Raw genomic sequence first — 187,500 nt, 5'->3', positions numbered from 1 at the left:
CGGTATTCATCAATCGGTGTACGCTTTCCGTAACCATTTTTCGTTACAATTAGAACATTTACATCCTCTTCGACAATTTCCATACCTACAACTTGGTCTTCATCGCCCAACGTAATAGCTTTAACACCTGCAGCATTACGTCCCATAGAACGAACATCTTGTTCATTGAAACGAATTAGCATACCGTTACTTGTCCCGACAATAATATCCTTATCACCCGATGTTAAACGTACAGATATTACCTCATCCTCTTCACGAAGAGAAATTGCAATTAAACCATTTGTACGTATATTTGCAAATGATGAAAGTGGCGTTCTCTTAGAAACCCCTTGTTTTGTCGTAAAGAATAAGAACTGATCGTCACCAAATTCACGAATCGGAATAATAGCGTTAATCCACTCACCCTTATCTACCCCTAATAGGTTAATAATTGGTAGTCCTTTTGCAGTACGACTATACTCTGGAATTTCATATCCTTTCGTACGGTATACTTTACCCTTGTTTGTAAAGAATAAAATATGATCATGAGTAGACGTTGTTAATAAATGTTCAACAAAGTCATCATCATTCGTACCCATCCCTTGCACACCACGTCCCCCACGGTTCTGTGTTTTGTACGTAGAAGCTGGTAACCTCTTAATATAACCGTTATGAGTTAACGTAATCGCAATGTTTTGTTCAGGAATTAAATCTTCATCTTCAATAAATTCCATACCGCCAATTGTAATTTCTGTTCGTCTCTTATCATTGAAACGTTCTTTTACTTCTGTTAATTCTTCACGAATAATCTCAAGAACTTTCTCTTCATCTGCTAAAATCGCTTTTAATTCAGCAATTAACTTCATTAAGTCTTGATATTCTTGCTCAATTTTTTCACGTTCTAATCCAGTTAAGCGTTGCAGACGCATATCTAAAATCGCTTGCGCTTGTTTTTCACTTAAACCGAAACGTTCCATTAAGCCTTGCTTTGCAATATCTGCCGTTTTTGAACTACGAATTAACGTAATTACTTCATCAAGATGATCTAAAGCAATTCGTAATCCTTCTAAAATATGAGCACGTGCTTCTGCTTTTTCTAATTCATAAGCAGTACGTCTACGAATTACTACCTTCTGATGCTCTAAATAATGATATAGATTTTGTTTTAAATTTAGTACTTGTGGCTCTCCATTTACAAGAGACAACATATTAATACCGAAACTCGTTTGAAGCGCTGTATGTTTGTATAGATTGTTTAATAGTACGTTTGCATTAGCATCACGACGTACTTCCATGACAATACGCATACCATTACGATCTGATTCATCACGTAAATCTGTAATACCTTCAATTTTCTTATCGCGAACTAATTCTGCGATTTTTTCAATTAATCGTGCCTTATTAACTTGATAAGGTAGTTCAGTTACGATAATAGATTGTTTACCGTTTGACTTCTCTTCAATTTCAACCTTAGCACGAAGCATAATGGAACCGCGACCTGTTTCATAAGCTCTTCGAATTCCACTTCTTCCTAAAATTAAACCTGCCGTCGGAAAGTCTGGACCGGGAATATATTCCATCAATTCCGCGATAGTAATATCAGGATTATGACTTAATGCCAGCACACCATCAATTACTTCGCCAAGCTGATGCGGCGGTATATTTGTTGCCATACCAACAGCAATACCTGTTGTACCGTTTACTAATAAATTAGGGAAACGCGCTGGTAATACTATCGGTTCTCTTTCGGAACCATCATAGTTATCTTGATAATCAATTGTATTTTTTGAAATATCACGTATTAATTCCATAGAAATCTTAGACATTCTTGCCTCTGTATAACGCATTGCCGCTGCTGAATCTCCATCTACAGAACCGAAGTTACCATGCCCATCTACAAGCATATAACGTTGACTAAAATCTTGCGCCATACGTACCATTGTTTCATAAACGGCTGAATCACCATGAGGGTGATACTTACCGATTACTTCACCGACAATACGTGCTGATTTCTTATACGCTTTATCAGCTGTAATTCCTAAATCATTCATCGCATATAAAACCCTGCGATGTACAGGTTTTAACCCATCACGAACATCTGGTAATGCACGAGATACGATAACACTCATTGCGTAATCTAAAAATGAGGTACGCATTTCATGACTAATATTAATTTCTCGAATTCGTGCTTGTTGTTGATTGTCTGACATCAACGAGCACCTCCTCTTACATTTCCGTTACACATACATTGATTTATATGTAGAAGACAGGAATACTTAGATTCCTGTCATTACTCATTTAAATATCAAGGTTCTTCACGTATTTTGCATTCTCTTGAATAAAGTTACGACGTGGTTCCACTTTATCACCCATTAAAATTTCAAACGTTTCGTCTGCTTCTATTGCATCTTGAAGAGAAACTTGAAGTAACGAACGTACTTCTGGATCCATTGTCGTCTCCCATAGCTGAGTTGGATTCATCTCTCCAAGACCTTTATAACGTTGAATTCCTGGTTTTGGCTGGGCCGGTAGCTCAGCTAATATTTTTTCAAGTTCGTTATCATTATAAGCATATTGAATTTTTTTACCTTGTTGTATTTTAAACAAAGGTGGTTGTGCGATATATATATATCCACACTCAATTATTTGACGCATATAACGATAGAAGAACGTTAATAATAGGGTACGAATATGCGCACCATCAACATCGGCATCGGTCATAATAATAACTTTATGATAGCGTGCTTTTTCAATATCGAAGTCTCCACCAATATTTGTACCAATCGCCGTAATAATTGTACGAACTTCATCATTTGATAAAATCTTATCTAAGCGTGCCTTTTCAACATTAATAATTTTACCCTTCAACGGTAAAATTGCTTGGAAATGACGATCGCGTCCTTGTTTTGCAGATCCACCGGCAGAGTCACCCTCTACGATGTAAATTTCACTAATTGCTGGATCTTTCGAAGAGCAATCAGCTAATTTACCAGGTAAACTTGAAACTTCTAACGCACTCTTTCGACGTGTCAATTCACGCGCTTTTTTCGCAGCTACACGTGCACGTGCAGCCATCGTACCTTTTTCTACAATTTTTCGCGCTACATTAGGATTCTCTAGTAAGAACTTTTCAAATGCCTCTGAGAATACAGACTCTGTAATCGTTCTTGCTTCACTATTCCCAAGTTTTGTCTTCGTTTGTCCTTCAAATTGTGGATTTGGATGCTTAATTGATACAATTGCTGTTAAACCTTCACGAACATCCTCACCAGTTAAATTACTGTCCGCATCTTTTAAAATGCTGTTTTTACGACCATAGTCGTTGATTACACGAGTTAAAGCTGTCTTAAAACCTACCTCATGTGTACCACCTTCATACGTATGGATGTTATTCGTAAATGAGTAAATATTATTTGTGTATCCCTCGTTATATTGAAGAGAAACCTCAACCTGAATACCATCTTTTGAACCCTCTACGTACACAGGCTCTTCATGAATTGGTTGTTTTGAGCGATTTAAATGCTCAACGTATGATTTAATTCCACCTTCGTAATGGAATTCTTTCTTTTGCTTATGTTCACGTTTATCTTCAATTGTTAATTTAATATTACGATTTAAAAACGCTAATTCACGCATACGAGTTGCTAGCGTATCAAAATCGTATACTGTTGTTTCTTGGAAAATTTCCGGATCTGGTTTAAACCGAGTTATTGTTCCTGTTTGATCTGTGTCACCAATGACTTTTAAATCCGCAACCGGAATACCTCTTTCGTATTTTTGGTAATGAATTTTACCTTCACGATGTACAAATACTTCTAGTTCTGTTGATAGAGCATTTACAACCGATGCCCCAACACCATGTAAACCACCGGAAACTTTATAACCGCCACCGCCAAATTTACCACCGGCGTGGAGAACAGTCATAATAACTTCTACAGCTGGACGTCCCATTTTTTCTTGTATACCAACTGGAATACCACGCCCATTATCCGTTACACGAATACTATTATCTTCTTCGATACTAACAGTAATTTCATCACAATAACCTGCAAGTGCTTCATCAATACTATTATCTACGATTTCCCACACAAGATGGTGAAGCCCTTTTCCACTTGTAGATCCAATATACATACCAGGGCGTTTCCGAACTGCCTCTAGTCCTTCAAGCACCTGTATCTGACTTTCATCATATGCATTTTCTTGCATTTGCTTTTGTTCCATTGACACAAAGATCACCTACTTTTCCATTTAAACAGGGGTTATTCCCTATCTATTTCACAATCTACAGTGCCGTTCGTTACATGAATTGTTTTCGCTTCTTTTAATGTTTCGTGTTCAATTCCGTCGACACTCGTCGTTGTAACAAATGTTTGCACTTTTCCTTGAATTGTATTTAAAAGATGTGATTGACGATAATCATCTAATTCTGATAAAACATCATCCAACAAAAGGATTGGATATTCTTTAACCTCTGAATAAATCAATTCAATTTCAGCTAATTTTAGGGATAGTGCGGTCGTTCGTTGTTGTCCTTGCGAACCAAAGACTTGAACATTTTTACTATTAACGAAGAATTGTAAATCGTCACGATGAGGACCAATTAAAGTCGTACCACGGAAAATTTCACGTTGTTTCACAGATTGAAAACTTTCATAGTATACTTCTTTTATTTTCGACAAATCCATTGATTCTGATACATCTACACTTGGTTTATAGACAATTTCTAACTCTTCTAATCCACGGCTTATACCTCGATGAATTGGAGCTGCCCATTCCTGTAGCAAATGCAAAAATTCAAAACGTTTTTGCAGTATCTTCGCACCATGCTCAATTAGTTGAAGTGTAAATACATCCAACATCGTTTCCTCATTCTTACTATTCCCTTGCATTTTTTTCAACAAGTGATTTCGTTGCGTGAGCACCTTTTGATATTGACTTAATTCATACAAATATACAGGAGCTATTTGTCCTAATTCCATATCTAAAAAGCGTCTTCTTACTTGAGGGCTTCCTTTTACAAGATTTAAATCTTCTGGGGCAAACATGACAACGTTCATCACGCCAATATATTGACTTAACTTTTGTTGTTCAAGTTGATTTAATTTTGCCTTTTTACCTTTTTTCGAAATATTTAATTCCAAAGACAAAGAACTGTTTCTTTTTTGTAATTTCCCTTTTATTTGACCAAAATCTTCATCCCAGCGGATAAGTTCGCGATCATTAGAGGTTCTATGAGATTTCGCCATCGCTAAAACATAAATAGCTTCCATCAAATTTGTTTTCCCTTGTGCATTTTCGCCGATAATTACATTTACCTTATCTTCAAAGGAAAGCTCTAATTTTTCATAATTGCGATAGTTTTTTAATTGTATTTCTGAAATAAACAAAGGGCTCCCCCTTTATGCCTGAACTTGGAAAGTTCCGCTTCCTGGAATTTCAATAACATCATTCGCATATAGTTTGCGACCTCTTCTATTTTCAAGTTCGTTGTTCACGTACACTTCATATTCTTGTAAAAACCATTTTACAGCGCCACCTGTATCAATTACATCAGCTAACTTTAAAAATTGTCCTAGTGTAATATACTCTGTTGAAATTTTAATACGTTTCATAAAATCGCTCACTTTCTGAAAGTGTTCATTCTTTCATTGTACTAAATAAACTAGCATTAGGAAAGTAATACCCAAAAATCAAATAAGGGCCACTAGCATCTTTAAACTAGCAACCCTTATTCCTTACCTAGTAAGTACGAACCGGTAAAATTAATTGAATAATTGAATCATCATTTACTGTACGAATTAAGAACGGTCTCATCGCCCCAGTAAAGCTAACTTTAATCTCTGTACTATCCAAAGCTTTCAATGCATCCATCATATATTTTGCACTAAAAGATATTTTTAACTCTTCTCCATCTACTTTTTCACATTGTACTTCTTCGACAACTTTTCCGATTTCTGGTGAATTCGAAGAAATCTCTAGCATTTCTTGCTCTAAAGTTGATAATTTAACAACGTTATTGCGGCCATCTCTTGCTAATAGTGAAGCACGATCAATTGCTTGTAGGAATTCTTTTGTATTCACAAAAATATCCGTTTTACTCTCTGCCGGAATTAAACGTGTCGTATCAGGATAATTTCCTTCTAACAATCTTGAGAAGAATAATAAATGTTTTGTACGGAATAATACTTGATACTCCGTAATAACGATATCTACCATTTCTTCAGACTCATCTAAAATTTTACTTAATTCATTTAAGCTCTTACCTGGAATAACAACATTAGCTTGGAACTCATCTGCAATATTATGTCCTTCAATTTTTGCTTTTCGAAGTGCCAGTCTATGACTATCTGTTGCAATACAAGTTAACTCGCTGTTATATACCTTCCAGTTTACACCTGTCAAGATTGGTCTTGTTTCAGAAGTAGAAACTGCAAATACAGTTTGTCTGATCATATGCTTAAGTAAATCTGTTGGTATCTTAAATACATGATGTTCTTCAATCTGTGGCAATAACGGATATTCTGCAGAATCTAAACCATTTAAGTTAAACTCTGATTTTCCAGATTTTATTTTTGTCATAAAATGATTTTCCACAGAAATTTCGACAGTGTCTTTAGGTAGTTTTTTTACAATCTCACTAAAATATTTTGCTTGTAAAACAATGCTTCCTGATTGAGCTATTTCTACGATTTCTTTTCCATCTTCTTCGACTGGAATAAACGATTCAATAGAAATATCAGCATCGCTTCCTGTTAATGTAACCCCTTCTTCAGTAGCTACAACTTTAATTCCCGTAAGGATTGGGATTGTTGTACGAGAAGAAACTGCCTTCATTACATCTTGTACACCTCTTACAAGATAGTCTTTTTGTATTGTAAAACGCATAAAGAAAAACCTCCGGTAAGTATAAGATTTTATTTAATTAATAAAGATAAAAAATAGTAGTAATAGTAATAGGACTTGTGGATATGTGGATAACCCCTCTAAAGGATGTAAAAACAGTCTATCTACATGTGGATAGACTGTGCGTAAAACAAGGTAAGTTATTCACACTATTCAGCTACTACTTTAAAATACCATTAATTTCTTCAACTTGCTTTTGTAATTGCGTATCGGTTTTTAGTAGTTTAGAGATTTTTTCATGGGCATGGATAACTGTTGTATGATCACGTCCACCAAATTCTTCACCTATTTTTGGTAAAGAGGAATCTGTAAGCTCGCGTGATAAATACATTGCAATTTGGCGAGGAAACGCAACTGATTTTGTACGTTTTTTCGCTTTAAAATCTTCTAATTTCACTTGATAAACGTCCCCGACAGCTTTTTGAATATCATAAATAGAGATAATTTTCGGCTTAGAATTTGGAATAATATCTTTAAGTGCTTCAGCTGCTAAATCAGCATTAATATCTTTATTAATTAAAGATGAATAAGCTACAACTCGGATAAGTGCACCTTCTAATTCACGAATATTTGAATCAATTTGATTTGCGATATAAAGCATAACTTCATTTGGTATATCAAGCCCTTCAGCTTTTGCTTTTTTGCGTAAAATCGCAATTCGTGTTTCTAAATCTGGCGGCGTAATATCTGTAATGAGTCCCCATTCAAAGCGGGAACGAAGACGATCTTCTAAAGTCGGGATTTCTTTTGGTGGTCGATCACTAGAAATTACAATTTGTTTACTTTCTTCGTGTAATGCATTAAATGTATGGAAAAACTCTTCTTGAGTTTGTTCTTTTCCAGCAAGAAATTGAATATCATCTATCAATAAAACATCTACGTTGCGATATTTATTACGAAAATCAACAGCTTTATTATCACGAATAGAGTTAATAAATTCATTTGTAAATTTTTCTGATGATAAATATACAACTTTTGCATTTGGATTATGTTCAATTACATAATGACCAATCGCGTGCATTAAATGCGTCTTTCCAAGTCCAACGCCCCCGTAAATAAAGAGTGGATTATACGCTTTAGCTGGCGCCTCAGCTACAGCTAATGAAGCTGCATGGGCAAAACGGTTACCAGAGCCAATAACAAATGTATCAAATGTATATTTTGGATTTAACATGCTCTGTGGTAAATGAGCTGAATCATCTTGTGCTGGATTCGGCTTAACTGGAGGAAGATCAATGTCCTCTTCAGCTTGACTTTGGGGAATAATAAAGCGAATTGCTAATTTTGCCCCTGTTAAATCGTATAGTGTTTCTGAAATTAGTTCAGAGTAATGAGATTCTAGCCAGTCACGAGCAAATTCATTTGGAGCTGTAATCGTTAATACGTCTTTCTTCAAGTTATGAGCTGTTGTGGATTTTAACCATGTCTCATAACTAGGCTTGCTTACCTTTTTTTCTAATTCTTTTAAGGCACTATTCCATAAATCAGAGATATTTTCCAAAGGTGTCCCTCCTTTACTAAGTTGGTAAAAGAATAAGGTTGCGCAACAAATGTACAACCCAATAAATATAAAATGTATATTTATACGAAACGTATTTTAAAACCTAAAAACGTCGTTTGTATATGAAATAGGGTTTTCGACAAAAAAAGCAAATGTGGACAACTATTTACCCACATGTGATTAAAACTGTCCACATGTTATACACAAATTGTGGATAAAATAAAGATGTGGAAAACTTATTCAAAGTGAAAACACAACTATAATATCAAAAAAAAGTGGCTATAGCAATGAATTTAAGAAAGTTATCCACAAAATCAATACCTTGTGGAATAAACTTGTCCACAACACGATATACTGTGTAAAAGTGTGAAAAAAGTTTGTGGATATAAAAAACATTTATCCACAAGGAAATATAGGTGCTGTGAAAAAGTATGTGAATAGGTTCAAAATGAATATTTGATGAAAATTTCTAGAACCATTGACATTTTCCTAGTTGATTAACTATAATTTATAGGACTGTCTTTAACAGATATTCCTCAGGGAGGTGTCATATAATGAAAAGAACTTACCAACCAAATAAACGTAAGCGCAGCAAAGTACATGGTTTCCGCAGCCGTATGAGCACAGCGAACGGACGTAAAGTGCTAGCAGCTCGTCGTCGTAAAGGAAGAAAAGTATTATCTGCGTAGACCACTGATCGTTCAGTGGTCTTTTTTTCTAATAATAGTGAATTTCCGCTGATGAAATACAGGAGTGTCAATTGATATGAAGAAAAAACATCGTATAAAGAAGAATGATGAATTCCAGGCGGTTTTTCAAAAAGGAAAATCAAATGCGAATCGTCAGTTTGTTGTATACCAATTAGGTAAAGAAGAACAGCCAAACTTTCGCATCGGCCTTTCTGTTAGCAAGAAAATAGGAAATGCAGTAGTTCGTAATCGAATTAAGCGCATGATTCGTCAGGCTATTACAGAGTTAAAAGATGAGATAGATTCTGGAAAAGATTTTGTTATAATAGCAAGGAAGCCTTGTGCAGAGATGACATATGAAGAAGTAAAGAAAAGCTTAATTCATGTCTTTAAACGCTCTGGTATGAAAAGAATAAAAAAGTAGCGTAAGGAAATGAATTACACTATATACATACCGATACAAGGAGGAGTAGGCTTTGAAAAAGAAATTAGGTTTACTAGCCATGCTTATTGCATTAATGGCGATTACTGCTGGCTGTAGTGAAGTAAATCAGCCAATTACACCAAAAAGCACTGGAATTTGGAATGAATACTTCGTATACCCGCTTTCTCAGTTAATCACGTATTTTGCAAACTTATTTAACAGTAATTATGGTTTAGCAATTGTTGTTACGACTCTTATCATTCGTTTTGCGTTATTACCATTAATGATTAAACAAACGAAGAGTACGAAAGCGATGCAAGCGTTACAACCGGAAATGGTGAAGTTAAAAGAGAAATATAGCTCTAAAGATCAAGCGACACAGCAAAAACTGCAGCAAGAAATGATGCAGTTATACCAAAAAAATGGTGTAAATCCATTAGCTGGTTGTTTACCAATCTTTATTCAAATGCCAATTCTGTTCGCTTTTTATCATGCAATTATGAGAACAGCTGAAATTAAACAACATAGTTTCTTATGGTTCGATTTAGGACATGCAGACCCGTTTTATATCTTACCGGTCGTTGCAGCAATTACGACATTTATTCAGCAAAAGCTTGCAATGGCAGGAACAGCTGGTCAAAATCCACAAATGGCAATGATGCTTTGGCTTATGCCGATTATGATTTTAATCTTTGCAATTAACTTCCCAGCTGCATTATCACTTTACTGGGTTGTTGGTAATATCTTTGGTATTGCTCAAATGTACTTTATTAAAGGGCCAGAGATTAAGGCTAGTAAGGCTGGTAAAGCTGGAGGCTCAAGCAAGTGAGTGTAATTACTGCTAAAGGACAAACAGTCGAGCTGGCAGTAGAGGATGCTTTAAGGCAATTAAATACATCAAAAGATCGAGTAGATATAAATATTGTCGATGAGGGTAAAAGGGGATTCTTAGGTTTATTTGGGAATCGCCCTGCAGTAGTAGAAGTTGTATTGAAGAAAGATCCAATTCAAGAATGTGAAGAATATTTAAGAAATGTTATTCACGATATGGGTGTGGAAGTTGAGATTAGTAAAATTGTAAAAGGACGCGAAATCGAATTTACAATTTCTGGTGATGATGTAGGTGTTTTAATAGGGAAAAGAGGTAATACATTGAACTCTTTACAGTATTTAACAAAACTTGTCGCGAATCGTAACACGAAGCAGTATATCGGTATTACACTAGATGCTGAAAATTATCGTAGTAAAAGAAAAAGTACGTTAGAATCACTTTCTTATCGATTAGCCAAACAAGTATTTAATACGAAAAAAAGAGTTATTTTAGAACCGATGCCATCTTTTGAACGAAAAATTATTCATCAGGCATTATCAAATCATCAAGGTATCAATACAACTTCTGAAGGAAATGAACCACATCGGCATGTTGTAATATCTCCTAAATGACCGGTTGCTCAAATGAGTGCCGGTTTTTTTGAGCGAAAAATAGATGTGGATAACTAAAAAAACACTAAACTTATCCACTGTGAATAAGTTTAGTGTTTTTTACATGGGGATATAATAAAATGAGTTATTCTTCTTTTGTAGATAGGTTCGTTATGGTATCCTAATAATTTAGTGAAAGAAATAATCATGTTGAAATAGAGATAAATAAGCAAGTGAGGTGAAAGGACATGGAATTTGATACAATTGCTGCGATTTCCACAGCGCTTGGAGAGGGTGCAATTGCCATTGTTCGAGTAAGTGGGGATGATGCGGTTGAGAAAGTTGACCGTATTTTTAAGGGGAAGGATTTAACAGAGGTTCCTTCTCACACTATTCATTATGGTCATATTGTTGATTTAGATACAAATCAAGTTATTGAAGAAGTTATGGTGTCTATTATGCGCGCACCAAGGACTTTTACACGTGAAAATATAGTGGAAATTAACTGTCACGGTGGACTTGTTTCAGTAAATAAAGTATTGCAACTTATTCTAGCACAAGGAGTACGATTGGCAGAACCGGGCGAATTTACAAAACGTGCTTTTTTAAATGGACGTATCGATTTATCACAAGCAGAAGCGGTTATGGATTTGATTCGAGCAAAAACAGATCGTGCAATGAGTGTAGCAATTAATCAAATGGAAGGGCGATTATCTAAATTAATTGGTCTTTTGCGTCAAGAAATATTAGAAACATTAGCTCATGTTGAGGTAAATATAGATTATCCAGAATACGATGATGTAGAAGAGATGACACATAATATTTTAATTGAGAAAGCGACGCATGTTCGTTCGGAAATCGAAAAAATATTAGAAACATCAAAACAAGGGAAAATTTTACGTGAAGGTATTGCTACAGCAATTATCGGTAGACCTAACGTTGGGAAATCATCGTTATTAAATAGTCTTGTTCAGGAGAAAAAGGCAATTGTAACTGATATTGCAGGAACAACTCGTGATGTTATTGAAGAGTACGTTAACGTGCGTGGTGTACCTCTTAAACTTATAGATACAGCCGGTATTCGGGAGACAGAAGATGTTGTTGAACGAATTGGTGTGGAACGTTCAAAAGAAATGATGAGCCAAGCGGATTTAGTATTAGTTGTTGTCAACTATAGCGAGGCTTTAACAAATGAGGATGAAGATCTATTCCGTGCGGTACAAGGAAAAGACTTTATTGTTATTGTGAATAAGACTGATTTACCGCAAGTGATTGATATGGAACGTGTTACAGAGTTAGCCGCGGGAAATCGTGTTATTACAACATCCTTAATTGAGGAACAAGGAATAGATGAACTCGAAAAGGCAATAGCTGATTTATTCTTTGAAGGAACAATCGATTCTGCAGATATGACATATGTTTCTAATGCGAGACATATTGGATTATTAACACAAGCAGGAAAAACAATCGATGATGCAGTTGAGGCGATTGAAAATGGTGTACCAATTGATATGGTACAAATTGATTTAACAAGAACGTGGGAAATACTTGGTGAAATTACTGGGGACACAGTGCATGAAAGCTTAATTGACCAGTTGTTCTCTCAATTTTGTTTAGGAAAATAATATAGTGAAGTTGTAGAAAGATAGAGATTATTAGGAGGAATAAACAATGGGATACAATGCCGGTTCATACGATGTCATAGTAATCGGTGCAGGTCATGCAGGATGTGAAGCTGGTCTTGCGGCAGCACGAATGGGCTCAAAAACATTAATGTTAACAATTAACTTGGATATGGTAGCATTCATGCCATGTAACCCTTCTGTTGGTGGACCAGCAAAAGGGATTGTTGTTCGTGAAATTGATGCATTAGGCGGAGAAATGGGACGTAATATTGATAAAACTCATATTCAAATGCGTATGCTAAATACAGGTAAGGGGCCAGCCGTACGTGCACTTCGAGCGCAAGCTGATAAATTCGCTTACCAACATGAATTAAAGAAAACAATTGAAGAAACACCAAACTTAACGTTGTTCCAAGGAATGGTAGAGCGTTTAATCGTTGAAGAAGGTGTATGTAAAGGGGTAGTTACACAAGCTGGTGCAGAATATACAGCAAAAACAGTTGTAATTACAACTGGAACATTTTTACGCGGCGAGATTATCATGGGCGACTTAAAATATTCAAGTGGTCCAAATAACCAGCAACCGTCTATTACATTATCTGAGCATTTAGAGGAGCTTGGATTTGATCTTGTGAGATTTAAAACAGGGACACCTCCTCGTGTAAACAGTAATACAATTGACTACAGTAAAACAGAAATTCAACCAGGTGATGATAAGCCACGTGCGTTCTCTTTTGAAACAACGAAATTTATTATGGATCAAATTCCATGTTGGTTGACATATACAAGTACAGAAACACACCGTTTAATAGATGAAAATTTACATCGTTCAGCTATGTATTCTGGTATGATTAAAGGAACAGGTCCTAGATACTGTCCTTCTATTGAAGACAAAGTAGTAAGATTTAATGATAAACCACGTCATCAAATTTTCTTAGAGCCAGAAGGGCGTAATACACAAGAAGTATATGTACAAGGTTTATCCACAAGCTTACCAGAAGATGTACAACGTGACATGCTTAGAACAATTCCAGGCCTAGAAAATGTTGAAATGATGCGTACAGGTTATGCAATTGAATATGATGCAATTGTGCCAACACAACTATGGCCAACACTTGAAACGAAAAAGATTAAAAATTTATATACAGCAGGACAAATTAATGGAACTTCTGGTTACGAAGAGGCGGCCGGACAAGGGCTTATGGCTGGAATTAATGCAGCATGCCGTTCTTTAGGTAAAGAAGAAGTTGTTTTAGGTCGCGAGGATGCTTATATTGGCGTCTTAATTGATGATCTTGTAACGAAAGGTACAAATGAACCATATCGTTTATTAACGTCTCGTGCAGAATACCGTCTATTATTACGCCACGATAATGCTGATCTTCGTTTAACTGAAGTTGGTCGTAAAATTGGATTAATTAAAGAAGAGCGCTATGAGCGATTTACAAATAAAAAATTACAAATTGAACAGGAAAAGGAACGTTTAAGCAGCATTATTATTAAACCACGTCCTGAAGTTCAAGAATTAATTCGCAATATTGGCGGAAGTGAATTGAAAGATGGAATACGTGCAAGTGACTTATTACGTCGTCCAGAGATGACATATGAGCATATTCATCTTTTAGTACCAAGTGAAGTAGAATTAAGTGATGAAGTTAAAGAACAAGTTGAAATTCAGATTAAGTATGAAGGATATATTGAAAAATCTTTACAGCAAGTAGAGCGTATGAAGAAAATGGAGAATAAAAAAATCCCTGTAGATATTGATTATGATGCGATTTCTAGCATTGCTTCAGAAGCTAGACAGAAATTAAAAGATGTTCGTCCACTTTCAATGGGGCAGGCTTCACGTATTTCTGGCGTAAATCCAGCGGATATTTCCATTTTACTTGTGTATATAGAACAAGGAAAAATTGCACGCGTATCGAACCAATAAATAGTAAGGAGATATTGCTAGATGAACATAGAACAATTTCAATCTATGCTAGAAGAGAAGGGAATCACCCTCTCTTCTAGACAGTTAGAGCAGTTCAAAATCTACTTTGAAACATTAGTAGAGTGGAATGAAAAAATGAACTTAACGGCTATTACAGAAAAAGAAGAAGTATATTTAAAACACTTTTTTGATTCCATTACAGCTGCTTTTTATTATGATTTTTCAAAACCATTCTCAATTTGCGATGTTGGTGCAGGGGCTGGATTCCCAAGTATTCCTTTAAAAATTTGTTTCCCGCATTTAAAAGTAACAATTGTAGATTCGTTGCAAAAACGTATTAATTTCTTAAATCACTTAGCACAAAAGTTAGAATTAAGTGATGTTGCATTTTGTCACGATCGTGCTGAAACGTTTGGGAAAAAAGAAGGTGTACGTGAATCATACGATATTGTAATGGCACGTGCAGTTGCGCGTCTTTCTGTATTAAGTGAGCTATGTTTACCGCTTGTAAAAGTTGGAGGAACATTCATTGCAATGAAAGGTGCAGCAGCAAACGAAGAAATTGAAAATGGCAAGTATGCTTTAGAGGTGCTAGGCGGAGAGTTAAAAGAGATGTCTACGTTCCAATTACCGTTTGAAGAGAGTGAACGTAATATTTTATTAATCGAGAAAAAGCGCAAGACACCAAAGAAATATCCACGCAAACCGGGAACACCCAATAAATTACCTATTGAAAAATAAATCTTATTAGACGTAAGATTAAATTATATAAATGAAAACGTAAATGTTTCATAGGAAACATTTTATGGAGAATAGTCAATAGGCCTAAAAGGTGGTGGAATATGTATGAAAAATACGTTTTCTCGTTTATTTGGCTTTGGAGATAAAGAGAGCGAATTCGAATTACAAGACGAAAGCCATGAAGAGATAGATAAAAAGGTATATGAAGAAATACAAGAAATTCCGATAGTAAATATTACCCCTAACCGTTATCAACCAAGAACAGTTTTTGATGATGCGCGTATTGATGAGCTAGCATTAACAATTCGTACACATGGACTTATTCAGCCGATTGTTGTAAGGCAATATGAGGATGATAAGTACGAGATTATTGCTGGAGAAAGACGTTTTCGCGCGGCAACAAAGTTAGGGTGGGAAAAGGTTCCTGCAATTATAAAGAACTTAAATGATACAGAGACAGCTTCTGTAGCTTTAATTGAAAACTTGCAACGTGAGGAACTAACGGCAATCGAGGAAGCTGTGGCATATCAAAAGCTGATTGAGTTACATAATTTAACACAAGAAGCATTGGCACAACGACTTGGAAAAGGACAATCTACAATCGCAAATAAGTTGCGATTGTTAAAGTTGCCTGAAGAAATAAAAAGTGCATTATTAGAAAAAAGCATTACAGAACGTCATGCCCGCGCTCTCATTCCTTTAAAAAATGAGGAATTACAACTGAAGGTTTTACAGGAAATTGTGGAGAAACAACTAAATGTAAAGCAAACAGAAGAACGAATTGCGAAGTTACTAGAGGAAGCGAAACCGAAGCGTAAGGCAAAGCAAAAAGCAGTAAGTCGAGATACGAGGATTGCTATGAATACAATTAGACAATCTTTACAAATGGTTACTGAAAGTGGTTTGAATGTTAATTCTGAGGAAGAAGAATTTGATGAGTACTATCAAATTACAATTAAAATTCCAAAGAAAAAATAATAATGACGTGCTAGAGACCTTATCCTATTGGAGAGGTCTCTTTTACTATATTTTCTTGTTAAATGAAGAAGGAGTTTAGAAATAAATTTTGAAGTTTAATAAAGGACGTAAAAGAAAAAGTTTTATTTCATGTTACAATAAACGTAATTGTTACTAGAATAAGATAGAAAGGTTGAAAGTAGGTGACATCATGGGAAAAATCATTGCTATTGCTAATCAAAAAGGCGGTGTTGGAAAAACAACAACATCTGTTAATTTAGGGGCTGGATTGGCGCAAGTAGGTAAAAAAGTCCTTCTTGTAGATATTGATGCTCAAGGAAATGCAACGACTGGTGTGGGAATTGAAAAATCTGAATTAGATCAATGTATTTACAACGTTCTTGTGGAAGATGCAGATGTTCAAGGGGTTATACAGAAAACCGCAACTGAAAACTTAGATGTTCTACCCGCTACAATTCAATTAGCTGGTGCTGAAATTGAATTGGTACCGACTATTTCCCGGGAAGTACGTTTGCAAAGAGCATTACAGCCAGTTCGTGATGAATATGACTATATTATTATCGACTGTCCCCCATCTTTAGGGTTATTAACGATTAATGCATTAACAGCAGCAGATTCTGTTATTATTCCTGTACAGTGTGAATATTACGCACTAGAAGGGTTAAGTCAGCTATTAAATACAGTTCGACTTGTACAAAAACATTTAAATAAAAATTTAGCAATTCAAGGTGTATTGTTAACAATGTTGGATGCCCGTACAAATTTAGGGATCCAAGTTATAGATGAAGTGAAAAAGTATTTTAGGGATAAAGTATATCGCTCGATTATTCCGCGTAATGTACGCTTGAGCGAGGCTCCAAGTCATGGGAAACCTATTATGCAGTATGACGCTAAATCAAGAGGAGCAGAAGTATATATAGATTTAGCAGAGGAAGTGATTGCAGGTGGCTAAAGGATTAGGAAGAGGAATTAATGTGTTTTTTCCTGATTTAGATGTGAAAGAAGAGGAAACAATTCAGGAGATTCTTGTAACTGAATTAAGGCCGAATCCATATCAACCGCGTAAACACTTTAATAAAGAGGCGATTCAGGAATTAGCAATTTCGATTAAGGAACACGGTATCCTACAACCATTAATTGCTAGGAAGAGTATTAAAGGATATGAAATTGTTGCAGGTGAAAGACGATTTCGTGCTGCAAAAGAGGCTGGTTTAGAAAAAGTACCTGCGGTTGTAAGACAATTAACTGAACAGCAAATGATGGAATTTGCTTTGTTAGAAAACTTACAACGAGAAGATTTAAATCCTATGGAAGAGGCAATGGCATACCAGATGTTAATGAATGAGCTAAATGTAACGCAAGAACAATTAGCGAAACGTCTTGGTAAAAGCAGACCTTACATTGCAAATTATACTCGGTTATTAAGCCTACCTTCTTTCGTACAAGATATGATTGCAAATGGTCAACTTTCAATGGCTCATGGGAGAACTTTACTTACGATAAAAGATGAAGAACAATTGAAGTCCTTATTGAAACGCATTGAAAAAGAAGGATTAAATGTTCGTCAATTAGAGAAAATCGTCCAAGAGATTAATCAACACGTTTCACGTGAAACAAAAAAAGTGAAAAAAGAGCGGAATATATTTTTCGTAGAACGTGAAACGTTCTTAAGAGAAAAGTTTGGCACAGATGTGAAAATTAAAGAAACGAAAAAAGAAAAAGGTAAAATCGAAATTGAATTTTTCAATAAAGAGGATTTAAATCGTATTTTAGAATTATTAGCGCAGAAAAACTAAAAAGCAAACCATCTTATTATTTATAGATGGTTTGCCTTTTTTAATACAGATAATTTTTGATCTGTTTCTTTTATACTTTGTGCAATTACATCAGCCATTTTCATGACTAAACTTAATCTTGTATTTTGCAGGACGAAAAACTCCATAAAACCGTTTAGATTTACGATGCCATGAATATGTAAATCACCAACTGCAGGTAATTTCTTGTTCATTGCAGCTCCAGGTTTACTAGGCCCCATTCCGGTAGTGATAGAACCGATACTTTGAGATTTTCCTAAACAGGCATCAACCGCAATTATAAACGAGGTAGGATTATCTTTCTGTATATTCTGAATCCTCTCTTCTAAATTTAGTGCATGGACTGGCTCATCTAGTGTGCCGAACACTTGGAAGTTTGTAATTCCTACTTGTTCTAGTTTTGTACCGACTAACGGACCGAGTGCATCACCTGTAGAACGATCTGTTCCGATACAAACGAGAATAATTGGTATATGGGTTTTAATAGGAATGTGGGAAAGTAAGAAGTTACTAATTGTCTCGGAGGCTTTTAAATCTTGGTGCATAACATTTTGAGTTTCTTTTTCGAAAAAAGGTAAGCGAAAACTTCCAATATTCATGAAGCACCCATCCTTTTAATAAATTTTCAAAATATGTTATATGGTGAGTAAAATGGAAAACTATAAGTGCGTACTTACTGTAAAACTTAAGCGAAAACGGAAATAATAGTACTAGTATATATATATTCGCTCCATTTTATACCTGTAGAGAAGTTAACAAATACAATTAAAGTCATAAAAATTTTTCAGCAATTAGAAGACTTCTGATACAATAGGAAGGATAACTAAAAAGAAATTTTGGCTGGAGAGGTAGAGGTACATGGATTTATTAACGAAGTGGTTTAATTCTACGAAACAGTATTTATTAGATGCTGATCGTTGGGCAGATATTGGAATTGCGGCATTAAAAATATGTATCATTTTAACAATTGGTGCAATTGTAGTGAGAATTGCAAGAGCGGTTGTACGAAATGCGTTTCGTATGGGAAGTCGTTCTCCAATTCAAATTTCAGAACGTCGTACAGTTACAGTAGCAAAGTTACTTGAAAATATCGTGGCATACGTTGTTATGTTCATTATGTTAATTGCGATTTTAGGTGTGTTTAATATTAATGCATCAGGTTTATTAGCCGGTGCTGGGGTAATTGGTTTAGCTGTCGGATTTGGCGCTCAAAGTTTAGTGAAAGACGTTATTACAGGTTTATTTATTTTGTTAGAAGATCAGTTTTCAGTTGGCGATTATGTTAAAATCGGTCAATTTGAAGGAGTCGTTTTAGAAATTGGACTTCGTACAACGAAAGTAAAGAGTTGGACAGGTGAAATTCATACCTTACCAAACGGAAGTATTATTCAAGTTACTAACTACTCAGTTAGTAATAGTGTAGCGTTTGTTGATATATCTATTTCATATGAGGCTGATATTGCGAAAGCAGAGCAAGTTATTGAAGATTTATTAGTAGAATTACCTTCAAAGTACGAGAAAATGGTAACAACACCTCAATTATTAGGTGTGCAAACATTAGCTGCCTCAGAAGTTATATTACGTGTTATTGCTGAAGTAGAACCGATGCAACATGCAGTTATTGCAAGGGCACTTCGTAAAGAGATTAAAAATCGTCTTGATTTACATGGAATTGAAATTCCATATCCACGTATGGTTTTATATAATCGTGAAGAATTAGTTAGTGGAAAAGCAATTTAGTATGGAGAGGAGTTTGGAGAGTGGAGCAAAAGGAATATAACTTGTATGATGTTGTGGAAATGAAGAAAGCCCATCCATGTGGCGAGAATCGTTGGAAAATTATTCGTATGGGAATGGATATCCGCATTAAGTGCGAGGGGTGTGACCATTCAGTAATGATTCCTCGAAGAGAGTTTGATCGTAAGGTGAAAAAAATACTTGTGAAGCACGAAGAATAGAGCGAGAGTAACAGTTACAGTAGGTAACTGTTACTTTTTTTCGTTTAGCGGAAACTTGTCATTTTTTTCGTTACTATCTATAATGATGAAAGATTGAGACATAGGAGTGAAAAATATGGGATTAACGGCTGGGATTGTTGGATTACCTAACGTAGGGAAGTCAACTTTATTTAATGCAATTACACAAGCAGGAGCAGAATCTGCAAACTATCCATTCTGTACAATTGATCCAAACGTAGGGATTGTAGAAGTACCAGATGAGCGTTTAAATAAATTAACGGAATTAGTAGAACCGAAAAAAACTGTTCCGACTGTATTTGAATTTACTGATATTGCGGGTATCGTAAAAGGTGCTAGTAAAGGTGAAGGATTAGGAAATAAATTCTTATCGCACATTCGCCAAGTAGATGCAATTTGCCAAGTTGTTCGTTGTTTTGAAGACGAAAATATTACGCACGTTTCAGGGAAAGTAGATCCGATTGATGATATTGAAACAATCAACTTAGAGCTAATTTTAGCGGATCTAGAATCTGTTGATAAACGTATCGAGCGTGTTGCAAAATTAGCAAGACAAAAAGATAAAGAAGCAGTATACGAGCATGAAATTTTAGTTCGCTTAAAAGAAGCTTTTGAAGAGGGCAAACCGGCTCGTACTGTTGAATTTACAGAAGAGCAAATGAAAATCGTTAAAGGCCTTCATTTACTTACAACGAAAGAAATGCTATACGTAGCAAACGTAAGTGAAGATGATGTTATGGATCCTTCTGAAAACAAATACGTAAAAATGGTAAAAGAATTTGCTGCAAATGAAAATTCTCAAGTAATCGTTGTATGTGCAAAAATCGAAGAAGAAATCGCTGAACTAGACGAGGAAGAGAAAAAAGTATTCCTTGAAGAACTAGGCATTGAAGAATCTGGTTTAGATCAATTAATTCGTGCTGCATACAATTTATTAGGACTTGCTACTTACTTCACGGCTGGCGTTCAAGAAGTACGTGCTTGGACATTTAAACAAGGAATGAAGGCACCACAATGTGCTGGTGTTATTCATACAGACTTTGAACGTGGATTTATTCGTGCAGAAACAGTTTCTTACGATGACTTAATGACAAACGGTTCTATGACAGCTGCAAAAGAGGCTGGAAAAGTACGTTTAGAAGGAAAAGAATATATCGTAAAAGACGGAGATGTTATGCACTTCCGTTTTAACGTTTAATTTAATATTTCCTAGGAAAAATAAAGATATGAGCTTGGCAAATATATTATATGTTTGCCAAGTTTTTTATGTATTGGTGAGTTGATTCATATAACTTACTATGATATAATCTAAACTCGTGAGTAATTACTATAAATTAATTGCTCCTTGCCCATTACGGGCCGTTTAGACCAAAAGGAGGTGAAAGTGTAATGAGAAAGTACGAAATTATGTACATCATTCGTCCTGGCGTTGAAGAAGAAGCTCAAAAAGCTTTAGTTGAACGTTTTGCAGGTGTTTTAACAAACAATGGTGCAGAAATCATTAACACGAAAGAGTGGGGTAAGCGTCGTTTAGCTTACGAAATCAACGACTTACGTGAAGGTTTCTACATGATCTTAAACGTGAAATCTAACGCAGAAGCGATTAACGAATTCGACCGTTTAGCTAAGATCAACGAAGATATCCTTCGTCATATCGTTGTTAAAGAAGAAGAAAAATAATTGATATATAAGGGAGAGTGGTTCGATTGATGAATCGTGTTATCCTCGTTGGTCGTTTAACTAAGGACCCTGACTTACGTTACACGCCCAATGGTGTTGCAGTAGCTACTTTTACGTTAGCTGTGAATCGCGCATTTGCCAATCAACAAGGTGAGCGTGAAGCTGACTTTATTAATTGTGTAATATGGCGTAAACAAGCAGAAAACGTAGCAAATTATTTGAAAAAAGGTAGCTTAGCAGGCGTAGATGGACGTCTTCAAACTCGTAATTACGAGGGACAAGATGGTAAACGTGTATACGTAACAGAAGTTCTTGCGGAAAGCGTGCAATTTTTAGAGCCGCGTAATGGCGGTGGGGAGCAACGTGGTTCATTTAATCAGCAACCATCAGGAGCTGGTTTCGGTAACCAAGGCTCTAACCCATTTGGTCAATCTAGTAATTCAGGTAACCAAGGTAACTCTGGATTTACGAAGAATGACGATCCATTTTCAAATGTAGGTCAACCGATCGACATTTCCGACGACGATTTACCGTTCTAATACAGTAAATTTGTTAGTTTTAACAAAGAATGGAGGGAAATAGACATGGCAGGACGCAAAGGTGGACGTGCGAAACGTCGTAAGGTGTGTTTCTTCACAGCTAACGGCATCACTCGCATTGACTATAAAGATGTTGATTTATTAAAACGTTTCGTTTCTGAGCGTGGTAAAATTTTACCTCGTCGTGTAACAGGAACAAGCGCAAAATACCAACGCAAACTTACAGTTGCAATTAAACGTGCTCGTCAAATGGCACTTTTACCATATGTTGGTGAATAATAGCGTATGAAATGCACAGTAGAGTCGGACTCTACTGTGCATTTTGCTATGCTTTTCTTTTTTGAAAGAGAGGTTAAAATGTGAAACAAGCAAGATTTATTACTGAAGGTGCCGCTTTGTTGGCTATATATGCAATGTTATTGCTTATATCTATGTATGTTCCGATTTTGGGTACAGTTGTAACTTTTGCGTTGCCGTTACCATTTATACTATTAATGATAAGACATAAACTATCTAATGTGCTCGTGGTTTTTGTAGCGGCACTTTTTGTTACTGTTATTGTGAGTCAACCGATGAATTTAGTGAAGACAATTATGTTTGGATTGATAGGGATTGTTTTAGGATATATGTATAAAACAAGAAAAAAGCCAGTGGAAATCTTAATAGCTGGGACGCTTGCATACTTAATTGGTTTTGTACTTATTTATGTTGCGAGTATAAAGTTTTTCAACATAGATATAATGAAGCAAATGCAAAGTATATTTAGTGAAAGTATGGCGAAAAGCGAAAAGATAGTAAGTGCTACAGGTATGCCGATTAGTAAGGAACAAAAAGAGTTACTTGCACAAATGAATGATATATTACAATCGTTACTTCCGAGTATACTTGTGCTAGTTTCAGTATGTTTTTCTTGGATTACAGTGATAATATCAGGTAGTGTTTTGAAAAAGTTAAAACATGACGTTATATCTTGGCCTAAATTTAAAGATATACAATTACCAAAGAGTATCATTTGGTATTACGTTATATTTATTTTGTTAGCAACTTTTATAAAAGTAGAACCAACATCATATTTACATATGGTATTTTCTAATCTAAATGTCATATTTGCACTATTGCTTGTACTGCAAGGTCTGACATTTATCGCCTTTTTAGCGTATAGAAAAGGTTTTACTAAAGGGGTTCCTATTATTAGTTTTATTGCATGCATGTTTATTCCGATGCTGTTTCCTCTTGTGACAATCTTAGGTATAATTGACTTAGGGATTTCATTGCGTTCTAAAATAGGGGGATAAAATAATATTCCTTATACTATTTTAATCTGTTTAACTAACTGGAAGGTGAGTTAGTTTTACTTTATAGGAGTTGTATACATGCCTGAATTTGATAAGAAACAGTGGTTTTTATATCCTGTTTATGTATTGGCATTTTTTGTGTTTGTGCTCATTTCAATTCTCTGTTATTTTCATTTAATTATGGGGATAGCTGCTTTTGTCATTTTTTGTATCGTATTCTTTATCGTTATACGATTTGAACTTAATTTTCAAAGGAATTTCGAAAAGCATACGACAGATATGATTACAAGAGTAAAGAAAGTAAGTAATGAAGCATTTAACCAAATGCCGATTGGTATTTTGTTATACAATAAGGATTATGGGATTGATTGGGCAAATCCTTATTTATCTTCATGTCTGGGACAGCATGCATTAGCTGGATGGCACCTTTACGATGTATCAGAAACATTACTTCTTTTCATTAAAGGAGAAACTTCTGATGATATAGTCTCTTTAAATAATCGAAAGTTTCGCGTTTTTGTAAGGAAAGAAGAAAAGTTAATTTATTTCTTTGATGTAACGGAACAAACAGAAATCGAAAAGATGTACGAGGATCAAAGGACTGTTTTAGCTGTCATCTATTTGGATAATTATGATGAAGTTACACAAGGATTAGATGATCAATTACGTACGAATATAACAAGTCTTGTGACATCGCGACTAAATGAATGGGCACTTAAGTATGGGGCGTATTTAAAACGTGCATCTTCAGAAAGATTCTTCGTTGTGCTAAATGAAAGTATTTTGACGCAGATGGAAAAAGGGAAATTTAGCATTTTAGATCAGGTACGTGAAGAAACATCTAAAAGGAATATACCACTTACATTAAGTGTGGGTGTCGGATCAGGTGATTTACCTTTATCAGAGCTTGGAGCAATGGCTCAATCTGGTTTAGATCTTGCGCTTGGGCGTGGGGGAGACCAAGTAGCTATTAAACAAGCGACAGGTAAAGTTAAGTTCTATGGAGGTAAGACAAATCCGGTTGAAAAACGTACCCGTGTACGCGCTAGGGTCATTTCGCATGCGTTAAAGGATTTAGTATTAGAAAGTAGTAATGTCATTATTATGGGGCATAGGGCTCCCGATATGGACGCAATTGGTGCTGCGATTGGTATTTTAAAAGTTGCTCAATTAAATGAGCGTAAAGGATATATTGTGTTAGATGAAAATGATTCCGATAAAGGAATTAAGCGCTTGATGGACAAAGTGAAACAAAATGAGGAGTTATGGTCTCATTTTATTACTCCAGAGCAAGCGATGGAATTTGCAAATGATGAGTCGTTACTTGTTGTTGTCGATACGCATAAACCTTCTATGGTGATGGAGCAAAAACTGTTACATAAAATTGAAAATGTAGTAGTTATTGATCATCATCGCCGTGGAGAAGATTTTATTGAAGACCCATTGCTAGTTTATATGGAACCATATGCTTCTTCAACGGCAGAATTGGTTACAGAATTACTTGAGTATCAACCTAAAAATTTAAAGATGACAATGTTAGAAGCGACGGCATTGTTAGCGGGTATTATTGTCGACACGAAAAGTTTCACGTTCCGGACAGGGGCTCGTACATTTGATGCTGCTTCTTATCTGCGCTCACATGGTGCAGATACTGTACTTGTACAAGAACTTTTAAAGGAAGATATGGATCAGTATTTACGGGTTGCAAAAGCTATAAAAAATGCGTACATTTATAAAAATGGAATTGCGATTGCTAAAGTTGATAGTGATGATTACTACGATCAAGTGCTTATTGCGCAATCAGCAGACACGTTATTAACGATGACAGGGATTATTGCATCATTTGTTGTTGCAAAACGTGGCGAAAATCTCATTGGAATTAGCAGCAGATCTTTAGGTGAAGTGAATGTGCAGCTAATTATGGAAAACTTAGGCGGTGGCGGGCATTTGACGAATGCAGCCACACAAATGAAAAATGTTACAGTAGATGAAGCTGAGGAGAAGCTTCGATTTGTTATTGATGACTATTTACAGGGAGGCACACAATCATGAAAGTAATTTTTCTAAAAGACGTAAAAGGTAAAGGTAAAAAAGGAGAAGTAAAAAACGTACCGGATGGCTATGCAAATAACTTCTTACTAAAACAAGGATTAGCTGCTGAAGCAACAAATAGCAGTATGAAAACTTTAGAAGCTCAAAAGCGTAAAGAAGAAAAAGATGCAGCAGCAGAGCTTGAAAATGCAAAAGAGTTAAAAGAGACTTTAGAGAAATTAACTGTAGAATTAAAGGCGAAATCTGGAGAAGGTGGCCGTTTATTTGGTTCTATCACAAGTAAACAAATCGTGGATGCAATGCAAAAATCACACAAAATTAAGCTTGATAAACGTAAATTTGAAATGGACGATGCAATCCGCGCGTTAGGTTATACAAACGTTACTGTGAAATTGCATCCACAAGTAACAGCAACAGTAAAAGTTCATGTTAGTGAACAATAAAAATAAATTAAGCAAGGAGGATTGCGTATGAGTGATGTACTTGCTGATCGTACCCCTCCGCATAATATAGAGGCTGAGCAGGCGGTTTTAGGGGCCATATTGATTGATCAAGATGCGTTAACTTCAGCATCAGAGTTATTGGTACCTGATTCGTTCTATCGAACGAAACATCAAAAGATTTTTGAAGTCATGCTTGGGCTATCTGATAAGGGAGAGCCGATCGACTTAGTAATGATGACATCAGCAATGGCTGATCAAGGATTACTAGAAGAGGTTGGTGGGGTTTCTTACTTAGCAGAGTTAGCAGAAGTTGTGCCAACTGCAGCTAACGTAGAATATTACGCACGCATCATCGCTGAAAAGGCGCTTTTACGTCGTTTAATTCGCACGGCGACTCATATTGTATCGGATGGATACGAGAGAGAAGATGATGTGGATGGTCTTTTAAACGAGGCTGAGAAAAAAATATTAGAAGTATCCCATCAAACGAATGCAAAAGCATTCCAAAACATTAAAGATGTTCTTGTAGATGCTTATGACAAAATTGAACTTTTGCATAATCAAAAGGGTGAAGTTACTGGGATACCAACTGGGTTTACTGAATTAGATAAGATGACAGCAGGTTTCCAACGAAATGATTTAATTATCGTGGCAGCACGTCCATCAGTAGGGAAAACGGCATTTTCATTAAATATTGCACAAAACGTAGCGACGAAAACGGATGAAAATGTAGCGATTTTTAGTTTGGAGATGGGTGCTGATCAGCTTGTTATGCGTATGCTTTGTGCAGAAGGGAATATTGATGCACAAAGACTTCGTACTGGTTCATTAACTTCCGATGATTGGGCAAAATTAACAATGGCAATGGGGAGTCTCTCAAATGCTGGTATATATATTGATGATACACCAGGTATTAAAGTAAATGAGATTCGAGCAAAATGTCGTAGATTAAAGCAAGAACAAGGTCTTGGTATGATTTTGATTGACTATTTGCAGCTTATTCAAGGAAGTGGGAAATCAGGAGAAAACCGTCAGCAGGAAGTATCTGAGATTTCTCGTACCTTAAAAGGGATTGCACGTGAATTGCAAGTGCCTGTTATTGCTTTATCACAGTTATCTCGTGGTGTAGAATCTCGTCAAGATAAACGCCCGATGATGTCTGATATTCGTGAATCTGGAAGTATTGAGCAGGATGCCGATATTGTAGCTTTCCTATATCGTGAAGACTACTATGATCGAGAAACGGAAAACAAAAATACAATTGAAATTATTATTGCAAAACAGCGTAACGGTCCAGTAGGTTCAGTGGAACTTGCATTCGTCAAAGAGTTCAATAAGTTCGTTAACTTAGAACGTCGTTTTGAGGATGGACATGCTCCACCGGCATAAAGGCAGTATAAAAAAGAAACACATTTCTTATAATAAGATGTGTTTCTTTTTTTTTATAAGAAAGATAAGGCTTTCATAAGTTAAATATATAATTCTTACGAACGAAAAAGTTTTTTTGTGAAAAAATGTTCGCTTTTCGGTTGACTTCTTTTTCGGTTTTGGTACAATTATATTGTTTGAATAGATCGTTTGAAAATTGCGGAGGTGCTTTAATAATGTCTTCAGTAGTAGTTGTAGGAACACAATGGGGCGACGAAGGAAAAGGTAAAATCACTGATTTTCTTTCTGAGCATGCGGAAGTAGTTGCAAGATATCAAGGTGGAAATAACGCGGGACATACAATTGTTTTCGGCGGAGTTAAATATAAATTACACTTAATTCCATCTGGTATTTTCTATAAAGAGAAAATTTGTGTAATCGGAAACGGATTAGTAGTAGATCCAAAAGCATTACTTGAAGAGTTAAAATACTTACACGATCGTGGTGTAAGTACTGATAATTTACGTGTAAGTAACCGTGCACACGTTATTTTACCTTACCACTTAAAACAAGATGAGTTAGAAGAAGCAAGTAAAGGTGATAACAAAATCGGTACAACGAAAAAAGGTATCGGTCCTGCATATATGGATAAAGCTGCTCGCATTGGTATTCGTATGGCTGATCTTTTAGACCGTGAAGCATTTAAAGAGAAGCTTGAGCGCAATTTAGTAGAAAAAAATCGTTTATTTGAAAAAATGTATGATACAGAAGGTTTCACTGTAGAAGAAATTTTCGAAGAGTACTTCGAGTACGGGCAACAAATCGCGCAATATGTATGTGATACGTCTGTTGTATTAAATGATGCATTAGATAATAATCACCGTGTATTATTTGAAGGTGCACAAGGTGTTATGCTTGATATTGACCATGGTACGTACCCATTCGTTACATCTTCTAACCCAATTGCTGGTGGTGTAACAGTTGGAACTGGAGTTGGTCCTGCGAAAGTTACTCGCGTTGTAGGTGTATGTAAAGCATATACAAGCCGCGTTGGTGATGGTCCATTCCCTACTGAGCTTCATGATGAAATTGGTCATCAAATTCGTGAAGTTGGTCGCGAGTATGGAACGACAACTGGTCGTCCACGCCGCGTAGGTTGGTTCGATAGCGTTGTTGTAAGACATGCACGTCGTGTTAGTGGTTTAACGGATCTATCATTAAATTCTATCGACGTTTTAACAGGTATTCCAACTCTTAAAATTTGTGTTGCTTACAAATACAATGGCGAAGTTATTGATGAAGTTCCAGCTAACTTAAACATTTTAGCAAAATGTGAGCCTGTATATGAAGAGCTTCCAGGTTGGGAAGAAGATATTACTGGTGTAAAATCATTAGATGAACTTCCTGAAAATGCACGAAAATACGTAGAACGTGTTTCTGAGTTAACAGGAATTCAAATATCTATGTTCTCAGTTGGACCAGATCGTAACCAAACAAATATTGTTCGTAACGTATACGAAGCTTAATTAATATTTTTTAGAAAAAACTCATGTCCGCATGAGTTTTTTCTTATTATTTTATAAAAAACGAAAAAAAGTATTGCAATAAATACAGAATACATGTTATGATACATCTTGTCGTCACGAAAATATGACGTTGGTGAGTATGAGCCATTAGCTCAGTTGGTAGAGCATCTGACTTTTAATCAGAGGGTCGAAGGTTCGAGTCCTTCATGGCTCACCATTTTATTTTTCGTGGCCCGTTGGTCAAGTGGTTAAGACACCGCCCTTTCACGGCGGTAACACGGGTTCGAATCCCGTACGGGTCATGTTTTTTTTTGCTTATTTTTGGTCCCGTGGTGTAGTGGTTAACATGCCTGCCTGTCACGCAGGAGATCGCCGGTTCGACCCCGGTCGGGACCGCCACTTTTGTTTATACCACCATTAGTGGTTTTATATATAGTTTTGGCTCGGTAGCTCAGTCGGTAGAGCAGAGGACTGAAAATCCTCGTGTCGGCGGTTCGATTCCGTCCCGAGCCACTCTCAGGATATTAAGTGGGCCCACTTAATATCCTTTTTATTTATGTAATTTTACAAAACTGAGTAGTTATTTTAAAATAGAACGAGGAGCCTCTAGCAGTTGAAGCTAGAGGTTTTTCTATAGATCGTATAGGATGCCGTGTAAAAGTGGATCATACATGAGTCTATGAGAATAGAGGAGAAAATACTTAAACAAAGGATGCGGTCATATAGGACATACTATGTAAACATCAATATGTTTAGGGATTATTGACCATATTTTTATAAGGAGGAAATAGACGATGATGGGAAAGAAAATTTTAGTAGTTGATGATGAAAAGCCGATTGCAGATATTTTGAAGTTTAACCTAGAAAAAGAAGGTTTTGAAATAGTAATGGCGCATGATGGTGATGAAGCAATTGAAAAGGCTAATGAAGAACAACCAGATATGGTTTTATTAGATATTATGCTACCAGGTAAAGATGGCTTAGAGGTTTGCCGTGAAATACGTAAAAGTTCAGAAATGCCGATTATTATGCTTACAGCAAAGGACTCTGAGATTGATAAAGTATTAGGGCTTGAGCTTGGGGCAGATGATTATGTAACGAAGCCATTTAGTACGAGGGAATTACTTGCTCGTGTGAAGGCGAATTTACGCCGTCATCAACAAGGTGGTGCTGCAGAAAAAGAGGAAAATACAGAAATGGTTATTGGACCAATTGTAATTAATCCAAATGCATATAGTGTAACGAAGCGAGAGGAAAACATCGAGCTTACGCACCGTGAATTTGAGTTGCTACATTATTTAGCGAAACATTTGGGACAAGTTATGACACGCGAACATTTATTACAAACAGTTTGGGGTTATGACTATTTTGGAGATGTGCGCACAGTAGACGTAACAGTACGTCGTTTGCGTGAAAAAATTGAAGATAATCCAAGCCATCCTACTTTAATTGTAACTAGACGTGGAGTAGGGTATTACTTGCGTGACCCAGAGCAGGAATAGTATATGAAGAAAGTTGGTTTTTTTCAATCTATTCATTTAAAATTTGTGCTTATATATATGCTATTAATATTAATAGCGATGCAAGTTATTGGAGTGTATTTCGTAAGGGAATTAGAGAAGAGCCTAGTACAAGGTTTTAGGGATTCTTTAACGCAGCAAACAAACTTATTATCATATAATTTGAAGCAAGAGTTTAAAAAAAGTTATACAAAAGCAGAAACAGAGTCAACAGATGAAACGATTAAAACTTCAATTCGAAAATTTGCCTCTGATCAGAAGAAAGTTATACAAGAGGTAAGCGTATTTGATTCGCATAGAAAGTTACTGGCTATTTCAGATGAATCAAAGCAGAATAAGGTGAATCGAACATCAACTGATATAGCTGTTCAGCGAGTGTTAGTACAAAAAAAGCCGGAAGTGAAAATTGAGAAGGATGGTAGTACAGGTCATCGTGTTCAAGTTATGCTTACTCCGATTCTAGATGATAACGGTAAGGATGCGCTTGGTGTTATTTACATTGTGGCATCTATGGAAGATGTATATAAACAAATGAAGGATATAAACCAAATTTTTGCTACTGGAACAGTAATTGCTTTATTAGTAACGGCCGTACTTGGAATTTTATTGGCTCAAACAATTACAAGACCAATTTCAGATATGCGGAGACAAGCAATCGAAATGGCAAAAGGAAATTATTCGAGAAAAGTAAAAGTGCATAGCCATGATGAAATTGGACAACTGGCATTATCCTTCAATAATTTATCAAAAAAATTACAACAAGCTCGTTCTTCTACGGAAAGTGAAAGGCGTAAATTATCATCTGTTTTATCACATATGACAGATGGAGTAATTGCTACTGACCGAAAAGGGGATATTATTTTACTAAATGACCCTGCGGAAAAGATGTTAAATGTTTCTCGTGAAACAGCGCTCGATCAATCTGTTTTAGAGGTATTAGGGATACAGGAAGAATTTACGCTCGATCATTTATATGAAGAGCCAGATTCTGTTTTATTAGATTTTAGTACGAGAAACGAACCATATATTTTACGTGCTAGCTTCTCTGTTATTCAAAAAGAAACAGGGAAGGCAAATGGCTTAATTGCTGTACTATATGATGTAACAGAGCAGGAGCGTATAGAACGGGAACGCCGTGAGTTTGTGGCGAATGTCTCTCATGAATTAAGGACGCCATTAACGACGATGCGCAGTTATTTAGAGGCACTTACAGATGGAGCGTGGCAGGATCCGAATATTGCACCACAATTTTTAACGGTTACACAAGAAGAAACAGAAAGAATGATTAGACTTGTAAATGCGTTGTTACAGCTATCTAAACTTGATAGTACAGAGCACCGTTTAATGAAAGAATGGGTCGACTTTACTGATTTCTTTAATAATGTTATTGATCGCTTTGAAATGTCTAAAGAGCAAAATGTAAGTTTCAAACGATCTTTCTCTAAAAAATCTAGGTTTATTGATATGGATACTGACAAAATTACTCAAGTGCTGTATAACATTATTTCTAACGCATTAAAGTATTCACCAGAAGGTGGAACAGTAACATATCGTTTACGTGATCGCGGTGATTTATTAGAAATTAGCGTAAGTGACCAAGGAATGGGTATTCCAAAAGAAAACGTTGATAAAATCTTTGAACGTTTTTATCGCGTAGATAAAGCTCGTTCAAGACAAATGGGTGGTACGGGACTTGGATTAGCAATTGCAAAAGAAATGATTGAGGCACATGGTGGCTCTATTTGGGCGAAGAGTGAAGAAGGAAAAGGGACAACTATTTATTTCACGTTACCAATGGCAGCAGATGAAGAGGACGATTGGGAATGAGTATGGAAAACTTTAAAACAATAGTTTTAATTAACCTAGTTGTAATTAGCCTATTTCTTACTTTTAACCTATGGACGTATGTGCCAGATTCTACATCCATGCAAAACGCGAAATTTGTACAGGGGAATGAAGGAATGAACCAAACTAAAATTTCCGATGTTGTCCGTCCTACTTCTATCATCGTGCATAAAGATAAAAATCATTATGGGAGCAGAAGAGAGGCAGATATAGAATCAATCTATAAGCCTCTGGAAGTAGGGGAACTACATGGTTTTAGAGAGATATCAATCACTAAGGGTGATTTCCTTTCATATGTGCATGGTGAAGGGAAAGTTGAACTGGTTTTCCCTACCGACATCCCATTTGATGCAGTTAAATCCATGTTTAACATGAAAGAGAAGAGTACAGATAAGCCTAAACACTTTAATCGTATTCTCCTCGATCCTTCTCGAAGTAAGGATCAAGAAATTAAAATTAACTTTGTTTCTGATGGTGATAACTTTAAAATATATGAGGCAAAACTAAGTGGTGTGTATTTAAAAGATATTGTAAATGCCCAAAATCAATTTATAGTATCAGCAAAGCCTTATTTTGATTATCAACTCAATGATATGAAAAAGTTATTTTTACCAGATGGAACGACAGAGTTAAACAATATAACATATATTTCATCTAATTTAGCAGTTGATACGTTTAAGAATGCTCTGTTTAGTGATCCTCGTTATTTAAGTCCGATTACCGAGATGTCGAAAGAAACATTTACAGATGGTATTAGATCCATGGAAATTGAAAACGATCGTCACATGCTAAAGTATAAAAACTCTTCTGTCTTAACTGAGAAAACGATAGATAATTTAATGCTTTTACAAAAAAGCTTTGAATTCGTAAGTGGTCACAGTGGGAGTTTGGATTCATATCGTTTGGACTATATGAATAAAGGAGAGACAGTATTTCGTTTAAATGAAGATGGATATTCAGTATTCAATGAAGATGGATTAGCTGAATTGAGACAAATATGGGGATCAGAAGAAGTAATGGAATATGAAAGACCGCTGCTGTCTTTAAATACTAAAGGTATAGAACAGAAGGTTACTCTTCCGTCAGGGCATGTTGTAATAGCATCCCTAGAAAATAATCCAGAGATAAAGAAACAAGTAATTAAGGATATTGGCATTGGATACAAGTTATCACTAGATGGGCAAGTAGTTCGACTACAACCAATTTGGTATGTAAAACTTGTTGAAGGTGAAACAGGTAAACAGAAAATCTATGAGTGGAGTGAGGGAGGACTAAATGGATTGGGATCGGATTAAAACCATATTTATTGTGACCTTTTTTGTTTTGGACCTCTTTCTCATTTTTCAATTCATTCAAAAGCAAGATAGTAATCAATTGGAGCTTATTGCAGAAACAAAGATAGATCAAGAATTAAAAGCAAACAAAATTACTATGGGGAATATCCCTAAAGAACCGAAAAAAGAGTCGTTTATTAGAGCGGAAAATAAAGCCTTTAAAGAAGAAGATATACAGTCTTTGAAAAATCAAACGGTGCATATACAAAATATGTATAAGATAGAAAGTAAGCTAAAAGAGCCTTTTTTAAATACGAAATCATTATCAAAAGATAAGTATAATGAATTTTTGAAGAACTATGTATTAGATGGACAAAAGTATGAATTTGGAGCGGTGAAAGACTCTAAAATTTATTTCTTTCAAAAATATAAAGATAAGCCTATTTTCTATAATAATCAGGCGATGATTGTTGTGGAATTAAATGAAAAAAATGAACTTGTTTCATATACGCAGACAATGCTAACTGATTTAAAAGAAATGGGCGAAGGTGAAAAAACGAAAGACCAAGAAATTATTACGGCTCAAACAGCTTTAGAAAATTTGTATTTAAAAAATAAAATTCATGGAAATACGCATGTTAAAGAAGCACAAATTGGTTATGCCACTCTTACCGCATCTACTTCTAATAACCAAGTACTTGCTCCAACGTGGAATTTAAAAACGGAGCAGAAGCAGGACTTCTTTGTGAATGCAATTGAAGGACAAGTTATGGAATTAGGGGAAAAGGAAAATCAAGTGGTGGATGAACATACTGGAGTGAGAAAGAATGGGGTTGCATTTTAGCGTACTTGCAAGTGGAAGTACAGGAAATATGCTATACGTAGGAACCGATGAAAAAAAATTACTAGTCGACGCAGGTTTAAGTGGTAAGGCAACAGAGGCTTTATTTAAACAGGCAGAACTGAATATAAATGATGTATCAGGTATTCTTGTAACGCATGAGCATAGTGATCATATTAAAGGATTAGGTGTATTGGCACGTAAATATGATCTACCTGTTTATGCGAATGAGAAAACATGGAATGCAATGGAACATTTAATAGGAAATATCCCAACTGAGCAAAAGTTCATTTTCTCAGTTGGGGATGTGAAAACATTTGGTGATATTGAAGTCGAGTCATTTGGAGTTTCTCATGATGCAGCAGAACCGATGTTTTATGCTTTCCATAACAATAATAGAAAATTAGCACTTATTACAGATACGGGATACGTAAGCGACCGTATGAAGGGCGTTATTAAGGGAGCTAATGCTTTCGTATTTGAAAGTAATCATGACGTAGAAATGCTTCGTATGGGACGTTATCCATGGAGCATTAAACGACGTATTTTAAGTGACGTTGGGCATGTTTGTAATGAGGATGCTGCATTAGCGATGGCAGATGTAATTACAGATGAGACAAAGCATATTTATTTAGCCCATTTAAGCTTAGATAATAACATGAAAGAACTAGCGCGTATGTCAGTATCACAAGTATTAGAGGAAAAAGGATTTGGAGTGGGTGAATCCTTTGAAATTCACGATACAGATCCAAAAATGCCTACAAAAATTCAATACGTATAATTCTTCATTTTAGTAAACAATAAAGGTGAATATAGTTGTTTTCAGGAAGATAGGTGAACAAATATGTCCTTTATTGATGAAGAAAATTATCGTATGAAACGTGCAGGAAAAAAGAAGCACAAAGGTATAGTTCTTTCTAGTATAGCGGGAACAATTGTAGGAGCTTCTTTATTTGCGTTTGGAGCGCCTTTATTTTCAAATTCTGCTGATACGCTTCCGCAAGCTGAAGCAAGCGGAAGTAATATGGCGGAAGCTCAAGGGATTAAACAGATTAGCTTTGTAGATGCTGTTGATCGTGCATCTGAAGCTGTTGTGGGTGTTATTAACATTCAACGAGATAACTTTTCAGAGGCAGATTCAGAGGCCGGTACAGGATCAGGAGTAATTTATAAAAAGACAGATGGTCAAGCTTATATTGTAACGAATAATCATGTTGTAGCTGGAGCGAATCGTATTGAAGTAAGTCTAAGTGACGGTAAGAAGGTTCCTGGAAAAGTATTAGGAACCGATGTAGTCACAGACTTAGCAGTATTAGAAATAGATGCAAAGCATGTGAAAAAAATAATTGAAATTGGCGATTCTAATACTGTTCGTAGAGGAGAGCCAGTCATTGCGATTGGAAACCCACTTGGGCTGCAATTTTCTGGAACAGTTACACAAGGTATTATTTCAGCTAATGAACGTATTGTCCCTGTAGATTTAGATCAAGATGGACATTATGATTGGCAAGTAGAAGTGTTACAAACAGACGCAGCGATTAATCCGGGTAATAGTGGCGGTGCACTTGTAAATGCAGCAGGACAATTAATTGGTATTAATTCAATGAAAATTGCTGCAAAAGAAGTAGAAGGAATTGGCCTTGCTATTCCGGTGAATAGAGCTGTTCCGATTATGAATGAACTTGAGAAGTATGGAAAAGTAAGAAGACCGTATGTTGGGATTGAACTTAGGTCATTAAATGAAATTCCAAACTATTATTGGTCAAAAACATTACATTTACCAGGTACTGTAACAGAGGGAGTTTGTATTTTGGATGTGAAAAGTCCTTCGCCAGGTGCGGATGCTGGTTTAAGAGAACATGATGTTATTGTGGCGGTAGATGGAAAACCGATTCGCGATATTATTGGATTCCGTACGGCCTTATATGATAAGGAAATTAATGATAAAATGACTCTTACGTTTTATCGTGGTACAAAAAGAGTAACAACAACAGTAAAATTAGGCATTCAAAAGTATTAAAAACAGGAGGGCCTACCTCCTGTTTTCTATTGTAGAAAAGTGAGGCGAAGAAAATGAATTTACCTTGTTGTTTAGAACATGTTGAATTAGCGTTAGATATTATTGTGGATGAGTGTGAAGTTGCGCCAGTTATCAACAATGTGGATAACTCGGAAAAAGAGAAAAAAACATGTGAATTTTGTCAAAATGAGGCGACATATGTTGTATCGAACACAGATTCTCACACAATATGTGGGTAGTATTTGTGGATATGTGGATAAGTTTTGTGGATAACATGTTTGTAAGGTGGAGGATGCGTGTGAATATCTCGATTATTTCAATTGGGAAATTAAAAGAAAAATATTTAAAACAAGGTATAGCAGAATACTTAAAACGATTATCTGCATACGCAAAAGTAGAAGTAATTGAATTGCCTGATGAAAAGGCGCCAGAAAATTTAAGTGAAGCAGAAATGTTAATTGTAAAAGAAAAAGAAGGTATACGTATACTGGATAAAATTTCTGATGACACGCATGTGATTGCATTAGCTATAGAAGGAAAGCAAAAGTCATCAGAAGAATTTGCGGTAAGTCTAGATCGCCTTGCTACATACGGAAAGAGTAAAGTCGCATTTGTAATTGGTGGCTCACTTGGACTAAGCTCAGAAGTGATGAAGCGTTCAAATGAATCACTTTCTTTTTCAAAGATGACATTACCACACCAATTAATGCGATTAGTGTTGCTTGAGCAAGTGTATAGAGCGTTTCGGATTAATCGTGGGGAACCGTATCATAAGTAATGTATTTATGTAAAACACTGATATTATCATATTTATTTTATTATGCCTATAACTGGAGGCTATGTGAATGGTAAGTGATCAGACGAGATATTCTAGGCTCGCAAATATAACAAAAATAATAAATACAAAATTAGAACTACGTGAAGTATTGCAGCGTGTGACAATGGCAATATCAGAGGAAATTGTTAGGTGCGATGCTGTTGGAATTTATTTACCCCAGGAAGATGGAACATTTAGAGGGTTTGCAGGAAAACCAGAGACTATAAACGGCGTAACGCTTGATACTCAAGTAATTGATCCTGAAATAGACTTACTGGCAAAAGAAGTTATTAAAACGAAAAAAACCATCTATATTCCTGATACCTCAAAGGATCATCGACCGGATCCGAGACCGGTTGATGCATTCAAAATTAAGTCCTTATTAGCTCTGCCTATCTCATTTGGGCAAGAGTTATTTGGTCTGGTTTTTTTATTTGATTATGGAATTCCGATGAACTTAACAGATTCAGAAATTCAAAGTGTTGAAGCTTATGTAAATATGGCTGCGGTTGCAATTCAAAACGCAAATAATTTAAAACAAAAGGAAAGCCTTATTGCTGAGAAGCAGCTATTATTAAATGTTACACGTGATTTATCAATGTGTTCCTCGATACAGGAGAGTTTTGATAAATGCTTTTTTTACTTAGAACAGATTTTAGAAAGTAAAAATATGACTGCCCATCTTCTAGATCCGCTAGACAAAACAACAATCAAAACAACGAAATTAAGTAAGGGCTGTGATTGGACAGAAGCGGATTGGACAGAGAAAAGCTATGAAGCCAAGATCCAAGAGGTTATTCAAACAAAAAATATAGATAGTAAGGGTCTATTGATGATTCCATTGGTTTCAATGGGAGAAGTATTAGGGGTAATCGTCGTTGGCAAAGAAGGAAAAGTTCACAATTATGATCATTCTCAACTTCAACTAGCAAAATCTATCGTTGATGCCACAGCCCCTACGTTTTCGAATTTGTTATATATGGATCAACTAGAAAGCATAGTGGAAGAGCGAACGAGAGAGTTAGCTGCTGCTAATGAAAAAGTTACAAGTGTGATTGAATGCATTACGGATGGATTTTTTATTTTAAATAATAAATGGGAATTTACGTACGTAAATAAGCACCAATATTTTCCGCAAAGAAAAACAGCAAAAGATGTATTAGGAAAGAATATATGGGATGTTTTCCCGAGTGAAATCGACACAATTATGTATGAGGAATTTCATCGTGCGATGTCAGAGCGAACTACAGTTCATTTCGAATTTCTTTCTACTGCAGATGAATATTGGCACGAAGTTATTGCATACCCATATGATGATGGTATTTGTTGTATTTTTAAAAACATAACGGAAAAAAAGAAATATGAACAGGAATTGAAAAGATTATCCAACATAGATTTAATAGGGCAAATGGCAGCAGGTATCAGCCATGAAATTAGAAATCCAATGACAACAGTACTAGGATTTTTACAGTTATTAAAAGAAGAGAATATCTATGAGAAACATAATAAGTACTTTCATTTAATGATTGAAGAACTTAACCGTGCCAATTCTATTATTACTGAATTTCTCTCAATGGGTAATACAAGGAAATTAGATTTGCAGATGTTAGATTTAAATTCAATTATCCGCGATATTATTCCTTTAATAAAGGTTGATACGCATAATCAAAATAAATATATTCAAGTCGATACAAATGACATTCCGGAATTACTTTTAAATCGTAATGAGATAAGGCAATTATTAATGAATCTATATCGTAATGGTTTAGAAGCGATGAGTACAGGGAAAGTTCTAACCATTAGCACTTACAAAGAAGGTCAAAATTGTGTGGTGCTTGCAGTGCGGGATCAAGGAAAAGGTATCAGGCCTGAAGTATTAGAGAAATTGGGTACGCCATTTTACACGACCAAAGAGAATGGAACTGGATTGGGGTTAGGTATATGTTATGCCATTGCTGCTCGCCATAATGCAAAAGTAGAAATTCAAACAGGATCGGAAGGCACTACTTTTTTTGTTAAATTTGATTATAAAAATAATAAAAAATAAGCTTATTTAGAATAGTTATGATGAACCGTATCATAAATAAATTTATTCTTTGCATATAAAAGGATAAAAAGACCATTGGACAAAAATTACCGATGGTCTTTTAAATATTATTAGATGGTATGTAGATTTCCTAAAATAAGTATGTTTCTATTTCCATAAAAATATGCTGTAATATGAAGAGGAAAAAGTATAAGTAGTTAGAGAAGTGAGGAATTAAAGGTGAAGAAGTTTAAGAAGTTTTACTTGGAGATTACGAGTGTATGTAATCTTGCGTGTAGCTTTTGTCCGCCGACGGAAAGGCAGAAGCAATTCATTTCTGTGGAGGATTTTGCTAAAAGATTAGACCAAATTAAACCTCACACAGACTACATTTATTTGCACGTGAAGGGTGAGCCGTTGCTCCACCCGAAAATAGATCAACTATTAGACTTAAGTCATGAAAAAGGGTTTAAAGTTAATATTACAACGAACGGAACGTTAATTAATAAGAGAAGACATAGGCTGTTAAATAAACCTGCGTTAAGACAAATGAATTTTTCACTGCATAGTTTTGATGGACATCCAGGTTCGCAAGATAAAGAGGGCTATGTAAGGAGTATACTTTCCTTCATTAGGGAAGCGACAAGTCAATCAGATTTAATTGTATCGTTAAGGTTATGGAATTTAACTCAGGATAATAAAACAAATGCTGAAATCCAGAAAAATAGAGAGTTATTATCTATAATTGAAAATGAATTTGATCTATCTTATCAAATTGAAGAGAAGCTTACACCAGGAAAAGGTATAAAAATTGCAGAACGTGTCTTTATTAATCAAGACTATGAATTCCAGTGGCCAGCATTACATGAAGAAGAGGATGATGGGAAAGGATTCTGTCATGGACTTCGTAATCAAGCGGGTATTTTAGCGAATGGAACAGTTATTCCTTGTTGTTTAGATGGTGAAGGGATTATTAACCTTGGGAATATTAATAATGATTCATTTTCTAACATTATCGAAGGTGAAAGAGCAACAAACATTGTCGATGGATTTTCGAAAAGAGTTGCGGTTGAAGAACTTTGCAGGAAATGTGGATATCGCAAACGGTTTGGGAAGTAAATATGAAATAAGCCCTCATAAAGCGAGGGCTTATTTTTTATACTTGATAAGAATGCTCTAATTTATCAAGTAATGAACCAACGTAAGAAACAGCTTTACGGATTGCATCTGGTTTTGACATATCTACTCCGGCATGTTTCATTGTACCACCAGCGATCAATAGCAGGTTGTCCTTCCTCTTTAATCATTTGAGCTACTGCAGTAGATGCAGTGTGTGCTGTCTTTTTTTGAGTATTTCTAGTAACGACTTACGGAAAGGTTCAAGTTTTGTTTCTTCAGTTAAATATTTTTCAATTGTTCCTTCGCCGAATATGAGGATTTCATTATGAATAAAGGATAGTGCAGTATGTACTTTCGTCCATAAAGCAGAAATTTTGGAAGAGTTCGCTTGAATACTTGGATTTGTACGATCAGTAGATTCTTTTAAATTTGCATATGAGTACAGTTTTGTTAACGTCATTAAAAGCTCTTCTTCTAAAAGTAGGCAATTTAATAAAGTGTGGGAGCTAGTATGTAAATGCCCTTTAAATGAATCAAGTTTCTGTATATCATTTTCCAATGCGTTTAATGTAGTATGCCATTCGGCATCAGAATTATACAAATCGGATAAATTCCATGTTAGTTCAGCAGGTACCTCTGCGCGATTAAGACGATTTTCTATTACATTTTTCAAGTCGTATATCCTCCTTATTAAGACTATCTAAAAATATAATGATAGAAAATTCGGTTAAATTAAAATATTTTTCATTTTTATATACAAAAAAGAAGGACAAGCATGAAAATGCTTGTCCTTCGAGTTAATTTAAGAATTAATATACTTTGTCACCATTGAAAATCGAGTTTTTCACGACAACATAATCTACAGTACGAATAGCATCTAATTTTGTTCCACCAGCGTAAGAGATAGAAGATTGAAGATCTTGTTCCATTTCGATTAACGTATCTTCTAAAGAACCTTTATGCTCAACGAACATTTTCTTACCTTCAACGTTTTTCTTCTCACCCTTTTGGAATTCAGAAGCAGAACCGAAGTATTCTTTATAAAGTTTTCCATCTCTTTCAATTGTTTCTCCCGGAGACTCTTCGTGACCAGCGAATAGAGAACCGATCATGACCATAGTTGCCCCAAAGCGAATAGATTTAGCTACGTCGCCGTGTGTACGAATACCACCATCAGCAATAATTGGCTTACTTGCAGCTTTTGCACACCAGCGAAGTGCAGCTAGCTGCCAACCACCAGTTCCGAAGCCTGTTTTAATTTTAGTAATACAAACTTTACCAGGTCCAATACCAACTTTTGTTGCATCGGCACCAGCATTTTCTAATTCTCTTACCGCTTCTGGAGTTCCAACGTTTCCAGCGATAACGAAGCTCTCTGGTAAATGTTTTTTAATATGTTGAATCATGTTGATCACAGCATTAGAATGACCGTGTGCGATATCAATCGTGATATATTCAGGTGTAAGTTGCTCAGCAGCTAATTGTTGTACGAATTCATATTCGTCCTCTTTTACACCAACGCTGATAGAAGCGATTAACCCACGTGATTGCATATCTCTAATGAATGAGATTCGTTTCTCTGGTTGGAAACGATGCATGATATAAAAGTAGTTGTTCTCAGCTAAATAAGTTGCAATTCTTTCATCAATAATCGTTTGCATATTTGCAGGCACGACAGGTAATTTAAATTTATGTTTTCCTAAAGTGACAGTTGTATCACATTCAGAGCGGCTATTTACAATACATTTTGCAGGAATTAATTGAATATCTTCATAGTCGAATACGTTTTCCATCATTTACACCCCTAAAATACGAATATTTTATTTTTATTAATTAAAAATGTTCGTCCATAGGATAATTTACATTATTTTTATTAAGAAGTCAAAGGATTTCTTAACATTTTTTGAAAAAGTAGATTTTATATCTGGAAAACAACGTTAAAAACGAATTTAAAACGTTTTTTATTTTGTATTGTTCGTTTATGAAAAAAAGTTGAAAAATTAAGATAATTACACAAGGTTGTATGTATTCTTTTTATTTTTTTGAGTGGATATAGGATACTATGAAAAGGTTAATGCTAACAATACGAGCAAAAGATGTTATCAAGTAGTTGAACAATATATGAAATGAAAAGGTTTATTTCTATATAAAAAGATGAATCTGGCATGATTCACCTTTTATGTGAGGTTTCAAGTATAATAAGTAGGGTGATAGTAACGTATACAAAAGATAAAAAAGAAAATAATACAGAATAAAATGAGGTTAATATATGAGTAAAAAAAGTTTTTCTAATTATAAATTAAGTAAGGAAATTGTAAGGGCACTTACTGGGTTAGGATATGATCATCCAACAGAAGTACAAGGTGAGGTTATTCCAGTTGCATTACAAAAGAAGGATCTTGTTGTGAAGTCCCAGACTGGAAGTGGAAAAACCGCTTCATTTGGTATTCCACTTTGTGAAATGGTGGAGTGGGAAGAGAATAAACCACAAGCATTAGTTTTAGCACCAACGAGAGAGCTTGCAGTACAGGTAAAAGAAGATATTACAAATATAGGTCGATTCAAAAGGATTAAGGCTGCGGCAGTTTATGGGAAATCTCCATTTGCACGTCAAAAATTAGAATTAAAGCAAAAGACACATATTGTAGTTGGGACTCCTGGTCGTGTGTTGGATCATATTGAGAAGGGTACCCTTTCTTTAGAGTGCTTGAAGTATTTAGTTATTGATGAAGCAGATGAGATGCTAAATATGGGCTTTATCGATCAAGTAGAGGCAATTATTGATGAATTACCTACAAAAAGAATGACAATGTTATTTTCAGCAACACTTCCAGAAGATGTTGAGAAATTGTCTCGTACATATATGAATTCACCAACTCATATTGAAATTAAAGCAGCTGGGATTACGACGGATAAAATTGAACATACTCTTTTTGAGGTGATAGAAGATGAGAAGCTTTCACTACTTAAAGATGTAACAACGATTGAGAATCCTGATAGCTGTATTATTTTCTGTCGTACACAAGAAAATGTAGATCATGTATATAGACAATTAAAACGAGCTAACTATCCTTGTGACAAAATACATGGTGGTATGGTACAAGAAGATCGTTTTGAAGTCATGGATGATTTTAGAAAAGGAAAATTCCGTTATTTAGTAGCAACAGATGTAGCTGCGAGAGGAATAGATATTGATAATATTACACATGTTATTAATTATGATATTCCACTTGAAAAAGAAAGCTATGTACATCGTACCGGAAGAACGGGACGAGCTGGAAATAGTGGAAAAGCTATTACATTTATAACACCATATGAAAATAGATTTTTAGAAGAGATTGAGGAGTATATTGGATTTGAAATTCCAAAGGCGATTGGACCCTCAAAAGAAGAAGTTATGAAAGAGAAAGCTGCATTTGAAGAAAAGATACATGCTAAACCAATTATAAAGAAAGATAAAAATGCAGACATCAACAAAGGCATTATGAAGCTGTACTTTAATGGCGGGAAGAAAAAGAAAATTAGGGCGATAGATTTCGTCGGTACAATTGCTAAAATTAAAGGTGTTACAGCAGAAGATATAGGTATTATTACGATACAAGATAACGTTTCTTACGTTGAAATATTAAATGGAAAAGGACCACTTGTCTTGAAAGTCATGAAGACTACAACGATTAAAGGGAAACAACTAAAAGTTCATGAAGCAATTAAGTAAATAAAAAACTATCCACTTTGAAGTGAACCCGAATAGTGGTACATGAAAAAAACACCTCCTGAATTCGCATACTAAGTATGCAAATTCATTGGAGGTGTTTTTCGTTTGAAGACAAGAGTTCATTACCCAGAAGAAACAAAGTGGAAAGTGATTGAAATGAAGAAAGACGGCTACTCAAATCGTACAATTATGGAGAAACTCGGAATTAAAAATGTTTCCCAAATTAAGACATGGATGAAATGGTATCGTACAGATCAAACGTATCGTTTTCAACAACCTGTAGGAAAACAATATTCTTATGGAAAAGGACCAAAAGAGCTCAGTGAATTAGAACAGATACGTTTAGAAAATAAACATCTAAAAACAAAATTACTTGTATGGGGAAAGTATCTGGAAATCGAAAGGGGCTGAAACCAGAAACTGTAGTTGCTTTATGGGAAAATGTAAAAACAAAAATAACGGTAAAAGAATTGTGTAACGTATTAGAATTACCCCGTTCCACATTTTATCGTTGGTTACAACGAACGGAAGATTTGAAAGATGGTATAGAAGAGAAAGTAAAGGACGTTTGTCTTAGGCATAAATTCCGGTATGGATATCGAAGAGTGACCGCTACTCTTCGAAAAATGGGACTGTGTGTCAATCATAAAAAAGTATTACGAATCATGAGACAAAATCACATTCTTTCAAAAGTACGTCGAAAGAAAAAGAAATATATCAATGGTACGGAGCCAATGGTATCCCCTCATCGATTGGAGCGCCAATTCGATGCATCCAGACCAAATGAAAAGTGGTTTACGGATGTGACGTATCTCTTATTTGGAGAGCGTACCTTGTATTTATCAACGATTATGGATGCCTTTAATCGTGAAATTATTAGTTGTGTCATCAGCGAATCACAAACACTGACATTAGCGATGAAGACATTAAAACAAGCAATGAGAGGGCGAAAAGTAAAAGATGTCCTTCTTCACTCAGATCAAGGAAGTATTTATACAGCAAAAGAATTTCAAGCGTATGCCAAAGAAAACGGCATGATCACCAGCATGTCCCGGAGAGGAAATTGCCATGATAATGCCGTCATGGAAAGCTTCTTTGGTCATTTAAAAAGTGAAGCCTTCTATTCACAAGAGATAACAAAAGTATCCAACACAACTGTGCAAAAGATTGTGCTAGAATACATTCATTACTACAATTGTGTGCGAATTCAAGAAAAATTAAACCACCTATCCCCTAAAGAATTTAGGGAACAAGTGGTTTAGGTGTTTTGATTGGTGTCCCCTTTTCGGGGGTCACTTCACTCATAGAGGACCCGTTTTTTTTAATGGTAGCTATTATGTCCGTTCGCACTACTACTCGTTTTATGCTTAGGATGCGAACTGCTCTTTTGTTTATTGTTATTTTTATTGTTGTGATTCTTTTTATTATTACTCATGAAATATCCCCCCTATTCCCTATTATTATGGAACAAGAGGTCATTTTTCATTACGGGAATTATTGTCACCCGTTCTATAATGGTGGAGTAAACCATTAATTTCACCGCCAAGTAAAATTACCCATCCAGTTAAGTAAAACCATAACATTAAAATAATAATACCACCGAGACCACCATATGTATTGGCGTAATTCGCAAACTTATCTACATAATAAGCAAATGAGTACGATACCACAATCCATCCTACAGTAGCAAATAACGCCCCTGAAATAACTTCTCTTCTTTTTAACTTTCGATCTGGGGCAAATGTATATAAGAAACTAAACAAAGCAAATAGCACGAAGAAACTCGCTACTAATCGTGTAATGCTCCATACGAAAGAAAAACTATCTGATAAACCGAGTGCTTTAAACACTGCTGCTCCAATAACTTGTCCGAATACCGGAACAATTAACGCAAAGACAATCATAAAAATAATAGCTAATGTAAACACAATTGATAACGCTCTTGTTGTAATAAAAGAACGTGTTTCTTTCACGTCATAAGCGCGGTTAAAAGCATTCATAACCGCATTAACACCATTTGAGGCAAACCATAACATGGATAATAAACCAAATGATAATAAACCACCATTTTGCTGGTTTACAACTTTATCTACATTTACCTCAATTAAGTTCATTGCATCATCTGGTACATAAACCTCTAATAAACTAAGCACATCCTCTGTTTGAATGGGAATAAATCCAAGAAGCGTAATTAAGAAAACGAGCCCAGGAAAAATCGCAAGCAAGAAGAAATAAGCGAGCTGTGCTGCCAAGCCCGCTACATCATCGCGCATCGTCCGGTCATATAAATCTTTACCAAACGAATAAGTACGATTTCTTCTCACCTTTTCTAAAATTTTTCTCATATATGTTTAAACGCTTTTCTTCTCTTCTTTATCTTGCTTTAACTCAATGTACGCTTCAGTTTTTTTTTCCACTGCATTTGAGTCTTTCATAAATAATTCACGCGCTTCTTTCATACCACCATCTTCAGCAACTACTGGCTCTTCTTCTGCTTTTAGCTCATCTACCTTTGGAGATACAGCTTGAATTTCAATCGTTTCTGGCTTTTCTTCTGGCTCAACTTTTTTCTTACTAAAAATTTCTTTCGTTTCTTTTAACGTCTCTACAACAGATGGCGTTAATTTTTTAATTTCTGCTACTTTCGCTTTTACCACATTGAAATCAGCAAGTTCGCGTCCTTTATCTGTAACAGTTTGCACTTTTTCTTTGATCTTTGCATTTTCACCAATTTCAATCATCTTTGTTTTTGCTTTTTCTGCTGTATTTTTTACTTTTTCACGGTTTTCTTTCTTTAACATGGATACAGCTACACCTGCCGCTACACCAATCGCAATGTTTCGAGCAATATTATTTTTCTTTGCCATATTCCTTCACCCTTTCATTTCTTATGTTAGAAAGTATTTCTTTCTAAGCTTCCTCATATTCCTTGTTCATTTCGAATGAAAGCTAATAGCTTTGCACACCCTTCTGTTACAAGGTCATATACTTCTTGGAAATTCCCTGTATAGTAAGGGTCAGGAACGTCTGTCCAGCCACCGTCTGGAACAAAGTCGGACAGCCTACCAATATAGCCTCCAGTTTTACCTAAACTTTTTAAATCTGCTATATTCTTGTTGTCCATGGCAATAATATAATCAAACTTTGTTAAGTCTTCTTTTTCTACTTGCCTTGCTTTAATTCCTTCAAAAGTGACTGCATTTTCTTTTAAAATTTTTTGTGTTCCTTTATGTGGCGGATGGCCAACATGCCAATCTCCAGTTCCTGCAGAATCAATGACAATTTTCTCTTTAAGCCCCTCTTTTACGACAAGATCTCGAAAAATCGCTTCTGCCATCGGAGAACGGCAAATGTTCCCAAGACAAACAAACAATACTTGAACCATATTTTTGTTTCTTCCTTTCTTGGTGCATTTGTTTATATATACTTATAGTATAAACAACCAATTAGTGAATATAAAGGAAATCCCTACTAATTTAATGGGATTGAAAAGATTCATTAACGAAAATGATAAAAAATGTTAAGATAGCCTTATGTTATTTTAAAGGGGGACACTTCGGTGGATTTATCCGTAAAGTCAGAAGAAAACGTTGAATATATGGTCGAAGCTATTAAAGAAAAATTACGTATGGTTAATGCTGGAGCGATGAGAGCTGCTAGTTTTAACGAAGAAATGTACGAAGATTTACGTGACATTTATGATCATGTTATGAAACGTGAAACATTCAGCATTAGTGAAATGCAAGCTATTACAGAAGAATTAGGTACATTAATTAAAAAGTAAAAAAGCCTCTCTTATATGAGGCTCTTTTTTATTTCCAACAAATTCATGACAACTCATCTCTTTCCCTCAACCAACTGTAAAATATTGTACAATAGAAGTAGAACCTCATCTTAGATTTTTTCTCCATACATACTACTCACAAATAATAGCAACACTACCATTGCTAACTGTTTTTACTGGAGGTGCTTACTTATGAGCAATTGGTACAGTAAGACGAAAAATCAAACATTAATTGACCTAGAAACAAACGAACAACACGGTTTAACAGATGAGATTGTAAGTGAACGTTTAAAGCAATACGGTTCTAATGAATTAGCTACAAAACAAAAACGCACTTTATGGCAGCGTATTTTCGCCCAAATTAATGACGTCCTCGTATATGTCCTTATTATTGCTGCCCTTATTTCTGCCTTTGTAGGTGAATGGGCGGATGCCAGTATTATCGCGCTCGTTGTAGTTTTAAATGCTGTTATCGGTGTTGTCCAAGAATCGAAAGCAGAACAAGCTTTAGAGGCATTGAAAAAGATGGCAACACCTAAAGCTATCGTCAAGAGAAATGGTGAACTAAAAGAAATTCCATCTGAGCACGTCGTTCCAGGGGATATCGTTATGCTCGACGCCGGACGATATATCCCATGCGATTTACGCCTTATCGAAACCGCAAATTTAAAAGTTGAAGAATCTGCTCTAACTGGTGAATCTGTCCCTGTTGATAAAGATGCAATCTACCACCCTTCCATGCAAAGTGATGAGCAAGTACCACTCGGCGACCAAAAAAACATGGCATTTATGTCTACTCTTGTAACATACGGAAGAGGCGTCGGTGTTGCTGTTGAAACTGGGATGAACTCACAAATTGGTAAGATTGCTACCCTTTTACATGAAGCAGACGATGATATGACACCACTTCAAAAAAGCTTAGCACAAGTTGGAAAATATTTAGGCTTTGTCGCTGTAGCTATTTGTATCGTTATGTTTCTCATCGGTTTTTTACAAGGCCGGGATACATTAGAAATGTTTATGACTGCTATTAGTTTAGCTGTTGCAGCTATTCCAGAAGGCTTGCCAGCTATCGTTTCCATCGTTCTTGCAATTGGTGTGCAACGTATGATTAAACAAAACGTTATCATTCGGAAACTACCAGCTGTTGAAGCCCTCGGTTCTGTCACAATTATTTGTTCAGATAAAACAGGTACGTTAACGCAAAATAAAATGACCGTTACTCACTTTTATAGTGATAACACATACGATCGCTTAGAAAGTTTAAATGTAAATAATGATGCGCAACGTCTATTGTTAGAAAATATGGTGCTATGTAATGATGCGTCTTACAATAACGAATCACAAACGGGAGACCCGACTGAAATTGCACTTCTCGTTGCTGGAACCACTTTTAACATGCAAAAAGATCATTTAGAAAAAATACATGAACGTGTTAACGAAGTACCTTTTGATTCAGATCGTAAAATGATGTCAACCGTACATATGTACAATGAAAGTTACTATAGCATGACGAAAGGCGCTATTGATAAACTCTTACCTCGATGTACCCATATTTTTAAAAACGGCAAAATCGAGATTTTAACTGATTCTGATAAAAATCAAATATTAGAAGCTGCCGGATCAATGTCTCAAGAAGCTTTAAGAGTACTTTCATTCGCATTTAAACAATACGATTCAAACGATGTGGATATAAATCATCTTGAAGAAAATCTTATCTTTATTGGTCTTGTCGGTATGATTGATCCACCACGAACTGAAGTGAAAGATTCAATTAAAGAATGTAAAAAAGCCGGTATTCGCACAGTTATGATTACTGGTGACCATAAAGATACCGCCTTTGCAATTGCCAAAGAACTTGGCATTGCTGAAGAAATATCGGAAATTATGATTGGAACTGAATTAGATAACATTTCTGATACAGAACTAGCTAACAAAATTAATCATTTAAATGTATTCGCTAGAGTCTCTCCAGAGCATAAAGTGAAAATTGTAAAGGCATTACGCGCAAAAGGAAATATCGTTTCTATGACTGGTGATGGTGTCAATGATGCACCATCTTTAAAGCAAGCTGATGTTGGCGTAGCGATGGGCATTACAGGAACAGACGTTGCAAAAGGGGCAGCAGATGTCGTGTTAACAGATGATAATTTCTCATCTATCGTGAAAGCCGTTGAAGAAGGTAGAAATATTTATCGCAACATAAAAAAATCAATTCTCTTCCTACTCTCTTGTAACTTCGGAGAAATTATCGCTTTATTTTTAGCCATTTTACTCGGCTGGGCGACACCACTACGACCTATTCACATTTTGTGGGTGAATTTAATTACAGATACACTGCCTGCATTATCACTTGGGGTTGATCCTGAAGACCCAGATGTGATGAAGGAAAAACCACGACATGCGAAAGAAAGCTTATTTAGCGGCAGCGTTCCTTTCCTAATTTTCAATGGAGTTGTCATTGGACTTTTAACGCTAATAGCTTTTATCGCCGGAGCAAAATTCTATACTGGAGATACAAATTTATTCCCTCTTTTCCCAGAGCAAATTGATGACGATGCTCTATTACATGCTCAAACGATGGCATTTGTCGTTCTTAGTTTTTCTCAGCTCGTTCATTCATTTAACTTGCGTTCAAGAACAAAATCGATTTTTTCAATTGGGATCTTTACAAATAAATATTTAGTCTTCTCCCTCCTTATCGGTGTTCTTATGCAAGTTTGTATCATCTCCATCCCGCCCCTTGCAAATATATTCGGTGTACATGCATTAACGATGCGAGATTGGGGATTTGTTCTCTTATTAAGTATCATTCCGCTTGTTGTGAATGAAATCATTAAATTAGTGAAGAAAAACTAAAAGGCAATGAGGACTATTCCTCATTGCCTTTTCATTTACCCTTGTAATTCTTTTTTGATATTCTCTGTTAATGTAGCCATACGCTTACGGCTTTCTTCACGCTCACGTTTGTTTTGCTCTTCAATTTGTTGTGTTTCTTGCATACCTCTTGAAATAATGTTCCAAGTTTCCTCAAGTGTTTCCATCTTAATACTAGAAGAACCCGATAATCTCGCTACTTCTACACTTTGCGTTGCGATATTTTGTGCATTTTTCTTAAGTAATTCATTTGTACGGCGATCAAGTTCAGCCATAGAATCTGCAACAAGCTTTTGACGTTTGGCATTTACCGCTTGAATGATACCATTTTTAAAGATAGGAATCGTCGTAATAAATGCTGTATTGATTTTACCAATTAATTTATTATTACCACGTTGAATCATACGAATTTGTGGTGCTGTAAGTAACGCAACCATACGAGCTTTTTCTAAATCATCAATACGTTGCTCTAAAATTTCAACCGAGTTTTTAAGCGACTCTAATTCAATACCTGCTAATTGATCATTATTACGCACGCGCTCTTCATACATCGGAACTAACTCTGTATTTAAACGCTCTAACAACATTTCTCCTGCTACTACGTATTTTTCTAAGTCTAAATAATATTTTAAGTTTTGCTCATATAAACCATCTAACGTACCAATTGATTTTTTCATTTCATCTTGATACTTCGTAATTTCGACATACACTTTATCAATTTCACGGCCCATCGTTTGATACTTGCTAAAGATTTGTTCAATCATTTTATCCGCTTTTTTGAACATACGTGAGAAGAAACCACTTTTCTCTTCCGCAAAGTCTTTACTATCAAATCTGTCCATAATTTTACCAAGTTGCTTTAACAATTCACCAGAATCTTCTATTTTTGATAATGACATTGTATGTAAAATTTGATCAGCAAAACGTGAAATTTCCATAGAAGGTTCTTTTCCAAGTTCAATTAATTCCAGTTGGTCTTTAATATCTACTGCATTATAAATACGTTGCACATCTGCATCTTGTCTAAGTTGCAAGCGAACATCTTGTGCGGTTTGCTCATTCAATTCAGTTTTCGAATCTAGTACGACTGGGTTATTCATATGGTATTCTCCCTTTCCTTATAAAAATGGACGAAATAGTCCTTTTATTGTTTGTGATAAATTTTTATAGGCTGATGAACCATGAAACTCAAGATCGAAATTAACTTCTTCAAGCCAATGAGAATCAAATGCTCCCGCTTCAACATACGGTTCAATATCGTTTCTTCCTGTTGGATTGAAGTGGAATACATCTACTCCTATTTGATTTAAAAATAGTAATAAAACAGCGTCAGAACGAGTTAATTCTCCACTCTTCTCATTATTAAATATAACAATTTTTGGTACATCTTGTGAATAATCAAATTTCTCAAGCTGTTCTAAAATATTCGGTGGTATTTGAGAAAGTTGTGCGAAAACATATAGCGCTACATCTTGTTTCGTCTCTTTTGCAATTGGTTTACACATTTCACTTTCGCACGTATGGATAATCGCCTCTGCAATCCCATGTTGTAAACCTTCCGGTAAACGCTTATGCGGCCACCAATGGCTATTCATAATTAAATCAGGATGTAATTTCCCAGCTCGGTCCAATGCATCTCGATAATGATATTGGAAGTTTGCTTTTTGCTCTTTCGTAAATGGGAATGTATTAATTAGTAAACTATTATCAAATGATGTAACAGCCTTTAATCGTTGAAAATATTCTTTATCATTTTTTGAAACACCTGATATTTTCGCAAATAAAGAAGGGATATAAATATGTTTATTTTCAACAAAGAATGTTGGACGTACAAATGCCTTTTCTTTCGTAATTAAAAAGAGTTCATCATATGTCGTTTTTAACGTACGTGCTACAGGTGTATACGAACGGAATTGCCACGGTTTATATAATAGTGAATTATCGTGGTGAAGTACTTGTTCAATTTCTTTCGAAGCTTGATATGCTACTGTTGCAACACGCTCACGTCGACGATCAGGGAACGGTTCAAGCGAAATGCGACTTGAATGAGATACAACAAAAGTTCTTCCCTCTTCATCAATATTTTCAAATCCATCTTTTCCTTCGGGGTGATAATAAAGCACATCACAACCGAGCATAATAAGAAAATATAAGAAATATATACGGCTTTCCTGTGCATCACCATACCAAACGATACGCGGCATTTGTTTCTTATAATTAATCGTAGAAAACCACTTCGCTACGTAATTTTCACTTAGTTTAATTATGTCGATTAAGAAACGACGGAAGCCTTCTGTCTTTAACGACTGATTATGTTGCTTCTCATATAATTTCAATAGTGAAATAAACGTCGTATGTATGTAATGCTGTAAATCAGGATTGTCTACTTTCGGTAAAAGTTGTTTCCCAGATAAGTGTGCAACTAACCTATTTACTGTCAGACCATTGGGTGCTTCTTGATGTAATCCGAACACTTCTTGAATATGACGAAGCTTTTCTGAATCAATCACTTTGTTTAAATTTTGTTCGTGTAAAACTTCGATTCCTTTCGCTTCACTATAATCAAACAATTCATTAAAATATTCATCTACATCATTAGGAACGCCAAGGATTCGACATGCTATATAACTAAATTTCATCTCATTCTCTGTCAGCTCATATTGTGGACGTTTTTCTAAAAGCATTTCAAATTGCTTTAAATCTGATTCATCTTTTAATGCATATGGTTGAAGTGTAAAACGTGAAAACACAACAGTTCACCTCCAAAAACATTTACGTTTTTTCTAAGTCCTTCTTATATTATAAACTATTTTTGGTTATAAAAAATGGGCGCTCGCAAAACGAGCAAACCCATTTCAATTATTTATTGTCTTCTTTAGTAGCTGCAACTTCTTCTTTAGCTTGTCCAGAATTCTTCATATAGTGAATTATAAATGTTGCTCCAAATGCTACAACTAAAATAATGAAGAACAGTGTATGACTAATATGAATATCAATTAGAGACAATAGCATTTTCGATGCGATAATTAAGATTAAAATATATGCTGTTGTTTCAAGCTCTGGAATACGCTCTAACAATTTTAAGAATACACCAGCGATACCACGCATCATTAAAATACCGAGCATTCCGCCTAATAATAGAATCCAAACTTCATTAGATACACCAAATGCAGCAAGTACGCTATCTACAGAGAACGCGATATCCATTAATTCAACCATCGCAACTGTTCCCCAGAAGACACCGAACATTCTAAAGAGAATACTATTTTGATTCATACCGTGAGCTTCGTCTTCTTCACTTGCACCTTTACGCTTATCAATAAAGTATTTTACTGATAACCAAGCAAGGTAAAGTGCACCAAGAAGTTTTACCCACCATAATTTAATTAAGAACATTCCGATTCCAATCGCAATAAAGCGGAATACATAAGCTCCAATAAGTCCATAGAATAATGCTTTTTTACGTTTCTCTTCCGGAAGGTGTTTTACCATTACTGCTAATACAAGTGCGTTATCAGCAGATAACAACCCTTCAAGTACAACAAGTGTACCAATTAATCCCCAAGATACTGGATCCTGCAACACTTTAATCCACATGTCCAAGTCAAAAAACTGAGCATACGTATCAAGGATTCCTTGCAAAATACTCATCTTACCTATATCCCCTATTCTTTGCTAGATTTATAGAAAGGTCAAAAAAAGGAAACGAATGTCGTTTCCTTTCTATGCATCCAAGCCATACGCTCTTACAAGCGCACCTAAACCACCTTGGAATCCACTTCCTACTGCATTAAACTTCCACTGTCCATTATGACGGTATAATTCACAAAAGACAACTGCTGTTTCGATGGAGAAATCTTCCCCTAAATCAAAACGAAGAACTTCTTCATTCGTTTCTTCATTCGCTAAACGAACGAACGCATTTCCTACTTGTCCAAAGTTTTGACTACGGCCTTCTGCATCATAAATCGTAACTGTAATAGCAATTTTGTGCACATCTGCTGGAACTTTCTTCAAATCTACAACAAGTTGCTCATCGTCACCTTCACCTTCACCTGTGCGGTTATCTCCTGTATGTAGAACAGATCCACAAGGAGACTGTAAATTATTATAGAAGATAAAATCAGTTTCCTTCGTACATTTTCCGTTCGCATCTAATAGGAATGCTGATGCATCTAAATCGAAATCTGATCCACCGTCGTAAGATTTAATATCCCACCCAAGACCAATTACTGCTTTTGTTAAACCAGGGCTTGTCTTACCTAAATCAATCTTCTGTCCTTTTTGCAATTGAATAACCATTTATATTCACCTCTATATTTTAATCTTAAAAAATATATCCATCAGTAAACATCTGTTTTATCGATGGATATATCAATCTATTACTCTACATCTAAACCGAAATTATTACATAGAGACGCTAATCCACCTTGGAATCCACTTCCGATTGCATTGAACTTCCATTCACCTGCATGACGGTATAGTTCACCTACTACTACCGCTGTTTCAATAGAGAAATCTTCTCCTAAATCGTAACGAATTAATTCTGCATTCTTTTCTTCATCTAAAATACGTACGAAAGAGTTAGAAACTTGTCCGAAGTTTTGGCTGCGTCCTTCTCCATCGTAAATTGTGATTGTGAAGCAAATACGTTCGATATGTGCAGGTACATTTTTTAAATCTACTTTAATCGATTCGTCATCGCCTTCACCTTCGCCAGTTCGGTTATCTCCTAAATGCTCGACAGCACCATTTGCACCTTTTGGGTTATTATAGAAGACGAAATCCTCTGCACCTGAAACTTTACCGTTAGCACCTACTAAGAAAATACTAACATCTAAATCGAAATCATTTTGTCCATCATAACGATTCGTATCCCAACCAAGTCCTACAAGAACTTTTGAAAGACCTGGATTCGTTTTTGTTAAGTCTACCTTTTGTCCTTTTTTCAATGAAATTGATGCCATATACAATTCCTCCTCGGTTTATTTTATTGATAACGTGATACAATCTCACTTAAGTTTTTATCTTGTGTTCCTTCTCCAACTGCTGAGAATTTCCATTCACTTCCGTGACGATACATTTCACCTGCAATTAGAGTCGTTTTGCCAGCATAATTATCCGATAAATTATAGCGCGCTAATTCTTCACCAGTTTGCGGATTTTGAATACGAATATATGCATTACGAATCATCCCGAAATCTTGACGACGATTTACACAGTCATAAATATTTACAACGAATACTAAACGATTAATACGGCTCGGAACTTTATGTAATTCTACGAAAATTGTTTCGTCATCACCAGCGCCTTCGCCTGTTAAATTATCTCCTGAATGAATAATACTACCACAAGTAGAAAGTTTATTTCCGAAGTAAACTAAATCATTTTTGTTTAAAAAACGATCTCCTTCTAACATAACAACAGATGCATCACAATCTACATTTGGTTTACTTCCAAATAATGAAGACAGAAATCCACCTGATTGCCCAATTGGATCCCAGCCTAAGCCAACCTGTAGTTTTGCTACTTTTGGTTGTCCTTTCGTTAAATCGATCTTTTGACCTTTTTCTAAAATAATAGGCATGAAGTTTCTCCCTCTCTACAAAGCATTTTCCAAATCGGAAAATATTGTATTCTTCTCTTATATTGTAGCATTATTTACCTAGCGATAAAAAGGATAAATTCTCAGTTATATGAAAACATTCATATAATTTACTTATGATGATGTAAGAAGTGGTAAATAGCACCAATCATTCCTGCACAATTACCGTTTTGTGCAAGTTCAATCTCACAATTATTATAAATCTCTTGATTTAAGTATTTACTGACCTCTTCTTTTACTTCTTTTAAAAACTTATTTCCTCTATCGGTAATTCCTCCACCAATAATAATCGTTTCTGGATTGAAAATATAAGCAAGATTACTAATTCCGATTGCCAAATGTCTAAAGAAAATCCCAACTGCTTGAGCAACTTCTCTATCTCCTTTATCATACAACTCAAAAATTGTTCTCCCATTCCACTCACCTTTGCCTTTATACTTTCTGACAAGACGAATTAATCCTGAAATCGAGGCAACCTCTTCAAACGTTTTTCCTTCTATTAACATATTCCCCCATTCACCAGCACTAAATGAATTTCCTCGGTACAATTCTCCATCTATAAAAATCGCTCCCCCAATCCCTGTTCCGAGGGTGAGCATAATAAAATTCTCTTTCTCTCTTCCACTACCATTCCATTTTTCTCCAAACGCTGCACAATTCACATCATTGTCAATCGATACTGAAACTTTTAATATCTCTTGCAATCTATCAATAATAGGAATAGTACTATATCCCGGAATATGATCCGCACCTCCCGTCACAATTCCTTTGTTAATATCAACAATTCCCGCAGTGCTAATACCAATTCCTACAATAGTATGTTCATTCATTATTTTTTTGGATACATATATAAGTTTTTGAATAATTTGTTCTCCACCTAAATGAATTTCTGTTGGAACTGTTTGATGCTTTCGTACTGTTCCTGTTTCTGAAACAATCCCATATTTAATTTGTGTACCACCAACATCAAATGCAATATATTCTTTCATCTGCTGTCACTTCCTCTATTGTAATGAGTCTGAAACTCCCCACGCTCTACTTATTATAAAAAATTTACACTAACTCTTTTCTCTCTTTAGAAATACTCCACCTTTTTCTATATATAGTTTTTTTTGTATAAAACTCTTTTTCCTAAGAAATATTACAAAGGGATGTATTTTAGATGGAATATTAATTTCTTAGGAGGAAAACCATGACGAAAATCTTCATTTTAGCCTCAACACTCTCTTTATCTTTTTTTAGCGGTTTAAATATCGGTAATGCAGCAACAGAAAACTTCTCTCCAGCAACAAACGCAATTGTACAAAATAACGATCATTTAGTAGAAGGTAACTCGAAAGATAATAATAAACCACCAGGAAACGGTGGTTCTCAGGACGATAGTGGCTCTGGCGGCAATGGTTCTGGTGACAACAGCTCTAGCGACAATGGTTCCGGCGGTAACGGCTCTGGTGGCAGTGGTTCTGGTGGTAACAGTTCTGGTGGCAGTGGTTCTGGCGGCAATGACTCTGGTGACAACGGTTCTGGCGGCAGTGGCTCTGGCGGCAATGGTTCTGATAGCAGCGGCTCTGGTGGTAACGGCTCTGGTGGCAGTGGTTCTGGTGGCAGTGGCTCTGGTAGCAATGGTTCTGGTGGTAACGGTTCTGGTGGCAGTGGCTCTGGTGACAACGGTTCTGGTGGCAATAGCTCTGGTGGCAACGGTTCTGGTGGCAATAGCTCTGGTGGCAACGGTTCTGGTAGCAATAGCTCTGGTGGCAATGGCTCTGGTGACAATGGTTCTGGTGGCAATGGCTCTGGTGACAATGGTTCTGGTGGCAATGGCTCTGGTGACAATGGTTCTAGTGGTAGCGGTTCTGATGGCAGTGGCTCTCAAGGTGGCAACCGTGTTAAAGGCGATAGTAATTCTCAGGGTGGCAACGGTTCTCAAGGTGGTAATGTAAAAGATAATACGAAAAAACAAGGTGATAAATTACCGAATACAGCAACACATTATCCTACATCTATTTTAATGGGACTTTCAACATTCCTAATCGGTATGTTACTATTTATTCGCCGTAAAAACGTAAAATAAGAACAACATCCTTCCATCTAAATAACACATGAAATAATGTATAAAACTAAAAAGGACTTTGGATTGCATTTTATTCTGCAGTCCAAAGTCCATTTTATCACCTATCAGAAAAAGTATTAATACGCTTTTCCCCAATACACCATTTGTTTAGCGTCTTTACCACAACAAATACATTCTTCAGCTAAATGCTCTTGCTCAAAAGGCATACAACGTGAAGATACTCCAACTTCTTCTTTTAGTTTCTCTTCACAAGTTAATTCTCCGCACCACATTGCCTTAATAAATCCTTGTTTTTCGTCAGCTATTTTTTTCATCTCTTCGAAATTTGTCGCAACATACGTATTTTCATCACGAAATACTTTTGCTTTATTAAATAAAGAAATATGAATTTCTTCAAGTAATGCTGGAATACGTTCTTCTAATTGATCCATTGGTACAAACTCTTTTTCCTTCGTATCTCTTCTTACAAGTACAACTTGTTTCTTTTCAATATCTTTAGGGCCAACTTCTAATCGAATTGGAATCCCCTTCATTTCATACTCATTAAATTTCCAGCCTGGTGTTTTATTACTAGCATCTATTTTTACTCGTGCAACCTTTTGAATATGTGCTTGTAACTCTGTTGCTTTTGCTAAAACTCCTTCTTTATGCTGAGCAATTGGTACAATAACAACTTGCACTGGAGCGACTTTTGGTGGCATTACAAGTCCATTATTATCACTATGAACCATTATTAGCCCGCCTATCATTCTTGTTGATACACCCCAAGATGTTTGGTGCACATATTGCCACTTACCGTTACGATCTAAAAACTTAATATCAAATGCTTCTGAGAAATTCGTCCCAAAGTTATGAGAGGTTCCTGTTTGAAGTGCTTTTCCATCATGCATTAAACTTTCAATTGTATAAGTTGCCTTTGCTCCAGCAAACTTCTCTTTTTCTGTTTTTTGTCCTTTAATAACTGGTATTGCTAAATAATCCTCACAGAAAGAAGCATATAAGTTTAAAATATTTAATGTTTCAGCCTGCGATTCTTCTGCCGTTTCATGGATTGTATGACCCTCTTGCCATAAAAATTCAGTCGTACGAAGGAACGGCCTAGTTGTCTTCTCCCAACGAACTACTGAACACCACTGATTATATAACTTTGGCAAATCATTATAGGATTGCACAATTTTTGAAAAGTGCTCACAGAATAAAGTTTCAGATGTAGGACGTACACAAAGTCTTTCCGCTAACTTTTCATCTCCACCATGCGTAACCCATGCTACTTCAGGAGCAAATCCTTCAACATGATCCTTCTCTTTTTGCAATAAACTCTCTGGGATAAACATTGGCATATATACATTTTCATGGCCAGTTCCTTTTAACTTCTCATCCATCACCTTCTGCATATTCTCCCATAAGGCATAACCATACGGACGTAAAATCATGCACCCTTTTACACTTGAATAATCAACAAGTTCGGCTTTTTTTACAATATCGGTATACCACTGCGCAAAGTCCTCTTCCATCTTCGTAATGGCTTGCACTTGTTCTTTTGCCATAGTCAGTCTTCCTCCTTCTAGAAAATACAAAAAAGCCCGCATCCCTAAATAGGGACCGAGCTTTGCCGGCGTTACCACCCTGATTCATGCACAAAAATTGCGCATGCTCTCTTTTTGATAACGGGAAATTCCCGCTGCATATGCAGAACTCAAAGGCAGGTTCCATATTACCTTTTTAAGAATCTTTCAGCCTGACGGATTCTCTCTCTGCTAAAAAGGTTGAACATGTACTAATCCTTTTTCATCGTTATAACGAAATAAATTTGTTGATTATCATAATACAAATTCTTTTTTTAAACAATAGCTAATTTTCTTATTTTTATATATTCTTTTCATTTTTTGCAGTTTTATACGTAGCTTTTCCGCGTAATTTTCACAAGTTGATGTGCAATCATACCGATAAGTGTACCAAGTAGGACGAAGAAACCAATAAATCCATATCCCATTCCTTCCCACCCACCAATGACCATCATTGTAACAGGAAAGGACGCTAAACAAAGAAGTATTAAACTAAGTGCAAATATAATATCAAACTGTTTGTCTGGAAACCGTTTCTTTAGTAAATATGAAATAGCAAATACAAGGATAATTGTGATTCCGCCAATGATGTAAAAGATACCAAATCCATCTAACCAATCCATAGTGTTTCCTCCTTCCATAGATTCCCTTATACTTAATTATATGTTTGATTTTTCTGAAAATAAATAATAAATTTTCACCTAAAAACATATTTTTATTACTAGGTATTAATAGTAATATATAATAATAGGTTTTATATAATCAGGAGGGAACTTTATGGATAAAGCATTAACAAACCACGTCATTATTTTATCATTCGACTGTTTATCAGCTTTAGATTTTCCTATACTACAAAAACTACCTCATTTCCAATCTCTAATAAAAAAGGGCACGATTGTCGAAAAAGTAGAACCAATTTATCCTTCTGTAACATATCCAAGCCACTCAACAATCGTAACTGGTAATTACCCTAACAAGCACGGTGTTGTTAGCAATACGTTACTTCAACCAGGGCGTGAATCACCTGATTGGCATTGGTATCGAAAATCAATAAAAGGAACAACATTGTATGATGAAGCGCGCAAAGCAAATTTAACGACAGCTGCCCTTCTATGGCCTGTTACTGGAAGAGCGAACATCGATTACAATTTACCAGAAATTTTTCCAAATAGACCTTGGCAAAATCAAGTGTTAGTTTCCTTATTTAGCGGTAGCCCACTATATCAATTAGATTTAAATCGTCGTTTCGGCCATATAAGAAATGGTTTATCACAACCAGAGCTGGATGATTTCGTCCTCGCCTCTGCTGTGCATACAATCCAGACGAAAAAGCCTAATGTCATGTTCGTACATTTCACCGATCTAGACACACAAAGACACTATCACGGCTTTGAATCTAACGAAACAATAGCTGCTATCCAGAGGCACGACGGACGTCTAGGGAAAATTATTCAAGCACTAAAAGAAAGTGACCTATACGAAGAAAGTACAATTATTGCCCTTGGTGATCATAGCGCTTTAAGTGAAAACAAATCCATCCAATTAAATGTGCTATTCCATCAAAGAGGACTTATATCTCTTAATAAAAAAGGAAAATTAGTAGACTGGAAAGCCTATTGCCAAAGTTGCGACGGCTCTGCCTATGTATATGTAAAGGACAAAAATGATACGGATACAATTCGGGAGGTACAACTACTCCTTGAAGAACTACTTCAAAATAAACAAAACGGAATTGAATTTATACTTCATGATGAAGCTGCCAAAGACTGCGGTGCAGACGGTAATTGTTTATTCATGTTAGAAGCACGAGAAGGGTATTATTTCACTGAAAACTATACAGGAGATTTTATAAAAGAAATTACTGAAAAAGATGTTACGCCTAGTAAAAAATATACATTTGGTACGCATGGATACTCTCCAACAAAACCTAACTATGAAACAATTTTTATCGCTGCTGGGAAAGGAATAAAAAGTGGCGTTACCGTCCCGTATATGAGACTTATTGATGAAGGTCCAACTATCGCTAGACTACTCGGTTTACACTTAGGTGAAACAGACGGAGCAATTGTAGAGGATTTACTCCAATTGTAAAGAACTGTGTATATATGTAAAAGTTATGTAAAATTCATCACTGCTTCTCTTTTTATAATTTTTATTTTTGTACACTGTTAGTAACACAAATTTAAGGGGGAACATTATATGAAAAAAATGTCCAGACAAGAAAAAAGCTGGATATTATACGATTGGGCGAACTCGGTATATTCGCTCGTCATTACAACTGCATTATTTCCAATTTACTTTAAAGCAGCTGCAAAAGAAGCTGGACTATCCGGGGCAACTTCAACAGCATATTGGGGATATGCAAACTCGTTCGCAACACTTTTAATTTCTATACTTGCTCCTATTCTCGGCACAGTTGCTGATTATAAAGGATTTAAAAAACGATTTTTCACATTCTTCTTTGGACTCGGTATCGTATTTACAAGTATGTTAGCAGTCGTTCCAACATCTCAATGGTACTTATTATTAGGATGCTATATGCTCGCCTTAGTCGGTTTTGCTGGAGCAAACATTTTTTATGATGCATTTTTAGTAGATGTCACTTCTGAAGATAGAATGGACCGAATTTCTACAAGAGGATTTGCATTAGGTTATATCGGGAGTACAATTCCTTTTATCGGTTGTATCGCTCTTATTATTCTTTCTCAAAAAGGAACTATCCCTTTATCTGTTGGTATTGCTAGTCAAATTTCATTTGCGATAACAGCTCTTTGGTGGGGGTTATTTACAATTCCAATGCTAAAAAACGTAGAGCAAATGCACTATATTGAACGTCACCCTAGACCAATTACAATGAGCTTCAAACGCCTTGCTGCTACTTTTAAAAATATTAAAGAATATAAAACTGTATTTATGTTTCTAATCGCTTACTTTTTCTATATTGACGGAGTCGATACAATTATTACTATGTCTACCGCTTACGGAACCGATCTCGGTATTAGTGCAACTAATCTATTAATCATATTATTTGTAACACAAATTGTCGCTTGTCCATTTGCTTTATTATACGGAAAATTATCAGCAACATTCACAGGTAAAAAAATGCTATATGTCGGTATCATTATTTATATCATCATTTGCATATATGCTTATTTCTTAAAAACGACACTTGATTTCTGGATTTTAGCAATGTTAGTTGCTACATCTCAAGGTGGTATTCAAGCACTAAGTCGTTCATACTTTGCAAAACTAGTACCAAAAGAATCTGCTAATGAATTCTTCGGATTTTATAATATATTTGGGAAGTTTGCCGCAATTATGGGTCCGGTATTAGTCGGTGTTACAACGCAATTAACAGGAAAAACAAACGCTGGTGTTCTTAGTATTATTGTTCTGTTTATTATAGGAGGATTCTTACTAACTAGAGTTCCAGAAAATAACACATCCGTTACACCACCTAGTCAAAAGACTAAAACGCTATAAGAAAAGATCCTCTTCTCATAAGAAGAGAATCTTTTTTATTTTTAAAGGTGCGCCTTATAATGAACGACTCTACTGCTTGTACAAAAATAATTTATCAACAGTTGTTCCTAATACTTCAGCTAAACGGAATGCTAACGCTAAACTTGGATCATATTTATTATTCTCAATTGCATTTATCGTTTGTCTAGAAACCTTACATTTATCAGCTAATGCGCCTTGTGAAATATTATTTTCAGTGCGTAATTCATAGATTTGATTTTTCACACCATTGCTCCTAACCTGTAAAATCGTTTTTACAACATCAGTATATAATTGGCTCATATAGTTGTCAAAAGTTCCTCAAAGAAAAAGGGAGCAATATTGCTCCCTTACAATAGTTATTTCGAAGCTAACGAATTTGTTAGTGCCTCTTTATTAGCAACATCTTCTTTTTTTATTTGCATACGTAGAACTGGCCCTATTGCTAATAAAATAAGTGCCATTGCTATACAAAACACAGTAACTAATGAAGTTAGTTCCTTTAATCCTCCAGCTAGTGAAGTTCCAATTAGCATTGCCCCCATAAACAGTGGTAAAATCGTCCCATTTACTCTTCCAACCATATTTTCTGGTACAAGTTGAATCATAAGCGTACCGACAACAATATTAACACAAGCTAAACAAATACCTGTTCCAAACCTCATGAAACTAGTAATCCAAAATGATGTAGATAGCCCTTCTACTAAAAATGACATTGCTAATATGCCCATACCGAATACAAACATCTTTTTCGGATTCACTTTTGAAGCAAAAATTGCAGCAACAATACCACCAATTAACATACCTATTCCATCAGCTGCAGCTAAATATTGAACTGCTTCCTTTTCCATTCCAAGGCGCTCTATTACAAGAAATACCTCTAATGGAGTTGTTAATCCAACAGCTAAGCCTATAATGGTGAAAGTGATCGTAATCATACGTAAATTTTTCGTATGAAGAACATACTTCCAACCTTCTTTTATATCATTTTTTAATGAATCTCTCGCCACTTGCTCTTTTTCAACCCATTTTGGTAAGAATGAAAGGGCGATAGCAGATAACAAAAATAAAATGATTAAGCTATATAGTGACGTAAATAAACCAAGTTGTGTATACACAAGCGATCCTACCACTGGTCCAAAAATCAGAAATAATGACTGTAATGTTTGGTTAAATGCAATCGCATTTGCTACCTCTTCTTCTTTTACATAGCGCTTAAATATACGCGAAGATGAGGGCTGAGAAAACTGACCTACAATCGCGGAAATGAGTGTTGCAAAAAATATAGCCTGCCAATAATCCATTTTTAACAACAAGACAATTCCTATAATAGACAGTACACTTAATACATCTCCAGCGACCATTGTTCTTTTCGGATTCCAGCGATCAGCTAGCGCACCACCGATAAACGAGAAAATAAAAATAGGTGCATATTCCATAACTGATAACAACGAAACAGAAACTGGATCATTATTCGTTCGCTCCATTATAAAATACAAAAGAGCCATATTTCTGATCCAAATTGCAAATTGTTGTAAAATATCAGACGCCATAACGAGCATAAATGCTCGGTTTTTAAATAAAGCGTTCATTTTCATTCCCCTTTCACAAACCGACCGTTCGGTCTAATTTATTTTGTAAGAAAAGCAACTGACCTATTATTCAGCTGCCATTCCTTTTAACAATACATCTATTGCCTTTTTATAAATACGTTTCAGCTCTTTATAATCTAATTCGTAGTAAAGCACTCCAAGTCCTGATAATAATCCGTTCACAATATACATAAGATCACGAGTATTATCTTCACGGAACTCTCCAGACTGTATACCTACTTCAATTAATTTCTCAAACATAACATATGATTCTCTAGTTAAAGCTAACAGTTCATCCAGAATCTCTTTACTTACAACTTGGCTCATAGAGAATTCCTCTATTGCATTTGAAATTGGTTGCTGTATGTCCTCTACATGATATTCCGCGAGACCATATAGTTTTTCAGTACTAGTGCTATACAACTTCTCTTTTTCATTCCATTTTTCAATCCAATCATACGTATGCTGTTTCACTACAAATAAAAATAATTCTTCTTTACTTTTAAAGTGATAATAAATACTTCCTTTACTTCGCTCTGTAATTTCACAAATCTCTTCCATAGATGTAGCTGCGTAGCCCTTCTGTGAAAATAGACTTTCTGCTTTATATGCAATTTCTTTCTTTATCTCTTCTGCGCTTCTTCTCATATTCACACCTCTTTAAACCGACCGTTCAGTCTAATAATAACAAATCAAAAACCTCTATCGCAAGAGGCTATATTCCTTATTTAAGAAAACGTACTTTCAAACCAAGTTCGAATCATATGTATGGTTCCAAATTTAAATGCTAATTTAACAAGAAATACGCCTCCCGCAGCTAATAAAAATAACACTACTTTCCCCTTATTTTTCACTTTCGGTTCCCTTTTCATTTCCATTCCCCTTAGTATGTTAAAAATATTAATCAAACGTTTGTTTAACTGTGTTTATGCATATGTAAGCCGACTAATCAAACGTTTGTTTAAAAAGAAATACGCCTATATAAGGCGCATTTTCATCAATCACCACCGCCACCGCAGCTTCCTCCGCTATCTCCCCCAAAAGACCCTCCACAATCATGTGAGCCGCCATCATGCGAGCTATCATTATCAGATCCAGCAAAGAAAAATAATGGTGATGAGCTGTTAGATGAATTATGAATGTTATTTTGTTTTGTAAGATTTACCTTCTTTTTGTTCGATCGAACTGCTGTTACGATTATTCCAACTACAACAAATAATAGTATGACAATAATAAATTCCATATAAAAGCCTCCCTTATTCCTCGAATAATTGAATGGTTCTTTCTAGATTTTCAAGTGAAATGAAGCGTGATTCACGAAGAATTTCTTTTCCATTATGAAATAATAAAATTGTTGGCCCTGTAAATACTCCATATCGCCCCGCAATCTCTTGCATATCTTGTAGTAATATCTCTATTTTCTCTACGTAATCATAATTCTCTAATACGCAATTTACTTTTCTTAGCATAACATCACAAACACCACAATTTTCCGTTTTAATAAACAGAAGTACCAATTGTTGTTCTTTGATATAGGTCGCTAATTCTTCTATCGTTTTAAATGTATTCATCTTATCCCTCTCAGCGTAATTTACGAAATACTTTGTCTTAATACATACGAAAAGCTGAACTATCTTTAATCTTTCTCTTTTCCATTGCCTGCTGAAAACGCAGAGTTTTTGCTGTTAACTCTTCTCGTAATTTCTTTCTCTCTTCTTCATCATAACAGCAAGCAATTAGATCCTCTATTTTTAATATATCTTTTTGTAGTTCCATTTCTGGTGGAATCATTCCCGCATTTTTTAAAATTTTATAACTCATTCTAAGTTCTGGAGGTACCATTGAAAGATCTTCTAATTGTAGTGGTTTTCCTTTTCCCGGAAGATAATCAAGATCACCATTCCGTATTGCTTGTCGAATTTTTTCTTCAGCAATGTTCAAAAACACATCCACACTATTCCCTCCTTTACATATTTTTACTATTATTTTACATGATATTTCCTTATCTTTCTACGTCTTTAATAATTGGCTCTATACAATTTTTTCTCAAATTTATTTATAATGAGCTTTTTCCTCCCATACCGATTTTTCGTTTTCATATATAGTTTGTATTCAAGCCTTTTTGTATTGAGAAAGTCTTTTTCAACTTAATAAAGCGTTTACACTAAATCTTACATTTGTTACGATTTAATCACCCCCAGCTCCCTTGTATAGACTTCGTGATGTCTGATCATTTTATCTAGACGTTTCACACGTCTAGATTCATTTTGATTTATTGGCGTATGCCTTTAAATATATCTTTTATTTTGAAAGGAGAAATGGCTATGAGGTCTCAAAAATTCACACTGCTATTACTATCCATACTACTTTTCTTACCTCTTTTTCTCACAAATTTTATTACTCCAAATCTCGCATTAGCAGATTCACCAAAGCAAAGTCAAAAAATTGTTGGGTACTTTCCTTCGTGGGGGGGTTACGGACGTAATTATCAAGTTGCTGACATTGATGCATCAAAACTTACTCACCTTAACTATGCTTTCGCGGATATTTGTTGGAATGGAAAACATGGAAACCCTTCTACTCATCCTGATAATCCAAATAAACAAACGTGGAACTGTAAAGAATCTGGTGTACCATTGCAAAATAAAGAGGTTCCTAATGGTACTCTCGTACTCGGGGAACCATGGGCTGATGTTACCAAATCGTATCCTGGCTCAGGGACAACTTGGGAAGATTGCGATAAATATGCCCGTTGCGGAAATTTCGGTGAACTAAAACGATTAAAAGCTAAATATCCTCACTTAAAAACAATTATTTCCGTTGGTGGCTGGACTTGGTCTAACCGCTTTTCTGATATGGCCGCTGATGAAAAAACAAGAAAAGTATTTGCTGACTCTACAGTAGCTTTTCTTCGCGCATATGGGTTTGATGGCGTAGATTTAGACTGGGAATATCCGGGCGTTGAAACGATTCCTGGTGGTAGTTATCGTCCTGCAGATAAACAAAATTTCACTCTCCTTCTTCAAGACGTCCGAAATGCTTTGAATAAAGCAGGTGCTGAAGATGGCAAACAATATTTACTAACAATCGCTTCAGGCGCAAGCCAACGCTACGCTGATCATACAGAGCTAAAGAAAATTTCTCAAATACTCGATTGGATTAATATTATGACATATGATTTCCACGGCGGATGGGAAGCTACTTCTAATCATAATGCAGCTCTATATAAGGATCCAAATGACCCAGCAGCAAATACGAATTTTTACGTAGATGGTGCTATAAATGTTTATACAAATGAAGGTGTTCCAGTCGATAAACTAGTATTAGGCGTACCCTTTTACGGACGTGGCTGGAAAAGTTGTGGCAAGGAAAATAACGGACAATATCAACCTTGCAAACCAGGTAGTGATGGGAAACTTGCTTCTAAAGGTACTTGGGATGATTATTCTACCGGTGACACGGGTGTGTATGATTACGGTGATTTAGCAGCCAATTACGTTAATAAAAATGGTTTTGTACGCTACTGGAATGACACAGCTAAAGTACCTTATTTATATAATGCAACTACAGGCACATTTATTAGCTACGATGACAATGAATCTATGAAATACAAAACAGACTATATAAAGACGAAAGGTTTAAGTGGAGCAATGTTTTGGGAACTAAGCGGAGATTGCCGTACAAGTCCAAAATATAGTTGCAGTGGTCCAAAATTACTTGATACGCTAGTAAAAGAATTACTTGGTGGACCTATTAGTCAAAAAGATACTGAGCCACCAACGAATGTTAAAAACATTGTAGTTACGAATAAAAATTCAAATTCAGTTCAATTAAACTGGACTGCATCTACTGATAACGTAGGAGTTACGGAATATGAAATTACTGCTGGAGAAGAGAAATGGAGTACAACAACAAATAGCATTACAATTAAAAACTTAAAACCTAATACAGAATACACATTTTCAGTAATTGCCAAAGATGCTGCTGGAAATAAATCACAACCTACCGCTCTTACTGTCAAAACGGATGAAGCTAATACGACACCTCCTGATGGAAATGGCACTGCTACATTTTCAGTCACTTCGAATTGGGGCAGCGGTTATAACTTCTCGATTATAATCAAAAATAATGGAACGACCCCTATTAAAAATTGGAAATTAGAATTTGATTATAGCGGCAATTTAACACAAGTTTGGGATTCTAAAATTAGTAGTAAAACAAATAACCATTATGTAATTACGAACGCAGGATGGAATGGCGAAATTCCTCCTAGTGGATCTATTACAATTGGCGGTGCAGGAACGGGTAATCCTGCCGAACTTTTAAATGCCGTAATTAGCGAAAACTAGACGTAATATCCATTAATTCTTTCACTAAAGTTTGAATTTAGGTTTGAGCAATACCTCCTAAATTCAAACTTTTAATTTTATGAAAAATCAAAAAATAAAATAAACTATTATAATTATATTTAGTTTCTATATGAAGTTTATATGAAGTTCATTTGAATTTTAAATGAATTCCCTTTAATTTCTATTGTCTTCCTATAATATCCATATTATCCTTTACATATAGGAATTATTTTTATTCCATTTTGAACTATCTATATATATAAAGAAAGATAGTCACCTGTTAGGGAAAGGCTTTCGTATTATTATAAATATAACAAAAGAAAAAGCACGCTTATAAGCGCACCATAAGAGTGCTTCTTCATACAATTCTCATGTAAGAGTTCTCGAAAATCATGTTAATCACAAAGAAAAGGCATTAGCCCATAAAAGCTAATGCCTTTTCTTTATTCATATTGTTCAGCATTCCAATCTTCTATATTCCATACTTTTGTTATCCACGATTCATAGAAAGAAGGTTCATGTGAGACAATTAAAACCGTTCCTTTGTATTGTTGTAACGCTTCCTGTAAAGCCATCTTAGTTTCTACATCCAAATGATTAGTCGGTTCGTCTAAAATTAAAACATCAGCTTTTTCTATTTTTTCATATAAGGAGCTAACACACTTAAAATCTCTTCTTTATCCTTTTTTAATTCGAGTGATGTTAACATATCCATCGTTCTCGGCCTAGGTAATTTCACTTGTACCTCGCCAACTATTGACGCTGGTCTTTGAGATAAAATAAATACACGGTCAGACAGCAAGATTGCTTCATCTAAGTCATGTGTCACCATAACGATTGTTTGCTTCTCTTGATGCCAAGAGTTTAAAAGCCAGCTATGTACTTCCATTTTTGTAAATGCATCTAACTTTCCAAAAGGCTCATCAAGCAGCATAATTGGCTTTTCACATAAATAGGTGCGCAGAAAACTAATTCTTTGACGCATACCACCAGACAATTCATCTGGATAATGGTCTGCATATTCATCTAGTTCGAACTGCTTTAATGCTTCCATTCCTTCTGTCAGTCTTTGTTTTTTCGGCTTTCCTTCAATTTCTAACGGAAGAACGATATTTTGCAAAGCTGATCGCCACGGTAGTAATAAATCTTGTTGTGGCATATAACTAACAACATCTTGCTCTTGTACTTGCTTATCGTTATACGTTACGTTCCCGCTTGTTGGTTTTTCAACATTTGCAATCATGTTTAATAATGTGCTTTTCCCGCAACCACTCGGGCCTACAAAGGAGACAAACTCTCCCTCTTGTATAGAGGCACTAATCTTCTCTAGTACATTCTTTCCATCGAAAGATTTCACTATATTTTTTATTTGTAATCCGCTCATTTTTCACTTGGAAGGAATTCATTTGTAAAAGCATCTTTTACATCGATTTTCTTTTTAATAACTTTGTTGTCATATAAGAAATTCATGTAATTCGTCCAAATTTCTTCCTTCTGTACTCCCCATGCTTTAGCATCATCTTGATACTTCGTACTTAACCATTTTTGGCTTTCTTGAACTAAATCTTTATTTACATCTGGAACAGCTTTAATTAAAATATCAGCAGCTTCTTTCGGTTCCTTAATTGCAAAATTATAACCTTCTGTTGTTGCACTCATAAACTTTTTCACAAAGTCTTTATCTTGCTTCGTATGTTTTTCACTCGTAATAATAACAGGACTATAGAAATCAAGCGCTGGGTCTAAGTCTTTTACCATAATCGTATTTAACTCTTTTCCTTGGCGCTTCGCTTCAATTCCATCCCATCCGTAATAAATCCATTCAAAGTCTGCATCACGGCCGATTGATTTAAAGAAATCGGTTTGTCCTAAGATGATTTTTTCAACTTTATTAAAATCAGCTTGATGCTTATCCATAATCGTCTTTAATGTCGCTTCTTCTGCTGGTCCTCCCCAGCCGCCGTAACGTTTACCTTCAAAATCTTTCGGTGACGTCATATTATCTTTCTTAAGTGATGCAAATGCTGAAGTGTTATGCTGAATAATCGCTCCGACAGATACAACAGGAATCCCTTCCACACGAGCCAACGTTACATTTTCTTGTGCGCTTATTGCGAAGTCAGCTTTTCCTGATGCTATCATTTGCTCTGCTGTTACATTGTCACCCGGTTGAATAATTTCTACATCTAATCCTTGCTTTTTGTAATAATCTTTCGTTTGTGCTACATATAAGCCAGTATGATTCGTATTTGGAAACCAATCTAATACTACTTTTACTTTTTGATCTTTACTTTTACTTTCTTCTTTCTTCGCCGGATTACATCCAGCCACGCCTACCGCTACTAAGGCAGCTAACATAACTTTCAAACCTTTTTTCATTTTCTGCCGTCCTTTCTATATATCCATGGTGCTGTTATTCTTGCCATAAACTCTACGATAAAATACAGACACAATGTCACCATAACGATGATTGCTGCAACACCAAATACTCGGGCAGTCAAAAAAGATTTTGTAGCCCTCGTAAGCATAACGCCTAATCCTTCACTTGCACCGAGCCATTCTCCGATAATTGCCCCCATTACGCTATATGTAACTGCAATTTTTAAGCCTGAGAAAAAGTATGGAAGCACTGCTGGAAATTTTACTTTCTGGTAAACTTGCCATTTCGTCGCCTTCATTGTTTGTAACAGTTTCAGCATATTTTTATCTACTGTTTGAAAACCTTCTAAAATACTAAGCGCAATTGGGAAGAAACAAACGAGTATTACGACCATTACTTTCGGCAACATCCCATATCCAAACCAAATAATAAATAGTGGTGCAAGTACAACAATTGGAATTGTTTGCGAAATAACGAGCAATGGATTTATTAAAATACGAAATAACGGTATAACGTCCATAATAATTGCGATGCTCGTCCCCAATAAAATTGCAAAGAATAGTCCAATTATAACTTCCTGCAGTGTTTGCATCGTATTTGGTAATAGTAAATCTTTCATCCCAATTAATTCTTGAACAATGGCAGAAGGCTTTGGTAAAATCCACGGTTCGATTTTAAATAATGAAACAGATCCTTCCCATATCGCAATGAGAAGGATAAGCCAAATAGTTGTAATAAGTTTAGATTGCTTCTGGTTTTGCATATTCATCACGGTACTTCCAAACCTTTTCATCTATCGTTACACCAGTGCTTGGACGATAATGGATTTTAATAGAAGTAATCACTTCTTCTGCTCCAGCATCGACGCAAGCTTGTTGTGCACGTTTAACGACATCAAGAAGTACATCTAATTCTCCTTCCAAAGTTGTTTCCATTGCCCCTACTTCATAACGAACTCCCGATTGTTGCACAACTTCAATTGCTTTATCGACAACAGAATATACATCTTTCGTTTTCGCTTGTGGTACTACTGAAAATGACATTGTAACTTGTTGTGACATAATAAAATCCCCCTTATAAAATTAAATTTCAAAAATAAGAAAAGGCTTTCCTACTGCGTAGGAAAGCCTTTTATGCAAGTTATTATAGAATAACATATGCTACATCACTTTAAGTAACTCCCTACGCTGGCATTATCCAGATCAGGTTGAGGGTCGATGTTTACTTACATCCTCTCAGCCAATTGGCTCCCCGGTCCTTAATTCGTTTTCATTGTAGCATGATTTATTTTATTGAACAAACAAAAGCATGCATAATCATTTCATTATTTTTGGAAAATATCCAACTTTTTCACCATAAGCTAATAACTGCTGTATAAATTCTTTATTAATTGCTGGTACTTTCAATTCTTTTTTCTTAATCCATTCATTCGTTCTACGTGTACCCATTACAATTTCAGATTGCTGTGCTCCATCTCCTGCAACTTGAGAAGCAATTAACTCTGCTATTACTTCATTTCCCTTTGCTAATTCCAGTCCGGCATTTTCATATTCTGAAAGTGGAACCATTTCAAGATTGTATCCACACTCTCCAATTAGCTGTATAAATTGTTCAAACTCAATTTGATGTGGATGACAAATATGTAACGTCTCTCCTACAATTTGCGCATCTTGTAAATACGATACAATTGATTTACTAGCAAAATCAATTGGTGTGAAATCAACTTTCCACTTCACATTTGGTGCTTTCCCAATTAATAGCATTGTTTTAATAAGACGATAAAATGCGTTTCCTTCAATATTTTGTTGGAACGAACCTGTTTCTGAATGACATGCTAAATTACCTGCACGATAAATATTTCCACGCAAACCATTTTTCATTGCTTCACGAACAATGTTTTCCGCTTGTAGTTTACTATTTGAATATACATTCTCTAAGTCTACACTGTAATTAAAATCACCAGTTTTCATGTATGTATCCCATTGATCTACCGCTAATTCTAACGGGATACCAATTGTAGAAATAAAATGAAATGTAGCGCCTTTTTCCGCTAATGCTAGCATACGGCTAGTCCCTTGTACATTTATATTTTCAAATTGTTTTACATCTCCAAAATGTCTTACATCTGCACCGCAATGAATTATCGTATCCATCTTAGAACTGATGAACATAAATTCTTCTTCGCTCATCCCAAGATACTCTTCTCCTAGATCGCCAGCTACGGCCTGTATACGCTGTAACCATTCTTCACATATATCATTAAAATAGCCTGTTAATGTATCTATAATTCTTTGCTGCACATCTTTGGTTGGTCTTACTAAACAATAAATAGTAGCAGATGTATCTCTTAGCAATTCATATAATATGTGTGATCCTAAATAACCAGTAGCTCCTGTTAAAAAGACATTTGAAATCTGTTTTTCTTCAAAAACGTTTGCATACGTAATAGTATCTGGTTCGTGAATTACTTTATATTCCCGAAATACTTCTTCTTTCTCTACTTTTACTTCTCGCTCAATTCGAGCTAATCCATATATCGTTCTTTCTTTAAAGAAATCTTGAATTGTTAAATGCGAGAAGTCTTCTTTTAACAATGTTAATACTCGTAATACTTTCAATGAGTGTCCACCAATTGTAAAGAAATCATCATGCACTCCAATTTTTGAAATTCCTAATACTTCCGCCCAAGCATTCGCTATTTGCTTCTCTGCTTTATTAGAAGGTGCAACATATTCTTGTAGACGAAGCGGTTCATACTTTTCTTCTAACTGGGCTAACTTTTTAACATCAATCTTTTTATTAGGTGTAAGTGGTAATTCATTAATATAAATTAGTTTAGATGGCACCATATAATCTGGTAACTGCTCTTGTAACTGATAAACTAATTCTGGTATTTCTTTTTTATTTAAAGTTGTATAGAACGCGATTAAATATTGGCTACCTTCCTTACTCTTCTTAGCAAAAACAGCATTTTCTTTTATATTATGATTTTGAGAAATTTTACTTTGGATTTCTCCTAGTTCAATACGATGTCCTCTAATTTTTACTTGATCATCTTTCCGATGTAAAAACTCTATATTTCCATCCTCTAGCAACTTAACGATATCACCTGTTTTATATATATTAACTATAGGATTAAAAGGGTTCGGAATAAAAGCTTCAATTGTTTTATTAGGTTTATTAAAATACCCTTTTGCTAATCCTACTGAATCTATATATAATTCACCAGGTACACCAATTGGACAAAGATTCATATTCTCATCCAAAATCATAACTTGATAATTAGCACATGGTTTACCAATGGGAATACTCGCAACATCCTCATTTAACTGACTAGGTATTTTATAGGTTGTCGTCACTACAGTACATTCTGTCGGTCCGTATACATTATGAATTTCAACATTTGTACCTATTCTTTCTCTCCACAATTTAATAACCTCTACAGGCAACATTTCACCGCCAATCGCAATTCTTTTTAGGGAAGCTAGCTTATATATATCTTCTTCTGCTAAATACGTTGCTACTTGTCGAACAAAAATTGTTGCTAATGCCAAGATCGAAGTTGCTTTCACTTTATAGATTGCATGTGCAAATGCTTCTACAGACAATCGCTCTTCCTCTAATAATACATACAAGTTTCCTCCACAGAATAAAGAAGCAAATGACTCCCATACAGAGGCATCGAAACTAAAGGAAGGAAATTGGGCAAATACATCCTCTTCTGTCAATTCATATTGCTTTTTCATCCAAGTATACAGATTAACAACGCCTCTATGTGCTAACATCGTTCCCTTTGGATTCCCTGTTGAACCAGATGTATAAATCATATAAGCTACATCATCACAATGAATAGACAACTTTACATCTATATCTTCACAAGTTTCACTATCATAAATTGAAACAGTTTGAACTCCATCACATGTTATAGGCGTCTCTTTCATCAATATAACTTTCGCTTGGCTATCTTGAATAATGTACTGTATTCTACTTTCGGGATAATCTGGATCAATTGGAACATACGCTGCACCAGCTTTTAATATAGCTACCATACTTACTACTGTGTCTATGCTACGTTTCATAAATATTCCAACATAGTCTCCTAATCGCACGCCGTTTTTAATTAACATATGAGCTATTTGATTACTTTTTTTATTTAACTCCTCATAAGTTAAAGTACCTTCCCTTGAAGATAAAGCTATACGATTTGGAAATTGAGTAACAGTATTATAGAACATATCGACGATACTTTTCTCAGGATATACCGCTGTCGTATCATTCACTTGACTATAAAGTGCCATCTCGGCCTCTGTAATAATATTAAAATGTTTTATGCGTTTATTATTATTTTGTGATTTATCAATTAAAACACCTTGTATTTGTTGTGCATAACGAGTAATCGTTGTCTCTTTCCAATTAACACTATTAAATATTATTTCTACACTTTGCATATTTTTACTAAATACAAATTGTAATGTATTCGCATCTTGTAGCTCATAATATGTTTCACCAATAATAATAGGTGACATTTCATATAATTTCTTACCATTTTGAAACTCTTCTATTTCTTCCGCATTTATTTCTTTAATTTGTTCCAGTTGCTCTTCAATCTGTAGATTCAAACTTTCATAGGAAAGAAAATTAGAAACTTCAATAGTAATCGGAAATAAACTTCCTCTTATATGATAAAACACGACAATATGTTTTTCTTTAGAAATATGATATAACCACGTTGCAGTCGCTCCTATTAAATCTACAATATGAGTCAAATTTAGAAACAGTTCCGTTTTTCTTTTCATTCTAATTTCTTTTCCTTGCACATCTTTAGGTATTGTAATATTTCCTTCTACTTTTCCTAAAAATTCTTTTACCATCTCATTATAAGAAATCGCTAATTTCATATTTATGTAAATTCCTCTCTCAAATATAATAAAGGTGTGAAAATTCACACCTTTTTCATCCCTTATTAACGGGCAGATTCGTTCAATTCATAATCAAAGGGGGATCCCCCTTTGATTAGAATTGATCTTTCTTCTTATTCACTTTTAAACTCACCAATTAGCTCTTGTAATTCCTGAGAAAGCCAACTTAAAGAAGTCGCTAATTCTGCAATATCTTGTACTGATATTTCTTGCTCTTTCATGCTTTCTTCAACATTACTACTGCTGTTGGCATAAGTATTTGCAATATGCGATAATTCATTTACAACTTGAACAATATTTTGGCTATTTTGTAAAATGTCACTCGAATTACCAGAAACAGCTTTTACTTGATCTGTAACAGATTGCGCTGATTTTGAAATTTTTTCAAAGAAATCTCCACTACTTTGAACAAGTGAAATTCCAGTTTCTACTTCTTTTGAACCTTTTTGCATGGAAACTACAGCATCTTCTGTCTCAGCTTGTGTTTCACCAATTAATTTCGCTATATCTTTTGCAGACGCTTCAGTTTGTTCTGCTAATTTTCGTACTTCATCAGCAACAACCGCAAACCCTCTTCCAGCTGCTCCAGCACGTGAAGCCTCAATAGAAGCATTTAAAGCTAATAGATTTGTTTGATTTGAAATACCTGTAATTACAGTTACGATATCACTAATTTCTTTTGACCTTGTTTCTAACGAATAAATGATGGAAGATAAATCTTGTACTGCATTTTGGATTAAACTCATTTGATTAATAATTTGTCCAATCACTTCATTACCTTCAATTGAATGTTGCTCCATACCTTCAGAAGCAACTGCAACTTGTTTTGCAGCCCCAGTTATCTCTTCTACCTTATCTTCCATTCCATGTACAATTCCTAAACATTGTTGTACTGACGTTTTTTGAGACTGTGCCCCTACTCTTAAACCTTCAATAGAACTTGCAATCTCTTGAACTGCCATGCTATTTTCCTCTGTACTCGCTGACAACTCTTGCGAAGAAGAAGAAACTTGCTCAGCAGTTTGCCTTACTTTATCTATAATCCCTTTAAATTTTTCAATCGTGTTATTGAAATAAACATTAATAATTCCAATATCATCTGGTCTTTCTTTTAATTTAATACTTAAGTCTCCTTCACCAATTTTACGTAACCCTTCTCGTAAATCTTTTAATGGAGCTAGCGAGTGACGCACGATAAAGAATTGAGTAATAGTCGCAATTGCTAATGAAATAATGATAAAGAGTAAGCCCTGTATCATAAACTTCTCTTTTGTAATAGGAACAATGGAAGCATCTAGGTCAGCCGCAATAATTGCAACAATATTGTTTTCTCCATCCGTAATTGGTTCTAATATTGTCACCCACGAACCTATTTCATCTTCATATACTTCTGTCATTTGTGCCTTTTTCGTATCAATCACTTTATCGTATGCCTTCATCCAATGAGCGGGTTGTTCATAATAATCTCCCGTCTTTATAGGGAATGCATTTGTTAACTCTGTAGTCAAACCAACGAGTTTTAATTCTCGCTTTTCATTCGGCTTTGCTCCTGTAACATACGTTTGTCCAACACTTTTCAATTCTTTTGAAACTTCATCTAATTTCTCTGTTAACTTTTCTTTTTTCACTTTTTCGGCTGTAGGATCTTTCGCCATGTCTCTAACTAACTCTAAATCCAATTTTTTTAATACTATTTCTCCTGTTTCAATAGACTGCCTTTCAAATAAAGACATCATACTATTTTGAAACATGTTGAAACTTAACGCACCCATACTTCCAACAAGCGTCAAAATAACTAGTACGGTTAATAAGACGTTCTTTTGAAGGAACGATAACTTATGCCAATATTTTTTCATTAATATCCACCTTCCTTAACTAACATAAACAAAAAAAACAAAATATATGAATATTTTGTTTAAAAATGTTTCTCAATATGTTCGAGAATAAAAAAAAGCCAATGTAAAAGCATTGGCAAAGACCAACCCTATCCGTCCGGTAACTGGCTAGCATAGCCTTTCGACCTTAGCTCCTGTAGTTTTGCGTCCTCATGTTTCCATCAGTTTGCCTTTCTCGCTGAACGAGTTGAACGATATGGGAGTTCTATGAGAATTAATTTATTCTCTTTCAAAGATTACAACATATAAATCAAAATGTCTACTTATTTAGAGATATAAATACAAATTTTTAACGCATTGTTTTTTCAAAATAATTTCAAAAAGTACGTGAATGTTACTTTTTTTGTGTTATATAATAAAAAATGTATTAATAACAAGGATTTCTTCGGGTATTTATTTAATTTTCATTCAAATTAAACTATTCGAATATATCTTAACTAATGAATTTCGGAGGTAGTTTATCATGTTTTGGCTACAATTTCTTACCTTGTTACTCTGTATTTTTATTGGTGCACGCCTAGGCGGAGTTGGTTTAGGAGTAATGGGTGGAGTTGGTATGGCAATACTCGTTTTTGTCTTCCACTTACAACCTACCGCGCCTCCTATCGATGTAATGCTTATGATTTTGGCAGTAATTACAGCTGCTGGTGCTTTGCAAGCTGCTGGAGGAATGGACTATCTTGTTCATCTAGCTGAAAAAGCATTACGAAAAAATCCAAAGCGTATTACTTTTTTTGCTCCAATTGTTACTTATTTATTCACACTATGTGCAGGTACTGGTCACGTTGCCTATTCTGTACTTCCTGTTATTGCAGAAGTCTCTCGTGAATCAGGGATTAGACCGGAACGCCCAATGTCGATTGCCGTAATCGCTTCTCAACAAGCAATTACAGCTAGTCCAATTTCAGCTGCCACAGTTGCTCTTTTAGCAATGTTAGCTGACTATAAAATCACTTTATTAGATATTTTAAAAGTGAGTATTCCTTCTACTTTCATTGCTTGTATGTTAGCAGCATTTGTTGCTAGTAAGATGGGAAAAGAATTAAATGAAGACCCTGAATACTTAAAACGATTAAACGAAGGAATGATTCCTAAACTTGAAGAGAAAAAAGAATTTGTAGGTGTAAAGGGCGCCAAATTATCAGTTATCCTTTTCCTTGTAGGAACCTTCCTTGTTGTACTTCTTGGTTCATTTGAAGCACTTCGTCCAGGATGGATAGTTGATGGGAAGTTAGCTCGTCTTTCCATGCCGAACACAATTGAGATGGTTATGTTAACTATCGCGGCCCTTATTATTATTTTCTGTAAACCAAATGTAGAAAGCATTGTATCTGGTAACGTCTTTAAAGCAGGAGCAACAGCAGTTGTTGCTATTTTCGGTATCGCTTGGATGGGAGATACTTTCTTTAACGGAAACTTAAATATGATTCAAGGATCCATTCAGCATTTAGTAACAAGTGCACCATGGCTATTTGCTATCGCATTATTCATTCTATCTATTTTACTGTACAGCCAAGCAGCAACAGTTCGTGCCTTAATGCCACTTGGACTATCTCTTGGTATTCCGCCAGCATTACTGATTGCTATGTTCCCTGCAGTGAACGGATACTTCTTCATTCCAAACTATGGAACAATCGTTGCTGCCATTAACTTCGACCGCACTGGTACAACAGGTATCGGTAAATACGTATTAAATCATAGTTTTATGATTCCGGGCCTAATTGCAACATTTACTTCTATCGGAATTGGAATGCTCTTAATTTCAATTATGTTTTAAAGAAAAAGCACAAACCTTTATTTAAAAAGGTTTGTGCTTTTTTAATCAAATATTTGTTTAAATTTTGGGGCAGTCTATTTCTCCATGTAGCACTTAAAATACTACACGTCCTTCCCTACAAACTTCTCTTTACTTCTTCAGCTAATTTTCTCGTACTTTCATACGCAGATTCAGCTAAGCTAATTGCTGAAATAACTGAAACACCGTCCGCACCCGCTTCTATAACTGCCACTGTATTTTCAATTGTAATCCCACCAATACCAACGATTGGCACTGTAATTCCTTGTTCTCTAAAATAAGCTAATCCTTTCGTTCCTTGAACCGCTTTCGTATCTTTTTTCGTACTCGTTGGGAAAATAGGTCCAACACCTAAATAATCTGCTCCGTTTTCGATTGCAAAGCGTGCTTCTTCAATTGTATGAGCAGATACGCCGATAATTTTATCTCCCATTTTTTCACGAACAGATGTAATTCCTTCATCATCTTGTCCTACATGAACACCATCTGCATCTAATTCAATGGCTAATTCTACATCATCATTTACAATGAAAGGAACACTATATTCCTTACAAAGCGCCTGCAATTCTTTTGCAAAACGCACTCTTTCTTCTCCAATTAAAGCCCCTTCTCCCTTTTCACGAAATTGAAAAAGTGTCACTCCACCATCTAATGCTTCTTTCAATACAGATAAAGGATCCTTCGCGCAATTATTACTTCCCATAATAAAATACACCTGTAATAACTTAGACATTTTCTTTGTTTCAATGCGCATCGTGTGTTTCCTCCCCCTTACTTTAACTCCTCAATCTTCCCATACTTCTCAATATCATCAGAAGTAGTATTCGCTAACTGATTTAAAAATTCAATTTGGAAACTACCAGGTCCTTTTTCTACCGTTTTAGCCGCTGCTAGTTCCGCTGCTACTCCATAAAATGTTAATGCAGCTACTGCTGCTTTTACATAATCTTTTTCTACTGCTACAAATGCTCCTATTACCGAAGTTAGTAAACAACCTGTTCCCGTAACTTTCGTTAAAATAGGGTGACCGTTTCGAATAACAATAGTTCTCTCTCCATCTGTAACAACATCTTCTTTTCCAGTAATAACCGCAACTGTATTTAATTCGTCTGCTGCCTGCCTTGCAATACTTACAACATTGCCATGTCCAGTACCAGCGTCTACCCCTTTAATTTCCCATTTCTCATTAATAACATTTGCTATTTCAGCTGCATTTCCGCGGATAATTGCTAAATCGATTTCAGCCGGAATATGTCTCGCAACTTCTGTTCGATACGAAGTTGCTCCTGCACCAACTGGATCAAATAGTACTGGCACATTGTTCGCATTTGCTGATTTACCTGCGAGTAACATCGCTTCTACTTCTTCAGGACGAAGTGTCCCCATATTTAATACTAACGCTCCAGCAATGCTAGCCATTTCTGCTACTTCTTCTTTTGCATACGCCATTACAGGCGATGCCCCAAGTGCCAACAAACCGTTAGCAGTAAAATTTGTTACAACAACATTTGTAATATTATGAACAAGCGGATTAGATTCTCTCACCAAATCCACTACTTTACTAATTTCTTTCATATTCATCCTTTTCATCTCCTAACTATAATGATGGGAGATACACAAAAAGACACTTCGCGCGTACGCAAAGTGCCTGAACATGTGCTTTTACACTCTCCCTACGCTGGCATTATCCAACAGGTTCAAATGGTCAATGACGGACTAGTCATACTCTCAGTTTGTATCCACAAACTCCCATGTGTTTCTTATTCATCTACTTCAAAGTCTACTCTTATTCTAGTAAAATAACAAGTTCTTTACTTTTCTATTTAATATAGAAGCAACTGATAAAGTGAAACTTTAATCAGTTGGGATTTTGTTCACTCCATTAAAAACAGCTCAAATATGGAGCGAAACTGAATCTCAAGAAGATGTATGCTATATTTAACTTATGGAAATTTGAAAGGATGTTTTTAATATGTCAAAAAGCGTTGTAATCGCTGAAAAACCTTCCGTTGCACGAGATATTGCTCGTGTACTGAAGTGTGATAAAAAAGGAAACGGCTATCTTGAGGGTAGTAAATATATTGTAACTTGGGCTTTAGGCCATCTTGTTACATTAGCTGATCCAGAAAGCTATGATGTGAAATATAAAAAGTGGAATTTAGAAGATTTACCGATGCTACCTGAGCGTTTGAAATTAACGGTTATTAAACAAACTGGTAAACAATTTAATGCTGTAAAAAGTCAGCTACTTAGAAAAGATGTAAATGAAATTATTGTAGCAACAGACGCTGGACGTGAAGGGGAATTAGTCGCACGCTGGATTATCGATAAAGTTAAGATAAATAAACCAATCAAACGTTTATGGATTTCTTCTGTAACCGATAAAGCAATTAAAGATGGTTTTGCAAATTTAAAACCAGGTAAAGCCTATGACAATTTATACGCTTCAGCAGTTGCGCGTTCTGAAGCTGACTGGTATATCGGTCTTAATGCAACTCGTGCTTTAACGACTCGCTTTAATGCCCAGTTAAATTGTGGCCGTGTGCAAACCCCTACTGTTGCTATGATTGCTAGTCGCGAGGATGAAATAAAGAACTTCAAAGCACAAACTTACTACGGCATCGAAGCTCAAACAATGGAGAAGCTCAAACTTACTTGGCAAGATGCAAATGGCAATAGCCGTAGTTTTAATAAAGAAAAAATCGATGGTATTGTAAAAAGTTTAGATAAACAAAATGCTACTGTTGTGGAAATTGATAAGAAACAGAAGAAGTCATTCTCTCCTGGTCTTTACGATTTAACTGAATTGCAACGTGATGCAAATAAAAAGTTCGGTTACTCTGCTAAAGAAACATTAAATATTATGCAAAAATTGTATGAACAGCATAAAGTGCTAACGTACCCTCGTACAGATTCACGCTACATTTCATCTGATATCGTTGGAACACTTCCAGAACGTCTAAAAGCATGTGGTGTTGGAGAATACCGTCCCTTCGCACATAAAGTATTACAAAAGCCTATCAAACCTAACAAATCATTTGTTGATGATAGTAAAGTAAGCGATCATCATGCGATTATTCCAACAGAAGGATACGTTAACTTCTCAGCATTCACAGATAAAGAACGCAAAATTTATGATTTAGTTGTAAAACGTTTCTTAGCTGTTTTATTCCCAGCATTCGAATATGAGCAACTAACATTACGTACCAAAGTTGGTAGTGAAACGTTCATTGCACGCGGAAAAACGATTTTACATGCTGGTTGGAAGGAAGTATACGAAAATCGATTTGAAGACGATGATGTAACTGATGACGTAAAAGAGCAGATTCTACCTCACATTGAAAAGGGCGATACATTAACTGTAAAGTTACTTATGCAAACATCAGGCCAAACGAAAGCACCTGCACGCTTTAATGAAGCAACTTTACTTTCAGCAATGGAGAATCCTACAAAATATATGGATACGCAAAATAAACAACTTGCTGATACGTTAAAATCAACTGGTGGATTAGGTACTGTAGCGACACGTGCAGATATTATCGACAAACTTTTCAATTCTTTCTTAATTGAAAAACGTGGTAAAGATATTCACATTACATCAAAAGGTCGTCAATTACTTGATTTAGTACCAGAAGAATTAAAATCACCTACACTAACTGGTGAATGGGAACAAAAACTTGAGGCAATTGCAAAAGGAAAATTAAAGAAAGAAGTATTCATTTCGGAAATGAAGAACTATACGAAAGAAATTGTTTCTGAAATTAAATCGAGTGATAAAAAATATAAACATGACAATATTTCAACGAAGTCTTGTCCAGATTGCGGTAAACCAATGCTAGAAGTAAACGGCAAAAAGGGAAAAATGCTCGTATGCCAAGATCGTGAATGTGGTCATCGTAAAAATGTATCTCGTACAACAAACGCTCGCTGTCCGCAATGTAAAAAGAAACTAGAATTACGTGGTGAGGGTGCAGGCCAAATTTTCGCATGTAAATGTGGCTATCGCGAGAAATTATCAACATTCCAAGAGCGACGTAAAAAAGAATCTGGAAACAAAGCCGATAAACGCGACGTTCAAAAATATATGAAACAACAGAAAAAAGAAGAAGAACCATTAAATAACCCATTCGCAGAAGCATTAAAAAAATTAAAATTTGATTAAACAAAAAGGTTCCTACCTCTATCGGTAGGAACCTTTTATTTTAGTGAATGATTTTACTTCCTTTTGCATTCTCAACAAATTTTTCACTTGATTTGTTAATTGGTGTTTTCAGTAATAACGCAGCAACGATCATAACTACTACGAAAGCACTTAACACAAGTAAATCTCGCGTTACGATATCCCAAAGCATTCCGCCAACTGTTTCACGAATTGCGCTAATTGCGTATGTGAATGGTAAGAACGGATAAATCGCTTGGAAGAACGCTGGTGTCATTTGGATTGGGAATGTTCCGCCCGATCCTGCTACTTGCAGTACAAGTAAAATGATTGCCATCGATTTCCCAACGTTTCCGAAAATAGAAACGAGTGAGTATACGATACAAACGAAGACTCCACCAATAAATAAACTAAATAACACAAACCAGAACTTATCGACTACGTACGTACCGAGTAAGAATATATCTCCCATCGATACGATAAACGCTTGTGAAAGACCTATCGTTAAGAATGTTAATAAACGTCCGAAGTAAATTTCATGGCTCTTATAATTCGCGCCCTCTTCGTGTACTTCTACCGTTAATAATGAAACCATTAATAATGCGCCTACCCATAATGCAAGCACTGTATAGAATGGTGACATCGCTGAACCGTAGTTCGGCATCGCAAATAATTTATTCTCTTTTAAATTTACTGGATTCGCAAAGTAATCACTTTGCTTTTCAACATCGTTTTTCAATAAGCGTATGATGTCTTTTAAATCCTCTTCAGATTCAAAATCACGAATTTTATCTGCTAATTCTTTAATCTTTTTCTCAGTAGCTGGCATTTCAGCTTTAATATCTGCTAATTTCTTTTTCCCGTCTACTAAGCCTTTTGATGAATCTTCTAGTAATTTTTTAACATCTGGAAGCTTTTTGTCTGCCTCTTTTAAAATTTGAGATGTGTTTTTAGACATCTCTTTTGTGCGAGCAATTGCTGCATTGAAATTTGGAGTGATTTCTGAGTCATATTTAGCTAAAATGTCACCAATTTGGCCCGAAACACTTTTAGACACTTGATTAATACTTTCAATAACATCAGCTGCTGGTTTTTGACCTTTATTAATAGCGTCAATTCCTTTATCAGTTAACTCCATTCCTTTTTGCAAACCATCTTTTGCTTTATTTAACTTAGAAATTGTACCATTAAGGTTTTTATCACTATTCACATCAGCTAACACTTTATTTGTACTTTCCAGAACTGGAATCATGTCATTAACTAAATTCCAACTTGCTTTGAACTGCCCATTCAAATCATTTAAGGCTACTTTTGTAGAATCTAATCCATTAACACCTTTGTTACTTAAGTCTTCTCTTGCTTTTTCAAGCTCTATTTTTAATCTGCTGTAATCATTTACAGCTTTATCATATTTTTCTCTACCGTTGTTTAATATCTCATTAGCTTTATTTATATCTTGATTTAAATTGCCTCTAAGCTGCTGTGCATTTTCTTGCGCATTTTCAGCCTTACTTTTCAGTTGCTCAGCTGTACTTACTGCTTTTTCAAAATCAGCTACAAACGTTGCATTATAATCCTTTTCAGCTTGATTTACTAAATTATTTACTGCATCTAATTTTTGATTTACAGCATCTCGTACATCTTGTTTAACTTCTTGTCCGGAACTAATTAAATCTCCTACATGCTTAACTCTATTGTTAGCATCCACCATAGAATTTTTAAGCACTGTTAAACTTTCCACTCTGTTTCCAAAGAACTGTTTACCGAATTCCGTGGAAGCTGATTCCTTAAAAGCTGTAAAGAAATCAATCAAATATGAAACACTATCGATACGCTCTTGGAGGAGCTTTGAAGCATCCTGCACATTTTTCTGTGCTACAGCTGGATCCACACCTTTATTTTGAAGGCCATCCATAACACTCTTTACATATGCCGTTCCAACACGAGTAGAATTGAAAACAGTGTTTACAGTTTGATCAATATTTTTAGCAATATTTTTATACCCTTCACCATTCACTTGTGGTAATGCTGGAATCTCTGGTATTTGTGGAATAGTTATATTAGGTAAGACCGGTAATTTAGCTGGATCTGGCAATGTCAGACTAAAGTCAAATGCCGGATTTTTTAAGTAATCCGTAATTTTCGCTGCAGCATCCAATCCCTGCTGCATTACGGTTAAATTATTTTTAATAGTTCCCGGAGCACGTTGCAATGTTTCATCATTTCTAGCAAAGAATTTATCTAAATTCCCTAACGCTTCTTGCCCATCATTTATAACACTCTCTACAATCGGCAACTCTTTCTGCGCTACTTTCACAACATCTTCTGCTCGAGTTGCATCATCTAACGCCTTATCCATGAGTGTATTCATTTCTGGGAACTGCGCTTCTAACTTAAATACAAGATCTTTTACTTTTTCGATACTTGGTAAATTTGTTTCTAAATCGATTCCAAGATCATTGAAAACTTTAAAAATCTCACCGTTTGCTGTTTTTACAAAGTTTTTACTAATTTCTTCTGTAATACCTGATGCACCTTTTGCTGTAATCTTCGGTGCAATCGCGTTTACTTTTTCATTCACATAGTAATCCAGTTCTGGTTTTTTAGGATTTTCATCCAGAACAGTTGCAATTTTTTCAGAGAAGTCTTTTGGAATCGTAATACTTGCATAATAATCCCCACGCTCAACTCCGTAAATTGCTTGTTTTTCATCCACAAATTTCCAGCCAAGATTTTTGTTTTTCTTAAGGGAGTCTACAATCTCTTTCCCGATATTAATGTCTTTCCCTCTTAAATTAGAACCTGCATCTTGGTTAGAAACTGCAATGGGAACCTCTTTTGTATTTCCATACGGATCCCAAGAAGCTTTAATGTTAAACCATGCATATAACGATGGTAAAATCATTAATCCTAAAACAATAACAATTGCAGCCCAATGTTTGGCTACATTCCGTAAATCTGTCTTATAAATACGCCAAATCTGTTTCATAGAAGTTATCACCTAATTATATATTTTTCCTTCTTTAGAAAATGATACATACATTTTGCAATTATATCACTTTCTACATCGTGTATTAACCAAAAACGTACTATTTTTTCCCATTAACTTTCACTTACTTCATTATATAACGAAGTGAGTGAAAGTATGAATACAAAATGACCAAATCGGTTTTACATTCAATAATAACAAATATATATGAAATGTCATAAAAAATACAAGTATTTTCTCTTGGAAATACTTGTATTCCAAAAAAAAATCCTCACAGCTTTTATTCTCTGTGAGGATTTCTTCTATTATATATCCAATTGAACCTCTACACCGAAATGATCTGAAATTACATTTCTGTTTGTACCATTAAAAATAACTTTTGAAGAATGAACCTTTTTACTTTGGTTACACAATATTAGATCGATTCGCAAATTATGTTTATTTTCATCCCAACCAGCAATCTCACCTTGGACAGTCGTTCCTTCATCCTTCTCTACTGCTAATTCATATGTGTCATACAAACCTTTTTGCATCATATACTCATAACCTTCGCCTTCCAACCGAGCATTGTTATTAAAGTCCCCCATTAAGAAGGTGAGCTTATTGCTATCTACACGCTCCATCAAACGATCGACTTGACCTTTGAATGACTCTTCTTCATCATTCCACCAACCGAGATGGCAAGAGTAAAACGTTATATTCTTACCATTATAAGCAATTGTTGTACTTACAATTTTACGCGTTTTCCAATACGTTGTATCCTCGTTTTCTGAAATAAAGAACGTATCTTCTTTTATAATATTATGCTTCGTTATAATCGCTAATCCTTCTTCGTACAAGTCATAACCAATATGAGAGAAATCCCAAGTAATATTGTAATCTTTTACATGTAGCGCTTTTAACTCTTCTAATAGTAAAAGTCCAAAATTATCTTTTTTCTTGTTACCGCATACATTTTCAGCTTGTATGGACTGACTTACTTCTTGCAATGCGATGACATCGTACTCTTCTTCTTGAATTACTTTAGCAAGGTATTGTATCTTTTCTATTTGATTCTCTTCTTGCCAAGAATGACAGTTTAAAGTTAGCAATTTCATATTATTACGCACCTAACATATCTTGAATGTCTGACTTTAATACGTCAGCTTTCGGACCATATACCGCTTGTACACCTTTATCTTTTACAATAAGCCCTAAAGCACCATTTTGTTTCCACTGTGCTTCTGGTGCAACAACATCTAAATCTTTTACTGTTACACGTAAGCGTGTCATACAAGCATCTACGTCAGCAATATTTTCTTTTCCACCTAATAAATCGATAACTTTTGTTGCTAATGAACCGTCTTGTACATTTCCTGTTCCTTCTGATGCCTCATCTTCATTATCAATATAGTTACCTGCACGCCCTGGTGTTGGTAAATTGAATTTTTTAATTAAGAAATTAAATAGTGTAAAGTTAAGACCGAAGAACACTAATGAAACAATAACAAAGTTGATTAAGTCTCTTGTTAAACCTGCGTTAACCATCATTGGTGTACGAGTAATTAACTCAATAAATCCAAATGCATGAACACGTAAGTTAATTAAATCAGCTAGCGCGAATGCAAGTCCTGTTGTAATAGCATATACAACATATAATACTGGAGCAATAAACATGAACATGAATTCAATTGGTTCTGTTACACCTGTTAAGAATACTGCTAATGCTGCTGATAAAAACATTGGTTTATATTTTGCACGCTTTTCTTTATCCACGTTACGGAACATCGCAAATGCAATCCCCATTAACGCTGCTGTTGAGCCGATAACTTGTCCAGCTTTGAAACGAGCTGGTACAACGTTATTTAATAAATCGTTATATGCCTTCGTATCTCCATTTGCTAGTAAATTATTTAAATCTGTAATCCATGCAAGCCATAATGGATCTTGTCCTGCTACAACTTGTCCAACTTTTGAACCAGTTAACATCGTATATGTTCCGCCTAGCTCTGTATAGTTCATCGGAATCGTTAACATATGGTGTAAACCAAATGGTAATAATAAACGCTCTAACGTTCCATATACAAACGGTGCAACAACTGGTGCGCTATCTTTTGAAGCTGCAATCCAGCGACCAAATTCATTTAACCCACTTTGGATGAATGGCCATAGAAGTGATAATACAATCGCAGTAACTGTAGACCAAAGAATTACAACGAATGGTACAAATCGTTTTCCATTAAAGAATGCTAATGCCTGTGGCAGTTTATTATAGTTATAATATTTGTTATATAAAGTAGCTCCTAAGAAACCTGTGATGATCCCTACGAACACTCCCATGTTTAATGCAGGTGCACCAAGTACAGAAGTAAAGTAATCTTTTACAATTAAATCTCCCGCTATTACTGAAGAAACTTTCGCTTTTGAATCCGCTAACATTTCAGCGTTTACGCCAAATATAGCTCCTGTAATTCGGTTTGTTAAGACGAATGCTAATAGCGCTGCAAATGCACCACCCGCGCGATCTTTCGCCCAAGATCCCCCAATTGCTACTGCGAATAAGATGTGTAGATTTGTAATGATTGCCCAACCGATGTCTTCCATTACGCGAGCGATTGTATGAACTGCGTTAACATCCCCAGCAGACATACCAATTAACTTACCGATGGAAATCATTAAACCAGCTGCTGGCATTACGGCTACAACAACTAATAAAGCTTTCCCGAACTTTTGCCAAAAATCAAAAGACGTAATTTTCATCTGTTCTTCCTCCCCTTTATTTATAACAACATAATGATTTAAATTATAATTTCTGTCCCTTTTATGAAAACGATTCCTCATATCATTTTTCTTTTTACGCAACCGTTTTCATAAATCTATTTTAATAAAAGCGTTTTCACTTTGCAATAGAAATTTATTTTTTTTCATAAAAAAAGATGCTCTTTGAGCATCCTTTTTTATTATGAAATGCGATAAACCCTTGTTTCATAAGGTTTTAAAGCAATTGTTGTTACTTCTTCATGTTCCGCAACTTCATAGTTATTTAAAAGCAAACGTTTGCGTTCTAGTGCAAATGAACCCTCATTATACACAGCTTCCTCTTTTGAGATATTACTAATTACAATGACTTTTTCATCCTGTAACGTACGTGTATATGCATAAATTTGTGGATCGTCTTCTAAAAGTAAATCGTACGTACCATAGTTCAGTACATCGTGCTCTTTTTTCAGGGCAATCATTTTCTTATAGAAATTGAAAATAGACTTTTCTTCATTTTTTTGCTTCTCAACATTAATTTCTTTGTAATTTGGATTCATGCTAAACCAAGGTGTACTTGTTGTGAAACCAGCATTCATCTCATCATTCCACTGCATAGGTGTACGTGAATTATCGCGGCAAGAAGCCCATATAATCTCCATCATATCTTGATGTGGTACGCCCTCTGCAATTTTCTCGCGATATAAATTTTTAATTGCTACATCATCGTAATCTTCAATATTTGGTAACTGAACATTTGTCATACCAATTTCTTGTCCTTGATAAATAAACGGTGTACCGTGCATAAAGAAATACATCGCTCCTAGAGCTGTTGCACTTTCACGCCAATATTGTTTATCATCTCCCCATGTTGAAACGATACGTGGTTTATCGTGATTCTCAATATATAAAGCGTTCCATCCTTTATTTTCTAATCCTTTTTGCCATTTCGTTAATACTTTTTTCAATCCTACAACATCAAGGTCTTTCTTCTTCTCTGCATCCCATAAACTTAAATGTTCAAACTGGAATACCATATTGAACTTACCTTGCTCTTCTCCAACCCAAAGCTCAGCATCTTCAATCTTAACGCCATTTGCTTCACCAACAGTCATAATATCGTACTTAGAGAATGTATTTTCTTTTAGCTCTTCTAATAAAGGTTGAATACCTTTTACATTCATATGTTTATCAAAAGATGGCACATATTTTAACTCTTTTGGATTTGGCATATCCTTGAGACCTTCTTCTTTTTTAATATGACTAATCGCATCAACGCGGAAACCATCAATACCTTTATCAAGCCACCAATTAACTGTATCGTATAATACTTCGCGAACTTCTTTATTCTCCCAGTTTAAATCTGGTTGTTTACGCGAGAATAAGTGTAAATAATATTGTCCTGTTACTTCATCATATTCCCATGCCGAACCATTAAAAATACTTTCCCAGTTGTTTGGTTCCGCACCATCTTTACCATCATGCCAAATATACCAATCACGCTTCGGATTGTCTTTAGATGAACGAGACTCAATAAACCATGGATGTTCATCACTTGTATGATTAATAACTAAATCAATAATAAGCTTCATATCACGCTTATGAACTTCATCTAGTAAAGCATCAAAGTCTTCCATCGTACCAAACTCATCCATGATATCTTGATAATCACTAATGTCATAACCATTATCATCATTAGGTGACTTATACATTGGGCAAATCCAAATTACATCTATACCTAAATCTTTTAAATAATCCAGTTTCGCAATAATACCTTGTAAATCTCCAATACCATCTCCATTTGAATCCATAAAGCTACGTGGATAAATTTGATAAGCAACTGCTTCTTTCCACCATGTCTTATTCATAGTCCTTCTCTCCTTTTGCATCCCATCGGAATTTTATGCAAACGTTTTCGTAACACTATCATAACAAAATATGAACAGTTTGCAACTGTTTTCATTGAACTCTATGTAGATTCTTTATTCTTATGCTTTATTTATTTCTCACAAGAGCAAATCTCATTCCTCATCAGCTCTTGTCCACGCACGCGAACGTCGTATACCATTTCGATTAAGAAGCGGACATCATAGTTACGATAATTTTTCTCTTTTGTATCCCTCCTTTTCATATGTAAAAAGGTATACAATAAAAAATCATCCAATATGCCGTTACCTCGCAGCATGTTGGATGATTCAAATTGATTTTCTATATCGTTTCAAATTCTTGCTCCTACTCATAAACTTTTACTTATAGATTAATTGTATTTCGTATCATTTTCATGCAATGAATGTAATTTAATATTTGGAAATTTATCTTTTTCAATACCGCTATTATAAGAAACAGGAACTTGAAATTCGAATTGCTTTGTCTCGTGTTTTTGCAAATAGACTGGTTTCGGTACCGGATAACTTTTTGAATTTTCGTTTGCATTATCATATAAAACAACTTTTAATGCTTGTGAATGACTACGATAATTTTTTAAAGTAACGATGCACTTTCGTTCGATATCCTCTCCATTTTTCTCCACTCTACACTGGCTATCATCTTTTTTATATTCTATGGCTTCTACACCTGTTTTTCCTGCGTAGTACCATGTTTTATTCAATGTCTGGAGGATGTTATTTAAAATAAACGGCATCATTAAAATCAAAATACTAGTACCTACTACTTTTATCTTATTCATTTTTCTAAATGTACTAGACTCCTTTTTTCCTAGCCATTTTAAAAATAATATAAATGCAATTACATGTAGTATGAAAGAAACAATCAATATATTTGAGACTTTATAATCCATATAAACATACGTATGTATCGGAACCCTATAGACGTTGAATAGTTTTTCCCCAATTAATTCATTATCATTTGGAATTTTTAATAATAATAAAACCCCTATACTGTAACAAATAGCTACTAATCGATCATACTCAATGCGAATCATTCCTTCTCCCCTTTACTTTGTTTTTTATTATCGATTTTAGCTATTATTACCATACTATACAATCTTTTTATAGCGGATAACGTAAAAAAGTCCCTTATAAATATATAAAGAACCTTATTAATATACCGTATGAATTAAAAATCAATATACAATTTTCACATAGAGATTTCTTCAAAATATGTTGGATCATGTATTGTAATTTTTTTATCTAAAATTGTAACAATGCTATCATTTTTTAATTGTTTTAATACACCGCTAACTGTCTCTCGAGATGTTCCAGATATTTTGGATATTTCAATTGTTGTAAGTGGACATGAAATTACAATCTTTTCCCCACTCTGTTCTCCTAAATCCTGCATTAAATAATTTAACGTTTGGATAACACGATCTTGTGCATTAGGAATTGTAATATTTTGCACTCGATTTTCGTTCAATTTTAATATAGATGATAATTGCTGAACAACGTACATCAATTGCGTTCTGCTGGATTTTACCATATCTTCAAAGATTACCGTTGGAATATAATATACCTCCACATCCGTCATTGCTTCTGCTGTATAGTTATATCCTCTGTCTGTAAACATACCACCATAAGGAAAAATAGAATACCGCTTTACATAGTCATCGTATAATAAGTTCCCATTTTGATTAACCCGCTCTAACTTTACAAAACCATCTAACATGAAGTAAATTCTTTCCCTTGAATCCCCTTCTAAAAATAAAAATTGACCTTTTTTATAAGTTCGCCAATAAACAAACTCTGTTAACCCTTTCAATTTTTTTTCTGTTAAATGAGCAAATAATTCGAACTGCTTTAAGTCTTTCACTACGTTCCGTCTATTCATAAAATTCCCTCTCTCTTGCTGTATGTTGGAGCGAAAAATCAAGAAAGCGTATTCAATTTGAATTTTATCATAATTAACTTATATATTCAGATTTCATCATGAAAACTTTATGAACAATGAGCACAAAAAATATTAATAAATAAAAAGAATGAAGTTACTAACTCCATTCTTTTTTACTACTAAGTAGCGTACATAATAATTTAAACATACATGCATACATTCTGTTTTGAAATAATAGTACCAGCTTTTTCTTCTAGTGCTTCATATACTTTTTCTAAAGACGTAATAATCGTTTTTCTTTTTGGATTTGTATTAACAAAATTAATAGCAGCTTCAATTTTTGGAAGCATGCTTCCCGCAGCAAATTGTTGTTCTTCAATATATTCTTCTAATTGATTCACTGTGACATGCTCTAATTTTTTTTGATTAGGTTGATTATAATTTACATATACATGATCAACTGCAGTTAAAATAACGAGCGTATCAGCATCTACTAATTCTGCTAATTTCTGCGCAGCGAAATCTTTATCGATAACCGCTTCAGTTCCTTCTAACCCTTCTTCGGAATCAATTACTGGAATTCCACCTCCGCCAACAGCTATCACTATGTTTCCATCTTCGACCAAAGAATTAATAACTTTATGTTCATGAATACTTACAGGCTTCGGTGATGGAACAACACGTCTCCATCCTCTACCAGCATCTTCTTTAAACACTGCTTTTGTTTCATCCATTAATCTTCTGGCCTCTTCTTCTGTATAAAAAGGACCAATTGGTTTAGTTGGATTTTTAAATGCCTCATCTTTTTTATCCACAACAACGCGTGTTATAACCGTTGCTACGTCTTTATTTATATTCCGCTTTTTCAATGCCTTTTCAATCGCATTTTCCATCCAATATCCAATCATCCCTTGGCTCATTGCCCCACAAGTATCTAATGGCATTGCAGGTGTCTTTTCCGTTTCTGCAGCTTTTTGCTGTAATAAAATATTTCCCACTTGTGGGCCATTTCCATGCGCAATTACTATATCCACATCATTTTCCATTATTTTCACAAGTTGTTCCGCCGTTTTTTCCAACGCTTCTTGCTGCGCTCCCGCAGTAGCTTCTCCAGACTGTATCGCATTTCCCCCTAGTGCAACTACAATTTTTCTTCGTACCATATTCCAGCCCTCCAGTTGATTTCGCTTTCACAGCGCTTTATAAAGTAATACTGCCTGTAATTAATCCATAAATCGCAAAGAATGCTAAGGCACCAATTGCTACGGATGATGCTAATTCCACTCGAGTAAATATTTGCTTCGAACTCTTTTGCTTTTGAACATTGTAAAAAATAAAAATACCTGGCGCATATAAAGTCATTGTTAATAATAAATACTCTAAACCAGCTGCATAAACTAACCACACGCCATAAATACTTGCTATCAAGCCAATTATTATATTTTTATTTCGATCTGCTTCTTCAGACTTTAAGCTATGCTTCAGTTGATAAAATGCTGAAAAAGCATATGGGATTAAAATAGCTGAAGATGCTAAAGAGAATGCAAAGTTATACGCCTGATCAGAAACGACGAATGTTAACAAGAATATTTGTATTAAACCATTTGTTATCCATAATGAATTTACTGGAGCCTTATTTTTATTTTCTTTTGCGAACCATTTTGGAAATACTCCATCTTTAGCCGCTAAATATGGAATTTCAGAAGCGAGCAAAGTCCAACCTAACCAAGCACCTAATACAGAGATGACCAAACCTAAATTAATAAAGATAGCACCCCATTTTCCAACAACACTTTCAAATAAATAAGCCATAGCCGGATTTTTCAAACCTGCAATATCTGCTTGCTGCATAAGTCCAAGAGACAATAATGTGATTAAAATGTAAATGATGAGTGTACCAATTAAGCCAATAACGGTTGCTTTCCCTACATCACTTCTATTTTTTGCTCGACTGGATAAAACAACAGCCCCTTCTACCCCAATAAATACCCATAAAGTTACAAGCATTGTACTTTTAACTTGGCTGCCAACTGCTCCCCATGAAAAAGAACCAGTTTGCCCCCAAAATCCATCTAAGAACGTATCAATATGAAACGCGAAGATTCCTATGACAATAAATACAAATACAGGTACTAATTTTGCGATTGTAGTTACTAAATTCACAAGGGCTGCTGATTGAACTCCACGTAAAATTAACATGTGAACACACCATAATAATACGCTTGCACCAATAATAGACGCTACATTTTGCCCGCCTTCAAAGATCGGGAAGAAATATCCTAATGAAGAGAACAATAATGTACCGTAAGCTACATTCCCAAGCCAAGCAGATAGCCAGTATCCCCACGCACTATTAAATCCCATAAAATTACCAAACCCTGCTTTTGCATAGCTAAAAATACCACCATCTAAATCTGGTCGTTTTACAGTGAGATTTTGAAAAGATAATCCGAGTGCAATCATTCCAATTCCTGTTATAACCCAACCAATAATAATGGGTCCCGCACCAGCACCTTTTGCCATATCACTTGCTAAATTAAATGCTCCACCACCAATCATAGACCCAACTACAAGAGCCGTTAGTGTAAACAACCCTAATTTCTTATCTTCACCCATTCCACTCACCTCTCTTTAATTGCAATAACAATACAAAAGCAATAGTGAATGATAGTGTCTAAAGGAGGAGAAAGAAGAAAGGAAAACTCCCTTTCTTCTTTACTCCATGTCTCCTAAAGTAGCTGCCATAACCGCTTTAATTGTATGCATTCTATTTTCAGCTTGATCAAATACTTTTGAATGTTTACTGCGGAATACTTCGTCAGTTACCTCCATTTCTTTCAACCCATATTTCTCATAAACTTCTTCGCCATACATCGTTTCAACATCATGAAATGCAGGTAAACAATGTAAGAAAATCACGTTTTCATTCCCTGTTTCTTTAATCATTTTCATATTTACTTGATAAGGTTTCAATAACTCCACACGTTCAGCAAATTTTTCTTCTTCCCCCATAGACACCCATACATCTGTATAAATTACATCTGCATTCGCAACAGCTTCTTCCACATTACTTGTTATCATTACCTGTTCGTTATATTTTTTTGCTAAATCAATTACTTCTTGTGCAGGCCATAAAGATTCCGGTGTACAAATACGTACATCCATTCCAATGATTGCTCCACCAACTAGTAAACTATTAGCAACATTATTTCGTCCATCTCCAACATAAACGAGCTTCACATTTTTTAATTTTCCTATATGTTCTCTAATTGTTAATAAATCTGCTAGTGTTTGTGTTGGATGCCACATGTCTGTTAATCCATTCCAAACCGGCACACCAGAATTTTGTGCTAAAGATTCTACAGTTTCATGACTAAATCCACGAAACTCAATTCCGTCAAACATACGCCCTAACACTTTTGCTGTATCCTCTACAGATTCTTTTTTCCCAAGTTGAATATCACCTTTCCCTAAATATTCAGGATTTGCCCCTAAATCTGTACATGCTACTGTAAATGCACAACGCGTACGAGTAGAAGTTTTTTCAAATAAGAGCGCTACATTTTTACCTTCTAAATAATGATGCGGGATACCATTTTTCTTTTTCTCTTTTAATTCTGCTGCCAAATCTAGAAAATATAACAATTCTTCTTGTGTAAAATCCTTTTCTGCTAGAAAGCTTCTTCCTTTTAAATTTGGTCTAGTCATTAACATACTTCATCCCTACTTTCTCCGTTATTTATACTAAATATCTTTACGAACAATTGGCATACTCATGCAACGTGGACCCCCACGACCACGAGATAATTCCGAACTTAGCACCTCAATCACTTCTATACCATGTTCCCGTAATAACGTATTGGATACATAGTTGCGATCATATGTAACAACTACACCTGGCGCGATTGCTAATGTGTTCGAGCCATCATTCCATTGTTCACGAGCAGAAGCAATTACATCCCCTCCTCCACATGGAATAAGAACTAATTCACTTAAGCCTAATACCTCTTTTAATGCTTCCATTAAAGAAGTACGATGTGTAATTTTAAGAGTTTCCTCATCTGATCCTTTTTCTAAAATATAAATATTCATATTCCCTTTTGGCCCTTGAATGGCTGGGTGAATTGTAAACTTGTCATAATCAACCATTGTAAATACTGTATCTAGATGCATAAATGCTCGGCATTTTGGAATTTCTATTGCTAACACTTTCTTAATTTTATTTTGTCGGCTAAAGAGATTTTTAGCTAAACGTTCAATTGCTTTAGCTGAAGTACGAGCAGATACTCCAATCGCAATTGTTTCTTCATTTAAAATTAGCTCGTCGCCACCTTCAATTGGAAATTTATAATCACGATCTAACCAGATTGGTACATTATGTTTTGCGAATCTTGGATGATATTTAATGATGTACTCCATGAACAATGATTCACGTCTACGCGCTGGTTCTCTCATCTTATTTATCGTTAAGCCATCGCCCACGCTAGCTGCTGGATCACGAGTAAAATATAAATTAGGCATTGGATCTAAGTAAAACGGATAGTGATCTTCCATTAATTCATATAAATGTGTCTTCTTACTTGTTTCAATTTCGTTTTTCCGTACACCGCCCATAATTTTTTGAATTAATTCTTCATTTGAAAAGGAAAGTAAATATTCTTTTAAAGTTTGATGTGCAACATTTACGTCGGCCTGTCCTTCTTTTAAAATACGATCAACAAATTCTTCTCGAAGTTTTTTATCTACTAACGCCTCAGCGGCTAGTTTTTCTAAATAAAGAACTTCAACACCCCGATTGCGTAACGTTTGTGCAAAATAATCATGCTCTTTTTGAATAATTGGTAAGTATGGAATATCGTCAAATAATAATTGCTGCAAATAATCTGGCGTCAAGTTTTCCACTTCTTTACCCGGTCGTTTTAATAAAACCGTTTGTAATTCCCCAATTTCTGAAGTAACATGTATCGGATGTTTCATTTGTTGTACCTCCTTTTAAATATGTTTGATGTCTTACAAGTACATAATAAATGCTCTGCACTTTCATCTTTGTGAAAGCATCCACATTATCATTGTGAAATATTAAACAAGTTATTTTTTTAAAATCATACGAATATGTATTTTTATAACAAACTATCTCGCTTTCTCAATAAAAAATACATATATTACGCATATATGTTGAATATTTAACTTCCTTATTTAAACAAAAATCCTGTTTTAATTTTATTAAAAACAGGATTTTTGTATCTAAATAATTAAATTTAATCTTTCTTCTATAATCTCCCTATCTGATTTCGACTGTGAAATTATAAGGCATGTATCATTTCCACATATACATCCTATTTTTTCTTTCCAATCTAACTCATCAAATAAAACACCAATAACATGTGCATTACCAGGTAATGTTTTAATAACCATTAATTGATCTACACAATCAATTTTTACAACAACTTCTCGTAATTTTTTCTTTAACTTTATATCAGTTTGTAAATGCTCTTCTGAGAAAACTTTATATATCATTAATCCTTCTTGAGAAGGTACCTTCGTTAAGTTTAACTCACGAATATCGCGAGAAACCGTAGCTTGTGTTACTAATACACCTTTTTTTGCTAACAATTCTACTAATCTTTCTTGCTTATCTATTTCATACTCCTTTACAAATTGTTTAATTAACCGTTGTCTTTTTTCTTTTTTCATAAAAGACACCCCTTTTAATATTATAGCTCGCTATAATTTTCATCCGAAAGGGACAGAAAAGAATGTTGCGGAAACGTTCATAGTTTAACTGTAAATATTAAATCAAGCTAAATAAAAAAGAGAAGAACAGCATTCTGTTCTTCCTTTTACATTGAAAATCGTTCAATTGTTTGTTTCAAATCAGTTGCTTGCTTCTCTAAATCCTTTAATAATTGATCGATTACTATCATATTTTTAGACTGTTGTAGCGTCACACGCGCCACTTCTTGCGAACCAGCTGACGTTTCTTCAGCAATTGCTGCTACAGCTTTTGTTTGTGCTCCTGTTTGATGAATGTGGCTCACTTGTTCATTCATATAACTACTAATTTGCTGAGTTGCATCGGCTACTTCCATAACACTTGATGACATTTCTTTTAAAATTAATTCCGTAGCTTCCCCACGTTTCGCCTCTTCTTTAGCTATTTTCACTTGTTCTGTCATTTTCATTGCAACTTGTTGTACTTCATCTTGCATATTCCGTAATAACTGCGATATGTTTCTTGCAGAATGATCACTTTCATCAGCAAGTTTACGTACTTCTTCCGCAACAACCGCAAAACCTCTTCCATGCTCTCCTGCGCGAGCTGCCTCAATAGAAGCATTTAGTGCTAATAAATTCGTTTGGCTAGCAATCGCACTCACAACAGACACAATATGTTCTACTTGTTTCATTCGTTCTTCTAACTTCTGTACATTTTGCATTGAATCTTCATTTTCTTTTGCCAATGTTTGAATACCTTGAATTAAAGACGTAAAAACACGAGTACTATGCCCTAAAGCTTCAACCATTTCTGAAGACAATGTATCAGACTGCTTCGCTTTTTCTTCTACTTCACTTGCAATAGACGTCGTTGTATCAACAGCAGAAACAATTGCTTGAATTGATGCCGCTGATTGCTCAGCGCCTGAAGAAATCTCTGCAAGTGTCTCAGATACACCTTGCGCTTGTCTCGTTGCTTCGCCTGTTTGTTTTCTAATCTGCTGTACTTGATTATTTGTATACGAAAATGTTGTATCAATATTTTTTACCATGCCCCTTAAGTTTCCTAACATCATATTAAATGCAACACTTAAAGATTTAATTTCATCATCTGTCTTCGGTAATGGAACATCTTCACGAATATCACCCTCAGCTGCTTTTCTTGCCGCTTCCTCTAACTTGCGAAGTGGTTTAATTAAAAATACGGCTGCTCCATATGCTAAAATTCCAGACCATACTACCCCTAATAACATAACGATAATATTATATACAGTTTGACTTACATAACTTTGAAAATAATCGTATATCACGTAAATAAAAAATATACTTGTTGAATATGTAATAAAAGCTAAAACTGTAGTGAATAGCATAAGTTGTGTACGTAATCCAAAAGAAAATGTTTTCCTTTCTTTTTCCATCTTCCCTTTCCCCCTTTTTATAAGCAATATAAATACTACCTATATATTATTATCCATATTTTCATTATAGAAGGATATAGAGATTTTAAAAATATTATTTCTTTGAATATCAAATTGCACGAAAAAAATAAAGGATTCTGACAATTTATGACTAATAACAGAAATAAGGGGCAACATTTGTAAAATATATTTTTAACTGGGGGTTTTGTATGATTCAAGTTCGAAATCTAGTAAAATCATTCGGTTCACTTGATGTGTTAAAAGGAATTGATTTAGAAGTAAAAGAAAAAGAAGTTGTTGTTTTAATTGGTGCCAGTGGTTCTGGTAAAAGTACATTACTTCGCTGTCTTAACTTTTTAGAAATGTACGATGAAGGCGAAATTCACTTACAAGGTGAGCGAATTGATCCAAAACATTCAAATTTAAATAAAGTCCGTGAAAATGTCGGTATGGTTTTTCAGCACTTTAACCTCTTTCCTCATATGACCTCACTAGAAAACATCATAGAAGCACCTATTCACGTAAAAAAATTAGAGAAAGCAAATGCAAAGGATATTGGAACTCAATTTCTCCAAAAAGTCGGCCTTCAGGATAAAGCGGATGTAACTCCTCATCTTCTTTCAGGTGGCCAAAAACAGCGCGTTGCCATTGCACGAGCTCTTGCAATGAACCCTAAGATTATGCTATTTGATGAGCCTACCTCAGCTTTAGACCCTGAACTTGTTGGAGAAGTATTGCAAGTTATGAAAGAACTTGCTGAAGAAGGGATGACAATGGTTATTGTTACTCATGAAATGAATTTCGCAAGAGATGTAGCTGATCGCGTTATCTTTATGGATGATGGAAAGATTGTAGAAGATGCTCCGCCAGCACAATTCTTTTCAGCTCCATCACATGAACGGGCAAAACAATTTTTACGCAACGTTTTATAATGTAACTTCTGTTTCAAACGAAAAGGAATACATTCATACGGTGCACAACTAATCATCCAAATAAAATATTTCAATAACATACTTAAAATCATCCGTATGATCAATATATAGGAGGGGTTTTATGAAAAGAAAACTATTAACCATTGTTGCGAGCATTACACTATGTACATCCTTCATACTAGGAGCTTGTAGCAAAGAAAGCTCTACTACTTCATCAAATGGTGAAAAAGAATTTCGCTATGCAATGAGTGGATTATACAAACCTTTTAATTATAAAGAAAACGACGGCAAACTTGTCGGCTTTGATATAGAAATCGGTGAAGCTCTTGCTAAAAAGATGAACATGAAGGCTACGCCAGTTACAAACCCATGGGAAACGCTAATTCAAGGTCTTCAAGCGAAGAAATATGATGTAATACTGGGTAGTATGGCAATTACAGAGGAGCGCTTAAAAGCTGTTAGTTTCTCAAATCCGTACTATCGCTCTGGCGCTCAAATTTTTGTGACTAAAAAGAATACTGCTATCTCTTCTCCAGAAGATTTAAAAGGTAAGAAAATTGGTGTTGTAAAAGCTAGTACCTTTAAAAATCTTGTTGCAAAATATACAAATCAAATTACAGAATATGACAGCGACATTACTGCTCTTATGGATTTAGAGCCTGGGCGTGTTGACGCAGTAATTACGGATCAAATGGTTGGTCTACGTATGATAAAAGAGGGAAAATCGAATATAAAAGAAGCGGGAAAACCATTAAATCTTGATGAAATGGGAATTGCTATTCGCAAAGATGATAAAGAAATGGTTGAGAAAGTAAATAAAGCGTTAGATGAAATCATTAAAGATGGTACGTATGAAAAGATCAGTAAAAAATGGTTCGGGCGTAATATTCTTGGTGAAGAGGAAAAAACGAAGTAAGTTAGCCATTCAAAAGATTCATAAACAGTGCCCCACTCATTAAATGTTCATTTTATGTGGGGCATTTCATTCTCTACTAAAATCTATACAATATGAGGTGAAACGCATGTTTGAAATTTTTATCTCTACCTATCCCACACTCTTAAAGGCTACCATTGTCACATTACAATTAACATTAACCTCCCTAGTACTCGGTTCATTAATTGGATTATTATTCGCTTTCTTTCGAATCTCGAATAACAAAGTTTTAAATAGCATTGCTCATATCTATATTGCTATTATTCGTGGTACACCTTTAATCGTTCAAATCGCAATTCTCTATTTTGGCATTACATCTGTCATTGTTTTCTCCCCTTTTTGGGCAGGAGCAATCGCTTTAGCAATTCATAACGGTGCATATATTACGGAAATCTTCCGAGGATCCATTCAATCCGTCGACCGAGGACAATTGGAAGCCGCTCGCTCCTTAGGTATGCCTTATCCTTTAGCTATGCGCCGGATTATATTACCACAAGCATTTCGTCTGTCTCTTCCTCCTCTAGGAAACCAGTTTATTATTGGATTAAAAGACTCTTCACTTGTCGCTTACGTAGGACTGTCCGAATTATGGGGATCAGGTTTATCAATTGCAGCAGGTAACTTCCAACAATTAGATACTTACATAATCGTTGGTGTATACTATCTCGTACTTGTTCTTCTATTTACTTACTTTGTTAATCTTTTAGAAAAACGACTACAACGAAAAGAAACTAACTCCGTCCAAGTCCATAAAAAGAACAAAACGGAAGTTTCTTTATAAGAAAAAGCAAGCCTGAGATGGCTTGCTTTTTCATTGTAAAAATATATTAATTTTTACTGATTTACTTTTTTAATACTTTCGTCTTCCTCTATATGTTCCTCACGATATGAAATATTATGAGGATCTAGTCCATTTCCTAAAGAACCATAGAAATGCTCTCTATGCGGATCCACTAATTCACTTCCTTGATAATACACACGTGGTGTATTCCATAGCGCTGCCAAAGCTTTTGTCATCGGCATCTCATGATAGCGTTCCGGCCACATTTCTTTAATCTTCTCTTTTACTAACGGATAGTATTTAGAACTCATAGCAGGAAACAGATGGTGTTCTGTATGATATGAGAAATTGAAATGTAAAACGTCTACCCAGCGCGGCACTGTTACTGACAAACAGTTTGCTAACGGATCATTTACTGGAACAATTGGATTTAAGCGGTGATTTGTTGCGATATATGCCATTACAATAAAGTTAGCAATTAACAACGGAATGACATATGCAAATAACCATTTTCCAGGTCCCATAATAAACAATAAACTAATCCAAACTGTCCAAGGCAAAAGAAGTTGAAGCCATACAGATTTTTGATTGGATGACTTGAACTCTTTTATAAAATGAAAGAACATTCGAGTCGAATGCAATGTAAATTGAATTGTTAGTGACAGAAAACTAAAGAATGAACGTACATGTAAAGGCATACGATATACCCAACTCAAAAACTTACTCTTCTTAAGTTTCTCAAGTGTCGGCCATGCATCCGGATCATTCTCTTCATGCTGTGTATGAACATGATGCGTTGCATTATGCCACTTTCTCCAAAGCTTTGGCCCTGTTGATAATGGCATAAATGCAATCGCGCCTAAGAAGTCACGAAGCCATGCCTTTCTTACAACAGTTCCATGTAAAATTTCATGCCCTAAAAATCCAAGTGAAGCAAAACATAATCCAAGAACAATCGCAATTCCTAGATTCGCCCACACATTCAATTCAAATACACCAATCGATATTAACCCCGCCAATGCCACAAGCAAATAAGCCAGTCCACCAAATAAACGAGTAGGCACTGGTTTAAATGCTTTTTTCGGCAAATGTGGTGATACACGTGCTGCATACCACCCAAACGTATGAAGCTCCTTCATCCTTTTGCCCCTTTCTTATGCCGCGCCTTGCGCAACTTACATATATCAATTCTTGTTTCCAGATTGATTTTACTAGATGATCCAAAAAGCATCTATTATAAGGAAAATATACTCACTCTATCGTCACTTATTTTTCGCTTTTATTATCAATGAAAAACATTTCTCTTTTTACTCTCTATCAACCTTTCCACATGATGAATCATAACAATAGAATTTCTATATTGTCAACACCTTTTATGACCTAGTAATAAAAGGTGGTTATATTTTTATAATCATACTTTATTTCACTAAAGAAAATGTATAGATTCCATAAGGTTTTATCCACTATATATAGACATTTTCTTAAACGCCATAGACTCTATCTCATTCAATAACTCTCTATGTAATCAACAAATAGAATCACTTGAATTTAGTTTTATATAAATCCTACTTCTTCATAATGCCCTACCTAATTAATTATATTAAAATAATTTATATCCTCTTTTAATAAAAATAGACTTCTTCTAAAACAACACACATGATTTTCATATAATATGGAAATATTAAAAGGAAAATTGTTCTAAAATCAGGAGGTTTCCGCAATGACAAATGATACATTTCCACAACTGCCGCTATCTTATTGGATTGAATCTACCGAGTTTCCTACTTTTCCTCGTTTATCCGAAAATATAAAAACGAAAGTTGCTATTATCGGTGCTGGTATTACAGGTATTACCACTGCCTATTTACTTGCAAAAGAAGGCATCGATGTGGTTTTAATTGATTCTGGTCGTATTTTAAACGGGACGACTGGGCATACAACAGCGAAAGTAACAGCACAACATGATCTTATTTATGATGAATTAATAAATCATTTCGGTGTAGAAAAGGCCCGGCTTTACTATGAATCAAATAATCAGGCTCTACAATTCATAAACGAAACTGTTCAAACATATAAAATCGACTGTAATTTCTCAAATGAAGATTCATATTTATATACAACTACCGATAACGGATTAAGAAATTTATCAAAAGAATATGAAGCTTATCAAAAATTAAATATACCTTGTGATTATGTTCAATCTCTATCGATTCCTATTCCAGTACAATCTGCGCTTGTAATGAAAAATCAAGCACAATTCCATCCCCTTCTTTATTTAAAAACACTTTTAGAAAAGTTTGTGGAGATGGGCGGAAAGCTCTACGAACAAACAACAGCTATGAATGTGGAAAAGGGAGATTATCCACAAATAATTACAAAAGAGGGCCATCATATCACTTGTGAATATGTCGTCTCTTGTTCACATTTTCCTTTTTATGATGCAAATAGCTTTTTCTTTACGCGAATGTACGCAGAACGCTCCTATGCTCTTGCAATAAAAGCAAAAATGGATTATCCAGGTGGCATGTATTTAAGTATTGATGATCCAAAGCGCTCCTTACGCTATATAACAAACAATGGAGAAAAATTAATTTTGATTGGCGGAGAGAGTCATAAAACAGGGCAAGGAATAAATACGATGCTTCATTATGAAGCACTCTATTCTTTTGCTGAAGCAACTTTTGGAATAGACGAAGTTCCTTATAGATGGTCAGCACAAGATTTAATCACTCTAGATAAGCTTCCTTATATCGGACATATTAACGAAAGAAATCCAAATATATTTGTTGCAACTGGATATCGCAAATGGGGAATGACAACTGGAACTGCTGCCGCTCACCTACTGAAGGACTCCATCCTAAAAGTCCACAGTCCCTATAAAGAACTGTATGCACCATCACGCTTCCATGCAAATCCAGATATAAAAACGTTCCTCTCCCAGAACATTGATGTTGCGAAACATTTAATTGAAGGAAAGATTGAAAATGCATTACGTAAACCAGAAGATCTCGAAGTTGGTGAAGGATCTGTCGTACATGTTAACGGTAAACGGGCAGGTGCTTATAAGGACAAAGAAGGAAAATTACATATCGTCGATACAACTTGTACACATCTCGGCTGCGAAGTTGAATGGAATAATGGTGATTGTACTTGGGATTGTCCTTGTCACGGTTCCCGCTTTTCAATTGAGGGAGACGTTATTGAAGGTCCAGCAGATCAACCGTTAAAACGAGTTGATAATGAGTAAACCAATAAAGAAGTTCAACAGGTTTCCTGTTGAACTTCTTTATTGATTATAAAACCTTTTCAGATAAATTTCGACACAGGGAGGAAAATATTAACATAAAATAAAATAATATATTCATCTACAAATAAAAGGGGGGGAATACTATGCAACCTTCAGCTCCACCTCATCTAGAATCTACAGAAACTATCTTTTCAAGCTCTATTACAAAACTTGTTGTTTTTATTTGTTGGCTAGCCATTCTAGCTGATGGATATGATTTAGGTATTTACGGTGCCGTTCTTCCAAAGCTCCTAGAAGACAAAAGCTGGGCACTTTCACCAGCTTACGCTGGCACAATTGCAAGCTATGCTTTATTTGGGATGTTTATTGGTGCTATTCTAGTTGGAACTATTACAGATCTAATTGGACGAAAATGGATGCTTATATGCTGTTTAGCGCTTTTTTCTATCACAATGGGACTAGCTGCACTTGCTCCTTCTCACGAATTATTTGGTTTATCTCGATTTATTGGAGGAATCGGATTAGGCGGTGTTATTCCAACAGCTTCAGCACTTACTGTTGAATATTCACCAAAAAAACGACAATCTTTTATTTATGCTCTTATGTTTACTGGCTATCCTTTAGGTATCGTGTTAGGCGCTATTTTGTCTATGTTTATGTTAGAAAGTTTCGGATGGAGAACTATGTTTGGCATCGGAATGATTCCACTACTCCTCATTCCTTTCATTATTCGTTATTTACCTGAATCCATTCAATTTTTATTATCACGTAATCGCCAAAAAGAAGTGGACCAAATCCTTAATCGTTTTCAAATTGTATTCTATGCGAAAAATGAAACTTATCAAACTCCGTCTAATATACGAAAGAAAAATGGATTTCTTACTTTATTCTCAAAAGAATACATAAAAGCAACGCTACTTTTTTGGATCACTTATATAATGGGAATGTTTTTAATATACGGTTTAAATACTTGGTTACCTCAGATGATGCGACAGGCAGGATACCCTCTTGGATCTAGTTTATCATTTCTACTTATGCTAAATATTACTGCCGCTATCGGTGCATTATTTGCTGGAGCAATCGCGGATCGTATAGGAGCTAAAATCGTTATTAGCATCTCCTATCTTATGGCAGCTATATGTATTGGACTATTAACAATTAAACCATCTGTTACAATCATTTATCTTTTAATTGGTCTTGCTGGAATTGGATCAGTCGGTATTACTCAAATATTAAATGCATATGTAACCCAATACTTCCCATCACATATCCGAGCTACTTCCTTAGGCTGGGGACTTGGACTTGGCCGAGTTGGTGCAATTGCTGGCCCTATTCTCGTCGGTATTATTATGACAATGCAATATGACTTATCATGGAATTTTTACTTATTCTCCTTTGCAGGTCTTATCGCAGCTATATCTGTTTTCTTTATTCCTACAAAATAAAAAGAGCACAAACTTACTTGTGCTCTTTTTCATATGCTTCAAACAGCATGTCTCGAAATAGTTTATTTAAAATCTCAATATCGATCCCTAACCCCTTTTCAACACCTTTCACGTATTGCCCATAGTAATGAATTTGTTCTTCTAAAAATTGATTCAACACCTTAATTTTCAATCCAACATCTAATTCAGTACCTGCTTTTTTCTTTATTAACAACTTTTCAATTTCATCTAATACGCTACGTTCTAATGATAATTCTGTAATCAATCGGTCAAATTCTACAGGTGGTAAAGTTGCTTTCTCTTCTAGCCACTTACAAGCTAAAATAGGACGTAATACATAAAAGTACTTTTTCAGCTTTACATTCTCACCTTGCAAAAATTCACGATAATTTTTCGAAGCCATATGTAAATAATGATATATCGTTGCTTTTGGATCAAAATTCTTCTCACTCATCTGTTGAAGTAGTTCTGGAAAATTAGAGTTTTTCGAATAAAAAATTGGTGATCGAATCCACTCAAGTAAAGCTGGGTTCGACTTCGCGAATAGTTGCAACGCCTTTCTAATATCCCAACCACTTATATCTAAATCATCACTAATTGGATATTCAATTACATCTCGTTTGTCATGAATTGATAAATACCATTCTACCGGATGTATATAAACAAACCTAACATCATAATCGCTATCTTTCGATGGAAACCCCCAAGCACGACTCCCTGATTCCACCGCAAATAAAATTTTCACATCATTCTCTTTTTCAATTCTTTCTAACTCCAACTCGATTTTCTCTCTCATTTCATAACATCTCCATTTTTTGATTATTTCCTTGGAAATTCGACAATACACTATCAATTTTACTACATACTAAAAAAACTGTCAGAAATTACTGACAGCCCAATGAAACTTCTATTATTGCTTTTCGATTACAGTAGCAGCAATTCGTTCAAACTCTTTTTGAATCTCCTCTTTATATGCATCTACTACTGAAAAATCCATAGCAGCAATATAAATTCGTTCTAATTTATCACGAACCGATTTTGCTTTTGCTAAGAAAGACATCGCCTCATTCATTTTTGCTTTATATTGAATGGAAACATCACGAATTTCCTTCGCATATTTCTCATCCGTCCCTGGGGTAACAATAAGGGCATACATATCAATAATTTCATCACCCTCGCGACTTGGAAAATATTCATGTGGTGCAGTGCTATCAAAAATTGCAAAGCCTAATTCTCTTACGATAACCATATCAAGACTATTCGGATCAAATCCGCAATGATATACTTCAACTTCAAACCCTTTTTCTTCAGCTGCCCTAGCTAACTTTTTGAGCATCGTTGATTTTCCAGAGCCTGGGCGCCCTTTTATAAAATAACGATATGGTAACCCTTCTGTTAAATTAGGAACAAAATCAACTGCTCCTTTCGGTGTAGCAGCTCCTAAAAAACGATGTTTTACAAGCGATTGTCTCCCGCTTTTATCTGCAAATAATTTCTGGATTAGCTGATCGGTTAATTCATTTGCTTTATTAAAATCTATATTATCAATATATATCTTCTCCCACTCATCATGTATAAGCAATGCCTCTTTAAAACATGCGTAAGCAGACTGAAAAGCTTTGCTTGCTTCTGAAACAAATCTTTCAATTTCTAACTTCTGCTTCCTTAGTTTATCTGAATCCCAAGCAATTCCTAAATTTATATACTCTTCAACAACTCCTGGCATTTTGGGCTCAATTACATGTGGTGATGTCCCATCAACAATTCCTACTTTTAATTTTGGGATAATTACACCATCAACCGATTTATTGTCAGAAGAACAATGTAAAAATTCAATATCATATCCTTTTTCAACCCATTCACGACCGATTGCCTTTATTAAAGAAGATTTCCCCGTTCCTGGACCACCCTTTAAGATAAATAATCTGTCTAACCCTTTTAAATTCTCTTCATATAAATTATGAAATCCCCTAGCTGTATTACCACCAGCATAATAATTCAATACATTTCCTGTCACTGCACTCACTCCTTCGCAGCATTCTATTTACATAAGCTACAATATGCGCGTAGCTTTATTTGGGTGAATACCTATTTTGTATTGCACGCAAAAAGGAAATGAATTACAATTTAACTATCGGAAAATTCCGGTTTTAAAATTAAATACTTCTTTATCAAGAGAGGCAGAGGGACCGGCCCTTTGAAGCCCAGCAACCTCAGTTTATACAAACTGAATAGGTGCTAATTCCTGCAAAATGCATTGCATTTTGGAAGATAAAATTCAACTAGCATGTAAAGCTCACCTTTCTTGATATTGAAGGGTGAGCTTTTTATTATTTGAAAAACATATATTGGAGGTATGTAAAATGAAAGTAATTGATTTATCGCAAACATTTGAAAATAATATGTCTCAATTTCCTGGAACACCTAAAATACAACTAGAAGCTGTTACAAGTGTTGAAGAATCAGGCTATCAAGTTACAGATTTTCATTCTGTCGTTCATGTTGGCACGCATTGTGATGCTCCTGCGCATTTTATTTCAGGCGCAACGACTATCGATCAATTACCCCTAAATCAATTTGTAGGCGAAGCGATTCTTATTGATGTAACTCATGTACAAGAACGAAAACTACCTAAAGAAGTACTGCACGATGCTGATATAAGAGAAGGAGATATTGTTATTTTCCATTCCAATCTATCTACTAAATGGAATACAGAGGCGTATGAGAAAGAAGCTTTTTATCTTTCTGAAGAATTAGCCGAGGAACTAGTACAATTAAAAGTAAAATCTGTCGGTTTAGATTTTATTTCTCCTGATGAGGTAACGACAGAAACATCACCAATTCATCACATACTACTTGGGAATAATATTTATTTAATCGAAAACTTAACAAACTTAGATGCCATTCACACGAAACGTTTCTTCTTCTCAGCAGCACCTTTAAAAATTAAAGATAGCGACGGTGCTTTCGCAAGAGCATTCGCTGTAATTTTTTAAACAAACTATACAAAAAAGCAAAGATCATCATTGACCTTTGCTTCTATTTTTTTTATTTAAATTAAGAAAGAATTGCTCAACATGGGGACGTAACCAAGCTAAATAATCCTTCTCTTTCTTCTTTGTACAAGCTATTTCTTCCCCATCTACCATTTCAACAAGTTCTAGTTCTAACAGTTGCTTCGTGAATGCTAACATATTCACTTCTTCGGATGGATACTCTTCTTTTAATTTCTCCTCAATTTCCCTCAATAAAAAACCGTCACGCATCATTGCCAATGCATCAATCCAAAGTGGCGGCATTTCATATTTTTCTCCTGTAATTGTATCTTTTACAATATAATTCTTTTGCTCTTTTCGAAATTGAATCGTGTGTAAACATACAGTCGAATTTAATGTTAATTCCATCATACCACCTCTTTCATAATATCTGCATAGAAAAAAGGATGCGCGTGCACCCCTTCTTATCTTTTCATAACACTACTGAACCGCTACATGAGCAATCAATCTCATGTCGATATTTTCCTCCATTATAAACGAAGTATTTTATAAAAAAAACCCTTCTTGAAACATTTTATAAAATGTTTATATTTACACAACAAGAACACTTTTCTGAAAAATCTTTTCTCCCAATACATTAAACGGTCGGCAGAAAAATTTCTACTTTTGTTCCTACTCCTATACTACTTTGGATTGTGATACTCCCTTGATGTTCCTTAATAATTTTATATGTAATCATTAATCCAAGTCCTGTACCAGTTTCCTTTGTTGTGTAAAACGCCTTGCCGATTTTTTCTAACTTCTCATTCTCTATACCAAATCCTTGGTCTTCAACAGAAATACACAAATATCCTTGCATTTTTTGATATGCACGGATATGGATTTCTCCACCCTCTGGCATTGATTCTATTCCATTTTTAATGATATTTAATAATACTTGTTTTAATTGCTTATCATTACCGTTTATAGTTGGTAAATTCCCATCTACTTGTAAATAACATTTAACTCTATATTGCATTGCATAACTTTCCATTAGATGCACAACATATAGAAGGATGTCTCGTATATTACACCTTTCATAATTTGTTGGCTTTGGTTTTCCTAACAACATTAATTCACTAACAAATCCATTGACTCTTTCAATTTCTTGTAGCATAATGTCGTAGCTCATCGTATCAGTTGGATTTCTTTCTTTTTGCATTTGCGTAAATCCTTTTAACGCTGTTAACGGATTTCGAATTTCATGGGCAATTGTTGTAGACATAGTCCCAATCACAGCTAAATTTTCCGTCTCTTTCATATTGTTCATCATTTCAACCACTGTTCTTACATAAGATTGAAATCGTTTTAATAAAGAATGTGAAATAATGAAATAAAATACACATAAAACAAGTGGAATTATCACTTTTAAATCTTGTAATAGCAATGTGAAAAATACGTACTTTCCAATTACACTAAAGGACACTAAATAAAAGTATTTTTTATTCACGAAAACTGGGGCAAATAAAATTAATAACATTTCTACCATACTGCCATGTTCAAAAGGTCTATCCGTTCGCAAATAAATCATTAAATTATTAACAAGATTGATAAACATGTACCCAAATAAAAATAAATATTTTACAGAATATACATATCCTCTTTTTTGAAGATATATAGAAATAGGTAATAATGCCATTACAAATATAGGCACACCTATCCCAAGACTACCTTCTGGCCAACCTACCGCTGTTCCACTAATATTCATAGCAGGATATACAAAATAATATATAGCGTCATATAAAAAGAATATAATATAGAATAATAATATAAATACCTTTAAGGCTCTTCTTTCTTCATAAATCAAGCTCTTGTATTTATTCATATAAAAACTCCCCTTGATCGATACAAAAAACTTTCATTGTTATTCTCCTTAAAGTATAAGTATGAAATTGCTTTCAGGGCAATATTTAACCTTATAATACTAAAAGGAAGGAGATCTCTCCTTCCTTTTAGTAACAACTTACATCCATCTTACCCTGTCATGTAACAATCCATCCGTAAAATTATTATGCCCCATTACAAAATCCTTCATATATAAATTTAAATACTCACCGTACTTACTTTCTGTATTTAATAACAACTCCTCGACGTAATAAGCACCTTGTTCAAATTGATCTAAAAGTAAACTGGACAGGCCCGCATAAATCCCGCACCCTACCTGAAAATACGTTGCATTCGTTTTATATTTACGAAAAACTTTGCTACTATTCATCACATTATACATATATGTCTCACTATTTTCATAAACGAGTAACACACCCACCAAGTCCTCTCCAGCAACCTCTTCTTCCGCTGGATTAAACACTTTACGATTCCAGTTCCATAAATCTTCTACTTGATCTAAGTTCTGTCTAATTATATTTGTTGTATACTCATTAATTCGGTAAAGAAAACCAACTTCCATATTAAAGTTTTTCCCTAAAATTAATACTTCCTCATGTGGCATTAAACAACCATAGAATTCTTTTTCTCCTAACTTCACTTTATACTCTGAAGAATATACATCTTCATAAAAGTAAAGAGGACGATGATGACTCATATACATCGGATAACTCCAGATCGCTTCATCTAAAAATCGCTCTACTGCCCATGAAGCATAAAGTGTATGTGGCTTTATAAGTGCTGTATCATTCAAAAATGATGTGTCATGTTCTACAATATAACATGCTCTTGGCCTTTCATTTGGTCGTTCCTTCATAAGCTCAACAACCATCCATTGAACAACACCTGGATTCATACCTGAACCTATAATCGCTTTTGTATTTGTAAATTTCTCTTTCTCCTTCTCAAACCTTGTATATCTTTCCGTAAGCTGAAAGCCGATTAAGCTGTCGTCCTGATCTACTGCTTCATTTTCCAAGGCTGAATTAATATAGCAAATTCCTAATTCATTACAGCAGCTTAATACTCTAATTGTATCTGCCCCTGAAACATCAATCACAACACTCGTACTTTTTTCTTTTAAATGTTCTTTAAATTCCACTACATTTTGAAGGTTTATCTCATATAAATATAATTGACCTTTCAAATTCGAAAACAACTCATCATAATAAGTCCTATCTTTTTGTTTTATATCCACCAAATGAAATTTGGCATTCTTTAATACTTCATAAATTGGATCTTTTTCATTTGCTATCGCTTGATTTAAAATTGCTAAAACTGCTTTTGCTGCTCCACCAGCACTACCAAGTAATGTAATCGATAACGGATTTAGAAACTGCTCCACCAACAAAACTCCTTTAATAAATTAGTTGAGCAGCTCCTTCTCAAAAAATAAATTGAATACATAAAAAGATAGCTCGTACACATTTCTTTATAAATTAGTACAAAATTTTTTTAAAAAATCACACCATAATATATTTATATTCAATTCATTTTTCCCCTCATATTCAAATCGAGCTAAACAAATAGGCTCGACCTTTTCTTCTGCATATAAAAGAAAAAGCCAGCCCTTTCAACTAGCTTACGGACAATGGACAGATTTTACATGTTGAATATTTACATACATTTTCGCATCACGTGCTTTTAATATTTCAATATGCCCTTCATCAATCTTCGCCATCTTTCCGATCTTATTAGATTCCTCACCTAAATCGAACACCATGATTTTGCCAGACATTTTAATAAGTTGTTCTTCAAACGTTCGAGCTAACGTAATATTTAACGGATTTACGGGGAGTTCATTTTTATTGAGGTCATACGGCACTTGGTTTTCTTTATACGGAATTAACCATTTTAAATGTTTTAAAGATATATATACCGTTTTATAAACCGGACTATAAAAAACAATATAATCATTCATCACACTTGTAACATAACCATGTATTGGAGCACTTCCTGCTACATAAACTTCTGTAAAAATTCCTTTAGAAGTACTTAATACTTTTCTCAAAGAAATGGAAGGGGATTCTCTCTTAATTACAGAATCAACATCTGGTTTTAATATTTCTTCGTCATATGGTCTTAAAAATTTATAGTATTGTACATGATATAAAGATATATATACATAGTCTTGTCCATTGTAAAGAACAATGATATCATTTCCTACATCTATTAATACACCTTTAAACCTTTTTTCACCGATTAATTTAACATATATATTTTCTCCAATACTTTTGTTTAACTCATTCATCTATATCCTCCTTCCTATGAATTTCTTCTTACCTGTCTTCCATTTCTAAAAAAATAATCAGGGCAAAGTTCTGTTTTAATAGTAAGTAATTCCTTTTCATACTATCGAAATAAGAAATTGTTCTTCTCTTTCCCTCATAATGCCCCTCTTATTTATTAAACATTATTCATCTTCATTCTTTTTACATTTAACTACTTGGCTCACACTCTTAATATGAGACTTAATTACATAAATAACTTCATCACAGTTTACTAGTGTAATACAGTCATGGTGTACCTCACTTAATAAACCTTCCACACACTCTGGACCGCCACGATTAATTTTTACCCACTTATACTTCAAGTCTTTTAATATATCTAAAAAAGTATCCTCATCAGAGCAGAAACATGAACTATAGCAATCGCCACATTTACTTTCTTTCACTTTCTTAACTAGACTCTTCACATGTTTTAACTGGTAATACACTAATTCACCATGAGGTAATTGTAACGTTAGATAATCTTTGCCTAACGATACGAGCTCACCTACTCGACTTTCTGGTCCACGAAGGTTTACTTTTACAGTCTCACCAACTAAACATTTAATTTGGTCACAGCATAATACGTTCTCCAATTTTGTATCCCCCTTTCTTATTATCTTCCTCTACTTGATTGTCTTTGGGCACGAGCGCGACCTGAATTATTGCTACTACTTTCTTTACTGCTACTATCGTCGCTCTCATCGCTCTCTCCGCATGCTAATGCATTATAGTTAACGCTTTTAATATGCTTTATTGCAATTAATATAACTTCTTCTTTTGCAATTACTGTCACAAAGTCACAAGAAACATCTTGTAAAATGCCTTCCACTTTCTCTGGACCACCGCGATTAATTTTCACCCAGCAATATTTGAAAGTTTGCAGTAGTGCTTCAAAGTCTTCTGCACATTCGCAATCTTCCCATTCGCAATCACTTGATCCACAGTCTTTCGCATTTTTTGTAATACTTTTTAGATGACTAAGTTGATAGTAATACAGTTCACCTTTTTCATTCTGCAATACGAAGTAGTCCGGACATACTGATATTATTGTTCCTTTTTGAGATTCTGGACCACCCCTGTTTACTCTCACAAAAGATCCAATTAAGTCTTTCAAAAAATCACAATGAAATATACTCACGAGAAAACCCCTTCCATTAATTTATAAGCTTTTGCACTGATAGTATATGTATCTGTACAGGTTACGTTCTCTATGTTTGTCCTAGCTAGAAAAAAATATGCTTTTAACATGGTAGACTACTACCTATCAAAATTTGAAGAAAGGCTAAGAACTCCTTATATTTTTGATATCTTCAAACAAAAAATCCCTTATGAAGATACATTTCTGCATATCTTCATAAGGGATTTCCCATAGTTTAATCTTCGTCTTTAACATCCATATCTTCTGGAATTGGTTCGTTCAATATTTCTTCCACTAATTGCTTATATTTCTCCATTTGTTCTAAATGTGTATTAAATTGTTCTTTATTTACTAAATATTGCTCTCCATCGAATAGCGCACGAATTTTCTTTTGCTGAATTAACTCTTCAATATACGATTTTGGTAAATTCAAATACTCCGCAGTCTCTTCTACTGTTATATACAATGCGTTCATTCCTTTATTATTTTTTCATCTATACTGTATCTTACTTTATTTTTGTAAACAAATAAAAAAGATTTTGTAAATGCAGTTCAAAAAGCAGGTAGATGCATTCCATATATTGTATAGTATTATATAGTAAGAATTTTTTAAATATAGAATGGTATTACCCATTTACACAAAGGAGAGTTAACATATGGCTACTCGTCACATCATTACAATGTTAGAAAAAACACTACAAGTTGAAACAGAAAACACAATTTCTCATTTGAATGTATCTTTATCTGATCGTTTTCTTTCTCAAAGCACAGCAATACATGAAAACAATTGTTATCATACAATTGGTGAATGGTACAAAAATCATTTCTTATTCCAACAAGATGATTTCCTTTGGGCTAAATATGCTTTCTATGACGCATATTGTGAAGCCATCAAAAAACAAGGTCATCTTACAAAACGTGTTCGCCAAATATTAGAATCATTAGCTCGAATGCATGGAAAACAGTATATTGCTTCTATACTAAATATGCCATTCCCTAATGAACGCGCTAAAGGGACAGCGTAATTTAGCCATGTTCTGCGTAAGCAAAACATAGCTAAATTGTTTTCTAGGATGCTTTACCAATAAAATGTTCATATGATATGAACTGATGAAACCGGTGTCATTATAATGATTGAAAATATAGTAAACAGGAAATCCCCCACGTACATCTCTCATCCATTTGAATAGAGAAGTATGTGGGGGTATACTTGTTCCTTATTATTTCATCATCTGCTTAATCAGTTCGCGATTTCTCTTCTTAAATACTTCATTATGAGAAGAAACCATTCCGTACTCACTTGCATCTGGTTGGATAAATTGCTTTGCTTTATTCACAGCATTTCCAGCATCTTGGAATGCACCTGCAATTAAGTGTAGTTTCCCTTCGTGCTTTAAAATATCTCCAGCAGCATATAATCCATCTACTGAAGACTCACTATTTGCATTACCTGCAATATAATAATTATCTATAATTGCAACGTCTAACTCACTATTTTCCAATAATGTAATGTCGCGTTCATATCCATGATTAATAATAACTTCATCAATAGGTAAATGAGAAATCTCACCTGTTTCATGATTTGTTAATTCTACATATTCGATCGCTTCATGATTATCACCAGCAATTAATTTTGTAATCGATGTATTAAAGAAACACTCCGCTGAGCTATTCATAAGTTGTTTTACTTGTGCTTCATGACCAGATAATTCTTCTTTTCTATACGTTACATACACTTTTTTCGCAATTGGTTCCAATTCATTTGCCCAATCAACAGCAGAATTGCCTCCACCGGAAATAATAACTGTTTTACCTTTGAAACGCTTTAAAGATTTAACTGTATAATTTAAATTCGATACTTCAAATCGCTCAGCACCTTCAATAGATAACTTTTGCGGTTTCAATATACCACTTCCTGTTGCGACGATAACTGTTTTTGAAAAGTGTTCTTCCCCAGTACTTGTTTTTAATGTAAAAGTACCATCTTGATTACGAATAATTGATTCCACTTTTGTATCTAATACAACTTCTGGCTTAAATGTTAACCCTTGCTTTACAAGTTGTTCAATTAACTTATCACCTGTAACTGGCAATAGTCCTCCTACATCCCAAATCATTTTTTCCGGATACACATGTATTTTTCCACCTAAATGTGGTTGAAATTCTATTATTTTCGTTCTCATTTCTCTGAGTCCACTATAAAAAGCTGAATAAAGCCCTGCAGGTCCTCCACCTATCACGGTTACATCAAACAATTCTTCTCGATTCATTCGTGCTCACTCCTCAGCTACTAATCATTGATTATCATTCTCAATAAAATATAACCTGTTTCCGCAAAATTTACAATCAAAATTACTATTGACAATACACCTATATAAAATTATATTATTTAAAGAATCAATAGTGATAATCATTATCATTTTGTTAATAATTAGCAAATTTGAGATTACATCTTCTTTCATTAATATGGTTAATACTATATTATAAAATCTCATATTCAAGATTTTTAATAAATTATTTTGCTTTACCACTACTCTTTCAAAAAGATTACAGTTAAACAAATTATTGTATACACATACCATCTATGTTAAAGGAGAAAGACGATGAAAAAGTTATTTATTTCACTAACAGTTCTTTTCGTTCTTGTTATGAGCGCTTGTAGCAATAGCTCTACAGACAAAAAGAACGATGCAAAAGGTAGTAAATCAGAAAAAATTACATACCAATCTGAAAATGGTAAAGTAGAAGTTCCTGCAAATCCAAAACGCGTTGTTGTATTATCATCATTCGCTGGTAACGTAATGTCATTAGGTGTAAATCTTGTTGGGGTAGATTCATGGTCTAAACAAAACCCACGTTTTGAAAGCAAACTTAAAGATGTTGCTGAAGTATCAGATGAAAATGTTGAAAAAATCGCTGAACTAAATCCAGATTTAATCATCGGTTTATCAAATATTAAAAATGTCGATAAGTTAAAGAAAATCGCTCCTACTGTAACATACACTTACGGAAAAGTTGATTACTTAACACAGCATTTAGAAATCGGTAAGTTATTAAACAAAGAAAAAGAAGCAAAAACTTGGGTTGATGACTTCAAGAAACGTGCACAAGAAGCTGGTAAAGAAATTAAAGCAAAAATCGGTGAAGATGCTACAGTTTCTGTTGTAGAAAACTTCAACAAACAGCTTTATGTATACGGCGAGAACTGGGGCCGCGGAACAGAAATTCTGTACCAAGAAATGAAATTAAAAATGCCTGAAAAAGTAAAAGAAAAAGCATTAAAAGAAGGTTATTACGCATTATCTACTGAGGTATTACCTGAATTTGCTGGTGATTACTTAATCGTAAGTAAAAATAAAGATACTGATAACTCATTCCAAGAGACAGAATCATATAAAAACATCCCAGCAGTAAAAAATAATCGCGTATATGAAGCAAACATGATGGAATTCTATTTCAATGATCCACTTACATTAGATTTCCAACTAGACTTCTTCAAGAAGAACTTTCTTGGTAAATAATACAAACATGAGGAATTCTTAATTTAAGAATTCCTCTTCCTTTATTCTATGAACAGAAAAGATGTGAAACGAATGACAAAAGATCATGAAAATCCACGTTCTATAGCTTTTACATACAAACTAATTTTAAGCTTAATTGCATTCTTTCTTATTTTTATCGTTGCAATGGTATTAGGTGCTGCAGATACTTCGATAAAAGATGTATGGTTAGCACTCACTTCCTCGGCTAAAGGAGACAAAATATCTATTATTCGAGAAATACGTTTACCACGTGAAGTTGCTGCTATTTTTGTAGGAGCTGGATTAGCCGTTTCTGGAGCAATTATGCAAGGATTAACACGAAATCCACTTGCAGATCCTGGATTATTAGGGCTATCTGGTGGAGCGAATGCTGCGCTTGCACTGACACTTGCTTTCAACCCTTCCATCAGCTATCTTTACTTAACATTAGCTTGCTTTATCGGTGCTGCAATTGGCGCAATTATGGTATTTGGAATTGGTATGGTAAAAAAAGGCGGCCTTTCTCCTCTTCGAATTGTATTAGCGGGCGCTGCAGTTTCCGCATTTCTACTTGCAATTTCAGAAGGAATCGGCATTTACTTTAAAATTTCACAAGATGTATCACTTTGGACTGCTGGGGGCGTAATTGGAACAACTTGGAGCCAATTAAAAATTATTATTCCAGTCATTTCAATTAGTATCTTTATCGCTATCTTACTAGCAAAAAAATTGACAGTTCTTAGTTTCAGTGAGGAAGTGGCTATTGGACTAGGTCAAAAAATTATTGTTATTAAAACTATTTTATTTATCATTATTATCTTACTTGCAGGTGCATCTGTAGCACTTGTTGGAAATATGGCATTTATCGGCTTAATGGTACCTCATATGGTACGCCCAATTGTCGGTCCAGATTACCGATTTGTTATACCAATGTCAGCAATTGCTGGAGCTTCCTTTATGCTACTTGCAGATACAATCGGACGTACTATTAACGCTCCATACGAAACACCAGTTGCGGCAATTGTCGCGATTGTAGGGTTACCATTCTTCCTATTCATTGTACGTAAAGGGGGAAAAACATTCTCATGATGCAATCTATTTTAAGAAAACAGCGTCTTATTATACTCGCTTTACTTATAATAATCATCACAACCATTGTAGTTGGAATGGGGCTTGGTTCAGCATCTTTATCTTATGATCGACTACTCCCAACCTTAATGGGGAAAGGGACTTTTAAAGAGGAGTTCGTTTTATACTCTTTAAGACTACCTAGAATCGTCATTACATTATTAGCTGGTATGGCTCTCGCTTTATCAGGGGCTATATTCCAAGGAATTACTCGAAATGATTTAGCTGAACCTGGTATTCTCGGAATCAACTCTGGGGCCGGTGTTGCTGTTGCTATTTTCTTTTTATACTTTCCAATAGATGTAGGTTCATTTCTTTACTTACTACCTGTAGTTGGATTTATCGGAGCATTTCTGACAGCTGTTCTAATTTACGTATTTTCATATAGTAAGTCAACTGGACTTCAGCCAATCCGATTAACATTAACCGGTATCGGTTTTGCATTTGCACTATCTGGAACGATGATTGTCCTTATCTCATCCGCAGATCGTATGAAAGTAGACTTTATTTCAAAATGGATTGCCGGAAATATTTGGGGAGATGACTGGATCTTTGTTTTAGCAATGCTCCCATGGTTAATCGTATTCATTCCATTTATTTTCTATAAAGCAAATCGATTAAACATTTTAGCATTAAACGAACCAGTCGCAATAGGCGTTGGAATTGAAATTGAAAAAGAACGCAGGTACTTATTAGTTGCAGCCGTTGCACTTGCAGCTGCAGCTGTTTCCGTAACAGGAGGAATTAGCTTTATCGGATTAATGGCTCCTCATATCGCGAAATCTTTAGTAGGTCCAAGACATCAAATCTTCATGCCTATCGCCCTTTTAATCGGCGGATGGCTATTATTATTAGCAGATACAATTGGACGAAATATCGTTGATCCTAATGGCATTCCAGCAGGTATTGTCGTTGCTTTAATTGGGGCTCCTTACTTTATGTATTTGTTGCTTAAGAAGGCGTAAAAAACACCCTCAAGATCTTTTCTTGAGGGTGTTTTCGTTTCATTCTACTGCTGCCCATACCCTTCAAACTTCTTCGCCAAATTCTCCATCTCATCTTCTGGCAATAGCTTCGGTTCTCCAACGCTTTTGGTTTGATAATAAATTTGAGCACAAAACTCAATCTCTTCTGCAACAGTAAACGCCATTTTTATATTATTTGCACCAGCAATTAAACCGTGATTTGCAAGTAGCACAGCACGACGATCAATCATGCCTTCAAAAGCAGCATCCGCTAATTGCTTCGTACCAAATGTTTCATACGGCGCACAGCGGACATTCGGACCTGCAAAAGCAATTAAATATGACACAGCAGGAAGCTCCCATCCTAATGACGCAATCGTCTTTGCGTAAGGAGAATGTGTATGCACAAGTGCATTTATATCTTCACGCTTCCTATAGTAAATAAGGTGCATATCTAATTCACTTGATGGTTTTCTCTCTCCTTCTACTACTTCACCATCTAGGTTTAATATAACTACATCTTCAGGCTTTGTTTCATAATACTCTAAACCACTTGGGCTAATCGCAACAAGACCTTGTTCACGATTGAAAATACTAATATTACCGCCTGTCCCCTTTGTTAAACCGCTAGAAATCATTTTCTTTCCGTATGCTACAATTTCTTCTCTTTCTTTTTGTAATAACATATACATCCCCCTAAGTATGAAGCTTATGATGACTGACTTTGTATCTATCTACTTACTAAAATAGCTTTTTTAAGTTTTCCGTAAATGGTGCCTTGACAATTCCTTTTTCTGTAATAATCGCTGTTACATTTTCATGTGGCGTAACATCAAATGCTGGATTATATACTTTACTTTCTTTCGGAGCAGAATATTGTCCGAAGCGATTAATCACTTCAGAACCATCTCTTTCCTCGATTGGGATTTCTTTTCCTGTCGGTGTTTTTAAATCAATTGTTGGTGTTGGTGCTGCTACATAAAACGGAATGTTGTAGTATTTCGCTAAAATAGATACGCCTAATGTGCCAATTTTATTTGCTACATCACCATTTGCTGCCACACGGTCGCATCCAACAATTACCGCATCAATCTTCCCTTGTGACATGACCATAGCTGCCATATTGTCCGTAATAACAGTAACATCAATGCCCGCTCGCTGCAGTTCTAATGCTGTTAACGTTGAACCTTGTAACCTAGGACGAGTTTCATCTGAATAGATTTTTAAGTCCCATCCTTTTTCTTTCGCTAAGTACATTGGAGCTGTCGCAGTACCATACTTAGTCGTCGCTAACGCACCAGCATTACAATGTGTTAATACTCCCATTCCATCATGGAATAACGTTAATGCATGTTCCCCGATTTGACGGTTAATTTCCTCATCTTCTCTATGAATTTCTTTTGCCTCTTCTAGTAATCTATCTTTCAACTGAGCAATTGATAAATGTAAGTTCTCCGCCGCGATTGCCTCCATTCTTTCAAGTGCCCAAAATAGATTTACTGCTGTCGGCCTTGATGTTGCCAAATATGCACACACCTTTTTGACTTCTGCTATAAAGTCTTCTATCGTACTTTGAGTAACTTCCTTAGCACCTAAATACACACCATACGCTGCCGAAACACCAATCGCTGGCGCTCCTCTTACTTTCATTACTTGAATGGCATCCCACACGCTTTCAGCTGTCTTGAAAGATTCATAGACAACCTCATTCGGTAATAATGTTTGATCTAACAAAACTAAAGAATCATCTTTCCACTGAATGGGTATTAATTGCTCTTCCATCATCTTCTCCCCTTACTTCGCGTAGTGCATTGACTGTTCTTTTAATGTTTCTACAAAACTTGTGCCCGTTCTATATTGATTCGCTCGTAAAATAAAACTCTTTGCTACTTGAAGACAAATTCGCTCCGCTCTAGCACGTGCTTCCTCATTCTCAATACAAGTAATATCTTTTACTTTCGCTAATCCAACAATACGGCGGATTAATTCCAGACCTGTCACTGCAGCTGTATCTTCTAATACAGATTGTAAATAGACTTCGTTAAAGCCTTCTTCTTTCGCCATAATCTCGGTCACATGAATATCCCAAGCATCTAAAAACTTCTTCTTAAATAAATCAATTACCTCTACCATCGTAGTTTGTAACCAATCCATATACGTATCTTTCTCAGCTCCAGATGGCATCGTTGCATCTGCATTCACCCAAGCAAACATTAAATTCGCCATTACATTCCCAACGTCATATCCCATAGGTCCATAAAAAGCAAACTCAGGATCAATAACCTTTGTAGAATCCTCTCTTACAAAAACAGAACCAGTATGTAAATCACCATGAATAAGCGCCTGTGCATTTGTCATAAAAGAAAATTTACGTTTCGCTACTTCCATACGAAGCTCTTTATCACTATAAATATGCTCCCTAATCCATCCTTCATTTAACGGAAACAGCTCATTACGCTTATTATGATTTGTAAATGGCTCAGCGTATACGAGGTCTTCTGTAATCTCACATAATTCAGGATTTATATAATTCTTCACAAGTTCCTTCTTCTCTTTATGATTCATTACAACATCCGATGTTAATAAAAGTGTATTTACCATAAAAGTAGTTAAGTCGTCAGCAAGCCGCGGAAATATTTGATGATTTATAAGTGCTGTACGTAATATTGTATAATCCGATAAATCTTCCATTACGCAACAATTCATCACACTATCAAATAAATACACCTTAGGAACAAGTCCAGGTGCTAACTCATCCTCTAACTGCAAAACATCTGATTCTATACGAATACGATTTGTCGACAACTTAAACTCATCTGAAATGCGCGCTGTATCCCCAGCTTGCTTTACGATGACAGACATGTTCTCTTTTTCATCCCAAACGCGGAACACATAATTTAAATTGCCATCACCTATTTCTTTACACTGTAACCCCTTTACATGTTCAAACTTAGATAATTTCTCTTTCACATATGCAATCACATCGTTAGCTTCCATTAAAAAATACTTCGTGAACTTAGACATGGTTTCCCCTCCACACTAACTGTAAGCGTTTTCTAAAAGCTATAAAAAATAATAGGTTGAATTTTTTCATCCTATAAATATGTATTCTTCTTTTTGAAAGTTATATCTAGATTTTATTATATCTTGTTAGCACTTTGAGTCAATGTTTCTAACTATCATCGTAATATACTTCCTAATTATATATTTGAGATGACAAAAATTGTTCAAAAAATTTCCGATTCATTTTATTTTATTTATCACAAAATTCTTTGTAAAATAGAAGTAAGCAGTTCCTTTTCAAAACCACAACCTCTAAGAAATATTTCCTTCCTAAGAAATTAAACTTACACACTACTCTTTCAAACAATCATTGAAAATTTATAAACTTAAAGTTACCTTTCCACTCCCTGTTAGTCTTAATTGAGAATAAATATTAATTAAATTGGTATAAAGTTGGTTTATTCTCTTGACAAAATAACCACTTCTATATGATAATTAATATTGAATTAGAATTATTATAGTTAATTAAAAAATATATTTTATGAGCACACTATTTTTTGATGCTCAAAACCAACATTTAGGAGGAATTTTAACATGTTATTAATCGGCACAGAAGTAAAACCGTTTAAAGCTAATGCTTACCATAATGGAGAATTTATCCAAGTTACTGACGAAAGTTTAAAAGGAAAATGGAGTGTAGTTTGTTTCTACCCAGCTGACTTCACATTCGTTTGCCCAACTGAACTTGAAGACTTACAAAACCAATACGCAACTCTAAAAGACTTAGGCGTTGAAGTATACTCTGTATCTACAGACACTCACTTCACTCACAAAGCATGGCATGATAGCTCAGAAACTATCGGCAAAATCGAGTACATCATGATTGGTGACCCAACTCGCACAATCACTACAAACTTCAACGTTTTAATGGAAGAAGAAGGTCTTGCTGCTCGTGGTACATTCATCATCGATCCAGACGGCGTTATCCAATCTATGGAAATCAATGCTGACGGTATCGGCCGTGACGCAAGCATTCTTGTTAACAAAATTAAAGCTGCTCAATACGTACGTAACAACCCAGGTGAAGTTTGCCCAGCTAAATGGCAAGAGGGTTCTGCAACACTTAAACCAAGCCTTGACCTTGTAGGCAAAATCTAAGGAGTTCGATCAAAATGATACTAGATGCAGATATAAAAACACAACTATCCCAATACCTTCAGTTAATGGAGAACGATATTTTACTTAAAGTAAGCGCAGGAGATGATAACGTATCTAAAGATATGTTAGCTCTAGTAGACGAATTAGCTACTATGTCATCTAAGATTACAGTAGAAAAAGTTGAATTAGAGAGAACACCAAGCTTTAGCGTAAACCGCCCTGATGAAGACACTGGTGTCGTATTCGCTGGTATTCCATTAGGACACGAATTTACATCACTAGTGTTAGCTTTACTACAAGTAAGTGGACGCGCTCCAAAGATTGAACAAAAATTAATCGATCAAATTAAAAACATTCAAGGCGAATATCATTTTGAATCTTATATCAGCCTAAGTTGTCATAACTGTCCTGATGTTGTACAAGCTCTTAACGTAATGAGCGTTCTTAACTCTAGTATTACACATACTATGATTGATGGCGCTGCATTCAAAGAGGAAGTAGAAAGTAAAGACATTATGGCAGTACCAACTGTTTACCTAAACGGCGAATCTTTCGGAAGCGGTCGTATGACACTTGAAGAAATTTTAGCGAAAATGGGTAACGGTCCAGATGCATCAGAGCTTTCTGATAAAGATCCATACGATGTTCTTGTTGTTGGTGGCGGCCCTGCTGGTGCAAGTGCAGCAATTTACGCAGCACGTAAAGGCATCCGCACTGGTATCGTTGCTGAGCGCTTCGGTGGTCAAGTAATGGATACTATGGGCATTGAGAACTTCATCAGCGTAAAAAAGACTGAAGGTCCTAAGCTAGTAGCAAGCCTTGAAGAGCACGTAAAAGAATACGACATCGATGTAATGAATCTACAACGTGCGAAACGTTTAGAGAAAAAAGAACTTATTGAAGTGGAACTTGAAAACGGTGCTATTCTGAAAAGTAAGAGCGTAATCGTTTCTACAGGTGCTCGCTGGCGTAATGTTGGCGTACCAGGTGAAGCTGAGTTCAAAAATAAAGGTGTAGCATACTGCCCACACTGTGACGGTCCATTATTCACTGGCAAAGACGTAGCAGTTATCGGCGGTGGTAACTCTGGTATTGAAGCAGCTATCGACTTAGCAGGTATCGTTAAGCACGTAACTGTTCTTGAATTCATGCCAGAATTAAAAGCTGATGCTGTATTACAAGAGCGTCTTAACAGCTTATCAAACGTAACTGTTCTGAAAAACGTTCAAACGAAAGAAATCACTGGTACTGATAAAGTAAACGGTATTTCTTACATCGATCGTGAAACTGAAGAAGTTCATCACGTTGAATTACAAGGTGTATTCGTACAAATCGGTCTTGTGCCAAACACAGACTGGTTAGGCGAAACAGTTGAACGCGTTCGCGGTGAAATCGTAACAGACAAGCACGGTGCTACAAACGTACCAGGAGTGTTTGCTGCAGGTGACTGTACAAATAATCCGTACAAACAAATTATCATCTCTATGGGTTCAGGTGCAAACGCAGCTTTAGGTGCATTTGATTACTTAATCCGTAACTAATAAAAAACAGGTGCCTTGGCACCTGTTTTTTATTACCCTAATGTATAAACTAAAAACCTCTCATTCCCATTCTTCTCATAAGCACCTGGCAATCTAACTTCTTTCTTCAGCACAAACGCAGTCTGATTTTCTAAGAAGAAAATATAGTCCTCAGAAGGATAATATAAAATAATATCCACTTCTCTCCCCGTGTTTTCTACTGAAAGCAAAATGTTATTTACTACATTCATAAACACTTGCACAGAAAACGGATTAAAGAAATAAAACCTATTATCATGTGGATCAATCTCATATTCCTGCGCTAAACAACATTGGAATTGAATTTTCCCCTTACTGTTTCGTGCCTTTCGTGCATAACGATCTCGATTATCCATCGCTTCTTTATAAAACTCTTCATTCATTTCAATTCCAACTGCTGAAGCACCACATTTATGATGCATATAAAAGTTTAATCGCCCTTTTCCGCACCCAAAGTCTACAATTCGGTCGCTACTTCGTATTTCATATTGATTCAATAACTCATCTAACCCGCTATACGGTGTCGGTTCATAGCGATGATAATGCATAGACTTGTTAAACCCTTTTTGCTCACCGACTGTTTTTATATGTAAAACTGCATCGTAATATTGTTCGTTCATTCGTCTTCTCCTATTAGAAAATGGTACTTATTATTATACACCATGTACTGGAGGCTCATTTTTCATCAAATTAATAGGTACGTGAAATTATATTAACGATTTTCTTAATATATCTATCGTAACTTCAAATATATCAACGATTTTCTCAATATATCTATCATAACTCAAAATATATCAACGGTTTTTCAAATATATCGATTTGCCGACAATTCACGACAAAAAACAGGAGCTCTTTAGCCCCTGTCTTCTAACACTTTCAATACAGTTTGTTTCAATATTTCTACCCCATCCATAATACAACTATGATCAAACCTCATATACGGATGGTGTAATCCAGGTTGTAGGTCTGCTCCTAGTCCAAGCATGACAGCTTTTAAATGTGGTCTTTTCACTGTATAGTAATGGAAATCATCGCTTCCTGTCGTATAGAGAGGCCCTGTGCATCTCTCTTCCCCATACACTTCGAGAATACCTTTACGCATAAAGCGCTCTGCTTCTTCGGAAACCTCTGCTCCTGGTGCAAGATCCATCCATTCGTATGAAGTTTTTGATCCCATCGATGCAGCTGATTCTATTACATGCTCAATCTTTTTCTTTAATTCTTCTAATAGTATATTACTCTCTGCTCTTACATCTAAACTGAAATGACCATTTCCCGGAATAATATTTAAATTATCACCACCAGCTTGGCATCTCGTCATTTTTACTGAATAAGAACTTTGCGGTGGCAGCCAAATATTTTTCAAACCGATATTAATCATGGAAATGACATCAATTGCATTCACACCTTGATGTGGTCTTGCCCCGTGTGCATCCTCCCCATGAATCATACCCTCTAAAAATCCTGCTGCTCCATGGCGAATAGATGAGGCTGCTTGTTTCAAAGATAGTTCTTCAATTGGTCTTAGATGGACGCCAAATAAGAAATCAGCATCATCTACAGCACCTTTCTCCACCATCTTTAAAGCACCATTCCCCTTCTCTTCTGCCGGCTGAAAAATAAATCTAACCGTACCACTTTTCCATCTCATATTTTTCAATTGTAAAATAAGTCCCATTACAATGGTCATATGAGCATCATGGCCACATGAATGGTTCGCTTTAAATTCTCCATTTACTTCTTGCCAAAGTGCATCCATATCAGCACGAATCGCAATAACTGGATTCCCGCCTCCAATCTCAGCAATTACACCTGGACAATCATCAAATGTTCTATATGAAATTCCTTCTTCTTTTAAAAAGTCAGTAATATACGCTGTCGTTTCATATTCTTTCCAACTTACTTCAGGGTTTTCGTGTAAATGCTGAAAAATCTCCGTTAAGCGCTCTTGTAGCTCTAATGTTTTCAACGTTCCAGTCTCCTTCCCACATTACAAACGATTCGGGTTAATTATACTTATGAAAAACAGATGTTTTTATGAACATATTGAATTTTAAGAAAAAAGTCAATTATTTATTTTTAAACACTTAAAAATCTTACTCTGCACTTATATTACAAACTAAACAAACAACTAGAACATTCCTTATTTTCTGTTTTTTATGTTGACGCTTACATAAACTTTTAGTTATCATAACCTAATAAACGTCTATTTTACGACAATTCTAAAAATACAAACAAACATACGTAACAAGGAGGAACTTTATGAAAAAAGAAATACCTTTTGGAATAGCGATTATCCCTATTATCATTACCGTTGCAGTTATGATGGTTACAATTGTTGTATTAAAACAAAGCCCTCACGTTCCACTTATTATCGGTACAACCGTTGCCTCTATTGTCGCTTGGCGTTACGGTTACAAATGGAATGATCTTGAAGAAGCAATGTATAAAGGGATTCGTCTTGCATTACCCGCTATCGTCATTATTATTCTTGTCGGCTTAACAATTGGTGCTTGGATTGGCGGTGGAATCGTCGCAACGATGATTTATTACGGTTTAAAACTTTTAACTCCATCACTATTTTTAGTTTCCATTACCGTCATTTGTTCTATCGTTGCATTAGCAATTGGTAGCTCTTGGTCTACAATGGGGACAATTGGTGTTGCTGGAATGGGAATTGGCCTAAGTATGGGAATCCCAGCTCCAATGGTTGCTGGTGCCATTATTTCAGGCTCTTATTTTGGCGATAAAATGTCACCGCTTTCAGACACAACTAACTTAGCCGCAGGATTAACAAATACAGATTTATTCGCACACATTCGTCACATGTTATTTACTACAGTTCCAGGTTTAATTATTACTCTTATCGTCTATGCTCTCTTAGGAAGAAGCTTCGGCGCTAACAATATTGATGCGAAGAGCATCGATCAAACGTTACAAGTATTGCAACAAAACTTTGTTATCTCACCTTTCCTACTCATTATACCCGTAGTCGTTATGGTATTGGTCGCTAAAAAGGTCCCTGCTATACCAGCGATTCTCGTCGGTATTATTTTAGGATTTTTATCACAAGTCTTTATTCAAGGTGGTTCTGTCTCAGCATCTGTCGGTGCACTCCAAGCTGGATTTGTTATAGACACTGGAAACAAACTAGTAGACGAACTATTTAACCGCGGTGGCTTAGATTCGATGATGAATACAGTCTCTATGACAATTGTCGCTATGACTTTCGGAGGAGTATTAGAACATACAGGTATTCTTCGCTCAATTGTAAATCAAATTTTAAAGTTAGCGAAATCAGCAAAAGGGCTTATCGCTTCTACTATCGCATCTTGTTTTGCAACAAACCTTACTTGCTCTGAACAATATATTTCAATTGTTGTCCCTTCAAGAATGTACGCAAATGCATACACGGAAAAAGGACTACATTCAAAAAACTTATCCAGAGCATTAGAAGATGGTGGAACATTAACTTCTGTCTTCGTTCCTTGGAATACGTGCGGTGTATTTATTCTCGCAACACTTGGCGTAGGTGCATTTGAATATGCTCCTTATGCTATTTTGAATTTCATCGTACCTATTATCTCAATCATTTATGGTATAACAGGCTTCACAATTGTAAAACTATCAGACATTGAAAAAGCAGAACTACTAAAGAAACAAAAAGCTCAACTAGAAGCTTAAAAATAGCGGTAAATTCAGTTCATATAGTGCGCGAGGTCGCCCTTGTTGATAGGGCATTTCCTCGCCGCAAATATGAGCATACCCGTAATCAACTAATTTCTTTAACAACCTTTCTGTCGATCTTCGAGTCACTTGTAAATACTCAGAAAGGTCAGCTGCTGTAAACTTCAATGACGGGTGCGATTGACTAAATTGAATGATCTTTGACAAGTTGGCCGGACTAAGCTTTGTTTCCTTCGCTATTTTCATTAGTTCCGGATTATCATTTTTCAAACTTTGTACTCTCTGTTCTTTCGGGAACGGACCAAATAAATCTTTATCACTTGTTAGTATATAAAAACAACGATCTATTGGATTGTTCTTTGCAAAACTTTGAGCAATTTTTGCATTTTGCTCCGCTTCTTTCACGGTTTTCCCATAACCAAATCCAATAGCTATCGTTCCTTCTACGCTCGCAAACAAGTTATCTATTGCATTTGTTTTAATAATTGATTCGATATCACCACGAGTTGTATACAAAATGCATGTCATTTCATCCACTTGTTTAAATGAACCACGTAGTTCTTTTGAAATGACATCTAGTTTTTCAAGCAAACTCGCTCGTAATTCTAAGGAAGAAATAATACAAGCACCAACAGTAGCTGAATAGCTTTTTGCTAACTCAGCTTTTATTTTTGCATCTTTTAGCCCATGTATAATGGATTGTGTTGGATCAATCATGCGCTCTGAAGGAACACCTATTTTTTGAAGCTCGTCGTAAACAGCGTGAATACTAGTTAAAGCTAAATGAGCTTCTCCAGATTGATATTTAGCTACATGAAAATCGATAACTCTATTTATCTCATCTTTACTCCACAGCATATTTTCATAATCCAACACTTGCGGACTTTCTTTTATACCGATATCATGGAACACATTTGTAATAAACGAGCGGTCTACTAAATCGATGGAAATGTTATGTAGTTGAATACTTTGATGATACATGATAGAAAGAATTGAAGATGCGACAGTTGTCTCGTCTTGCTGTAAGTATGTACTTGGAATTCGTAATTGTTCTCTTATTTCTTTTGCCATATAATAAGGTAAAGCACCTGAGAAAAAGATGACATCACAAGGCTTTAGACACTTTAATAGTTCAGAAGATTCCGCCGGATGAAGGTAAATATATGGATCAATTTCTATTCCCTCTAATTTTTGAGCAATAGGAAAAAGGTTCTCCATAAACTCCTTTGAACCGACAACTGCAATTTTTATCATCATTTTCTCTAACTCCTTATCATTAATTAACGACTATTTAACGTCAACTATATCAAATGTATAAAACTATTGTAAACAGGAAGGGGTTTCTATTCAATGAAAATTACAGCTATTCATCTTTACGCAATTCGTTTACCGCTTCGCAATCCGTTTGTTATTAGTTATGGCTCTTATTCTGATATGCCCTCTATTATCGTCAAAATGGAAACAGATGAAGGTATTATCGGTTACGGTGAAGGCGTTGCTGATGATCACGTCACAGGTGAATCATGGGAAAGTACTTTCCATACTTTAAAACATACGCTAACCCTGGACCTAATCGGACAAAATCCAATGAATATCGAAAAAATACACGACATGATGGACAATACAATTTACGGTGTTCCAACAGCGAAGGCCGCAATTGATATTGCTTGTTTTGATATAATGGGCAAAAAACTAAATCAACCTGTATATCAATTAATTGGCGGGCGCTATCATGAAGAATTCCCTGTCACTCACGTTTTAAGTATTGCCGATCCTGAAGATATGGCTGAAGAAGCTGCTTCTATGATTCAAAAAGGTTACCAATCTTTCAAAATGAAAGTTGGTACGAATGTAAAAGAAGATGTGAAACGTATTGAAGCTGTACGAGAACGTGTAGGAAATGACATTGCTATTCGCGTTGATGTAAACCAAGGCTGGAAAAATAGCGCAAACACATTAACAGCACTGCGTTCATTAGGACATTTAAACATTGACTGGATTGAACAACCTGTTATCGCGGACGATATTGATGCCATGGCTCATATTCGTTCTAAAACAGACCTCCCGCTTATGATTGATGAAGGATTAAAAAGTTCTCGTGAAATGCGCCAAATTATTAAATTAGAAGCTGCTGATAAAGTAAATATAAAACTAATGAAATGCGGCGGCATATATCCAGCTGTAAAGCTCGCTCATCAAGCAGAAATGGCAGGCATTGAATGCCAAGTGGGATCAATGGTCGAATCATCTGTTGCCTCTTCCGCAGGATTCCATGTCGCTTTCTCAAAGAAAATCATTACGAACGTAGAGCTAACAGGGCCATTAAAATTCACAAAAGACATTGGAAACTTACATTACGACGTACCATTCATTCGCTTAAACGAAAAGCCTGGACTCGGCATTGAAATAAACGAAGATACATTACAAGAACTCACCGTCTTTCAGGACATTGTACGCTAAAGGAGGACTAACGCATGACAGTTCTATACAAAGGAACATTAAAACAAAATAACAATCCATTTCACGTTACATTACTATCACTAGAGCACATCGAACAAATCTTATCACTACAAAACATTGTAGTTGAAGCACTAGAAGATAAAAGTCGTTTACAACCACTCTCACAAGAAGAATTTCAATACATTCTAGAAGGAAATGGCATGATAATCGGTGCTTTTATCGAAAACGAACTCATCGCATTTCGCGCTCTACTCGTCCCTCCTATCGATGATGAACATTTAGGGCTCGATATTGGTTTGCCAGAAAGTGAACTACACCGCGTCATCTATCAAGAAATCTCAAACGTTCACCCGAACTGTCGAGGAAATGGTATGCAAAAAATATTAGCAAACGTCATCATGGACGAATTACAAAAAGAAGATAGCAAATATGATTATGTATGCTGCACCGTTGCTCCTTTTAACATTCCGAGCTTGAAGGATAAGTTTGCGCAAGGGATGGAGATTGCTGCGCTGAAGGAGAAGTATGGTGGTAGTCTGCGGTATGTTTTTGTGAAGGAATTGCGCAGAGATAAGGAAAACGATTGGACAGATGTTCAAAGTATTCTAATGAGTGATGCTAGTGGACAGCAGGCTTTGCTTTTGGAGGGGTATCGTGGGTATGAGATGGCGAAAGTGGATGGGGATTTTGTTGTGATGTTTGGACGCTAATCTATATACTCGAAAAGAGGAGATGTCTGCTGTGACCTCTTCTCTTTTCGATTTGTTGAACAATCCTGTAGTAAATGAAATTATATCAACGATCTTTCGAATATATCTATCATAACTTACAATATATCAACGATTTTTAAAATATATCTATCAAAACTCACAATATATCAACGATTCGACAAGAAATATCGATTTACAGACAAAAATCGATATCCCTTCCTAAACCGTCATCTTCCAACTAGATAACGCTAACCAATTCTCCATTTCCTTATAATCAGGCATTATCTTCCCGACAAGACGCCAAAAAGAGCGATCATGATTTAAATGAACCATATGACACATTTCATGAACGACTACATAGTCAATTACTCGCTGTGGTGCCATTGCTAGCTTCCAATTGAATGTTAGTTGTAAATTCGAATCGCAAGTACCCCAAGTACGACTACTATCTGTAATACGAATAGAACGTGGTTTTGTCTTAAAGTTACTTTGATGCGCTTTAATACTCTTCTCTACTAAAGTTTTACACTGCTTATAATAAAATCGTTTTAAAGCTTGCTGTATTTTCTCATCCTTTAGCTCTTTTACATAAATATGTAACTTATCCCCTTCAAAAATCGCATTGTCTTGCTCAATGCTTATATCTTGGGAAATCTGTATCGGATACGTATTCCCTAAATACAAAAAGCCCTCTCCTTGATCGTAATCCTTTTCCTGTGGTCCATGCGCTCGCTCCTGCATTTCCTTACGTGTTGTCTGAATCCAATCCCACTTCTCCTCTAGCAACTGGACTAAGTATTCAACAGGTGTTCCTTTCGGAGCTTGCACTTCCACATTTCCGTATGAATCTACAAAAAGACGCACGGACTTTTTCTTCTTATAAGTTATATGAAAATTAATTGTCTCACCTAAATATGTATGTACCATTTCATCACCTAGCATAGTATTTTTACAAATAAAAAAGAGTAGGATACAAACGTCCTACTCTACCTATTATATCATTTACTGCTTTAACGAACTCATTATCCTCTATACTTTACAGCTAATCCTTTAATGAAATTCCTTGCGTATTTATCGCCGCACTCTTTGTAATTTTTATGGCCTTTTTTTCTTAACAGAGCGCCTAACTCTCCTTTTGTTACCGTAACGCCTACGCTATCTAATATATCAAGTACATCCTCACTCGTTAAAGATAGTGCGATTTTCATTTTCTTTAGAAGAAGGTTATTGGCACTCTCCTTGCTCTGTACAGGTGCTGGTTGTCCTGGTTTCGGATCTTGCTTTCCTCTTTTTAAAGTAATAAATCCATTTAAAAATGCCTCTAACATCATCATATCGCATGTTTTTACGTACTCATCTTCAGCTACCTCATCATTTTCAGCTTCATGTTGCGGAGTTTTCTTTATTTTTGTAAGCATATCAACTACGTCTTCTTTCGTTACTTCCATCCCGCCAAGTTTAAAGATTTCTACCATATCTATATCTCTTATGTCTAAAGCGTATCGTACTCTTTTTAATATATCGTTGTTGCTCATTGCCATTGGGTTTCCTCCTGAAATGTTGATTATTTATTCAGCGGTTAAAGTTTATGCTATAACCTGCTTTAAATTATCATGTTTAATCTAACCTTTTAGTTATTGTCCGCTAAATTAATACTTTAACATTTTAAAGATATGTTTTATAGTCTTACCCGAACTTTTCTCTATCATTGTATCTACAGAGCTCTTACATGTTTTTTATATGCCTATAAAAAGATTTCTCTCTTAACATTAACTAAAAGAAAAGAACAGTGCTTTGATTTCTCAAATACACTGTTCTTTTCCAGCTCTGCACTTATTTTCAACTCACTCATGTCATGCACTACATATGAAATGATTTAACTGCTTAAAAGTTAAACCGTCTCACTATCCTGAGCCACACCAACACTATCCTCAAACTTATCCAACAAAGCACGCACCTCATCCGTCGACTTCGTGCTCATCAATTGATTTCTCAATTCCGCAGCTCCTGGGAAGCCCTTCACATAAATTTTGAAGAAGCGGTGAAGCCCTGTGATTGAGCGTGGCAGTACTTCTGCATATTGATCTTGTAAATCAAGTTGTAGTCTTAAAAGATCTAGATGTTCTTTGCTGCTATGCTCTCTTGGCTCTTTTTCAAAAGCAAATGGATTTTTGAAGATGCCTCGTCCGATCATTACGCCATCAATGCCGTATTTTTCAGCAAGTTCCAGTCCCATTTTACGATCAAGGATGTCTCCATTGATTGTTATTAACGTATTTGGTGCAATGCGGTCACGTAATTTTTTAATTTCCGGAATTAGTTCCCAGTGCGCATCTACTTGGCTCATTTCTTCTCTTGTGCGTAAATGAATAGAAAGGTTTGCAATATCTTGTTTAAAAATGTGCGTTAACCAATCTTCCCACTCGCTTAACTCTTTAAAGCCAAGTCTTGTTTTTACACTGACAGGTAGTCCGCCCGCTTTTGCTGCTTGAATAAGTTCTGCCGCAACGTCTGGACGTAGAATAAGACCACTACCTTTTCCTCTTGATGCTACGTTCGGTACAGGGCAACCCATGTTAATATCGATGCCTTTAAATCCTAGCTCTGCCATACCGATACTCATTTGACGGAAGTATTCGGGATTGTCTCCCCAAATATGTGCCACCATCGGTTGTTCATCTTCTGTAAAAATTAAACGGCCACGTACACTTTTCATACCTTCTGGATGACAATAGCTATCCGAGTTTGTAAACTCTGTGAAGAATACGTCCGGACGACCAGCTTCACTTACTACGTGACGGAAAACAACGTCTGTCACATCTTCCATTGGTGCAAGTACGAAAAATGGTCGTGGTAATTCACGCCAAAAATTATCTATCATTTCAAATTCAAATCCTCTCACTATGAATACAATTTCAAAATCTCAATTTATAATTTGTGAAAATCAGCAATATTTATTTTAACTAAAATCGCTTATGAATGGTATTTTTGTAAACCAAAAAGCAGGTGGTATAGATTTTTTCTATATCAACTGCTTTCCTATTATACTAACTTAAGCCAAGCCACACACTCCACATGCGTCGTATGCGGGAACATATCAACAGGTTGTACTTCCTGTGTTTTATATCCGCCTTCTTCTAGTACTTTTAAATCACGAGCTAATGTTGCTGGGTTACATGATACGTATACGACGCGGTTTGGCTTCATGTCGATGATTGTGTTTAGTAATGCTTCGTCACAGCCTTTACGTGGTGGGTCTACGACCATTGTGTCAGCAATTACGCCTTCTTTGTACCATTTTGGAATGACTACTTCTGCTTCTCCTACACCAAATTCAGCGTTTGTCATGTTGTTTAGTGCTGCGTTTCGGTTTGCGTCTTCGATTGCTTCTGGGACGATTTCAACGCCGTACACTTTTTTCGCTTTTTGCGCTAGGAATAAAGAGATTGATCCGATTCCGCAATAGGCATCAATTACTGTTTCGTTACCGTTTAATTTTGCGAATTCTAACGTTTTATCGTATAGCACTTTCGTTTGTTCTGGGTTTACTTGATAGAATGAACGTGCTGAAATCGCAAATTTAATGTCACCGATAAAGTCATAAATATATTCTGATCCGTACAGTACTGTCGTTTTATCTCCGAAAATTACATTCGTACGCTTCGTATTTACGTTTTGAACAATCGATTTTACTTCTGGAAATTTCGCTGCAATTTCTTCAATAATTGCTTTTTTGTTTGGTAGTTCTGCTGTACGTGTAATGAAGACAAGCATAATTTCCCCTGTTACTTGTCCATAACGAGCCATTACGTGACGAAGTGTTCCTTTGTTACGTTCTTCGTTGTACGCAGTGATACCGTGCTTTTCACAAATACGTTTTACTTCTTGAATTAATGTATCATTTTCTTCTGCCTGAATTAAGCATGATTCCATATTAATGATGTCATGCGTTCCTTGGCGATAGAAACCAGCTACAAGCCCACCTTCACGTTCTCCGATTGGTACTTGTGCTTTATTGCGGTATACCCACGGATTCTTCATACCAAGTACAGGATGAACAGGAACATCGCCTAGTCCTCCGATGCGCTGCATAACGTCACGTACTTGTTTTTCTTTCGCTTGCAATTGTCCTTCATAAGTTAAGTGCTGAAGCTGACAACCGCCGCACTGATTATATACTGGGCATTCAGCATCTTTACGATATGGACTTTCTGTATGAAGCTTCATTAAACGACCAAATGCGAAGTTTTTCTTCACTTTAATAATTTTAATTTGCGCTTCTTCACCTGGTAATCCGTTTTTAACGAAAATAGGATAGCCCTTTACTTTCGCAACACCGGCACCATCATGTGTTAAATCTTCAAATACTACATCTATAAACTCGTTTTTCTCAACTGGTGGCGTCATTTTAGTACTCATTTTCCGACCTCTCTTTTTCATAACACTGCGTTACATTTTATCATACTTATATGGTCTTTTTCTATTGGAAGAAAAAAAGCTATTGACGATACTTCTCTGTTAATGTTACGCTACTACTAATTTAATACGGACGATGTTACCTCATATATACTTGATAATATGGATCGAGAGTTTCTACCCGGCAACCTTAAATTGCTGGACTATGGGGAAAACTAATGAATATTAGCCTATGCGCAAAAAAAGGACTCATATTGATTAGCTTTCTCTCATAGATGAAAGTGAATCCATATGGGTCTTTTTTTATTTTTATTTTTCTAAAAGGTCAGACATCTTACGTATGACATAAAACCTCATTCCTTTATTTTTAGTAATATAACGAGCGTTTTATGTACAAACTTTATACGAACTTCTGAAAGGGGCAACTACATGCAATATGTAATGAGCATTATCGGTATTATTGCCGTGTTAGGTTTATGTTTTGCTTTGTCAAACAACAAAAGTAAAATCAACTTCCGTGCAATTGCAATTATGATTGGTTTCCAAATTTTAATCGGTTGGTTTATGTTTGCTACAAAGATTGGTCAACAAATCATTATTTTCATTAGTAAAGTTTTCAACAAACTAATTAAACTTGGTACGACAGGTGTCGATTTTCTCTTTAATGGAATTCAAAGAGATTTTGTCTTTTTCTTAAACGTATTATTAATTATCGTATTTTTCTCAGCACTACTTTCAATCTTTAGTTATTTAGGTGTTTTACCATTCATCGTTCGCGTTGTCGGCGGTGCAATTTCAAAAATTACTGGTTTACCACGCGTTGAGTCATTCCACGCAGTAAACTCTGTATTCTTCGGTTCAAGTGAAGCATTAATCGTTATTAAAAACGATTTACAGCATTTCAATAAAAACCGTATGTTTATTATTTGTTGTTCTGCGATGAGCTCCGTTTCTGCTTCTGTTACAGCATCATACGTAATGATGTTAGATGCAAAATACGTACTAGCAGCTCTTCCGCTAAACTTATTCTCAAGCTTAATCGTTTGTTCGTTATTAACACCAGTTGATACGAAGAAAGAAGATGAAGTGATTCAGAAATTTGATAGAACTCTATTCGGAGACAGCTTTATCGGCGCAATGATTAACGGTGCGCTTGATGGTTTAAAAGTAGCTGGTATCGTTGCCGCATTAATGATCGCCTTTATCGGTGTGATGGAAGTTGTAAACTACGTAATTAGTGCAGCTTCAGGCGCAATGGGACATGCTGTTACTTTACAACAAATCTTCGGTTACGTACTTTCTCCATTCGCATTCTTAATGGGTATTCCAACTCAAGATATTATCCCAGCTGGTGGTATTATGGGTACGAAGATTGTTTTAAACGAGTTTGTAGCAATCCTTGATTTAAAAGACACAGCTACAACATTAGCTCCACGTACAGTTGGAATCGTTACAGTATTCTTAATTAGCTTCGCAAGTATTAGCCAAATTGGTGCAATCGTTGGTACAATCCGTGCCCTTTCTGAAAAACAAGGAAGCGTTGTTTCTAAATTTGGTTGGAAAATGCTATTTGCATCAACACTTGCTTCTATTTTATCTGCGACAATCGCTGGATTGTTTATTTAATAAAAAATCACCTTACTTTAACGAGTAAGGTGATTTTTTTGATTCTTTATGAAATCGAGTGAAATTCAACTGCTTCTTCTGTATTGATAATCCTATCTTTATATATACCTTTTATTGAAATGTAAATGATAGATTTGTTTATGTTTTTTAACTTTCCTAATGAAAAATGATAAAGTAATCCATCGCTTTTTAAAGTCCACATCTTCCCACTCCATGGACCAGTAGCTTTTTGTTCATCCGACGCCTTTATTTCACCTTCATATTCGCATTCTCCTAAAGGAGTTTTAATTATATTCTTCTCTGTATCAATTCGAATATTTTTAATTAGATTCAAATTTTCATCAGAGAGAATTTGAATTTCATGATCTTTCTGTTTAAAAAAGAGTTTTCCGTCTTTGGTATTTACATATTCTGCATTATTCATTTTATCTATCATAAAATCATATTCTTCTTTTGTAATACCTAAGTTTTGATGATAAGGAAACGTTTTTTTCGGTATAATTTCTTCTTCGGCATACTTCAAATACCAATCTAAATTATTTGTAATACTATCGCTCATTTTATTTCCTATTTTCTCTAATTTCTCTTTTATCTCATAAGGAAATTCTAGTGTCATAATATCCGCCGTCACTTCCGCATTCATAAGATGCGATGGAATATACTCTTCCACACTATTCGCTTTACTCACTTCACTTTGGCAACCAACTATAAATAGTGATATGAAAAAGATATATATTATTTTTTTATATTTCATTTCTATTCTCCACTCCATACATTGTTCTTACTTAGTTTTATAGCGGTTTTTATTATAGTATAAAATCTTTATATTTTAATAAAATCCATATCTGTATGCAAAATTGCATATTAATAAGTCTTCTTCTTACTTTAAAATTAGCTTAAATCACTTTCCAAATTATACAAATAACAAGTATTAAATGTTATAATTTGTAAAAAAACATTGGAGGACCTTATGAAAATTCACGCCCTTTTCGATTTCTTACATTTACTAGTCTTAACGCTGAAAAGCTATTATGTATGGGGAATGCCTATCTATGTCTTCATTATTCCTCTTATCTTTGTAGTCGGTTATATTATTATTAATTCTAATAAGAAACAAAAAAATACATCTATTCAAAGTCACTAATCTATTACCTTAATAGCCTCCTAAAAATCACATTCCCCTCATTTTCTTCAAATGATATGATGAACAAGGGTATATCCCCACCACTCTTATAGCGGTGGGGATTTTAATGTCAATATGCAACATACTACACAATAGAAGGTGATTTTTATGAGAAAATACGCAGCAATTGCTTTATGTACGTCTGCCATTCTAGTAGGCTGCAATACTAGCAATGTAAGCCAAGAACCTAAAAAAGAGAAAAAGGTTCAAGAAGTAGCTATACAAAAAGAGACTCTACACGAACAAGGTAAAATTTCTTATACTCCCATCACACACGAATCTACAAACACAAGTATTCATATTACAGACTTAAAAGATTCTTTAAATGAAGTACAATATAAAATTTGGCGCACAGCTAATGGAAAGGAACGTGCTAAATCTTTTTCTTCTAAAGAAAAGGAGAAACAATTTACAATTCCTTTTGACATAAAAGAATTTGAAGGAAAACGCGGTGAGTTCCAAATTGAAGCAACAGGAATGAAAGAAGATGGGAAAACAATCCCGCTTACGAAATCTACTATTACTTTCGAACAAAAGGTTCCTGTTCTTATGTATCACGCAATCGATGATTATCATGGTCAAGGTATTAAAGACTTATTCGTATCACCAGCTAACTTTGAAGCACAAATAAAATATTTAAAGGATAATGGTTATACGCTTTTAACGTTTGAACGCTGGGGCGATATAAATAAAGTAAATAAGCCGATTTTTGTTACATTTGATGACGGTATGAAAAATAATATGAATGCATTTCGCATTTTACAAAAGCTAAAAGATGATACTTTTAAACCGGCAGCAACAGAATATATGATTGTTGATAACGTTGATGTAGAAGGAGCATTGTCTACTTCTGAAATAAAAGAAATGGTTGATTCCGGCATTTTCTCGGTGCAATCTCATACTGCAACACATGCAGACTTACCGAAAATTACAAACTATGAGGAAGAGTTAAAAGGTTCAAAAGAAAAGCTAGAAAAAATAACAGGTAAGCCTGTTATCGCGATTGCTTATCCATTCGGTCATGTAGATGATAAGGTTGTTACAGAAACGAAGAAGTATTATCAATTTGCGACGACGACAAAGCCTGGCCAATTCATTACGAAGGGTGAACCTGATGAATTGTTAAAGATGAAGCGCGTTCGTATACACCATACAACGACTGTAGAGCAGTTTGCTTCTTCAATTAAGTAAATATAAGGGCTCAACACATTTTGAGCTCTCTTTTTACTTTATATTTATATATATTTTTAGAATTTTCTTGTATTATATATAGTAAGAAATCTTTCAAATTAAAGGAGATTATACATATGTCATTTGAACAAACGTTAGAGAAATATGCTGCTCTTGCAGTTAATGTTGGTGTTAATATTCAACCTGGACAAACTTTATCAATTAGTGCACCTCTTGAAGCTGTACAATTTGTACGCCTCGTTACAGAAAAAGCATATAAATCTGGTGCAAAACACGTATATGTAGATTGGAATGATGAGACGTTAACACGCTTAAAATTCGATCTAGCTCCTGAAGAAGCTTTCGCTGAATTTCCATCTTGGAAAGCACATGCTCGTGAAGAATTAGCAAAAGAAGGCGCTGCATTTATGTCTATCTATGCAGAAAACCCTGATTTATTAAAAGGTGTAGAACCATCGCGTATCGCAACAGCTCATAAAGTAGCTGGAGAAGCAATGAAAGTATACCGTGATTACGTACAAGCAGATAAAGTAAGTTGGTGTGTCATTTCTGTTCCTACGAAAGAATGGGCTGCGAAAGTATTCCCTGACGTAGCGCCAGAAGAACAAGAAGCAAAGTTATGGGATGCTATTTTCAAAGCTACTCGTGCTGATTTAGAAAACCCTGTAGAAGCATGGAAAGAACATGATGAAACATTACATACAAAAGTGGATTACTTAAACGAAAAGCATTATAAAGCTCTTCACTATACAGGTCCTGGAACAGATTTAACAATCGAACTTCCAGAAAAACATGTATGGGCTGGTGCTGGTAGCTTAAATGAAAAGAACGTACCATTTATGGCTAATATTCCAACTGAAGAAGTATTTACAATGCCACTTAAAACAGGTGTAAACGGCCAAGTTTCTAGTACAAAACCGTTAGTATTTGCAGGTAATATTATCGATAATTTCACGTTAACATTTGAAAACGGACGTATCGTAGACTATAAAGCTGAAGCTGGTGAAGAAGCTTTAAAACATTTAGTAGAAACAGATGAAGGTTCTCACTTCTTAGGGGAAGTAGCTTTAGTACCTCATGACTCACCAATTTCAAACACAAATGTTTTATTCTACAATACACTATTTGACGAAAATGCATCTTGCCACCTTGCGATTGGAAATGCTTACGCATTTAACTTAGTTGGCGGAAAAACAATGTCTAAAGAAGAACTTGCTGAAAACGGCGCAAACGCTAGTATCACACACAACGACTTTATGATTGGGTCAGCTGAGCTTGATATTGACGGTATTACTGCTGATGGCAGACATGAGCCTATCTTCCGTAAAGGTAACTGGGCGTTTTAAATCTATTACCATAAAGAAACACATTGGATAATCCAATGTGTTTCTTTATTTATTTGGTTTCAATTCAAATTTTATCGTTCTATTTTCATGCGTAAACTCCGGTCTATACGTAGCGATATACGTATTTTCTTTCGCTACGTCAAATAGCATGATATCTTGAATTTTTTCATCTGGTGCTAACTTTTTACTAATAAAGCTATCAGGGTTATTATATTCTTTAAATCTTGTACCTTTCTTATCGGTAATCTCAAATTCATAAAATGCAAAAGGTATTTCCTTTTTACTATTATTTTCTACTTTGAAAATAATCCCCAAAATCTCCTCTTTCTTTTTATCCTCATCATAATCCGGATATCCTAATTTAACTGAATCGATAGTTACTTGCAAACCATCTACGTCTACTGTCTCCCCTATTTTATACACTTTATCTTGAACATCTTCTTGTTTACTTTCATTACTATCTTTAGTCTCAGTGCAAGCACTTAAACTAAAAGCTATGCCAAAAATTAAAACAATTTGACTTACCTTTTTTAACATACTCTTTCCTCCACATAAGACAATATTTCATATGTATTATAACAAAACGCTTTACTCTTTCTTGTCATATTTTGTCGTATTAATTGCTAACTGCACAAATAGAAAAAAGCTATCTTCTACAAAAGATAGCTTTCAGGATGCCGATGAAACCTTAAGCCCAATGACACCCAAAACAATAAAAAGAATACAAAATGCTTGAAATAAACTAATATGCTCTTTAAAAAAGTACACACTAATGATTGTAATAAGTAATGTTCCAACGCCAGACCAAATAGCATAAGCAATACTTAAATGAATCTTCTTCACAACGATGGCGAACACACTGAAGCAAATTCCATAAAATACGAAAATCAATACACTTGGAACGAGCTTTGTTAAACCATTTGATAGTTTCATCGCAATTGTTCCAGCCACTTCAAAAATAATTGTAACAAGTAATAATAGCCAATATACCATACTAGAATCTCCTTCTCTGTTACCTTATAGAGATTCTAGTATACTACTTATAGTCCTAATGAAATATATTTAATTTCTAAATATTCCTCGATGCCGAAATGGCCTCCTTCACGGCCGATACCACTTTCTTTAAAGCCACCGAATGGTGCTTGTGCAACTGATGGAAGACCGTCATTTAGACCGATAATACCGTACTCTAACGCTTCACTAATTTGGAATGCTTGGCTAATGTCTTTCGTGAAAATATACGCAGCTAAACCGTATGGTGTATTATTTGCACGTTCGATTACTTCATCAACTGTTTTAAATTTCGCAACTGGTGCCACTGGCCCAAATGTTTCTTCATTCATACAAAGCATCGTATCATTTGCCAACCCAATTACAGTCGGTTGAATGAAATGTCCCTCTAACTCTGCGACCTTTTCACCACCATATAAAACGGTTCCACCTTTTTGAATAGCATCTTCAATATGTTCTTGTACTTTTGAAACTGCATTCTCATCAATAAGTGGTCCGACAGTCGTTCCGTCACCGAAACCGTCTCCTACTTTCAACTGCCCTACTGCCCTTTGGAACTTCTCTACAAATACTTCGTATACTTCTTCTTGAACGAATACTCGGTTTGTACATATACACGTTTGTCCTGCGTTACGGAATTTCGAACCAATCACCGCTTCTACTGCTTTATCTAAATCTGCATCATTCATTACGATAAACGGAGCGTGACCACCTAACTCAAGTGAAACTTTTTTCATCGTTTGCGCCGCACTAGCCATTAACTCTTTCCCAATTTCCGTTGACCCTGTAAAGGACACTTTTCGAACGCGACTATCTTCCATCCATGTATCAGCAATTGCTTTTGCACTACCTGTTACGATATTAATTACACCCTTTGGAATATCCGCTTCATGAGCTAATTCAGCTAATTTTAATGCAGTTAGCGGCGTTTGACTTGCCGGTTTCACAACGGCTGTACAACCTGCTGCAAGCGCTGGGGCTACCTTTCTCGTAATCATAGCAGCTGGGAAGTTCCAAGGTGTAATAGCTGCCATAACGCCAACTGGTTGCTTCATAACTAAAATGCGCTTATTCGGATGAGCAGCAGGAATCATTTCACCATACACACGTTTCCCTTCTTCTGCATACCATTCAACAAAACTATTTGCATAATTTACTTCACCAAGCGCTTCTGCAAACGGCTTTCCTTGTTCCTTCGTCATAATCGCTGCGATCTCTTCTTTATTTTTATCAATAAGCATGAACCACTTTTTTAACTTCGTTGCACGATCTGCTGCCGTTAACTTAGACCACGTTTTAAAAGCTTCATGTGCAGCATCAACAGCTTGCTTTGCCTCTGTTACTCCGCCTTTTGGTACAGTTGCAAATATTTCCTTCGTCGCAGGATTATTTACTTCAATTTGTTCTTGTAGTGTAATCCACTCACCATTTATATACATCGCCTTTCTATCTATACTTACGAAAGTCGCCTTTTTATCCAATGTTTTCTTCCTCCTCTATGAACTTCTTAATTTTCCTAGTAGCAGCAGATTGACTAATTTGCAAAAACTCAGCTACTTTATAACTTGATCCATACGTTTTATACGCTTTAAGAATAATATTTCTCTCTACCTCTTCCAGCATTTTATAAAGGCTTTGCCCCGATTGTTCAACTGCAGCCTCTTGCATAGAGAGTGGCAAATCCTCTACCGTTACAACATCATCGACAGTAATAACAATTCTCTCAATTACATTCTCTATTTCTCTATTGTTTCCTTCCCACGGATATCCAACAAACATTTGTAACGTACTCGGCGCTAGTTTCACATCACGTCCGTATTTTTTATTAAAGTGCTGCAAGTAATGATAAATAAGCGGTAAAATATCTTCTGTCCTTTCCCTAAGCGGGGGAATTGCAATTGGAATGACATTCAAACGATAGTATAAATCTTTCCGAAATGTTCCTTGTTTCACCATCTCACTTAAATCTCTATTTGTTGCTGCCACAATTCGAACATCCACTTTTTTTAATTCTCTTCCGCCTATAGGACGAAATGTTTTTTCTTGCAATACTTGCAAAAGCTTCGCTTGAATTTCAATCGGCATTTCACCGATTTCATCTAAAAAAAGAGTTCCTTTATGCGCGGATTCTAATAGTCCCTTTTTCCCTTCACGATTCGCACCTGTAAAAGATCCACCTGAATATCCAAAAAGCTCTGATTCAATTAAATTAGTTGGCAATGCCGCACAATTAATTTCATAGAAACTTTCATTCTTACGGTGACTCACTTCATGTAAATGGCGTACTAATCGACTTTTCCCAACTCCAGTTTCGCCTAAAACGAGAACAGTACTATCCACTACAGATACTTTTTTAATTGTATCGACTATTTTTTGCATAGCTAGACTTTTAAAAATAAGTCCTTCATGCTCATATGTTTCTCTTAATTCTTTTTTATATGTTTTTAGCTGATTATCCATTTCCTCTACCTTTTGACGTAATTGATAGAGTTCAGTAAGGTCCCGAGAATAACTAATCACTCTTCTTAAATTTCCCTCATCATCAAAAACAGGCCTTGTACGAACGTGTAAATACTCTCCTGATTTTGTAGTTTGAACGAGTTCAATTGGCCTCTTTTTTTCAATCACTTCTAATGTCGCTGATGGATAAAAGATTCCATCCTTTTGTAGTTCTTTTACATGCTTACCCACTAACTCTTCGGCAGCTAGTTGGTAGTGCCTTTCACATGTACTATTTACACGCACAACGATTCCCTGCTCATCTGTAACAAAAATTTCGTCAAACGCATATTCAAATACATCTTTTAAATCCATTAAAACTCGTTCCTTTTCTGCAACCATCCTAGCCACCCCTAACTTCAAATCCATCGATCCACTTCACTACCTTTATTATAAAGTGAATTTTCTGTATTTAATATAGAGTCAGCTAGAATGTTTGCTATTTATCCTTCAGTTTTTAAACACGAGCTATGTTTGTTTGCTCATAACAAGCTTGCAATGATTCTTCAATTATTGTTAAACCTTCTTCAAGTTGCTCATCTGTAATAACTAAAGGCATTAACACACGGATAACATTTCCATATGTTCCTGCTGATAATAACAGTAACCCACGCTTATTTGCTTCTGCACATAGATTAGCCGTTAACGTTTTGTCAGGTGCTTTCGTCTTACGGTCTTGAACGACCTCAAATGCACACATTGCTCCTAACCCACGCACATCACCGATGCAATGATATTTATTTTTCATCTCTTCGAATCGGTTCATTACGACTTTTCCTAATTCTATCGCTCTATCATTTAAATTCTCTTTTTCTATTACATCCAGTACTGCTAATGCTGCCGCACATCCTAATGGACTTCCTGCATACGTTCCACCAAGTTCACCTGGTGCAGATTCATTCATAATTTCTTTACGTCCAATGACACCACTTATCGGTACACCAGCCCCTAATGATTTAGACACTGTAATTAAATCTGGAACGACATCATAGTGATCAATTGCAAAATATTTTCCTGTACGACTAAAGCCTGTTTGTATTTCATCCGCTACAAATAAAATGCCGTTCTCTGAACAAATGCGGCGTACTTCTTGAACAAATTTCTTACTTGGGACGATAAATCCACCTTCCCCTTGAACAGGTTCCATTACAACAGCTGCGATTGTTTCTGGTGCTACTTCCGATATGAAGAAGTTCTTAAACTCTTCAATAATAAAATCATCATACTGCTCTTCCGTTAATCCCTCTGGGCGACGGTATTCGTATGGAAATGGCGCTTTATATACTTCTGGAGCAAAGGGACCAAATCCAAATTTATATGGCTTCACTTTACTTGTCATCGTCATTGTCATTAATGTACGCCCGTGGAAACCTTTAGAAAATGCGATAATACCAGGTCTCTTCGTATATTTACGAGCGATCTTCACCGCGTTCTCAACTGCTTCTGCACCACTATTTAAAAAGAGGACTTGCTTATCGAAACTTCCCGGTGCCAATGCCGCAAGCTTTTCCGCTAATTCAATATATGGCTCATACATCATGACATTAAATCCAGTATGAATGTATTGATCGACTTGTTTATGGAGCGCTTCTTTAACCGTTGGATGACAATGCCCTACGTTAATTGTCCCAATTGCTCCTGCAAAATCAATGTACTGATTACCATCAACATCTGTTACAAGAGCACCATTGGCAGATTGTACAAACGTTGGGATGCCGTTACTTACTCCTTTTGGTACTATATTTTGACGGCGTTCTAATAAAGATGCCGCTTTCGGTCCTGGAATTTGTTCATTTACTTTAGCAAATTTTTTTGTGTTCATTGCGTACCCCATCCTTTTCTTTACATTGTTTTCTCTTTTTATTGCAAAATGTATGCCAACTTTCTTTTCTAGCATTTATCCTATATTCTTTGTATCCAGGCATAAAAAATAAGTCTATAAAGACTCATTAAGAGTCTTTATAGACTTATTTTCCTTACACATTAGACTTTTCTTTCTCCCAGAAAAACTCACCCGATTGAGAAATAAACTCTCCAACAGAATCTAACACTAAATCAGCAAGTGGTTCTAATGTTGGACGGTCTCCCGTACCAGATAGCACCCCAATTGCATAGCAATCGCCATTTTTGGCTAAATGTAAATCAGTTGGCGTATCTCCAACAACCGCAACCTCACATGATTCTAAATTAAATTTCTCACAAAACACTTCTATAATCTTTTTATCTGGTTTTTGCGCAGGGAATGTATCCGAGGCTATAATATAATCAAAAAAGTTCTCCAACTTATATTGTTTTAAAAATAATTCTGTTGGTGGGAAATCATCTGCCGTGACAACCCCTAATATAAATCCTTTATCTTTTAATGCCTGTAACACTTTCGGTAAATCTGCTGTCATTTTCATATGCGAACGATGCTCATACATAAGGGAAAATAACTTCTCACTTACCCAATGGTGCATCTCTTCTTCTCTAGCAGACTCAATATAATTACAAAGCCCCTTCGCTACATCAAGGCTTGTTCCAGCAGCTATTGCACTCCTCGGATTAACAAATGCTCCCTCTACACCAATCTCTTCTAATAAGGTCTGCCCTATTGTACTTGGTAAATGATATAAACTTATACATTCAGCTACAAGTTCTTCAGCTACTTTTATCCATATTGAATGAAAATCCATTAATGTCCCATCTTTATCAAATAATATTGCTTTTACCTTCTCCATAGCATCCTACCTCTCGTTTCTTATCTCCTCCAGTGTATCAATAAAATATGGATGTAAAATAAAAGAATTGTAAAAATACCATAAAAATCAAACTAACTCCCAATTTACAATTCATTTTAACAAAGTAAAAAAGGATGCCTTTACAGGGCATCCTCTTGATGTTCAGGAACAAATAGTTCTAAACAATGATATATATTTTCGAATTCCATCGGTGCATCTCCACCATACTCACCATCTAAATTAATCATTAGTTTATCTGGTGAATGTACTTTAATTCGGTTCGCTTGTGTATATAACACTTTTGGATTATTAATATGTTCACCACGTTGTGCTTGTGTTGCTGCTTTAATTAAATCAGCGATAGAACCTTTTTTCAGTACTAATAGGTCAAATAACCCATCGTTAATAGATGCATACGGTGCTACCTTTTCAAATCCACCTACTGAACGAGTATTCGTAATTAAAAACATCGTAATTTCTTCTTGTAGTAACTTTCCATCATACTCAATTTCAACATATGTCGGATGCAATGATGGTAACATCTCGATACCTTTTAGGTAATAAGCAAGTTGTCCTAATACTGTCTTTAACTTACTCGGTACTTCGTATGTTAATTCTGTAATACGACCGCCACCAGCGATGTTAATAAAATATGTATCGTTCGCTCTACCAAGGTCTAATGGCACTGTTTTTCCTTCGCAAATAATATCTGCTGCCTCTTCAATAGAACGAGGTACACCAATTGCACGTGCAAAGTCATTTGTCGTTCCAACTGGAATAATTCCAAATTTCGGACGGAATTCATGCCCAACTAAACCGTTTACTACTTCATTTAATGTACCGTCGCCACCAGCCGCAATAACAACATCAAACTTACGATCCGCAGCTTGCCTCGCCGCCACAGTAGCGTCTCCAGGACCCGTTGTCGCATGACAAGATGTCTCATAGCCAGCTTGTTCTAATTTTTGTAATACTTCTGGTAAGCTCTTCTTAAATAGCTCACGCCCAGAAGTAGGATTATAAATAATTCTTGCTCGCTTCATCATTTATTAGCACAGGAAATTTCTTTATGTATCGAAAAAGAACATACTGAACTTCTATTCAGTATTCCCATGCCTACCTCCTCTCATCTTGCTATCCTTCTTTTATCCCGCTCAAACAGGCAGTAAGAACCCGATTCGTGTAGTCCATCAAAAGTAAATATTCATTTCAATGGTTTTTTATTTGACTCCAAAATTTATCCCGCTATTTGCGGGCAGTAAATGCCCAATTGGTGAGGGCTAATAATCAGCTTTGGATGAACCTCCTACTGATTAAAGTTTCACTTTATTTCTATCCATTCTTCCATAAAAATTTACATATAACGAATAATAACTATCTATTATTTCATGAGATGAAAAAAACCTCTATGTTTAGATTTATCATTATTCCCACCTTTTTGCAACTATCATACCATAGTTGCTATACAAACATTTTTCCACTTTTGACAGTTAATCAAACGTTTGTTTAAACGATTTTGTCTCATTTAAACAAACGTTTGATTAACCTAGAAAAACACCCATGTACGGGTGTTTTTCTGCTTAATCTTTAAAAGTCACTACTATTATCGCTTATTAATCTCTTCAAGTAAGATTTTGTTAACAAGTGGTGGATTTGCTTGTCCTTTTGTAGCTTTCATAATTTGACCAACTAAGAAGCCAATTGCACGGTCTTTACCGTTTTTAAAGTCTTCGATAGATTGCTCATTATTATCAAGAATTTCTGTTACAACTTTACGAAGTGTACCCTCGTCAGAAATTTGAACAAGACCTTTCGCTTTAACGATTTCTTCTGGGTCTCCACCTTTTTCAATTAATTCGTTAAATACTTTCTTCGCGATTTTAGAAGAAATTGTACCTTTTTCAATTAATTGAACCATTTTAGATAAACCAGCAGGCGTTAATGCAACGTCTTTTAATTCTTTTTGTTGTTTGTTTAAGTATGCAAGTACTTCACCCATTAACCAGTTCGATGTTAATTTCGCATCAGCACCGTCTGCAACAGTTGCTTCAAAGAAATCAGACATCTCTTTCGTTAATGTTAACACGTGTGCATCATAAGCTGGTAAGCCTAATTCTGCAACGTAGCGAGCTTTACGTGCATCTGGAAGTTCTGGAATAGAAGCTCGAACTGCTTCTTTCCACTCATCATCGATGTAAAGTTCAACTAAGTCTGGCTCCGGGAAGTAACGGTAATCGTCAGATCCTTCTTTCACACGCATTAAGATTGTTTTCTTTGTTGCTTCATCATAACGACGTGTTTCTTGTTGGATAATGCCACCAGATAACAGTTCTTTTTCTTGGCGCACTTGCTCATGCTCAAGACCTTTTTGTACGTAAGTGAATGAGTTTAAGTTTTTCAGTTCCGCTTTTGTACCGAACTTCTCTTGTCCAACTGGACGAAGAGAAATGTTCGCATCACAACGTAAGGAACCTTCTTCCATCTTACAATCAGATACACCGGTGTATTGAATGATTGATTTTAACTTCTCTAAGTATGCATATGCTTCTTCTGGCGTACGCATATCTGGCTCAGATACGATCTCGATTAAAGGCATACCTTGACGGTTGTAGTCTACTAATGAACCATCAGCTGTATGCGTTGATTTACCAGCATCTTCTTCTAAATGAAGACGTGTAATACCGATACGTTTCTTTTTACCGTCTACTTCGATTTCAATCCAACCATTTTCACCAATTGGCTTATCAAATTGAGAGATTTGGTAAGCTTTCGGGTTATCTGGATAGAAATAGTTTTTACGGTCAAACTTCGTTTCCGTTGCGATTTCACAGTTTAATGCCATTGCAGCTTTCATTGCAAAGTTAACTGCTTCTTTATTTAAAGTAGGAAGTACCCCTGGGTATCCTAAGTCAATTACACTTGTTTGTGTATTTGGCTCCGCTCCGAATTCTGTTGGACTCGCAGAGAAAATTTTTGAATTTGTTTTTAACTCAACGTGAACCTCTAAACCAATAATTGTTTCTAAATTCATCTATGCTCGCCTCCTTACAGACTTGCTTTTTTTGTATGATAGTCTGTTGCTTGCTCAAACGCATGTGCAACGCGGTAAATTGTCGCTTCATCGAAGTGTTTACCAATGATTTGTAGACCAAGTGGCATGTTGTTAGCACCGAATCCACATGGAACAGAAATCGCTGGAACACCCGCTAAGTTTACTGGGATTGTTAAAATATCATTTGCATACATTGTCATTGGATCGTCAACTTTTTCGCCCACTTTAAATGCCGGAGTTGGCGTTGTTGGTCCAATAATAACATCATAGTTAGCAAATACATTTTCAAAGTCGTTCTTAATTAATGTACGTACTTGTTGTGCTTTTTTGTAATATGCATCATAGTAACCAGAGCTAAGCGCAAATGTACCAAGCATAATACGACGTTTAACTTCATCACCGAAACCTTCACTACGTGTGTTTTTGTAAAGATCTAATAAGTTATTTACATTATCAGAACGAACACCGTAACGCACGCCATCAAAGCGTGAAAGGTTTGCAGATGCTTCAGAAGAAGATAGTAAGTAATACGTTGCTAGAGCGTATTTAGAGTGTGGAAGCGATACTTCCTCCCAAGTTGCGCCCATACCTTCTAATACTTTTAAAGCAGCTAGTACTGACTCACGAGCTTCTTCGCCAACACCTTCGCCTAAGTATTCTTTCGGTACAGCAATGCGTAAACCTTTAACATCGCCTGTTAAACCAGCTAAATAGTTTCCAACTTCAACGTTTGCAGAAGTTGCATCCATGCGGTCAATACCTGAAATAGCTTGTAATAAGTATGCATTGTCTTCTACTGTACGTGTAATCGGTCCGATTTGGTCAAGTGAAGATGCGAATGCTACTAATCCGTAACGAGATACGCGTCCATAAGTTGGTTTTAAACCTACAACACCGCAATATGCAGCTGGCTGACGGATAGAACCACCCGTATCAGAACCTAGAGAGAATAGTACTTCTCCTGCTGCTACAGCTGCTGCAGAACCACCACTAGATCCGCCCGGAACGTAATCTAAGTTCCATGGGTTTTTCGTAGCGTAGAATCCTGAGTTTTCATTTGAAGAACCCATTGCGAACTCGTCCATGTTTAATTTACCGATTGTAATTGTGTCAGCAGCTTTTAGCTTTTGCACAACTGTCGCATCATAAATTGGATCGAAGTTTGCTAACATTTTGCTCGCACAAGTTGTACGAAGACCGTTAGTTACAATGTTATCTTTTACACCAATTGGCATACCGAATAATAAACCATTATCTTCAGCGCCGATTTTTGCATCTAATTCTTTCGCTTTTGCGCGTGCATTTTCTTCATCTAATGTAAGAAAAGCTTTTACGTTATCTTCAACATCCGCAATACGTTTGTAAGATTCTTCTACTAAATCCGTAACGGAAATTTCTTTGTTGTTTAACTTCTTATGTAACTCTGATACTGAATGATCAAATAATGACATCGAAATTCCCCTCCTCTATTCTAATACTGCTGGAACACGGATTTGATTATCTTTGTGATCCGGTGCATTTTTTAATACTTCTTCAACTGGTAAACCTTTTTCTGGTACATCTTCACGCATAACATTTTTCATAGTTAATACATGAGTTGTTGGTTTTACATCTGTTGTATCTAATTCATTTAACTGTTCTGCAAATGTAACAATTGCATCTAGTTGTTTTTGAAATTTTTCTGCTTCTTGATCAGTAATTGCAAGACGTGCTAAATGTGCTACGTGCTTTACATTCTCAACGGAAATTCTTGACACGGCTAGGCCACCTCCATAATATATCGTTCAATCTACAATACTATTGATGATACCAAATTTTCAGTACTTCAAGCAAGTCAACACAGAGTACTTACGCCATTTTTACATAAAAAAAGAAAGGCAAATGCCTTTCTTTACAATTTACTCTTTATCTAACGGTTTATTTTTTGGAAATCTCTCGTTATCTTCTTCATTATCACGAATTGTTTTTTGTAATACAAAACAAGACATCGTTAAAAATAATGTTCCAATTAAATAGTATCCTTTTACACTAAGCGTTTCATCTAGCGTATAAATCCCAATTAGCATACCTGAAAGCGCACAAACAAATGAAGTCCATGCTAAAAATGTGAACGCTTGCGTATTACGTCTTCTCATCGTTCTCCCCCTCGTTAGCTGTATACCCATTATAGATAAGTATATTTACCATGATGGATTTTTATGTAAATTCTAGTTTTATATTTATAAATCTATCATAAAAGAATACTATTTTAAAGAAAGTTTTCTGTCTAATCTGAAAAAATAATTAAAATCATTGACAATTTTTTCTATTATACATAAAATAAAAATAAATATTACGAACCTCGAAATATACGGGAGTGGAATTAATTGTTGCAATATGAACATTTTTTAGACTTACTGCTAGATAACGCCAAGAAACTTTTCTATCCTGAAGAATGGGTAAGCCTAGATTTAACACTTTCTAAAACAGAAGTATTTTGTTTACTTTGGATGGAACGAAATACAGATATTACAATGACGAAAATTGCTGACCTTCTTGATATACCGATGAGTACAACGACGGGCGTTGTAAATCGCCTTGTAAAAAAGGGATATATTGAGCGCTACCGTGATGAAAACGACCGACGTATTGTATTAATTCGGTTAACAGAAAACGGCGTAATGCTCGTTCAAGAAGTAAAACAAAATGCAGCCCACTACTTTAGCTTAGTGACAGAAGCATTGTCAGAAGAAGAAAAAGCATTCTTACTACAAATCTTCCAAAAGATTATGAATCACATTGCTACGTCACAGCAAAAAACAGAAGAAAAAGTTTCTACACCTAAAATGAAAAACATTCCGATTGAATAAAACCCTATCTGGGTTTTTATTCAATCATTTACTTCGATACTCGTAATATTCGATATTCGAAACAAAGGAGATATGAATGATGAGAATTATCTTGTATACAGGTAAAGGCGGCGTAGGAAAAACTAGCATTTCAGCAGCAACAGTAATTCGTAATTACACTCCTTTTCAGCTTATTTTCTTATCCCATTATAATTGGGATTACCTTACTACTCGCTAGCTGCTTTCAGTAATAAAAAAAGACCAGGAAAACTCCTGGTCTATTACTCTACTTAACAAACATTGGATTCTATATTATACAGAATTGGAAGGTACAGAATTATGGTTTGTTTTGTTTGTTAAGTAGATTATATGTTGAACGAACTAACAGCGGAGGGGTTCCTTCTGTTAGTCCATTAAACCCAATGATTATTTTACGATTTTTTCAAGCTCCTCAAGTGAAAGATCTACTGAAATGGAACCATCATTTGTTTCTTTCTTAATTGCATCTGTTACTTCTTTTGAATGGTATAATTCAATTACTTTTTTCAGTGTTGGATCATCTTTATCTTTCGTACGAGCTGCGAAAATATTAATATAAGGCTTCGCATTTTCATTCTTTGGATCTTCTAAGAAAATAGGATCCTTCGCTGGATCTAATCCAGCTTGACCAGCAACACCGTTATTAATAACTGATGCCGCTACATCTTTTAACACACGAGGTGTTTGCTGTGCGATAACCGGTGTAATTTTTAATTTCTTCGGATTTTCAGCAATACCACTTGGATCTCCAAATAGACCAAAGTCTTTTTTAAGCTTTAATAATCCAGCTGCATCAAGAAGTTTTAATGCCCGTGCTTGGTTCGTTGGATCGTTTGGAATTGCAATTTCTGAACCATCTGGGATTTCATTTGCTTTCTTATATTTTTCAGAGTATAAACCCATTGGCGCAATTTGCGTTGTACCAACAGCTGTAATATCTAACTTATGCTCTTTTTTAAATTGCTCTAAGAAAGCAATATGCTGGAATGAGTTTAGTTCAATATCTCCATCAGCTAGCGCCTTATTTGGCGTTGTGTAATCAGAGAACTCAACCAGTTTAATTTTAATTCCTTCTTTTTCAGCTTTCCTCTTCAAAATTTCCCAAGCGTCTCCATCCGTTCCAGTTACACCAACGCGAACTACTTTTTCTTTAGCTCCTGCCCCTATGTCTCCACTTGAACAGCCACTTAACGCTGAAACTCCTACAATCGCTGATAATGCAAATGCTAAAATTTTCTTCATTTTCTTTTACCCTCTTCCTTTTTATGATCTGCGTAAAAAGACTTTCGCAAAGTAGTTTCCTAAATTTTGAGCTACCTGTACAAGAATGATAAGTAAAACGACCGTTACGAACATAACTGATGTATCAAAACGTTGATAACCATATGTCATCGCTAAATCACCAAGACCGCCACCACCGACAAGCCCAGCAACTGCAGAAAATTCAATTAAACCAACTGTCATAAATGTAACCCCTAAGATCAATGGCGCTAACGCTTCTGGCACAAGAATTTCAAAAACAATTCTAATTGGCGAAGCCCCCATTGCTTGAGCTGCTTCAATGACTCCCTTTGGAACAGAAACAAGATTTGTTTCAACCATTCTAGCAATGCCGATTGATGCAACTAACGTCATTGGGAAGATTGCTGCTGCTGTTCCAATCGTCGTTCCGATAACACTTCTTGTTAGTGGGCTTAAAGCTACTAAAAAGATAATGAATGGAACCGGACGAATTGTATTAATAATGATATTAAGAATAGAAAAGACCCATTTATTTTCTAAAAAGTTTCCTTTTCTCGTTACATATAATAGTAAACCTAGGGGTATACCAAGAATTGTAGCGAATATAAGGGTTACAATTACCATTAAGAGGGTATCCCCCGTCGCATCTAGTATGCGCGGCCAAAATATACTCCAATCAACTCGCATGAGCTTCTACCTCCTTCAGCTGCACTTGCAGTCTTAGATGTTGTAATGCTTTTTGAATTTCCCTCTGCTCACCTTGCAACTCTACAAGAAGATTTCCAAATAGCACATTTTGAAGTTCAATAATATTTCCGTACAGTACATTTACATCGACGTTATAGTTTTTTGCGATATATGATAGTACCGGCTGTCCTGTCTCCTCACCAGTAAATGTTAGACGATAAATTTGACCACCATTTTGAATTTTCGCTAGAACACTTTCCGGTAAATGATCATTAATGACAGAACGTACAAAGTTTTGAGTCGTCTTTGTTTTTGGTTGCGTGAAAACATCAAACAGTTTTCCTTCTTCAATAACTTTTCCTTTCTCCATTACAGCTACACGGTGACAAATTTCTTTCACAACATGCATTTCATGTGTAATAAGAAGAATTGTTAAATTGTATTCTCTATTTACTTTCTTTAATAAGTTTAGAATTTCTGTCGTTGTTTCTGGATCTAAGGCTGATGTTGCCTCATCACATATAAGAATATCTGGCGATGTCGCAAGTGCTCTAGCAATGCCCACACGCTGCTTTTGTCCACCTGATAGCTGCTCTGGGTAATAGTTTGCTTTATCTTCTAACCCTACAAACTTCAGCAGTTCATTTACTCTTTCTTTTATCTCATTCTTTGGTACTTTCGCTAACTTTAATGGATAAGCAATATTTCCAAATACTGTTCTTGAATTAAATAAATTAAAACTTTGAAAAATCATTCCAATTCTTTGTCTCAGTTTACGTAATTCTTTCGTGGATAATGATGTAATATCTTTATCATCTATTGAAATCGTTCCTGCCGTCGGTCTCTCTAACATATTTACTAAGCGTAATAACGTACTCTTTCCAGCGCCACTAAAACCAATAATGCCAAAAATTTCGCCTTTCTCAACTGATAATGTTACATCCTCCACCGCATGAACAGATTGCCCAGCTGATTCATACACTTTACTTACATTGTTAAAAGAAATCATTTTTTCCCCTCCTATATGCTGTAAAAACTTGAAGCAGAGCTTTCGAGGTAAAATAAAAAGTGCCCTCCTTCTTATCAACCATAAAGATAAGAAGGAGAGCACTTATATGTACTCGTTCACATCTTCTCATCTTCCAAGCCTTTATATGGCTTGCTGGAGTTAGCACGGTATTAAAAAAACCCGTTGCTGAGGTATCGTAGGGCCAGTCCCTCCACCTCTCTGGATAAGAATGTATCGATTTAATTGTCGTTTAATTAATTCTCATTATAGAACTCAGAATAATAAGAGTCAATACATTTTTTAGAAAAATATTAATTATTCATTTATTAAAATTTTCAGATGAAAATTCATGAGAAAATAGTAACTTTCAAGGTTATTTAAAATTCTTTTTCCTCATATTTTTAAACAGGAGAATCCTCTCTACGAATTGAATAAATTTATTTGAATATGAAACTCGGAGGAAGATAAATATATGAAAACAGCTCTTTTACTCGTCGATATTCAAAACGATTATTTTCCAAATGGAAAGATGGAATTGCGTAATCCAGTAGAAGCAAGCGAATATGCTAATCAGTTATTACAACACTTTAGAACAAACAACGAACCTATTTTTCATATCCAACACGTAGCTATAAAAGATGACGCTACTTTTTTCCTACCTAATACAGAAGGTGTACATATTCACGAAAGCGTACGTCCACTTAGAGAAGAAACAGTTATAGTCAAACATTATCCAAATAGCTTCCGAGAAACTAATCTTCTAGAGCAATTAAAACGTTTAGATATTGAACATGTCGTTGTATGCGGGATGATGACTCATATGTGTATTGATGCTACAGTAAGGGCTGCATTCGATTTTGACTTTCAATGTACCGTTATACATGATGCTTGTGCTACAAAAGACCTTTCTTTTAAGAACGCTACTATACCAGCTGTTTATATTCACAATACAATTTTAGCTAGTTTAAATGGTGTATATGCAAATGTAATAAGCACGAAAGAATTTTTAGCTACATAAAAAAAACACTCCTTTCAGTGAGCAAAACCGAAAGGAGTGTTCCTTGTCGAACCATAGATTTTCTTTCAAATTGTATTATACAGGAAATTCTCAAAATGAATACTAAAAAAAATGACTAATAAGTCAACTTTTCTCATCATTTTATTTCTGTTCACATGTTTATCCCGCTATTAATAGGTTTTAGCTCATTCCTTTCGAACGATAGTAATATATAGGATTTCAATTTTAAAAGGAGCTCTTCACATTCTGTGAAGAGCCCCTCTACTATTTCTTATAAAGTTTCAGAAGTAGTTTTTGCTTGCATGTGAAGTGCTAAGTAATCAGGTCCACCAGCTTTAGAGTCTGTACCAGACATGTTAAAGCCACCGAATGGTTGGTATCCTACGATTGCACCAGTACATCCACGGTTGAAGTATAAGTTACCTACGTGGAAGTCTTCACGTGCTTTTTCAATATGGTCACGGTTGTTAGAGATAACTGCTCCTGTTAAACCGTATTCTGTATTGTTTGCAATTGCAAGTGCATGATCGAAGTCTTTCGCTTTACAGAATGCTACTACTGGTCCGAAGATTTCTTCTTTCATTAAGCGAGCATCTTCTGCAACGTCAGCAACGATTGTTGGTTGGATGAACCAGCCTTTAGAATCGTCTCCTTCGCCACCTGCTAAGATTCTACCTTCTTCTTTACCAATTGCAACATAGCTCATTACTTTATCGAATGCAGCTTGGTCATTAACAGGACCCATGTTTGTACCTAATACTGCTGGGTTAGCAACTGTTAATTCTTTTGTTAATTCAACAGCACGATTTAATACGTGATCGTATACATCTTCATGGATTACTGCACGAGAACATGCAGAACATTTTTGTCCTGAGAATCCGAATGCTGATGCAACGATAGACTTAGCTGCTAATTCAAGATCTGCTTCTTTATCAACAACGATTGTATCTTTACCGCCCATTTCAGCGATAACGCGTTTTAACCAAATTTGTCCTGGGTTTACTTTCGCTGCACGCTCATAGATACGGATACCTACATCACGAGATCCCGTGAAGCTTACGAAACGTGTACGAGGATGATCTACTAAGTAGTCACCAACTTCAGAACCGTTACCTGGAACGAAGTTTACTACGCCAGCTGGTAATCCAGCTTCTTCCAATACTTCCATAAATTTCGCTGCTACTACAGGAGTTGTACTAGCTGGTTTTAGTAATACTGTGTTACCAGAAACTAAAGCAGCTGTTGTCATACCTGCCATAATTGCGAATGGGAAGTTCCAAGGAGAAATGATAACACCTACTCCTAATGGAATGTAAGAGAAACGATTATATTCAATTGGACGGCTTTCTACTGGAATACCGTCTTTTAATTTTAACATTTGACGACCATAATATTCCATAAAGTCGATTGCTTCTGCTGTATCAGCATCTGCCTCATTCCATGGCTTACCTGCTTCTTTTACAAGAATAGCAGAGAATTCATGTTTTCTGCGACGAACGATTGCTGCAGCACGGAATAAAATGTCTGCACGCATTTCTGGCTTTGATTTTCTCCAAGTTTGGAATGTTTCATCCGCTACTTGCATTGCTTTTTCAGCTAACTCACGGCTTGCTTTTGAAACACGACCAACAAGTTCCTCTTTATTTGCAGGGTTTACAGAAACAATTTTGTCTTCTGTAGTGATTTTTTCTCCCCCAATAATTAATGGATAGTCTTGTCCAAGATAAGATTCTACTTTCTTTAAACCTTCTTCAAACGCTAATTTGTTAGCCTCCACTGAAAAATCTGTAAATGGCTCATGTTTGTATGCTACTACCATTCTTTTTAGCCTCCCCTTAGAAAAACGTTTACATTTTACAACATTATTCTACACGATAATTTAGATTTATTCAAATATTCCTAGACTTATATTTTAAAAATTAATAAATTTTTAAAATATAATAAAAAAAGAGATCCATACATGGGTATGAATCTACAAAATATGAGTATATTCCAAAACATTTTTTCCAATCAATAATATGGTAACTAATAAAAATAAAGTCCTCACATATCCAACACCTTTTTGAACCGCAAACTTCGATCCAAAATAAGCACCTAAGATCATTGATAATCCCATGATAATACCGTATTCAAAATGAATTATGTCTAAAAATAAAAAAGTAATTAAAGATACAATATTACTAACAAAATTCAAAAGTTTTCCAGATGCTGCTGCTTGAATAAAATCCAAGCCAATTAATAAAAATGCAAAAATTAAAAACGACCCTGTCCCTGGTCCAAAAAATCCATCATAAAATCCTATCATTAAAATAACAAAGAAAAATATTAATGTTTTTCTTTGCGTCATCTTCTTATAGGTAGACACACTTCCCCAATTCTTTTTTGCAATAATATAAATAGCAATAAATACCAACATTACAAGTACTAATGGGCGTAAAATATCCGATGGAATAAATTTTACTACTAAAGCGCCTGCCACAGCTCCAACAATAGTTAACGGGATTAACTTTCCTACAATTTTAAAATCAACTTTTCCTGATCGAATGAAATACATCGCACTCGTAAATGTCCCCATTGTTGCCGCTAATTTATTCGTTGCAATTGCCGAAGCTGGCGATAGGCCAACAAACATAAGTGCAGGAAGCGAAATTAACCCTCCTCCTCCAACAACGGAATCAATAAAAGCTGCTAAAAAACCGAATGCAATTAATAAAATAATGACTTGAAAACTTAATTCGTCCATGAGCTTTACCCCTTCCCCCTATTTTTTACAACATTTTAAATTATAACAAAATTACATAAGAAAAAAAGCTGTTCCATAGAGGAACAGCCTTCATATTTAATCTAAAATTTTCACAAGTGGTTCATCTTTTTTTGCTTCACGTATAATAATAGCTTCTGGGCGTTCTACAGATTTAATCGTTACTTGTACTTTCATATAATTCGGGAAGTATTCCATAACAAGCCCTGCCACATATTGTGTAAAACCAACTATTTCAGCTTTTCCATTAAACTGGACAGGAATATCAAGCTTCATTTCTCTTAATTCATCATCTCTATACATACCAGTACCAATAACAGCTGTATAGTCTCCTTGGAAATAATCGCTTAGTTTCGCCTTAAAGTTGGATACTCTTGCAAGATCTTCACGTTTATTATCTGTTTTCGCTTGCTCTGATGGGAACAAATAATATTTTTCATTAATTTGTTTCCAATCTTCAACCGTTTCACTACCTTTTTCGACATTTGCATAAGAAACAAAATTACCTGGCACGAGCGAAGACTTTGGAGCTTGGCGATAAATCGCAAATGTTATCGGAATATTTTTTGTTTCAGGTTCTTTTTGATGTATGACTTTCAAAATTTCTTGCGCCATTTTTTTCCCTTCAGCTAACATCTTTTCATCTGGGATTGCAGCTTCACGTGGGTAACCATGCTCTTCGTTAAAATATTGAACAGAATTCATCGCTAATCCAACTACCATACCAACACGTTCCTCGTCGTTATCGCCTTTTTTCACATAATAATCATGCTCTAAAATATTTGAAATATATATTGGATTTTTTTTATTTTTCACTTCTAGTGATTCGGATCCTGTTCCTAAGGCAGGATTTAATCCTATATTAGGAAATTTAACTGCATCTTTTTTTAATTTTTCCTCTAGTTCCTTTTGTTCAGCATCTGTACGTTTTCTTTTAACAAGCATCTGTATAGTTTGAGTATCTAGAGCTTTTCCGCCTTTTAAAAAATTATCTTTCGTACTAAATGATTCTTTTGCAATTCGCATTAATCCTGTTTCAAATTCATCTATATCAAGGCGACTATTTAACCCTTGCACCACTAAACCACGTGCCTTTCCACCATCAAATGGAATAGTCGTCTTATAATATTCATCCGAAATAGCGTATTTTGGAACAACTGATTGTTCTTTTGCTTTCCCCGATTTCCCAGCCACTTTTTCATCTTTGTCGGCACCTGCACTACACCCACTTACAAGTAGGCCAAGGCTTAATACCGCTAATGCTATTTTTTTCATGGTAAGTTTGCACCTCTTACTTATTTAGCTCTTGTAAGAACCTCTCTTCATTCCAAACCTCAACATTATGTTTCTCCGCTTGTGCTAATTTCGAACCAGCTGCTTCACCTGCAACAACCAAATCCGTACTCTTACTAACACTTCCTGTTACTTTTCCACCTAATGCCTCAATCTTCTTCTTCGCTTCACTTCGTCCCATAACTTCTAGCTTACCTGTTAAAACAACCGTTTTTCCTGCGAAGTAAGATTCAACATTTTGTAAATCTGCAATTTTTATACCTTTGTATGTCATATTCACGCCATACTCTTTAAACTGCTGTAATAACTCTAATACATCTTCATTATCAAAATATGTCACAACAGATTGAGCCATTTTTTCGCCAATTTCATTAATTGCTTTTAGTTCTTCTTCCGTTGCTTTTACAAGCTCATCCATCGTTTCAAAGTGCTCTGCAAATGTACGTGCTGCTTTCGCTCCAACGTGGCGAATTCCAAGACCAAATAATAATCGCTCTAACGAGTTTTCTTTAGAATTTTCAATTGCTTGTATTAAGTTTGTTGCTGATTTTTCACCAAAACGTTCTAACTGTAATAATTGCTCTTTCGTCAATGCATATAAATCAGCAAATGTACGAATGTAATCAGCATCAAAGAGTTGTGTAATGACACGTTCTCCAAGTCCATCAATATTCATTGCATTTCTTGAAACGAAATGGATTAACCCTTCTCGAATTTGAGCAGGACAAGTTGGATTTATACAACGAAGTGCTACTTCTTCTTCTAAACGAACAAGTTCACTCTCACATGCTGGACAATGAGTTGGCATGCGGTATTCTTCTTCCTCACCAGTACGCTTATCAAAAATAACGTTCACAACTTCAGGAATAATATCTCCAGCCTTCTTCACAACAACGTAGTCACCAATTCGAATGTCTTTTTCGCGAATTAAATCTTCGTTATGTAAAGAAGCACGACGAACAATCGTACCAGCAACTCTCACTGGCTCTAGTTCTGCAGTCGGTGTTACAACCCCTGTTCGGCCAACACTTAATTCAATGCCTGTTAATCTCGTTACAACTTCTTCAGCCGGAAATTTATAAGCAATCGCCCACCTTGGACTCTTCGCTGTAGTTCCTAGACTTTCTTGAAGAGCAACATCATCTACTTTTATAACGATTCCATCAATCTCATAATCAAGATGCGGACGTTTTTCTTGCCATTCTTCTACATAAGCTATAACTTCTTCAATTGTTTCACATGTACGGCGATTTGGATTTGTCTTAAATCCAAGTTCACCTAAGAAATCCAGCGATTCACTATGTGATGAAATTGTTTTTTCTTCTACATTCGCAAGACCATACACAAACATAGATAAGTTACGCTTCGCTGCAATTTTCGGATCAAGTTGACGTATTGAACCTGCTGCTGCATTACGCGGATTCGCAAATACATCTTCTCCATTTTGCTCTTTTTCTTCATTTAGTTTAACGAATGAACGCTTCGGCATATAAGCTTCGCCTCGTGCTTCTAACGTTACTTCTTCATTTAAACGAAGTGGGATAGCTTTAATCGTTTTTAAATTTTGAGTAATATCTTCACCCGTTACACCATCACCACGTGTTGCCCCTTGAATGAAGCGTCCTTTTTCATAATGAAGCGAAACGGCAAGCCCGTCAATTTTTAATTCACATATATATCTTACATTCGCACCATCAATTCCTTGACGTACTCTTCTGTCGAAATCACGTAAATCTCCTTCGTTAAATGCATTTCCTAAACTTAACATTGGTGACTTATGTGTTACTTTTTCAAATATATCAAGAACAGTTCCCCCAACGCGAACGGAGGGAGAATCTTCACTCATAAACTCTGGGTTCTCTGCTTCTAATTTTATAAGCTCCTGCATATTACGGTCATATTCCGCATCAGAAACAGAAGGATTGTCTAATACGTGATATTGATAGTTAAATGTATTTAACAAATCACGTAATTCTTCTATACGTTTTTTTGCTATCTCTTTTGACATATCCTCATTCCTTTCTATTGTTTCGTCACAGGTGCAAATTTTGCTAACAAACGTTTAACACCAATCGGGCTTGGGAACGCAATATCTAATTCTTTTGCATCACCTTCACCTTTTACACTTACAACTGTACCGATTCCCCATTTTTGGTGGGAAGCTTTATCGCCTACTGCCCAGCCAATTTGCTCACCGCCTGTCGTCTTAGCTGCAGGGCGCGCGAAAGCTGAACGAGAGCGTGTTGTCGTTGTGATTGTCGTTTTGCCGCTACTTGCTGTTCTGCCTTTTGCACCAAACGAATTTTCACGCTTCGGCGCTGTTTCATTTAATGATTCCACTAGTTCTGTCGGGATTTCTGTAATGAAGCGAGACGCAGCGTTCATACTTGTTCTACCAAATAAAGTACGCATTTGCGCATTAGATAAATATAGCTCTTCTTCTGCACGAGTAATACCTACATAAGCAAGACGACGTTCTTCTTGCATTTCATCCTCTTCCATAAGAGAACGAGTATGCGGGAATATCCCTTCCTCTAAGCCAACAATAAAGACAACCGGGAACTCTAATCCTTTCGCTGAGTGCATCGTCATTAAAATAACTTCTTCACCAGCAGTTGGGTCTTCATCTACACGATCAATATCAGCAACAAGTGCTAAATCTGTTAAGAATGCAACAAGGCTCTTATCTTCGCTTTGAGATTCAAATGTTTGCGTAACAGATAAGAACTCGTCTAAGTTTTCTAAACGACCTTCCGCTTCTAAAGAACGTTCATTTTTCAACATATCGCGATAGCCTGTTTTTTCAATAACTTCTTCTACTAATTCTGTAACAGATAAATACTCTTGCATATTTACCCAGTTATTTAATAAATTCGCGAATTCTTTTACTGCCTTTGTAATTTTTGCACTTACTCCAACATGCTCAATCTCATCAAATACAGCAGTTAATGAAATTCCGTTTTGCACACCATAATTAATAATTTTATCAATAGAAGTCGCACCAATACCACGCTTTGGCATGTTAATAATACGTGCAAAACTAATTTCATCATCTGGATTACCGATTAAACGTAAGTACGCCAAAATATCTTTAATCTCTTTACGATCGTAGAACTTCGTACCCCCCACAATTTTGTACGGAATGTTAGATTTAAGGAAAATCTCCTCGACCATACGAGACTGAGCATTCGTACGATATAGCACTGCAAAATCAGTATATTTTCGTTTCCCCATTTGAATATCGTCGCGAATTTTTTTTGCAACAAAATACGCTTCGTCCTTTTCAGTTGCGGCACGATAATACGAGATTTTACTTCCAACTTGATTGTCTGTCCATAATTTCTTCGGCTTACGATTCGTATTTTTTTCAATAACGGCATTCGCTGCATTTAAAATATTTTGTGACGAACGATAGTTTTGTTCTAATAAAATTACTTGTGCATTCTCATAGTCTTTTTCGAATGACAAAATGTTAGAAATATCTGCACCACGCCAGCGATAAATAGACTGGTCAGAGTCACCTACAACGCAAAGATTTTTAAAACGCGCTGCCAAATGTTTAACAAGAAGATATTGTGCTTTGTTCGTATCTTGATACTCATCAACATGAATATATTGGAACTTACGCTGATAAAACTCTAATACTTCTGGAACACGTTCAAATAACTGAATCGTCGTCATAATTAAATCATCAAAGTCTAATGAATTATTTTTCAAAAGACGTTTTTGATACTCTGTGTATACATCGCTCGTTAATTTTTCGTATGGATCAGCCATTGTAATTTTTTTTGCATATTTATCCGCAGATAACAGTTCATTTTTCGCATTACTAATACCCGCTAAAATAGAGCGCGGCTCAAATTTCTTCGGATCAACATTGCGCTCTTTCATAATTTTTTTGACTACAGTTAGCTGATCACCTGAATCTAAGATTGTAAAGTTACGATTAATACCAATACGATCGATATCGCGTCGTAAAATACGTACACACATAGAGTGGAACGTCGAAATCCAAATATCTTCTGCTTCTGGTCCCACAAGTGTATCAATACGCTCACGCATTTCACGAGCTGCTTTATTTGTGAAGGTAATAGCTAGTACATTCCATGGTGCTACACCTTTTTCACCAAGTAAATACGCAATACGATGTGTTAACACACGTGTCTTACCACTACCTGCACCTGCCATTAGTAGAAGTGGTCCATTCGTTGTTTGTACTGCTTTTTGTTGCTGTGGATTTAAACCGTTTAATAACTTATCTGTCATACTCATATACGCCTGCACCTACTCTCCTTTTACTGCTTTAACTGTTTTTAACGCCGATTTTATATCATCATAAATAATATTTCCAACAACTACTGTATCAGCATATTGTGCCATTTCTTTCGCCTGTTCTGCATTAGAAATACCACCGCCATAGTATAACTTAGCTTGTTTCAATTCTGCTTTTACATTTTTAACAAGTTCAACATCTCCATACGTACCGCTATATTCTAAATAAAATATCGGTAAATGTAATAACTTGTCTGCTAAACGAGCATATGCAATAACGTCATCTTCTGTTAAATCACATTTCGCTTCTGTAAGCTGGGCTACTTTCGCTTCTGGATTTAAAACACAATACCCTTCCATAAAAATTTCGTCCCAGTCCATAATATCCCCAAATTCTTTCAATGCCTCATGATGAACACCTGTTATCCATTCTACTTTTCGGCTATTTAAAACACTTGGGATGTAATAAAAATCAAATCCTGGTGTAATTGCTTCTACATCAGAAACCTCTAATACACAAGGAACTGCATATCTACGAATGCTAACTAGCATGTGTAATACGTTGTCAATTGTAACTCCATCACTTCCGCCTACAATAACCGCATCAGTTCCAGACTCACAAATCATTTCTAAATGTTCATCGCTTAACTCCTTATTTGGATCAAGCTTAAATACATGTTTCCATCCGGAAATATCGTACATGAAAACACCCTTTCTTTTCTCTAGTTATATATATTTCTGTTCAAAATAACAGTTTATTTTCATCATTATTGTTTTAACTTCATCTTAAATATTTGTTTAAAACGGAGAATTAAGTTTGGAATTACCTCTTCCATATTTTTTAAACTAGAGGATTTAATTTTGAAGTTCCTTTTATGCATTCTTTCATTATAACAAAAAAAGTTACTTACACACACGCACATTCCAACATCTTTTTCCACGTCAAATGTTGGATTACATATCCCAAAAATCAAACGGGATACTAATAAAAGAAATAGTATTATCTATTTCAACTTTCATAAAAAGGAGTGTTTTTCTAATGAAGCAAAATATCGGGACAATAAACGCTCTAATTCGAATTACACTTGGGCTTGTCCTCTTCGGATGTAGTGCAACTAAACTTGTACGCAAGCCGTGGTGCACTTGGTCTAACATTTTTCTATGGATTGGTGCAATGAAAGTTGCAGAAGGAATTGTTCGTTTCTGCCCTGTTGTTGAAATGTGGAAATTCGGAAAATACATGAATATGGGGGCATTTAAAATGCCTAGCATGAATTTTGCTAAAAAAGGACATGCTAAAGAAGAAGTGAATCAAACTTCCACTCATGCCAAGCCAGAGTCAAAAGGAAGTTATGACGCTTCTGACAAAGAGATTGAGTCAGCGATTGAAGATATAATCCTGGCAAAACCGCTTTGAATCATTTGTCACGATGCAAGATGCTCTCAAAGGGACTTAGCTGCTGCAGTGGGCGGTTAAGTCTTCTTTATTTTATCATAAAACAGAACGTATATTCTCTTTTTCAACCTTAAAATGTATATAAAAGATATCAATCAATAAAATTCAGAAAATTAGATACATACCTCTTGCTTAAAATGATATAAAAGTGATATCATTTTTATATCAGGAGGCGATCATATGAAAGAAAAACAAGTATTTTATGTAAATGGTTTTCTCGGTATTATTGGAATTTTGATTTTAGCTGCTATCGGTGTATTTTTCCTTGCACAAGAAATTTTCATAGGAGCGGCACTAACTATTATATTAGCCGCAGTTCTCGCTACAGGTATCGGTATTGTTCAACCGAATCAAGCGAAGGTTATTACGTTCTTCGGTAATTATTTAGGAACAATTCGTCAAAACGGTTTATTTTTAACGATTCCGTTCGCATTCCGTCAAACTGTATCTTTACGTGTTGAAAACTTTAACAGTAAAAAATTAAAAGTAAATGACGTTGATGGAAATCCAATTGAAATTGCAGCTGTTATCGTATATAAAGTTGTTGATTCTGCAAAAGCGATGTTTGGTGTTGAACATTATGATCGATTTGTAGAAATTCAAAGCGAAACGGCAATCCGCCATGTTGCAACAAAATATCCTTATGACAATTTCCAAGATGAAACCTGCGTTACGTTACGCGGAAATACTGAAGAAATCTCTGAAGAATTAAAACGTGAGTTAGAAGCACGTCTTGAAATTGCTGGTGTAGAGGTATTAGAAACTCGTTTAACGCACTTAGCTTACGCAACAGAAATTGCCCATGCAATGCTACAACGCCAGCAAGCAAAAGCAGTATTAGCTGCTAGAAAAGAAATTGTTGAAGGCGCTGTGAAGATGGCAAAAGATTCCATCCATATGTTAGATGAAGAAGGCGTACTAGAACTCGATGACGAGCGTAAAGCAAATATGGTAAACAACTTATTAGTTGCCATCGTTTCAGATAAAGGTGCGCAGCCAGTTATTAATACAGGAAGCCTATACTAAGGGCTATAAGTAATTATGGCTAAAAAGAAAAGCTTTCCATTACGTATTGATCCTGAATTACACGCAGTCATCGAAAAATGGGCAAATGATGAATTTCGTAGCGTCAATGCACACATCGAGTATTTACTTCGAGAAATGGCAAAGCAAAAAGGGAAATTAAAAAAAGATAAAGATGCATAAAAATCCCGCTGATTCCTCAGCGGGATTTTTACATATTAACTTTTCGTCATCTCATGCCCAATTGCACGATATCCTATATCACTTCGATAAAATAGACCATCACTCTCAATTTTACCGATTTCTTTATATACTTTATCTTTTGCTTCTTGTAAACTATTTGCCTTACAAGCAACAAATAATACACGGCCACCGTTCGTTACAAAGTCCCCATGTTTCATTGCTGTACCTGCATGGAAAACAATCACATCTTGCAGTGCATCTAGTCCGCTAATAATATCACCTTTTTTATATGCTTCTGGATATCCTGTAGAAGCAAGTACAACACCGATTACCGCTTCTTCTGACCATTGTAACGTTAGTTCACTTTCATCTAATACAGCGTTACATACATCAACTAAATCGTTTTCTAATCGAGGTAATACAACTTCTGTTTCAGGATCACCGAAGCGTGCATTAAATTCAATTACCTTCGGACCATCATTTGTTAAAATAAGACCTGCGTATAAAATACCTGTAAACGAACGGTTTTCTTCAATCATCGCCTTAGCAGTTGGATGCAATACGGTTTGAATCGCTTCTTGAACTGCTGATTCTGGAATTTGTGGTACTGGAGAATATGCACCCATTCCGCCCGTATTTGGACCTTTATCACCATCAAAAGCTCTTTTATGATCTTGGGCGATTACCATTGGATGTACAGTTGTTCCATTCACGAATGCCATTAATGAAAATTCTTGTCCATCTAAAAACTCTTCAATAACGACCTTCTTACTTGCCGCGCCGAATTTCACATCTTGTAGCATTTCTTTCACAGCTTGTAATGCCTCTTCAAGCGTCATTGCTACCGTTACCCCTTTACCCGCAGCTAGGCCGTCAGCTTTAATAACGATTGGTGCACCAACTTTTTGAATGTACTGTACTGCTTCTTCATAATCTGTAAAAGTTTCGTACGCCGCAGTTGGAATATCATACTTTTTCATAAGCTCTTTTGTAAAAGCTTTACTACCTTCAATAACAGCAGCCGCTTTATTCGGACCAAATACACGCAGTCCCTCTTCTTTAAAACAATCAACAATTCCATTCATAAGCGGAATTTCTGGTCCAACGAAAGTTAACTCGACATAATTCTCTTTTGCAAATAAAACTAATGCATCAAAATCATTTTCATCAATGTCAACTGGTGTTGCAACATCTCGCATACCTTCATTACCTGGTGCTACATATACCTTTTCTACTTTTTCAGATTGTGCAAACTTCCAAGCTAAAGCATGCTCACGCCCACCGCGGCCAATTACTAAAACATTCATATTTCATCCCCCAATAATTAAATAAGTACAAACTAGAAGCTATGCTCCTAGTTTGCTTTTTCATATCAATAAAAGGTTATCTCAATCGGACTTTTTAAACATCCTCTATTAGTGTTTGAAATGACGTACGCCAGTGAACACCATAGCAATCCCATAAGTATCTGCCACTTTAATAGAATCTTCATCACGGATTGATCCGCCCGGTTGAATGATTGCTGTAATTCCTGCTTTTGCTGCTTCTTCTAATGTATCTGGCATTGGGAAGAAAGCATCAGATGCAAGCGCGCTACCTTGTGCTTTTTCACCAGCTTGTGTAATTGCGATTTTTGCAGAACCTACACGGTTCATCTGTCCCGCACCGACACCAATCGTCATGTCATCTTTCGCTAAAACAATTGCGTTTGATTTCACATGTTTTACAACTTTCCAAGCTAGTTTTAAATCTTTCCATTCTTGCTCTGAAGGTTCACGTTTCGTTGGAATTGAAATTGTACTTTCATCTAATGATAACGTATCTTCCTCTTGAACTAGAAGTCCACCTTGTACAGAAGTTAGTTTTTTGCTTGCACTTGTCGCTTTTTCAATATTTATAGTTAATAAACGTAAGTTCTTCTTACTTTGCAACACTTCTAAAGCTTCTTGCGAGAACGAAGGTGCGATAACAATTTCTAAGAAAATTTCATGTAACTTTTCTGCTGTAGCTTTATCAATTTCACGATTTGCTGCAATAATACCGCCGAAGATTGATACCGGATCTGCTTCATAAGCACGAGTATATGCTGCGTGAATATCAGTTCCTACTCCAACACCACATGGATTCATATGTTTTACTGCTACTACTGCTGGTTCTGTAAATTCTTTTACGATGCTAAGCGCTGCGTCTGCATCATTAATATTGTTATACGATAATTCCTTACCGTGTAATTGTTCTGCGTATGCAACAGAAGAAGTTGCTGCGAATGGCGCTTTATAGAAAGTTGCTTTTTGATGTGGGTTCTCGCCATAACGTAAGTCTTGCTTTTTCTCAAATGTCACAGTTAATGTTTCTGGACTTTCTTCACCCATTTGCTCTGTTAAGTAGTTAGAAATTAACGCATCATACGCTGCTGTATGACGGAATACTTTCGCTGCTAATTTACGTTTCGTTTCTTCTTTTACTTCACCGTCTTCTTTCAGTTCTGCTAATACAACATCGTAATCTACTGGATCTACAATTACCGATACAAATTTATGATTTTTCGCAGCAGAGCGAATCATTGTCGGGCCACCGATATCAATATTTTCAATTGCATCAGCAAATGTTACATCAGGCTTAGCGATTGTTTCTTTAAATGGGTATAAGTTAACAACAACAAAGTCAATTGGCTCTATACCTAACTCATTCATTTGTGTTACATGTGTTTCATTATCACGAACTGCTAATAGACCACCATGAATATTTGGATGTAATGTTTTCACACGGCCATCCATAATTTCAGGGAAACCAGTTACTTCAGAAATACCAATTACTTGTAAACCGTTTTCTTCTAGTAACTTTTTCGTACCACCTGTTGAAATAACTTCAATCCCTTGTTCTAGTAACCCTTTAACAAATTCTACTACTCCTGTTTTATCTGAAACACTTACTAATGCACGCTTTTTCATTTATCCTTCACCCCTGGTTGTATGTTAGTTAACAGTTGATTCTTTCACAGACTGAACAATTTGATTCACTGTATTTACGTATAATTTATGTTCAACTTGTTGAATTTTCTTTTGTAAGCTTTCTCTCGTATCCCCTTCAGAAACAACCACTGCTTCTTGCGCAATAATTGGCCCTGTATCCATACCTGCATCTACATAATGAATTGTTACTCCAGTTACTTTCACACCTGCTTCTAACGCTTGACCGACAGCATCTTTACCCGGAAAGCTCGGTAGTAATGATGGATGAATATTAATAATCTTCCCGCCGTATGCTTCTAGTAACGTCGGCCCGATTAAACGCATATATCCAGCTAAAATAACATAATCAATTTCATATTCTTCTAGCTTCTTTAATATCTCTTTTTCAAACACTTCTTTTGACTCATATGCTTTCGCTGAAAAAGCAAAACACGGAATATGATGATAATTTGCCCGTCCAACAGCGCGTGCTTCTGGTTTATCACATACTAATAAACTAATTTCTGCATCCAATCTTTTTTCTTCTACCGCATTAACGAGAGATTGAAAGTTAGATCCACTTCCAGAAGCAAAAACTGCTAATCTACTCATAGTGCTGTGCCCCCATTAAAAGTAACGCCAGCTCCTTGTATAGTACGTCCAATAATACGAGCCATTTCTCCTTGCTCTTCAAGAAGACGAACAACATCTTTTGCATCTTCTTCCTTCACTGCTACTACCATACCAATACCCATGTTAAAAATATTGAACATTTCTTTCTCTTCCAGTTTTCCAACTTCTTGAAGCAAACTAAAGATCGGCTGAATTTCCCAAGATCCTAGTTCAATCTCAGCACCGATTCCTTCTGGCAACATGCGTGGAATATTTTCAATAAATCCGCCACCTGTAATATGCGCCATACCGTATACTTCATGTTTCTTCAATAGTTCTAAAATAGGTTTGACATAAATTTTCGTTGGTTTTAATAATTCTTCACCAAGAGGTAGTTCTAAGCGGCTATAAATACGCTCTAAAGATAGTTCTCCATCTTCTAGTAACACTTTTCGTACTAAAGAGTAACCATTGCTATGAATACCGCTAGATGCTAAGCCAATTAGCACGTGACCAGCTTCAATCTTTTCACCTGTTACAATTTTCTTTTTATCAACAATCCCAACTGTAAAACCAGCTAAATCATATTCTTCCGTAGAATACATTCCTGGCATTTCAGCTGTTTCTCCACCGATTAATGCACAACCAGCTTGGCGACAGCCCTCTGATATACCTTTGACGATGTTTTCAATTTTACTAGGTTCAGCTTTACCACAAGCAATATAATCAAGGAAGAAAAGCGGCTCTGCTCCTTGGACAACAATATCATTTACACACATTGCTACTGCATCAATACCAATTGTGTCATGTTTATCTGCCATAAAAGCGAGCATCAATTTCGTTCCCACGCCATCTGTTCCAGATACTAATACAGGTTCTTCTAATGCAAATTTTGATAGATCAAACATACCTCCAAAACCGCCTAAACCGCCTAGTACTTCTTTTCTCATAGTTGTTTGTACGTGTTTTTTCATGCGAGATACCGCTTCATATCCAGCTTCAATATCTACTCCTGCTTGCTTATATGCATTCGCCATCGTTATTTACACCTCGTCTTTTAATTTCTTCCCATCCAGGGCGGGCTATTTTAAGAAAGGAGCTAGCTTCTACATCAAAAGAAGTAGAAGCTTTTCTCACTTTTCTTATTTCATACTTTCTAAAAGCTCTTGCTCATAATCATAAAGAGCTGTTGGATAGTCCCCATTAAAGTAAGCCATGCATAGGCCGCCATATTTCCCTTCATATGGACGTCCAATTGCATCTACTAATCCATCTTCACTTAAAAATGTTAAAGAATCTGCTCCGATTATTTCACGGATTTCTTCTACTGTATGATTTGCTGCAATTAATTCTTTTCTCGTTTGAATATCAATGCCATAGAAACATGGATATTTCAGAGGTGGTGAAGCAATTCTTACGTGAACTTCTGTCGCTCCAGCCTCACGAAGCATACGAACAATTCGTTTACTTGTCGTTCCTCTTACGATAGAGTCATCAATCATAACAACTCGTTTCCCTTCAACTACACCTCTTACTGCGGAAAGCTTCATCTTAACCCCTTGCTCGCGCAGTTCTTGAGAAGGTTGGATAAACGTACGTCCAACGTAACGATTTTTAATTAATCCTAACTCATATGGAATACCTGTCGCCTCCGCATAGCCAATCGCAGCTGAAATACTAGAGTCTGGTACACCAGTAACAACATCTGCTTCAATAGGAGCTTCTGCCGCTAAACGTTTCCCCATATTCTTACGTGCTGCATGAACGTTAACGCCTGCAATATTAGAATCTGGTCGTGCAAAGTAAATATATTCCATACTACAAATTGCATGTTCTACATCGTTTGTGAAACGATCTACGTGAATTCCTTCATCATTAATGATAAGTAATTCACCCGGTTCTACATCACGAATGTATGTTGCACCTACTACATCAAAAGCACATGTTTCAGATGCTACAACGTAAGCATCCCCCATCTTTCCAATTGAAAGCGGACGGAACCCATTCGGATCTAATGCAACGATCATTTCATTTCCAGTTAGTAAAAGATACGCAAACGCACCTTTCACTTTATTTAAAGCCTCTTTTACACTTTCAATTAAAGAATCTTTCGTGCTACGTTTAATAAGATGTAAAAGTACTTCTGTATCTGAACTAGTTTGAAAAATACTGCCCTCTGCTTCTAATTCACGACGAAGCATTTTTGCGTTAATTAAATTTCCGTTATGAGCTAATGCCATACTATGATCGGAAAAACGGAACAACAATGGTTGAACGTTAGCAACTTCACTTCCACCAGCTGTTGCATATCGTACATGTCCGATTGCTGATTTTCCATTTAATCCTTCTAGCTCACCTCTTGAAAACACTTCTGATATTAAACCTAACCCCTTGTGACCGACGATTTTTTCCCCATTATTTACGACAATGCCTGCGCCTTCTTGCCCACGGTGCTGTAAACTGTGCAATCCGTAGTATGAAACTTGTGCTGCATTTTCATGCCCCCAAATTCCGAAAACACCACATTCTTCGTTTAACCCCTTTATTTCAGCAAGCATGGGATTGCCCCTTTCCAAGCCTTTCTCATTTCATCTACATTTGCTGTAAGTAATACTTCATTTTCTTCATTATGAATTGTTACTTCATTTGTACTTGTTACTTCTCCAACTTGGATTGCTTCTACTGCTTTCTCAAACGCCTCTTTATTTTCACGTTTTACAGTTATCACAAAGCGAGACTGTGATTCAGCGAATAATGCTGCTGTTGCTTCTCCATCTAATTTCACAGTAGCACCTAAGCCTTTAGCACCAATTGCACTTTCTGAAATCGCAACTGCTAAACCACCTTCAGCAACATCATGTGCAGATTGAACAAGACCAGCTTGAATTGCTTCTAATACTTGTTTTTGGCGTCTTAATTCTACATCTAAATCGATACTTGGTGATTGACCGAAAATTTTGCCGTGAATCATTTTCTGTAATTCACTTCCGCCAAACTCAGCTTTCGTCTCACCAATTACATACACTAAATCACCAGCTTGCTTAAACTCTTGTGTTGTTACATGTTTTAAGTCATGCACAAGTCCGACCATCCCAACTGTCGGTGTTGGATATACAGCTTCACCACTACGCTCGTTATACATCGATACGTTTCCGCCGATAACTGGTGTTTGTAATGCGCGACAAGCTTCACTCATACCGTCTACTGATTTCTCAATCTGCCAGAAGATTTCTGGTTTTTCTGGGTTACCGAAGTTTAAGCAATCTGTAATTGCAAGTGGCTCTCCGCCAGAACATACGATATTACGCGCTGCCTCTGCTACTGCAATTTTACCGCCCATCTCTGGGTCTAGATAAATGTAGCGAGAGTTACAATCTGTCGTCATTGCTAATCCTTTTTCTGTACCGCGTACACGTACAACTGCAGCATCTGAACCTGGCGTAACAACTGTGCTTGTGCGAACTTGGTAATCGTATTGATCGTATACCCACTCTTTACTTGCAATGGTTGGTTGCTGTAATAGAGCAAATAACGTTTCTTTATAATTTTCTACTTTTGGCGTTTCCATTTTCATTGCTTGGAATTCAGTAAAGTATGCTGCTTCTTTTGATGGCTTATGATAAATTGGTGCTTCTTCTGCTAAAGCATCTGCTGGAACTTCAGCTACCTTTTCACCTTTATGGAATAAACGAAGCATTTTATCTTCTGTTACTTTCCCCATCGTAACCGCTGCAAGACCATACTTCTCAAATAAATCTACTATTTCTTGTTCTCTACCTTTTTTCACAACAATTAACATACGCTCTTGTGATTCAGATAGCATCATTTCATATGGTGTCATTCCTGTTTCACGCTGTGGTACATCATCTAAGTACATTTCAATACCCATTCCTGCTTTACTTGCCATTTCTGCAGATGATGATGTTAAACCAGCCGCACCCATATCTTGAATTCCAACAAGTGCATCGGATTGAATTAATTCTAAACACGCTTCAATAAGAAGTTTTTCCATAAATGGATCCCCTACTTGAACCGCTGGACGTTTCGCTTCTGAGCTTTCAGATAGTTCTTCCGACGCGAATGTTGCACCGTGAATACCGTCACGACCAGTTGATGCTCCTACGTACATTACTGTGTTACCAGCACCGTGCGCTTGCCCTTTTTTAATGTCTTCGTGGTTAATCAAACCTACGCACATTGCATTTACAAGTGGATTTCCTTCATAACATGGATCAAATTGTACTTCGCCGCCAACAGTCGGAATACCGATGCAGTTACCGTATCCTGCAATTCCTGCTACTACTTCTTCGAATAAATATTTCACACGTGGTGACTGTAATTCACCGAAACGAAGTGAGTTTAATAGAGCTACCGGACGTGCTCCCATAGAGAATACGTCACGAATAATACCACCAACACCTGTTGCAGCTCCTTGATATGGCTCAATAGCTGAAGGATGGTTATGACTTTCCATTTTAAATACAACTGCTTGATTATCACCGATATCTACAATTCCAGCACCTTCTCCAGGTCCTTGCAGAACGCGCTCACCTGTAGTTGGAAACTTACGAAGAACTGGTTTCGAATTTTTATAACTACAATGTTCAGACCACATTACAGAGAATAACCCTGTTTCTGTATAATTTGGCAGACGACCTAAAATCTTTTCAACCATGGCAAACTCTTCGTCTGTTAGCCCCATTTCCGCATATATACGCTCTTCTTTAATTTGTGTTGGATTTGGTTCAAGCATTAACGACATATGTTTCCCTCCACTGTTTTAAGATAGATTGAAAGACTTTTAACCCTTCAGCACCGCCAAGTAATTCATCTACAGCACGCTCTGGGTGTGGCATCATACCAAGTACATTTCCTTTTTCATTTACAATACCAGCAATATCTGAAACGCTACCGTTAGGGTTTTCTACGTAACGGAATGCGATTTGATTGTTCTCTTCTAATTGTTTAAGCGTCGCTTCATCACAATAGTAATTCCCCTCACCATGCGCGATTGGAATATTAATTACTTCATCTTTTCCATATTGTGATGTAAACATCGTTTCATTATTTTCAACACGCAACTGAACAGTGCGACACATAAATTTTAAGTTTTCGTTTCTCATTAATGCTCCTGGTAGTAATCCTGATTCAACAAGAATCTGGAATCCATTACATACCCCTAAAATCGGCTTTCCTTGCTCAGCAGCTTTTTGCACTGCTTTCATTGCATTAGCAAAGCGAGAGATAGCACCGCAGCGTAAGTAGTCACCATAAGAAAATCCACCTGGTAGTAGAATTGCATCATATTCATCTAAATTCTCTGTATCGTGCCAAACGTAATCTACTTCTTCGCCAAGCTCATCTTTAATTGCATGGAACATATCGACATCACAGTTCGAACCCGGAAATACTATTACGGCAAATTTCACTGTGCGACAACCTCCTCAACTTCATAACGGAAGTCTTCCATTACAACGTTCGCTAATAGTTTTTCACACATTTCTTTTACCTTGCTATCTAAATCAGATACAGATTTATCAATTGTTAGTTCCATGTACTTTCCGATTCGAACGTCTTGTACTTCTGTGAATGAAAGACTATGAAGTGCTCCTTTTACTGCTGTTCCTTGTGGATCTAATACGCTTTCTCTTAATGTTACATATACCTTAACTTTATACATGTGAAATTCCCCCTAAACGTTTTAAAATCTCTTCATAAGCATCTGTTAAATTTCCAAGATCGCGACGGAATACGTCTTTATCAAACTTTTCATTGCTCGTTTCATCCCATAAACGGCAAGTATCTGGTGAAATTTCATCCGCTAAAATGATTTCTCCTTCTTCCGTTACACCAAACTCTAATTTGAAATCTACTAATCTTACACGACAGCTTGCGAAATGATCAATCAACACTTGATTGATTTGTAGAGCCATATCTCGTAATACACTTACTTGCTCTGGTGATGCAACGTTTAATACACGAATATGATCTTCCGTTACAAGCGGATCTCCTAAATCATCATCTTTGAAGTAAAATTCTACGATTGGTTCTGCAAGTGCAGTTCCCTCTTCCATTCCTAATCGTTTTGAAAGACTTCCTGCAATTACATTTCTTGTGACAACTTCTAAAGGAATAATACTCACTTTTTTAACAAGTTGTTCTGTTTCAGATAACTTCTCAACAAAATGTGTTTTAATTCCCACTTCTTGTAACTTTCTGAACAATAAAGTTGTAATTTCATTGTTCAAACGACCTTTTCCTGTAATCGTCTCTTTTTTCTCCCCATTGAAAGCAGTCGCACTATCTTTGTACTCTACCCAAACCATATCTGCTGATTCTGTACGATAAATTCTTTTTGCCTTACCTTCATACAGCAATTCTAGCTTTTGCATTTCGCAAGCCCCCTGTAGTTTGAAAAATGTGAATAATGTTTTTATAAAGAATGGCACAGAATGACTCTATTCTGTGCCATATGAAATTTTACGCTTCGTTTAATCCTAAGCGTTCAAAGATTGTATCAACGTGTTGCATATGATGCTCATAGTTGAAGCATTCATTAATTTCTTCCTGTGTTAACTTGCTTGTAATACGCTCATCAGCTTCTACAAGCTCTTTAAATTGTACTTGTGTTTCCCAAGCTTCCATCGCTTTAGGCTGTACGATATCATAAGCTTCTTCACGTACCATACCTTTGTCGATTAGTGTAAGCATTACGCGCTGAGAATAAATTAAGCCGTATGTTCTTGTCATATTGCGTTTCATATTCTCTGGGTATACAGTTAAGTTTTTAACGATATTACCAAAGCGATTTAACATGTAATTTAATGCGATTGTAGCATCTGGTAAAATTACGCGTTCTGCCGAAGAGTGAGAAATGTCACGCTCATGCCATAATGGAACATTTTCGTAAGCTGTCATCATATAACCGCGGATAACACGAGCTAAACCAGTCATATTTTCAGATCCAATTGGATTACGCTTATGTGGCATTGCAGAAGAACCTTTTTGACCTTTTGCGAAAGCTTCTTCAACTTCACGTGTTTCACTCTTTTGTAAACCACGAATCTCAACTGCCATCTTTTCGATAGATGTTGCGATTAATGCAAGTGTTGACATGTAATGAGCATGACGATCACGTTGCAATGTTTGTGTTGAAATTGGTGCTGCTTCTAATCCTAAGTTTTCACAAACATACTTTTCTACGAATGGATCGATATTTGCGTATGTACCAACCGCACCAGATAATTTACCAACACGAACTGTATCAGCAGCTTGTTTGAAACGCTCTACGTTACGTTTCATCTCTTCATACCAAAGACCAAGTTTTAAACCAAATGTCGTTGGTTCTGCATGAACACCGTGTGTTCTTCCCATCATGATTGTGTATTTATGCTCTTTCGCTTTGTTAGCTAAAATGCTTACAAAGTTCTCTAAGTCTTTTAATATAATTTCATTCGCTTGTTTTAAGATGTAAGATAATGCTGTATCTACTACATCTGTAGATGTTAAACCGTAATGAACCCATTTACGTTCTTCGCCTAATGCTGGCGTTTCTGATACAGCACGAGTGAATGCAACTACGTCATGACGTGTTTCTTTTTCAATTTCATAAATACGATCAATATCAAATGATGCATGTTCACGAATTTTTTTAACATCTTCTTTTGGAATATCGCCAAGCTCAGCCCATGCTTCACAAGCTAAAATCTCAACTTCTAACCACGCTTTAAATTTGTTCTCTTCCGTCCAAATCGCACCCATTTCAGGGCGTGTATAACGACTAATCATCTTTTTCCCTCCAACAGTTGTTCTTGATGGTCCCAAATATGCAAACTCTTCGCTTTTTCTAGAGCGACTTCAATATTATCATTTAAAATATTAACATGCCCCATTTTTCGCTGTGCTTTTGCTTCTTCTTTTCCATACAAGTGTAAATAGCACCCGGTTAATCTATTCACTTGTCTTAGGACCCCTTCTATATGTTCGCCTAAAATGTTTACCATGACAACTGGTTTTAACAAATTTGTTTCTCCTAGAGGTAAATTACAGATTGCTCGAATATGTTGACCAAATTGACTCGTTTCACATGCATCCTGTGTATAGTGTCCTGAATTGTGAGGTCTTGGCGCTAATTCATTAATATAAATCTCACCATTATCTGTAGCAAACATCTCTACAGCTAGTGTTCCCACAAGTTCTAATTCATCCGCAAGTACCTTTGCATAAGCAATTGTTTTTTGAGAAAGCTCTTCTGTAATGCGAGCTGGAACGATAGATTCATGTAAAATGTTATTTACATGAATATTTTCTGCTACTGGAAACACTTTTGTTTCACCACTTACACTACGAATCACAATAACTGATACTTCTTTTTCAAAAGGCACCCATTTCTCTAAAATACATTCTGCTTTATCCACAAGATTTCTTGCTGCCTCAACATCAGCTTCACTTCTTAAAACAACTTGCCCTTTCCCATCATATCCACCTGTCGTCGTTTTTAAGACGGAAGGGAATGATAACTCAGCAATTGCTTCTGTAAGCTGATCTTGATTTTGAACTAATCTATACGTTGCTACTGGTAACCCAGCCTTCTCAATCGCATTCTTTTCTGTAAAACGATTTTGCGTTGTATTTAACAACTGACTACCTTGTGGTAAGTACGCATGTTTTTCAAGCCATTGTAAACATCTATAATCAATATTCTCAAATTCATATGTGACAACATCACTTATCTCTGCTAAATGCTGAATTGCTTTTAAATCGTCATATGATGCAACAATTTCAATATCAGCAACTTGTGCACATGGTGAGTTTTTTGTAGGATCTAAAACAGCAATTTTATATCCCATCTCCTTAGCTGCCAATGCCATCATTCTTCCTAGCTGGCCGCCTCCAATAATACCGATTGTTTTTCCAGGTAAAATGATTCTCGTCATACTAGCTCACTACCTTCGCGCACATCTTTTTCAATTGCTTCTCTTCTCAATTCTAATGCATCATGTATGTCATCATGGAATGATCCAATTATTTGTGCAGCAAGTAAACCAGCATTCGTTGAACCAGCCTTACCAATTGCAACAGTTGCAACTGGAACTCCTCCTGGCATTTGGACAATGGATAATAATGAATCTAAGCCGTTTAACGCTTTTGATTGAACTGGAACTCCGATTACAGGAAGATTCGTCTTCGCTGCAACCATTCCTGGTAAATGTGCTGCTCCACCAGCTCCAGCAATAATAACTTTCAATCCACGTTCACGAGCCGTCTCTGCATATTCAAACATATAATCCGGAGTCCGATGAGCGGATACAACCTTTTTCTCATACGGTATATTTAATTCATCTAAAATGTCACAAGCATATTTCATTGTTTCCCAGTCTGACGTGCTTCCCATTATGACTCCAACTAGTGATTTCATATTAGAATCCCCCCGATTCAAATAAAAAAAGCCTGAAATAGAACAGTTTCTCTTTTACTATGAGAGAAAGCGCTCTACTCAGGCATACGTATCCCTTGTGAATAGAAAAATACCGAGTGACTTTCCCTCATAGTCTAACGAATAACGGTCGTTAGGTAGAGACTTGCAGGCCATATCCCCGCGATTATATGAGGTCTTATATATTATTCTTTCTATGGCTATATTAACAATATTTCATAAACAATGTCAACAAATAATCGAATGTTTTTTTATTACTAATCAATAACGTTCGTGTTTTAGTTATATTCAAAAGAATAATTGTAACTATATGCAAGAAGGATAAGAAATTAGAATATATATTTCTAGAGATCTATCATACACAAAACGGTTTGTGTACAAATTCCATATGCTTTAATATAAAGCATATCGTTTATATTCCTTTGTATCGTAACCATTACTATAATGATTGAATACTTGTTTATATCATCCCGCTTTTTTCACTCTCATTATTTAAAATATATACTTGTAGTAGAAATAACAGTTCCTATTATAAGGATTGTTTGGGAGCACTTAGAAAACCTGACAAGCAAAAAATCATTCCTATTACTCTCAATACCCTCATTTTCATTCTTTTTCCTCATTAAGATTTGGTATATAAAAATAAACACAAAAAAACCTAAGTCGAAACGACTTAGGTTTTTTGCTTGGCGACGTCCTACTCTCACAGGGACAAGGTCCCAACTACCATCGGCGCTAGAGAGCTTAACTTCCGTGTTCGGTATGGGAACGGGTGTGACCTCTCTGCCATCATCACCAAACTATGAAGGCATATTCCTTCAAAACTAGATAACATTTGCTACATATTATATGGTTAAGTCCTCGATCTATTAGTATTCGTCAGCTCCACATGTCACCATGCTTCCACCTCGAACCTATCAACCTGATCATCTTTCAGGGATCTTACTAGCTTACGCTATGGGAAATCTCATCTTGAGGGGGGCTTCATGCTTAGATGCTTTCAGCACTTATCCCTTCCGCACATAGCTACCCAGCTATGCCCTTGGCAGAACAACTGGTACACCAGCGGTGCGTCCATCCCGGTCCTCTCGTACTAAGGACAGCTCCTCTCAAATTTCCTACGCCCACGACGGATAGGGACCGAACTGTCTCACGACGTTCTGAACCCAGCTCGCGTACCGCTTTAATGGGCGAACAGCCCAACCCTTGGGACCGACTACAGCCCCAGGATGCGATGAGCCGACATCGAGGTGCCAAACCTCCCCGTCGATGTGGACTCTTGGGGGAGATAAGCCTGTTATCCCCGGGGTAGCTTTTATCCGTTGAGCGATGGCCCTTCCATGCGGAACCACCGGATCACTAAGCCCGACTTTCGTCCCTGCTCGACTTGTAGGTCTCGCAGTCAAGCTCCCTTATGCCTTTGCACTCTACGAATGATTTCCAACCATTCTGAGGGAACCTTTGGGCGCCTCCGTTACACTTTAGGAGGCGACCGCCCCAGTCAAACTGCCCACCTGACACTGTCTCCCGGGTCGATAAGACCCGTAGGTTAGAATTTCAATACAGTCAGGGCGGTATCCCACCAGCGCCTCCACCGAAGCTAGCGCTCCGGTTTCAATGGCTCCCGCCTATCCTGTACAAACTGTACCAAAATTCAATATCAGGCTACAGTAAAGCTCCACGGGGTCTTTCCGTCCTGTCGCGGGTAACCTGCATCTTCACAGGTACTATAATTTCACCGAGTCTCTGGTTGAGACAGTGCCCAAATCGTTACACCTTTCGTGCGGGTCGGAACTTACCCGACAAGGAATTTCGCTACCTTAGGACCGTTATAGTTACGGCCGCCGTTTACTGGGGCTTCAGTTCAGAGCTTCGCTTACGCTAACCCCTCTCCTTAACCTTCCAGCACCGGGCAGGTGTCACCCCCTATACTTCGCCTTACGGCTTCGCAGAGAGCTGTGTTTTTGCTAAACAGTCGCTTGGGCCTATTCACTGCGGCTTTCCGTTAAGAAAGCACCCCTTCTCCCGAAGTTACGGGGTCATTTTGCCGAGTTCCTTAACCAGAGTTCTCTCGCACACCTTAGGATTCTCTCCTCGCCTACCTGTGTCGGTTTGCGGTACAGGCACCTTTTATCTCGCTAGAAGCTTTTCTTGGCAGCGGGGAATCAAAGACTTCGCTCCATAAGGAGCTTCCCCATCACAGCTCAGCCTTTACGATAAGCGGATTTGCCTACTTATCAGCCTAACTGCTTGGACGTGCACAACCAATCGCACGCTTCTTCTATCCTTCTGCGTCCCTCCATTGCTCAAACGATAAAGAGGTGGTACAGGAATATCAACCTGTTGTCCATCGCCTACGCCTGTCGGCCTCGGCTTAGGTCCTGACTAACCCTGAGCGGACGAGCCTTCCTCAGGAAACCTTAGGCATTCGGTGGACGGGATTCTCACCCGTCTTTCGCTACTCATACCGGCATTCTCACTTCTAAGCACTCCACCAGTCCTTACGGTCTGACTTCACTGTCCTTAGAACGCTCCCCTACCACTGATACCATTCGGTATCAATCCGCAGCTTCGGTGGTGTATTT

The 187,500-nt window shown here is 35.8% G+C and carries 166 protein-coding genes, 4 tRNA genes, 2 rRNA genes, 6 pseudogenes, 7 riboswitches and 1 other annotated feature (2 of these 186 cut by a window edge); of the genes and pseudogenes, 71 read left to right on the top strand and 107 right to left on the bottom strand.

The genetic code is table 11. The features are described from left to right. The 6 genes from gyrA to dnaA all read right to left on the bottom strand — a co-directional run. Nucleotides 1–2,189: the 5' portion of a DNA gyrase subunit A gene (gene gyrA, locus F3I02_RS19120; protein WP_001282864.1), read on the bottom strand. 283 nt of this gene lie to the left of the window's left edge; the window shows 2,189 of its 2,472 coding nt (coding positions 1–2,189); it begins with the start codon at nt 2,187–2,189; its stop codon lies off the left edge, out of view. Nucleotides 2,190–2,277: 88 nt separating this feature from the next. Continuing rightward, a complete protein-coding gene (gene gyrB, locus F3I02_RS19115) occupies nt 2,278–4,200 on the bottom strand; it encodes a DNA topoisomerase (ATP-hydrolyzing) subunit B (protein WP_196478301.1) in 1,923 nt (640 codons plus the stop codon). Between the two features lie 38 nt (nt 4,201–4,238). Continuing rightward, on the bottom strand, nt 4,239–5,366 hold the full coding sequence (gene recF, locus F3I02_RS19110; protein ID WP_000470745.1) for a DNA replication/repair protein RecF: 1,128 nt from the start codon (nt 5,364–5,366) through the stop codon (nt 4,239–4,241). A gap of 12 nt (nt 5,367–5,378) precedes the next feature. Beyond that, nucleotides 5,379–5,591, bottom strand: coding sequence for a S4 domain-containing protein YaaA (gene yaaA, locus F3I02_RS19105; RefSeq protein ID WP_000821364.1), 213 nt, complete (start codon nt 5,589–5,591; stop codon nt 5,379–5,381). Nucleotides 5,592–5,718: 127 nt separating this feature from the next. Beyond that, the gene (dnaN, locus tag F3I02_RS19100) at nt 5,719–6,864 is read right to left on the bottom strand and encodes a DNA polymerase III subunit beta (protein ID WP_001212884.1); all 1,146 of its coding nucleotides are present in this window, start codon (nt 6,862–6,864) and stop codon (nt 5,719–5,721) included. Nucleotides 6,865–7,042: 178 nt separating this feature from the next. After that, on the bottom strand, nt 7,043–8,383 hold the full coding sequence (dnaA, locus tag F3I02_RS19095) for a chromosomal replication initiator protein DnaA (RefSeq protein WP_000428017.1): 1,341 nt from the start codon (nt 8,381–8,383) through the stop codon (nt 7,043–7,045). A 554-nt stretch (nt 8,384–8,937) separates the two neighbouring features. Here dnaA and rpmH point away from each other — a divergent pair. From rpmH to spo0J, 10 genes are all read left to right on the top strand, one after another. Next, on the top strand, nt 8,938–9,072 hold the full coding sequence (gene rpmH, locus F3I02_RS19090; RefSeq protein ID WP_000831901.1) for a 50S ribosomal protein L34: 135 nt from the start codon (nt 8,938–8,940) through the stop codon (nt 9,070–9,072). 76 nt (nt 9,073–9,148) lie between these two features. Beyond that, a complete protein-coding gene (gene rnpA / locus F3I02_RS19085; protein ID WP_046945235.1) occupies nt 9,149–9,496 on the top strand; it encodes a ribonuclease P protein component in 348 nt (115 codons plus the stop codon). A 52-nt stretch (nt 9,497–9,548) separates the two neighbouring features. Further along, nucleotides 9,549–10,325, top strand: coding sequence for a YidC family membrane integrase SpoIIIJ (gene spoIIIJ / locus F3I02_RS19080; protein WP_000727734.1), 777 nt, complete (start codon nt 9,549–9,551; stop codon nt 10,323–10,325). Beyond that, entirely contained in the window at nt 10,322–10,939 is a 618-nt protein-coding gene (jag, locus tag F3I02_RS19075) for an RNA-binding cell elongation regulator Jag/EloR (RefSeq protein WP_000111513.1), read from the top strand. Before spoIIIJ ends, jag begins: the two co-directional genes overlap by 4 nt. Before the next feature lie 227 nt (nt 10,940–11,166). Beyond that, the gene (mnmE, locus tag F3I02_RS19070) at nt 11,167–12,543 is read left to right on the top strand and encodes a tRNA uridine-5-carboxymethylaminomethyl(34) synthesis GTPase MnmE (protein WP_196478300.1); all 1,377 of its coding nucleotides are present in this window, start codon (nt 11,167–11,169) and stop codon (nt 12,541–12,543) included. Nucleotides 12,544–12,589: 46 nt separating this feature from the next. Then, on the top strand, nt 12,590–14,479 hold the full coding sequence (gene mnmG, locus F3I02_RS19065) for a tRNA uridine-5-carboxymethylaminomethyl(34) synthesis enzyme MnmG (protein ID WP_000541028.1): 1,890 nt from the start codon (nt 12,590–12,592) through the stop codon (nt 14,477–14,479). Between the two features lie 21 nt (nt 14,480–14,500). Beyond that, the gene (gene rsmG, locus F3I02_RS19060; RefSeq protein WP_001019628.1) at nt 14,501–15,220 is read left to right on the top strand and encodes a 16S rRNA (guanine(527)-N(7))-methyltransferase RsmG; all 720 of its coding nucleotides are present in this window, start codon (nt 14,501–14,503) and stop codon (nt 15,218–15,220) included. 105 nt (nt 15,221–15,325) lie between these two features. Beyond that, the gene (gene noc / locus F3I02_RS19055) at nt 15,326–16,198 is read left to right on the top strand and encodes a nucleoid occlusion protein (protein ID WP_000799016.1); all 873 of its coding nucleotides are present in this window, start codon (nt 15,326–15,328) and stop codon (nt 16,196–16,198) included. Nucleotides 16,199–16,388: 190 nt separating this feature from the next. Then, nucleotides 16,389–17,150 carry a sporulation initiation inhibitor protein Soj gene (soj, locus tag F3I02_RS19050; protein ID WP_000516114.1) on the top strand — a complete coding sequence of 254 codons (762 nt, stop codon included), beginning with the start codon at nt 16,389–16,391 and terminating at the stop codon, nt 17,148–17,150. After that, the gene (gene spo0J, locus F3I02_RS19045; RefSeq protein ID WP_001051832.1) at nt 17,143–17,994 is read left to right on the top strand and encodes a stage 0 sporulation protein Spo0J; all 852 of its coding nucleotides are present in this window, start codon (nt 17,143–17,145) and stop codon (nt 17,992–17,994) included. Before soj ends, spo0J begins: the two co-directional genes overlap by 8 nt. 20 nt (nt 17,995–18,014) lie before the next feature. Here spo0J and yyaC read toward each other — a convergent pair whose 3' ends face one another. Continuing rightward, nucleotides 18,015–18,611, bottom strand: a complete 597-nt coding sequence (gene yyaC / locus F3I02_RS19040) for a spore protease YyaC (RefSeq protein ID WP_196478299.1) — start codon at nt 18,609–18,611, stop codon at nt 18,015–18,017. A gap of 259 nt (nt 18,612–18,870) precedes the next feature. On the opposite strand from yyaC, the gene F3I02_RS19035 reads away from it, so the two are divergent. The 25 genes from F3I02_RS19035 (at nt 18,871) to F3I02_RS18915 (ending at nt 40,353) form a co-directional block, all read left to right on the top strand. Beyond that, complete coding sequence (locus F3I02_RS19035; protein ID WP_000365109.1) at nt 18,871–19,752, top strand: mechanosensitive ion channel family protein; 882 nt, start codon at nt 18,871–18,873, stop codon at nt 19,750–19,752. Nucleotides 19,753–19,772: 20 nt separating this feature from the next. Continuing rightward, the gene (locus F3I02_RS19030) at nt 19,773–19,970 is read left to right on the top strand and encodes a DUF951 domain-containing protein (protein WP_000435485.1); all 198 of its coding nucleotides are present in this window, start codon (nt 19,773–19,775) and stop codon (nt 19,968–19,970) included. Nucleotides 19,971–20,085: 115 nt separating this feature from the next. Continuing rightward, complete coding sequence (gene ychF / locus F3I02_RS19025) at nt 20,086–21,186, top strand: redox-regulated ATPase YchF (protein WP_000524671.1); 1,101 nt, start codon at nt 20,086–20,088, stop codon at nt 21,184–21,186. A gap of 191 nt (nt 21,187–21,377) precedes the next feature. Further along, nucleotides 21,378–21,668 carry a 30S ribosomal protein S6 gene (gene rpsF, locus F3I02_RS19020; RefSeq protein WP_001233778.1) on the top strand — a complete coding sequence of 97 codons (291 nt, stop codon included), beginning with the start codon at nt 21,378–21,380 and terminating at the stop codon, nt 21,666–21,668. A gap of 26 nt (nt 21,669–21,694) precedes the next feature. Then, a complete protein-coding gene (gene ssb, locus F3I02_RS19015; protein ID WP_000981966.1) occupies nt 21,695–22,207 on the top strand; it encodes a single-stranded DNA-binding protein in 513 nt (170 codons plus the stop codon). 45 nt (nt 22,208–22,252) lie between these two features. After that, nucleotides 22,253–22,486, top strand: coding sequence for a 30S ribosomal protein S18 (rpsR, locus tag F3I02_RS19010; RefSeq protein WP_000918873.1), 234 nt, complete (start codon nt 22,253–22,255; stop codon nt 22,484–22,486). Between the two features lie 80 nt (nt 22,487–22,566). After that, on the top strand, nt 22,567–23,502 hold the full coding sequence (locus tag F3I02_RS19005) for a YybS family protein (RefSeq protein WP_000806422.1): 936 nt from the start codon (nt 22,567–22,569) through the stop codon (nt 23,500–23,502). Nucleotides 23,503–23,580: 78 nt separating this feature from the next. Continuing rightward, nucleotides 23,581–25,554, top strand: a complete 1,974-nt coding sequence (locus F3I02_RS19000) for a DHH family phosphoesterase (protein WP_001113785.1) — start codon at nt 23,581–23,583, stop codon at nt 25,552–25,554. Further along, nucleotides 25,551–25,997 (top strand): 50S ribosomal protein L9, encoded by a 447-nt coding sequence (gene rplI / locus F3I02_RS18995; protein WP_000864228.1) that lies wholly within the window; start codon nt 25,551–25,553, stop codon nt 25,995–25,997. Before F3I02_RS19000 ends, rplI begins: the two co-directional genes overlap by 4 nt. 27 nt (nt 25,998–26,024) lie before the next feature. Next, nucleotides 26,025–27,386, top strand: a complete 1,362-nt coding sequence (dnaB, locus tag F3I02_RS18990) for a replicative DNA helicase (RefSeq protein ID WP_001286148.1) — start codon at nt 26,025–26,027, stop codon at nt 27,384–27,386. Between the two features lie 215 nt (nt 27,387–27,601). Then, nucleotides 27,602–28,891 carry an adenylosuccinate synthase gene (locus F3I02_RS18985; protein ID WP_000100238.1) on the top strand — a complete coding sequence of 430 codons (1,290 nt, stop codon included), beginning with the start codon at nt 27,602–27,604 and terminating at the stop codon, nt 28,889–28,891. A 141-nt stretch (nt 28,892–29,032) separates the two neighbouring features. Beyond that, nucleotides 29,033–29,108: transfer RNA gene (locus tag F3I02_RS18980), tRNA-Lys, on the top strand. Nucleotides 29,109–29,121: 13 nt separating this feature from the next. After that, a tRNA-Glu gene (locus F3I02_RS18975) sits at nt 29,122–29,193 on the top strand. Nucleotides 29,194–29,214: 21 nt separating this feature from the next. Then, a tRNA-Asp gene (locus F3I02_RS18970) sits at nt 29,215–29,290 on the top strand. Nucleotides 29,291–29,331: 41 nt separating this feature from the next. Beyond that, nucleotides 29,332–29,404 (top strand) — tRNA-Phe (locus F3I02_RS18965). A gap of 281 nt (nt 29,405–29,685) precedes the next feature. After that, the gene (walR, locus tag F3I02_RS18960) at nt 29,686–30,393 is read left to right on the top strand and encodes a cell wall metabolism DNA-binding response regulator WalR (RefSeq protein ID WP_000971865.1); all 708 of its coding nucleotides are present in this window, start codon (nt 29,686–29,688) and stop codon (nt 30,391–30,393) included. Between the two features lie 3 nt (nt 30,394–30,396). Beyond that, nucleotides 30,397–32,238, top strand: coding sequence for a cell wall metabolism sensor histidine kinase WalK (gene walK, locus F3I02_RS18955; protein WP_000755369.1), 1,842 nt, complete (start codon nt 30,397–30,399; stop codon nt 32,236–32,238). Next, complete coding sequence (locus F3I02_RS18950; protein WP_000061565.1) at nt 32,235–33,551, top strand: YycH family regulatory protein; 1,317 nt, start codon at nt 32,235–32,237, stop codon at nt 33,549–33,551. Before walK ends, F3I02_RS18950 begins: the two co-directional genes overlap by 4 nt. Then, on the top strand, nt 33,532–34,374 hold the full coding sequence (locus F3I02_RS18945) for a two-component system regulatory protein YycI (RefSeq protein WP_000383738.1): 843 nt from the start codon (nt 33,532–33,534) through the stop codon (nt 34,372–34,374). Before F3I02_RS18950 ends, F3I02_RS18945 begins: the two co-directional genes overlap by 20 nt. Beyond that, on the top strand, nt 34,358–35,152 hold the full coding sequence (locus F3I02_RS18940; RefSeq protein WP_000522837.1) for an MBL fold metallo-hydrolase: 795 nt from the start codon (nt 34,358–34,360) through the stop codon (nt 35,150–35,152). The genes F3I02_RS18945 and F3I02_RS18940 overlap by 17 nt, the downstream gene beginning before the upstream one ends. Before the next feature lie 63 nt (nt 35,153–35,215). After that, nucleotides 35,216–36,391: a S1C family serine protease gene (locus F3I02_RS18935; protein ID WP_000008030.1), complete on the top strand. Its 1,176-nt coding sequence runs from the start codon at nt 35,216–35,218 to the stop codon at nt 36,389–36,391. Nucleotides 36,392–36,444: 53 nt separating this feature from the next. Next, a complete protein-coding gene (locus F3I02_RS18930; protein ID WP_001052827.1) occupies nt 36,445–36,630 on the top strand; it encodes a CxxH/CxxC protein in 186 nt (61 codons plus the stop codon). Between the two features lie 59 nt (nt 36,631–36,689). Further along, nucleotides 36,690–37,169, top strand: coding sequence for a 23S rRNA (pseudouridine(1915)-N(3))-methyltransferase RlmH (rlmH, locus tag F3I02_RS18925; protein WP_001027003.1), 480 nt, complete (start codon nt 36,690–36,692; stop codon nt 37,167–37,169). Between the two features lie 67 nt (nt 37,170–37,236). Next, nucleotides 37,237–39,255 (top strand): GAF domain-containing sensor histidine kinase, encoded by a 2,019-nt coding sequence (locus F3I02_RS18920; protein ID WP_000253123.1) that lies wholly within the window; start codon nt 37,237–37,239, stop codon nt 39,253–39,255. A gap of 219 nt (nt 39,256–39,474) precedes the next feature. Further along, complete coding sequence (locus tag F3I02_RS18915) at nt 39,475–40,353, top strand: radical SAM/SPASM domain-containing protein (RefSeq protein ID WP_000713633.1); 879 nt, start codon at nt 39,475–39,477, stop codon at nt 40,351–40,353. A gap of 37 nt (nt 40,354–40,390) precedes the next feature. Here the strand turns inward: F3I02_RS18915 and F3I02_RS18910 are convergent, their stop codons facing one another. The 3 genes and pseudogenes from F3I02_RS18910 to guaC form a co-directional block, all read right to left on the bottom strand. After that, complete coding sequence (locus F3I02_RS18910; RefSeq protein ID WP_230876865.1) at nt 40,391–40,495, bottom strand: oligoendopeptidase F; 105 nt, start codon at nt 40,493–40,495, stop codon at nt 40,391–40,393. A 66-nt stretch (nt 40,496–40,561) separates the two neighbouring features. Further along, nucleotides 40,562–41,026 (bottom strand): annotated as a pseudogene (locus tag F3I02_RS18905) (oligoendopeptidase F); the annotation flags it as partial. Nucleotides 41,027–41,162: 136 nt separating this feature from the next. Next, the gene (guaC, locus tag F3I02_RS18900; RefSeq protein WP_000432447.1) at nt 41,163–42,146 is read right to left on the bottom strand and encodes a GMP reductase; all 984 of its coding nucleotides are present in this window, start codon (nt 42,144–42,146) and stop codon (nt 41,163–41,165) included. 476 nt (nt 42,147–42,622) lie between these two features. On the opposite strand from guaC, the gene F3I02_RS18895 reads away from it, so the two are divergent. Both F3I02_RS18895 and F3I02_RS18890 read left to right on the top strand, forming a co-directional pair. Continuing rightward, nucleotides 42,623–44,068, top strand: coding sequence for a DEAD/DEAH box helicase (locus F3I02_RS18895; RefSeq protein ID WP_000039366.1), 1,446 nt, complete (start codon nt 42,623–42,625; stop codon nt 44,066–44,068). A gap of 105 nt (nt 44,069–44,173) precedes the next feature. Then, nucleotides 44,174–45,330 (top strand): IS3 family transposase gene (locus tag F3I02_RS18890; protein ID WP_196477871.1). Its coding sequence is split into 2 segments (ribosomal slippage): nt 44,174–44,426 and nt 44,426–45,330, totalling 1,158 coding nucleotides; the frame shifts between segments, so codons are not numbered across the junction. 213 nt (nt 45,331–45,543) lie between these two features. Here the strand turns inward: F3I02_RS18890 and F3I02_RS18885 are convergent. The 3 genes from F3I02_RS18885 to F3I02_RS18875 are packed head-to-tail and all read right to left on the bottom strand — an operon-like array spanning nt 45,544 to nt 47,453. Beyond that, entirely contained in the window at nt 45,544–46,413 is an 870-nt protein-coding gene (locus F3I02_RS18885) for a YihY/virulence factor BrkB family protein (RefSeq protein ID WP_001226537.1), read from the bottom strand. Between the two features lie 6 nt (nt 46,414–46,419). Then, the gene (locus F3I02_RS18880; RefSeq protein ID WP_001085388.1) at nt 46,420–46,935 is read right to left on the bottom strand and encodes a DUF4075 domain-containing protein; all 516 of its coding nucleotides are present in this window, start codon (nt 46,933–46,935) and stop codon (nt 46,420–46,422) included. Between the two features lie 53 nt (nt 46,936–46,988). After that, the gene (locus F3I02_RS18875) at nt 46,989–47,453 is read right to left on the bottom strand and encodes a low molecular weight protein-tyrosine-phosphatase (RefSeq protein WP_000250913.1); all 465 of its coding nucleotides are present in this window, start codon (nt 47,451–47,453) and stop codon (nt 46,989–46,991) included. Nucleotides 47,454–47,627: 174 nt separating this feature from the next. On the opposite strand from F3I02_RS18875, the gene F3I02_RS18870 reads away from it, so the two are divergent. Next, the gene (locus F3I02_RS18870; protein ID WP_000366196.1) at nt 47,628–47,852 is read left to right on the top strand and encodes a DUF1128 domain-containing protein; all 225 of its coding nucleotides are present in this window, start codon (nt 47,628–47,630) and stop codon (nt 47,850–47,852) included. Nucleotides 47,853–48,044: 192 nt separating this feature from the next. Next, nucleotides 48,045–50,711, top strand: coding sequence for a cation-translocating P-type ATPase (locus tag F3I02_RS18865; RefSeq protein ID WP_000073734.1), 2,667 nt, complete (start codon nt 48,045–48,047; stop codon nt 50,709–50,711). A 35-nt stretch (nt 50,712–50,746) separates the two neighbouring features. Here the strand turns inward: F3I02_RS18865 and F3I02_RS18860 are convergent, their stop codons facing one another. From F3I02_RS18860 to F3I02_RS18830, 7 genes are all read right to left on the bottom strand, one after another. After that, nucleotides 50,747–51,829 (bottom strand): toxic anion resistance protein, encoded by a 1,083-nt coding sequence (locus F3I02_RS18860; protein WP_001064413.1) that lies wholly within the window; start codon nt 51,827–51,829, stop codon nt 50,747–50,749. Nucleotides 51,830–51,847: 18 nt separating this feature from the next. Then, nucleotides 51,848–53,479 (bottom strand): YceG family protein, encoded by a 1,632-nt coding sequence (locus F3I02_RS18855; RefSeq protein WP_000492849.1) that lies wholly within the window; start codon nt 53,477–53,479, stop codon nt 51,848–51,850. A 109-nt stretch (nt 53,480–53,588) separates the two neighbouring features. Then, nucleotides 53,589–54,380 carry a TerC family protein gene (locus F3I02_RS18850; protein WP_000025705.1) on the bottom strand — a complete coding sequence of 264 codons (792 nt, stop codon included), beginning with the start codon at nt 54,378–54,380 and terminating at the stop codon, nt 53,589–53,591. Between the two features lie 72 nt (nt 54,381–54,452). Beyond that, nucleotides 54,453–55,031: a TerD family protein gene (locus F3I02_RS18845; RefSeq protein ID WP_000236649.1), complete on the bottom strand. Its 579-nt coding sequence runs from the start codon at nt 55,029–55,031 to the stop codon at nt 54,453–54,455. A gap of 80 nt (nt 55,032–55,111) precedes the next feature. After that, nucleotides 55,112–55,696, bottom strand: a complete 585-nt coding sequence (locus tag F3I02_RS18840) for a TerD family protein (RefSeq protein WP_000146731.1) — start codon at nt 55,694–55,696, stop codon at nt 55,112–55,114. A 23-nt stretch (nt 55,697–55,719) separates the two neighbouring features. Next, on the bottom strand, nt 55,720–56,316 hold the full coding sequence (locus F3I02_RS18835) for a TerD family protein (RefSeq protein WP_001121586.1): 597 nt from the start codon (nt 56,314–56,316) through the stop codon (nt 55,720–55,722). Nucleotides 56,317–56,444: 128 nt separating this feature from the next. Beyond that, complete coding sequence (locus tag F3I02_RS18830) at nt 56,445–57,323, bottom strand: ROK family protein (RefSeq protein WP_000666141.1); 879 nt, start codon at nt 57,321–57,323, stop codon at nt 56,445–56,447. A gap of 203 nt (nt 57,324–57,526) precedes the next feature. On the opposite strand from F3I02_RS18830, the gene F3I02_RS18825 reads away from it, so the two are divergent. Further along, the gene (locus tag F3I02_RS18825; protein ID WP_196478297.1) at nt 57,527–58,405 is read left to right on the top strand and encodes an LPXTG cell wall anchor domain-containing protein; all 879 of its coding nucleotides are present in this window, start codon (nt 57,527–57,529) and stop codon (nt 58,403–58,405) included. 116 nt (nt 58,406–58,521) lie between these two features. Here the strand turns inward: F3I02_RS18825 and proS are convergent, their stop codons facing one another. Beyond that, nucleotides 58,522–59,952, bottom strand: coding sequence for a proline--tRNA ligase (gene proS, locus F3I02_RS18820; RefSeq protein ID WP_001040993.1), 1,431 nt, complete (start codon nt 59,950–59,952; stop codon nt 58,522–58,524). A 47-nt stretch (nt 59,953–59,999) separates the two neighbouring features. Continuing rightward, nucleotides 60,000–60,206 (bottom strand) — a binding site (T-box leader). 93 nt (nt 60,207–60,299) lie between these two features. Then, nucleotides 60,300–60,593 carry a YesK-like family protein gene (locus F3I02_RS18815; protein WP_000383853.1) on the bottom strand — a complete coding sequence of 98 codons (294 nt, stop codon included), beginning with the start codon at nt 60,591–60,593 and terminating at the stop codon, nt 60,300–60,302. Nucleotides 60,594–60,747: 154 nt separating this feature from the next. On the opposite strand from F3I02_RS18815, the gene F3I02_RS18810 reads away from it, so the two are divergent. After that, on the top strand, nt 60,748–62,061 hold the full coding sequence (locus F3I02_RS18810; RefSeq protein ID WP_074593395.1) for an alkaline phosphatase family protein: 1,314 nt from the start codon (nt 60,748–60,750) through the stop codon (nt 62,059–62,061). A 108-nt stretch (nt 62,062–62,169) separates the two neighbouring features. After that, a complete protein-coding gene (locus F3I02_RS18805; RefSeq protein WP_196478296.1) occupies nt 62,170–63,453 on the top strand; it encodes an MFS transporter in 1,284 nt (427 codons plus the stop codon). A 69-nt stretch (nt 63,454–63,522) separates the two neighbouring features. Here F3I02_RS18805 and F3I02_RS18800 read toward each other — a convergent pair whose 3' ends face one another. The 7 genes from F3I02_RS18800 to F3I02_RS18770 all read right to left on the bottom strand — a co-directional run bounded on the left by F3I02_RS18800 (nt 63,523) and on the right by F3I02_RS18770 (nt 67,016). After that, nucleotides 63,523–63,774 carry a helix-turn-helix transcriptional regulator gene (locus F3I02_RS18800; protein WP_002023181.1) on the bottom strand — a complete coding sequence of 84 codons (252 nt, stop codon included), beginning with the start codon at nt 63,772–63,774 and terminating at the stop codon, nt 63,523–63,525. A gap of 56 nt (nt 63,775–63,830) precedes the next feature. Next, a complete protein-coding gene (locus F3I02_RS18795) occupies nt 63,831–65,063 on the bottom strand; it encodes an MFS transporter (protein ID WP_000992571.1) in 1,233 nt (410 codons plus the stop codon). A gap of 66 nt (nt 65,064–65,129) precedes the next feature. Continuing rightward, nucleotides 65,130–65,711: a TetR/AcrR family transcriptional regulator gene (locus F3I02_RS18790; RefSeq protein WP_001254434.1), complete on the bottom strand. Its 582-nt coding sequence runs from the start codon at nt 65,709–65,711 to the stop codon at nt 65,130–65,132. Nucleotides 65,712–65,791: 80 nt separating this feature from the next. Continuing rightward, on the bottom strand, nt 65,792–65,935 hold the full coding sequence (locus F3I02_RS18785) for a hypothetical protein (protein WP_000817981.1): 144 nt from the start codon (nt 65,933–65,935) through the stop codon (nt 65,792–65,794). A gap of 125 nt (nt 65,936–66,060) precedes the next feature. Beyond that, a complete protein-coding gene (locus tag F3I02_RS18780) occupies nt 66,061–66,306 on the bottom strand; it encodes a hypothetical protein (protein ID WP_000394364.1) in 246 nt (81 codons plus the stop codon). Nucleotides 66,307–66,319: 13 nt separating this feature from the next. Next, nucleotides 66,320–66,634, bottom strand: a complete 315-nt coding sequence (locus tag F3I02_RS18775; protein WP_001091339.1) for a thioredoxin family protein — start codon at nt 66,632–66,634, stop codon at nt 66,320–66,322. Between the two features lie 37 nt (nt 66,635–66,671). Further along, nucleotides 66,672–67,016 carry a DnaJ family domain-containing protein gene (locus F3I02_RS18770; protein WP_000382373.1) on the bottom strand — a complete coding sequence of 115 codons (345 nt, stop codon included), beginning with the start codon at nt 67,014–67,016 and terminating at the stop codon, nt 66,672–66,674. 371 nt (nt 67,017–67,387) lie between these two features. On the opposite strand from F3I02_RS18770, the gene F3I02_RS18765 reads away from it, so the two are divergent. Beyond that, complete coding sequence (locus tag F3I02_RS18765) at nt 67,388–69,412, top strand: glycosyl hydrolase family 18 protein (protein ID WP_196478295.1); 2,025 nt, start codon at nt 67,388–67,390, stop codon at nt 69,410–69,412. Nucleotides 69,413–69,855: 443 nt separating this feature from the next. Here the strand turns inward: F3I02_RS18765 and F3I02_RS18760 are convergent. The 7 genes and pseudogenes from F3I02_RS18760 to F3I02_RS18730 form a co-directional block, all read right to left on the bottom strand. Beyond that, nucleotides 69,856–70,050 (bottom strand): annotated as a pseudogene (locus tag F3I02_RS18760) (P-loop NTPase family protein); the annotation flags it as partial. Further along, complete coding sequence (locus F3I02_RS18755; protein ID WP_000016076.1) at nt 70,047–70,796, bottom strand: ABC transporter ATP-binding protein; 750 nt, start codon at nt 70,794–70,796, stop codon at nt 70,047–70,049. The gene F3I02_RS18755 and the pseudogene F3I02_RS18760, both read right to left, overlap by 4 nt. Continuing rightward, nucleotides 70,793–71,791, bottom strand: a complete 999-nt coding sequence (locus F3I02_RS18750) for an ABC transporter substrate-binding protein (RefSeq protein ID WP_000715577.1) — start codon at nt 71,789–71,791, stop codon at nt 70,793–70,795. The genes F3I02_RS18755 and F3I02_RS18750 overlap by 4 nt, the downstream gene beginning before the upstream one ends. Further along, entirely contained in the window at nt 71,788–72,561 is a 774-nt protein-coding gene (locus tag F3I02_RS18745; protein WP_001057166.1) for an ABC transporter permease, read from the bottom strand. Before F3I02_RS18745 ends, F3I02_RS18750 begins: the two co-directional genes overlap by 4 nt. Then, nucleotides 72,533–72,853: an MTH1187 family thiamine-binding protein gene (locus tag F3I02_RS18740; protein WP_000082906.1), complete on the bottom strand. Its 321-nt coding sequence runs from the start codon at nt 72,851–72,853 to the stop codon at nt 72,533–72,535. Before F3I02_RS18740 ends, F3I02_RS18745 begins: the two co-directional genes overlap by 29 nt. A gap of 101 nt (nt 72,854–72,954) precedes the next feature. After that, nucleotides 72,955–73,056, bottom strand: a riboswitch (TPP riboswitch). Between the two features lie 52 nt (nt 73,057–73,108). Beyond that, nucleotides 73,109–76,690, bottom strand: coding sequence for a non-ribosomal peptide synthetase family protein (locus F3I02_RS18735; protein ID WP_196478294.1), 3,582 nt, complete (start codon nt 76,688–76,690; stop codon nt 73,109–73,111). A 134-nt stretch (nt 76,691–76,824) separates the two neighbouring features. Next, nucleotides 76,825–78,567: a methyl-accepting chemotaxis protein gene (locus F3I02_RS18730; protein WP_000761074.1), complete on the bottom strand. Its 1,743-nt coding sequence runs from the start codon at nt 78,565–78,567 to the stop codon at nt 76,825–76,827. A gap of 135 nt (nt 78,568–78,702) precedes the next feature. Then, nucleotides 78,703–78,787: riboswitch (cyclic di-GMP riboswitch) on the bottom strand. A gap of 282 nt (nt 78,788–79,069) precedes the next feature. Between F3I02_RS18730 and F3I02_RS18725 the strand changes: the two genes are divergently transcribed. Beyond that, nucleotides 79,070–80,383, top strand: coding sequence for an anaerobic C4-dicarboxylate transporter family protein (locus tag F3I02_RS18725; RefSeq protein WP_000498707.1), 1,314 nt, complete (start codon nt 79,070–79,072; stop codon nt 80,381–80,383). Between the two features lie 115 nt (nt 80,384–80,498). Here F3I02_RS18725 and thiE read toward each other — a convergent pair whose 3' ends face one another. Beyond that, nucleotides 80,499–81,155, bottom strand: coding sequence for a thiamine phosphate synthase (thiE, locus tag F3I02_RS18720; protein WP_001217745.1), 657 nt, complete (start codon nt 81,153–81,155; stop codon nt 80,499–80,501). A 17-nt stretch (nt 81,156–81,172) separates the two neighbouring features. Next, complete coding sequence (thiM, locus tag F3I02_RS18715; RefSeq protein ID WP_001056091.1) at nt 81,173–81,982, bottom strand: hydroxyethylthiazole kinase; 810 nt, start codon at nt 81,980–81,982, stop codon at nt 81,173–81,175. Between the two features lie 72 nt (nt 81,983–82,054). Next, nucleotides 82,055–82,164, bottom strand: a riboswitch (TPP riboswitch). A gap of 209 nt (nt 82,165–82,373) precedes the next feature. Here thiM and topB point away from each other — a divergent pair. After that, complete coding sequence (topB, locus tag F3I02_RS18710; protein WP_000047287.1) at nt 82,374–84,563, top strand: DNA topoisomerase III; 2,190 nt, start codon at nt 82,374–82,376, stop codon at nt 84,561–84,563. Between the two features lie 40 nt (nt 84,564–84,603). Here the strand turns inward: topB and F3I02_RS18705 are convergent, their stop codons facing one another. The 13 genes and pseudogenes from F3I02_RS18705 to F3I02_RS35140 form a co-directional block, all read right to left on the bottom strand. After that, a complete protein-coding gene (locus F3I02_RS18705) occupies nt 84,604–87,549 on the bottom strand; it encodes a YhgE/Pip family protein (RefSeq protein WP_196478293.1) in 2,946 nt (981 codons plus the stop codon). A 305-nt stretch (nt 87,550–87,854) separates the two neighbouring features. After that, nucleotides 87,855–88,646 carry an endonuclease/exonuclease/phosphatase family protein gene (locus F3I02_RS18700; RefSeq protein WP_196478292.1) on the bottom strand — a complete coding sequence of 264 codons (792 nt, stop codon included), beginning with the start codon at nt 88,644–88,646 and terminating at the stop codon, nt 87,855–87,857. 4 nt (nt 88,647–88,650) lie between these two features. Beyond that, nucleotides 88,651–90,288: a PTS transporter subunit IIBC gene (locus F3I02_RS18695; RefSeq protein ID WP_000705560.1), complete on the bottom strand. Its 1,638-nt coding sequence runs from the start codon at nt 90,286–90,288 to the stop codon at nt 88,651–88,653. A 200-nt stretch (nt 90,289–90,488) separates the two neighbouring features. Next, on the bottom strand, nt 90,489–92,153 hold the full coding sequence (locus F3I02_RS18690; protein ID WP_001044745.1) for a glycoside hydrolase family 13 protein: 1,665 nt from the start codon (nt 92,151–92,153) through the stop codon (nt 90,489–90,491). A 389-nt stretch (nt 92,154–92,542) separates the two neighbouring features. Then, nucleotides 92,543–93,226: a hypothetical protein gene (locus F3I02_RS18685; RefSeq protein WP_000619197.1), complete on the bottom strand. Its 684-nt coding sequence runs from the start codon at nt 93,224–93,226 to the stop codon at nt 92,543–92,545. A gap of 155 nt (nt 93,227–93,381) precedes the next feature. Continuing rightward, nucleotides 93,382–94,071 (bottom strand): Crp/Fnr family transcriptional regulator, encoded by a 690-nt coding sequence (locus F3I02_RS18680; protein ID WP_001081904.1) that lies wholly within the window; start codon nt 94,069–94,071, stop codon nt 93,382–93,384. Nucleotides 94,072–94,271: 200 nt separating this feature from the next. Next, nucleotides 94,272–95,234, bottom strand: a complete 963-nt coding sequence (arcC, locus tag F3I02_RS18675) for a carbamate kinase (RefSeq protein ID WP_000252337.1) — start codon at nt 95,232–95,234, stop codon at nt 94,272–94,274. A 37-nt stretch (nt 95,235–95,271) separates the two neighbouring features. Then, a complete protein-coding gene (gene arcD / locus F3I02_RS18670) occupies nt 95,272–96,687 on the bottom strand; it encodes an arginine-ornithine antiporter (protein ID WP_000503419.1) in 1,416 nt (471 codons plus the stop codon). A 99-nt stretch (nt 96,688–96,786) separates the two neighbouring features. Continuing rightward, entirely contained in the window at nt 96,787–97,785 is a 999-nt protein-coding gene (argF, locus tag F3I02_RS18665) for an ornithine carbamoyltransferase (protein ID WP_000930300.1), read from the bottom strand. 30 nt (nt 97,786–97,815) lie between these two features. Next, the gene (gene arcA / locus F3I02_RS18660; protein ID WP_000682331.1) at nt 97,816–99,048 is read right to left on the bottom strand and encodes an arginine deiminase; all 1,233 of its coding nucleotides are present in this window, start codon (nt 99,046–99,048) and stop codon (nt 97,816–97,818) included. A 267-nt stretch (nt 99,049–99,315) separates the two neighbouring features. Then, nucleotides 99,316–99,765 carry an arginine repressor gene (gene argR / locus F3I02_RS18655; RefSeq protein WP_000711829.1) on the bottom strand — a complete coding sequence of 150 codons (450 nt, stop codon included), beginning with the start codon at nt 99,763–99,765 and terminating at the stop codon, nt 99,316–99,318. Nucleotides 99,766–99,911: 146 nt separating this feature from the next. Continuing rightward, nucleotides 99,912–100,484 (bottom strand): annotated as a pseudogene (locus tag F3I02_RS35145) (methyl-accepting chemotaxis protein); the annotation flags it as partial. A gap of 369 nt (nt 100,485–100,853) precedes the next feature. After that, nucleotides 100,854–101,039 (bottom strand): annotated as a pseudogene (locus F3I02_RS35140) (HAMP domain-containing protein); the annotation flags it as partial. A gap of 374 nt (nt 101,040–101,413) precedes the next feature. Between F3I02_RS35140 and F3I02_RS18645 the strand changes: the two are divergent. The 3 genes from F3I02_RS18645 (at nt 101,414) to F3I02_RS18635 (ending at nt 103,851) form a co-directional block, all read left to right on the top strand. Beyond that, nucleotides 101,414–102,136, top strand: a complete 723-nt coding sequence (locus tag F3I02_RS18645) for an amino acid ABC transporter ATP-binding protein (RefSeq protein ID WP_000616922.1) — start codon at nt 101,414–101,416, stop codon at nt 102,134–102,136. 121 nt (nt 102,137–102,257) lie between these two features. Next, on the top strand, nt 102,258–103,052 hold the full coding sequence (locus tag F3I02_RS18640) for an ABC transporter substrate-binding protein (RefSeq protein ID WP_046945087.1): 795 nt from the start codon (nt 102,258–102,260) through the stop codon (nt 103,050–103,052). A 43-nt stretch (nt 103,053–103,095) separates the two neighbouring features. After that, on the top strand, nt 103,096–103,851 hold the full coding sequence (locus tag F3I02_RS18635; RefSeq protein ID WP_003299858.1) for an amino acid ABC transporter permease: 756 nt from the start codon (nt 103,096–103,098) through the stop codon (nt 103,849–103,851). 53 nt (nt 103,852–103,904) lie between these two features. Here the strand turns inward: F3I02_RS18635 and desB are convergent, their stop codons facing one another. Then, complete coding sequence (desB, locus tag F3I02_RS18630) at nt 103,905–104,990, bottom strand: Delta(10) desaturase DesB (protein ID WP_000661223.1); 1,086 nt, start codon at nt 104,988–104,990, stop codon at nt 103,905–103,907. Between the two features lie 581 nt (nt 104,991–105,571). Between desB and F3I02_RS18625 the strand changes: the two genes are divergently transcribed. Next, entirely contained in the window at nt 105,572–107,098 is a 1,527-nt protein-coding gene (locus F3I02_RS18625) for an FAD-dependent oxidoreductase (RefSeq protein WP_000180401.1), read from the top strand. A 143-nt stretch (nt 107,099–107,241) separates the two neighbouring features. Next, nucleotides 107,242–108,543, top strand: coding sequence for an MFS transporter (locus F3I02_RS18620; RefSeq protein WP_196478291.1), 1,302 nt, complete (start codon nt 107,242–107,244; stop codon nt 108,541–108,543). A gap of 13 nt (nt 108,544–108,556) precedes the next feature. On the opposite strand, the gene F3I02_RS18615 is transcribed toward F3I02_RS18620, so the two are convergent. Together F3I02_RS18615 and F3I02_RS18610 are read right to left on the bottom strand one after the other, a co-directional pair. Beyond that, nucleotides 108,557–109,339 (bottom strand): nucleotidyltransferase domain-containing protein, encoded by a 783-nt coding sequence (locus tag F3I02_RS18615; RefSeq protein ID WP_001208239.1) that lies wholly within the window; start codon nt 109,337–109,339, stop codon nt 108,557–108,559. Nucleotides 109,340–109,453: 114 nt separating this feature from the next. Beyond that, nucleotides 109,454–110,560: a PRK06851 family protein gene (locus F3I02_RS18610; RefSeq protein ID WP_000147469.1), complete on the bottom strand. Its 1,107-nt coding sequence runs from the start codon at nt 110,558–110,560 to the stop codon at nt 109,454–109,456. A 148-nt stretch (nt 110,561–110,708) separates the two neighbouring features. Then, nucleotides 110,709–110,821: riboswitch (SAM riboswitch) on the top strand. Between the two features lie 85 nt (nt 110,822–110,906). Between F3I02_RS18610 and F3I02_RS18605 the strand changes: the two genes are divergently transcribed. Beyond that, complete coding sequence (locus F3I02_RS18605) at nt 110,907–111,539, top strand: cyclase family protein (protein WP_000862984.1); 633 nt, start codon at nt 110,907–110,909, stop codon at nt 111,537–111,539. Between the two features lie 27 nt (nt 111,540–111,566). On the opposite strand, the gene F3I02_RS18600 is transcribed toward F3I02_RS18605, so the two are convergent. The 7 genes from F3I02_RS18600 to F3I02_RS18570 form a co-directional block, all read right to left on the bottom strand. Continuing rightward, nucleotides 111,567–111,947 carry a hypothetical protein gene (locus F3I02_RS18600; protein ID WP_046945089.1) on the bottom strand — a complete coding sequence of 127 codons (381 nt, stop codon included), beginning with the start codon at nt 111,945–111,947 and terminating at the stop codon, nt 111,567–111,569. Between the two features lie 229 nt (nt 111,948–112,176). Further along, a complete protein-coding gene (locus F3I02_RS18595) occupies nt 112,177–113,403 on the bottom strand; it encodes an ATP-binding protein (RefSeq protein WP_196478290.1) in 1,227 nt (408 codons plus the stop codon). A 138-nt stretch (nt 113,404–113,541) separates the two neighbouring features. Continuing rightward, nucleotides 113,542–114,807: a hypothetical protein gene (locus tag F3I02_RS18590; protein ID WP_000434668.1), complete on the bottom strand. Its 1,266-nt coding sequence runs from the start codon at nt 114,805–114,807 to the stop codon at nt 113,542–113,544. Nucleotides 114,808–115,044: 237 nt separating this feature from the next. After that, nucleotides 115,045–115,713, bottom strand: coding sequence for an LSm family protein (locus tag F3I02_RS18585; RefSeq protein ID WP_001004269.1), 669 nt, complete (start codon nt 115,711–115,713; stop codon nt 115,045–115,047). A gap of 162 nt (nt 115,714–115,875) precedes the next feature. Beyond that, entirely contained in the window at nt 115,876–116,325 is a 450-nt protein-coding gene (locus F3I02_RS18580) for a PI-PLC domain-containing protein (protein ID WP_000432506.1), read from the bottom strand. Nucleotides 116,326–116,345: 20 nt separating this feature from the next. Beyond that, nucleotides 116,346–116,870 carry a hypothetical protein gene (locus F3I02_RS18575; RefSeq protein ID WP_000021529.1) on the bottom strand — a complete coding sequence of 175 codons (525 nt, stop codon included), beginning with the start codon at nt 116,868–116,870 and terminating at the stop codon, nt 116,346–116,348. Between the two features lie 235 nt (nt 116,871–117,105). After that, complete coding sequence (locus F3I02_RS18570; protein ID WP_001998970.1) at nt 117,106–117,345, bottom strand: helix-turn-helix domain-containing protein; 240 nt, start codon at nt 117,343–117,345, stop codon at nt 117,106–117,108. Nucleotides 117,346–117,526: 181 nt separating this feature from the next. On the opposite strand from F3I02_RS18570, the gene F3I02_RS18565 reads away from it, so the two are divergent. Continuing rightward, nucleotides 117,527–117,895 carry a hypothetical protein gene (locus F3I02_RS18565; RefSeq protein WP_000235475.1) on the top strand — a complete coding sequence of 123 codons (369 nt, stop codon included), beginning with the start codon at nt 117,527–117,529 and terminating at the stop codon, nt 117,893–117,895. 195 nt (nt 117,896–118,090) lie between these two features. Here F3I02_RS18565 and F3I02_RS18560 read toward each other — a convergent pair whose 3' ends face one another. Next, entirely contained in the window at nt 118,091–119,140 is a 1,050-nt protein-coding gene (locus tag F3I02_RS18560) for an NAD(P)/FAD-dependent oxidoreductase (RefSeq protein WP_196478289.1), read from the bottom strand. Between the two features lie 333 nt (nt 119,141–119,473). Here F3I02_RS18560 and F3I02_RS18555 point away from each other — a divergent pair, with 333 nt between their 5' ends. The 3 genes from F3I02_RS18555 to F3I02_RS18545 are packed head-to-tail and all read left to right on the top strand — an operon-like array spanning nt 119,474 to nt 122,484. After that, on the top strand, nt 119,474–120,391 hold the full coding sequence (locus tag F3I02_RS18555; RefSeq protein ID WP_131251898.1) for an iron-hydroxamate ABC transporter substrate-binding protein: 918 nt from the start codon (nt 119,474–119,476) through the stop codon (nt 120,389–120,391). A 48-nt stretch (nt 120,392–120,439) separates the two neighbouring features. After that, nucleotides 120,440–121,480 (top strand): FecCD family ABC transporter permease, encoded by a 1,041-nt coding sequence (locus tag F3I02_RS18550; RefSeq protein WP_002163833.1) that lies wholly within the window; start codon nt 120,440–120,442, stop codon nt 121,478–121,480. Further along, on the top strand, nt 121,477–122,484 hold the full coding sequence (locus tag F3I02_RS18545) for a FecCD family ABC transporter permease (RefSeq protein ID WP_000983739.1): 1,008 nt from the start codon (nt 121,477–121,479) through the stop codon (nt 122,482–122,484). Before F3I02_RS18550 ends, F3I02_RS18545 begins: the two co-directional genes overlap by 4 nt. Nucleotides 122,485–122,528: 44 nt before the next feature. On the opposite strand, the gene F3I02_RS18540 is transcribed toward F3I02_RS18545, so the two are convergent. From F3I02_RS18540 to mtnK, 3 genes are read right to left on the bottom strand one after another with little or no spacing between them, the layout of a single operon-like run. After that, nucleotides 122,529–123,170 (bottom strand): L-fuculose-phosphate aldolase, encoded by a 642-nt coding sequence (locus F3I02_RS18540; protein ID WP_000926555.1) that lies wholly within the window; start codon nt 123,168–123,170, stop codon nt 122,529–122,531. Between the two features lie 55 nt (nt 123,171–123,225). After that, nucleotides 123,226–124,266: an S-methyl-5-thioribose-1-phosphate isomerase gene (gene mtnA, locus F3I02_RS18535; protein WP_000392498.1), complete on the bottom strand. Its 1,041-nt coding sequence runs from the start codon at nt 124,264–124,266 to the stop codon at nt 123,226–123,228. A gap of 12 nt (nt 124,267–124,278) precedes the next feature. Continuing rightward, complete coding sequence (gene mtnK, locus F3I02_RS18530; RefSeq protein WP_196478288.1) at nt 124,279–125,508, bottom strand: S-methyl-5-thioribose kinase; 1,230 nt, start codon at nt 125,506–125,508, stop codon at nt 124,279–124,281. Nucleotides 125,509–126,081: 573 nt separating this feature from the next. Here mtnK and ahpC point away from each other — a divergent pair. Further along, the gene (gene ahpC / locus F3I02_RS18525; protein WP_000924420.1) at nt 126,082–126,645 is read left to right on the top strand and encodes an alkyl hydroperoxide reductase subunit C; all 564 of its coding nucleotides are present in this window, start codon (nt 126,082–126,084) and stop codon (nt 126,643–126,645) included. 14 nt (nt 126,646–126,659) lie between these two features. After that, a complete protein-coding gene (gene ahpF, locus F3I02_RS18520) occupies nt 126,660–128,186 on the top strand; it encodes an alkyl hydroperoxide reductase subunit F (RefSeq protein ID WP_196478287.1) in 1,527 nt (508 codons plus the stop codon). Nucleotides 128,187–128,218: 32 nt separating this feature from the next. Here ahpF and F3I02_RS18515 read toward each other — a convergent pair whose 3' ends face one another. Both F3I02_RS18515 and F3I02_RS18510 read right to left on the bottom strand, forming a co-directional pair. Continuing rightward, the gene (locus F3I02_RS18515; protein ID WP_196478286.1) at nt 128,219–128,824 is read right to left on the bottom strand and encodes an SAM-dependent methyltransferase; all 606 of its coding nucleotides are present in this window, start codon (nt 128,822–128,824) and stop codon (nt 128,219–128,221) included. A 233-nt stretch (nt 128,825–129,057) separates the two neighbouring features. Continuing rightward, a complete protein-coding gene (locus F3I02_RS18510) occupies nt 129,058–130,173 on the bottom strand; it encodes a M20 peptidase aminoacylase family protein (protein WP_000853517.1) in 1,116 nt (371 codons plus the stop codon). A gap of 293 nt (nt 130,174–130,466) precedes the next feature. On the opposite strand from F3I02_RS18510, the gene nhaC reads away from it, so the two are divergent. After that, entirely contained in the window at nt 130,467–131,888 is a 1,422-nt protein-coding gene (gene nhaC / locus F3I02_RS18505) for a Na+/H+ antiporter NhaC (protein WP_000711511.1), read from the top strand. Here nhaC and F3I02_RS18500 read toward each other — a convergent pair. Then, complete coding sequence (locus F3I02_RS18500; protein WP_196478285.1) at nt 131,877–133,148, bottom strand: transcriptional regulator; 1,272 nt, start codon at nt 133,146–133,148, stop codon at nt 131,877–131,879. The two genes, nhaC and F3I02_RS18500, sit on opposite strands and share 12 nt — an antisense overlap. Nucleotides 133,149–133,241: 93 nt before the next feature. On the opposite strand from F3I02_RS18500, the gene F3I02_RS18495 reads away from it, so the two are divergent. Then, nucleotides 133,242–134,351, top strand: coding sequence for a mandelate racemase/muconate lactonizing enzyme family protein (locus F3I02_RS18495; RefSeq protein ID WP_196478284.1), 1,110 nt, complete (start codon nt 133,242–133,244; stop codon nt 134,349–134,351). A 14-nt stretch (nt 134,352–134,365) separates the two neighbouring features. Further along, complete coding sequence (locus F3I02_RS18490; protein ID WP_196478283.1) at nt 134,366–135,061, top strand: GNAT family N-acetyltransferase; 696 nt, start codon at nt 134,366–134,368, stop codon at nt 135,059–135,061. Between the two features lie 219 nt (nt 135,062–135,280). On the opposite strand, the gene F3I02_RS18485 is transcribed toward F3I02_RS18490, so the two are convergent. The 4 genes from F3I02_RS18485 to rlmD all read right to left on the bottom strand — a co-directional run bounded on the left by F3I02_RS18485 (nt 135,281) and on the right by rlmD (nt 139,480). Further along, nucleotides 135,281–135,988: a M48 family metallopeptidase gene (locus tag F3I02_RS18485; protein ID WP_000233767.1), complete on the bottom strand. Its 708-nt coding sequence runs from the start codon at nt 135,986–135,988 to the stop codon at nt 135,281–135,283. A 95-nt stretch (nt 135,989–136,083) separates the two neighbouring features. Further along, nucleotides 136,084–136,602 (bottom strand): YehS family protein, encoded by a 519-nt coding sequence (locus tag F3I02_RS18480; RefSeq protein WP_196478282.1) that lies wholly within the window; start codon nt 136,600–136,602, stop codon nt 136,084–136,086. A 350-nt stretch (nt 136,603–136,952) separates the two neighbouring features. Then, on the bottom strand, nt 136,953–137,942 hold the full coding sequence (locus F3I02_RS18475) for a tRNA dihydrouridine synthase (protein WP_000566708.1): 990 nt from the start codon (nt 137,940–137,942) through the stop codon (nt 136,953–136,955). A gap of 161 nt (nt 137,943–138,103) precedes the next feature. Further along, a complete protein-coding gene (gene rlmD / locus F3I02_RS18470; RefSeq protein WP_000105030.1) occupies nt 138,104–139,480 on the bottom strand; it encodes a 23S rRNA (uracil(1939)-C(5))-methyltransferase RlmD in 1,377 nt (458 codons plus the stop codon). A 121-nt stretch (nt 139,481–139,601) separates the two neighbouring features. Continuing rightward, a riboswitch (purine riboswitch) is annotated at nt 139,602–139,703 on the top strand. Between the two features lie 203 nt (nt 139,704–139,906). On the opposite strand from rlmD, the gene F3I02_RS18465 reads away from it, so the two are divergent. Continuing rightward, nucleotides 139,907–141,103 (top strand): NupC/NupG family nucleoside CNT transporter, encoded by a 1,197-nt coding sequence (locus F3I02_RS18465; RefSeq protein WP_001200485.1) that lies wholly within the window; start codon nt 139,907–139,909, stop codon nt 141,101–141,103. A gap of 46 nt (nt 141,104–141,149) precedes the next feature. Here F3I02_RS18465 and F3I02_RS18460 read toward each other — a convergent pair whose 3' ends face one another. Then, nucleotides 141,150–141,857: a hypothetical protein gene (locus F3I02_RS18460; protein ID WP_074593411.1), complete on the bottom strand. Its 708-nt coding sequence runs from the start codon at nt 141,855–141,857 to the stop codon at nt 141,150–141,152. 216 nt (nt 141,858–142,073) lie between these two features. Between F3I02_RS18460 and F3I02_RS18455 the strand changes: the two genes are divergently transcribed. From F3I02_RS18455 to F3I02_RS18445, 3 genes are all read left to right on the top strand, one after another. Next, nucleotides 142,074–142,247, top strand: a complete 174-nt coding sequence (locus tag F3I02_RS18455; RefSeq protein ID WP_000690673.1) for a hypothetical protein — start codon at nt 142,074–142,076, stop codon at nt 142,245–142,247. A 147-nt stretch (nt 142,248–142,394) separates the two neighbouring features. After that, nucleotides 142,395–143,477, top strand: a complete 1,083-nt coding sequence (locus tag F3I02_RS18450; protein WP_196478281.1) for a polysaccharide deacetylase family protein — start codon at nt 142,395–142,397, stop codon at nt 143,475–143,477. Nucleotides 143,478–143,593: 116 nt separating this feature from the next. Next, the gene (locus tag F3I02_RS18445; protein ID WP_000007357.1) at nt 143,594–144,823 is read left to right on the top strand and encodes an aminopeptidase; all 1,230 of its coding nucleotides are present in this window, start codon (nt 143,594–143,596) and stop codon (nt 144,821–144,823) included. A 45-nt stretch (nt 144,824–144,868) separates the two neighbouring features. Here the strand turns inward: F3I02_RS18445 and F3I02_RS18440 are convergent, their stop codons facing one another. The 11 genes from F3I02_RS18440 to F3I02_RS18390 form a co-directional block, all read right to left on the bottom strand. Next, complete coding sequence (locus tag F3I02_RS18440; protein WP_074593413.1) at nt 144,869–145,360, bottom strand: DUF4352 domain-containing protein; 492 nt, start codon at nt 145,358–145,360, stop codon at nt 144,869–144,871. A gap of 132 nt (nt 145,361–145,492) precedes the next feature. Next, a complete protein-coding gene (locus F3I02_RS18435; RefSeq protein WP_000263262.1) occupies nt 145,493–145,816 on the bottom strand; it encodes a DMT family transporter in 324 nt (107 codons plus the stop codon). A 47-nt stretch (nt 145,817–145,863) separates the two neighbouring features. Then, nucleotides 145,864–147,315, bottom strand: a complete 1,452-nt coding sequence (gene gabD, locus F3I02_RS18430) for an NADP-dependent succinate-semialdehyde dehydrogenase (protein WP_074593414.1) — start codon at nt 147,313–147,315, stop codon at nt 145,864–145,866. After that, nucleotides 147,308–148,675 carry a sigma-54 interaction domain-containing protein gene (locus tag F3I02_RS18425; RefSeq protein ID WP_000225140.1) on the bottom strand — a complete coding sequence of 456 codons (1,368 nt, stop codon included), beginning with the start codon at nt 148,673–148,675 and terminating at the stop codon, nt 147,308–147,310. The genes gabD and F3I02_RS18425 overlap by 8 nt, the downstream gene beginning before the upstream one ends. A 115-nt stretch (nt 148,676–148,790) precedes the next feature. Continuing rightward, nucleotides 148,791–150,155, bottom strand: a complete 1,365-nt coding sequence (gene gabT, locus F3I02_RS18420) for a 4-aminobutyrate--2-oxoglutarate transaminase (RefSeq protein WP_002163831.1) — start codon at nt 150,153–150,155, stop codon at nt 148,791–148,793. A gap of 154 nt (nt 150,156–150,309) precedes the next feature. Next, nucleotides 150,310–151,053 carry an HAD family hydrolase gene (locus tag F3I02_RS18415; protein ID WP_196478280.1) on the bottom strand — a complete coding sequence of 248 codons (744 nt, stop codon included), beginning with the start codon at nt 151,051–151,053 and terminating at the stop codon, nt 150,310–150,312. Nucleotides 151,054–151,193: 140 nt separating this feature from the next. After that, nucleotides 151,194–152,099, bottom strand: a complete 906-nt coding sequence (locus F3I02_RS18410; protein WP_000977679.1) for a diacylglycerol kinase — start codon at nt 152,097–152,099, stop codon at nt 151,194–151,196. Nucleotides 152,100–152,656: 557 nt separating this feature from the next. Next, on the bottom strand, nt 152,657–154,084 hold the full coding sequence (gatB, locus tag F3I02_RS18405) for an Asp-tRNA(Asn)/Glu-tRNA(Gln) amidotransferase subunit GatB (protein WP_001047685.1): 1,428 nt from the start codon (nt 154,082–154,084) through the stop codon (nt 152,657–152,659). Nucleotides 154,085–154,098: 14 nt separating this feature from the next. Beyond that, on the bottom strand, nt 154,099–155,556 hold the full coding sequence (gatA, locus tag F3I02_RS18400; protein WP_000051441.1) for an Asp-tRNA(Asn)/Glu-tRNA(Gln) amidotransferase subunit GatA: 1,458 nt from the start codon (nt 155,554–155,556) through the stop codon (nt 154,099–154,101). A 15-nt stretch (nt 155,557–155,571) separates the two neighbouring features. After that, a complete protein-coding gene (gene gatC / locus F3I02_RS18395) occupies nt 155,572–155,862 on the bottom strand; it encodes an Asp-tRNA(Asn)/Glu-tRNA(Gln) amidotransferase subunit GatC (RefSeq protein WP_000086999.1) in 291 nt (96 codons plus the stop codon). A gap of 141 nt (nt 155,863–156,003) precedes the next feature. Further along, on the bottom strand, nt 156,004–156,240 hold the full coding sequence (locus F3I02_RS18390) for a YiaA/YiaB family inner membrane protein (protein WP_001254393.1): 237 nt from the start codon (nt 156,238–156,240) through the stop codon (nt 156,004–156,006). Nucleotides 156,241–156,471: 231 nt separating this feature from the next. On the opposite strand from F3I02_RS18390, the gene F3I02_RS18385 reads away from it, so the two are divergent. From F3I02_RS18385 to F3I02_RS34945, 3 genes and pseudogenes are all read left to right on the top strand, one after another. After that, a complete protein-coding gene (locus F3I02_RS18385) occupies nt 156,472–156,954 on the top strand; it encodes a MarR family winged helix-turn-helix transcriptional regulator (RefSeq protein WP_000942482.1) in 483 nt (160 codons plus the stop codon). Nucleotides 156,955–157,030: 76 nt separating this feature from the next. Further along, nucleotides 157,031–157,108 (top strand): annotated as a pseudogene (locus F3I02_RS18380) (ArsA-related P-loop ATPase); the annotation flags it as partial. Beyond that, nucleotides 157,101–157,184, top strand: a pseudogene (locus F3I02_RS34945) (HXXEE domain-containing protein); the annotation flags it as partial. The pseudogenes F3I02_RS18380 and F3I02_RS34945, both read left to right, overlap by 8 nt. Before the next feature lie 175 nt (nt 157,185–157,359). Here the strand turns inward: F3I02_RS34945 and F3I02_RS18375 are convergent. The 3 genes from F3I02_RS18375 to F3I02_RS18365 are packed head-to-tail and all read right to left on the bottom strand — an operon-like array spanning nt 157,360 to nt 159,910. Then, the gene (locus tag F3I02_RS18375) at nt 157,360–158,214 is read right to left on the bottom strand and encodes a MetQ/NlpA family ABC transporter substrate-binding protein (RefSeq protein ID WP_000721592.1); all 855 of its coding nucleotides are present in this window, start codon (nt 158,212–158,214) and stop codon (nt 157,360–157,362) included. Between the two features lie 21 nt (nt 158,215–158,235). Continuing rightward, nucleotides 158,236–158,901 carry a methionine ABC transporter permease gene (locus F3I02_RS18370; RefSeq protein WP_001261868.1) on the bottom strand — a complete coding sequence of 222 codons (666 nt, stop codon included), beginning with the start codon at nt 158,899–158,901 and terminating at the stop codon, nt 158,236–158,238. Beyond that, a complete protein-coding gene (locus tag F3I02_RS18365; RefSeq protein ID WP_000622969.1) occupies nt 158,891–159,910 on the bottom strand; it encodes a methionine ABC transporter ATP-binding protein in 1,020 nt (339 codons plus the stop codon). Before F3I02_RS18365 ends, F3I02_RS18370 begins: the two co-directional genes overlap by 11 nt. A gap of 123 nt (nt 159,911–160,033) precedes the next feature. Further along, a riboswitch (SAM riboswitch) is annotated at nt 160,034–160,140 on the bottom strand. 242 nt (nt 160,141–160,382) lie between these two features. On the opposite strand from F3I02_RS18365, the gene F3I02_RS18360 reads away from it, so the two are divergent. Next, a complete protein-coding gene (locus F3I02_RS18360) occupies nt 160,383–160,928 on the top strand; it encodes a cysteine hydrolase family protein (protein ID WP_000844905.1) in 546 nt (181 codons plus the stop codon). A 271-nt stretch (nt 160,929–161,199) separates the two neighbouring features. Here the strand turns inward: F3I02_RS18360 and pruA are convergent, their stop codons facing one another. From pruA to pcrB, 6 genes are all read right to left on the bottom strand, one after another. Further along, nucleotides 161,200–162,747 (bottom strand): L-glutamate gamma-semialdehyde dehydrogenase, encoded by a 1,548-nt coding sequence (pruA, locus tag F3I02_RS18355; RefSeq protein ID WP_000259554.1) that lies wholly within the window; start codon nt 162,745–162,747, stop codon nt 161,200–161,202. A gap of 153 nt (nt 162,748–162,900) precedes the next feature. Next, nucleotides 162,901–163,671, bottom strand: a complete 771-nt coding sequence (locus F3I02_RS18350; RefSeq protein ID WP_000343974.1) for a TSUP family transporter — start codon at nt 163,669–163,671, stop codon at nt 162,901–162,903. A gap of 96 nt (nt 163,672–163,767) precedes the next feature. Next, nucleotides 163,768–164,964, bottom strand: a complete 1,197-nt coding sequence (locus F3I02_RS18345) for a CamS family sex pheromone protein (RefSeq protein WP_000717032.1) — start codon at nt 164,962–164,964, stop codon at nt 163,768–163,770. A gap of 16 nt (nt 164,965–164,980) precedes the next feature. Further along, entirely contained in the window at nt 164,981–166,990 is a 2,010-nt protein-coding gene (gene ligA / locus F3I02_RS18340; protein WP_000031452.1) for an NAD-dependent DNA ligase LigA, read from the bottom strand. Nucleotides 166,991–167,004: 14 nt separating this feature from the next. Then, nucleotides 167,005–169,254 carry a DNA helicase PcrA gene (pcrA, locus tag F3I02_RS18335; protein ID WP_033703497.1) on the bottom strand — a complete coding sequence of 750 codons (2,250 nt, stop codon included), beginning with the start codon at nt 169,252–169,254 and terminating at the stop codon, nt 167,005–167,007. Nucleotides 169,255–169,266: 12 nt separating this feature from the next. Beyond that, the gene (pcrB, locus tag F3I02_RS18330; RefSeq protein ID WP_000272080.1) at nt 169,267–169,956 is read right to left on the bottom strand and encodes a heptaprenylglyceryl phosphate synthase; all 690 of its coding nucleotides are present in this window, start codon (nt 169,954–169,956) and stop codon (nt 169,267–169,269) included. A gap of 337 nt (nt 169,957–170,293) precedes the next feature. Between pcrB and F3I02_RS18325 the strand changes: the two genes are divergently transcribed. The 3 genes from F3I02_RS18325 (at nt 170,294) to F3I02_RS18315 (ending at nt 171,916) form a co-directional block, all read left to right on the top strand. Then, on the top strand, nt 170,294–170,671 hold the full coding sequence (locus tag F3I02_RS18325; protein ID WP_196478279.1) for a YgaP family membrane protein: 378 nt from the start codon (nt 170,294–170,296) through the stop codon (nt 170,669–170,671). Nucleotides 170,672–170,890: 219 nt separating this feature from the next. Then, nucleotides 170,891–171,736: an SPFH domain-containing protein gene (locus F3I02_RS18320; RefSeq protein ID WP_000660669.1), complete on the top strand. Its 846-nt coding sequence runs from the start codon at nt 170,891–170,893 to the stop codon at nt 171,734–171,736. Between the two features lie 15 nt (nt 171,737–171,751). Beyond that, nucleotides 171,752–171,916: a type II toxin-antitoxin system antitoxin gene (locus F3I02_RS18315; protein WP_001085171.1), complete on the top strand. Its 165-nt coding sequence runs from the start codon at nt 171,752–171,754 to the stop codon at nt 171,914–171,916. A gap of 35 nt (nt 171,917–171,951) precedes the next feature. Here F3I02_RS18315 and purD read toward each other — a convergent pair whose 3' ends face one another. The 14 genes from purD to F3I02_RS18245 form a co-directional block, all read right to left on the bottom strand. Next, entirely contained in the window at nt 171,952–173,223 is a 1,272-nt protein-coding gene (gene purD, locus F3I02_RS18310) for a phosphoribosylamine--glycine ligase (RefSeq protein WP_196478278.1), read from the bottom strand. A gap of 108 nt (nt 173,224–173,331) precedes the next feature. Beyond that, nucleotides 173,332–174,867 (bottom strand): bifunctional phosphoribosylaminoimidazolecarboxamide formyltransferase/IMP cyclohydrolase, encoded by a 1,536-nt coding sequence (gene purH, locus F3I02_RS18305; RefSeq protein ID WP_000745435.1) that lies wholly within the window; start codon nt 174,865–174,867, stop codon nt 173,332–173,334. A gap of 24 nt (nt 174,868–174,891) precedes the next feature. Beyond that, the gene (gene purN / locus F3I02_RS18300) at nt 174,892–175,479 is read right to left on the bottom strand and encodes a phosphoribosylglycinamide formyltransferase (RefSeq protein ID WP_000088593.1); all 588 of its coding nucleotides are present in this window, start codon (nt 175,477–175,479) and stop codon (nt 174,892–174,894) included. Beyond that, on the bottom strand, nt 175,476–176,516 hold the full coding sequence (purM, locus tag F3I02_RS18295; RefSeq protein WP_001262444.1) for a phosphoribosylformylglycinamidine cyclo-ligase: 1,041 nt from the start codon (nt 176,514–176,516) through the stop codon (nt 175,476–175,478). The genes purN and purM overlap by 4 nt, the downstream gene beginning before the upstream one ends. Nucleotides 176,517–176,621: 105 nt before the next feature. Further along, nucleotides 176,622–178,037, bottom strand: a complete 1,416-nt coding sequence (purF, locus tag F3I02_RS18290) for an amidophosphoribosyltransferase (RefSeq protein ID WP_000879023.1) — start codon at nt 178,035–178,037, stop codon at nt 176,622–176,624. Beyond that, the gene (gene purL / locus F3I02_RS18285) at nt 178,022–180,241 is read right to left on the bottom strand and encodes a phosphoribosylformylglycinamidine synthase II (RefSeq protein ID WP_196478277.1); all 2,220 of its coding nucleotides are present in this window, start codon (nt 180,239–180,241) and stop codon (nt 178,022–178,024) included. Before purL ends, purF begins: the two co-directional genes overlap by 16 nt. Continuing rightward, nucleotides 180,225–180,908, bottom strand: coding sequence for a phosphoribosylformylglycinamidine synthase subunit PurQ (gene purQ / locus F3I02_RS18280; RefSeq protein WP_000666787.1), 684 nt, complete (start codon nt 180,906–180,908; stop codon nt 180,225–180,227). Before purQ ends, purL begins: the two co-directional genes overlap by 17 nt. Next, nucleotides 180,905–181,159 (bottom strand): phosphoribosylformylglycinamidine synthase subunit PurS, encoded by a 255-nt coding sequence (gene purS, locus F3I02_RS18275; protein WP_000278823.1) that lies wholly within the window; start codon nt 181,157–181,159, stop codon nt 180,905–180,907. Before purS ends, purQ begins: the two co-directional genes overlap by 4 nt. Then, nucleotides 181,152–181,871: a phosphoribosylaminoimidazolesuccinocarboxamide synthase gene (purC, locus tag F3I02_RS18270; protein WP_001170538.1), complete on the bottom strand. Its 720-nt coding sequence runs from the start codon at nt 181,869–181,871 to the stop codon at nt 181,152–181,154. The genes purS and purC overlap by 8 nt, the downstream gene beginning before the upstream one ends. 88 nt (nt 181,872–181,959) lie before the next feature. After that, nucleotides 181,960–183,267 (bottom strand): adenylosuccinate lyase, encoded by a 1,308-nt coding sequence (gene purB / locus F3I02_RS18265; RefSeq protein WP_000625682.1) that lies wholly within the window; start codon nt 183,265–183,267, stop codon nt 181,960–181,962. Further along, nucleotides 183,264–184,415, bottom strand: a complete 1,152-nt coding sequence (gene purK, locus F3I02_RS18260; protein WP_046944998.1) for a 5-(carboxyamino)imidazole ribonucleotide synthase — start codon at nt 184,413–184,415, stop codon at nt 183,264–183,266. Before purK ends, purB begins: the two co-directional genes overlap by 4 nt. Then, nucleotides 184,412–184,897 (bottom strand): 5-(carboxyamino)imidazole ribonucleotide mutase, encoded by a 486-nt coding sequence (gene purE, locus F3I02_RS18255; RefSeq protein WP_000839366.1) that lies wholly within the window; start codon nt 184,895–184,897, stop codon nt 184,412–184,414. Before purE ends, purK begins: the two co-directional genes overlap by 4 nt. A gap of 110 nt (nt 184,898–185,007) precedes the next feature. Next, nucleotides 185,008–185,109, bottom strand: a riboswitch (purine riboswitch). Between the two features lie 490 nt (nt 185,110–185,599). Beyond that, nucleotides 185,600–185,715: ribosomal RNA gene (gene rrf / locus F3I02_RS18250) — 5S ribosomal RNA — on the bottom strand. A 49-nt stretch (nt 185,716–185,764) separates the two neighbouring features. Beyond that, a 23S ribosomal RNA gene (locus F3I02_RS18245) occupies nt 185,765–187,500 on the bottom strand (it continues 1,187 nt past the right edge of the window).

Origin of the sequence: Bacillus sp. SRB3LM (assembly GCF_015712745.1) — a bacterium.
Taxonomy (GTDB): domain Bacteria; phylum Bacillota; class Bacilli; order Bacillales; family Bacillaceae_G; genus Bacillus_A; species Bacillus_A thuringiensis_K.
Note: the sequence above shows the minus strand (reverse complement) of the source record. Positions and strands in the feature narration are given on the sequence as shown.

What these genes read in the sequence shown, in the direction of transcription:
- gatA (WP_000051441.1), bottom strand. Translation starts at nt 155,556, where the DNA reads ATGTCATTATTTGATCATTCAGTATCAGAGTTACATAAGAAGTTAAAC.
- F3I02_RS18895 (WP_000039366.1), top strand. Translation starts at nt 42,623, where the DNA reads ATGAGTAAAAAAAGTTTTTCTAATTATAAATTAAGTAAGGAAATTGTA.
- F3I02_RS18375 (WP_000721592.1), bottom strand. Translation starts at nt 158,214, where the DNA reads ATGAAGAAAATTTTAGCATTTGCATTATCAGCGATTGTAGGAGTTTCA.
- F3I02_RS18360 (WP_000844905.1), top strand. Translation starts at nt 160,383, where the DNA reads ATGAAAACAGCTCTTTTACTCGTCGATATTCAAAACGATTATTTTCCA.
- F3I02_RS18560 (WP_196478289.1), bottom strand. Translation starts at nt 119,140, where the DNA reads ATGAATCGAGAAGAATTGTTTGATGTAACCGTGATAGGTGGAGGACCT.
- pcrB (WP_000272080.1), bottom strand. Translation starts at nt 169,956, where the DNA reads ATGTACGATATTTCCGGATGGAAACATGTATTTAAGCTTGATCCAAAT.
- F3I02_RS18785 (WP_000817981.1), bottom strand. Translation starts at nt 65,935, where the DNA reads ATGAAAAGGGAACCGAAAGTGAAAAATAAGGGGAAAGTAGTGTTATTT.
- gabT (WP_002163831.1), bottom strand. Translation starts at nt 150,155, where the DNA reads ATGAACACAAAAAAATTTGCTAAAGTAAATGAACAAATTCCAGGACCG.
- F3I02_RS18945 (WP_000383738.1), top strand. Translation starts at nt 33,532, where the DNA reads ATGGATTGGGATCGGATTAAAACCATATTTATTGTGACCTTTTTTGTT.
- F3I02_RS19035 (WP_000365109.1), top strand. Translation starts at nt 18,871, where the DNA reads ATGGATTTATTAACGAAGTGGTTTAATTCTACGAAACAGTATTTATTA.
- F3I02_RS18345 (WP_000717032.1), bottom strand. Translation starts at nt 164,964, where the DNA reads ATGAAAAAAATAGCATTAGCGGTATTAAGCCTTGGCCTACTTGTAAGT.
- F3I02_RS18800 (WP_002023181.1), bottom strand. Translation starts at nt 63,774, where the DNA reads ATGAGCCAATTATATACTGATGTTGTAAAAACGATTTTACAGGTTAGG.
- F3I02_RS18450 (WP_196478281.1), top strand. Translation starts at nt 142,395, where the DNA reads ATGAGAAAATACGCAGCAATTGCTTTATGTACGTCTGCCATTCTAGTA.
- F3I02_RS18875 (WP_000250913.1), bottom strand. Translation starts at nt 47,453, where the DNA reads ATGGTTCAAGTATTGTTTGTTTGTCTTGGGAACATTTGCCGTTCTCCG.
- F3I02_RS18570 (WP_001998970.1), bottom strand. Translation starts at nt 117,345, where the DNA reads ATGAACGCATTGTATATAACAGTAGAAGAGACTGCGGAGTATTTGAAT.
- gyrB (WP_196478301.1), bottom strand. Translation starts at nt 4,200, where the DNA reads ATGGAACAAAAGCAAATGCAAGAAAATGCATATGATGAAAGTCAGATA.
- F3I02_RS18985 (WP_000100238.1), top strand. Translation starts at nt 27,602, where the DNA reads ATGTCTTCAGTAGTAGTTGTAGGAACACAATGGGGCGACGAAGGAAAA.
- F3I02_RS18735 (WP_196478294.1), bottom strand. Translation starts at nt 76,690, where the DNA reads ATGAAATTAGCGATTTCTTATAATGAGATGGTAAAAGAATTTTTAGGA.
- F3I02_RS18685 (WP_000619197.1), bottom strand. Translation starts at nt 93,226, where the DNA reads ATGATTCGCATTGAGTATGATCGATTAGTAGCTATTTGTTACAGTATA.
- purS (WP_000278823.1), bottom strand. Translation starts at nt 181,159, where the DNA reads ATGTATAAAGTTAAGGTATATGTAACATTAAGAGAAAGCGTATTAGAT.
- pruA (WP_000259554.1), bottom strand. Translation starts at nt 162,747, where the DNA reads ATGGTAGTAGCATACAAACATGAGCCATTTACAGATTTTTCAGTGGAG.
- F3I02_RS18620 (WP_196478291.1), top strand. Translation starts at nt 107,242, where the DNA reads ATGCAACCTTCAGCTCCACCTCATCTAGAATCTACAGAAACTATCTTT.
- walR (WP_000971865.1), top strand. Translation starts at nt 29,686, where the DNA reads ATGATGGGAAAGAAAATTTTAGTAGTTGATGATGAAAAGCCGATTGCA.
- mtnA (WP_000392498.1), bottom strand. Translation starts at nt 124,266, where the DNA reads ATGGAAGAGCAATTAATACCCATTCAGTGGAAAGATGATTCTTTAGTT.
- F3I02_RS18440 (WP_074593413.1), bottom strand. Translation starts at nt 145,360, where the DNA reads ATGTTAAAAAAGGTAAGTCAAATTGTTTTAATTTTTGGCATAGCTTTT.
- purH (WP_000745435.1), bottom strand. Translation starts at nt 174,867, where the DNA reads ATGAAAAAGCGTGCATTAGTAAGTGTTTCAGATAAAACAGGAGTAGTA.
- gatB (WP_001047685.1), bottom strand. Translation starts at nt 154,084, where the DNA reads ATGAATTTAGAAACAATTATTGGTTTAGAGGTTCACGTTGAGTTAAAA.
- arcC (WP_000252337.1), bottom strand. Translation starts at nt 95,234, where the DNA reads ATGGTACGAAGAAAAATTGTAGTTGCACTAGGGGGAAATGCGATACAG.
- guaC (WP_000432447.1), bottom strand. Translation starts at nt 42,146, where the DNA reads ATGGAAAACGTATTCGACTATGAAGATATTCAATTAATTCCTGCAAAA.
- F3I02_RS18835 (WP_001121586.1), bottom strand. Translation starts at nt 56,316, where the DNA reads ATGCCTATTATTTTAGAAAAAGGTCAAAAGATCGATTTAACGAAAGGA.
- purL (WP_196478277.1), bottom strand. Translation starts at nt 180,241, where the DNA reads ATGTCGTTAATGCTTGAACCAAATCCAACACAAATTAAAGAAGAGCGT.
- F3I02_RS18515 (WP_196478286.1), bottom strand. Translation starts at nt 128,824, where the DNA reads ATGAACGAACAATATTACGATGCAGTTTTACATATAAAAACAGTCGGT.
- F3I02_RS18930 (WP_001052827.1), top strand. Translation starts at nt 36,445, where the DNA reads ATGAATTTACCTTGTTGTTTAGAACATGTTGAATTAGCGTTAGATATT.
- purD (WP_196478278.1), bottom strand. Translation starts at nt 173,223, where the DNA reads ATGAATGTTTTAGTAATTGGCCGCGGTGGGCGTGAGCATGCTTTAGCT.
- F3I02_RS18810 (WP_074593395.1), top strand. Translation starts at nt 60,748, where the DNA reads ATGGATAAAGCATTAACAAACCACGTCATTATTTTATCATTCGACTGT.
- F3I02_RS18315 (WP_001085171.1), top strand. Translation starts at nt 171,752, where the DNA reads ATGGCTAAAAAGAAAAGCTTTCCATTACGTATTGATCCTGAATTACAC.
- F3I02_RS18555 (WP_131251898.1), top strand. Translation starts at nt 119,474, where the DNA reads ATGAAAAAGTTATTTATTTCACTAACAGTTCTTTTCGTTCTTGTTATG.
- F3I02_RS18595 (WP_196478290.1), bottom strand. Translation starts at nt 113,403, where the DNA reads ATGAATAAATACAAGAGCTTGATTTATGAAGAAAGAAGAGCCTTAAAG.
- F3I02_RS18455 (WP_000690673.1), top strand. Translation starts at nt 142,074, where the DNA reads ATGAAAATTCACGCCCTTTTCGATTTCTTACATTTACTAGTCTTAACG.
- purN (WP_000088593.1), bottom strand. Translation starts at nt 175,479, where the DNA reads ATGAGTAGATTAGCAGTTTTTGCTTCTGGAAGTGGATCTAACTTTCAA.
- F3I02_RS18390 (WP_001254393.1), bottom strand. Translation starts at nt 156,240, where the DNA reads ATGAGAAGACGTAATACGCAAGCGTTCACATTTTTAGCATGGACTTCA.
- rnpA (WP_046945235.1), top strand. Translation starts at nt 9,149, where the DNA reads ATGAAGAAAAAACATCGTATAAAGAAGAATGATGAATTCCAGGCGGTT.
- ahpF (WP_196478287.1), top strand. Translation starts at nt 126,660, where the DNA reads ATGATACTAGATGCAGATATAAAAACACAACTATCCCAATACCTTCAG.
- F3I02_RS18825 (WP_196478297.1), top strand. Translation starts at nt 57,527, where the DNA reads ATGACGAAAATCTTCATTTTAGCCTCAACACTCTCTTTATCTTTTTTT.
- walK (WP_000755369.1), top strand. Translation starts at nt 30,397, where the DNA reads ATGAAGAAAGTTGGTTTTTTTCAATCTATTCATTTAAAATTTGTGCTT.
- mtnK (WP_196478288.1), bottom strand. Translation starts at nt 125,508, where the DNA reads ATGTCTAAGTTCACGAAGTATTTTTTAATGGAAGCTAACGATGTGATT.
- F3I02_RS18585 (WP_001004269.1), bottom strand. Translation starts at nt 115,713, where the DNA reads ATGAATGAGTTAAACAAAAGTATTGGAGAAAATATATATGTTAAATTA.
- F3I02_RS18920 (WP_000253123.1), top strand. Translation starts at nt 37,237, where the DNA reads ATGGTAAGTGATCAGACGAGATATTCTAGGCTCGCAAATATAACAAAA.
- F3I02_RS18490 (WP_196478283.1), top strand. Translation starts at nt 134,366, where the DNA reads ATGACAGTTCTATACAAAGGAACATTAAAACAAAATAACAATCCATTT.
- F3I02_RS19000 (WP_001113785.1), top strand. Translation starts at nt 23,581, where the DNA reads ATGCCTGAATTTGATAAGAAACAGTGGTTTTTATATCCTGTTTATGTA.
- F3I02_RS18740 (WP_000082906.1), bottom strand. Translation starts at nt 72,853, where the DNA reads ATGTCACAACAAGTTACAATGTCATTTTCAGTAGTACCACAAGCGAAA.
- rsmG (WP_001019628.1), top strand. Translation starts at nt 14,501, where the DNA reads ATGAACATAGAACAATTTCAATCTATGCTAGAAGAGAAGGGAATCACC.
- rpsF (WP_001233778.1), top strand. Translation starts at nt 21,378, where the DNA reads ATGAGAAAGTACGAAATTATGTACATCATTCGTCCTGGCGTTGAAGAA.
- rplI (WP_000864228.1), top strand. Translation starts at nt 25,551, where the DNA reads ATGAAAGTAATTTTTCTAAAAGACGTAAAAGGTAAAGGTAAAAAAGGA.
- F3I02_RS18885 (WP_001226537.1), bottom strand. Translation starts at nt 46,413, where the DNA reads ATGAGAAAAATTTTAGAAAAGGTGAGAAGAAATCGTACTTATTCGTTT.
- F3I02_RS18745 (WP_001057166.1), bottom strand. Translation starts at nt 72,561, where the DNA reads ATGAATATGCAAAACCAGAAGCAATCTAAACTTATTACAACTATTTGG.
- F3I02_RS18935 (WP_000008030.1), top strand. Translation starts at nt 35,216, where the DNA reads ATGTCCTTTATTGATGAAGAAAATTATCGTATGAAACGTGCAGGAAAA.
- F3I02_RS18350 (WP_000343974.1), bottom strand. Translation starts at nt 163,671, where the DNA reads ATGGACGAATTAAGTTTTCAAGTCATTATTTTATTAATTGCATTCGGT.
- mnmE (WP_196478300.1), top strand. Translation starts at nt 11,167, where the DNA reads ATGGAATTTGATACAATTGCTGCGATTTCCACAGCGCTTGGAGAGGGT.
- F3I02_RS18775 (WP_001091339.1), bottom strand. Translation starts at nt 66,634, where the DNA reads ATGAATACATTTAAAACGATAGAAGAATTAGCGACCTATATCAAAGAA.
- F3I02_RS18365 (WP_000622969.1), bottom strand. Translation starts at nt 159,910, where the DNA reads ATGATTTCTTTTAACAATGTAAGTAAAGTGTATGAATCAGCTGGGCAA.
- F3I02_RS18435 (WP_000263262.1), bottom strand. Translation starts at nt 145,816, where the DNA reads ATGGTATATTGGCTATTATTACTTGTTACAATTATTTTTGAAGTGGCT.
- F3I02_RS18545 (WP_000983739.1), top strand. Translation starts at nt 121,477, where the DNA reads ATGATGCAATCTATTTTAAGAAAACAGCGTCTTATTATACTCGCTTTA.
- pcrA (WP_033703497.1), bottom strand. Translation starts at nt 169,254, where the DNA reads ATGAGTATGACAGATAAGTTATTAAACGGTTTAAATCCACAGCAACAA.
- F3I02_RS18840 (WP_000146731.1), bottom strand. Translation starts at nt 55,696, where the DNA reads ATGGCATCAATTTCATTGAAAAAAGGACAAAAGGTAGACTTAACAAAA.
- F3I02_RS18635 (WP_003299858.1), top strand. Translation starts at nt 103,096, where the DNA reads ATGTTCATTTTATGTGGGGCATTTCATTCTCTACTAAAATCTATACAA.
- F3I02_RS18755 (WP_000016076.1), bottom strand. Translation starts at nt 70,796, where the DNA reads ATGAGCGGATTACAAATAAAAAATATAGTGAAATCTTTCGATGGAAAG.
- F3I02_RS18480 (WP_196478282.1), bottom strand. Translation starts at nt 136,602, where the DNA reads ATGGCAATGAGCAACAACGATATATTAAAAAGAGTACGATACGCTTTA.
- F3I02_RS18640 (WP_046945087.1), top strand. Translation starts at nt 102,258, where the DNA reads ATGAAAAGAAAACTATTAACCATTGTTGCGAGCATTACACTATGTACA.
- yaaA (WP_000821364.1), bottom strand. Translation starts at nt 5,591, where the DNA reads ATGAAACGTATTAAAATTTCAACAGAGTATATTACACTAGGACAATTT.
- F3I02_RS18790 (WP_001254434.1), bottom strand. Translation starts at nt 65,711, where the DNA reads ATGAGAAGAAGCGCAGAAGAGATAAAGAAAGAAATTGCATATAAAGCA.
- F3I02_RS18445 (WP_000007357.1), top strand. Translation starts at nt 143,594, where the DNA reads ATGTCATTTGAACAAACGTTAGAGAAATATGCTGCTCTTGCAGTTAAT.
- F3I02_RS18830 (WP_000666141.1), bottom strand. Translation starts at nt 57,323, where the DNA reads ATGAAAGAATATATTGCATTTGATGTTGGTGGTACACAAATTAAATAT.
- F3I02_RS18780 (WP_000394364.1), bottom strand. Translation starts at nt 66,306, where the DNA reads ATGGAATTTATTATTGTCATACTATTATTTGTTGTAGTTGGAATAATC.
- F3I02_RS18645 (WP_000616922.1), top strand. Translation starts at nt 101,414, where the DNA reads ATGATTCAAGTTCGAAATCTAGTAAAATCATTCGGTTCACTTGATGTG.
- F3I02_RS18500 (WP_196478285.1), bottom strand. Translation starts at nt 133,148, where the DNA reads ATGATGATAAAAATTGCAGTTGTCGGTTCAAAGGAGTTTATGGAGAAC.
- F3I02_RS18750 (WP_000715577.1), bottom strand. Translation starts at nt 71,791, where the DNA reads ATGAAAAAAGGTTTGAAAGTTATGTTAGCTGCCTTAGTAGCGGTAGGC.
- F3I02_RS18320 (WP_000660669.1), top strand. Translation starts at nt 170,891, where the DNA reads ATGAAAGAAAAACAAGTATTTTATGTAAATGGTTTTCTCGGTATTATT.
- F3I02_RS18910 (WP_230876865.1), bottom strand. Translation starts at nt 40,495, where the DNA reads ATGAAACATGCCGGAGTAGATATGTCAAAACCAGATGCAATCCGTAAA.
- F3I02_RS18425 (WP_000225140.1), bottom strand. Translation starts at nt 148,675, where the DNA reads ATGGTTGCAGAAAAGGAACGAGTTTTAATGGATTTAAAAGATGTATTT.
- F3I02_RS18495 (WP_196478284.1), top strand. Translation starts at nt 133,242, where the DNA reads ATGAAAATTACAGCTATTCATCTTTACGCAATTCGTTTACCGCTTCGC.
- F3I02_RS18625 (WP_000180401.1), top strand. Translation starts at nt 105,572, where the DNA reads ATGACAAATGATACATTTCCACAACTGCCGCTATCTTATTGGATTGAA.
- mnmG (WP_000541028.1), top strand. Translation starts at nt 12,590, where the DNA reads ATGGGATACAATGCCGGTTCATACGATGTCATAGTAATCGGTGCAGGT.
- proS (WP_001040993.1), bottom strand. Translation starts at nt 59,952, where the DNA reads ATGGCAAAAGAACAAGTGCAAGCCATTACGAAGATGGAAGAGGACTTT.
- F3I02_RS18540 (WP_000926555.1), bottom strand. Translation starts at nt 123,170, where the DNA reads ATGTTATTACAAAAAGAAAGAGAAGAAATTGTAGCATACGGAAAGAAA.
- F3I02_RS18705 (WP_196478293.1), bottom strand. Translation starts at nt 87,549, where the DNA reads ATGAAACAGATTTGGCGTATTTATAAGACAGATTTACGGAATGTAGCC.
- arcD (WP_000503419.1), bottom strand. Translation starts at nt 96,687, where the DNA reads ATGGGTGAAGATAAGAAATTAGGGTTGTTTACACTAACGGCTCTTGTA.
- F3I02_RS18615 (WP_001208239.1), bottom strand. Translation starts at nt 109,339, where the DNA reads ATGAGAGAGAAAATCGAGTTGGAGTTAGAAAGAATTGAAAAAGAGAAT.
- F3I02_RS18550 (WP_002163833.1), top strand. Translation starts at nt 120,440, where the DNA reads ATGAACAGAAAAGATGTGAAACGAATGACAAAAGATCATGAAAATCCA.
- F3I02_RS18950 (WP_000061565.1), top strand. Translation starts at nt 32,235, where the DNA reads ATGAGTATGGAAAACTTTAAAACAATAGTTTTAATTAACCTAGTTGTA.
- desB (WP_000661223.1), bottom strand. Translation starts at nt 104,990, where the DNA reads ATGAAGGAGCTTCATACGTTTGGGTGGTATGCAGCACGTGTATCACCA.
- noc (WP_000799016.1), top strand. Translation starts at nt 15,326, where the DNA reads ATGAAAAATACGTTTTCTCGTTTATTTGGCTTTGGAGATAAAGAGAGC.
- F3I02_RS18415 (WP_196478280.1), bottom strand. Translation starts at nt 151,053, where the DNA reads ATGGAGAAGGTAAAAGCAATATTATTTGATAAAGATGGGACATTAATG.
- F3I02_RS18725 (WP_000498707.1), top strand. Translation starts at nt 79,070, where the DNA reads ATGTTTTGGCTACAATTTCTTACCTTGTTACTCTGTATTTTTATTGGT.
- F3I02_RS18325 (WP_196478279.1), top strand. Translation starts at nt 170,294, where the DNA reads ATGAAGCAAAATATCGGGACAATAAACGCTCTAATTCGAATTACACTT.
- F3I02_RS18460 (WP_074593411.1), bottom strand. Translation starts at nt 141,857, where the DNA reads ATGAAATATAAAAAAATAATATATATCTTTTTCATATCACTATTTATA.
- F3I02_RS18465 (WP_001200485.1), top strand. Translation starts at nt 139,907, where the DNA reads ATGCAATATGTAATGAGCATTATCGGTATTATTGCCGTGTTAGGTTTA.
- rpsR (WP_000918873.1), top strand. Translation starts at nt 22,253, where the DNA reads ATGGCAGGACGCAAAGGTGGACGTGCGAAACGTCGTAAGGTGTGTTTC.
- F3I02_RS18690 (WP_001044745.1), bottom strand. Translation starts at nt 92,153, where the DNA reads ATGAATAAGACATGGTGGAAAGAAGCAGTTGCTTATCAAATTTATCCA.
- dnaN (WP_001212884.1), bottom strand. Translation starts at nt 6,864, where the DNA reads ATGCGTTTTACAATACAAAAAGACTATCTTGTAAGAGGTGTACAAGAT.
- argF (WP_000930300.1), bottom strand. Translation starts at nt 97,785, where the DNA reads ATGTTAATGACTAGACCAAATTTAAAAGGAAGAAGCTTTCTAGCAGAA.
- F3I02_RS18805 (WP_196478296.1), top strand. Translation starts at nt 62,170, where the DNA reads ATGAAAAAAATGTCCAGACAAGAAAAAAGCTGGATATTATACGATTGG.
- F3I02_RS18600 (WP_046945089.1), bottom strand. Translation starts at nt 111,947, where the DNA reads ATGGAATTAACATTAAATTCGACTGTATGTTTACACACGATTCAATTT.
- F3I02_RS18865 (WP_000073734.1), top strand. Translation starts at nt 48,045, where the DNA reads ATGAGCAATTGGTACAGTAAGACGAAAAATCAAACATTAATTGACCTA.
- topB (WP_000047287.1), top strand. Translation starts at nt 82,374, where the DNA reads ATGTCAAAAAGCGTTGTAATCGCTGAAAAACCTTCCGTTGCACGAGAT.
- thiE (WP_001217745.1), bottom strand. Translation starts at nt 81,155, where the DNA reads ATGCGCATTGAAACAAAGAAAATGTCTAAGTTATTACAGGTGTATTTT.
- nhaC (WP_000711511.1), top strand. Translation starts at nt 130,467, where the DNA reads ATGAAAAAAGAAATACCTTTTGGAATAGCGATTATCCCTATTATCATT.
- F3I02_RS18680 (WP_001081904.1), bottom strand. Translation starts at nt 94,071, where the DNA reads ATGAATAGACGGAACGTAGTGAAAGACTTAAAGCAGTTCGAATTATTT.
- F3I02_RS18370 (WP_001261868.1), bottom strand. Translation starts at nt 158,901, where the DNA reads ATGCGAGTTGATTGGAGTATATTTTGGCCGCGCATACTAGATGCGACG.
- F3I02_RS18940 (WP_000522837.1), top strand. Translation starts at nt 34,358, where the DNA reads ATGGGGTTGCATTTTAGCGTACTTGCAAGTGGAAGTACAGGAAATATG.
- F3I02_RS18485 (WP_000233767.1), bottom strand. Translation starts at nt 135,988, where the DNA reads ATGGTACATACATATTTAGGTGAGACAATTAATTTTCATATAACTTAT.
- F3I02_RS18765 (WP_196478295.1), top strand. Translation starts at nt 67,388, where the DNA reads ATGAGGTCTCAAAAATTCACACTGCTATTACTATCCATACTACTTTTC.
- F3I02_RS18845 (WP_000236649.1), bottom strand. Translation starts at nt 55,031, where the DNA reads ATGGTTATTCAATTGCAAAAAGGACAGAAGATTGATTTAGGTAAGACA.
- F3I02_RS18605 (WP_000862984.1), top strand. Translation starts at nt 110,907, where the DNA reads ATGAAAGTAATTGATTTATCGCAAACATTTGAAAATAATATGTCTCAA.
- F3I02_RS18795 (WP_000992571.1), bottom strand. Translation starts at nt 65,063, where the DNA reads ATGAACGCTTTATTTAAAAACCGAGCATTTATGCTCGTTATGGCGTCT.
- F3I02_RS18700 (WP_196478292.1), bottom strand. Translation starts at nt 88,646, where the DNA reads ATGAAATTGCTAACTTTAAACTGTCATTCTTGGCAAGAAGAGAATCAA.
- purK (WP_046944998.1), bottom strand. Translation starts at nt 184,415, where the DNA reads ATGACGAGAATCATTTTACCTGGAAAAACAATCGGTATTATTGGAGGC.
- arcA (WP_000682331.1), bottom strand. Translation starts at nt 99,048, where the DNA reads ATGAAACATCCGATACATGTTACTTCAGAAATTGGGGAATTACAAACG.
- rlmD (WP_000105030.1), bottom strand. Translation starts at nt 139,480, where the DNA reads ATGAGTACTAAAATGACGCCACCAGTTGAGAAAAACGAGTTTATAGAT.
- purM (WP_001262444.1), bottom strand. Translation starts at nt 176,516, where the DNA reads ATGGCGAATGCATATAAGCAAGCAGGAGTAGATATTGAAGCTGGATAT.
- F3I02_RS18815 (WP_000383853.1), bottom strand. Translation starts at nt 60,593, where the DNA reads ATGGATTGGTTAGATGGATTTGGTATCTTTTACATCATTGGCGGAATC.
- purE (WP_000839366.1), bottom strand. Translation starts at nt 184,897, where the DNA reads ATGAAATCACTAGTTGGAGTCATAATGGGAAGCACGTCAGACTGGGAA.
- purB (WP_000625682.1), bottom strand. Translation starts at nt 183,267, where the DNA reads ATGATTAGTCGTTATACACGCCCTGAAATGGGTGCGATTTGGACGGAA.
- dnaB (WP_001286148.1), top strand. Translation starts at nt 26,025, where the DNA reads ATGAGTGATGTACTTGCTGATCGTACCCCTCCGCATAATATAGAGGCT.
- F3I02_RS18880 (WP_001085388.1), bottom strand. Translation starts at nt 46,935, where the DNA reads ATGGCAAAGAAAAATAATATTGCTCGAAACATTGCGATTGGTGTAGCG.
- ahpC (WP_000924420.1), top strand. Translation starts at nt 126,082, where the DNA reads ATGTTATTAATCGGCACAGAAGTAAAACCGTTTAAAGCTAATGCTTAC.
- rpmH (WP_000831901.1), top strand. Translation starts at nt 8,938, where the DNA reads ATGAAAAGAACTTACCAACCAAATAAACGTAAGCGCAGCAAAGTACAT.
- yyaC (WP_196478299.1), bottom strand. Translation starts at nt 18,611, where the DNA reads ATGAATATTGGAAGTTTTCGCTTACCTTTTTTCGAAAAAGAAACTCAA.
- F3I02_RS18475 (WP_000566708.1), bottom strand. Translation starts at nt 137,942, where the DNA reads ATGATAGATAATTTTTGGCGTGAATTACCACGACCATTTTTCGTACTT.
- F3I02_RS18850 (WP_000025705.1), bottom strand. Translation starts at nt 54,380, where the DNA reads ATGAGTATTTTGCAAGGAATCCTTGATACGTATGCTCAGTTTTTTGAC.
- argR (WP_000711829.1), bottom strand. Translation starts at nt 99,765, where the DNA reads ATGAAAAAAGAAAAAAGACAACGGTTAATTAAACAATTTGTAAAGGAG.
- ychF (WP_000524671.1), top strand. Translation starts at nt 20,086, where the DNA reads ATGGGATTAACGGCTGGGATTGTTGGATTACCTAACGTAGGGAAGTCA.
- soj (WP_000516114.1), top strand. Translation starts at nt 16,389, where the DNA reads ATGGGAAAAATCATTGCTATTGCTAATCAAAAAGGCGGTGTTGGAAAA.
- F3I02_RS18565 (WP_000235475.1), top strand. Translation starts at nt 117,527, where the DNA reads ATGGCTACTCGTCACATCATTACAATGTTAGAAAAAACACTACAAGTT.
- thiM (WP_001056091.1), bottom strand. Translation starts at nt 81,982, where the DNA reads ATGAATATGAAAGAAATTAGTAAAGTAGTGGATTTGGTGAGAGAATCT.
- ligA (WP_000031452.1), bottom strand. Translation starts at nt 166,990, where the DNA reads ATGTCAAAAGAGATAGCAAAAAAACGTATAGAAGAATTACGTGATTTG.
- F3I02_RS18695 (WP_000705560.1), bottom strand. Translation starts at nt 90,288, where the DNA reads ATGAAAATTACGTCTTTTGATTTTTGGCAAAAGTTCGGGAAAGCTTTA.
- purC (WP_001170538.1), bottom strand. Translation starts at nt 181,871, where the DNA reads ATGCAAAAGCTAGAATTGCTGTATGAAGGTAAGGCAAAAAGAATTTAT.
- F3I02_RS18410 (WP_000977679.1), bottom strand. Translation starts at nt 152,099, where the DNA reads ATGATGAAGCGAGCAAGAATTATTTATAATCCTACTTCTGGGCGTGAG.
- F3I02_RS18730 (WP_000761074.1), bottom strand. Translation starts at nt 78,567, where the DNA reads ATGAAAAAATATTGGCATAAGTTATCGTTCCTTCAAAAGAACGTCTTA.
- purF (WP_000879023.1), bottom strand. Translation starts at nt 178,037, where the DNA reads ATGCTTGCTGAAATAAAGGGGTTAAACGAAGAATGTGGTGTTTTCGGA.
- F3I02_RS18860 (WP_001064413.1), bottom strand. Translation starts at nt 51,829, where the DNA reads ATGAATAACCCAGTCGTACTAGATTCGAAAACTGAATTGAATGAGCAA.